Annotated in this window: 228 protein-coding genes, 11 tRNA genes, 3 rRNA genes, 5 pseudogenes and 4 riboswitches (2 of these 251 running past the window's edge); of the genes and pseudogenes, 182 read left to right on the forward strand and 65 right to left on the reverse strand. The window is 41.6% G+C overall.

Translation table 11 applies throughout. The features are described 5' to 3' along the window. The 3 genes in view from gabT to ACQYAC_RS15300 are tightly spaced (at most 21 nt apart) and all read left to right on the forward strand, a layout consistent with a single transcriptional unit that may run on beyond the window. On the forward strand, window positions 1–1,103 hold the 3' portion of the coding sequence (gabT, locus tag ACQYAC_RS15290; RefSeq protein WP_429943608.1) for a 4-aminobutyrate--2-oxoglutarate transaminase. It extends 214 nt beyond the left edge of the window; only the last 1,103 of its 1,317 coding nucleotides appear in the window; its start codon lies off the left edge, out of view; the stop codon is at window positions 1,101–1,103. A 21-nt stretch (window positions 1,104–1,124) separates the two neighbouring features. Then, a complete protein-coding gene (locus tag ACQYAC_RS15295) occupies window positions 1,125–2,513 on the forward strand; it encodes an APC family permease (protein ID WP_088004213.1) in 1,389 nt (462 codons plus the stop codon). Next, a complete protein-coding gene (locus ACQYAC_RS15300; RefSeq protein ID WP_061406768.1) occupies window positions 2,488–3,882 on the forward strand; it encodes an NAD-dependent succinate-semialdehyde dehydrogenase in 1,395 nt (464 codons plus the stop codon). The genes ACQYAC_RS15295 and ACQYAC_RS15300 overlap by 26 nt, the downstream gene beginning before the upstream one ends. A 243-nt stretch (window positions 3,883–4,125) precedes the next feature. On the opposite strand, the gene ACQYAC_RS15305 is transcribed toward ACQYAC_RS15300, so the two are convergent. The 3 genes from ACQYAC_RS15305 to ACQYAC_RS15315 all read right to left on the reverse strand — a co-directional run bounded on the left by ACQYAC_RS15305 (window position 4,126) and on the right by ACQYAC_RS15315 (window position 7,171). Continuing rightward, window positions 4,126–4,722, reverse strand: coding sequence for an NAD(P)H-dependent oxidoreductase (locus ACQYAC_RS15305; RefSeq protein WP_429943609.1), 597 nt, complete (start codon window positions 4,720–4,722; stop codon window positions 4,126–4,128). Between the two features lie 183 nt (window positions 4,723–4,905). Beyond that, window positions 4,906–5,520, reverse strand: coding sequence for a YcnI family protein (locus ACQYAC_RS15310; protein ID WP_044140513.1), 615 nt, complete (start codon window positions 5,518–5,520; stop codon window positions 4,906–4,908). Between the two features lie 16 nt (window positions 5,521–5,536). Continuing rightward, entirely contained in the window at window positions 5,537–7,171 is a 1,635-nt protein-coding gene (locus ACQYAC_RS15315) for a copper resistance CopC/CopD family protein (RefSeq protein WP_429943610.1), read from the reverse strand. Window positions 7,172–7,676: 505 nt separating this feature from the next. Between ACQYAC_RS15315 and ACQYAC_RS15320 the strand changes: the two genes are divergently transcribed. The 5 genes from ACQYAC_RS15320 (at window position 7,677) to ACQYAC_RS15340 (ending at window position 13,238) form a co-directional block, all read left to right on the forward strand. Continuing rightward, window positions 7,677–9,119, forward strand: a complete 1,443-nt coding sequence (locus tag ACQYAC_RS15320) for a PTS mannitol transporter subunit IICB (RefSeq protein ID WP_058015335.1) — start codon at window positions 7,677–7,679, stop codon at window positions 9,117–9,119. Window positions 9,120–9,214: 95 nt separating this feature from the next. Next, window positions 9,215–9,649, forward strand: a complete 435-nt coding sequence (locus ACQYAC_RS15325) for a PTS sugar transporter subunit IIA (protein ID WP_012008933.1) — start codon at window positions 9,215–9,217, stop codon at window positions 9,647–9,649. Between the two features lies 1 nt (window position 9,650). Beyond that, entirely contained in the window at window positions 9,651–10,772 is a 1,122-nt protein-coding gene (locus ACQYAC_RS15330; RefSeq protein WP_180309569.1) for a mannitol-1-phosphate 5-dehydrogenase, read from the forward strand. A 98-nt stretch (window positions 10,773–10,870) separates the two neighbouring features. Continuing rightward, complete coding sequence (locus ACQYAC_RS15335) at window positions 10,871–12,619, forward strand: methyl-accepting chemotaxis protein (protein ID WP_429943611.1); 1,749 nt, start codon at window positions 10,871–10,873, stop codon at window positions 12,617–12,619. 226 nt (window positions 12,620–12,845) lie between these two features. Continuing rightward, the gene (locus ACQYAC_RS15340) at window positions 12,846–13,238 is read left to right on the forward strand and encodes a RidA family protein (RefSeq protein WP_034664057.1); all 393 of its coding nucleotides are present in this window, start codon (window positions 12,846–12,848) and stop codon (window positions 13,236–13,238) included. Between the two features lie 31 nt (window positions 13,239–13,269). On the opposite strand, the gene ACQYAC_RS15345 is transcribed toward ACQYAC_RS15340, so the two are convergent. The 3 genes from ACQYAC_RS15345 to ACQYAC_RS15355 are packed head-to-tail and all read right to left on the reverse strand — an operon-like array spanning window position 13,270 to window position 14,230. Then, a complete protein-coding gene (locus tag ACQYAC_RS15345; RefSeq protein ID WP_061406772.1) occupies window positions 13,270–13,509 on the reverse strand; it encodes a DUF2651 family protein in 240 nt (79 codons plus the stop codon). Window positions 13,510–13,534: 25 nt separating this feature from the next. Continuing rightward, complete coding sequence (locus ACQYAC_RS15350; protein WP_429943612.1) at window positions 13,535–13,828, reverse strand: DUF5316 family protein; 294 nt, start codon at window positions 13,826–13,828, stop codon at window positions 13,535–13,537. A 24-nt stretch (window positions 13,829–13,852) separates the two neighbouring features. Further along, window positions 13,853–14,230: a VOC family protein gene (locus ACQYAC_RS15355; RefSeq protein ID WP_429943613.1), complete on the reverse strand. Its 378-nt coding sequence runs from the start codon at window positions 14,228–14,230 to the stop codon at window positions 13,853–13,855. A gap of 184 nt (window positions 14,231–14,414) precedes the next feature. Between ACQYAC_RS15355 and ACQYAC_RS15360 the strand changes: the two genes are divergently transcribed. From ACQYAC_RS15360 to ACQYAC_RS15395, 8 genes are all read left to right on the forward strand, one after another. Continuing rightward, a complete protein-coding gene (locus ACQYAC_RS15360; protein ID WP_081042342.1) occupies window positions 14,415–14,684 on the forward strand; it encodes an excalibur calcium-binding domain-containing protein in 270 nt (89 codons plus the stop codon). 103 nt (window positions 14,685–14,787) lie between these two features. Next, window positions 14,788–15,567: a Cof-type HAD-IIB family hydrolase gene (locus ACQYAC_RS15365; protein WP_429943614.1), complete on the forward strand. Its 780-nt coding sequence runs from the start codon at window positions 14,788–14,790 to the stop codon at window positions 15,565–15,567. A gap of 168 nt (window positions 15,568–15,735) precedes the next feature. After that, a complete protein-coding gene (locus ACQYAC_RS15370) occupies window positions 15,736–16,494 on the forward strand; it encodes a LamB/YcsF family protein (RefSeq protein WP_058015343.1) in 759 nt (252 codons plus the stop codon). A gap of 26 nt (window positions 16,495–16,520) precedes the next feature. Further along, window positions 16,521–17,738, forward strand: a complete 1,218-nt coding sequence (locus ACQYAC_RS15375) for an NRAMP family divalent metal transporter (RefSeq protein WP_429943615.1) — start codon at window positions 16,521–16,523, stop codon at window positions 17,736–17,738. A gap of 5 nt (window positions 17,739–17,743) precedes the next feature. Beyond that, window positions 17,744–18,535: a putative hydro-lyase gene (locus tag ACQYAC_RS15380; protein ID WP_429943616.1), complete on the forward strand. Its 792-nt coding sequence runs from the start codon at window positions 17,744–17,746 to the stop codon at window positions 18,533–18,535. A gap of 18 nt (window positions 18,536–18,553) precedes the next feature. Beyond that, window positions 18,554–19,300 carry a 5-oxoprolinase subunit PxpB gene (gene pxpB / locus ACQYAC_RS15385; protein ID WP_429943617.1) on the forward strand — a complete coding sequence of 249 codons (747 nt, stop codon included), beginning with the start codon at window positions 18,554–18,556 and terminating at the stop codon, window positions 19,298–19,300. Beyond that, window positions 19,297–20,310: a biotin-dependent carboxyltransferase family protein gene (locus tag ACQYAC_RS15390; RefSeq protein ID WP_058015347.1), complete on the forward strand. Its 1,014-nt coding sequence runs from the start codon at window positions 19,297–19,299 to the stop codon at window positions 20,308–20,310. Before pxpB ends, ACQYAC_RS15390 begins: the two co-directional genes overlap by 4 nt. A gap of 14 nt (window positions 20,311–20,324) precedes the next feature. Beyond that, window positions 20,325–21,086: an IclR family transcriptional regulator gene (locus ACQYAC_RS15395; RefSeq protein ID WP_429943618.1), complete on the forward strand. Its 762-nt coding sequence runs from the start codon at window positions 20,325–20,327 to the stop codon at window positions 21,084–21,086. A 45-nt stretch (window positions 21,087–21,131) separates the two neighbouring features. On the opposite strand, the gene ACQYAC_RS15400 is transcribed toward ACQYAC_RS15395, so the two are convergent. Further along, window positions 21,132–21,767, reverse strand: coding sequence for an FMN-dependent NADH-azoreductase (locus ACQYAC_RS15400; RefSeq protein WP_034283819.1), 636 nt, complete (start codon window positions 21,765–21,767; stop codon window positions 21,132–21,134). A 403-nt stretch (window positions 21,768–22,170) separates the two neighbouring features. On the opposite strand from ACQYAC_RS15400, the gene ACQYAC_RS15405 reads away from it, so the two are divergent. The 3 genes from ACQYAC_RS15405 to ACQYAC_RS15415 all read left to right on the forward strand — a co-directional run bounded on the left by ACQYAC_RS15405 (window position 22,171) and on the right by ACQYAC_RS15415 (window position 26,188). Continuing rightward, the gene (locus tag ACQYAC_RS15405; RefSeq protein ID WP_058015349.1) at window positions 22,171–22,803 is read left to right on the forward strand and encodes a GDSL-type esterase/lipase family protein; all 633 of its coding nucleotides are present in this window, start codon (window positions 22,171–22,173) and stop codon (window positions 22,801–22,803) included. Between the two features lie 89 nt (window positions 22,804–22,892). After that, entirely contained in the window at window positions 22,893–23,975 is a 1,083-nt protein-coding gene (locus ACQYAC_RS15410; protein ID WP_339164951.1) for a C45 family peptidase, read from the forward strand. A 125-nt stretch (window positions 23,976–24,100) separates the two neighbouring features. Further along, on the forward strand, window positions 24,101–26,188 hold the full coding sequence (locus ACQYAC_RS15415; protein ID WP_429943619.1) for a BglG family transcription antiterminator: 2,088 nt from the start codon (window positions 24,101–24,103) through the stop codon (window positions 26,186–26,188). Between the two features lie 16 nt (window positions 26,189–26,204). On the opposite strand, the gene ACQYAC_RS15420 is transcribed toward ACQYAC_RS15415, so the two are convergent. After that, window positions 26,205–26,816, reverse strand: a complete 612-nt coding sequence (locus tag ACQYAC_RS15420) for a class I SAM-dependent methyltransferase (protein ID WP_429943620.1) — start codon at window positions 26,814–26,816, stop codon at window positions 26,205–26,207. 155 nt (window positions 26,817–26,971) lie between these two features. Between ACQYAC_RS15420 and ACQYAC_RS15425 the strand changes: the two genes are divergently transcribed. Both ACQYAC_RS15425 and ACQYAC_RS15430 read left to right on the forward strand, forming a co-directional pair. Next, window positions 26,972–27,841 carry an SDR family oxidoreductase gene (locus ACQYAC_RS15425; RefSeq protein WP_058015353.1) on the forward strand — a complete coding sequence of 290 codons (870 nt, stop codon included), beginning with the start codon at window positions 26,972–26,974 and terminating at the stop codon, window positions 27,839–27,841. A gap of 290 nt (window positions 27,842–28,131) precedes the next feature. Next, window positions 28,132–28,554 carry a pyridoxamine 5'-phosphate oxidase family protein gene (locus ACQYAC_RS15430; RefSeq protein WP_058015354.1) on the forward strand — a complete coding sequence of 141 codons (423 nt, stop codon included), beginning with the start codon at window positions 28,132–28,134 and terminating at the stop codon, window positions 28,552–28,554. Window positions 28,555–29,167: 613 nt separating this feature from the next. Here the strand turns inward: ACQYAC_RS15430 and ACQYAC_RS15435 are convergent. Further along, complete coding sequence (locus ACQYAC_RS15435) at window positions 29,168–29,350, reverse strand: hypothetical protein (RefSeq protein ID WP_429943621.1); 183 nt, start codon at window positions 29,348–29,350, stop codon at window positions 29,168–29,170. Window positions 29,351–29,363: 13 nt separating this feature from the next. Next, entirely contained in the window at window positions 29,364–29,582 is a 219-nt protein-coding gene (locus tag ACQYAC_RS15440) for a hypothetical protein (RefSeq protein ID WP_429943622.1), read from the reverse strand. Between the two features lie 160 nt (window positions 29,583–29,742). Here ACQYAC_RS15440 and ACQYAC_RS15445 point away from each other — a divergent pair, with 160 nt between their 5' ends. Further along, window positions 29,743–31,992, forward strand: a complete 2,250-nt coding sequence (locus ACQYAC_RS15445) for a hypothetical protein (RefSeq protein WP_429943623.1) — start codon at window positions 29,743–29,745, stop codon at window positions 31,990–31,992. A 177-nt stretch (window positions 31,993–32,169) separates the two neighbouring features. Here ACQYAC_RS15445 and ACQYAC_RS15450 read toward each other — a convergent pair whose 3' ends face one another. Next, the gene (locus ACQYAC_RS15450) at window positions 32,170–32,466 is read right to left on the reverse strand and encodes a DUF3817 domain-containing protein (protein ID WP_008347156.1); all 297 of its coding nucleotides are present in this window, start codon (window positions 32,464–32,466) and stop codon (window positions 32,170–32,172) included. Window positions 32,467–32,602: 136 nt separating this feature from the next. Next, the gene (locus ACQYAC_RS15455) at window positions 32,603–33,277 is read right to left on the reverse strand and encodes a GntR family transcriptional regulator (protein WP_429943624.1); all 675 of its coding nucleotides are present in this window, start codon (window positions 33,275–33,277) and stop codon (window positions 32,603–32,605) included. Between the two features lie 154 nt (window positions 33,278–33,431). Between ACQYAC_RS15455 and ACQYAC_RS15460 the strand changes: the two genes are divergently transcribed. The 14 genes from ACQYAC_RS15460 (at window position 33,432) to ACQYAC_RS15525 (ending at window position 52,470) form a co-directional block, all read left to right on the forward strand. Then, window positions 33,432–34,259: a helix-turn-helix domain-containing protein gene (locus tag ACQYAC_RS15460; protein WP_429943625.1), complete on the forward strand. Its 828-nt coding sequence runs from the start codon at window positions 33,432–33,434 to the stop codon at window positions 34,257–34,259. Further along, window positions 34,249–35,181, forward strand: coding sequence for a DMT family transporter (locus ACQYAC_RS15465; RefSeq protein ID WP_429943626.1), 933 nt, complete (start codon window positions 34,249–34,251; stop codon window positions 35,179–35,181). The genes ACQYAC_RS15460 and ACQYAC_RS15465 overlap by 11 nt, the downstream gene beginning before the upstream one ends. 98 nt (window positions 35,182–35,279) lie before the next feature. Next, window positions 35,280–36,335, forward strand: a complete 1,056-nt coding sequence (locus ACQYAC_RS15470; protein ID WP_061406794.1) for a tartrate dehydrogenase — start codon at window positions 35,280–35,282, stop codon at window positions 36,333–36,335. Between the two features lie 72 nt (window positions 36,336–36,407). After that, window positions 36,408–38,594: a DNA topoisomerase III gene (locus ACQYAC_RS15475; protein WP_429943627.1), complete on the forward strand. Its 2,187-nt coding sequence runs from the start codon at window positions 36,408–36,410 to the stop codon at window positions 38,592–38,594. A gap of 197 nt (window positions 38,595–38,791) precedes the next feature. Then, entirely contained in the window at window positions 38,792–39,874 is a 1,083-nt protein-coding gene (locus ACQYAC_RS15480; protein WP_429943628.1) for a glycosyl hydrolase family 8, read from the forward strand. Beyond that, window positions 39,855–40,706, forward strand: a complete 852-nt coding sequence (locus ACQYAC_RS15485; RefSeq protein WP_339164968.1) for a GGDEF domain-containing protein — start codon at window positions 39,855–39,857, stop codon at window positions 40,704–40,706. The genes ACQYAC_RS15480 and ACQYAC_RS15485 overlap by 20 nt, the downstream gene beginning before the upstream one ends. Further along, complete coding sequence (locus ACQYAC_RS15490; protein ID WP_429943629.1) at window positions 40,696–42,411, forward strand: DUF2334 domain-containing protein; 1,716 nt, start codon at window positions 40,696–40,698, stop codon at window positions 42,409–42,411. Before ACQYAC_RS15485 ends, ACQYAC_RS15490 begins: the two co-directional genes overlap by 11 nt. 22 nt (window positions 42,412–42,433) lie before the next feature. After that, window positions 42,434–43,672 carry a glycosyltransferase family 2 protein gene (locus ACQYAC_RS15495; protein WP_429943961.1) on the forward strand — a complete coding sequence of 413 codons (1,239 nt, stop codon included), beginning with the start codon at window positions 42,434–42,436 and terminating at the stop codon, window positions 43,670–43,672. A gap of 4 nt (window positions 43,673–43,676) precedes the next feature. Next, the gene (locus ACQYAC_RS15500; protein ID WP_429943630.1) at window positions 43,677–45,764 is read left to right on the forward strand and encodes a cellulose biosynthesis cyclic di-GMP-binding regulatory protein BcsB; all 2,088 of its coding nucleotides are present in this window, start codon (window positions 43,677–43,679) and stop codon (window positions 45,762–45,764) included. Between the two features lie 69 nt (window positions 45,765–45,833). Continuing rightward, window positions 45,834–45,978, forward strand: a riboswitch (cyclic di-AMP (ydaO/yuaA leader). A 112-nt stretch (window positions 45,979–46,090) separates the two neighbouring features. Beyond that, window positions 46,091–47,917 (forward strand): APC family permease, encoded by a 1,827-nt coding sequence (locus ACQYAC_RS15505; RefSeq protein ID WP_306011744.1) that lies wholly within the window; start codon window positions 46,091–46,093, stop codon window positions 47,915–47,917. Window positions 47,918–47,987: 70 nt separating this feature from the next. After that, the gene (locus tag ACQYAC_RS15510) at window positions 47,988–49,709 is read left to right on the forward strand and encodes a pyruvate oxidase (RefSeq protein ID WP_429943631.1); all 1,722 of its coding nucleotides are present in this window, start codon (window positions 47,988–47,990) and stop codon (window positions 49,707–49,709) included. Window positions 49,710–49,903: 194 nt separating this feature from the next. Next, complete coding sequence (locus ACQYAC_RS15515) at window positions 49,904–51,496, forward strand: ribonuclease YeeF family protein (protein WP_429943962.1); 1,593 nt, start codon at window positions 49,904–49,906, stop codon at window positions 51,494–51,496. Window positions 51,497–51,499: 3 nt separating this feature from the next. Continuing rightward, entirely contained in the window at window positions 51,500–51,979 is a 480-nt protein-coding gene (locus tag ACQYAC_RS15520) for a DUF2247 family protein (protein ID WP_061406808.1), read from the forward strand. A 266-nt stretch (window positions 51,980–52,245) separates the two neighbouring features. Beyond that, window positions 52,246–52,470, forward strand: a complete 225-nt coding sequence (locus ACQYAC_RS15525) for a hypothetical protein (protein ID WP_429943632.1) — start codon at window positions 52,246–52,248, stop codon at window positions 52,468–52,470. Between the two features lie 40 nt (window positions 52,471–52,510). Here the strand turns inward: ACQYAC_RS15525 and ACQYAC_RS15530 are convergent, their stop codons facing one another. The 4 genes from ACQYAC_RS15530 to ACQYAC_RS15545 all read right to left on the reverse strand — a co-directional run bounded on the left by ACQYAC_RS15530 (window position 52,511) and on the right by ACQYAC_RS15545 (window position 55,273). After that, window positions 52,511–52,774, reverse strand: a complete 264-nt coding sequence (locus ACQYAC_RS15530; RefSeq protein ID WP_012008971.1) for a hypothetical protein — start codon at window positions 52,772–52,774, stop codon at window positions 52,511–52,513. Window positions 52,775–52,872: 98 nt separating this feature from the next. After that, entirely contained in the window at window positions 52,873–53,442 is a 570-nt protein-coding gene (locus tag ACQYAC_RS15535; protein WP_058015372.1) for a GNAT family N-acetyltransferase, read from the reverse strand. 70 nt (window positions 53,443–53,512) lie between these two features. Beyond that, entirely contained in the window at window positions 53,513–54,790 is a 1,278-nt protein-coding gene (locus ACQYAC_RS15540) for an Nramp family divalent metal transporter (protein WP_429943633.1), read from the reverse strand. A 222-nt stretch (window positions 54,791–55,012) separates the two neighbouring features. Then, on the reverse strand, window positions 55,013–55,273 hold the full coding sequence (locus ACQYAC_RS15545; protein ID WP_003214275.1) for a GlsB/YeaQ/YmgE family stress response membrane protein: 261 nt from the start codon (window positions 55,271–55,273) through the stop codon (window positions 55,013–55,015). A 157-nt stretch (window positions 55,274–55,430) separates the two neighbouring features. Between ACQYAC_RS15545 and ACQYAC_RS15550 the strand changes: the two genes are divergently transcribed. Then, on the forward strand, window positions 55,431–56,261 hold the full coding sequence (locus ACQYAC_RS15550) for an EcsC family protein (RefSeq protein ID WP_429943634.1): 831 nt from the start codon (window positions 55,431–55,433) through the stop codon (window positions 56,259–56,261). A gap of 187 nt (window positions 56,262–56,448) precedes the next feature. Here ACQYAC_RS15550 and ACQYAC_RS15555 read toward each other — a convergent pair whose 3' ends face one another. Then, window positions 56,449–57,546, reverse strand: coding sequence for a DctP family TRAP transporter solute-binding subunit (locus ACQYAC_RS15555; protein WP_323641703.1), 1,098 nt, complete (start codon window positions 57,544–57,546; stop codon window positions 56,449–56,451). Window positions 57,547–57,613: 67 nt separating this feature from the next. Here ACQYAC_RS15555 and ACQYAC_RS15560 point away from each other — a divergent pair, with 67 nt between their 5' ends. The 8 genes from ACQYAC_RS15560 (at window position 57,614) to ACQYAC_RS15595 (ending at window position 66,307) form a co-directional block, all read left to right on the forward strand. After that, entirely contained in the window at window positions 57,614–59,233 is a 1,620-nt protein-coding gene (locus ACQYAC_RS15560) for an ATP-binding protein (RefSeq protein ID WP_429943635.1), read from the forward strand. Next, on the forward strand, window positions 59,230–59,913 hold the full coding sequence (locus tag ACQYAC_RS15565) for a response regulator (protein WP_429943636.1): 684 nt from the start codon (window positions 59,230–59,232) through the stop codon (window positions 59,911–59,913). Before ACQYAC_RS15560 ends, ACQYAC_RS15565 begins: the two co-directional genes overlap by 4 nt. A gap of 124 nt (window positions 59,914–60,037) precedes the next feature. Continuing rightward, the gene (dctP, locus tag ACQYAC_RS15570; protein ID WP_429943637.1) at window positions 60,038–61,306 is read left to right on the forward strand and encodes a C4-dicarboxylate transporter DctP; all 1,269 of its coding nucleotides are present in this window, start codon (window positions 60,038–60,040) and stop codon (window positions 61,304–61,306) included. A 210-nt stretch (window positions 61,307–61,516) separates the two neighbouring features. Then, the gene (locus ACQYAC_RS15575) at window positions 61,517–62,539 is read left to right on the forward strand and encodes an AI-2E family transporter (protein WP_169057587.1); all 1,023 of its coding nucleotides are present in this window, start codon (window positions 61,517–61,519) and stop codon (window positions 62,537–62,539) included. A gap of 64 nt (window positions 62,540–62,603) precedes the next feature. Next, window positions 62,604–62,737: riboswitch (cyclic di-AMP (ydaO/yuaA leader) on the forward strand. 76 nt (window positions 62,738–62,813) lie between these two features. Then, window positions 62,814–64,055, forward strand: coding sequence for a dicarboxylate/amino acid:cation symporter (locus tag ACQYAC_RS15580; protein ID WP_169057586.1), 1,242 nt, complete (start codon window positions 62,814–62,816; stop codon window positions 64,053–64,055). Between the two features lie 127 nt (window positions 64,056–64,182). Continuing rightward, a complete protein-coding gene (locus ACQYAC_RS15585) occupies window positions 64,183–65,109 on the forward strand; it encodes an ABC transporter ATP-binding protein (RefSeq protein WP_061406812.1) in 927 nt (308 codons plus the stop codon). Beyond that, window positions 65,087–65,854 carry an ABC transporter permease gene (locus ACQYAC_RS15590; RefSeq protein WP_169057584.1) on the forward strand — a complete coding sequence of 256 codons (768 nt, stop codon included), beginning with the start codon at window positions 65,087–65,089 and terminating at the stop codon, window positions 65,852–65,854. The genes ACQYAC_RS15585 and ACQYAC_RS15590 overlap by 23 nt, the downstream gene beginning before the upstream one ends. A gap of 117 nt (window positions 65,855–65,971) precedes the next feature. Next, window positions 65,972–66,307, forward strand: coding sequence for a hypothetical protein (locus ACQYAC_RS15595; RefSeq protein WP_058015383.1), 336 nt, complete (start codon window positions 65,972–65,974; stop codon window positions 66,305–66,307). A gap of 99 nt (window positions 66,308–66,406) precedes the next feature. On the opposite strand, the gene fbpB is transcribed toward ACQYAC_RS15595, so the two are convergent. Continuing rightward, a complete protein-coding gene (gene fbpB, locus ACQYAC_RS15600; RefSeq protein WP_003214266.1) occupies window positions 66,407–66,556 on the reverse strand; it encodes a Fur-regulated basic protein FbpB in 150 nt (49 codons plus the stop codon). A 346-nt stretch (window positions 66,557–66,902) separates the two neighbouring features. Beyond that, window positions 66,903–67,223 (reverse strand): thioredoxin family protein, encoded by a 321-nt coding sequence (locus ACQYAC_RS15605; protein ID WP_034663973.1) that lies wholly within the window; start codon window positions 67,221–67,223, stop codon window positions 66,903–66,905. 184 nt (window positions 67,224–67,407) lie between these two features. Between ACQYAC_RS15605 and ACQYAC_RS15610 the strand changes: the two genes are divergently transcribed. The 7 genes from ACQYAC_RS15610 to ACQYAC_RS15640 all read left to right on the forward strand — a co-directional run bounded on the left by ACQYAC_RS15610 (window position 67,408) and on the right by ACQYAC_RS15640 (window position 74,859). Beyond that, window positions 67,408–68,490, forward strand: coding sequence for a D-alanine--D-alanine ligase (locus tag ACQYAC_RS15610; protein WP_058015384.1), 1,083 nt, complete (start codon window positions 67,408–67,410; stop codon window positions 68,488–68,490). Between the two features lie 80 nt (window positions 68,491–68,570). Further along, window positions 68,571–69,935, forward strand: coding sequence for a UDP-N-acetylmuramoyl-tripeptide--D-alanyl-D-alanine ligase (locus ACQYAC_RS15615; protein WP_429943638.1), 1,365 nt, complete (start codon window positions 68,571–68,573; stop codon window positions 69,933–69,935). A gap of 27 nt (window positions 69,936–69,962) precedes the next feature. Further along, the gene (locus ACQYAC_RS15620; RefSeq protein WP_429943639.1) at window positions 69,963–70,655 is read left to right on the forward strand and encodes an alpha/beta hydrolase; all 693 of its coding nucleotides are present in this window, start codon (window positions 69,963–69,965) and stop codon (window positions 70,653–70,655) included. Window positions 70,656–70,782: 127 nt separating this feature from the next. After that, window positions 70,783–71,121: a hypothetical protein gene (locus ACQYAC_RS15625; RefSeq protein WP_058015387.1), complete on the forward strand. Its 339-nt coding sequence runs from the start codon at window positions 70,783–70,785 to the stop codon at window positions 71,119–71,121. Window positions 71,122–71,286: 165 nt separating this feature from the next. Further along, entirely contained in the window at window positions 71,287–72,780 is a 1,494-nt protein-coding gene (gene cshA / locus ACQYAC_RS15630; protein WP_058015388.1) for a degradosome RNA helicase CshA, read from the forward strand. A gap of 110 nt (window positions 72,781–72,890) precedes the next feature. Next, window positions 72,891–73,370, forward strand: a complete 480-nt coding sequence (locus ACQYAC_RS15635; protein ID WP_429943640.1) for a PH domain-containing protein — start codon at window positions 72,891–72,893, stop codon at window positions 73,368–73,370. Further along, a complete protein-coding gene (locus tag ACQYAC_RS15640; protein WP_058015389.1) occupies window positions 73,360–74,859 on the forward strand; it encodes a PH domain-containing protein in 1,500 nt (499 codons plus the stop codon). The genes ACQYAC_RS15635 and ACQYAC_RS15640 overlap by 11 nt, the downstream gene beginning before the upstream one ends. Window positions 74,860–74,916: 57 nt before the next feature. On the opposite strand, the gene ACQYAC_RS15645 is transcribed toward ACQYAC_RS15640, so the two are convergent. Beyond that, entirely contained in the window at window positions 74,917–75,522 is a 606-nt protein-coding gene (locus ACQYAC_RS15645; RefSeq protein WP_429943641.1) for a rhomboid family intramembrane serine protease, read from the reverse strand. 94 nt (window positions 75,523–75,616) lie between these two features. On the opposite strand from ACQYAC_RS15645, the gene acpS reads away from it, so the two are divergent. The 14 genes from acpS (at window position 75,617) to ACQYAC_RS15715 (ending at window position 86,608) form a co-directional block, all read left to right on the forward strand. Beyond that, on the forward strand, window positions 75,617–75,982 hold the full coding sequence (acpS, locus tag ACQYAC_RS15650; RefSeq protein ID WP_061406824.1) for a holo-ACP synthase: 366 nt from the start codon (window positions 75,617–75,619) through the stop codon (window positions 75,980–75,982). Window positions 75,983–76,142: 160 nt separating this feature from the next. Further along, window positions 76,143–77,159 carry a LolA family protein gene (locus ACQYAC_RS15655; protein ID WP_144463289.1) on the forward strand — a complete coding sequence of 339 codons (1,017 nt, stop codon included), beginning with the start codon at window positions 76,143–76,145 and terminating at the stop codon, window positions 77,157–77,159. Window positions 77,160–77,294: 135 nt separating this feature from the next. Continuing rightward, complete coding sequence (gene alr / locus ACQYAC_RS15660; protein ID WP_429943642.1) at window positions 77,295–78,476, forward strand: alanine racemase; 1,182 nt, start codon at window positions 77,295–77,297, stop codon at window positions 78,474–78,476. Between the two features lie 292 nt (window positions 78,477–78,768). Beyond that, on the forward strand, window positions 78,769–79,050 hold the full coding sequence (locus tag ACQYAC_RS15665; RefSeq protein WP_012008995.1) for a hypothetical protein: 282 nt from the start codon (window positions 78,769–78,771) through the stop codon (window positions 79,048–79,050). Window positions 79,051–79,054: 4 nt separating this feature from the next. Continuing rightward, entirely contained in the window at window positions 79,055–79,405 is a 351-nt protein-coding gene (gene ndoA, locus ACQYAC_RS15670) for a type II toxin-antitoxin system endoribonuclease NdoA (RefSeq protein WP_003214169.1), read from the forward strand. A gap of 114 nt (window positions 79,406–79,519) precedes the next feature. Then, on the forward strand, window positions 79,520–80,350 hold the full coding sequence (locus tag ACQYAC_RS15675) for an RsbT co-antagonist protein RsbRA (protein ID WP_429943643.1): 831 nt from the start codon (window positions 79,520–79,522) through the stop codon (window positions 80,348–80,350). 4 nt (window positions 80,351–80,354) lie between these two features. After that, window positions 80,355–80,723: an RsbT antagonist protein RsbS gene (gene rsbS, locus ACQYAC_RS15680; RefSeq protein ID WP_003214235.1), complete on the forward strand. Its 369-nt coding sequence runs from the start codon at window positions 80,355–80,357 to the stop codon at window positions 80,721–80,723. Between the two features lie 2 nt (window positions 80,724–80,725). Next, on the forward strand, window positions 80,726–81,127 hold the full coding sequence (locus ACQYAC_RS15685) for an anti-sigma regulatory factor (RefSeq protein ID WP_003214085.1): 402 nt from the start codon (window positions 80,726–80,728) through the stop codon (window positions 81,125–81,127). Window positions 81,128–81,137: 10 nt separating this feature from the next. Then, a complete protein-coding gene (locus ACQYAC_RS15690; RefSeq protein ID WP_058015396.1) occupies window positions 81,138–82,145 on the forward strand; it encodes a PP2C family protein-serine/threonine phosphatase in 1,008 nt (335 codons plus the stop codon). Between the two features lie 59 nt (window positions 82,146–82,204). Further along, on the forward strand, window positions 82,205–82,534 hold the full coding sequence (locus ACQYAC_RS15695) for an anti-sigma factor antagonist (protein ID WP_017358393.1): 330 nt from the start codon (window positions 82,205–82,207) through the stop codon (window positions 82,532–82,534). After that, on the forward strand, window positions 82,531–83,019 hold the full coding sequence (gene rsbW / locus ACQYAC_RS15700) for an anti-sigma B factor RsbW (protein ID WP_012008999.1): 489 nt from the start codon (window positions 82,531–82,533) through the stop codon (window positions 83,017–83,019). Before ACQYAC_RS15695 ends, rsbW begins: the two co-directional genes overlap by 4 nt. Beyond that, window positions 82,985–83,773, forward strand: a complete 789-nt coding sequence (gene sigB, locus ACQYAC_RS15705) for an RNA polymerase sigma factor SigB (protein ID WP_058015397.1) — start codon at window positions 82,985–82,987, stop codon at window positions 83,771–83,773. The genes rsbW and sigB overlap by 35 nt, the downstream gene beginning before the upstream one ends. After that, complete coding sequence (locus ACQYAC_RS15710; RefSeq protein ID WP_003214034.1) at window positions 83,773–84,372, forward strand: PP2C family serine/threonine-protein phosphatase; 600 nt, start codon at window positions 83,773–83,775, stop codon at window positions 84,370–84,372. The genes sigB and ACQYAC_RS15710 overlap by 1 nt, the downstream gene beginning before the upstream one ends. Before the next feature lie 76 nt (window positions 84,373–84,448). Then, a complete protein-coding gene (locus ACQYAC_RS15715) occupies window positions 84,449–86,608 on the forward strand; it encodes a Tex family protein (RefSeq protein WP_429943644.1) in 2,160 nt (719 codons plus the stop codon). 20 nt (window positions 86,609–86,628) lie between these two features. On the opposite strand, the gene cmpA is transcribed toward ACQYAC_RS15715, so the two are convergent. After that, window positions 86,629–86,763, reverse strand: coding sequence for a cortex morphogenetic protein CmpA (gene cmpA, locus ACQYAC_RS15720; protein WP_012009003.1), 135 nt, complete (start codon window positions 86,761–86,763; stop codon window positions 86,629–86,631). Window positions 86,764–86,862: 99 nt separating this feature from the next. Between cmpA and ACQYAC_RS15725 the strand changes: the two genes are divergently transcribed. The 19 genes and pseudogenes from ACQYAC_RS15725 to ACQYAC_RS15815 all read left to right on the forward strand — a co-directional run bounded on the left by ACQYAC_RS15725 (window position 86,863) and on the right by ACQYAC_RS15815 (window position 100,840). After that, on the forward strand, window positions 86,863–87,336 hold the full coding sequence (locus ACQYAC_RS15725; protein WP_180309521.1) for a SprT family protein: 474 nt from the start codon (window positions 86,863–86,865) through the stop codon (window positions 87,334–87,336). 192 nt (window positions 87,337–87,528) lie between these two features. After that, entirely contained in the window at window positions 87,529–88,506 is a 978-nt protein-coding gene (locus ACQYAC_RS15730; protein WP_429943645.1) for a thiamine pyrophosphate-dependent dehydrogenase E1 component subunit alpha, read from the forward strand. 20 nt (window positions 88,507–88,526) lie between these two features. Continuing rightward, complete coding sequence (locus tag ACQYAC_RS15735) at window positions 88,527–89,564, forward strand: alpha-ketoacid dehydrogenase subunit beta (protein ID WP_058015401.1); 1,038 nt, start codon at window positions 88,527–88,529, stop codon at window positions 89,562–89,564. Window positions 89,565–89,581: 17 nt separating this feature from the next. After that, window positions 89,582–90,712, forward strand: coding sequence for a dihydrolipoamide acetyltransferase family protein (locus tag ACQYAC_RS15740; RefSeq protein WP_429943646.1), 1,131 nt, complete (start codon window positions 89,582–89,584; stop codon window positions 90,710–90,712). Between the two features lie 18 nt (window positions 90,713–90,730). After that, window positions 90,731–92,110 (forward strand): dihydrolipoyl dehydrogenase, encoded by a 1,380-nt coding sequence (gene lpdA / locus ACQYAC_RS15745; protein ID WP_429943647.1) that lies wholly within the window; start codon window positions 90,731–90,733, stop codon window positions 92,108–92,110. Between the two features lie 108 nt (window positions 92,111–92,218). After that, on the forward strand, window positions 92,219–94,066 hold the full coding sequence (locus ACQYAC_RS15750; protein ID WP_429943648.1) for a sigma-54-dependent Fis family transcriptional regulator: 1,848 nt from the start codon (window positions 92,219–92,221) through the stop codon (window positions 94,064–94,066). 209 nt (window positions 94,067–94,275) lie between these two features. Beyond that, window positions 94,276–94,350, forward strand: a tRNA-Asn gene (locus tag ACQYAC_RS15755). Window positions 94,351–94,354: 4 nt separating this feature from the next. Further along, window positions 94,355–94,445 (forward strand) — tRNA-Ser (locus ACQYAC_RS15760). Window positions 94,446–94,454: 9 nt separating this feature from the next. Then, a tRNA-Glu gene (locus ACQYAC_RS15765) sits at window positions 94,455–94,526 on the forward strand. A 21-nt stretch (window positions 94,527–94,547) separates the two neighbouring features. After that, a tRNA-Gln gene (locus tag ACQYAC_RS15770) sits at window positions 94,548–94,622 on the forward strand. A 30-nt stretch (window positions 94,623–94,652) separates the two neighbouring features. Further along, window positions 94,653–94,728 (forward strand) — tRNA-Lys (locus ACQYAC_RS15775). Between the two features lie 7 nt (window positions 94,729–94,735). Further along, a tRNA-Leu gene (locus ACQYAC_RS15780) sits at window positions 94,736–94,818 on the forward strand. Window positions 94,819–94,866: 48 nt separating this feature from the next. Further along, a tRNA-Leu gene (locus ACQYAC_RS15785) sits at window positions 94,867–94,950 on the forward strand. Between the two features lie 356 nt (window positions 94,951–95,306). Further along, the gene (locus ACQYAC_RS15790; RefSeq protein WP_429943649.1) at window positions 95,307–95,882 is read left to right on the forward strand and encodes a TetR/AcrR family transcriptional regulator; all 576 of its coding nucleotides are present in this window, start codon (window positions 95,307–95,309) and stop codon (window positions 95,880–95,882) included. Window positions 95,883–95,990: 108 nt separating this feature from the next. Beyond that, window positions 95,991–96,839, forward strand: a complete 849-nt coding sequence (locus ACQYAC_RS15795) for an alpha/beta fold hydrolase (RefSeq protein ID WP_429943650.1) — start codon at window positions 95,991–95,993, stop codon at window positions 96,837–96,839. Between the two features lie 13 nt (window positions 96,840–96,852). Further along, the gene (locus ACQYAC_RS15800; protein WP_429943651.1) at window positions 96,853–97,911 is read left to right on the forward strand and encodes an alkene reductase; all 1,059 of its coding nucleotides are present in this window, start codon (window positions 96,853–96,855) and stop codon (window positions 97,909–97,911) included. Between the two features lie 168 nt (window positions 97,912–98,079). Then, complete coding sequence (locus ACQYAC_RS15805) at window positions 98,080–98,865, forward strand: SDR family NAD(P)-dependent oxidoreductase (protein WP_429943652.1); 786 nt, start codon at window positions 98,080–98,082, stop codon at window positions 98,863–98,865. A 169-nt stretch (window positions 98,866–99,034) separates the two neighbouring features. Continuing rightward, window positions 99,035–99,511: pseudogene (locus tag ACQYAC_RS15810) on the forward strand (SDR family NAD(P)-dependent oxidoreductase). A 315-nt stretch (window positions 99,512–99,826) separates the two neighbouring features. After that, window positions 99,827–100,840 (forward strand): NADP-dependent oxidoreductase, encoded by a 1,014-nt coding sequence (locus tag ACQYAC_RS15815; RefSeq protein ID WP_429943653.1) that lies wholly within the window; start codon window positions 99,827–99,829, stop codon window positions 100,838–100,840. Between the two features lie 274 nt (window positions 100,841–101,114). Here ACQYAC_RS15815 and ACQYAC_RS15820 read toward each other — a convergent pair whose 3' ends face one another. Then, window positions 101,115–102,089: an NAD(P)-dependent alcohol dehydrogenase gene (locus ACQYAC_RS15820; RefSeq protein WP_429943654.1), complete on the reverse strand. Its 975-nt coding sequence runs from the start codon at window positions 102,087–102,089 to the stop codon at window positions 101,115–101,117. Between the two features lie 177 nt (window positions 102,090–102,266). Between ACQYAC_RS15820 and ACQYAC_RS15825 the strand changes: the two genes are divergently transcribed. From ACQYAC_RS15825 to ACQYAC_RS15840, 4 genes are all read left to right on the forward strand, one after another. After that, window positions 102,267–102,602 carry a winged helix-turn-helix transcriptional regulator gene (locus ACQYAC_RS15825; RefSeq protein WP_034666063.1) on the forward strand — a complete coding sequence of 112 codons (336 nt, stop codon included), beginning with the start codon at window positions 102,267–102,269 and terminating at the stop codon, window positions 102,600–102,602. Between the two features lie 145 nt (window positions 102,603–102,747). Continuing rightward, entirely contained in the window at window positions 102,748–103,554 is an 807-nt protein-coding gene (locus ACQYAC_RS15830; protein ID WP_429943655.1) for an alpha/beta fold hydrolase, read from the forward strand. A 387-nt stretch (window positions 103,555–103,941) separates the two neighbouring features. Next, window positions 103,942–104,319 (forward strand): hypothetical protein, encoded by a 378-nt coding sequence (locus tag ACQYAC_RS15835; RefSeq protein ID WP_429943656.1) that lies wholly within the window; start codon window positions 103,942–103,944, stop codon window positions 104,317–104,319. 352 nt (window positions 104,320–104,671) lie between these two features. Beyond that, entirely contained in the window at window positions 104,672–104,875 is a 204-nt protein-coding gene (locus ACQYAC_RS15840; RefSeq protein WP_003214229.1) for a cold-shock protein, read from the forward strand. Window positions 104,876–105,162: 287 nt separating this feature from the next. On the opposite strand, the gene ACQYAC_RS15845 is transcribed toward ACQYAC_RS15840, so the two are convergent. Continuing rightward, window positions 105,163–105,624, reverse strand: coding sequence for a CarD family transcriptional regulator (locus ACQYAC_RS15845; protein ID WP_144463340.1), 462 nt, complete (start codon window positions 105,622–105,624; stop codon window positions 105,163–105,165). Window positions 105,625–105,874: 250 nt separating this feature from the next. After that, window positions 105,875–106,924, reverse strand: coding sequence for an NAD(P)-dependent alcohol dehydrogenase (locus ACQYAC_RS15850; RefSeq protein WP_429943657.1), 1,050 nt, complete (start codon window positions 106,922–106,924; stop codon window positions 105,875–105,877). Window positions 106,925–107,141: 217 nt separating this feature from the next. On the opposite strand from ACQYAC_RS15850, the gene ACQYAC_RS15855 reads away from it, so the two are divergent. Further along, window positions 107,142–107,543, forward strand: coding sequence for a MerR family transcriptional regulator (locus ACQYAC_RS15855; protein WP_306011763.1), 402 nt, complete (start codon window positions 107,142–107,144; stop codon window positions 107,541–107,543). 42 nt (window positions 107,544–107,585) lie between these two features. Here ACQYAC_RS15855 and bglS read toward each other — a convergent pair whose 3' ends face one another. After that, a complete protein-coding gene (gene bglS, locus ACQYAC_RS15860) occupies window positions 107,586–108,317 on the reverse strand; it encodes a beta-glucanase (RefSeq protein ID WP_058015411.1) in 732 nt (243 codons plus the stop codon). A 306-nt stretch (window positions 108,318–108,623) separates the two neighbouring features. On the opposite strand from bglS, the gene ACQYAC_RS15865 reads away from it, so the two are divergent. The 3 genes from ACQYAC_RS15865 (at window position 108,624) to ACQYAC_RS15875 (ending at window position 111,813) form a co-directional block, all read left to right on the forward strand. Continuing rightward, the gene (locus tag ACQYAC_RS15865) at window positions 108,624–109,202 is read left to right on the forward strand and encodes a TetR/AcrR family transcriptional regulator (RefSeq protein WP_058015412.1); all 579 of its coding nucleotides are present in this window, start codon (window positions 108,624–108,626) and stop codon (window positions 109,200–109,202) included. Window positions 109,203–109,276: 74 nt separating this feature from the next. Beyond that, a complete protein-coding gene (locus ACQYAC_RS15870) occupies window positions 109,277–110,716 on the forward strand; it encodes a DHA2 family efflux MFS transporter permease subunit (RefSeq protein WP_058015413.1) in 1,440 nt (479 codons plus the stop codon). A 194-nt stretch (window positions 110,717–110,910) separates the two neighbouring features. Beyond that, window positions 110,911–111,813 (forward strand): alpha/beta hydrolase, encoded by a 903-nt coding sequence (locus tag ACQYAC_RS15875; protein ID WP_429943658.1) that lies wholly within the window; start codon window positions 110,911–110,913, stop codon window positions 111,811–111,813. A 389-nt stretch (window positions 111,814–112,202) separates the two neighbouring features. Here ACQYAC_RS15875 and ACQYAC_RS15880 read toward each other — a convergent pair whose 3' ends face one another. Then, complete coding sequence (locus ACQYAC_RS15880; protein ID WP_429943659.1) at window positions 112,203–113,618, reverse strand: lipase; 1,416 nt, start codon at window positions 113,616–113,618, stop codon at window positions 112,203–112,205. Window positions 113,619–113,672: 54 nt separating this feature from the next. On the opposite strand from ACQYAC_RS15880, the gene ACQYAC_RS15885 reads away from it, so the two are divergent. Both ACQYAC_RS15885 and ACQYAC_RS15890 read left to right on the forward strand, forming a co-directional pair. After that, on the forward strand, window positions 113,673–113,999 hold the full coding sequence (locus ACQYAC_RS15885; RefSeq protein ID WP_429943660.1) for a DUF1433 domain-containing protein: 327 nt from the start codon (window positions 113,673–113,675) through the stop codon (window positions 113,997–113,999). A gap of 52 nt (window positions 114,000–114,051) precedes the next feature. Then, on the forward strand, window positions 114,052–114,813 hold the full coding sequence (locus ACQYAC_RS15890; RefSeq protein WP_429943661.1) for an SDR family NAD(P)-dependent oxidoreductase: 762 nt from the start codon (window positions 114,052–114,054) through the stop codon (window positions 114,811–114,813). Between the two features lie 116 nt (window positions 114,814–114,929). On the opposite strand, the gene ACQYAC_RS15895 is transcribed toward ACQYAC_RS15890, so the two are convergent. Continuing rightward, entirely contained in the window at window positions 114,930–115,187 is a 258-nt protein-coding gene (locus ACQYAC_RS15895) for a hypothetical protein (RefSeq protein WP_391510000.1), read from the reverse strand. Between the two features lie 389 nt (window positions 115,188–115,576). On the opposite strand from ACQYAC_RS15895, the gene ACQYAC_RS15900 reads away from it, so the two are divergent. Then, complete coding sequence (locus tag ACQYAC_RS15900) at window positions 115,577–116,725, forward strand: type II asparaginase (RefSeq protein WP_268467700.1); 1,149 nt, start codon at window positions 115,577–115,579, stop codon at window positions 116,723–116,725. A gap of 32 nt (window positions 116,726–116,757) precedes the next feature. Here the strand turns inward: ACQYAC_RS15900 and ACQYAC_RS15905 are convergent, their stop codons facing one another. Beyond that, the gene (locus ACQYAC_RS15905; RefSeq protein ID WP_429943662.1) at window positions 116,758–117,657 is read right to left on the reverse strand and encodes an alpha/beta fold hydrolase; all 900 of its coding nucleotides are present in this window, start codon (window positions 117,655–117,657) and stop codon (window positions 116,758–116,760) included. Between the two features lie 56 nt (window positions 117,658–117,713). Then, window positions 117,714–118,166 (reverse strand): MarR family winged helix-turn-helix transcriptional regulator, encoded by a 453-nt coding sequence (locus ACQYAC_RS15910; RefSeq protein WP_061406915.1) that lies wholly within the window; start codon window positions 118,164–118,166, stop codon window positions 117,714–117,716. A 203-nt stretch (window positions 118,167–118,369) separates the two neighbouring features. Between ACQYAC_RS15910 and ACQYAC_RS15915 the strand changes: the two genes are divergently transcribed. Together ACQYAC_RS15915 and ACQYAC_RS15920 are read left to right on the forward strand one after the other, a co-directional pair. Further along, the gene (locus ACQYAC_RS15915; protein WP_429943663.1) at window positions 118,370–118,975 is read left to right on the forward strand and encodes a TetR/AcrR family transcriptional regulator; all 606 of its coding nucleotides are present in this window, start codon (window positions 118,370–118,372) and stop codon (window positions 118,973–118,975) included. A gap of 31 nt (window positions 118,976–119,006) precedes the next feature. Continuing rightward, window positions 119,007–120,206: an MFS transporter gene (locus ACQYAC_RS15920; RefSeq protein WP_429943664.1), complete on the forward strand. Its 1,200-nt coding sequence runs from the start codon at window positions 119,007–119,009 to the stop codon at window positions 120,204–120,206. A 32-nt stretch (window positions 120,207–120,238) separates the two neighbouring features. On the opposite strand, the gene ACQYAC_RS15925 is transcribed toward ACQYAC_RS15920, so the two are convergent. Together ACQYAC_RS15925 and ACQYAC_RS15930 are read right to left on the reverse strand one after the other, a co-directional pair. Continuing rightward, window positions 120,239–120,655, reverse strand: coding sequence for a hypothetical protein (locus ACQYAC_RS15925; RefSeq protein WP_429943665.1), 417 nt, complete (start codon window positions 120,653–120,655; stop codon window positions 120,239–120,241). Further along, entirely contained in the window at window positions 120,652–121,092 is a 441-nt protein-coding gene (locus ACQYAC_RS15930; RefSeq protein ID WP_429943666.1) for a LytTR family DNA-binding domain-containing protein, read from the reverse strand. Before ACQYAC_RS15930 ends, ACQYAC_RS15925 begins: the two co-directional genes overlap by 4 nt. Before the next feature lie 140 nt (window positions 121,093–121,232). On the opposite strand from ACQYAC_RS15930, the gene ACQYAC_RS15935 reads away from it, so the two are divergent. Next, the gene (locus tag ACQYAC_RS15935) at window positions 121,233–122,039 is read left to right on the forward strand and encodes a GNAT family N-acetyltransferase (protein ID WP_429943667.1); all 807 of its coding nucleotides are present in this window, start codon (window positions 121,233–121,235) and stop codon (window positions 122,037–122,039) included. On the opposite strand, the gene ACQYAC_RS15940 is transcribed toward ACQYAC_RS15935, so the two are convergent. Next, entirely contained in the window at window positions 122,034–122,507 is a 474-nt protein-coding gene (locus ACQYAC_RS15940; RefSeq protein ID WP_429943668.1) for a GNAT family N-acetyltransferase, read from the reverse strand. The genes ACQYAC_RS15935 and ACQYAC_RS15940 overlap by 6 nt on opposite strands. A gap of 53 nt (window positions 122,508–122,560) precedes the next feature. Between ACQYAC_RS15940 and ACQYAC_RS15945 the strand changes: the two genes are divergently transcribed. After that, the gene (locus ACQYAC_RS15945; protein ID WP_169057553.1) at window positions 122,561–122,830 is read left to right on the forward strand and encodes a YesK-like family protein; all 270 of its coding nucleotides are present in this window, start codon (window positions 122,561–122,563) and stop codon (window positions 122,828–122,830) included. Here ACQYAC_RS15945 and ACQYAC_RS15950 read toward each other — a convergent pair. The 3 genes from ACQYAC_RS15950 to ACQYAC_RS15960 form a co-directional block, all read right to left on the reverse strand. Further along, window positions 122,827–123,366 carry a GNAT family N-acetyltransferase gene (locus tag ACQYAC_RS15950; RefSeq protein ID WP_061406929.1) on the reverse strand — a complete coding sequence of 180 codons (540 nt, stop codon included), beginning with the start codon at window positions 123,364–123,366 and terminating at the stop codon, window positions 122,827–122,829. The genes ACQYAC_RS15945 and ACQYAC_RS15950 overlap by 4 nt on opposite strands. Then, complete coding sequence (locus ACQYAC_RS15955; protein ID WP_058015430.1) at window positions 123,363–123,758, reverse strand: VOC family protein; 396 nt, start codon at window positions 123,756–123,758, stop codon at window positions 123,363–123,365. The genes ACQYAC_RS15950 and ACQYAC_RS15955 overlap by 4 nt, the downstream gene beginning before the upstream one ends. A gap of 68 nt (window positions 123,759–123,826) precedes the next feature. After that, a complete protein-coding gene (locus ACQYAC_RS15960; RefSeq protein ID WP_061406934.1) occupies window positions 123,827–124,450 on the reverse strand; it encodes a GNAT family N-acetyltransferase in 624 nt (207 codons plus the stop codon). 150 nt (window positions 124,451–124,600) lie between these two features. Between ACQYAC_RS15960 and ACQYAC_RS15965 the strand changes: the two genes are divergently transcribed. The 6 genes from ACQYAC_RS15965 (at window position 124,601) to ACQYAC_RS15990 (ending at window position 128,684) form a co-directional block, all read left to right on the forward strand. Continuing rightward, on the forward strand, window positions 124,601–125,152 hold the full coding sequence (locus ACQYAC_RS15965) for a TetR/AcrR family transcriptional regulator (protein ID WP_058015432.1): 552 nt from the start codon (window positions 124,601–124,603) through the stop codon (window positions 125,150–125,152). Between the two features lie 82 nt (window positions 125,153–125,234). Beyond that, window positions 125,235–125,783: a dihydrofolate reductase family protein gene (locus tag ACQYAC_RS15970; protein WP_429943669.1), complete on the forward strand. Its 549-nt coding sequence runs from the start codon at window positions 125,235–125,237 to the stop codon at window positions 125,781–125,783. A 108-nt stretch (window positions 125,784–125,891) separates the two neighbouring features. Then, entirely contained in the window at window positions 125,892–126,365 is a 474-nt protein-coding gene (locus tag ACQYAC_RS15975; RefSeq protein WP_058015434.1) for a MarR family winged helix-turn-helix transcriptional regulator, read from the forward strand. Further along, entirely contained in the window at window positions 126,349–126,972 is a 624-nt protein-coding gene (locus ACQYAC_RS15980) for a nitroreductase family protein (protein ID WP_058015435.1), read from the forward strand. The genes ACQYAC_RS15975 and ACQYAC_RS15980 overlap by 17 nt, the downstream gene beginning before the upstream one ends. Before the next feature lie 17 nt (window positions 126,973–126,989). Further along, the gene (locus ACQYAC_RS15985) at window positions 126,990–128,042 is read left to right on the forward strand and encodes an LLM class flavin-dependent oxidoreductase (RefSeq protein ID WP_169057548.1); all 1,053 of its coding nucleotides are present in this window, start codon (window positions 126,990–126,992) and stop codon (window positions 128,040–128,042) included. Between the two features lie 348 nt (window positions 128,043–128,390). Beyond that, window positions 128,391–128,684, forward strand: coding sequence for a hypothetical protein (locus tag ACQYAC_RS15990; protein WP_058015437.1), 294 nt, complete (start codon window positions 128,391–128,393; stop codon window positions 128,682–128,684). A 41-nt stretch (window positions 128,685–128,725) separates the two neighbouring features. On the opposite strand, the gene ACQYAC_RS15995 is transcribed toward ACQYAC_RS15990, so the two are convergent. Beyond that, window positions 128,726–129,280, reverse strand: a complete 555-nt coding sequence (locus ACQYAC_RS15995; protein WP_410581929.1) for a helix-turn-helix domain-containing protein — start codon at window positions 129,278–129,280, stop codon at window positions 128,726–128,728. Window positions 129,281–129,391: 111 nt separating this feature from the next. On the opposite strand from ACQYAC_RS15995, the gene ACQYAC_RS16000 reads away from it, so the two are divergent. Then, the gene (locus ACQYAC_RS16000) at window positions 129,392–129,979 is read left to right on the forward strand and encodes a LysE family transporter (RefSeq protein ID WP_012009044.1); all 588 of its coding nucleotides are present in this window, start codon (window positions 129,392–129,394) and stop codon (window positions 129,977–129,979) included. Window positions 129,980–129,983: 4 nt separating this feature from the next. On the opposite strand, the gene ACQYAC_RS16005 is transcribed toward ACQYAC_RS16000, so the two are convergent. Both ACQYAC_RS16005 and ACQYAC_RS16010 read right to left on the reverse strand, forming a co-directional pair. Continuing rightward, window positions 129,984–130,535 (reverse strand): N-acetyltransferase family protein, encoded by a 552-nt coding sequence (locus tag ACQYAC_RS16005; protein WP_429943670.1) that lies wholly within the window; start codon window positions 130,533–130,535, stop codon window positions 129,984–129,986. Between the two features lie 122 nt (window positions 130,536–130,657). Continuing rightward, window positions 130,658–131,551, reverse strand: coding sequence for a LysR substrate-binding domain-containing protein (locus tag ACQYAC_RS16010; protein WP_429943671.1), 894 nt, complete (start codon window positions 131,549–131,551; stop codon window positions 130,658–130,660). A gap of 195 nt (window positions 131,552–131,746) precedes the next feature. Here ACQYAC_RS16010 and ACQYAC_RS16015 point away from each other — a divergent pair. The 3 genes and pseudogenes from ACQYAC_RS16015 (at window position 131,747) to ACQYAC_RS16025 (ending at window position 133,887) form a co-directional block, all read left to right on the forward strand. Then, a pseudogene (locus ACQYAC_RS16015) lies at window positions 131,747–132,735 on the forward strand (aldo/keto reductase family protein). Window positions 132,736–132,890: 155 nt separating this feature from the next. Beyond that, the gene (locus ACQYAC_RS16020) at window positions 132,891–133,076 is read left to right on the forward strand and encodes a CsbD family protein (RefSeq protein ID WP_061406945.1); all 186 of its coding nucleotides are present in this window, start codon (window positions 132,891–132,893) and stop codon (window positions 133,074–133,076) included. A 148-nt stretch (window positions 133,077–133,224) separates the two neighbouring features. After that, on the forward strand, window positions 133,225–133,887 hold the full coding sequence (locus ACQYAC_RS16025; RefSeq protein WP_429943672.1) for an O-methyltransferase: 663 nt from the start codon (window positions 133,225–133,227) through the stop codon (window positions 133,885–133,887). Window positions 133,888–133,923: 36 nt separating this feature from the next. Here ACQYAC_RS16025 and ACQYAC_RS16030 read toward each other — a convergent pair whose 3' ends face one another. Both ACQYAC_RS16030 and ACQYAC_RS16035 read right to left on the reverse strand, forming a co-directional pair. Further along, entirely contained in the window at window positions 133,924–134,244 is a 321-nt protein-coding gene (locus ACQYAC_RS16030) for an AzlD domain-containing protein (protein ID WP_003214160.1), read from the reverse strand. After that, the gene (locus tag ACQYAC_RS16035; RefSeq protein WP_429943673.1) at window positions 134,241–134,966 is read right to left on the reverse strand and encodes an AzlC family ABC transporter permease; all 726 of its coding nucleotides are present in this window, start codon (window positions 134,964–134,966) and stop codon (window positions 134,241–134,243) included. The genes ACQYAC_RS16030 and ACQYAC_RS16035 overlap by 4 nt, the downstream gene beginning before the upstream one ends. Before the next feature lie 293 nt (window positions 134,967–135,259). Here ACQYAC_RS16035 and ACQYAC_RS16040 point away from each other — a divergent pair, with 293 nt between their 5' ends. Beyond that, complete coding sequence (locus tag ACQYAC_RS16040; RefSeq protein WP_180309488.1) at window positions 135,260–136,135, forward strand: DMT family transporter; 876 nt, start codon at window positions 135,260–135,262, stop codon at window positions 136,133–136,135. 72 nt (window positions 136,136–136,207) lie between these two features. Then, window positions 136,208–137,227: a S66 family peptidase gene (locus tag ACQYAC_RS16045; protein WP_429943674.1), complete on the forward strand. Its 1,020-nt coding sequence runs from the start codon at window positions 136,208–136,210 to the stop codon at window positions 137,225–137,227. 37 nt (window positions 137,228–137,264) lie between these two features. Here the strand turns inward: ACQYAC_RS16045 and gltP are convergent, their stop codons facing one another. Next, entirely contained in the window at window positions 137,265–138,515 is a 1,251-nt protein-coding gene (gltP, locus tag ACQYAC_RS16050; RefSeq protein WP_429943675.1) for a glutamate-aspartate/proton symporter GltP, read from the reverse strand. A gap of 369 nt (window positions 138,516–138,884) precedes the next feature. On the opposite strand from gltP, the gene ACQYAC_RS16055 reads away from it, so the two are divergent. The 12 genes from ACQYAC_RS16055 (at window position 138,885) to tsaD (ending at window position 148,128) form a co-directional block, all read left to right on the forward strand. Beyond that, window positions 138,885–138,961 (forward strand) — tRNA-Arg (locus ACQYAC_RS16055). 11 nt (window positions 138,962–138,972) lie between these two features. Further along, a tRNA-Gly gene (locus tag ACQYAC_RS16060) sits at window positions 138,973–139,046 on the forward strand. Window positions 139,047–139,181: 135 nt separating this feature from the next. Continuing rightward, window positions 139,182–140,730: ribosomal RNA gene (locus tag ACQYAC_RS16065) — 16S ribosomal RNA — on the forward strand. Between the two features lie 182 nt (window positions 140,731–140,912). Next, a 23S ribosomal RNA gene (locus ACQYAC_RS16070) occupies window positions 140,913–143,843 on the forward strand. A 61-nt stretch (window positions 143,844–143,904) separates the two neighbouring features. Further along, a 5S ribosomal RNA gene (rrf, locus tag ACQYAC_RS16075) occupies window positions 143,905–144,020 on the forward strand. Together the 16S, 23S and 5S rRNA genes with 4 tRNA genes alongside form the textbook arrangement of a ribosomal RNA operon. A gap of 18 nt (window positions 144,021–144,038) precedes the next feature. After that, window positions 144,039–144,115: transfer RNA gene (locus ACQYAC_RS16080), tRNA-Met, on the forward strand. Between the two features lie 48 nt (window positions 144,116–144,163). Beyond that, window positions 144,164–144,240: transfer RNA gene (locus tag ACQYAC_RS16085), tRNA-Asp, on the forward strand. Window positions 144,241–144,515: 275 nt separating this feature from the next. Then, entirely contained in the window at window positions 144,516–145,493 is a 978-nt protein-coding gene (gene thiL / locus ACQYAC_RS16090) for a thiamine-phosphate kinase (RefSeq protein WP_429943676.1), read from the forward strand. A gap of 22 nt (window positions 145,494–145,515) precedes the next feature. After that, the gene (gene tsaE, locus ACQYAC_RS16095) at window positions 145,516–145,983 is read left to right on the forward strand and encodes a tRNA (adenosine(37)-N6)-threonylcarbamoyltransferase complex ATPase subunit type 1 TsaE (RefSeq protein WP_058015579.1); all 468 of its coding nucleotides are present in this window, start codon (window positions 145,516–145,518) and stop codon (window positions 145,981–145,983) included. Further along, a complete protein-coding gene (tsaB, locus tag ACQYAC_RS16100) occupies window positions 145,964–146,653 on the forward strand; it encodes a tRNA (adenosine(37)-N6)-threonylcarbamoyltransferase complex dimerization subunit type 1 TsaB (protein ID WP_429943677.1) in 690 nt (229 codons plus the stop codon). The genes tsaE and tsaB overlap by 20 nt, the downstream gene beginning before the upstream one ends. 25 nt (window positions 146,654–146,678) lie before the next feature. Continuing rightward, window positions 146,679–147,107 (forward strand): ribosomal protein S18-alanine N-acetyltransferase, encoded by a 429-nt coding sequence (gene rimI, locus ACQYAC_RS16105; RefSeq protein ID WP_429943963.1) that lies wholly within the window; start codon window positions 146,679–146,681, stop codon window positions 147,105–147,107. Continuing rightward, window positions 147,100–148,128 (forward strand): tRNA (adenosine(37)-N6)-threonylcarbamoyltransferase complex transferase subunit TsaD, encoded by a 1,029-nt coding sequence (tsaD, locus tag ACQYAC_RS16110; RefSeq protein WP_429943678.1) that lies wholly within the window; start codon window positions 147,100–147,102, stop codon window positions 148,126–148,128. The genes rimI and tsaD overlap by 8 nt, the downstream gene beginning before the upstream one ends. A gap of 270 nt (window positions 148,129–148,398) precedes the next feature. Here the strand turns inward: tsaD and ACQYAC_RS16115 are convergent, their stop codons facing one another. Then, entirely contained in the window at window positions 148,399–150,321 is a 1,923-nt protein-coding gene (locus tag ACQYAC_RS16115) for an ABC-F family ATP-binding cassette domain-containing protein (protein WP_429943679.1), read from the reverse strand. A 139-nt stretch (window positions 150,322–150,460) separates the two neighbouring features. On the opposite strand from ACQYAC_RS16115, the gene moaC reads away from it, so the two are divergent. Genes moaC through tatC form a run of 4 tightly spaced genes read left to right on the forward strand, consistent with a single transcriptional unit; the run spans window position 150,461 to window position 152,599 of the window. After that, window positions 150,461–150,952, forward strand: coding sequence for a cyclic pyranopterin monophosphate synthase MoaC (gene moaC / locus ACQYAC_RS16120; RefSeq protein WP_025092758.1), 492 nt, complete (start codon window positions 150,461–150,463; stop codon window positions 150,950–150,952). A 15-nt stretch (window positions 150,953–150,967) separates the two neighbouring features. Further along, a complete protein-coding gene (locus ACQYAC_RS16125; protein WP_429943680.1) occupies window positions 150,968–151,621 on the forward strand; it encodes a redox-sensing transcriptional repressor Rex in 654 nt (217 codons plus the stop codon). A 27-nt stretch (window positions 151,622–151,648) separates the two neighbouring features. After that, window positions 151,649–151,828 carry a twin-arginine translocase TatA/TatE family subunit gene (locus ACQYAC_RS16130; protein WP_058015564.1) on the forward strand — a complete coding sequence of 60 codons (180 nt, stop codon included), beginning with the start codon at window positions 151,649–151,651 and terminating at the stop codon, window positions 151,826–151,828. Between the two features lie 6 nt (window positions 151,829–151,834). After that, the gene (gene tatC, locus ACQYAC_RS16135) at window positions 151,835–152,599 is read left to right on the forward strand and encodes a twin-arginine translocase subunit TatC (RefSeq protein WP_235567084.1); all 765 of its coding nucleotides are present in this window, start codon (window positions 151,835–151,837) and stop codon (window positions 152,597–152,599) included. A gap of 42 nt (window positions 152,600–152,641) precedes the next feature. On the opposite strand, the gene ACQYAC_RS16140 is transcribed toward tatC, so the two are convergent. Genes ACQYAC_RS16140 through ACQYAC_RS16150 form a run of 3 tightly spaced genes read right to left on the reverse strand, consistent with a single transcriptional unit; the run spans window position 152,642 to window position 154,247 of the window. Continuing rightward, entirely contained in the window at window positions 152,642–153,265 is a 624-nt protein-coding gene (locus ACQYAC_RS16140; protein ID WP_429943681.1) for an NUDIX hydrolase, read from the reverse strand. A gap of 56 nt (window positions 153,266–153,321) precedes the next feature. Then, entirely contained in the window at window positions 153,322–153,516 is a 195-nt protein-coding gene (locus tag ACQYAC_RS16145) for a YdiK family protein (RefSeq protein WP_429943682.1), read from the reverse strand. Beyond that, window positions 153,513–154,247, reverse strand: coding sequence for a CPBP family intramembrane glutamic endopeptidase (locus ACQYAC_RS16150; RefSeq protein ID WP_058015560.1), 735 nt, complete (start codon window positions 154,245–154,247; stop codon window positions 153,513–153,515). Before ACQYAC_RS16150 ends, ACQYAC_RS16145 begins: the two co-directional genes overlap by 4 nt. 230 nt (window positions 154,248–154,477) lie before the next feature. On the opposite strand from ACQYAC_RS16150, the gene groES reads away from it, so the two are divergent. Continuing rightward, window positions 154,478–154,762 (forward strand): co-chaperone GroES, encoded by a 285-nt coding sequence (groES, locus tag ACQYAC_RS16155; RefSeq protein WP_003214120.1) that lies wholly within the window; start codon window positions 154,478–154,480, stop codon window positions 154,760–154,762. A gap of 55 nt (window positions 154,763–154,817) precedes the next feature. Further along, window positions 154,818–156,452 carry a chaperonin GroEL gene (groL, locus tag ACQYAC_RS16160; RefSeq protein WP_034320371.1) on the forward strand — a complete coding sequence of 545 codons (1,635 nt, stop codon included), beginning with the start codon at window positions 154,818–154,820 and terminating at the stop codon, window positions 156,450–156,452. An 83-nt stretch (window positions 156,453–156,535) separates the two neighbouring features. Here the strand turns inward: groL and ACQYAC_RS16165 are convergent. From ACQYAC_RS16165 to ACQYAC_RS16175, 3 genes and pseudogenes are all read right to left on the reverse strand, one after another. After that, window positions 156,536–156,784, reverse strand: a pseudogene (locus ACQYAC_RS16165) (tyrosine-type recombinase/integrase); the annotation flags it as partial. 127 nt (window positions 156,785–156,911) lie between these two features. Beyond that, complete coding sequence (locus tag ACQYAC_RS16170) at window positions 156,912–157,121, reverse strand: hypothetical protein (RefSeq protein WP_429943683.1); 210 nt, start codon at window positions 157,119–157,121, stop codon at window positions 156,912–156,914. A 16-nt stretch (window positions 157,122–157,137) separates the two neighbouring features. Next, complete coding sequence (locus ACQYAC_RS16175; RefSeq protein ID WP_323650937.1) at window positions 157,138–157,731, reverse strand: hypothetical protein; 594 nt, start codon at window positions 157,729–157,731, stop codon at window positions 157,138–157,140. A 299-nt stretch (window positions 157,732–158,030) separates the two neighbouring features. Between ACQYAC_RS16175 and ACQYAC_RS16180 the strand changes: the two genes are divergently transcribed. From ACQYAC_RS16180 to ACQYAC_RS16200, 5 genes and pseudogenes are all read left to right on the forward strand, one after another. Next, on the forward strand, window positions 158,031–160,766 hold the full coding sequence (locus ACQYAC_RS16180; protein WP_429943684.1) for an ATP-dependent DNA helicase: 2,736 nt from the start codon (window positions 158,031–158,033) through the stop codon (window positions 160,764–160,766). 224 nt (window positions 160,767–160,990) lie between these two features. Further along, window positions 160,991–161,173 (forward strand): annotated as a pseudogene (locus ACQYAC_RS16185) (MarR family transcriptional regulator); the annotation flags it as partial. Next, window positions 161,171–161,617, forward strand: coding sequence for a GNAT family N-acetyltransferase (locus ACQYAC_RS16190; RefSeq protein ID WP_429943964.1), 447 nt, complete (start codon window positions 161,171–161,173; stop codon window positions 161,615–161,617). The pseudogene ACQYAC_RS16185 and the gene ACQYAC_RS16190, both read left to right, overlap by 3 nt. 19 nt (window positions 161,618–161,636) lie before the next feature. Beyond that, window positions 161,637–162,248: an FMN-binding negative transcriptional regulator gene (locus ACQYAC_RS16195; protein ID WP_429943685.1), complete on the forward strand. Its 612-nt coding sequence runs from the start codon at window positions 161,637–161,639 to the stop codon at window positions 162,246–162,248. Between the two features lie 168 nt (window positions 162,249–162,416). Then, complete coding sequence (locus ACQYAC_RS16200) at window positions 162,417–162,833, forward strand: hypothetical protein (protein WP_180309480.1); 417 nt, start codon at window positions 162,417–162,419, stop codon at window positions 162,831–162,833. Between the two features lie 45 nt (window positions 162,834–162,878). Here the strand turns inward: ACQYAC_RS16200 and ACQYAC_RS16205 are convergent, their stop codons facing one another. Further along, complete coding sequence (locus ACQYAC_RS16205; RefSeq protein ID WP_180309479.1) at window positions 162,879–163,346, reverse strand: hypothetical protein; 468 nt, start codon at window positions 163,344–163,346, stop codon at window positions 162,879–162,881. Between the two features lie 321 nt (window positions 163,347–163,667). Then, on the reverse strand, window positions 163,668–164,342 hold the full coding sequence (locus tag ACQYAC_RS16210) for a hypothetical protein (RefSeq protein ID WP_169057230.1): 675 nt from the start codon (window positions 164,340–164,342) through the stop codon (window positions 163,668–163,670). A gap of 210 nt (window positions 164,343–164,552) precedes the next feature. On the opposite strand from ACQYAC_RS16210, the gene ACQYAC_RS16215 reads away from it, so the two are divergent. From ACQYAC_RS16215 to ACQYAC_RS16225, 3 genes are all read left to right on the forward strand, one after another. Continuing rightward, a complete protein-coding gene (locus ACQYAC_RS16215) occupies window positions 164,553–164,921 on the forward strand; it encodes an RlpA-like double-psi beta-barrel domain-containing protein (protein WP_003213878.1) in 369 nt (122 codons plus the stop codon). 73 nt (window positions 164,922–164,994) lie between these two features. After that, complete coding sequence (locus ACQYAC_RS16220) at window positions 164,995–166,044, forward strand: hypothetical protein (protein ID WP_429943686.1); 1,050 nt, start codon at window positions 164,995–164,997, stop codon at window positions 166,042–166,044. A 114-nt stretch (window positions 166,045–166,158) separates the two neighbouring features. Then, a complete protein-coding gene (locus tag ACQYAC_RS16225) occupies window positions 166,159–166,281 on the forward strand; it encodes a hypothetical protein (protein ID WP_257474570.1) in 123 nt (40 codons plus the stop codon). Here ACQYAC_RS16225 and ACQYAC_RS16230 read toward each other — a convergent pair. The 3 genes from ACQYAC_RS16230 to gabP all read right to left on the reverse strand — a co-directional run bounded on the left by ACQYAC_RS16230 (window position 166,261) and on the right by gabP (window position 169,939). Further along, window positions 166,261–166,635: a carboxymuconolactone decarboxylase family protein gene (locus ACQYAC_RS16230; RefSeq protein WP_058015553.1), complete on the reverse strand. Its 375-nt coding sequence runs from the start codon at window positions 166,633–166,635 to the stop codon at window positions 166,261–166,263. The genes ACQYAC_RS16225 and ACQYAC_RS16230 overlap by 21 nt on opposite strands. Window positions 166,636–166,923: 288 nt before the next feature. Beyond that, window positions 166,924–168,453, reverse strand: a complete 1,530-nt coding sequence (locus tag ACQYAC_RS16235; RefSeq protein ID WP_429943687.1) for a multicopper oxidase family protein — start codon at window positions 168,451–168,453, stop codon at window positions 166,924–166,926. A 97-nt stretch (window positions 168,454–168,550) separates the two neighbouring features. Then, window positions 168,551–169,939 carry a GABA permease gene (gene gabP / locus ACQYAC_RS16240; protein WP_058015551.1) on the reverse strand — a complete coding sequence of 463 codons (1,389 nt, stop codon included), beginning with the start codon at window positions 169,937–169,939 and terminating at the stop codon, window positions 168,551–168,553. 482 nt (window positions 169,940–170,421) lie between these two features. Here gabP and ACQYAC_RS16245 point away from each other — a divergent pair, with 482 nt between their 5' ends. The 5 genes from ACQYAC_RS16245 (at window position 170,422) to guaA (ending at window position 177,516) form a co-directional block, all read left to right on the forward strand. Further along, on the forward strand, window positions 170,422–171,321 hold the full coding sequence (locus ACQYAC_RS16245) for a cation diffusion facilitator family transporter (RefSeq protein ID WP_044141457.1): 900 nt from the start codon (window positions 170,422–170,424) through the stop codon (window positions 171,319–171,321). Window positions 171,322–171,424: 103 nt separating this feature from the next. Next, window positions 171,425–172,387 (forward strand): AAA family ATPase, encoded by a 963-nt coding sequence (locus tag ACQYAC_RS16250; RefSeq protein ID WP_429943688.1) that lies wholly within the window; start codon window positions 171,425–171,427, stop codon window positions 172,385–172,387. Window positions 172,388–172,488: 101 nt separating this feature from the next. Beyond that, entirely contained in the window at window positions 172,489–173,574 is a 1,086-nt protein-coding gene (locus tag ACQYAC_RS16255) for a DUF58 domain-containing protein (protein WP_429943689.1), read from the forward strand. 9 nt (window positions 173,575–173,583) lie between these two features. Beyond that, window positions 173,584–175,788, forward strand: coding sequence for a transglutaminase TgpA family protein (locus ACQYAC_RS16260; protein ID WP_429943690.1), 2,205 nt, complete (start codon window positions 173,584–173,586; stop codon window positions 175,786–175,788). Between the two features lie 186 nt (window positions 175,789–175,974). Further along, window positions 175,975–177,516: a glutamine-hydrolyzing GMP synthase gene (gene guaA, locus ACQYAC_RS16265; RefSeq protein WP_012009093.1), complete on the forward strand. Its 1,542-nt coding sequence runs from the start codon at window positions 175,975–175,977 to the stop codon at window positions 177,514–177,516. Between the two features lie 281 nt (window positions 177,517–177,797). On the opposite strand, the gene ACQYAC_RS16270 is transcribed toward guaA, so the two are convergent. Then, on the reverse strand, window positions 177,798–178,688 hold the full coding sequence (locus ACQYAC_RS16270) for a helix-turn-helix domain-containing protein (RefSeq protein ID WP_429943691.1): 891 nt from the start codon (window positions 178,686–178,688) through the stop codon (window positions 177,798–177,800). A 247-nt stretch (window positions 178,689–178,935) separates the two neighbouring features. Here ACQYAC_RS16270 and ACQYAC_RS16275 point away from each other — a divergent pair, with 247 nt between their 5' ends. Both ACQYAC_RS16275 and ACQYAC_RS16280 read left to right on the forward strand, forming a co-directional pair. Beyond that, window positions 178,936–179,808, forward strand: a complete 873-nt coding sequence (locus tag ACQYAC_RS16275; RefSeq protein ID WP_429943692.1) for an AraC family transcriptional regulator — start codon at window positions 178,936–178,938, stop codon at window positions 179,806–179,808. Window positions 179,809–179,825: 17 nt separating this feature from the next. Beyond that, on the forward strand, window positions 179,826–180,398 hold the full coding sequence (locus tag ACQYAC_RS16280; RefSeq protein ID WP_350394226.1) for a GNAT family N-acetyltransferase: 573 nt from the start codon (window positions 179,826–179,828) through the stop codon (window positions 180,396–180,398). 220 nt (window positions 180,399–180,618) lie between these two features. Here the strand turns inward: ACQYAC_RS16280 and ACQYAC_RS16285 are convergent, their stop codons facing one another. From ACQYAC_RS16285 to ACQYAC_RS16305, 5 genes are all read right to left on the reverse strand, one after another. After that, on the reverse strand, window positions 180,619–181,386 hold the full coding sequence (locus ACQYAC_RS16285) for a CPBP family intramembrane glutamic endopeptidase (protein WP_429943693.1): 768 nt from the start codon (window positions 181,384–181,386) through the stop codon (window positions 180,619–180,621). A 95-nt stretch (window positions 181,387–181,481) separates the two neighbouring features. After that, window positions 181,482–181,892 (reverse strand): hypothetical protein, encoded by a 411-nt coding sequence (locus tag ACQYAC_RS16290; protein ID WP_111912118.1) that lies wholly within the window; start codon window positions 181,890–181,892, stop codon window positions 181,482–181,484. Window positions 181,893–181,897: 5 nt separating this feature from the next. Beyond that, window positions 181,898–182,350, reverse strand: a complete 453-nt coding sequence (locus ACQYAC_RS16295) for a LytTR family DNA-binding domain-containing protein (RefSeq protein WP_058015542.1) — start codon at window positions 182,348–182,350, stop codon at window positions 181,898–181,900. Between the two features lie 5 nt (window positions 182,351–182,355). Continuing rightward, window positions 182,356–182,916, reverse strand: a complete 561-nt coding sequence (locus ACQYAC_RS16300; RefSeq protein WP_429943694.1) for a GNAT family N-acetyltransferase — start codon at window positions 182,914–182,916, stop codon at window positions 182,356–182,358. A gap of 4 nt (window positions 182,917–182,920) precedes the next feature. Further along, window positions 182,921–183,106 carry a hypothetical protein gene (locus tag ACQYAC_RS16305; protein WP_012009130.1) on the reverse strand — a complete coding sequence of 62 codons (186 nt, stop codon included), beginning with the start codon at window positions 183,104–183,106 and terminating at the stop codon, window positions 182,921–182,923. A 179-nt stretch (window positions 183,107–183,285) separates the two neighbouring features. On the opposite strand from ACQYAC_RS16305, the gene ACQYAC_RS16310 reads away from it, so the two are divergent. Beyond that, a complete protein-coding gene (locus ACQYAC_RS16310; protein ID WP_426973173.1) occupies window positions 183,286–183,831 on the forward strand; it encodes a sigma-70 family RNA polymerase sigma factor in 546 nt (181 codons plus the stop codon). Continuing rightward, window positions 183,800–185,245 carry a DUF4179 domain-containing protein gene (locus ACQYAC_RS16315; protein WP_429943695.1) on the forward strand — a complete coding sequence of 482 codons (1,446 nt, stop codon included), beginning with the start codon at window positions 183,800–183,802 and terminating at the stop codon, window positions 185,243–185,245. Before ACQYAC_RS16310 ends, ACQYAC_RS16315 begins: the two co-directional genes overlap by 32 nt. Window positions 185,246–185,263: 18 nt before the next feature. Here ACQYAC_RS16315 and ACQYAC_RS16320 read toward each other — a convergent pair whose 3' ends face one another. Continuing rightward, window positions 185,264–186,451: an MFS transporter gene (locus ACQYAC_RS16320; RefSeq protein WP_429943696.1), complete on the reverse strand. Its 1,188-nt coding sequence runs from the start codon at window positions 186,449–186,451 to the stop codon at window positions 185,264–185,266. Between the two features lie 101 nt (window positions 186,452–186,552). Between ACQYAC_RS16320 and ACQYAC_RS16325 the strand changes: the two genes are divergently transcribed. From ACQYAC_RS16325 to ablB, 22 genes are all read left to right on the forward strand, one after another. Further along, window positions 186,553–187,449 (forward strand): LysR family transcriptional regulator, encoded by an 897-nt coding sequence (locus ACQYAC_RS16325; RefSeq protein WP_429943697.1) that lies wholly within the window; start codon window positions 186,553–186,555, stop codon window positions 187,447–187,449. 1,567 nt (window positions 187,450–189,016) lie between these two features. After that, complete coding sequence (locus ACQYAC_RS16330; protein ID WP_429943698.1) at window positions 189,017–189,868, forward strand: hypothetical protein; 852 nt, start codon at window positions 189,017–189,019, stop codon at window positions 189,866–189,868. Window positions 189,869–189,938: 70 nt separating this feature from the next. Then, window positions 189,939–190,691: a S8 family serine peptidase gene (locus tag ACQYAC_RS16335; RefSeq protein ID WP_429943699.1), complete on the forward strand. Its 753-nt coding sequence runs from the start codon at window positions 189,939–189,941 to the stop codon at window positions 190,689–190,691. A 7-nt stretch (window positions 190,692–190,698) separates the two neighbouring features. Then, complete coding sequence (locus ACQYAC_RS16340) at window positions 190,699–191,502, forward strand: hypothetical protein (RefSeq protein ID WP_429943700.1); 804 nt, start codon at window positions 190,699–190,701, stop codon at window positions 191,500–191,502. 20 nt (window positions 191,503–191,522) lie between these two features. Beyond that, complete coding sequence (locus tag ACQYAC_RS16345; protein WP_288160829.1) at window positions 191,523–192,074, forward strand: hypothetical protein; 552 nt, start codon at window positions 191,523–191,525, stop codon at window positions 192,072–192,074. Window positions 192,075–192,301: 227 nt separating this feature from the next. After that, window positions 192,302–192,403, forward strand: a riboswitch (purine riboswitch). A gap of 144 nt (window positions 192,404–192,547) precedes the next feature. Beyond that, entirely contained in the window at window positions 192,548–193,873 is a 1,326-nt protein-coding gene (locus ACQYAC_RS16350) for an NCS2 family permease (protein WP_058015536.1), read from the forward strand. Window positions 193,874–194,290: 417 nt separating this feature from the next. Beyond that, window positions 194,291–195,091, forward strand: coding sequence for a hypothetical protein (locus ACQYAC_RS16355; protein WP_429943701.1), 801 nt, complete (start codon window positions 194,291–194,293; stop codon window positions 195,089–195,091). A 409-nt stretch (window positions 195,092–195,500) separates the two neighbouring features. Beyond that, window positions 195,501–196,055, forward strand: coding sequence for a DUF2179 domain-containing protein (locus ACQYAC_RS16360; RefSeq protein WP_429943702.1), 555 nt, complete (start codon window positions 195,501–195,503; stop codon window positions 196,053–196,055). Then, window positions 196,052–196,252 carry an NETI motif-containing protein gene (locus ACQYAC_RS16365; RefSeq protein ID WP_012009137.1) on the forward strand — a complete coding sequence of 67 codons (201 nt, stop codon included), beginning with the start codon at window positions 196,052–196,054 and terminating at the stop codon, window positions 196,250–196,252. Before ACQYAC_RS16360 ends, ACQYAC_RS16365 begins: the two co-directional genes overlap by 4 nt. Before the next feature lie 79 nt (window positions 196,253–196,331). Further along, window positions 196,332–196,433, forward strand: a riboswitch (purine riboswitch). A gap of 173 nt (window positions 196,434–196,606) precedes the next feature. Then, the gene (gene purE / locus ACQYAC_RS16370; RefSeq protein ID WP_058015578.1) at window positions 196,607–197,095 is read left to right on the forward strand and encodes a 5-(carboxyamino)imidazole ribonucleotide mutase; all 489 of its coding nucleotides are present in this window, start codon (window positions 196,607–196,609) and stop codon (window positions 197,093–197,095) included. Next, complete coding sequence (gene purK / locus ACQYAC_RS16375; protein ID WP_169057252.1) at window positions 197,088–198,230, forward strand: 5-(carboxyamino)imidazole ribonucleotide synthase; 1,143 nt, start codon at window positions 197,088–197,090, stop codon at window positions 198,228–198,230. Before purE ends, purK begins: the two co-directional genes overlap by 8 nt. Beyond that, complete coding sequence (gene purB, locus ACQYAC_RS16380) at window positions 198,227–199,522, forward strand: adenylosuccinate lyase (RefSeq protein ID WP_429943703.1); 1,296 nt, start codon at window positions 198,227–198,229, stop codon at window positions 199,520–199,522. The genes purK and purB overlap by 4 nt, the downstream gene beginning before the upstream one ends. Window positions 199,523–199,594: 72 nt before the next feature. Further along, window positions 199,595–200,317 (forward strand): phosphoribosylaminoimidazolesuccinocarboxamide synthase, encoded by a 723-nt coding sequence (gene purC, locus ACQYAC_RS16385; protein WP_003214271.1) that lies wholly within the window; start codon window positions 199,595–199,597, stop codon window positions 200,315–200,317. After that, a complete protein-coding gene (gene purS / locus ACQYAC_RS16390; RefSeq protein ID WP_003214349.1) occupies window positions 200,310–200,564 on the forward strand; it encodes a phosphoribosylformylglycinamidine synthase subunit PurS in 255 nt (84 codons plus the stop codon). The genes purC and purS overlap by 8 nt, the downstream gene beginning before the upstream one ends. Then, window positions 200,561–201,244, forward strand: a complete 684-nt coding sequence (purQ, locus tag ACQYAC_RS16395; RefSeq protein ID WP_058015531.1) for a phosphoribosylformylglycinamidine synthase subunit PurQ — start codon at window positions 200,561–200,563, stop codon at window positions 201,242–201,244. The genes purS and purQ overlap by 4 nt, the downstream gene beginning before the upstream one ends. Then, complete coding sequence (gene purL, locus ACQYAC_RS16400; RefSeq protein ID WP_429943704.1) at window positions 201,228–203,459, forward strand: phosphoribosylformylglycinamidine synthase subunit PurL; 2,232 nt, start codon at window positions 201,228–201,230, stop codon at window positions 203,457–203,459. Before purQ ends, purL begins: the two co-directional genes overlap by 17 nt. Further along, window positions 203,435–204,865: an amidophosphoribosyltransferase gene (gene purF, locus ACQYAC_RS16405; RefSeq protein WP_058015529.1), complete on the forward strand. Its 1,431-nt coding sequence runs from the start codon at window positions 203,435–203,437 to the stop codon at window positions 204,863–204,865. Before purL ends, purF begins: the two co-directional genes overlap by 25 nt. A 95-nt stretch (window positions 204,866–204,960) precedes the next feature. Beyond that, window positions 204,961–206,001 carry a phosphoribosylformylglycinamidine cyclo-ligase gene (purM, locus tag ACQYAC_RS16410; RefSeq protein WP_429943705.1) on the forward strand — a complete coding sequence of 347 codons (1,041 nt, stop codon included), beginning with the start codon at window positions 204,961–204,963 and terminating at the stop codon, window positions 205,999–206,001. Then, window positions 205,998–206,567, forward strand: coding sequence for a phosphoribosylglycinamide formyltransferase (purN, locus tag ACQYAC_RS16415; protein ID WP_180309460.1), 570 nt, complete (start codon window positions 205,998–206,000; stop codon window positions 206,565–206,567). Before purM ends, purN begins: the two co-directional genes overlap by 4 nt. A 15-nt stretch (window positions 206,568–206,582) precedes the next feature. Next, complete coding sequence (purH, locus tag ACQYAC_RS16420) at window positions 206,583–208,121, forward strand: bifunctional phosphoribosylaminoimidazolecarboxamide formyltransferase/IMP cyclohydrolase (RefSeq protein WP_429943706.1); 1,539 nt, start codon at window positions 206,583–206,585, stop codon at window positions 208,119–208,121. A gap of 12 nt (window positions 208,122–208,133) precedes the next feature. Then, the gene (gene purD, locus ACQYAC_RS16425; protein WP_429943707.1) at window positions 208,134–209,408 is read left to right on the forward strand and encodes a phosphoribosylamine--glycine ligase; all 1,275 of its coding nucleotides are present in this window, start codon (window positions 208,134–208,136) and stop codon (window positions 209,406–209,408) included. A 330-nt stretch (window positions 209,409–209,738) separates the two neighbouring features. Further along, on the forward strand, window positions 209,739–210,584 hold the full coding sequence (gene ablB / locus ACQYAC_RS16430) for a putative beta-lysine N-acetyltransferase (protein ID WP_137055443.1): 846 nt from the start codon (window positions 209,739–209,741) through the stop codon (window positions 210,582–210,584). Here the strand turns inward: ablB and ACQYAC_RS16435 are convergent. After that, window positions 210,579–212,237: a PucR family transcriptional regulator gene (locus ACQYAC_RS16435; RefSeq protein WP_429943708.1), complete on the reverse strand. Its 1,659-nt coding sequence runs from the start codon at window positions 212,235–212,237 to the stop codon at window positions 210,579–210,581. The genes ablB and ACQYAC_RS16435 overlap by 6 nt on opposite strands. Window positions 212,238–212,427: 190 nt before the next feature. Between ACQYAC_RS16435 and ACQYAC_RS16440 the strand changes: the two genes are divergently transcribed. From ACQYAC_RS16440 to ACQYAC_RS16455, 4 genes are read left to right on the forward strand one after another with little or no spacing between them, the layout of a single operon-like run. After that, window positions 212,428–213,792, forward strand: coding sequence for an aspartate aminotransferase family protein (locus ACQYAC_RS16440; protein ID WP_429943709.1), 1,365 nt, complete (start codon window positions 212,428–212,430; stop codon window positions 213,790–213,792). A gap of 12 nt (window positions 213,793–213,804) precedes the next feature. Next, window positions 213,805–214,491 carry a CoA transferase subunit A gene (locus ACQYAC_RS16445; RefSeq protein WP_429943710.1) on the forward strand — a complete coding sequence of 229 codons (687 nt, stop codon included), beginning with the start codon at window positions 213,805–213,807 and terminating at the stop codon, window positions 214,489–214,491. Continuing rightward, complete coding sequence (locus ACQYAC_RS16450) at window positions 214,467–215,132, forward strand: 3-oxoacid CoA-transferase subunit B (protein ID WP_429943711.1); 666 nt, start codon at window positions 214,467–214,469, stop codon at window positions 215,130–215,132. Before ACQYAC_RS16445 ends, ACQYAC_RS16450 begins: the two co-directional genes overlap by 25 nt. 14 nt (window positions 215,133–215,146) lie before the next feature. Further along, window positions 215,147–216,412, forward strand: coding sequence for a peptidase (locus tag ACQYAC_RS16455; RefSeq protein ID WP_339165114.1), 1,266 nt, complete (start codon window positions 215,147–215,149; stop codon window positions 216,410–216,412). Between the two features lie 31 nt (window positions 216,413–216,443). On the opposite strand, the gene ACQYAC_RS16460 is transcribed toward ACQYAC_RS16455, so the two are convergent. Next, window positions 216,444–216,665 (reverse strand): YgaP family membrane protein, encoded by a 222-nt coding sequence (locus tag ACQYAC_RS16460; protein WP_058015517.1) that lies wholly within the window; start codon window positions 216,663–216,665, stop codon window positions 216,444–216,446. Window positions 216,666–216,789: 124 nt separating this feature from the next. On the opposite strand from ACQYAC_RS16460, the gene ACQYAC_RS16465 reads away from it, so the two are divergent. Together ACQYAC_RS16465 and ACQYAC_RS16470 are read left to right on the forward strand one after the other, a co-directional pair. Continuing rightward, window positions 216,790–218,532: an adenine deaminase C-terminal domain-containing protein gene (locus ACQYAC_RS16465; RefSeq protein ID WP_061407002.1), complete on the forward strand. Its 1,743-nt coding sequence runs from the start codon at window positions 216,790–216,792 to the stop codon at window positions 218,530–218,532. Between the two features lie 549 nt (window positions 218,533–219,081). Then, a complete protein-coding gene (locus ACQYAC_RS16470; RefSeq protein WP_058015515.1) occupies window positions 219,082–219,396 on the forward strand; it encodes a YerC/YecD family TrpR-related protein in 315 nt (104 codons plus the stop codon). Between the two features lie 116 nt (window positions 219,397–219,512). On the opposite strand, the gene ACQYAC_RS16475 is transcribed toward ACQYAC_RS16470, so the two are convergent. Together ACQYAC_RS16475 and ACQYAC_RS16480 are read right to left on the reverse strand one after the other, a co-directional pair. Further along, window positions 219,513–219,977: a DUF3916 domain-containing protein gene (locus ACQYAC_RS16475; protein ID WP_429943712.1), complete on the reverse strand. Its 465-nt coding sequence runs from the start codon at window positions 219,975–219,977 to the stop codon at window positions 219,513–219,515. A gap of 159 nt (window positions 219,978–220,136) precedes the next feature. Next, window positions 220,137–221,717, reverse strand: coding sequence for an FMN-binding glutamate synthase family protein (locus ACQYAC_RS16480; protein WP_268497736.1), 1,581 nt, complete (start codon window positions 221,715–221,717; stop codon window positions 220,137–220,139). A gap of 139 nt (window positions 221,718–221,856) precedes the next feature. Here ACQYAC_RS16480 and ACQYAC_RS16485 point away from each other — a divergent pair, with 139 nt between their 5' ends. Further along, window positions 221,857–222,087 (forward strand): hypothetical protein, encoded by a 231-nt coding sequence (locus ACQYAC_RS16485; RefSeq protein WP_003214314.1) that lies wholly within the window; start codon window positions 221,857–221,859, stop codon window positions 222,085–222,087. On the opposite strand, the gene ACQYAC_RS16490 is transcribed toward ACQYAC_RS16485, so the two are convergent. Further along, window positions 222,068–222,481 carry a DUF2283 domain-containing protein gene (locus tag ACQYAC_RS16490; RefSeq protein ID WP_429943713.1) on the reverse strand — a complete coding sequence of 138 codons (414 nt, stop codon included), beginning with the start codon at window positions 222,479–222,481 and terminating at the stop codon, window positions 222,068–222,070. The genes ACQYAC_RS16485 and ACQYAC_RS16490 overlap by 20 nt on opposite strands. A gap of 272 nt (window positions 222,482–222,753) precedes the next feature. Between ACQYAC_RS16490 and ACQYAC_RS16495 the strand changes: the two genes are divergently transcribed. From ACQYAC_RS16495 to ACQYAC_RS16520, 6 genes and pseudogenes are all read left to right on the forward strand, one after another. Beyond that, window positions 222,754–223,446, forward strand: coding sequence for a heptaprenylglyceryl phosphate synthase (locus ACQYAC_RS16495; protein ID WP_058015577.1), 693 nt, complete (start codon window positions 222,754–222,756; stop codon window positions 223,444–223,446). Window positions 223,447–223,503: 57 nt separating this feature from the next. Beyond that, window positions 223,504–225,726: a DNA helicase PcrA gene (gene pcrA / locus ACQYAC_RS16500; protein WP_012009165.1), complete on the forward strand. Its 2,223-nt coding sequence runs from the start codon at window positions 223,504–223,506 to the stop codon at window positions 225,724–225,726. A 44-nt stretch (window positions 225,727–225,770) separates the two neighbouring features. Then, on the forward strand, window positions 225,771–227,777 hold the full coding sequence (gene ligA / locus ACQYAC_RS16505; RefSeq protein ID WP_429943714.1) for an NAD-dependent DNA ligase LigA: 2,007 nt from the start codon (window positions 225,771–225,773) through the stop codon (window positions 227,775–227,777). A 15-nt stretch (window positions 227,778–227,792) separates the two neighbouring features. Next, on the forward strand, window positions 227,793–228,980 hold the full coding sequence (locus ACQYAC_RS16510; protein WP_429943715.1) for a CamS family sex pheromone protein: 1,188 nt from the start codon (window positions 227,793–227,795) through the stop codon (window positions 228,978–228,980). 133 nt (window positions 228,981–229,113) lie between these two features. Continuing rightward, window positions 229,114–230,313 carry an MFS transporter gene (locus ACQYAC_RS16515; protein WP_058015576.1) on the forward strand — a complete coding sequence of 400 codons (1,200 nt, stop codon included), beginning with the start codon at window positions 229,114–229,116 and terminating at the stop codon, window positions 230,311–230,313. A 91-nt stretch (window positions 230,314–230,404) separates the two neighbouring features. Continuing rightward, a pseudogene (locus ACQYAC_RS16520) lies at window positions 230,405–230,686 on the forward strand (condensation domain-containing protein) (its annotated part continues 1,008 nt past the right edge of the window); the annotation flags it as partial.

Genomic DNA, 230,686 nt, shown 5'->3' on the forward strand with positions numbered 1-230,686 from the left:
CCGTCAAAGCACAAGCAGACAGCCTGATTCACCCGGGATTCAATGTGATGATGTACGAATCGTATATCGAATTGGCAGAGAAGCTATGCCGCCTTACACCAGGTGACCATGACAAGAAAGCCATTTTCCTTAATTCAGGTGCAGAAGCTGTTGAAAATGCGGTGAAAATTGCACGTAAATATACGAAAAGACAGGCCGTGGTCTCGTTTACAAGAGGCTTCCACGGCAGAACGAATATGACGATGAGCATGACGAGTAAGGTCAAGCCATATAAATTTGGGTTCGGACCATTTGCGTCAGAGGTGTATCAAGCGCCATACCCGTATTACTATCAGAAGCCAGAAGGATTAAGCGATGCAGCCTACGATGAGTACATCATTGATCAATTCAATCAATTCTTCGTCGCTGCCGTTGCACCAGAAACCGTTGCGTGTGTGGTCATGGAGCCAGTCCAAGGGGAGGGCGGGTTCATTGTACCATCGAAGCGTTTTGTTCAGCATGTAGCTTCATTCTGTCAGGAGCACGGGATTGTGTTTGTTGCAGATGAAATCCAAACAGGCTTTGCAAGAACAGGTAAATATTTTGCCATTGAGCACTTTGATGTGGTGCCGGACTTAATCACTGTGTCAAAATCTCTTGCTGCTGGGTTGCCGCTAAGCGGTGTTGTCGGCAGAAAAGAACTGCTTGATGCGGCAGATCCAGGGGAGCTAGGAGGAACATATGCAGGAAGTCCATTAGGCTGTGTGGCAGCGCTAGCGGTTCTTGATATTATTGAAACAGAACAACTGAATCAACGATCTGAACACATTGGACAAGTCATTGAGGAGAAAGCAAATGATTGGAGAGTGGCGTATCCATTCATTGGGGAAGTCCGCCGGTTAGGGGCAATGGTGGCAATTGAAATTGTAGAAGATCAAACTACGCGTACACCAGATAAGAAAACAGCCGCAGCGATTGCATCATATGCAAACGAGCACGGACTTCTCTTATTAACGGCAGGGATTAATGGGAATATTATTCGCTTCTTAACACCACTTGTCATCACAGATGAGCTGCTTCATGAAGGACTAGGGATCATCGAGGACGCCTTCAAAGCACGCTAAACAACAAAGGGGGATGGTTGTATGCAAAAACAACAAATGGCAAAAACCATGTCACAGTCTGACGTACTGTTTTTATCCATTGGTGCAATGCTTGGATGGGGCTGGGTTGTACTTTCGGGAGATTGGATTTTAACAGCTGGATTTTTAGGCAGTGTGATTGCCTTCGTTATAGGTGGTATTCTCGTCATCTTTATTGGACTGACGTATGCTGAACTTTCGTCTGCGATTCCAGAGACGGGAGGAGGGCTTGTCTTTGTCCAGCGGGCATTTGGGATAAAATCCGCTTTTGTCTCTGCATGGGGCGTGTTGTTTGGCTATGTTTCGGTCATTACGTTTGAAGCAGTCGCACTGCCAACTGTTATTGATTATGTCATTCCAACACAGCATGTTGGCTTTCTATGGAATATAGGGGGATGGGACGTTTATTTTACATGGGTGTTGATTGGATCTGGCGGTGCTTTATTTTTAACAGCGCTTAACTACATTGGTGCCAAGCCAGCCGCTATTTTTCAATCTGTTTTTACAGTGGCCATTATCCTGACAGGTTTTCTTCTTTTAGGCGGCGCCACATTTAACGGAAATCTAGCAAACCTTGAGCCGATGTTTCAAGGCGGGGTTGGCGGTCTCATGGCAGTTTTAGTGATGATTCCCTTTTTATTCGTTGGCTTTGATGTCATTCCTCAAGTGGCGGCGGAGATCAATGCGCCAAAGAAAATCATTGGGAGAATTTTAATTATCTCCATCGTGAGTGCGGTCGTATTTTATCTGCTTATTGTCTTTGGAGTAGCTGCGGGGCTGTCAAAAGGACAGCTTGAAGCCTCTTCCTTGGCGACAGCAGATGCCATGGTGCAGCTTCTCGGTCATCAAGCATTTGGGACAGTGCTTGTCATTGGCGGTGTAGCAGGGATTGTAACGAGCTGGAATGCTTTCATCATCGGTGCAAGCCGTATTCTATACGCGATGGCGGAAAGAGGCATGATTTCCAAATGGTTTGCGTATATTCATCCAAAGTATAAAACGCCGACAAATGCCATTTTATTTCTTGGTGCTTTGGCCTTTTTCGCTCCATTATTAGGGCGCCCTGCCCTCGTATGGATTGTCAATGCAGGCGGTGTCGGGATCATCGTCGGCTACTTAATTGTGTCCATTGCCTTTATGAAACTTCGTAAAGCAGAACCAGAACTTGAGCGTCCATATCGCATTAAATATTGGCGGACGACAGGCGTTTTAGCCATCGGGCTGAGTCTCCTTTTTCTTTCATTTTATTTTCCAGGGATGCCGGCCTCCTTATCATGGCCAGCTGAATGGATATTGCTTTTAGGTTGGGCACTCATTGGGTATATACTATATGTAATGAATCCAAGAACGAAGGAGACGGTAGAGCATGACAAACGAACTCAAAGTGTATAATCCTGCAACAGGAGAAGAAATTGCTTCAGTTGCTCAGCATACAAAAGAACAGATTGAAGATGCGATCACTCGCTCACATAAAGCATTCAAAACATGGGCAAAAACGTCAGCACATGAACGTGCCAATATCATTCGCAAGTGGTTTGATCTCATGATTGAACATAAAGAAAGGCTCGCAAAAATCATCACTGAAGAAAACGGGAAGCCGTATCAAGAAGCATTAGGAGAAATCGTTTATGCGGCTGGATATATTGAATGGTACGCAGAGGAAGCCAAACGAATCTACGGCAGAACCATTCCGTCACATACGGCGAACAAGCGCCTTTTTGTCACAAAGCAGCCAGTGGGTCCTGTTGCGGCCATTACACCGTGGAATTTCCCCGCAGCCATGATCACGAGAAAGGCAGCACCAGCACTTGCGGCGGGCTGTACCTTTATTGTGAAGCCTGCTGAAGACACGCCGCTGACGGCTATTGAACTTGTGAAATTAGGCCACGAAGCCGGAATTCCAGAGGATGCTCTGCAATGGGTGGTTGGAGATGGAAAAGAAGTCGGTGAAATATTCACAGATAGCCCATTGATTCGCAAAATCACGTTCACAGGCTCAACGCCAGTCGGAAAGCATTTGATCAAAAACAGTGCGAGTACAGTCAAGCACGTATCAATGGAACTTGGCGGTCATGCCCCGCTCATCGTAGACAAAGATGCGAATCTTGAACTAGCTGTCAAACAAGCAGTGGCATCTAAGTTCCGTAATGCAGGACAAACCTGTGTCTGTGCCAACCGCTTAATTGTGCATGAAGACATTCATGAAGCATTTGCGCAAGTCTTTAGCAAAGAGGTCGAAAAGCTGAAAGTGGGAAATGGCTTTGAAGAAGGCACATCCATCGGCCCAATTATCAACAAGCGCGGCTTTGATAAAATTGTCAGCCAAATTCAAGATGCAGTCGAAAAAGGGGCGAAAATCCTTGTCGGCGGAGATACGCATTTCGATGATGACAAGTCGTATTATTTTGTCCAGCCAACGGTTCTCACACATGTGGACCCTTCCATGAACATCATGCATGAAGAAACCTTTGGGCCAGTGGCACCGATTACGACGTTCAAAACGCTAGATGAAGCGATTGAATTAGCGAACGATACACCGTTTGGTCTTGCGGCTTATTTCTTTACAGAGAATTATCGAAACGGCCTCTACATCTCAGAGAATCTTGATTACGGGATTATTGGCTGGAATGATGGCGGCCCATCGGCTGTTCAAGCACCATTCGGAGGAATGAAGGAAAGCGGAATTGGCCGTGAAGGCGGCATCGAAGGGATCGAGCCTTATTTAGAAACCAAATATGTATCCATTGGTTTAGACGAATAAACGTGAAAGAGACTGCCTGAGGAATCTGGCAGTCTCAGCGTGTAGACAAACCCTCGCATTCGGTGTCAGGTCTGCGCTTCGGTGCTCACGAATGTCAAATTCGCTCCGCTCCGGTGCTCGTCCTTCCTAGCCTGCAAAGGTTTTCTATCACGCTGAAAAGAAGACAAAGGGCTAAAATCAAGATCATTTTAGCCCTTTGTCAACAATTTGAGACTGCCTGAGGAATCTGGCAGTCTTTTTATGTTAAACAGCCGGCGGAAAAAGCTGCTCAACCGTTTCTTTTGTTTCTTTCAGAATTTCGTGGATGTAATCTGCTGGTGCCTGCTCCATGCTGCTGAACAAAAGTCGTTCAACAGGCTCAATACCAATAAAATTGAAGACATCTGTATCCGTTGTCATGCGATGGGAGGCGGGAACGATTCGGTTAGCGTCAAGAAAGGATCTTGGAGCATCATGCGTGTTGATAATGACACCTTTTTTGTGTCGAAGCAGGTTATCAATAGTCCCGTGCTCATTGATTTGATAAGCGAAGCCCTCAGAAAAAACGCGTTCTACGTAGCCCTTTAGCATAGCGGGTAAGCCTGTCCACCAAATGGGAAAAATAAATGTTAGGACATCTGCTTTCTGAATCAGCTTCTGCTCTGTTTGAATGGCAATGGGGACATCACCCCGTTTGATCGCAGCCTTTTCCAAGATGCTTAGTTCTGGTGAAAAACCAAGAGCATAAACATCACGAACAGTCACTTGATGACCATTGTTCAAAAGAGTGCTGACAACAAGATCTAATAGGGTTTGATTTAAGCTTTGCTGGGGATGAGCAAATATAATTAGATGGTTCATCTTATAGCCTCCTAGGTGGTCATGTGTCTCATTATGGCATGCGTCATCATCCTATTCAATCCTATGTTGGTAATAATAGGTTGGAGAAATGGGAGTTGATCGTCCTAGCTTGCATTTCTTATTCAAGCAAGGTGGAAAGAAACAAAGCGATCGTTTCCGTGAAAACGATCGCTTACAAATGAATTATTTCTTTCTAAAAGCAAGCACAAGCGCAATCAGTGCTACGACTAGAGCAGCAATGGACAACCCTAGCACAAGTGGTGAAGGAGAATTAGAGGCTGTTTCAGATGCCTTTTCTTCTTTTGGTTTTTCTTGACCATGGGAATCCGTTACCGTATTAGATGCGACAATGTTTGTGATCGAATGCGGCTTATCAGCATCTTTATCGCCAGTCCATTCAACGACCGTTCCATCCTTATAATATTGATATGCATCCCATGCAGCTTCACCTGCTTTTTCAGGGTTTTTTGCTACAAAAACGAATTGCTGGAACTGTCCGGCAAGCACGCCTTTACCAGTTGCTTCCCAAGTCACTCTTGTGACCTTGCCATCTTTTTCTTCAGTTGACGTTTTCCATCCAGGGACAGGCTCATATTGTTGGAATTCTACGCCTTTAGGTATTGTCACGACAACCTTAGTCGTTGGACTGTCACTCTCAGAAGGAACTTTTAACGTATAGGTTTCCCAAGCATTTGTCGCAGACGTATCAGGTTTGACTGTGACGTGAGCACTCACAGGAATCGCCAATAAAAATGAAGCGAGAAGCATTGGTAATAAAGCTTTAACATATTTTTTCATATGGTATGAACTCCTTTTAGTTTCTTCTAATAAATGTGGTATCGATATTTTCAAAAGAACCAGTTAACGCATGGATTTCAATTTTCCAAGTACCTTTTTCATTTAACAAGAGGTTTTCAGCAGAGTAATGACCATTTTTTAATCGTTTCAGCTGAAATTCACTCGGTTTCTCTTCACCGAATAAGGCGACTTTATGGATCTTGGCTGACACAGATTGAATATCTGTCATCGTTTGTCCATCCTTCTTTGTAAATGCGACCTCGAATGTGTTTTTCCCCGGAGCATTCGGGGTAATGCTCATGGACACAATGTCACGATGCTCCACTTGGTTTGCGCCGAAGAATGGCTCAGGTGCAGGCGGAGGAGGGCTCGGAATATTGGTGAATACAGCTGTTAATAACAAAATAGCGATTCCGATGATCCACTCAGCTCGTAACGAAACGTTTTGTTTCTGTTTCTTTTCCCATCTCAGCATCAAGTAATGGACAAGTCCAAGAAGGCCCATCAAGATAAATAAACCAAGCTTGATTAAAAAGGTTCGACCGTATGCTGATTCGAAAAGAGCATCAAACGATTGCAAAATAAAGATCGCATTCACAAATCCCGAAAACACAATGAGTCCAACAGAGAGCAATGCCCAAGGGTGAAACGCCTTTAACGTATTCCGTATGAGCGGCTGATCTTCATTTGGCAGCTTCTTCAACAATAAAAGCACAATGGCTGTTAAACCACCGACCCAGATCGATGCAGAAACGAGATGGATAAAATCAAGTGACGTTGTCAGTATTTTATTATCAGTTGCCGCTGGATGTCCGATTTGTGCCTTCAGCCAGAGAAGTACTGCGAATAGGAGCAGTGGAAACAACCATACCCGAAAAGAAGTGAAATCCCCTTTTTTCATCGCAACGATGCTCCAAATGGTCAGAAGAACAAATGACACCATGAGCATCATCCACAAACTACCGCCAGAAGTCGACGCAATGGTTTCTTGTAAAAGCGATGGCTGAAATGCTCCCAAAAAGGACACGTCTGCCGCTGATTTTGTTTGAATCGGCAGCTGGAACACGAGTGCTCCGCCCATCATGATCAGTGACAATGTCAAAAGCCGTTTCATTCGTTTCGCTAATACAGATGAAATCGCTGCCCGAAACCAAAACACTCCAAACAAAATGGTCCCGAGAAATAAGCTAAACGACGTATAAAGAAAGGCTTTGTCTATGGTCGAGGCAACATCAATCGATTCATTTGGTTGACCTTGATCTAATTGGTCAAAACCGCCATCCGCTTTGCCAATACTAAACGGGATCATGCCAGAGACAGAGTGTCCGTCTGCTGATACCGCATTCCACTGAATAGTATAAATCCCCTTTGGTAAATCCTTTTTTAAAGCAGCTTCCATGATTTTTTGATCTTTAATGACCGTATCTCCTTGATCCACACGATCCCCTTTTGCATTTAGCACCTTAATGGCATGAAATCCACTTTCGATTCCTTCACTAAATGTGATAGAGACCGAAGGAGGCTGCTTCTCCAGCTCTTCATTTGCTGCTGGATTCGAGCTGACGACGTATGCATGGGCAAATGCTTCCTTTGGAATGAAAAAAGCGAACGTGACGATAAGAAGCAGAAGCCACTTACTATGTTTCAACAAGTGTATAACCGCCTTTCTACCTATGAAAATGTCTCATGTATCAGAAAGAAAGCGGCAGTAAACTGTGGGTCACAGAAAAAACCGCTCCTCCTATTGTGCCGCTCACTCTAAAAGGTAAACGAAACAAACAGCAAGATGGTTCACTTTTTCTGTGTCGTGTCTGCGCAGACATTCTTGATTGAATAGGTTTGATCATGTATAAGCCTATTCGATTTGAGAAGAGGAAACAAGAAGTGACGATTTGAAAGTTGTGAAATTCCAATGAATTTTGCGTCAAAACCACGGCACGTTAACCTTTTTACCCTATTTGTCCGATGCTCTGACAAAGTATTCACATCATATTTCAATTTTGTCACACACTAAGTGACAAAGTGACATTTAGTTTCAATTGAAGGGGAAGTGAAAGCGTTTTACGATAGGGATAAGGGCTTCACTGACACTTGTTCTTATATCTTTTGACCTATAAAGCCCTAAATAAAGGGAAAGAAGAAAGGAGTTTTCATAGATGCAGGAAAAAAGCGGATTCCGCGTAAAAGTACAGCGCTTTGGAAGCTATTTAAGCGGCATGATTATGCCGAATATTGGCGCATTTATCGCTTGGGGACTCATTACGGCATTATTCATTCCGAGTGGTTATTTGCCAAATGAACAATTAGCTTCACTTGTTGGTCCAATGATCAACTACTTACTGCCACTCTTAATTGGTTACACAGGCGGTAAACTCGTATACGACCATCGAGGCGGTGTACTCGGTGCAACCGCGACGATTGGGGTCATTGTCGGTTCGGACATTCCAATGTTTTTAGGTGCCATGATCATGGGACCACTTGGCGGTTACTTGATTAAGAAAATTGATCAGCTCTTCAAAGATCGAATCAAATCAGGCTTTGAGATGCTTGTGAATAACTTTACGGCAGGGATTCTAGGTGCCATTCTTGTCGCGATTGCCTTCTATGCTATCGGACCAGTTGTACTTGGTCTAAATAAAGCCCTTGCGGCAGGTGTAGATATCATTGTGAATGCACATTTGCTTCCGCTGGCAAGTATTTTCATTGAACCAGCGAAAGTCTTGTTCTTAAACAATGCGATTAACCAAGGGATCTTAGGTCCGTTAGGGGTAGAGCAAGCGGCGAAGACAGGGCAGTCTGTTCTGTTCTTGCTTGAAACTAACCCAGGACCAGGTTTAGGTGTTCTACTTGCATACATGTTCTTCGGAAGAGGGAATGCAAAGCAGTCTGCACCGGGTGCGATTGTCATTCAATTTTTAGGAGGGATTCATGAGATTTACTTCCCGTACATCTTAATGAAACCAAAGCTTATTTTAGCGGTAATTGCAGGGGGAGCGAGCGGCGTTTTGACCTTTACCCTGTTAAATGCAGGCTTAAAGGCTGTGCCGTCACCAGGAAGTATTATCGCCCTTATGCTGATGTCACCAAAAGGTGGACATCTTGCTGTTCTAGCAGGTGTCGTCGTGGCAGCCGTCGTCTCATTCCTTGTCGCTTCTGTGATTTTAAAAGCCTCAAAAGCAGTTGACGAAGACTTAACAGCCGCAACAGAAAAAATGCAGGACATGAAAGGGAAGAAAAGCGCAGCAGCCGCTGCTCTTACAGCACAAAAAGAAGACGCTGAAGCAAATGAGCAAGCAGCATCTCCAAGTGATGTCAATCCAGATGACGTGAACAAAATCATCTTTGCCTGTGATGCAGGAATGGGCTCAAGCGCGATGGGCGCATCCATCTTAAAGAATAAAGTCAAAAAGGCAGAGCTTGATATTGATGTGACAAATACATCCATCAGTAACATTCCAAATGATGCCGATGTGGTCTTCACTCATAAAGATTTAACAGACAGAGCCAAGGCAAAACTGCCAGGCGCTGTGCATATCTCAGTCGATAATTTCTTAAACAGCCCGAAATACGATGAGCTGATTGAGAAATTGAAAAAATAACATGACGAAACGGGTTGAGTTCAATTTTTCTTCATTGAACTCCCCGTTTTGGTTGTTTTCCTGATTTTCCATTCTAAAAAAAGGTGTGATCATTCATGAAACAAGTACTATCAAAAGACAATATTTTTCTAAACGAACAAGCAGGCTCGAAAGAAGAAGCCATTAAAAAAGCAGGCGAAGTCCTAGTGGCAAATGGCTATGTCACAAGTGATTATGTTGACAAAATGTTTGAAAGAGAAAATATTTCGTCTACATTTATGGGCAACGGGATTGCGATTCCTCATGGAACAGAGGATGCGAAAGCAGCTGTCCTTCATTCTGGGATTTCCATCATTCAAATTCCAGATGGCGTTGAATACGGCGAAGGAAATATCGCCAAAGTCGTCTTTGGCATCGCAGGTAAAAACAACGAACACCTCGATATTCTTTCTCAAATTGCGATTGTTTGTTCAGAAGAGGAAAATGTAGAACGCATCATCCATGCGAAGGATCAGGATGAACTGATCGCCATCTTTAACGAGGTGAACTAGCATGAAGGCACTTCATTTTGGAGCAGGGAATATTGGCAGAGGGTTTATCGGATCTTTGTTAAAAGCATCAGGCTTTGAGCTTGTCTTTACCGATGTAAATGAAGCGGTCATCAACGAGCTGAATGCACGAGGAGAATACACGGTTGAACTAGCAGCACCAGGTCAGAAGCAAGAAGTAGTCGGCCCAGTGACAGCGATCAATTCTGCACAAGACCCAGCGGCATTAACAGAGGCTGTGGCATCAGCCGATTTGATTACAACAGCTGTTGGACCAGCTGTTTTGAAGATCATTGCTTCATCTATTGCTGAAGGATTAAAACAGAAAAAGCCTGACCATATCATCAACATCGTGGCATGTGAAAATATGATTGGAGGTAGCTCTCATTTAAAAGAAGCCGTTTTCTCTCATCTAACAGAAGAGGAACAAAAAGCATTGTCACAAACAGTTGGTTTTCCAAACGCTGCTGTGGACCGCATTGTCCCGATTCAGCACCATGAGGATATTTTAAAAGTATCAGTCGAGCCTTTTTTCGAGTGGGTCATTGATGAGACTGGCTTTATTGGAGACGTTCCTCAAATTGACGGAGCGACCTTTGTGCAAGATTTGACACCGTATATTGAGCGCAAGCTCTTTACTGTCAATACAGGACATGCGCTAGCAGCTTATGTCGGATATCAGCAAGGCGTTCAAACGATTAAAGAAGCCGTCGATACACCAGAGATTCGCCAAGTGGTTGAAGGTGCACTTCACGAAACGGGCCGTTATTTAATCGACACATATGGTTTTGAAAAAGAAGAACATGATGCGTATATTCAAAAAATCATCAAGCGATTCGAAAATGCTTTTATCTCCGACGAAGTCACTCGTGTCGCACGCTCTCCTCTTAGAAAGCTGGGAGCAGATGACCGTTTAATCGGTCCAGCGAAAAAGATCAAGCAGCCAGTGTACTTAATCAAAGGCATTGCTGCAGCTCTCGCTTATGACTTTACCGAAGACGAAGAAGCGGTTCGTTTGCAGGCATTAAGAAAAGAAAAAGGCATTGAAGGTGTGCTGAAAGAAGTATGTGGTCTCACGCCAACAGACGATCTCTATCAAGCCATTCTTAAAGAAACAGCTCGATAATCAGAAAATCCCTTTCCAACGAGTGAAAGGGGTTTTTTGATGACTTTTTTAATACTTTACCCCGTTTGTCGATATATGAAGTAAGGGGGAATTTGTATATGAAAAGGAAAATGTTTGCGTCAAGAAGTGTCTTTTTTCAATTAATGTCTGCCATTATCGTCATCACGATTTTAACTGGTGGTCTTGTTGGAACAACGGGGTATTTGTTAGCAAAACATGTCTTAATTGATGCGGGAAAAGCAGATCTAAAGCACATCGTCAGCGGAGCAATGGCTACACTTGAACAGTTGAATGATCGTGTAGAAAAAAAAGAACTGACGCTTGAACAGGCACAGGAACAAGCCCGTATTTACTTGAGCGGGCCCAAAAATGACAACGGGAAAGGGTATCAATTTCAAAAATCAGATTTTATCTATAAAAATAAAGGCTATCTTGTCGCATATGGAGCAGATTATTCCTCTCAAGTCCATCCTGTCAATGACATTGGCGTCATTCCAGATAACACGACCAATCGTGAAAAAATGGTCGCTGGAGCCAAATCAGAAGGCGAGGATGCACACTATGTGACCTATTTAGATGAGGACGATGCCACTGGGGAAGAAAAGCAAAAGCTTGCCTATATGAGCCAGTTCACGCCTTGGAATTGGAGTATCGGCATTGCCGTCTTTCAGGATGAATTTTATAAAGAATTAGAGCAGATGAAGCTCTATATCATGCTCATTACAGCGGGTGTCGCTCTTCTCAGTCTTGGCGTCTTTTATTTAGCTGCTCGAGGAAAGGTCAGACTGCTCAAGCAAGTCACTGCTGCTTCAAAAGAAATTGCGGCGGGGAATCTTGAACGCACAAGTTTAAAAGAAACAACAGATGAGATTGGACAGCTGGCAAAAGGTTTTAATCATATGTCAGGAGAACTCCGGACACTTGTCAGCGGTCTACAGGAAACGAGCAGTCAACTTGTCGAATCAGCGACAGATTTATCAGCAATATCTGAAGAAACCTCAGCCAGCAGTGAAGAGATTGGCAGAGCGATTGGTGACATATCGACTGGAACACTTCATCAGGCATCGGACCTTGATGTAGCGAACCAACAAATGACCCAGTTCAATCAATCCATTGAGAATGTCAAAGAACAAAGTGACCAAATTAAACGAATCTCTGACCAATCGAGTCAATCTTCTCAGCAGGGTCAGCAAATTGTTCAGCAATTAAAACAATCAAATGAACAATCCATTCAAGCATCTCAAGGCATTAGAGCAGGCATTGAGCAATTAAGTACAAAAGTACAGGATATCTCTAAAATTACAGATACGATTGAAAGCATTTCAAACGAGACGAATTTACTTGCGCTGAATGCCAGCATTGAAGCAGCACGCGCAGTAGAGCATGGAAAGGGCTTCTCGGTTGTGGCGAGTGAAGTACGGAATTTAGCTGAGCAGACAAAACAATCAGCAGTGCAAATTCAGCGAATGGTACAAGGCATTAAAGAAGAAACGACGGCAACAGCCGGCATGATGTCAAACACAATGGATCGTTTCGCTGAGTTAGATGAAGCGGTACATGCGACAGAACATGAATTCAATGCCATCTCTACGTCGATTTCACAAACCATCGTTGAAACAGACGCCATGGCAAAAGAGCTGAATGCATTGCTGGAGCAAAACGACCTCATCACAAAAGCCATGCAAGGCGCAGCCCATATTTCTCAAGAAAATGCCGCTGCGATCGAAGAGATTACCGCATCCACAGACGAACAGGTGACAGCCATCTCCAATGTGGCAAAAGCAGCAGAAAGACTCAATGAACTAAGCATACGGTTGAATCAAGATATTGCGCGTTATCGTCTATAAACCATTTTGACTGAACGTCTTTTGTCAGGTACTATATAAGGAATCAAAACCTTGCTCACGCAATCGAAAGGAGTGTTCCGGTCATGAAAAAGAAAATATTGATGTTCTTGCCTTGTGGCTATGGATACTCCACTGCTGTTTTCTTTTAGGATAGATAGAAATTGGTGAAGTCTGTCTACATGAAGAGAAGACTAGCAGAAAAATCAAAGTGAGTGAGGGAAATCACATGGAAAAAATCACAAGGAAAAACCCAGAAAGTATGCCGAAGCCCGTTGGCAGCTATAGTCATATCACACGAGTACCAAAGGGCGCGGGATTATTTGTTACATCCGGTCAAGTCGGAACAGATATCGATGGACAGGTACCATCAAGTTTAAACGACCAGGTAACCAATACGTTTGAAAATATCAAAAAAATCCTTGAATCAGAAGGATTGAATGAAGAGCATGTCATCAAGGTCAATATATGGGCTACGGAAGAAATCGACTGGGATCATCTATATCCTCAGTGGGATACGATCTTCAAAACAGCTTACCCATCAATGACGGTTGCTTATGTATCAGCTTTAGGATGGCCTGAGCTGAAAATTGAAATTGAGCTATGGTGCGCCGATATTTGATCAAAAAAAGAACAGTGCAAACTGTTCTTTTTTACTTGAACCGAAACCGCTTTGTCATCCATGCAGCGATCAACGTAAAGACGGTGTAGATAATGACCCAAATGAGAAAGGATTCCTCCCCGCCAATGTATGTGTACATGAGAATGACGCTGGCTAACAGGACAATCAAAGTCGGCATCCAAACATTCTTCAAAAGCATTGTGCCAAAAATGCCAATCAGCACAGAAAGAATAGGGAAGCCAAATACAACGAATAAAATAAAAACAGCCATATGACGAACTCCTTTTACCAAGTGTTTACATTAAAAAATAAAAGACCGACACTGCCATGTGCGGAAGTGCAAAGATCATCATGAGAAAGGCCGTATCCAGACGCCACATGCGGTGCTCTTTCGTTTCAGAATGATAGGCGGCTCTTGTTTCATCTCCGCTTGTCCAAGCCCCCATTAGAAGCCCAGACATCATGATCCCGATAATAGAGATACCACCACTGATCCATCCTATCCACTCATGGTGCTGCAAAATAATAGCGGCACTGCTAACCACAATCATTGAGCAAACACCGGCGATAAAGGCATGTTTTTTTCTCATACTGGTTCACTCCTTTAAAGAAGATTAAGAGACCGCATCACATATCTCAATGAAATGACCATCAGGATCAGCGACATAAGCGACGGTTTGACCCCATGGTTTTTTTGCAGGTTCTTTAATAATCGAAACCCCTTTTTCCTTGATTGATGCAATAGTTTGTTCCACGTCATCCACAACAAACCCTATCTCGAACGTTTGAGAGGATTGATTGGCTTCTGGGACAGGCAATCCAAGTGCATCTTTGACATCCTGACGTGAGTTAATTGATAGGGTCACATCTCCAGTATCAAACTCAACATAGGATTCAACCCTAAGTTTCATAGGAAAGCCAAGTACATGTTGATAAAAATGAATACTTGCCTCAACATCGTTTACATATAGAATGGTATATTTCATTTTCATGTGAAAAACTCCTCTCTTCATATACGTGTCAAAACCGGAAAGGTTTCCCACTCAGTGTACCATATAGGATATAAAGCATGATTTATTCCAAAAAAATCAATATATTTAGCTCGATAGTCTTGAAAAACAAAAAGTGGTGACATATGATAAAAATGTAAAAATAGAAAAAATAGGGGGATTCTACATGTTGAAAAAAATCATGGTGGCTGTACTGTCTCTAGGTCTTTTACTAAGCGTTACACAAGTCAACACCCACACTGCAGATGCAAAAACAGTCAAGTCCTACAAAAACTGCAAAGCGCTGAACAAAGTCTATAAAGGCGGCGTCGCAAAAAGCAAAAACACGAAAAACAAAGGCGGCAAAACAAAGTACAAGCCGTATGCATCAAAAGCGCTTTATCTCAAGAATAAGCACCTTGACCGTGATAAAGACGGCATTGCATGTGAACGCTAAGCCTATGTAAAGAGACCTGCAACCAGGTCTTTTTTCTGTGGGATCAAACTCGTCCCTTTGTGCCTTCTCCTTCTTTATATTAAAATAAAGATAGTTACAAAAAATGATACAAAGTGGGGTACTCAATTTGTCCATACATGCTGATAAGAAAGACATCCGATTGATTGCCATTGATATGGATGGCACGCTGTTAAACAGTGAACACGTCATTCCAGAGGAAAATAAACAAGCCATTAAAGATGCTGAAGCAAAAGGGGTCCATGTGGTGATTAGCACAGGGCGCACACTGATGACATGCCGAGAGCTGGTGGAGCCGCTTAAGCTGTCTTCTTACCTTGTGACAGCAAACGGAAGTGAAATCTGGGATTCAAACTTCCAGCTGATCGAACGAGATCTGCTGCATCCTGATCATGTCCAAATGATGTGGGATCTAAAAAATAGGTACGAAACCGATTACTGGGCTTCCACTGTGGATAAGGTGTGGAGAGGTGAATTTCCAGAACGAATTCATGACCATGAATGGTTGAAATTTGGCTTTGATATTCATGATGATGACGTTCGTGAGGAAGTACTCAATACATTGAAAACAAACGAGCATCTAGAAATCACAAATTCAAGTCCGACTAATATTGAAGTTAATGCAGCTGGCATTAACAAAGCGGCAGCTCTTGCAAAGGTAGCAGAACGCATTGGCTGTACGATGGACAATGTCATGTCACTTGGTGACAGCCTAAATGATATGGCTATGATCCAAGAAGCCGGATTAGGTATTGCGATGGGAAATGCGCAAGAAGTGGTGAAAGAAGCCGCTGATTGGATTACAGCTCCTAACACAGAACACGGTGTAGCAAAAGCGATCCATCATTGGGTGCTGTCTAAATAAATAAAAAAAACGAGAGGTGATATCCTCTCGTTTTTTTTATTTCTCCTAGTTCTATTGTTATGTTTTCTAACAATGTCATGTGCAATCTAGCCAAAATTGATATAATCAATATAAATTCGAATATTCGGACTTCAAGTTCCGTTATTCGGAACAAAAAGGAGGGATCCTATGTATCAAGTAGATATCAACTGTGATTTGGGAGAAAGCTTTGGCCAATATACAATCGGTTCAGATGAACAAATTTTAGAATATGTCACCTCAGCCAACATTGCTTGCGGTTTTCATGCAGGAGATCCAACGGTGATGAGAAAAACCGTCAGAATGGCATTGGATAAAGGGGTGCAAATTGGTGCTCATCCGGGTCTGCAAGATTTAGTCGGCTTTGGCAGACGTCCAATGGCGATTTCAGCAGAGGAAGCCTATGATCTCGTCGTCTATCAAATTGGCGCTCTATCAGCCTTTCTTCAGGCAGAAGGCGGCACGATGCAGCATGTCAAGCCACACGGCGCCCTGTACAACATGGCGGCTAAAAATACTGAATTATCTGAATCAATTGCGAAGGCTGTGTATCATGTCGATCCAAGTCTTGTATTATACGGGCTTTCAGGCAGTGAACTTGCGTTAGCAGGTGAGAGAATGGGTCTTCAAGTGGCGCATGAAGTGTTTTCTGATCGGACCTATCAAAAAGACGGGACGCTGACATCGCGCCGTGAACCGCATGCACTCATTGAAGACGATGAACTGGCAGTCAAGCAGGTTGTTCGTATGGTGAGGGAAGGGAAGGTTCATACCGTTCAAGGGGAAGATATTTCGCTTAAAGCAGATACGGTCTGTATACACGGAGACGGCATCCATGCGCTCCAATTTGCCAAAACCATTACATCGAAGCTTAGAGAAGCAAGCATTCATCTCAAGGCCTTTCAATAAAAGTTGTCATCAAAGGGGGAAACAGCATGAAAAAACAGGAAGTGAAGCACAAGAAAGCATCAAAGGGGAATCGGTCTATGCTGATGGGCGCAGCCTTTTTAATGGCGACGTCCGCCATCGGACCGGGATTTTTAACACAAACGACTGTCTTCACGCAGCAGCTTGCGGCTAGCTTTGGGTTTGTCATTTTCATCTCTATTTTGTTAGATATTTTTGCGCAAACCAATGTATGGCGCATTATCGCCGTGTCAGAGAAACGAGGGCAGGAGATTGCAAATATGGTTCTGCCGGGTCTCGGATATGTACTGGCTGTTTTGATTGTCATTGGGGGACTTGCCTTTAACATAGGAAATATCGCTGGTGCTGGCCTCGGTTTTCAGGTGATCACAGGAATTGATCCGCGAATTGGAGCAGCCATCAGTGCTGCCATTGCCATTCTGATCTTTGTGATCAAAGAGGCTGGTAAAGCGATGGACCGTTTCACACAGATAGCGGGCTTTGTCATGATCGGCCTGATGCTTTATGTGGCGATTTCAACAGCACCGCCAGTTGGGGAAGCGGCACTCAGAACCTTTGTCCCAGAAGAAATTGATATTCTATCGATTGTGACACTTGTCGGGGGGACAGTTGGCGGCTATATCGTTTTTGCTGGTGGACATCGTCTGTTAGATGCTGGAATTAAAGGGAAGGATGCACTTCCTCAAGTGACAAAAAGCTCTGTTTTCGGCATCCTGATTACATCTGTGATGCGTGTCGCTTTATTTTTAGCCGTGCTAGGAGTGGTTTCAAAGGGCTTACAGATTGACCCAGCGAATCCGCCTGCTTCTGTATTCCAGTTAGCGTCTGGAAATGTTGGCTATAAAATGTTCGGGATCATTATGTGGGCAGCGGCGATTACGTCCGTCATTGGAGCAGCATATACATCCGTTTCCTTCTTTAAAACCTTCTCACCAAAAATTGAGCAAAATCAACGTGGCATTATCATCGGCTTTATTGCCCTCTCGACCATTTGTTTTATTACGATCGGAAGACCTGTGAACATATTGATATTAGTTGGGGCGATCAATGCATTGATCTTACCGCTCGCACTTGGCACCTTGCTGGTAGCGGCTTATAAGAAAGACAATGTCGGGGATTATCGACATCCATTCTTTTTGACAGTATCAGGCGCATTTGTCGTTGTCATCATGGCAATGATGGGCGGATATACCATCATCAATGAAATTCCTAAACTATGGAGCTGAATCGAATGAATATCTATCAAACATATGAGCCTTCACAGATTAGAGAGTTGATTCGTAAAAAAGAAATCACAGGACCAACGGCAGGCCTGGCAAAGGGATATGCTCAAGCCAATTTAATGATCGTCAAAAAGGAACTTGCTTTTGATTTTCTGTTGTTTTGTCAGCGCAATCCGGCTGCATGCCCCTTGCTGGATGTACTGGAGCCAGGTGATCCAGTGCCGAGAAGGTCAGCACCCCAAGCGGATATTCGTACGGACTTTCCTAAATACCGTATTTACAGAAAAGGGATTCTTCAAGAAGAGGTGTCAGATATCTCTACTTATTGGGAAGATGATATGGTTGCCTTTCTCATCGGCTGCAGTTTTACGTTTGAGCATGCGCTCATGCTGAATGATATCCCTGTTCGCCATATTGAAAACGGTCATAACGTTCCGATGTATCAAACGAATATCGCTTGTGAAAGGGCGGGGGTATTTCATGGCCCAATGGTCGTCAGCATGAGACCCATTCCGGCGCATCAGATCACAAGAAGTGTACAAGTGACGTCTAGATTCCCATCAGTTCACGGCGGTCCCATCCATATAGGTGACCCAGCGATGATTGGAATTGCTCATGTGGATCAGCCGGACTTTGGAGAACCATCCGTCATCAAAGAAGGGGAGGTCCCGGTGTTTTGGGCATGTGGTGTGACGCCGCAAGCCGTTGTCATGCATACAAAACCAGAGATTGCGATTACCCATGCACCTGGGCATATGTTCATCACAGATCAACGAGATCAACAGCTCGGTGTGCTTTAGAAAGAGAGGGGTCCTCAAGTGGCATTTTCAACGATAAAAGGTTCTTTCACCTTCCACCCGCTAGGAGATGCAGCGATCGTGATTCAAGCAGGAACAGACATATGTGAAGAAATTCATGAACGTGTTGTGCAGTTGTTTTCATGTATTGAACAGCATCCATTTGACGGATATGTGGAAGCTGTTCAAGCCTTTACAAACGTGACTGTTTTTTACGAGCCGTATACCGTTTATCAATCGGCGCATCTTCAGCAACTAGACTTATCCCCTTATGAATGGGTGAAAAGCTATATTGAAACACTCCTTGAAGAGAAATGGCAGGAGGGGGATCAGATTCAGCGCCGCACCATCGACATACCGGTCTGCTATGGGGGAGAGCTTGGCCCTGATTTAGAAGAAGTCGCCCGGATCAATCGTTTAACACCAGAGGAAGTCGTGCGTATTCACACTGGCGGAACGTATCTTGTCTATATGATTGGATTTGCACCAGGATTTCCGTTTTTAGGCGGGCTGTCTGAAAGGATCGCAGCCCCGCGAAGGGAAACACCGAGAATGTCCATTCCAAAAGGATCTGTCGGCATTGCGGGAAAGCAGACCGGCGTATACCCGATTTCCACACCTGGCGGCTGGCAGCTCATCGGACAAACCCCGCTGCCACTCTTTCGTCCAGACGAAAAAGTCCCAAGTCTATTAAGAGCAGGCGACGAGGTTAGATTTGTCCAAATGTCTGAAAAGGAATTTTTCAGCATGAAGGAGGCAGAACGTTGAGTATCCATGTCATCAAGCCAGGAATGTTCACAACCATTCAAGATAAAGGACGGAAAGGCTATCAAAAGTATGGCGTCTTAACGAGCGGCGGCATGGACACGCTCTCACTTAGAATTGCCAACATTCTCACAGGCAACGAGGAAAACGAAGCCGTACTGGAAATCACATTAATGGGGCCAGGCCCTGTGCTGACGTGTCAAAAGGATGAGCTTATTGCAGTGACTGGCGCTGATGTGGAGATCGATATTGATGGAGAGCCAGCCCCTTTATGGAAACCACTCTTTGTTCGATCAGGAAGCACGATCACCTTTGGTCCTTGCAAGAGGGGGTGCCGCTCTTACATTGCTGTGGCAGGTGGATTCGATGTGGAGCCGGTCATGGAGAGCAAAAGCACCTATGTGAGAGCAGGAATCGGTGGACTGAACGGACGTCCGCTTGAAAAAGGAGACGTCCTGTCCGTTGGAAAGCCTTCAATCGTAGCGGATCGATTGTCTGATAGACTCAAAAGCAATCTAAAACAGGCGGCGTACAGCGCACCCGATTGGACTGTAAGTCATACGCATTTTTTACCGCTACGGAAATCGCCCGTGATTCGGGTGCTGTCAGGGAGACACCTTTCTTTTTTTCAAGAATCATCTCAAAGCACCTTTTTTGAGCAGCCTTATCAAATCACGCCTCAATCAGATCGTATGGGCTGCCGTTTGAAGGGGGAGCCGGTTCATTTAAAAGAAAAGCTTGAATTGATTTCAGAGGCGGTTGCCTTTGGTTCTATTCAAATTCCTCCTGACGGTCAGCCGATTATTCTGCTGGCAGATCGGCAAACAACAGGCGGATACCCGCGGATTGGAGAAGTTGCGACGGTCGATCTGCCGCTCATTGCTCAAGCGATGCCTGGGGCGAATTTGTATTTTAAGCGAATCGACCATCAGGATGCAGAGCAGGCGCTATTTAAGCAAGAAGCAGAACTGAAGGAGCTGGCTGCCAGAATCAAGCTGGAAGCCTTCGTTTAGAAAAGAGGATGCACATGCAAAACACAAATAAAACCGTCGTGAAATCAATGGAGATTTTGCGGCTGTTTATCACGCGTGACCAATTAACATTGAATGAAATGATCGAGCTTTCCGGCATGCCGAAAACGTCTGTGCACCGTATGGCGAGCTCGTTAACCGATATGGGGTTATTAGGAAAGCAAGATTCAGGCGTTTATCGGTTAGGCCTGATGTTTCTAGAATACGGTCAGCTTGTGGCGGACCGCCTTGATATTCGGAGAATTGCAAGACCATTTATGGAAGGCTTGCGGGATGAAGTGGGAGAAGCTGTACAACTCATCGTTCGTGAAGGAGACGAAGCCATTTACGTGGATAAAATTGAAGGGACGCAGCCTGTTCGTCTCTACACCGCCGTTGGCAGGCGCTCTCCTTTATATGCGGGTGCTTGTGCAAGAAGTATTCTCTCCTTTTTGCCAGAGAACGAGAGACTTGCCTATATCGATTCGATTGAGCTAGGGAAAATCGGAATCGGGACCATTACAGATAAAGAGGTTCTTCGAAACATCCTGGAAGAATCAAATGAGCGGGGCTATACGTTAAGTTATTCGGAGCTTGAAAACTATACAGCTGCGGTTGGAGCTCCTATATTCAATCACCTTGGAGAAGTCACAGCAGGTATTAGCATTGCAGGGTTTGAAGCAGGTTATCAAAAGGAACGTCTTCCATACTTAATTGAACAAGTCAAAAAAGCCGCGAGTGGTATCTCCAGAGAATTAGGCTTTCATCTAGATAAATAAAAAGCCAATGACCGTTAAGATCATTGGCTTTTCTTGTTCAGTTAATTAGAAAGTTTTACCTAAAGCTTTTGCACGTTCGATCGCATCTGCTTTAATTTGCTCTGCTTTCGCAGGTTCAGCATTGTGACCTTCAACGATAAGACCTTCGAAAGAAGGAATTCCGAAGAAGCTCGCAATTGTACCAAGGTAACGGTGGCCTGCTTCAAGTTCAGCAGCAGGACCTTCAGAGTAGTATCCGCCACGTGCTTGGATGTGTAGAGCTTTTTTGTCTGTTAATAATCCAACAGGACCTTGCTCAGTGTATTTGAATGTTTTACCAGCTACAGCAACAGAGTCGATGTATGCTTTAAGAACTGGTGGGAATGAGAAGTTCCAAAGTGGTGAAACAAATACATATTTGTCAGCAGAAACGAATTGATCGCTTAATTCGTTTAGGCGAGCAACTTTCGCTTGCTCTTCAGCTGAAAGTGTATCGAAGCCAGCACCTGATTGCAGCTTACCCCAGCCAGCGAATACATCTGCATCAATGTGAGGGATGTTTTCTTTGTACAAATCGATATGTACAACCTCGTCACTTGGGTTTGCTTCCTTATAAGATTCGATAAATGCTTTAGCAGTAGCCATACTGTAAGAAACTGTTTCATCATGCGGATGTGCAGTGATGTATAAAACTTTTGCCATGTTCATTCAATCCTTTCTGTTTCAGTGATTTTTTTAGCGTATCCCAAAGATACACTGAATATGTGGCATCTTTAATCATATTGGAATGCTATGAAAAAGATGTAACAAGCACAGTTACATAAAAACTGATATTTTTATTGTAATCACAATGTAGTTTGAAGTCAAGGTATAAAGTCTCGAAATCAAGATAAAAAGTTTGTAAATTTTTCTGGAACGCATGAAGGTGCAAATTTCATGATCTTAACCTACTCTTATTGAACAAAAAATCAACCGATCTCGCAAGTGAAGAGTTTGTAAAGACGTCTCATGAAAAAAAGATGAATGTCTCTAAGTCATCTGCTACAAGCATCTGTTCTCCGATTTCGTATATATAAGAGAAGGCAGGAGAGAGTGAGGGATAAGAGTGGGACGATCCTATGTTGCGATTGGAGATTCCTTAACAGTTGGAGTGGGGGCACGTTTATTTGGCGGAGGCTTCGCAGAGCGGTATCAGTGGATGCTTGAAAAAAAGACACATACACCAGTCGAGCTGTCTGTATTTGCAAAGTCAGGGTTAACGACGGATCAGATTTTACAGCTGTTCAAACGATCTGATGTGAGACGTGCTATTGCAGCAGCTGACATCATCACTATCACAGGTTGTGGGAATGACCTTGTTCAAGCGATTCAGCAGTATGAAAAGGGTGAAGATGAAAAGAAACTGCTGCAAGCGACACTGCATTGCCAAGTAAATTTCAACAAAATGATTCAAGAAATCGCTCAGATCAAAAAGGGACAGAAGCAGGCCTATTGCATATATCTCATGAATTTATATAATCCTTTTCCGCAAATACCAATAGCCGGGCGGTGGCTTCAGCAATATAATCATCAGCTTCGCTCGCTTGCTGCAAATCCGCATGTAGAGGTCGTGGATGTGTACCGGGCGTTTGAAGGACATGAACATGAGTACTTATCGATTGATCAATTTCATCCAAATCATAAAGGATATGAAGCAATGGCAAAAACATTGTTTCAACAATCTTGCAAACAGCTGTAATCCATTGGGATTGCAGTTTTTTTCATCCTTTTAAATGAAGGAGTGTTTCGATATGATAAAAGAAACGAAGGTGAAAGAGGTGTTCAGGCATGGAGGAAATCAGTGCATATTTTCAAGAAATGACAGGAACCGCTTATGAAGTGGGAAAGCAGCAGGCTGTCTGGATGAAGAAGAAGCAAGGGCTACAGACACAATACATTCGAACAGAACCGCTTGAAAAAGAGGCTGTGAAAGAAACGAAGCAGCTGATGCGCCCATATCTTCCCCAGTTAGAAGAAGAGATTGCTGGATTTTGTGATGAACTGCAATTGGATGAGCGTTATTTGACCTTTTACTATTCATCTCATCTAAAGCCAGGCTGTTCCCACTGTGTGAGGCAGGGAAATATGGGGGCAGGTCAACAAACGATCATGCTGCGAAACTATGATTTTTCCCCGATATTTGATGATATGCGTCTTGTGACGACACATGTGGAGGGCTTGGCATATCATACAGGCTCGTCGCTGCTCTTGTTTGGCAGATCTGATGGGATGAATGAGCATGGTCTTTCTGTCACATTCTCTGCATGTGGTCCGCCGGTTGGAAATGAACCAGGTTTAAAGCCTCCGGCAGTTGCCGGCTTGCAAGTGTATCATGTGATACGGTCTGTTCTGGAAACCTGTAGAACGGTTGAGGAAGCCATTTTCTCTATTCAGGAAATGCCTGTTGCCTCTAATGTTCACCTTATGCTTGCCGATCGAAAAGGAGAAGCGGCTGTAATTGAAATCATTGATGGCCTGAAAATGGTGAGAAGACCGGAGGCAGGTTATATTGCAGCCACAAACCATCCGCTTGCTGATCAAACGGCAAAAGGAATGACGAAACATCATTCTGTTGTCAGATACGACATGTTACTGGAGGCTTTAGAACAACGACGATCAAGTGATTCTCTTACTAAGCTGTTTCAGACAGAATATCCTGATGGTCTAGCTGTGCACAATTATGAGGAGCTGTTTGGAACAATGCGAACCGTCATCTTTCGCCCGGAAGAAGGAACGATGGATTATTGCTTTGGCTCTCCAGTATACAATCCGACGTATTCTTTAAAAGCTGGGGGTTCACTGCCTTTTCATGAACAGAAGGTTCAATTTCATCAAAAGGATTATGGACCGTCATTTTGGAGAAATGTATGATCAGACGTTGTATTTAATTTTGTCACAGCTGATGTGCCAAAGTCAGATCAACTTAAGATTGCATCGTTTGTTGAAAGCGTATTAAGGTGTGACAATAGACCTATTTTTGCAGAGGGAGGCATTTCATGTACATAACGGCACGAGAACAGAAGATCATCAAATACATCATTCAGCAAAATCGTTATGTCACCATTCGTGAGATAGCCGATTCTGTTCAAGTGAGTACAAGAACGATTCATAGAGAACTAAAATCGATTAAACCCATATTAAAGAATTATGACCTTTCACTAGATAAACAGCCGGGGAAAGGTTTGAAGGCAGTCGGTGAACAGGAGGATAAACAGCGGCTTCTTGCTCATATGTCAAATGAGGATCAAATTGAATATAGCTCTGACGAACGGAAGCTCTTAATCCTATGTGCGCTGCTTGAAGCAAAGGAACCGGTGAAATTATATACACTCGCTGCCGATTTGCAGGTCACAAATGCGACCATCAGCTATGACTTAGATGAACTGACGGAGTGGATCGCGCCTTACGGTTTGCAGCTGATCCGAAAACGCGGGTATGGCATTGAATTAAAAGGACCGGAGGAAGCGAAACGAAAGATTGTCGGCAACCTCATTGTCGACCGGCTCGATATTCAATTATTTTTAGAAACAATTGAAATGAATATCAAGCATCGAACGAAAGCGACGGAAAAGGTGTTTGGCGTTGTCAGCAGAGGGCAGCTGCTTAAGGTAGAAAGACTGCTCTTTCATTTAAAAAATAGACTGTCACTCTCTTTATCTGATAGCGCCTATATTGCGCTTGTCGTTCACTTAACCTATGCCATTGAACGGATTCAGCTTGGCGAAACCATTCGCATGGAAGAGGAAGAGCTGCTTGAACTAAAGCGGACGAAAGAATTTGAATCATCACTGCGAATCGCAAGAGCGCTTGAACGCATGTTTAATGTCGAGATCCCGGAAGCAGAAGTTGGATATATGACCATCCATCTGCGCAGTGCAAACCGCAGCTTTGGGGCAGAATACCGTATTGATGAAATCGAGCTGGATATCGCAATTAGAACGAAGAAGCTCATTGATTTTATTTCAAATAAAACCGGCTACCATTTAAATGAAAATGATTCATTGTATGAGGGACTCGTGTCTCATCTCGAACCTGCCATGAACCGTTTAAAGGAAAAGATGAGAATCTATAATCCACTTACACAACAAATTAAAAAGGACTACTTTTTGCTTTTCATGGCAATTGAAGAAGGAGTCGAGCGTTTCTTTCCAGAGATCGAATTTCCAGAGGATGAAATCGCCTTTATTGTGCTTCACTTTGGCTCAGTGCTTGAAATCAAAAAAGAAGAAACGAACATTCATGCATTGGTCGTGTGCTCAAGCGGCATCGGTTCGTCGAAAATGCTCGCATCTCGTTTAAAAAAAGAATTGCCGGAGATCGCCGAATTTGATCTGTCTTCCTTGATGGAACTAAAAGAAATCGATGCAACAAGCTATGACATGATTGTCTCGACCGTCCCTATCCCATATGAGCATATCGATTACATCATGGTCAGTCCGCTCTTAAACGAGGATGATGCTATGCGTGTGAAGGCTCATATTAAACGAAAGATTCCTTATATGATCGAGAAAAAAAGGATGAAAGAAGCTGCCAAAGAACCGGTACAAGAATACGTTAATATGATGGCGGTTGCAGAGCAGGTGACGAATTACATGTCTGTGATTCGCAGCATCCTGTCCCATTTTACCATCGAAAATAGAAAGGCAATGCCGCAGCATGAGGCAACAATCAGGCGGCTGCTTCGTCAGCTTGAAGATGAAGGGTTTATCACACATGCGGATGAGGTAGCAAGCGGTTTACTAGAACGTGAACAGCAAGGCGGTTTAGGGATTCCTGGTACAGAATTTGCTCTTTTTCATTTAAAGCATGCATTCATCAAGGAACCAATCTTTCATATGTATGATCTTGATCAGGCATACGAGGTGAAAAGCATGGACGGCGGGCAGCAGCAGATGTCACGAATGCTCATGATGCTGGCGCCGCAAGAGCTAGGCAAGGAAGGGTCAGAAATGTTTAGTCTGATCAGTTCATCTATCATTGAAAGTGAGGAAAGCATGACACTTTATGGTCATGGATCAAAGGAAGACATTGAACAGAAATTGCATCAGCTGTTCTATCAATTTGTAAAAGAAGCAAAATGGTAAGAAAAAAGCCGAGAGCTTATTCGATTCTCGGCTTTTTGGCTGTGACACAGACAGCAAGCGTTGGATGAATTTCCTCATACTCAACAGAAAAATGGTCAAACCCTGCAAACTGTAGATCATTCAATATATGTTCACCCATCTCTTTTGTCCGGCTCGCATCAGCACCTTTTTCTCTTGGCTGCATCACAATGACGAGCTTTCCGCCGGGTTTCAACGTGTGATAAAGGTTGAGCAGGCCAGTCTTTGGATCATCCCAAATCGTAAAGTTGTTCACAGACAGTACTTTGTCATACTGCTCTCCCGGCAAACGTGTTTTCTCGATTTTTCCTACATATAGACGGACTTGTTTGTCCTTTGACCGTTTGCTAACGCGGGACTGTGCTTGCTCCTGCATGGTCGAGGAAGCATCTAGCCCATCTATATGAAGATCTTTATAATGCTTAAGCATATGCTTGATGCTGTAGCCGGGCCCATAGCCGATTTCCAAAATGTTTTCACCATCTGTCAGATCTAAGTGCTGGATGGCCCACTGATTCAACGCTTTATTTTCTTTTGCCATAATGAAGCCTGCGATGCTTCCGAGCCAGCCTTTTGGTTTGCTAAAGGTTTTCGAAATGGTTGACAGCATTTGAGAACGCTCCTTTTTATTGATCATGTAACCGATTTTATCCATCTTGAAACATGCCGATTTTCAAAACGCATCTGTGCCGCATAGGGATGTTTGAGTGAAAAAATGAGGTGGTAATGAAAGGATACATCAACAAATCAAGGAGGAGCTTACTCATGGATTTACGTGAATATTTAACAAATGGCATTCCGCGCCAAACGCAGAATCAGCAGCCAGGCAGTGAAAGGGAAATGAACCCTGCGCCGATCTTTGAGGATGAATCATATCAAGGGTCTGGCAAGCTTAAAGGGAAAGTTGCATTGATTACAGGCGGAGATAGTGGAATTGGACGTGCTGTATCTGTTGCCTATGCAAAAGAAGGGGCACACGTCGCCATTGTGTACTTAAATGAACATGAGGATGCAAAGGATACGCAAAAGCGCGTAGAACAGGAAGGCGTCAAATGTTTAACGATTGCAGGAGATGTCGGTGACGAAGCATTTTGCGAGAAAGCGGTAGAAAAAACAGTTGAAGCCTTTGGGCAATTAGATATTTTAGTGAATAATGCGGCTGAACAGCACCCGAAAGAACGGATTCAGGATATTTCTAGTGAACAGCTTCACCAAACCTTTAGAACCAACTTCTATTCTTATTTTTATTTTACGAAGAAAGCACTGGATTACTTAAAACCAGGAAGTTCAATTATTAATACAACTTCCATTAACCCATATCGAGGCAACAAAGTGCTGATTGATTATACGGCGACAAAAGGGGCCATCAACGGCTTTACGCGTTCTATGGCACAGTCGCTTGTGAAAGATGGAATTCGGGTGAACGGTGTAGCGCCAGGTCCAATTTGGACGCCGCTTATTCCATCTACATTTGATGAGGATAGTGTGGAAAGCTTCGGGGCAGAAACCCCAATGGGAAGACCAGGACAGCCTGTAGAGCATGTTGGCTGCTATGTACTGCTTGCTTCTGACGAATCGTCTTATATGACAGGACAAACACTACACGTCAACGGCGGTTCCTTTATGAATACATGATCAATAGCGCACCGCCCACCTGATTGGGCGGTGTCTTTAGTATTTCTTGCGATTCTTCTGCACAGATGAGACAGACCATACGATAATGCCCACAACAACTGCCGCAATGACAAGTGAACTTAAATGGAACATCGTTTCATGATGCATGTTCAACTTCTCCCTTCATTGAGCCTGTTTTCTATAGCATCAGCCAGAAGCTCTCTTTTTATGAAAAACACATTTCTTTGTTTAATGAATGGATTGTCGTGGAAACCTAAGAGTACGGATGAAATTTGAAGGAGTGAAACGATATGTCACAAGAAGAATTAAAACAAAAGGTACTCAACCTATTAGATGAACAAAAGGTTGGAACACTGGCGACTGTTGAACAGGATAAACCGCATACCCGCTACATGACTTTTTTTCATGAGGGACTGACATTATATACACCAACAAGCAAAGAAACACATAAAGCAGATGAAATTGAAAAAAATCCGAACGTCCATATTCTCATTGGTTATTCAGGTGAAGGATTCGGTGATACGTATGCAGAAATCGAAGGCACCGCCACATTAACCGATGATCCAGAACTAATCGACCGCCTTTGGTCTGAGGAAATGGAGAAATGGTTTAAAGGAAAAGATGATCCGAACCTAGTGATTCTGAAGATTGATCCAACCTCCATTCGTTACATGAATGAAGGAAGCCGTACACCAGCAGAATTATCACTTTAACACTTGCGTAAGCTGGGGGAGCGTGTTATAATATGATATTAAGTGTTGAAATAAGCAAATAAATAAAGAAAGTAAACTTTCTTTTTTCTATGACATAATGAGAAGCAATAGAGCTTCTACTAGATAAGAACGAGACGCTGTCAAAGCGAGCAAACTTATTCTTTTCCTTCTGCACCCGCCCCCTATAAAAGCGGAAGAGTGGAAAAAAGACGTTTTGATTTACAATTCACACTGGCACGGCTTCGGAGCCGTAAGGACGAATGAGAGGTAGGGCTTTCGTTGTCTTGTTATCCAGAACTTCCATGGCGTTTACTTTCAAACGTAGGTTCATTCGGAACACATATGACACACTGATATGATCGAATCTTAATTCATACACTCCATAACGGAGATTAAACATTGATTATTTATTTGCATGAAAAGAGTAAAGAAAAGGCTGCCATCTATTTGGCAGCCTTTTTCATTGGGTTAAACAATAGGAACCCGAAACCAATGAGCCAAAGAAAAGGGAAGATACAAACCAATCGCATAGCGTCCGCTCCAAAAGGGTTCGACACTAGCAGCAGGCAGATGAATGCACAGATGATCAGAGTGAATAAGGCGGGCTTCATGATCATTTACTTTGTCCTTTCTTCTGATACCGCCAAATCCGCTCAATAAAAAAGAACATCACTGCAAACAAAATAGAAAACATGAACATGTCCAGCAGTGTCACGCCTCTATTTGGATGCACAAGACCAAACCAAACCAATTGCAGAACAAAAGAAATCACAAAATAAAGAATCGATTGTTTCATCATTTTCCCCTTTTCACTTATTTTTTTGACCTTTAAGCCACATCAGCCAAATGATGAAGGAAGCAATCACACATGAGAGCAAAGTGACAGGTGGCAAGGTGTGCCAGCTAGTCAGCCCCTTTACAAAACACATATAAAAAAAGAAAATGGAAATGGATACAAGCACCCATTGCTTGAACCAACGAGGAACACGCAGCCAAGCCACTAGAATGATCGATGATAGCTTATCCATTGAGATAACATCCTTTTTTCGAATCTGATTGGATTTTATCGCAAACAACCAAGTTTGTAAAATATGGATTTGGAAAGTTGGAATGGTATTCTTCTAGCATGAAACATTCTCGCTGCACTAACGTACAAGATAAAGGAACCTCATGAAAGGAAGCGATCAAGTGAAAAGAATACCAGTGATTTTCCTCAGGTATATTGTCTTCTTTATTCCAGCAATCATTCTTAGTGTCTTGGTGTGGAACCATTACCAAGATGATTTGTCAGCAAGGAAAGCAACGCAATATGACATCAAACAAATATTTACATTTGATGAAGGGAAACGAGTGGTGAGTGCTGTATCAAAAGACCAGCAGCTCCATTTTGGAATGTATGATTCTCAATCAGGAAAAAGAATCAGTGAATGGACCACGGAAAGCGATACGTTTAATGAAATACTGCCATCCATTCAAGGGAACAACCTCTTACTTGCTTTAAAAAATAAAGAGGGGCAGCTGTTGATCGAGAAACTAACGCCGAGCGGGGAAAAGAAAGAGCTCGTTAAGCAAAATCTACAGATACCCTCGTTTTTAAAAACGAATACATATCAATGGAATGGACGGCTTGTGTTTACAGGAGAAATGGAAGGTACCGCTGCGGTCCTTGGTGAGCTAAAGAATGGTCAGTTTCATGTGCACAATCTCAACGAGCTAAAACTGCCAGCAAGACCCGTTTCCATCGATGTCGTCATGAATTCCTTTAGAGGGCAGACGCCTATTCCTATATTTGAATTGACTTTGAAAAATGATCAGAAGGCGTATGTCAGCGGAGTCTCAAACGATAAGAACCAGCTTGGGGTGTATGTCACCAAAAACGCTGAACCGTTTAGCCTCATTGAAGATAAAGTGGAGAAGCAGCTGGAAAAAACGATCGGAACATCCCAAAACTTCGCAGTCGCTGTCGAATCTAACTATCCAAAAAGACCACGGAAAGTGAATGCAGAGGGAAGGCTTGGAGAAGTCGTCCCAACACCAAAACCAATTTATCAAACCTTTATCTACCAGCTTAATGAAGAAGAAGTTCTTCTTGCAGGCTCTACAGCAAAGGACGAAGCAAAAGGCAAGCTGACTGGTTATATTTATAACCATCGCACGAATAAGACAACGTCTGTCACCAAGCTTTTTCATTCGTTTTCATATGAAAATTTACAAAGAGAAGGACTCTCTTTCAATAAAAATGTGAAAAGCGATTGGATCTATTATTCATTCGAAAATCAATTAACGGGTGCATTTGAGACGAAAAGCAAACAGCTAAAGGAATTTCCTTTGCAAAAAGTCATCTCAATCGAAAACGCAAGTCCTGCTCACCAAACGTCTGTTGACACCTTTATGCAATATGTCATGAAAGGCGGACCGCTCATTCTCAACTGGGCGATATGGCTGTTTATTCCACTGATGTTATTTGTGCTAGCCATCTTCCTGCCGCCGATTTTGAGACTGGTGAGAAAGAATAAGATCAAGGACAGTGTCACATTAGAAGCCAATATTGTATCTGTCAAAGAAACGGGTACCTACATCAACGAACAGCCGCTTGTCAAAATGCAGCTGCAATTTCAATATGATGGGGAAAACATCGAGAAGACGGTTAAAACGGTTGTATCCTATACGCAGATACCGCAGCCGGGTCAGCGTATTCCCGTTCTTTACAATCCGAAGAAGAAAAAGGCGATGCTCTTAAAAGAGGGGGACTTCTCAAAGACAAGTGAGCCAAAGTTTATCAAAGGCGCTGTTTTAAAAGATATAGAATCATATGGAACCGTAGGACGAGGCACTGTCTTATCGCTTACATTTGAAGCAGATCAGAAAAGGTATACCATTCCGATGATTCAAGCCGCTGGTTTTGAATTTAGAACAGGAGAGAAAGCCGATCTCGTCGACATCAGCGGTCAGTTGAAAATGGCAGCCTATGGCCATGAAGTGCGAAATCGATCGGGGAAAGACGTAACATTAACAGGAACCATCCAGCGGGTGAAGCAATATCCAGTCACGATTCATGGTCAGAAGCCGATCATGCTGGATGTGACGGTTTCTAGCGGGAATCAGTCCATCACAAAAACGGTCAGTCAATTCATCCCTGATCATATGGAGGTCGCGCCAGGAACTCAAATCACGATGCAGACAAAACAAGAAGAGCTGGATAAAGAAATCAGCCTCATGCAAGAGAAACAAGGAAGTGCAAAAGTGACCCATGTCGCATTTGCTGGTGTCATCGGCAACCAGCCGCTAGCGATCATTCAGATTGAGAGAGATGGCATCATGTATGAAGTGAAACAGCCAATCGATCCAATCACTAGCGTACTGCCGGGTGATGAATTATGGGTGGCATATCACGAAATGACGCGTCAAGCAGCCATTGTGAAATATGCATCGATTTAAAAAATACTTCAGTGTGTAGACAAACCCTCGCATTCGGTGTCAGTCCTGCGTGCTGGTGCTCACGAATGTCAAATTCGCTCCGCAAAAGTAGCCGTCCTTCCTAGGGCTGCAAAGGTTTTCTATCACGCTGAAAAGGAGAAAAAGGGCTAAAACGAATGTCGTTTTAGCCCTTTTTGATTAAGCTTTTGTATCATACTGGCGGAGCACCTTATCATAGGCGAAGTTGCCGAAAGGAATGAAAGCCGCAAAAAAACCAGCGATCGACCATTTCAAATGCCAGCGAACTTTAAAGGTCACATATGCCAAAATAAGCATATAGATGACAAACAATGCGCCATGAAGAGAGCCTACAATGGTGACTGCCATCGGAATATCCGCAAAATATTTCAGAGGCATGGCAATTAAAAGAAGGGTCAAAAGAGACATACCCTCAATAAAACCCGCCTGTCGAAGACGGCTAATACTTGTATGCATATACAAATCCTCCTGTATAAAAGCTAGTTTCTCATCTTCTAATATAAACGAAAGATCGTCGGGACATGCTGAAATCTACGAAAAATTCAAAATATGTTCATGTAATGCTTAAAAAATGGGAAAAAGGAAAAATCACTTAATCCTTGTTTGTTTCAGAGAGTACTTGCTTTAAGTGCATCACATCATGTAACAAATGATTCGTCATCGCTTGAACGGCTTCTGTGGAGCGGCGCTCTTTTATTTCAGAATAAATGGCAGCATGCTCTGTTTGAATCGTCTCAGCGCGCGCCCCGCCGCTAAAATGAAAGATACGGCAAAAATGAATGAGTGCATTCACATGATTCAATTGTTTATATAAGCGGTGATTGTGGCTCGCTAGAATGATTTTTTGATGAAAGCCTTCATGTAGCTGAACGATGTCTTTAGATGGCAGCTGCTGTTTGATTGCTTCGTCTGCCTGCGTGAGGACCTGCTCAATTTCATCCAGCTCTCTTGGCGTGGCCTCTTTGCATGCAAGCTCTACAGCAAGTGTTTCTAGGGCGATCCGAATTTGATAAAGCTCCTCGACATCTTTTTCCGTTAACGTATAAACAGAGTAGCCCGACCGATGGTCAGCGATCAAGAGCTCATCTTTTTCTAAAAGCCTCATCGCCTCTCTCACCGGTGATCGGCTTACACCAAATTGTTTGGCAAGCTGTGTTTCATTGATGCGTTCGCCTGGCTGAAACTGTCCATCAAAAATCATTTGCTTCAGCTGTTCATAAAATTGCATATGGTATGGTACTGGTCTTTCCATCTCGAATGAATTCATCCTGTCCTTCCCTCATTTACACATCATCTTTTGTCTCATGTTATCCAAGTTTTTCCCTCTAGGCAACCCTGCATCGGAAAAGTCAATATCGTACAATGCAAGAGAAAAAGGGTGTGCTACACTAATGATCAGTTCAGTGAAAGAGGGGATCGACATGAAAACACAAGAAGAACGAACGGTACATTTTGATCAGGACTTGCAAATAGAGGCGTATCGCTTTCATGGCATCATGCAAAAGTTCCCGAATCATTTTCATACATACTATGTGATTGGATTTATTGAAGATGGTCAAAGACGTTTGATTTGCCAAAATGAAGAATACATCATTGAAAAGGGAGACATCCTTCTTTTTAATCCATATGACAATCACGCATGCGAGCAGATGGATCACAGGACATTAGATTATCGCTGTTTAAATATAGAAGCAGATGTAATAGAGAAGATATTTCAGTACAAACCACATTTTAAAGACCCTGTGTTTTCACAAAGTGAACTGACAAAGTCATTATATGATCTTCATCAAATGATTACAGAAGAAGCCCCAGCTTTGAATAAACAGGAAACGTTTTATTTCTTTATGAAGCAGCTGATTGAAGCCTACGCTGATACATCAGAGGAAAAAGCATCAGCAGCGCATGCTGCCGAACAGAAAGTCCAAGACGTACAGCAATATATTGAAACACACCTTACGGAAAATATATCGTTAGACGACTTAGGAGAGCTAGTGTCCATGAACAAATACTCTCTTCTGCGAGCTTTTACAAAGTACAGAGGGATCACACCGTATCGTTATTTACAGACAGTGAGAGTGAATTATGCGAAGGAGCTTCTCTCACGAGGAGTGAAGCCTGTAGATGCGGCAGTCTCCGCCGGTTTTTCTGATCAAAGTCATTTGAGTCATTTTTTTTCAGAATTTATTGGGCTCACACCAGGGCAATATCAGTACATTTTTGCAAAGCAGGTAACAGCAGATGAAAAATAACCAGCTTCTTGGTCATCTAGCGGCCATATTCACCATTTTTCTATGGGGATCGACCTTTATCTCAACCAAAATATTGTTAACGGCTTTTTCACCAACAGAAATATTATTTTTCCGGTTTTTTATTGGATATCTCGCTCTGATGTTGATCTATCCGATCACCATGAAGGTGCAACGTAAAAAGAATGAAGCGATGTTTGCGCTCGCAGGGTTATGTGGTGTGGTCTTATACTATTTTTTAGAAAATGTCGCACTCACCTATACGTTCGCTTCGAATGCAGGTGTCATCAGCTCAGTTGTACCATTCTTCTCATTTTTATTGGCTTATTTTTTATTGAAAGATGAGCCTTTGCATCGCCGGTTTTTCATAGGCTTTTTCATCGCGATGACAGGAATTGTACTGATTAGCTTTAATGGAATGACGACGTTCCAATTGAATCCAATCGGTGATGCGCTAGCATTAACGGCGACCATTGTCTGGGCCTTCTATTCTATTTTATCGAAAATCATTAACCAATATGGATACCATATCATTCAAGTGACGAGACGTGTCTTTTTTTACGGCTTGCTCTGGATGCTTCCCCTAATTTGGCATTTTAAGATTCGTATAGACTGGGAGCGATTGACGACGCCGTCGTTTGCCTTTCACTTATTGTTTTTAGGCCTGTTTGCATCTGCCATTTGTTTTCTCACATGGAGCTTTTCAGTGAAAACGCTCGGTGTGGTGAAAGCGAGTGTGTATATTTATGGCGTTCCTATTATTACGATGGTTATTTCAATGATCGTTCTTCATGAGAGATTGACCCTCATGTCAGCACTCGGAACGGCACTGACCTTAGGCGGACTGCTGCTTTCAGATAAAAAAGGTGCGAGGGGGAAGAAGGAGAAACCCTCGTTGCTTTTGCAGGATAAACAGGCGCTTTGATTAAAAAAGCGCCTTTATCCATTGAAAGAACTTGTACTCTCTAGTAAACTCAAATTTAAATGGTCGACGGTCGACCGACAATAAAGGGGGAGAAATGAATGAAGCATGTTTCAATTGCGGCGATACCAGGTGACGGGGTTGGGAAGGAAGTTGTACCTGAAGCGATACGAGTTCTGAAAGCGGTATCAGAAGTACATGGCGGTCTGTCTTTTACCTTTCAGGATTTTCCGTGGAGCTGTGAATATTATTTAGAGCATGGCGAGATGCTGCCAAAGGATGGATTACATCAATTGAAAGCCTTTGACAGCATTTTCTTAGGGGCTGTCGGAGATGCCAATTTAGTGCCGGATCACGTATCACTTTGGGGACTGCTTATTAAGATTAGGCGGGAATTTGAGCAAGTGATAAACGTCAGACCTGCAAAACAGCTGAGCGGCATTCGCTCACCGCTTGCTCAGCCAAAGGATTTCGATCTTCTAGTTGTCAGAGAAAACGGTGAAGGTGAATATAGTGAAATTGGAGGCCGTATTTATCAAGGAGAAGATCAGCTTGCTGTTCAAAATGCAGTGTTCTCAAGAAAAGGGACAGAGCGTGCGATGCGTTTTGCCTTTCAATTAGCAGAAAAAAGGCGAAAGCATGTGACGAGTGCAACGAAATCGAATGGGATCGTTCATACCATGCCTTTTTGGGATGAAGTGTTTCAAGACGTAGCAAAGGATTATCCAGAGGTGACAGCAGACTCACAGCACATTGACGCGCTCTCAGCCTTCTTTGTAACAAGACCAGAAAAATTCGATGTGATTGTTGCCAGTAATTTGTTTGGTGATATTTTGACAGACCTTGGGGCAGCCATTATGGGAAGTATTGGCGTAGCGCCTGCCGCCAACATCAATGTAAATGGCAAATACCCATCCATGTTTGAACCTGTACACGGCTCAGCTCCAGACATTGCTGGAAAAGGAATTGCCAACCCGATTGGTCAAATCTGGACCGCTAAATTGATGCTGGATCATTTCGGAGAGGAAGAACTGGGCACCCATCTACTCGAAACCATCGAATCAGTCACAGCAGATGGCTTTTTAACAGCAGACATCGGCGGCGCCTATCAAACGCAAGAAGTCACGAATGAAATCATCAAACGATTGAAGAAATAATCCGTCATTAGAACCGCATCTCCACGTCTGCTATAATAAAAGGATGGATAGAAGAAAGAGATGTGAAATCTAGTGTCAAAAACAGTTGTATTAGCAGAGAAACCTTCGGTTGGACGTGATCTTGCACGTGTGCTGAAGTGTCATAAAAAAGGAAATGGCTTTTTAGAAGGAGATCAATACATTGTGACATGGGCGCTTGGCCATTTGGTCACACTAGCTGATCCTGAAGGCTACGGAAAAGAGTTTCAATCCTGGCGTTTAGAGGATTTACCCATCATTCCCGAACCGCTTAAGCTTGTGGTGATGAAAAAGACAGGCAAACAATTCCAAGCAGTGAAAGCGCAGCTTGCGAGAAAAGATGTCAAAGACATTGTCATCGCAACAGATGCTGGACGTGAAGGGGAGCTTGTCGCACGATGGATTCTTGAAAAAGCGCATGTGAAAAAGCCCTTGAAACGACTATGGATCTCATCTGTTACGGACAAAGCCATTCAAGAAGGCTTCAAACGTTTAAAAGACGGCAAAGAATACGATAACTTGTATCGCTCAGCCGTTGCACGTGCAGAGGCAGACTGGATTGTCGGCATCAATGCAACAAGAGCGCTGACAACGAAGTTCAATGCACAGCTTTCCTGCGGACGGGTGCAAACACCAACGGTCGCCATGATCGCCAAACGAGAAGAAGACATTCAGCAATTTCAGCCAAAGCCGTTCTATGGATTGACTGCACAAGTAGATGGACTGACTTTGACATGGCAGGATGCCAAAACAAAGCAAAACCGGACATTCCAAGAGAGTGTGATCAAAGAGCGCTTGGCAGCCTGCGAAGGTAAACCAGCAGTGGTTGATGCGTTGAAAAAAACAGCGAAAAAAGCTTTCGCGCCGGGACTGTACGATCTGACTGAATTGCAGCGTGATGCACATAAACGCTATGGCTTCTCGGCCAAAGAAACATTATCTACGCTTCAGCGATTGTATGAGCAGCATAAGCTTGTCACATATCCACGTACAGATTCACGATTTATTTCAGCGGATATCGTTCCTACATTAAAAGATCGTTTAAAAGGAATGAACGTCAGACCGTACACGCAGCATGTCAACCGGATTTTACAATCAGGTGTGAAAGCGCACAAAGGCTTCGTCAATGATGCCAAAGTGTCAGATCACCATGCGATTATTCCAACCGAGGAAGAGCTGTACCCAGGAGTATTAAGCGATAAAGAGCGTAAATTATATGACCTCATTGCCAAACGATTCCTTGCTGTACTCATGAATCCTTTCGAGTATGAGGAAACAACGGTGATCACCAAAATAGGCAGTGAAACGTTCACAGCAAAAGGGAAAGCCGTGCAAGCTGCTGGTTGGAAAGCCGTGTACGATGATTCATATGAAGAAGAGGAATCAGCCGAGGCAGATCAACATTTGCCGCTGCTTTCAGAAGGACAGTCACTAGACGTACGACAGCTGAAAGAAACAAGAGGAGAAACGAAGCCTCCTGCACGTTTTAATGAAGCGACCCTATTATCTGCTATGGAAAACCCAGCGGCATTTATGCAGAACGAGGAAAAGGACTTAGTGAAAACCCTTGGTGAAACAGGTGGTCTAGGGACAGTAGCAACAAGAGCGGATATTATTGAAAAGCTGTTCAATAGCTTCTTAATCGAGAAAAAGGGCAAAGACATTTTTATCACATCAAAAGGGAAGCAGCTGCTCTCGTTAGTGCCTGAAGACCTAAAGTCACCTGCATTAACAGCGGAATGGGAACAAAAGCTTTCTAAAATCGCCAAAGGGCAATTGAAAGCTTCTCAATTCATGAGTGAAATGAAATCGTATGCCAAACAAGCCGTATCTGAAATCAAACAGACGAACCAAACCTTTAAGCATGACAATGTCACTGGCACCCATTGTCCAGACTGCGGTAAACTCATGCTGAAAGTGAATGGAAAACATGGCACGATGCTCGTCTGTCAGGACCGAGAATGCGGCCATCGTAAAAATGTGGCAAAGAAAACAAATGCACGCTGCCCGAACTGTCATAAAAAGCTCGAACTGCGCGGAGAAGGTGATGGTAAAATCTTTGCTTGTGTATGCGGCCATAGAGAAAAGCTGTCTGTCTTCGAAAAACGCAAATCTCAATCCAATCAAAAGAAAGCCAGTAAGCACGATGTGTCTAAATATATGAAGAAACAAAAGAAAGTGGAAGAACCAATTAATAACGCACTAGCTGAACAATTAAAGAAATTAAAATTAGATCAATAGTTCTATAAAAACCCATGCGGAAACGCGTGGGTTTTTCAGTATTATCAAGTATATTGACATGTTGTTTTTCTGAAAATGGGAATGAGTATGCGAAAAGACTCGTAATTTGGTATAAAATATTTATTTAAATTTAAGCAAAAACGCTCTATAATAAATCGTTAGATGTTTAGAGAACGGGGAGTTGAAAGGGGACACGAATGCATACACGCATATATCGTACAGCAATTGTTTTAGTCATTGTCATTCTACTAGGCGGATGTACCTGGAGGCAGCAGAAAGAATCAGCTGATCCAGTATCACCACAGCCCGTTTTACCTGGTGAATATTTTATCACTCACCACTTAATGACAGATCAAGGCTTGATTCGTACCTCCTTTGCAGAGGAACATATTTACTTATCTGAATCACTTGGGCTTTGGATGGATTATCTTGTTCGAAAAAAAGATCAAAATTTATTTGACCAACAGTTGGGTGTTCTACAAGATCAATTTTTACTAGACCATCATCTTCTCAGCTGGCAAATTGAATCTGAACAAAAAAGTAAGGCTAATGCTTTAGTTGATGATTTACGTGTAGTGACGGCACTTCAAAAGGCAAATCGTTTGTGGAAAAAGTCAGTGTATCAAACGACAGCAAAAGAAATCGCTCAAGCGTTAAAAGAAAAAAACATGTTCAAAGGCATATTGTCCGATTATTATGATGCATCAACAAATCGAACTTCGCACACAATCACTCTCTCTTATATAGACCCAAAAGCAATCAAAGAATTGGAATCCCTCCAAATATTCACGAAACAAATGACCAGTAACCAATTAGCCATTCTAAAACAAGCACCGAGAAAAAAAGGATTCTTTCCTAAGTCCTATGACATAAAGAAAAAAACCTATTCATTCGATCAAGAAATCAATATGATTGATCAACTTTATACAGCTTTACATGCATACCATGCAAAGGTGAATACGTCCGCGATCATGAAATGGCTGAAAACGTCGTTTAAGCAAGAAGGAAAACTGTACGGGAGATATAAACTGAGCACATTGCAGCCATCTGTCACATATGAATCGCCTTCGGTATATGCACTCGTCATCTTGTATGCCCTTAAACAAAACGAGCTGAAATTCGCAAAGACGGTCTATCACCGTATGAAAGAATTACAAACCCAAGATCCTCTTAAGCCTTATTACGGAGGATACATGAACGAAAAAGAGACTCACTCATTTGATAACTTATTGCCTCTAATTGCAGAAAGGGAGCTTTTAAATGAATCGGTTGTTCAGTAACACGTATCGCTTGTACTATTCTCTGCTCCTCACGTTTGCAGGCCTTATTTTGTTTATGGGCTACCTCAACGTACAAGATGCGGAGAGCTTTATGATCATTGCACTGACATTTGTCGTGTTAGGCTGCGGTATTTTATTTGGTATTCTACCAGCATTAATTTTCACCTTGCTGATTTTGTTCTTTATAGGAAGCGCCATGTTCTTTACAGAGCTTGGTCATGAAAATGCTCTTTTTTCAAATCAAACATTGCAAGATGTAGTGATTTGGGGCGTAGCACTTCTTTTTTTCGCTATTTCAGCGGGAAGCTTGCATGAACGGATCAATACGCTGCGTCACACCATTGAACAACAAAAGCAGGCCATCAAACAATTTGTGGCGATTGACTCGACAACAGGATTTGACAATGCTGAGCGGATGAAGCTCGAATTATCCGAGGAAATGAAACGGGCAGAACGGTACAAACAGCCATTTGTCTTTATCCTTCTTCATATGAATTACGCAGCGGAATTCAAATCGTTATATGGAGAAAAAGAAATGCAGCACCTATTTCAGCAATTAAGTCTCAAGATCCGCGAAAGCGTAAGAGAAACCGATAAGAAATTTCGGCTATCTGAAGAACGAATGGGCTTGCTGCTAACTCATACACCAGAAGAAAATGTGTCAGTTGTTCTTGAAAAGCTAAAGGTTAAACTGCAAACGCATGTCCTATTAAATGGTCGTGAAGTGATCTTGACATTTCATGTCTGTCATTTAACAAGCAGCTCGGATTATCGTTCGCCGGAGCAGTTTTTAGAAGAACTAGAAAAAGAGATGATGATGAATGAGCTTTAATTCTTTGATGAAATGTTGTTTGATGATCACGCTTTTTTCGATTCTTTCGTTTAAACACATTGCTTCAGCCGATGCGCTTGTCACGCAGCCAAATACACTGATCGTTTATTCTACACCATCGGGGGAAGTGACTCCGGCCGTTCATATGCTGGATCTACTCGCCGGTCATTTTTCAAAACAGACGACGATTGTATCTGATGAATATTTGGCTGAAAAGAGGGTTAATGAATTTCAGCAAATCATTTATCTTGGTGAAATAAAGAGAACCTTGTCAAAACAAACGATTCGTGCGATGAACGAATCACAGCAATTCATCGCCATTGGATACAATGCGGAACAGCTTCGCCCATTTTCCAAGCTTACTTTTCACAAACAAGATCATATCAGTCAAGTGAAACATACACATGATCAGACATATCGTCAGTTAGAGAGAAGTATCAATGTGTTAACGGTTCGAGGGGCAGACTTGAAAAATGAATTTCTAGTGAAGAAACGTCAATCTGATCAACCATTTGTGACTCAAACAAAAGAAGGTGCGGCATATATCGGTATCTTAGATGTTGTGCAGCACAACAAGCTTCTTGCAGAAGTGCTAGAAAAATACATGCCATCTTCTGTGCAAATGACGACAAAATACTTAATGCTCGGGAACATCAGTCCAGCAAGTGACGAGAAAAAGCTGCTTGAACTTGGACAATACGTATCCGCACAGCATATTCCTTATCAGATTGCAGTGACCCCTGCTTGGATAAATCGGGCAACAGGTGATGAAGTCACACTGAGTGACCGCCCGAAACTTGTGAGTGTTTTAAAACAATTGCAAGAAAATGGAGCGAGTATTATTCTTCATGGCTTTAGCCGTACGTATCGAACGGAGGAATCTGGTCAGGGATTTGAGTTCTGGGATGCAAAATATGATCAGCCCATCACGACAAATGAACCCAAAAATGCTGAGAAGAAACAAAGTAAAAGCCAATTCCCAAATGAAAAAGACTTTTATACGTATACCAAATCGTATCAGCAGCAAGAAATCGCCTATACAGAAGAAAAACTGACAAAGGGCATTGAGCTTCTTGCTAGTCAAGGCTTATATCCTCTTGGGTTCGAGGTGCCGCATGATGCGATATCTCAACAAGGGTATGAAGTGATTTCAAAGCATGTGTCCAGTCTATTTGGACAGGTGCAGCTGTCAGACCGCACTTGGAAATCAGTCGGTGCATCGCCGCTCGTGACGTCTCCTGCCATGTTACACGGCATGACCTTATATCCTCAGCGGCAATTTGAGCAAGCATCTGACCAAAAAAGTTCAAATGTTTTAACAGAACAGACGATTCAATCCGTGCAGCATCTGCAATCAGCCGCAATGGGGCTGTCCTATGACGTGGAGTTGGGGATAGCAGGGTTACAGGATGTAATCACACAGATGGAGGCAATCCCTTCTAGCGATTGGCTGGATATAAAGAAAACAAAACAGACGGTCCAAACTGCACATGTCAAAATTCAAACATCCGGGAATGGACATATTCAAGTAGAGCAATCCAGCATCGACGAAACAAAAACTGTCAAACGAAGTGGTATGGAAAATGTGCTGAGAATTCTCACGGTCGTGGTCATGCTGTTTATTGCGGCATTTGCTTTATACACATTGTATTTAAGACTGACAATGAAAAAACGAATTTTTAAGGAGAGAAAATTAGGTGGCTGATGTCTTATTTTATCTTTCATTAATGCTTATTTGGATCATGCTCCTATACCACATGTTTCTTATGCAGGGCGGCTTTCAGCATTACCTGACCTATGAAAAAGTGCTGCCTAAATGGACGAAACAAGGGAAGGATCTGCCAACCGTCAGTATTCTGATTCCTGCTCATAATGAAGAGGTCGTCATTCGGCAGACATTAAAAGCGATGGTTCAGTTATCTTATCCTAAACACCTCCTTGAAATCATTGTGATTAATGACAATTCCTCTGATCGCACAGGAGAGATTGTGCAATCATTTAGTGAGCAATATGATCATGTTCATATGATTGAAACGAAGCCGCCATTTTCAGGGAAAGGGAAATCCACTGCACTGAATGAAGGCTTGAAGGCTTCAACAGGAGAAGTGATTTGCGTATACGATGCAGATAACATGCCTGAACCAAAGGCTGTCTATCATTTGGTTCTTGGATTATTAAATGACGCAAAAGCAGGCGCTGTTGTCGGGAAATTCAGGGTGATCAATGCAGCCAAAAATTTGCTGACCAAATTTATTAATATTGAGACCATCTGTTTTCAATGGATGGCGCAGGGCGGGAGATGGAAATGGTTTGGGATTGCTACAATACCAGGTACCAACTTCGCCATCCGCCGGCACATTTTAGAAGAGCTCGGCGGCTGGGATGTCCAAGCTTTGGCCGAGGACACCGAATTAACGATCCGTGTGTATAACCTTGGCTATGTGATTCGATTTTTCCCAGCTGCGATCACATGGGAGCAAGAGCCTGAGACATGGAAGGTCTGGTGGCGACAAAGAACGCGCTGGGCTAGAGGGAATCAATATGTTGTTCTTAAATTTTTAAGACAGTTTATGAAGCTGAAACGAAAACGAATGATTTTTGATTTGTTTTATTTCTTCTTTACGTATTTCTTATTTTTCTTCGGTGTTCTGCTCTCAAATGGCATCTTTATTGTAAACCTATTTGTTGACCTTCACTTATCTGTAGGGGCTGTCGCACTGATCCTTTGGGGATTAGCCTTCTTCCTCTTTCTAACAGAAGTGATGATTACATTAAGTATTGAGAAAACAGAGCTCACTAAACAAAATATTCTCATTGTGGTTCTCATGTACTTCACTTATTCTCAAGTATGGATTGCGCTTGTCGTGTACTCCTTATGTGTAGAGGTGAAGAGCCGATTATTGAAACAAGAAGTGAAATGGTACAAAACAGAGCGTTACGATCAACAACAAAAGAAAAGCGGGTGACAAATTGAAATCGGTCAAATGGATGTTTTTTATATTAGTGCTATCCCTTGCCATTCAGCCTTTTTTCATGGCAAGTCAAGCAATGGCGCAATCCAATCGAGTACAAGTGAAAGACGATTGGGTTCACTCATCAAAAGGGAATCAAACAGACACGCAGCATCTATCAGAAGATGTGGTAACCTTGTATGGTCAAAAAGACCGCACTGAATTTTCCTATCAAATGGAGAAAGAAAAAGTAGAGTCTAGCACTCTTACATTAAATATAGAGGCTTCACCATTACTCATATCGCCATCGTCTTTCACAGTGATGATTGATGGAGAGATTGAAAAAACGATCCCTGTATCAGGAAAAAACGCAAAAAAATCGATACAAATCAAATTGAATAAAGCGCAATTGAAAAAAGGATCTCATCAAATTCAACTCGCATTTTATGGTGTGTTAAAAGAAGGTGTGTGTATCAATCAAGAGACGCCTGCCAATTGGCTGAAAGTATATCCTGAAAGTGAGCTGGCGTTCAAAGGAGTTCAAACGAAAGACGTGACGTTAGACAGCTTCCCTTCACCATTTATTCCATCAGGTGATCAGGAAGAACAAACAGATATTGTGATTCCAAATAGACCAGAAGCGGCTGAATTAGAAGCAGCCATGAAAGTATATCGTACGTTGAAAAACAAAGACCGCCTAGCAGACCTCAAACTCGTTCAAGAAAAGGACGTCGAGCAAATTGCGCATCCAACCATTGCTGTGGGAGCAAAAGGAAGCTGGAATGGACGAATGAAATCAATCGAGCAAGCGGCTGGAATTAAAACAGAAGGCGATCAACTGACGTTAGCGGTGAGAACCCTGACAGCAAAGAAAAAAGAACAGCCCATTTTATTTGTCACTGCTAAGCAGCCAAAGACAATTGCTGAAAAAATCAATGTTTTGACTCAGCCAGAACTGACAGGTCAGCTCACTGGAACCGACTTGCTGCTGCAAAAGGTGACAGCTAGTGCTTCTAAGCCATCTCATCATATTCGTTTAATAGATTTTGGCGCAGATGATGTCAGAGTTGGAACCACAAAGACAGCATCTGATCATTACTATTATCCGAAAGCATTAATGGCTCAACAAAAATCAGGTGCAAAACTAAATCTATCATTTAAAAAATCAGATCCAGCGAACAAAGCGGAACGTCTAACAGTGATGATCAATAACGAACCGCACGACGTACCGTTAACAAAACTAGGAAACAAAGATGAGAATGGATTCTATCATGTGTCGATTCCAGTAGATTCACAAGTACTTCAAAAGAATGAATATGTGGACTTACAGTTTGTCACATCAGGTTTTAAAAATATGGAATCTTGTAGACATACGGACGAAGAAGGCTGGATTTACATTGATAAGAACAGCTCTCTTCAAATACCAGAAGGAACAACTACTGATACACCCGACTTAGCTGCATGGCCGCTCCCTTACACTTCGGAAACGCAGCAAGGAAACACATTGATCATTATGCCAGATCAAATCACTCAAGCATCAATCAATCAAATGGCATTGCTGACCGAATCATTTAGTCAACCGGAAGCTGCTCACTATCATTTGGTCAAAGCATCGAATGTGACAGAGGAACAATTGAAAAAGAACTCCCTGATTTTCTTCGGTGGCATCCAGACATTCTCTCTTTTAAAAGAAAAAGCAGACGATCTCATCGTTCCGGCGAAAAAGGGTCAATATGATGTATCCTCATTTGGCATGATCAACGAAACAACAGCTCGTATTGTATGGACGCAGCCATCTGTATGGAATAAAGAAAAAACGATGACCGTTTTTTCAGGAATGACGGCAGCTGACGCTGATATATCAAATGAAGTGATTCGATTCCTTCAAACAAATACGGAGACCGCTACAGTTGCAATAGAAAGCAAGAACAAAGATATGTTCTCTAACAACCAAACAGTCAGCAATACAAAAAATGATATGAAAAAAGGTGAAAAGCAAGGCGGCGGTGAGTCTTGGATTTATTTTGCATGTATCGCTGTACTGATCATTTTTGTCGTTGTGATGATTGTTTATTTCGTACGAAAAAACCGCAAAAAGACTGATTAATAAACGGTCAAAAGACCTCGAAAAAATCTCTTTACTTTGGTGTCAAACGGGAGTATGATCTCTTTTATAAAAGACCAATCGCTGAATCATTTCGATGAGCGGGGGAACCAATTGTGGTGTGAAGCACCACGTGGGGTGAATCCTTTTTAGGTAGGGCAAAGTCTCATGCGCCCGAATCCGTCAGCTAACCTCGTAAGCGTTAAAGAGAGCAAAGACCAACCTGTGATCTAAACAATAGGCACAGGGGCATTCTATTGCCTCTGTGTCTTTTTGGCGATCCATCTTTTGCAACTTAAATCGTTTGACACTAAAGGAGCGGGCATCACATGTACAGTTTGATGAAGCGTATTTTAATTGGTAAACCATTAAAATCACAGGCAGCAGGAGAACAAAAACTATCAAAAATCAAAGCGTTGGCATTATTGTCATCAGACGCATTGTCATCAGTTGCATATGGTACAGAACAAATCTTAATTGTTCTTTCTGTCGTTAGTGCAGCAGCATTTTGGTACTCACTCCCGATTGCAGGTTGTGTATTAATTCTTTTAATGGCGTTAATTCTATCTTACCGCCAAATCATTTATGCTTATCCAGAAGGCGGCGGGGCATATGTCGTCTCTAGCAGAAACCTAGGTGAAAAACCAGGATTGATCGCTGGTGGATCATTGCTTGTAGACTATATTTTGACTGTAGCGGTGAGCATATCAGCTGGTACTGATGCCATCACATCAGCTTTTCCAGCACTATATCCATATCATGTCTTGATCTCAATTGTATTGGTCATCGTGATTATGGTGCTCAATCTTCGTGGATTGACAGAATCGGCATCTATTCTGGCTTATCCTGTATACTTGTTTGTATTTTCACTCCTTATCTTAATTGGAGTAGGCGGCTTTAAATTATTAACAGGAGGCGTACCGCCAGCACCTGAGCATACAGCAGTAGGCACGCACGTACAAGGCATTACATTATTTCTTTTATTAAAAGCTTTTTCATCTGGCTGTTCTGCTCTGACTGGAGTAGAAGCCATTTCAAATACCATTCCATCCTTTAAAAAACCGGCTGCTCAAAATGCAGCAAGAACATTATTGATGATGGGGGGATTACTAGCTGTTTTATTTGTGGGAGTCACATTGCTTGCGTTTGGTTTCGGCATCTCGCCAAAGCCAGAAGAAACGGTTGTATCACAAATTGCATCAGACACTTTTGGACGTACGTTTTTCTATTACGTCATTCAGGCAGTCACAGCGCTAATCCTAATATTAGCGGCAAATACCGGCTTTTCAGCCTTTCCGTTATTGGCTGTGAATTTAGCAAAGGATAAGTATATGCCGCGTATGTTTACTGTAAGAGGAGACCGGCTTGGTTACTCTAACGGCATTATCTTTCTAGGCGTAGCCTCTATGCTGCTCATCTGGTTGTTTGATGGAAAAACAGAACATCTTATCCCGCTATATGCTGTCGGTGTGTTTATTCCATTTACCCTGTCGCAGACCGGCATGTGTGTGAAGTGGATTCGTGAAAAACCGCAGGGCTGGAAAACGAAAATGCCAATCAATATCGTCGGAGCACTGATTTCCTTTACAGTTTTCATGATTCTCATTTTGACCAAGTTCCATCTCATATGGCCAGTATTTGTTTTCCTGCCTATCGTACTATTTATCTTCCATTCCATTAAAAAGCATTACCTGTCTGTTGGGGAACAATTGCGTTTATTGAATGAAACAGAGCCTGTTGAGATTAAAGGAAATGTGGTCATCGTACCTATAGCGGGTGTGACGCGTGTTGTCGAACAATCTATTCAATATGCAAAGTCTTTGTCAGATCAAGTCATAGCGGTTCATGTATCCTTTGATAAAGAGAAGGATAAGAAAATTGAAGAGGATTGGGAAAAACTTAATAGCGGTGTACGACTTGTGTTGCTTCATTCGTCCTATCGAAGCCTCATACACCCGCTTGATAAATTTCTTGAAACCGTTGAGGCAAAAGCAAATGCGCATCAATATAAAGTGATGGTGCTTGTACCTCAATTTATCCCGAAAAAAAGATGGCACACCATTTTGCATAATCAATCTGCCTTTTTATTAAGATTCCGCCTATTATGGAAGCGGGATATTGTGGTGGCAACCCTGCCTTATCATTTTAAAAAGTAGCAGGAGCAAGTTGAAACGTTTGATCAAAAGGATGCGGTGGTATGGAGTAAGAAAAAAGGAGTTTTCTCACATGCCGCAAAGAACCGCAGGAAAAGAAGTAACAGCGCTACTGGAAGAGTGGGGCGTGAAACATATTTATGGAATGCCCGGCGACAGCATAAACGAATTGATTGAAGAACTTAGGCATGAATCAAGCCAAATAAAATTTATCCAAACGAGACATGAAGAAGTGGCAGCACTTTCAGCGGCAGCTGATGCGAAACTAACAGGTAAACTCGGTGTCTGCTTATCTATCGCTGGACCGGGTGCTGTCCACTTATTAAATGGACTGTATGATGCAAAAGCAGATGGTGCACCAGTTTTAGCAATTGCAGGGCAGGTTGCTTCAGCCGAAGTAGGCAGAGATGCATTCCAAGAAATCAAATTGGAGCGGATGTTTGACGATGTCGCTGTCTTTAATCAGCAGGTACAGACAGCAGAGGCGCTGCCTGACTTATTGAATCAAGCCATCAAAGCAGCTTATACCCATAAAGGTGTGGCAGTTCTCACCGTATCGGATGACTTATTTTCTCAAAAAATAAAGCGTAAACCCGTTTATACATCACCTCTTTATGTGGAGGGAGAAGTACGGCCGAAGAAAGATCAACTGCTAAAAGCAGCTCAGCTAATTAATAATGCGAAGAAGCCGGTCATCTTAGCAGGTAAAGGATTAAGACATGCAAAAGAAGAGCTTCTTTCATTTGCAGAAAAGGCAGCGGCTCCTATCGTCATCACACTCCCTGCAAAAGGGGTTGTGCCAGACAGACATCCATACTTTCTAGGTAATCTAGGTCAAATTGGAACGAAGCCGGCATATGAAGCGATGGAAGAATGTGATCTCTTAATTATGCTTGGTACCTCCTTTCCATATAGAGACTACTTACCAGAGGACACGCCAGCCATTCAACTGGATATTAAACCAGATCAAATCGGTAAAAGATATCCAGTAGATGTGGGAATCGTGAGCGACAGCAAAAGTGGTTTGCATGAACTGACTTCCTACATTGAATATAAAGAGCAGCGTGGCTTTCTTGAAGCTTGTACAGAGCATATGATGAAGTGGCGAGAAGAAATGGATAAAGAAAAATCTGTTGCTACTTCACCGATTAAGCCACAGCAAGTCATTGCTAGACTAGAAGAAGCAGTTGAGGACAACGCTATTCTTTCAGTTGATGTTGGTAATGTGACGGTATGGATGGCACGTCATTTTGAAATGAAACAGCAGGATTTCATTATCTCCAGCTGGCTTGCCACAATGGGGTGTGGTTTACCTGGTGCGATTTCAGCGAAATTGAATGAACCGAACCGACAAGCCATTGCCGTATGTGGTGATGGAGGCTTCACAATGGTCATGCAAGACTTTGTGACAGCTGTAAAATATAAGCTGCCGATCGTTGTCGTGATTTTAAACAACAACAATTTAGGAATGATTGAATATGAGCAACAGGTAAAAGGAAACATGAATTATGGTATAGAGCTTGAGGATATTGATTTTGCTAAGTTTGCAGAGGCATGTGGCGGCAAAGGAATCTTCGTGTCATCACATGAAGAATTAGCCCCAGCCTTTGATACAGCCCTTCAATCCGATAAGCCAGTCATTATTGATGTCGCTGTAGACAATGAACCTCCGTTACCTGGGAAAATTACTTACACCCAAGCAGCAGGCTTCAGTAAATATTTATTGAAAAAATTCTTTGAAAAAGGTGAGCTGGATATCCCTCCACTCAAGAAAAGCCTCAAACGCTTTTTCTAAACAAAAGGTAGTCGGTCTTCTGAAAAGAAGGCTGACTTTTTTTGTGATGATTAGGAAAATCATTTCAATTGTCACTTGCCTTCATCTCTATTAAAATATCCGAAAATTATTTTTGTAACTTAAAGCCTATTTTTCCAATTCGATGAGAAAGGTAATATAGACTTTATGATCAATAATGGAGGGAGTGACTTCTTCTGGGCAAGATACTTGATGCAAAAGCACTAACAAGTGCTATGGACGCAAGAGCAAAACACTACCAGGAACTCCGCGAACAAATGGTAGATTTAAAAAAAGCACTACAAGGTGTTTCTAATCTCGGTGATGACTTCACTGGGAAAGGTGCCGATAACATTAAAAGTTTCTACAAAGAGCTCGCCGGAAATGTAGATATGTTCATCAGCTTCATCGATAAGCAAAAAGCCTTTCATGAAGGTGTTTCTGGGACACTAGATGATACAAACTTTGGCGGCGATACCTTTGTAGAAGAACACTTTTTAGACAACGCTGTACATATGGGCATCAAAAATGCCAAAAGCATTGTAAAGGATCAAAAAAAGGCACTTAAAACGATTTTTCAAGACATCGACGACCTCATTTCTCTAGAAGTATTTGATAGCCAAACCTTTGATGAAAAGATTGCAGATGCGGAAGACGAGCGAAAAAAGACAGTGAAAGACCTAAGAGAGCTTGATCAAAATATAAAAGATGAATATGCTTTGTCAGAAACGGAGCAGCAAGCTACAATGGCATTGTACGCAGAAATGATGAATGCGACAAATGACGGAAAAGCCATTTCACCTATGAATTTTGACAAGAAAGCGTATCATAATAGCGAAATCTACAAGGCAAAAAGCGATATTGAGAAGCAAACTGCCGAATATCTCAATATTAAAAAAGAACAGCAGAAAGCCCGCGAAATCGCAAAGGAACAAGAAGCACTCGCTAACCGTCCTTGGTATGAAAAAGCACTTGATTATGGCGGGAATATTGTGAATGAACTAACTGGCGTGAACGATGCAAAACGCGCCGCAACGGGCGTTGACCCGATCACAGGCGAAGAACTTACCGCAGGACAGCGCATCGCCGCAGGCGGCATGGCAGCAGCGGGATATATCCCTATCGTCGGCTGGGCAGGGCGCATTTTCAAAGGCGGAAAAGCCGTCTATAAAACGACCCAAGCCACCTCAGCCGCAGTACGAGCAGTCGACATCTACAAGACATCGCAAAAATCCTTTGACGCCTTAAAAACATCTCAAAAAGGCTTATATGGCCTCACCGCCACCAACGGCTTCAGCGAAGCGATTACGGGCCGTGATATGTTTGGTAATAAGGTCTCAAAAGAACAGCAGGAAGCGAGTATGAACGCAGCGCTTGGAATGCTTTTGCCGTTTGGGGCGAAAGGGTTTCATGGGAAGATGGGAATTAAGAATACGAGGGAACTTAAGCATCCAGTTTTAGAAAATCCACGAGTAGGTAGTGCATTGAAAGATGATTTTTATCATAGCTTTAATGATATAATTGACAACTACGCAGTTCATTCTAAGAGATTTGATTTACCAAATAGAAAAGGCCATATGGATTCGTTGTATCAAATAGAGGGCTCAGTGGTTAAGTACGAAACGAAATATGTAAAAGTAAAGAACAATGCCCCTGAAATGTTACAGTCGAAAGAAATAAGGAATGGCGTGTTTGAATGGGTGGTAGATCCAACAACGAATACAGTGACCCATAGAACTTTTATACCTGGGGGCAAAGTGACAGGAAAAATAAATCAATGGGGGAAATAGAAATTGTATAAAATAGAAATAATCACGAAAAATGGTTTTGATTGTAACTGGTCTACGCTGCTTGTTGGTAGACAGTTTAATTTAATTTCTGCTTTAGAAGTAACAAACTATGCTGTTAAATACTTAGAAAGTAACCCTAATGCTAATAATGAATTAATCCTTGAATTAGCTTGGGAACAAGAAGAAGTTAAAGTAGATAATATACTTGAAAGCATAACCTCTGACAGTTCTTCGGAAGACATGAAAAGAGAATATCATAAGTGGCTATATAGCACTATGAAAGAGACGTATATTAACTCAAGTGATGAAGAAATCTTTGAAGAAATTGAAAATATTTTTTCAATCTTTAATACACCGGAAAATATGTATGACTTCTTTAGAAAAGTTTCAGACGCATTTTATTACCCTCATGATTCAAAAAATACAATTAAAGAACTTGTAGAAGAGTTTTTAGAGACAGAAAAGAAATTAATTTTTAAATAACTAGAGAGCGAACGATGGACTAATTGTCCATCGTTCGCTTTCAAAGCATGTAAAGATTGATATGATAAAAGAATAAAGTGAATTTGTTTTTTTGAAAGCAATGGAGGAAAAAACATTGAGTGACCTTAAAATAAGTATCATGTCCGAGAAATTTAAAAATGAAAATACTGGTGAAATTTCTAATAAAAAGCAAACAAAATCACTCCACACATAATTGGAAATCATATATTAATCAAATCCAACCACCACAAAAAAGGAGAAAAACCATGCTATGGATCCTCACACAAAACCAGCAAACTCTAATTCATGTACAAGAAGTCTCAGTAAGCGGCAAAAAAATTGAAGGGATGATCTTAGGAAGTACTTCTTGGGCAAAGATGCTCGGCAAGTATGACTCAAATGATCGTGCAGCCGAGATCCTTCAAGACATGATGAAGACGATTGAAGAACATCCAAATGCCACAATGACTTACCGAATGCCGCCTCAATAAAAAAGAAACCACCTTTCCATCGCGAAAAGGTGGTTTTTGTTTAGGATGGTGTTTTTCCAAAGGCTAAGAATAAGGGGATGCCTGTGCCAACTAGTGTGGTGGCAAATAGGAACATACCGCAAATAAATAGAAAATGGCTGGCTGAAAAGACGAGTGCCAGAATGAGAAAAACGATGCTGAGTCCTATCATGCTATAGGATGGGACAAAGCGGCGTTTGTAGGTGGCTTTCTTTGTTAGGAATGAGAAGAAAATACCAAATACTAAAGGGACAATCCATAAGTAAAATAAAATAATAAGAGACATACATCATACCTCGATTTTTCCTTCTATTTTATCAGATGCCGATCACAACGGATACTACAAAGCTTCACTTTGTAAAATAATTCATGCAATCGACACAATTAAGTGGGTTGATTCATCGAATGCGTTTTTTGTTTCATATATTCAGGCTGTAAAAGGGCGTACACACAATGGTCGGTAAAGCGATTGCCCAGCCATTCACATTGCCGTAAAATTCCCTCAAGCGAAAAGGATAATCGCTCTGGGATGCGTCTGCTTTTCTGGTTATCGACAGCAGCCCTAATCTCAATACGGTGCAGCCCGCACTCTTCAAATAAATAGCGAATGACAGCTTGGCATGCTTTTGTCATGATGCCTTTTCCTTGATAGCCTTCTCCGAGCCAATAGCCGATTGAAACGGTTCTATTGATCCAATGAATTTGATGGGTACCAATGATGCCGACAAGTTCTCCATGTGACCAGATGCCCGCTTGAAAACCGTTGTTCTGCATCGCTTGCTGCATCGCACCTTGGATAAACGCCATACTGTCTTCTTCTGTCTGTGTGGAATCCACCCAAAGCATCCATTCACGTAAATGCTCTCTCGACCGCTGGATGAGCAAATACAGACTTCTTGCGTCTCTTGGCTCAAGCAGCCGCATAGATATCTCTTGATCCTGATAAACAAACATGAACCCACATCCTCTCAGGGGAATTCTACCATAACCAAATGGAAAGAAAAAGACAGCTCAACACTGTCTTTTACATAAACGTATCTACAATTAAGAAGAGATTAAGTGCTACAACAAGAGCTGCTATCACCCAAGATATTCCTGTCACCCAGCGGGCATTCGTTAATCCTCCCATAATTCGTTTTTTACTTGTAAATAAAATGAGTGGAATTAGAGCAAAGGCAATCCCAAACGATAAAACGACCTGACTCATCACAAGCGCGGAGGTCGGATTCACTCCAGATGCAATAATCGCAATCGGAGGAATGATGGTAATCAGCCGGCGAACATATAGCGGAATCCGGTATTGAATAAAGCCCTGCATAATGATATCGCCTGACAATGTACCGACAGAAGAGCTGGAGAGTCCGGCTACAAGCAGACCTACACCAAATAAGATGGCTGATACAGGCCCTGCGAGTGTACCAAAATGCTGAAACGCAACATCCAAATCTTCAACAAAGAGACCATTTTTATAAAATAAAGCGGCAGCCACAATCAACATGCTGGCATTGATGGCCCCAGCGACGATCATTGCAATGAGGATATCTAAAAACTCAAAGCGGAAAATCTGCTTTTTCTCCTTTTCCGTTCTGCCGACAACTCTTTTTTGGGTTAAAGCTGAATGTAAGTAGATTGCGTGAGGCATCACAGTGGCACCTAATATGCCAGCTGCAAGCAGCACGCTGTCTGCGCCATCAAATTTTGGAATGAACAGCCCGCCAGCGACATTTGCGATATCTGGTTTGGCGACAAAGGTTTGTACAGCGAAAGCGATCACGACAACGAACAGCATGCCGGTGATGCCGGCTTCTAATGCACGATATCCTCGTCTTTGCAATTCTAAAATCGCAAATGATCCGATGGCTGCAATTATGGATGCTTCAAGCAGCGGGATTCGAAAGAGTAAGTATAAACCAAGTGCCGCCCCAATAAACTCAGCTAAATCCGTGGCAATAATGACGAGTTCTCCTTGAATCCATAAACCGATCGAAACGGGCTTTGGAAATTCTTCACGTGCGATTTCAGGTAAGTTTTTACCTGTCGCGATTCCAAGCTTTGCGGATAAGGACTGAATGAGCAAAGCCATGAGATTTGATATGAGAATGACCCATAAAAGAAGATATCCATATTTGGAGCCAGCCGCAATGTTGGTGGCGAAATTTCCTGGATCAATATACGCAATGGCTGCGATAAAAGCAGGACCGAGGAAAGGAAGGAGTCTTCTAAACCCTTTGACTTTTCCTTCAAGTGCACGCTCAGCTGCCTCTGACATGTGTGCCTGTGCCTTGATGTATTTGTTTGTCATATGTCATCACCTAGATTCTACAAAGTTTTGCTTGGGCACAAAAAGTTTCCTTGATGCAATTTTTAATCATCATATGCCCATCTTTATGAAAAGTCAACTATCTGAACTAATAGGTTTGTTTATCATATGTAAGTGAAAAAAATAGATACCTTGTCAATCCAACACATAAAAAACACCGCCTTTTAGACGGTGTCCCTACTGTTTCCTCTGTTATTTGTTTTTTTAAGATACCCTTGATCCCACACTACGGAAGATCAGGCTTAAGATGATGACAAAGATCGCTGCACCTAAGATGGCTGGAATGATCGCAAAGCCTGCCAAACTAGGACCCCACGTTCCAAGTAATCCATGACCAATCCAAGCACCTGCAAGTCCTGCAATCATTGAACCGATCCATCCTCCTGGTACACTACCTCCAGCGAGTGCACTGCCAATAAGGCCGATGACAATCGCCACAACTAATGAAATCAGAAATCCTAACATGTTGATCACTCCTCTTTTTGTTTGTGTATTAAGCAATAACCGTTTTGAAAAAGTTTCAAACCTTTCGAAACCGATTCAATGTTCTATACGTATGATGGAAAAGGATTGTGTATAATAACAACCAAATACTTCAGCAGCATCTAAGGAGGAAAAAGGCATGGAGGAAAGAGAGTGGCTAAAAGCACAATTAAAGCAGATTGGACAGTGGGAGAAAGATCAGCAAAAGGTATGGTTTTGGGAGAAACTCAGCCGCCTGCCATTTCAAATGCTGGACAAGCTGACGCCTGCCTTTATCCAGAAAAAAATTGGTGTGCTGCTAGATGAAATGGGGCATTACATTCAATCAGGAGGTGCCTATTTGACATCAGAAAAAGGCATCATCCATCAATTTCAAAAGAAATGTGCCGATGATTCCATTCAGCGTATAGAAGATATTGAAAAAGCACCAATTGAAATCATGGATGCCATTAGTGAACATATGGGGAAAAATAGGACAAATCTCGCCACGGTACAAGGGGCGACAACGGGTGTCGGTGGTATGTTTACACTGGCTGCAGATATTCCTGCGGTACTTGGTCTCTCCCTTAAAACATTACAGGATATTGCCGTCACATATGGCTATGATCCTAAAAACAAGGAAGAACGGGTCTTCATCATAAAATGCTTACAGCTGACCTCTGCTGATGTGGTTGGGAAGAAATCGATATTAAAAGAGCTCAGAAGCTATCATGCTTCCGAAGGGAAACATGAAAACATGTTCTCGCAAATCCAAGGGTGGCGTGAGGTAGTCTATAATTACCGAGATTCATTTGGCTGGAAGAAGCTGTTTCAGCTTGTTCCTGTAGCAGGGATTTTATTTGGCGCAGTTTCCAACCGCTCACAACTAAAAAGTATTGCTGAAACAGGCATGATGCAATACCGAAAGCGAAGAATTGCTTCAAGATTAGAAGAGCTCACGCAGCAAGAACAGAGTGAATCTGGTGCATAACGCGGCGTGTAGACAAACCCTCGCATTCATTGTCAGTCCTGCACGCTGGTGCTCACGAATGTCAAATTCGCTCCTTCCTAGGGCTGCAAAGGTTTTCTATCACGCTGAAAAGAAGACAAAGGGCTAAAATCAAGATCATTTTAGCCCTTTGTCAACAATCTGAAATCCCCTTACTCAAAGGGATTTTTTATTTGGTTTTTTCCTCTTCTTGAAAAGCATGGATCGGAGAATGTTCATAACGCGCACGCAGCTCACGAATCTGTTTAATTAGGGTAGAACCAATGGTTTTTTCGGCTTCCTCATACAAAGGATCGAGGGCTTTCACCCAATTTTGTCTTTCTGCTGGTGTCAATTCATGAATGGCAATTGGTGATTCCCGTTTAATGTCCTCCAGTTGATCCTTGTTCATCTGTTCCGCATGTTTTTCATTCCAAGCTGTTGTTTCTTCCATCGCTTCAAGTAAAATTCGTTTCGTTTCAGGTGTCTGGCGATCAAAGAAGGATTGATCTGTTAAGACCACATAGCCCAAATACCCGTGATTACTGATCGTCATATAGTCTTGTATATGATAGAATTTTTTTGAATAAATATTTGAAATGGTATTTTCTTCACCATCTACTTTTTTTGTTTCTAGTAGCTGGAACGTCGAATTAAACGATTCCTGATAGGGCTTTGCGCCAAGAAGTTTGAATTGTTTTTCAATCATGTCGCTTTGCATAATGCGGAGAGATTGGTTTTTTAAATCACTAGGCTGTTTGATTGGACCTTTATTAGAGGTGATTTGCTTAAAGCCATTTGTCCAATACGCCATTCCTTTTAGCCTGTCTTTTTGCAGGGTGCCAAACAATTTTTGTCCAATTGCACCGTGCAAGCCTTCTTGAACCGCATCATAATTAGAAAAAGCAAAGGGAAGGTCAAGTGCCAGCCACTCAGGGGATAGCATGCCGAGCTTCGAGGTAGATGGTGCGATAAATTGAACTTGATTCTCTTTGAGTGCATTAATTTCTTCTATATCAGAATATAGGCTTCCGTTGGAGAAAATTTGAATGGTGATCTTGCCATCGGATTTTTCGTGCACAAGCTCAGCAAATTTCTTTGCGGCAAGCCCTTTTGGTGTATTATCTGCCACGACATGGCTAAATTTGAACACAAGCTGCTCCTTCAGCCCTGTCTGTTCATCGTCAAAGGTCGTCGCTGCTTTTGGCATCATATGATAAAAACCAAAGTATAAAGCGGTTACAAAACCGATCAAGAGCAATAGTGTATAGGCGAGTAAATTCTTCATGCGTCCGATCCCCCTTATGTCAAGCATACTTGACCGAGGAAGAATTCGTAAAGATACAGGTGAAAAAATGATGAGAAATCGATTGAAATTACAACAATTATCTATTAGATGGAAGCTCACCATCCTCACATATTTCGTTGTCATTTTTGCCCTTTTAATCGGAGGAATTGTCCTTGTTGGGGGAATCCAGCAAACAGAGGAACGAGAGCTTCGAAAAAGGCTCATGAACACAGCGAGAACAGTGGCTGAGATGAATGAGGTAAAGCAGGCATTAGCCGATCAAACAAAAGAACGTGATCGATTACAGCACGCCATCGAAGAGATTCGGATTATTCAAGACGCTGACTACATTGTCGTCATGGATATGAATCATGTGAGATTAACGCATCCAGTGAAAACAAGGATTGGCCAGCGCTCGGAGGGGACAGATGAAGAGCCTGCTTTTGCCGAGCACATTTATTTCTCAGAAGCAGAGGGAGAGCTTGGGACAGCTATCAGAGCCTTTTATCCAGTGAAGGATGACCAGTTTAATCAAACTGGGGTCGTCCTTGTAGGGAGAACACTGCCAAGTATGGTAGATATATTAGGAGAAATGAAGCGGGATATCCTCATGATTCTTTTGCTGACGCTCAGCTTTGGGCTTGTAGGTTCATTTTTGCTTGCTCGTCATATTAAACAGCAAATGTTTAAGCTGGAGCCGCATGAGATTGTCAGAATGCTAGAGGAGCGCACCGCAACCTTTCACTCTATTAATGAAGGGGTTATCGCCATTGATAATCAGCACATGATCACCATTTTTAATGAAAAGGCGAAGCAAATATTTAGCGTGACAGGGGATGTCGTAGGCAGGAATATTTGGGATGTGCTGTCTGACACAAGGCTTCCAGAGATTATTGATCGCGCTGAGCCCGTCTATAATGAAGAAATTCATATGAGCGGAAAGCGGATTATGAGCAGCAGGATTCCGATTGTCATGAAAAAGAAAATTATCGGAGCGGTCGCCATTTTTCAGGACCGGACAGAAGCGGCAAAATTGGCAGAGGAGCTAACCGGAGTTAAGAACTTTGTTGACGGTCTGCGGGTACAAAATCATGAGCATATGAACAAGCTTCATACGATTGCTGGGCTGATTCAGCTTGGTAAACCCGATCAGGCACTTGATCTAGCCTTTCAAACGACGGAAGAGCAAGAACATGTGCTGGACTTTCTTCACCGCGTTATTCAGCATGATGCCGTTGCGGGATTATTGATGAGTAAAATCAGAAGGGGCAAGGAGCTAGGCATAAAGGTCGAAGTAGACGAACATAGCTGTCTGTGTGATTTCCCTGAGCGGCTGGATCAGCATGATATGACAAAGCTGCTTGGCAACCTGATCGAGAATGCTTTTGCCTCTTATGATACTGTAGAAAGAGACACAAAACGCATGTCTATTAGTATTGATCAAACCGAGGATGTCCTCGCGATTTTAATTGAAGACAATGGCTCCGGGATTGAAGAGGAAATGATTCCTTATATTTTCGATAAAGGTTTCACACACGGCAAAGAAGGCGGAACAGGCTACGGTCTGTATATTGTAAAAACGATTATCGACAAAGGGATGGGAAATGTAGAAGTCACATCAAGCATCGGCATTGGTACCACCTTCTCAATCGAATTCCCAATGATCATAGAGGAGAGAGACAGATGACTCAGATTAAGGTGCTATTAATTGAAGATGATCCGATGGTGCAAGAAGTGAATAAGGAGTTCATTAAGAGTGTTCCTGGCTTTCAAGTGGCGGCAATCGCAGGTAATGGGGAGCAGGGCATCCAGCTCATCAAAGAAATTCGTCCAGACCTTGTTGTCCTCGATGTATATATGCCAAAAAAAGATGGCGTAAAGACGCTTCAAGACATTAGAAAGCAAAAGATACAGGTGGACGTGATCGTTATTTCTGCGGCAAAGGACAAAGAGACGATTGGCACCATGCTTCAAAATGGTGCGCGAGATTATATCATCAAGCCATTTAAGTTCGAGCGTATGAAAGAATCACTTGAAAGCTATAAAGCGTTTAAATCTAAAATTCGTACAGCAGCAGAATTTTCTCAGGAGATGCTGGATGATATCATACGAAAGCCTGCTGTTAAGCAGGAAGATGCTTGGCTTCCTAAGGGGCTGAATGTGCATACGATGAATGAAATTAAAGCCTATATGAGCTTACAGGAAGGACCGCAGTCTGCGGAGGAAGTTGCCAATGCACTTGGCATTGCACGTGTCACGGCACGCCGGTATTTAGACTTCTTAGTGAAAGAAGGCGAGCTGAAATTAGATATGCAATATGGCGGGGTTGGCCGGCCTGTTAATAAATATATCGTACATTCTGACTAAGAGACCAAAAAGACCAAAATGTACGATATGTTCATAAGCTTCACAGCCTTTGGTGAAATCGCTATCATTTAGCTACAGATAACAGTTAAGCGTTTACATCAAAGGGTGAGGGAGTTGATTTTTTATGAAGAGGCTTTTGAAGAACCTGACATTTCAGGTGGTTGCAGCTGTCATTATCGGGATCATTGTCGGGATGGTTTGGCCAAACGTCGGAAAAGAAATGAAGCCGCTTGGTGACACCTTTATCAATGCCGTTAAAATGGTCATTGCACCAATTATTTTCTTAACCATTGTTCTTGGTATTGCCAAAATGGGGGATATGAAAAAGGTTGGAAAAGTTGGGGGAAAAGCATTTATTTATTTTGAAGTCGTCACGACGCTTGCCTTGGTCATCGGACTTTTTGTTGTCAATATCATGAAGCCAGGTGCAGGCCTGGACTATAGTAAGCTTGAAAAAGGGGACGTTTCGCAGTATACCCAAAATGGGGGACAGGGTATCGACTGGATGGAATTTGTCACACACATCGTACCATCTAATATGGTAGATGCCTTTGCTAAGGGTGATATTTTACAGGTCTTATTCTTCTCTATTTTATTCGGTGTTGCGCTTGCTGCACTTGGCGAGAAGGGGAAAGGAATCATTGAGTGGCTTGATAAGCTGTCACTTGTTTTCTTTAAAATCATTGGATATATCATGCGTGCAGCGCCGCTCGGGGCATTTGGGGCAATGGCTTATACGATCGGACACTTTGGTTTGGCATCAATTAAACCGCTCGCAAGTCTGATGCTCTCCGTTTATTTGACGATGTTCCTGTTCATCTTCGTTGTGCTGAACATCATTTGTAAAATGTATGGCTTCAGTCTGCTTGGTTACCTGCGATTTATCAAGGATGAAATTTTAATTGTTCTTGGCACAAGCTCATCAGAATCCGTGCTGCCAAGAATGATGGATAAAATGGAACGCTACGGGTGTTCTAAGTCTGTTGTGGGACTCGTCATTCCAACAGGGTATTCCTTTAACTTAGACGGAACCTCGATCTATTTATCGATGGCTGTGGTCTTCTTAGCGCAAGTGTTTGGTGTAGACCTATCTATCGGTCAGCAGATCACCATTATCCTTGTTCTGATGCTCACATCAAAAGGAGCGGCTGGGGTGACAGGAAGCGGATTTATCGTGCTGGCTTCTACACTCGCTGCACTACAGGTCATCCCGCTAGAGGGGCTTGCACTGCTGCTTGGAGTCGATCGATTCATGAGCGAAGGAAGAGCCATCACAAACCTCATTGGAAATGGAATCGCGACAATTGTTGTGGCGAAAAGTGAAGGTGAATTTGACGAAGCGAAGAGCAAAACAGCCCTTCGAGAAATGCGTAATATAAAGCAAGCTGTATAGTATAAAAACAACCAAAAACCGAAACCTTATGTTCTACATGGGGTTCGGTTTTTTCTTGTGTTGAAAAGAAAAAACATTAAAGCTTGATAAATTTAGGTCGAATCGTAAGACCTCATTGACCTTTTGTTATATAATTTACAGAAAGATCCGATATAATGTATATCAGATCCAATGAAAAATAGACTTTAGTCCTGGCAGGTGTGTAACGTAATGGCAGCATTTTTAAAATTGTTCGAAAAACCCGGTGTTAAGCGGTTTTCTGTATTTGTAGTATTAGCCACAGCCTTATATCTATTAAGAGGAATGATGAATTTAATTCTCTTGACCTTCATATTCACCTTTTTGATGAATCGGTTAGAAGAGGTCATTAGAGGCTTTTTAAGTCGCTTCCTGAAAATAGGGCAGAAATCGGTTATTACCATTTTGTATATTCTTTTGGCTGGTGGATTGACGTTTGGCGGATTCGTGTTTGTGCCAATCATCGCCAAACAGGTGGAGCAACTATTTCATTTAGGAAAGAAAATTGCAGATCATCCACAAAATTTACCCTTCTTTGATGTCATCACCAACGTATTCGGAGATTTTAAAATATCAGCTTACTTTGAGAAAGGGTTTAATTTCCTCTATACATACTTAACAGATTTCAGTACGTTCAGTATCCAGGTCATTATGTCCTTAATATTAAGCATGTTCTTCCTGTTCGAAAAAGAACGCCTCATTCAATTCATGAACAAGTTCAAAACGAGTAAAATCTCTGTGTTCTACCATGAAATCGCCTTCTTTGGACGTAAATTCTCCAGAACGTTTGGAAAGGTTCTCGAAGCACAGTTTATTATTGCAACTGTTAATTGTGTCTTAACAACCATTGCCCTAGGCATTATGGGATTCCCGCAATTATTTGGATTAGCAGTCATGGTCTTTTTGCTAGGCTTAATCCCAGTGGCAGGTGTGGTCATCTCACTTATTCCACTCAGCATCATTGCGTATACGCTTGGGGGCGGCATGTATGTCCTGTATATCGTGCTTGTGATCGTCATCATCCATGCGATTGAAGCCTATTTCTTAAACCCAAAGCTTATGTCAGCAAAAACAGAACTCCCTATTTTCTTCACATTTGTTGTGCTGATCTTCTCTGAACACTACATTGGGATATGGGGTCTCATTATTGGTATACCAATCTTTGTGTTTATCCTAGATATTTTGGAGGTCACCAACAAGGAGGAAAGTAGTTAAAAAGTTCATTTGAACCTGTTTACAATTTTCTAAAAATAAGGTATAAATAGTATGAAAATATCATAATAACCACACGCTTAATCCTTCTAAAGGAATGGGGGACCCATGTTTTTGGGGTGAATTTTTCTCTATTGAGAAAAAAGGACATCTCTTCGTCCTAACCCGTCAGCTAACCTCATCGGCGTGAAGAGAGTAAACGGTGGTATATGTAAGGAACGCAGACCCACGTGAAAACTCTCTCGTGGGTCTTTTTGACGAGGAAGGGGAGATTTTATTGAAGCTAGCTACAAAAATTATTATTGCCCTTATTGTGGGTGCAATCACGGGACTTCTGCTTAACATTTTCGCTCCAAATGTATTCAAAACGTTAGATCCTTATCTATTCACACCTCTTGGTCAAATCTTCTTAAATCTAATCAAAATGCTGGTTGTGCCAATCGTCTTCTTTTCCATTACACTTGGTGTGGCAGGCCTCGGAGATCCAAAAAAACTGGGCCGTATTGGAGCAAAAAGCATCTTATATTTTCTACTGACCACAACCTTCGCTATTATCATTGCGATGTCATTAGCATTATTAATCAAGCCGGGTTCCTTTGGTTCATTTGATACTAAAGGGGCTGAATACGAACCTCAAGAAGCACCATCTACGACAGACACTTTATTAAACATCATTCCATCAAATCCAGTTCAATCTTTAGTTGAAGGAAATATGCTGCAAATCATTGTTTTCTGTGTATTCTTAGGACTAGGAATTGCAGTGCTAGGCAAAAAAACAGAAGGATTACTCAAAATATTAGAACAAGGCAATGAACTCATGATGTACCTTGTAGGAGTGGTCATGAAATTTGCTCCATACGGGACATTTGGATTAATTGTGACGGCTATCGGGAGCCAAGGTCTTGAGGCTATTAAAGCCATGGGGCTGTATTTTACAGTCGTATTAGTAGCACTATTGGTGCATTTCTTTCTCACATATGGCTCAACTTTGGCTTTATTTGCAAAACGAAACCCATTTACATTCTTTAAAGACTTTTCGCCTGCGATGGTCGTAGCCTTTAGTACGTCTAGCAGTAGTGCGGTTCTCCCCGTATCTATGGAAACCGCTCAAAAGAAATTGAAAGTACCTGAGCCGATTTCTAGTTTCGTGCAGCCTTTAGGCGCTACGATCAATATGGATGGGACAGCCATTATGCAAGGGGTTGCAACCATCTTTATTGCACAAGTGTTTGGTGTGGAGTTAACGCTCATGCAAATGCTCACAGTTGTATTAACCGCCGTATTAGCCAGTATCGGGACAGCCGGTGTACCGGGAGTAGGATTGATCATGCTCGCAATGGTATTAAATTCGGTTGGGCTTCCGGTTGAAGGCATTGCGCTTATCCTTGGTATTGACCGCTTATTAGATATGGCAAGAACCGTTGTCAATATTACAGGTGACGCCGCATGTGCGGTGATTGTGACAGAAACGGAGAAAAAACACGAGAAAGACGCAGCATCACCGAATCTATCCATGTAATGTAAAAGAAGGGCTGGCTTGATCAGCCCTTTTTTTCATGGAGTCCCTTGTCTTGCGTGATATACTTTTAACAGAATGAGCGGCCTTATTTGCCGCCAAAGGTTTTACATCAGAAGGAGGAACCACGTTGGAGTCTGCTGTTCTAAAAGTAGAGAAAGTCGATAAACGAATTGGCCGGAAAATGGTTTTACAAGATATATCGATCGAAATAGGGAAGGGGGAAATCGTCGGCTTACTAGGGCCAAATGGCTCTGGAAAAACAACTTTGATTCGTTTGATCGTTGGCTTGATGAAAAAAAACAACGGGCGAATCATGATCAATGGATATTCACAGGATGAGGATTTCTTACGCGCAATGTCATCTGTTGGTGCAATCATAGAAAACCCCGAATTTTATTCTTATTTAACAGGCTTTGAAAACCTTGAACTGTATGCGGCAATGCACGATGGAGTGACAGAGGAACGAATGCAGGAAGTGGTCAAAAGAGTTCGTCTTGAGCACGCCATTCATCAGAAGGTGAAGACATATTCACTGGGAATGAAACAAAGGCTTGGGATTGCACAAGCCATATTACATCAGCCGAACCTCCTCATTTTAGACGAACCGACAAATGGACTTGATCCTGCCGGTATGAAGGAATTCAGGGAGCACTTGCAATCGTTAGTACGAGAAGAAGGAACGTCCGTCTTATTTGCTACACATTTATTGCATGAGGTAGAAGAGCTATGTGACCGCATGATCATCATTCAAAAAGGACAGATCAAAGCCAGTGCCATGCTTCGGGACATAGAGGGAAAAGAACAGATGCTCATGAATATTCAGCCAGTGGAAAAGGCAGTGACGTGGCTCGAGACACATGACTATACATATGAACGAAATGGATCGCATGTTTTACTTCAATTGAACAAAGAGCAAGTGCCTGAGCTGAACAAACAGCTTGTACTGGCTGGGTTTGATGTACTTGAAATGACACCTCAAAAGCCATCAATTGAAGAGGCATTTATGAAATGGACGGAAGGCGGGACGGCAGATGCTTCAACTCATCAAGAATGAGCATAAGAAAATTACGAGGAAAAAGATCACGTTCATTGCCCTTGGATTGATCGTTGTGTTTCAATTGGCGATGGCTCTAGCATTGAAACGAGTCATTTCCAGTTTTGGTGGACAAGACACTGTCGCCAACTATTTTGCTTATTCCACAAACGTCGTATTTATTTTACAGGTGCTCGCGGTTGTCGTTGGCGCGACCTTGATCTCAACAGAATTTCAAAAAAGAACGATCAAGTTTTTATTGATACGGCCCAAAACAAGGCTGCAAATTTTCCTGTCAAAATACATCACACTTGTGATGATGGTCATCTATTTGTTTGTTTTTTATTATGCAGTTGCTTTCCTATTTGGCTTTATTTTCTTTGGTACTGCATTTGACGAAAGTACGGGACGATTATTTCAGCATACGTTTGCTGTGATCGGATCTCAGTGGGTGGAAGTGTTGATGATGGCAAGCTTCGCTTTTATGTGTTCCAGCTTGTTTAGGAACAGCCTCGTTGCGCTTGTGACCTCGTTTTTTGTTTTATATGCGGCTAAATCACTTGTGCCTATTATGTCTCTTTTAGAAAATCAGTGGGGGAAAATCCTGCTTTTTGCTAATACGGACTTTACTCAGTACAGCTTTCAAGGACCGCCGCCCTTCCATGGCATGAGCCCTTTGTTTTCTCTATTTATGGTAGGGGCGCATTTTGTTTTCTTTGTTGGAACGGCTTGGGTTCTTTTTTGGAAGCGCGATGTAAATGTGTAAAAATTGTGTCAAATAACAAGAAAAATTCGTGACATCTTTGTGAAAACGAGTCTGCATTTCACGATAACCGGCTGATTTTGTCTTATAATAAGAGGGAGTCTTGGAGGTGGCACTATCGTGAAAAATTTCATTACGGCTTTACCTATTTTGTTGTTGCTATCGTTTTCGTTCGTGTCTTTTGCCTTCCAGTTTGATCATCTTATTTATTTCAGACTAGCGCTGGGAATCTTTTCGTTAGCGGGTCTTTTCTTTCTGTATACACTGAAAAAAAACATGAAATGGTTCATGGTTTATTTATATGCGAGCTGGATCATTCTTGCTGCTGTCACAACATTTGAGGAGCCTGTCTTTTCTCAGTTCTTCTTCGGTGGTTTAACAATGACAATGGGTTATCTCACATATATGCTCATTTATTTAGGAATGAAGCAGGACCGTGTAGCGAAATCACATTAAAACAAAAGCCGATAAAATCAAAGCATAGATTTTATCGGCTTTTTTTGTTGGAAAAGACAAAAGAGAGGAGCAGCCAGCTTTGACTGTTCCCCCTTATGTTTATGATTCGCGTCCAGCAGCTGCAAGCTGCTTCTGATGCTTTTTGTCGATGGTTTCGTATATACTTTCCATCATTTTAGGATCGCGCATGATGGCTTTCTTGTTCTCTTCAATCAATTGCTGATACGTTTTGATTTTCTTCTTAGACATGTGACTCATCGCTCCTTTATAAGAATAGCCGTCTATAGGATTCCACATAGATGAAATTGATAATCATTTTCAATTAGCACCTCTATTATACAAAGCGCAATGTCGGAAGTAAAGATTATATTCAGAAAATTCACGTAATCGACAAATTCGATGCCTAGTCGACGCTCATTCTTTCCCAGGAAATAATTCCTGTCATTTCTTGTCGTAAGAGAAGCATCTATATAAAACATTCTTTCGCTCGTTGAAACGTTTTGATTGAGCAAATCGTCTTATGAGGAGATTTGATGTAAGGGATGGAGAAAAAAAGACACCAGCAAGTGTTAGCTGATGTCCTTCGTTTCACGATTTAAGAAACGTGCCCTTGAAGAAACTCTGTCACTTCTTCAGGTGATTTTGCGTTTGCGCTGTGTAAATGACCTGTTTTTTCGCCATTTTTGAAAATTAACAGGCTTGGAATACCCATGACCTGATACGTTTCTGCTAATTCAGGGAAATCATCTTTGTTTATTTCAAACCATTCATGGTGAGCATATGCCTCTAAGATGTCTGGAATGAACATGTCCATTCTTGTACAGTCAGGACACCATGTTGCAAAGAATTTAACGATGACTTCTTTGTCAGATTGAATGATTTCATTGAATTGTTCAGTACTTGTGATTTTTTTCAATTTGTCACAACTCCTTTTCAATGTCATTTTAATATAAAATAAAGGCGAATGACATACAAATGCTCGGGAGGCGCTTACAACTTTACAAATCATTTCAATTCCGTAACAACAAAAAATTAATTAGAGCATTTTTGCTTGAAAGTGATAAGATAGTAAAGATGAATTTTAGTGGGGGGAGTATCCATTGAAAATAAGTTTAGGATTGATTTACGGCGGAAAGTCAGCCGAACATAATGTATCACTGCAAACAGCCCTTGCAGTTACAAAAGCACTTAACACTGAGAAGTTCGATATACATCCAATTTATATTACAGAAGAGGGCGAATGGCTAAGAGGAGAAAAACTCACTGAACCAGTATCAAACGTCAGAATGCTTCAATTTGAACAGAATGCTAAGGCGTTTTTACCAACTTCTTTAAATGAGAGCATGTTTCCACAGCCTGCATCCGCTGATGAGAAGATTGATGTTGTCTTCCCATTATTGCACGGGCCAAATGGTGAAGATGGAACGATGCAAGGATTACTTGAACTGCTAAATATCCCATATGTCGGCAACGGCGTTCTTGCTTCTGCCGCGGGTATGGATAAAGTCATGATGAAAGATGTTTTTGCTCAAGCAGGACTTGCACAAGCGAAGCACCTTTCCTTCAATAAAAAAGACTATGAGAAAGCCACACCAGACAGCTTAGAACAGGTAGAACAAGTACTTGGCTATCCATGCTTTGTAAAACCTGCCAACATGGGATCAAGTGTTGGAATAAGCAAATGCCGCAGCAAAGAAGAGCTGCAAACCGCATTCGACTTAGCTTTCCAATATGATCGTCGTGTGGTCGTAGAAGAAGGCGTCGTAGGAAGAGAAATCGAGATTGGTGTATTAGGAAATGACGAGCCGAAATGCTCTGTCGTTGGTGAAATTGCACCTAAAACAGATTTTTATGACTACAAAGCAAAATATGAAGATGGCGATACAGATTTGATCATTCCTGCAAGTGTGTCAGAGGATGAATACAAGACGATTCATGATATGGCGATTAAGGCATTTAAATCCCTAGATGGTTCGGGTCTTGTACGTGCAGACTTCTTCCTCACAGAAAAAGGTGAAGTGTTGATCAATGAAGTGAATACAATGCCTGGATTCACACCATTCAGTATGTTCCCGCTGCTTTGGAAGCACACTGGTGTAGAGTATCCAGAGCTCATTGAAAAGCTAGTGTCACTTGCAATTGAACGCCATCAAGAAAAACAAACCATTAAAACGACTTTTTAATGTGAGCAACAAGCAGACACTATCCTTAGGTAGTGTCTCTTTTCCTTCAAACGTGAAATGAGAAAGAGAGGCGAAAAATCATGATCAAACGTACAGTGAAACAAATCGCCCAAATGGCTGGTGGGACACTATCTAATCAAGCTTTTGGCGAAGAGCAAATTCACGGAGTGACAACAGATACACGAAAAGTATCAAAAGGTGCATTGTTTATCCCCCTAATTGGAGAACATTTTAACGGTCACACATTTGCTTCTAAAGCAGTGGAGCTTGGAGCCGCAGCTGTTTTTTGGAATCAAAAAGAAACCAATCCACCGGAAGGCGTACCTGTCATTCTTGTCGATGATACTCTGGCAGCACTTCAGCAATTGGCAAAATCGTATTTAAAAGAAGAAAACCCTCGTGTTGTCGGTATTACAGGAAGTAACGGGAAAACGACAACGAAAGATATGATTCATTCCGTCTTACAAACAACGTATCAAGTTCATAAAACAGACGGTAACTTTAATAATCATATCGGTCTTCCGCTCACCATTCTTGCGATGCCAGAAGGTACAGAGATAGCTGTATTAGAGATGGGCATGAGCGCAAAAGGAGAGATCGAGTTCTTGTCAAACCTAGCTGAGCCTGATACAGCAGTCATCACCAATATCGGAGAATCTCATATGCAAGATTTAGGATCAAGAGAAGCCATTGCTGATGCAAAATATGAGATCACAAAAGGGCTTAAAAAGGATGGCACCTTTTATTATTTAGGTGATGAACCCTTGATCCGCGAGAGAGCGATTGTACTTTCGCAGCAAGTGAAAACCTTTGGAGAATCAGAGGACTGTGATATCAAGGTAACGCATATCAACCAGCTTGCAGAAGGAACTGAATTTCAGGTCGAAGGGTATGCCCAGGGGTTTCTCATTCCTGTATTAGGGAAACATAATGTGAAGAATGCCCTTGCTGCCATTGCCATAGGTCAGCATTTCGGACTGAATGAAAGACAAATTGCCCAAGGACTCATGCAAACAAAATTAACAGGAATGCGTCTTGAACTGTTTAAAACAGAAAAAGGAATCACTGTTATCAATGATGCATATAATGCAAGCCCTACTTCCATGAAAGCTGCCATTGATCTTGTAGGAGATATGGACGGCTTCGCAAATCGCATTCTTGTCCTTGGAGACATGCTAGAGATGGGTAGCGAAGAAGAAACGTATCATTATGAACTAGGCCGCTACATCAAGCCTGAATTTATCGATCATGTGATGACATATGGCCGCCTAGGTGCATTCATCGCTGAAGGAGCAAAGAAATCATTCGGTGATGCGCGTGTGTTCTCATTTATGGACAAAGAGGAACTGAAGAAAAAACTTGCTGACGTAGCAGGTCCTGACGATGTTGTTCTCGTCAAAGCCTCACGCGGCATGAGATTAGAAGAAATCATTACTGCACTATAAAAAGAGAGCGGCAAAGAAGGTGACAGAATGATTGGCTGTCTCTGTATACATGGATTTACTGGCGCCCCCTATGAAGTGGAACCGCTAGCGCAATATTTAAAGCAGAAGACAGATTGGAATGTTCACTCTGTCACGCTTCCGGGGCATGGAGATGAACTTCAGCTAAAAGGTATTCTCTATCAAGAATGGATTGCGACAGCTGAATTAGAACTTCTTTCTCTTTACCGAACATGTGATACCATTTTTTTGATCGGGTTTTCTATGGGAGGAATGATTGCTGCTTATCTTGCAGCGAAGTATCCAGTTGCTCGTCTCGTCCTTTTAAGTGCTGCGGCGAAATATGTGAATCCAAAACAAATGATTCAAGACACAAGGCAGATGGTGAAAGAATCATTGTCTGGGCTAATTGATATGAACCCTTTGTATGATAGATACCGTCATAAGCTAACGAGCACACCGCTGTCAGCCGCTGTTGAATTTATGAAGCTGGTGAAGCAAACGAAGAGCTCTCTTGAGAAACTTCACCTCCCTGTGTTAATTGTTCAAGGGGAAAGCGATGGGATTGTGCCAGCTTCTAGTGCACAATTTATTGATCATAAAATCCCGTCCCGTCAGAAAGAAATGTTTTATTTACCTGATTGTAAACATCATGTTTGTCACGAGCCATGTGCACAGCAATTGTTTGAAAAAGTAGAGGAATTTCTAAAAAAAACAATTTAATCTATAGAAAAGCGAAAATGTGGCTAAACTAATATAAATTGAATCCCACTTGTTAAAAATTACATCATTTTTGTCGAATGAGTGACAAGCCTATGGTACAATAGGAAAGAAAAGGTGGTTGATTCGGTTGTTTCAATATGACGGAAAAACCTTTGTCCCGCAGTCTAATTCGAGTAACGGAGAAGTATCGGTAGGCACCGTATTTCAATATCGTCAGGACGGGAATATATTAACGGGCACGTATCAAGGCGGCAGTATTGTATCTGGTGTACTTGTAGGAACTGTAAATGAGGATGGAACACTTCATTTTAGGTACCACCATGTCAGCAAAGACGGCAGCATGAGAAGCGGGTCTTGCAATTCTACACCTAATCAGTTGGATAACGGAAAAATTCAACTGTTCGAAAAGTGGAAATGGATGGATGGCGATCAAAGTGATGGTGAATCTGTCATTGTGGAACAGTAGATATATCCATTTCTGTCTTGTTGAAAAACAAATAGTGTAATGGTAAGATATAAGGTAGGGTAATTCGGGCTTTGTATATAATGGACCTGTCCTTTCAGAAAAGGGCAGTTTTTAATGATCATTCACGAGATTACTGAAACAGCAATTAGAAGGAGTTTGAATAATTTGACTATAACGTTTCAAGATTTTCAATTAAGCGAAAGTCTCATGAAAGCTATTAACCGCATGGGATTTGAAGAAGCAACACCGATTCAAGCGGAAACAATTCCTCTCGGTCTTCAGAATAAAGATGTCATTGGACAAGCACAAACAGGAACAGGAAAAACTGCAGCGTTTGGTATTCCTCTTGTAGAAAAAATCGACCCAGCGTCTCCAAATATCCAAGCGATTATCATTGCGCCAACAAGAGAATTAGCGATTCAAGTATCTGAAGAGCTATACAAAATTGGCCAAGACAAGCGTGCGCGCGTACTTCCGATTTACGGTGGACAAGATATCGGTCGTCAAATCCGTTCGCTCAAGAAAAATCCTCATATCATCGTAGGGACTCCAGGACGTTTACTCGATCACATTAACCGTCGTACAATGCGTCTTCAAAATGTTGAAACTGTTGTGCTTGATGAAGCAGACGAAATGCTAAACATGGGTTTCATCGAAGACATTGAATCGATCCTTTCAAATGTACCAAGTGAACACCAAACACTTTTATTCTCTGCGACAATGCCTGCACCAATTAAGCGCATTGCAGAACGTTTCATGACAAACCCAGAACACGTAAAAGTAAAAGCAAAAGAAATGACTGTCTCTAACATCCAACAGTTCTACTTGGATATCCACGAGCGTAAGAAATTTGACACATTGACTCGTCTTCTTGACATTCAATCACCTGAGCTTTCAATTGTCTTCGGCCGTACAAAACGCCGCGTTGACGAATTGACTGAAGCACTTAACCTTAGAGGTTATACAGCTGAAGGAATTCATGGTGACTTGACTCAAGCGAAACGTATGGTTGCGCTTCGTAAATTCAAAGAAGGTTCAATCGATGTGCTTGTAGCAACAGACGTTGCAGCACGTGGACTTGATATCTCAGGCGTAACACACGTGTATAACTTTGACGTACCACAAGATCCAGAAAGCTACGTACACCGTATTGGACGTACTGGACGTGCTGGACGTACAGGTATGGCGGTGACATTCATCACACCGCGTGAAAAAGATATGCTTCGTGCGATTGAGCAAACGACTAAACGTAAAATGGAACGTATGAAAGAACCAACTCTAGATGAAGCAATTGAAGGTCAACAGCAAGTAACTATTGATCGTCTGCGCACAATCATCAGTGAAAACAACTTAAACTTCTACATGACAGCTGCTGCTGAATTGCTAGAAGATCATGATTCTGTCACAGTGGTTGCGGCTGCCATCAAAATGATGACAAAAGAACCGGATGCAACGCCTGTTCGTTTGACAGATGAAGCACCAATGGTTTCAAAACGCAATCGTAACAACCGCAGCTCTTCTAAACGTAGAGAGAGTGGCGGCGGAGGCGGCGGCTATCGCGGGAAAAGCCGTTCATCTTACGGTGATAAAAAGCGTTCTTCAAATGACCGCAATCGTTCTTCTAGCGATCGCCGTCAAAAGAAATCTTATAACAACTAATTCAAAAGCGAATCCTTTGCAGGGTTCGCTTTTTTTAACAGGTTTACTGAAACTTTTTAGGCTTTCTTTCGTAATATATTGATAGAAAAGTAAGAGAATGGGGGAAGAATGTGAGAAAACAGCCGCAACGTCAAATTAGTTTAAATGGTTTAAAGGTATGGCGTCTTCAAAATGGAATTATCTCATTGATTTTCTTACTCATCATCATTGGGGTATTTGTTGCTAGTTATTATCTTCAATGGCCATATTGGATTGGCGCCATCCTCGTCGGTTTATGGGTCTTACAGGTCATTTTTGGCATTTGGCTTATACCGAAAATCCGTCATCGCATCTGGCGCTACGAAGTATTCGAAAATGAAATTGAAATTCAGCATGGGCTCATTCGTGTCACACGTGTGATTGTACCGATGGTGCGTGTCCAGCATGTCGATACATCACAAGGGCCGCTTTTAAGGCGCTACCGTTTGGCATCTGTTCAAATATCGACTGCTGCCACAGTTCATGATATACCGGCGCTAGAATTAGAAGAAGCAGATGAGCTTCGTGATTACATATCTCGTTTAGCAAGGGTGACGGAAGATGATGTCTGAACCAAAACGTGTACATCCAATCTCGATGTTCATTGATTTTATTTCAGATGCCGTATCCATGATCAAAAACTTCATTATCCCTTTTTTCGTGCTTATTTTTGTGAACTCGAATTCGAGCATTCGTTTTTATGCATTTATCATTCTTGGTGTGCTTCTTTTATGGAAAGCTGTTTTAACTGTTTTAGCATGGAGGCGCTTCACCTACCGAATGGAAGATGATGAATTTCGCGTGGAATCGGGCGTCATCACAAAAAAGAAAAAATATATTTCGTTAGAACGAATTCAAACGGTGAATACAAGTGAAGGTATCTTCCAGCGAATTTTTGGTTTGGTGAGGGTTCAAATCGAAACAGCTGGAGGAACAGACGGTCCAGAAGTGAGTCTGACGGCGATTACAAAAGCAGAAGCGGAACAATTAAAGCAATCGATTTTCAATCGGAAGAAAAGCTTGCAGCAAGAAGAAATGGTGGATGAAAATGGAGCTGTCCCGCATGATCCTCTGACAGCGCAGCAACCTGTAGAAAAAGAAATCAATGTTTCCTACCGGATGGGTATACCAGAGCTGCTTTTGGCTGCGACCACTTCAAGCGGGATTGGAGTCATTATTTCTGGGTGTCTCGCTATTTACACACAAATAGATGAAATTCTTCCTTTGGACGGATTCGTCAAGCGGTTTTCTTTTTTAAGTCATGCGAGTATTGAGATTTATGCGATTCTCATATTTATTGCCGTATTGATTGCGTGGATTCTTAGTGTTGGGGTAACAGCCCTTCAATATGCGAATTTTAACGCAAAACGAAAAGGGAAAGACATCATCATCACAAGAGGGCTCATCGAAAGGCATCAAATGACCATTCCGCTTGCGAGAATTCAAGCAGTGAAAATCAAAGAAAATATTCTTCGTGAACCCTTTGGCTTTGCGACGGTGATGCTTGTGAGTGCAGGAGGTTCTATTACAGAAAAAGAAACCTCTTCCGTCTTATTTCCACTGATTCGGAAGAAAAAAATCAACGAACTCCTCTCTCAATTCACAGATGATTATCATTTGGAGCCAGAATCTGAGCTGAAAAAGGTGCCAAAGCGTTCACTCAAGCGCTACCTGATCTCTTTCGGCTTTGTGCCATTACTTGTCGGCGTGATCCTATCTGTCCGTTTTCCGCCATGGGGGTATTTGGCCCTCATTCCGCTTCCGATTGCTTTGGTTTTTGGTTATTTAGCTTATAAACAATCAGGCTATACGATCAAAGATCCATTGATTCAACTGACATCAAGAGGCATTGGCAAAACCACTGGCATTGTCTTGAGAAAACGAATGCAAAACTATACGATGACGCAATCTTTCTTCCAAAAGAAAGGCCGAGTGGCGAGTATTCACACTTTTGTGAAATCCTCTGCGCTGCTTGATTCGTTTGGTGTGCATCACCTTGAGGAAGAAGATGCAGCACGTGTAATGGATTGGTATTCGTATGAAAAAAATAAATCAACTTAAACACAAAAATGTCGATCCGCTTCCTGTTCATTGGAGTGATCGACATTTTTTATGAGGTTAACAGTGTCTTTTTTTTGAATGGAAAAATAGCGTAAGAGGTGCTAGGAGCATGCCGCCGATCAATCCAAATAAGTGAGCCATGATATTGATGTTTGAGTTGACGAACGTCATGATGACAGAGACTGCAAGAATCGTTAAGATTACCTGAGAATTGCCGCGGTCCATCATATGCGGTTTAAATAGAACAAGGTATAAATAAACGCCAAACAAACCGAAGATCGCACCAGAAGCGCCGACATGTACATACTCTAAAGGCTCGACCCAATAGGTTCCGAGATTGCCAATGAACCCTGCACCAAGATAGATGATCAGAAATCGAACCTTCCCAAGCAAATGCTCAAGCGCTGGAGCGAATAAGAACAATGACATAGAATTGAACAAAATATGGGTCAGACTTCCGTGAAGGAAAACAGGTGTGATGAGCCGCCACCATTCTCCAGCAGCTACACCATAATTGAAACCGACGAGATGGTCGTGACCAAGCTGTATAAGAGGGATAGGAAGCGCGAATATAAGCCATAGACCAAATTGCAAAGCAAGGATCGTTGTGACGATTGGATACGATCTAATAAATTGTTGAAAGCTCTCCGTTCGAATAAACATAACAAACCCCTTTTGACTAGATAATGGTAAGTTTATAGTAACACGTTTATGAAGAGAACATCCAAATTAGTACAAGTATCATAGGAGGTACCTCATGATCAAAGGAATAGGCATTGATATAGTAGAGATTAACCGGCTCGCGCGCGTGCTTAGTAGACAGCCCCGTTTGCCAGAACGAATTTTAACGTTAAGTGAACAAGACATCTTTCACGCACTTAGTGAAAAGAGGCAGCTGGAATTTTTGGCGGGACGTTTTGCAGTAAAGGAAGCTTTCGCTAAAGCATACGGAACGGGAATCGGCTCGTATTTAAGCTTTCATGACATGGAAATCCAGAAAGACGAACATGGAAAACCCTTCATCAAAAGCGAAAAGACGAAGGGTGATCAGGTTCATATTTCCATCACTCACACGAAAGAATATGCTGCAGCACAAGTTTTAATTGAAAGGTTGTCAAGCTAGTCTGCATATTGTTTGTCCCCTCTTCATATATTGGGTAGTGCGATAAGGAAGGGCGAGTTGCTAACAGGCTTTGATGGTTCGCGGTACGCAGTTAACTCTTGAGGCGTACTGTTAAAGTCAAACAAGCGGTTTCTTCCTTTTAACACAATTAACGAAGGGGTTGAAAAGGGTGAGAAAAAGCTTTGTTTTGCTTGTAACGGGAATCCTTTTTGTACTGATTCTCTCCGCATGCGGTCAAAAATCTCAGAAGGATATCGTTGGAGATTTAAACAAAAAGGCAGAGGAAATGACATCATACAAAGCCAAAGCAAAAATGACCATTGAGACAGGAAATGACCCGCAGGAGTATCAGGTAGAAATTTGGTACAAGAAGCCGGAACTTTACCGTGTCTATTTAGAAAATCCGAAAAAGGATCAGAGTCAAGTCATTTTAAGAAATGGCAATGGTGTGTTTGTGCTGACACCTTCATTGAACAAGAGCTTCCGTTTCCACAGTGATTGGCCAAATAATAGCAGTCAGGTCTACTTATTTGAGTCACTCGTGAAGGATATTAAGAATGACAGTGCCGCTCAGTTCAAAGCGAAAGATTCAAAGTATGTGTTCGAAACCAAAACCAATTATCAGCACAACCAAATGCTGCCTACCCAAGAGATTATCTTTCATAAAAAAACAATGGCGCCTGCCAGTGTGAAAGTGCTGGATAGCGACAAAAAGCCAATGGTGAAAGTGGAATTCTCTCACTTTGAATTCAATAAATCCTTCGACAAAGATGCATTTGATGAGAAGAAAAACATGACACTCTCTCAAATGGATGTTGCCACAAGTGCAGACCCATCTGACAGCTTTGCGGTGAAAACACCAGTTGACATGCCAGAGGGTGTGAAAAAGATGGAAGAGAAAGAAATGATGACAGATGCCGGGAAGCGTTATGTGATGACGTATGGCGGAAAGAAATCCTTCACACTCATTCAGGAAAAAGCGAGAGTCGCTGAAGCATCTACGCCTGTGACAATGAACGGCGAGCCAGTCGACCTTGGCATGACAGTTGGGGTTCTCACAGATCAATCCCTTTCATGGACATCTGACGGAGTGGACTACTTGATTTCTTCAAGTGATCTATCGAAGGAAGAGCTCTTGATGGTTGCAAAGAGTGTAGAAGGCCAATCAGCTAAATAAATACCTCAGGCGAGAGCCTTAGAAATGAAACATCAGCCCTATACAAGGGCTGATTTTCTTTGATTTGTTTCACTTTATTCCTGATTTTTAGTATCATATGAGGGGATTGAATCATTCAATAGGGAAGTGTGACGGATGGACACAAATGCCTTTTATAGAGACACATGGGCAGAAATTAATTTATCAGCAATCAAGCATAATGTTTCACATATGAAAGATCATATCGGTCAAAGTGTTCAACTAATGGCTGTGGTGAAAGCCAATGCATATGGACATGGAGATATAGAAGTGGCAAGAGCTGCTCTCAAAGCAGGAGCAGACGTATTAGCCGTCGCCTTTTTAGATGAGGCCGTTTCTTTAAGAAATAAAGGCATCAAAGCACCAATACTGGTACTCGGCGCTGTACCGCCGGAATATGTCAAAGTCGCCGTTCGATACAATGTCATCATGACTGCATACTCCATCGATTGGCTGAGAGACGTCACCAACATGATGAAAGGGCAGATGGGACAGCCTATACGATTTCATTTGAAAATAGACAGCGGAATGAACAGATTAGGTGTGAAAACGATTGAGCAAGTGAACGAAGTGAAAAAGCTTGTCAGCGAGCACTCTTATTTACAGCTGGAAGGCGTATTTACTCACTTTGCGACAGCAGATGAAAAGGATGAGGCCTACTTTGATCGACAGGTCGACACCTTTCAAACACTGCTTGAGCCGCTTCATACGGACAAGCTGCTTGTTCATTGCGCCAACAGTGCAGCAGGTCTAAGGTTTAAAGACGTCTTGTTTAATATGGTTCGCTTCGGCATCAGTATGTACGGGCTGTCGCCGTCAGAAGAAATCAAGGATGAACTGCCTTTCAAGCTCGAAGAAGCTATGTCTCTTCATACAAAACTTGCCCATGTGAAGCACATTCAAAAGAGTGAGAGTGTCAGCTACGGGGCAACGTATACAGCCAATCAAGATACGTGGATCGGCACGGTTCCAGTTGGCTATGCAGATGGATGGATCCGGAAGCTGGCAGGAACGGAAGTACTTGTTGGCGGAAAGCGCCGGAAGATCGCCGGAAGGGTTTGTATGGATCAATTCATGGTTGAACTGAAAGACAAGCTTCCAGTAGGGGAGCCGGTCGTTTTAATTGGTAAGCAAGGAGAAGACATGGTACCAGTCGATGAAATCGCCAAAAGGCTTGAAACCATTAACTATGAAGTCACGTGCTCGATTGGCCACCGTGTTCCAAGAGTATATATAGAAGACGGCAAAAGAGTGCATGTACGGAATCCGCTCCTTCAAGGCGGGCCAAGTTTTTTATAAACACATTCAAAAGAACGATAGTCAAACTGACTTCGTTCTTTTTTATTCGACAAAAGTAGGGTAAACATTCTCCCTTTTTTAGAGATTTTGGAAATACCGTATGATTTTCGGAAAAAGGCGTATAATGGGAAGGAGGAACTCCATTATCATCTTGATTTACGGGTGGCGAGCCGCTTCATGTTCTAATAAGAAATCATGAAAAAACAGCTTTGCTTGTGCATTGAATAATGGTATGATTAGTCTTGGAATGGATCGATACGGTATCCGTAAGTTTTGTGGAGGTGTATGTTTTTTGTCTGAATCCAGCGCAACAAACGAAATGAAGATTCGACTGCCGGAGACTTTAATGTCTGAGATCGAACGAGTAGCAGAGCAGGATAAGGTAACAAGAAATGAATTGATCTACCGAGCGACAAAAACGTATATTCGTGAACGTAATATTCGACAAAATCGTGAATCGATGAGACGCGGCTACATGGAGATGGCGAAAATTAATCTGAATATCTCTTCAGAAGCACAATACGCAGAGTTTGAGGCTGAGAATACAGTTGAGCGATTAGTCAGCGGGGGTTAAACATTTGATTGTTAAACGCGGTGATGTTTACTTTGCTGATTTATCTCCTGTTGTTGGCTCCGAGCAGGGCGGGGTTCGCCCGGTATTGGTGATTCAAAATGACATTGGAAATCGCTTCAGCCCGACTGCTATCGTTGCAGCCATAACAGCCCAAATACAAAAAGCGAAATTACCGACTCACGTCGAAATTAATGCAAAGCGCTACGGCTTTGAACGAGATTCTGTCATTCTTTTGGAACAAATTCGTACAATCGATAAACAAAGATTGACAGATAAAATCACACATCTTGATGATGAGATGATGGAGAAGGTTGATGAAGCCTTACAAGTTAGTTTGGCTCTTATTGATTTTTAATATGTTGAGACTTGGTTGCTCTATTGGGAGCAACTTTTTTTGTGTTCAATTTTTATTAACGTTATAATGAAGAAAGACTAAAGAATTGCTTTAAATGTAAGTAGGGGGTAAAACATGTCGAATCATATCGTGTTAGCTTTTGCAAGAAAGCATCAAAAGGAATTAGAAAAAGAGTGGACGGACATTTTAAAACGACTCGGAGAAAAAGAAACGGACATGATGCTGAACGACAAAATGTATGAAACCATCTGTTCGGAGTATGTTCAACTCCTCATTACATCTCTTTCAGAGGGGTATAATGAGGAGTTTGAAGAAAAAGTGCAAACTCTTGCTTTAAAAATTGTTCAAATGGGTATATCACTTAAGTTACTGGCAAACGGCCTAACGGAAATCCGTACACATTTATATGAAAAAATGAACGATGACAAAGATACAAAAGAAGAAAGTCATGACCTCATTTGGCAAATCGATCGATTCATCACACCCATCCATAACGAGATCTTAAACCAGTACTCCATCTCATGGGAAAAAACCGTCAGCCTTCAAAAAATTGCGCTGCAGGAACTTTCTGCCCCGCTCATCCCTGTATTTGAGCACATCACCGTCATGCCGCTTGTTGGAACAATTGATACAGATCGTGCGAAAAAAATTATGGAGAACCTGCTCAATGGTGTCGTCAAACATCGCTCACAGGTCGTCCTGATTGATATCACGGGTGTACCTGTCGTAGACACAATGGTGGCACACCATATTATTCAAGCGTCAGAGGCTGTGAGATTAGTAGGAGCGAAGTGTTTACTTGTCGGTATTCGCCCAGAAATAGCCCAAACGATCGTTAACCTTGGAATTGATTTATCTCAGGTTACAACAAAGAATACCCTTCAAAAAGGAATTCAAACTGCTTTGGAAATGACAAATCGAAAAATTGTTTCATTGGAGGGATAACCAATTGAGAAATCACCCGAAGATTCCAATCTTAAAATTATATAATTGTCTTCTGATTTCAATACAGTGGGAGCTTGATGATCAAACAGCTCTTCACTTTCAAGAAGACTTACTGAATAAAATTCATGAAACAGGAGCAAACGGTGTTGTCATTGACTTAACATCCGTCGATATGATTGATTCATTTATCGCTAAGGTATTAGGCGATGTGATCACCATGTCCAAGCTCATGGGGGCAAAAGTTGTATTAACAGGAATACAGCCGGCAGTCGCTGTGACGCTCATTGAACTTGGTATATCGCTGGAAGAAATTCAAACAGCACTAGATCTTGAACAAGGGCTTGAGACACTGAAGCGGGAATTGGGGGAATAGATATGAAAGACCAATCCTGTGTGAAAATATTGACGGAATGGGATATAGTCGCAGCAAGACAATTGGGGCGCAATGTTGCAAAAGAACTTGGTTTTGGAACAGTTGACCAAGCAAGAATTACGACGGCCATTTCAGAATTAGCTCGAAACATCTATTTATACGCTGGTAAAGGTCAGATCTGTATAGAAGAAGTGATGGAGCGCGGAAAGCGTGGACTCAAAGTCATCGCAGCCGATGAGGGGCCTGGCATCATGGATATACGTAAAGTGATGGAAGACGGATTTTCTACATCAGGCGGCCTCGGAGCAGGCTTGCCGGGCGTCAGAAGATTGATGGATGAATTTAAATTAGATTCTGCACCAGAACAAGGAACGGAGATACAAGCTGTTAAGTGGCTTCGCTAGGAGGGAAACCATGGATTTTAAGGAGGTAATGGAGCAGCGGTACCACCAGCTGCTCAGTCGTTATATCAGTGATCTAACTGAAACATCGCTTTATCAAGCTCAAAAATTTAGCCGTAAAACCATTGAGCATCAAATACCTCCTGAAGAAATAGTGAGTGTTCACCGAAAAGTGATTCAGGAGCTTTACCCTGATTTGCCGAAAGATGTTTTTCATTCACTAGACTTCTTAATTGAAGTCATGATTGGGTACGGACTTGCCTATCAGGAACATTTAACACTTAGAGGCATCCAGCAAGAAATTAAATCCGAAATTGAAATTGCTGCCAATGTTCAGCAAACCCTTCTGGAGACGAAAATTCCAGAAGGAGATACGTTCGATATTGGGGCGATCAGTGTACCGGCAAAACAGATGAGTGGAGATTATTACCACTTTGTGACTGATCACGATACGATTAATATCGCGATCGCAGATGTCATTGGAAAGGGAATCCCGGCTGCGCTTTGTATGTCGATGATTAAATATGCGATGGATTCCTTGCCAGAGTCAGGGAGCGGCCCAACTAAAGTGCTAAAGACCCTTAATCGTGTTGTCGAGCAAAACGTAGACCCAAGTATGTTTATCACCATGCTTTATGGCAGCTATAATAAAGAAACACATGAATTTAAATATGCATCGGCTGGTCATGAGCCGGGCTTTTTCTATTGCAATAAAGAGAACCAATTTTACGATTTAGATGCAAAAGGGCTTGTGCTTGGAATTGCACCAGATTTTGACTATAAGCAGTATGAGAAGCATTTGGACGTAGGAGATATGGTGATCTTATTCTCTGATGGTGTCACAGAATCCAAATCGGAGGACGGCTTCCTAGAGCGTGAGGATATCAAAGCCCTGATATCTGAGAACCTGTCCTATTCAGCTCAGGAAATGGTGGATGCCATCTATGACAGCTTACTCAAGCTGCAAGAATTTCAGCTGCATGATGATTTTACGTTACTTGTCCTCAAAAGGAAGGTTTAGAAAGTGCATAGACGGGTATATAAAATTCAAGGAAACAAGAATTTCGAGGTGAATGCATAATGAATATGTCTGTAAAAGAGCATCAAATAGATCAAAAAACGAAAATTAGTGTCAGTGGAGAAATCGATGTGTACTCTGCTCCTCAGCTAAGAGAAACACTCATGCCTAAAGCCGAGGCGGGAGAGCATCTAGAGATCTGTTTGAAGGATGTTACGTATATGGATAGTACAGGATTAGGTGTATTTGTTGGGTTGTTTAAAGCAGCTCAAAAAGCAGGTGGAACACTAAAGCTTGAGAACTTGTCAGAGCGGCTTGTAAGGTTGTTTGAAATTACTGGATTAAAGGACATCATTGACATTTCTGCAAAGTCAGAGGGTGGGGTACAATGAACGAAACAGTAGATCTAATCGAGATGAAAATACCGGCAAAACCAGAATATGTAGGCATCATTCGCCTGACTCTTTCAGGCGTAGCGAGCCGAATGGGCTATGTCTACGAAGAGATTGAAGACTTAAAAATTGCCGTCAGTGAGGCTTGTACAAATGCAGTTCAGCATGCCTATAAAGGAAAAGACGGTGAAGATGGAGAGGTAGCTGTTCGCTTTCTTGTCTACGAAGATCGTCTAGAAATCATTGTCGCAGACAAAGGCGGTAGCTTTGACTTTAAGCAAAAGCAGGAAGACCTTGGACCGTATACAACTGCTCATACGGTGGATCAATTGGCAGAAGGAGGTCTTGGTTTATACTTAATGCAAACATTGATGGATGAAGTCGAGGTGCAAGCAAACTCCGGAGTTACCGTTGCGATGACAAAGTTTTTAAACAGGGAGCGAGTTGACCATGACACAACCATCCAAAACTATGAAACTAACTAAAGATGAAGTGGATCGCCTTATCCAAAGCTATCAATCCAATCAAGATGAGCAGGCGCAGCTCACGCTGGTCGAATGCTATACAAACTTGGTCGATGTGCTGGCAAAAAAATATTCAAAAGGAAAAAGCTTTCATGAGGACCTCAGACAAGTTGGAATGATTGGTTTACTTGGCGCCATTAAGCGGTACGATCCGCTCGTCGGTAAATCATTTGAAGCCTTTGCTATTCCAACTATTATCGGGGAAATCAAACGCTTTTTACGGGATAAAACGTGGAGTGTCCATGTACCAAGGCGAATTAAAGAACTCGGACCAAGAATCAAGATGGCCGTTGATCATCTAACAACAGAGACGCAAAAGTCACCTAAAGTCCAAGAAATTGCAGAATACCTAGATGTGACAGAGGAAGAAGTACTGGAAACCATGGAGATGGGCAAAAGCTACCAAGCACTGTCTGTCGACCAAGGCGTAGAGGCGGATTCTGAAGGAAGTACAGTCACCATTTTAGACGTTGTCGGCTCACAGGAAGAGGGCTACGAACGTGTCAACCAAAAAATGATGCTTGAGAGTGTGCTTCATGTTCTGACAGATCGAGAAAAAGAGATTATCAATTTGACTTATTTGCAAAATAAGAGTCAAAAAGAAACAGGCGATTTACTCGGGATATCCCAAATGCATGTATCAAGACTGCAACGGAAGGCAGTTAAGAAGCTACGAGATGCATTATCAGAAGATGCGTCTATGGAGCTAGGGTAATGAAGCAGATTGAACAGCATGAGCATGTGAATGCCATCATCTATCAATCGAATAAAGAAGGGAAATCATGCTGCGGGGACAGTTTTTTTATTAAAGCAGATGATGAAGAACTAATTTGTGCTGTGGCAGACGGATTAGGCAGCGGTCAGTTCGCCAATGAATCATCTTCTTTAGTCAGCGAAATTGTCGAAGAATATGGACATGAGGATATGACGACACTCATTGACAGATGCAATCAGGCGATGAAAAATAAACGCGGAGCCACTGTAGCCATATTAAAGGTGAATTTTTCCCAGCAGCAATTTACCTATTGTTCGGTTGGTAATATTCGGTTCATCTTGAATGCCCCTTCTGGCGACTATATTTATCCACTTCCGACATCAGGATACTTATCAGGGAAACCTAGAAAATATAAAACATATACCTATTCCTACGAAAAAGGATCGACATTCATTATGTATTCAGACGGACTGAATGTGCCAAACATGAGAATGTGTTTAAAGCATAGCCATTCAGTTGCAGACATTGCCAAACAGCTTGAAACATACACACAAGACAAGAAGGACGATCTCACCTATGTACTTGGTCAGCTCACGTAAAATAGCTGACCTTTTTTCTGTTTTACCGATTTTTTTGATACACTAAAAGAGAAGAAACAGTGAGAGGATGCAAAGTATGAAGACATCTGACTTTTTATTGCAACAAATTGCAACAGAATTAAAGCTTTCAACAAAACAAATTGAAAGTGTCATCAAGCTCTTAGAGGATGGCAACACCGTCCCGTTTATTGCCCGTTACCGAAAAGAGCAGACAGGCTCACTGGATGAGGTGCAAATTCAAACCATATCAGAGCGCTATACATATATCCAAAATGTCATGAACCGAAAAGAAGAAGTCATCCGGTTAATCGCAGAACAAGACAAACTAACGGATGAATTAAAACAAAAAATTGAACAGGCTCATAAACTGCAAGAGGTCGAAGATTTATACCGGCCATTCAAACAAAAACGTAAAACAAAAGCAAATGTAGCCAAAGCAAAAGGACTCGAGCCGCTGGCGGATTATATACTCACACTGCCAAGCGATGAGATCGAGAAGAAGGCCGCTTCTTTTATCAACGAAGAAAAGGAAGTAACAAGTGTAGAAGAGGCACTTGAAGGCGCACAGCACATCATTGCTGAACAGCTGGCAGATGATCCTGATATGCGGAAATGGATTCGCAGCGAAACGTACCAAAAGGGCAGCCTAATCACATCAGGAAAAGACATCGAAAGCGATGAGAAAAATGTCTATGAAATGTATTACGATTATCAAGAGCCCATCAAAAAGATAGTGCCTCATCGTATATTAGCGGTTAATCGTGGAGAGAAAGAAGGCATCTTAAAGGCAGCCATCGAGCCGCCTGCTGAAAATATTCGTTTCTATCTTGACAAACAAGTCATAAAAGGTAAACAGACGACGGCAAGACCGTTTATCGAAGCGGCAATTGACGATGCGTATAAACGTCTTATCCAGCCTTCCATCGAACGAGAAATACGCAAAGAGCTGACAGAAAAAGCAGAAGAACAAGCGATTCATATTTTTGCTGAAAACTTAAGAAAACTACTGCTTCAGCCGCCAATGAAAGGGAAGCGTGTACTTGGAGTCGATCCTGCATTTCGTACAGGCTGTAAGTTAGCTGTCGTAGATGATACAGGAAAAGTCCATCATATCGGCGTCATTTACCCGCACCCGCCTGTGCAGAAAAAATCGGAAGCGAAACAAAAAGTGAAAGAGATCATTCAATCATCGAATATTGAAGTCATTGCGATTGGAAACGGAACAGCCTCAAGAGAGACCGAACAATTCATTGCAGACCTCATTCAAGAGCTGGATCAGCCGGTCTCCTATTTGATTGTGAATGAAGCAGGAGCAAGTGTATACTCTGCGTCTGCACTGGCGCGAGAAGAGTTTCCAGACCTGCAAGTCGAAGAACGAAGTGCTATATCCATTGCTCGAAGATTACAAGATCCTTTAGCAGAGCTTGTGAAAATTGATCCGAAGTCTGTCGGAGTAGGCCAATACCAGCATGACGTGAGCCAAAAGCAATTAAACAGCTCGTTAACCTTCGTAGTGGAGACGGTCGTCAACCAAGTCGGTGTGAACGTCAATACAGCCTCACAGGCGCTGCTGCAATATGTGTCAGGTCTTTCAAAAGCTGTCGCAGGGAATATCATCAAGCGCCGCGAAGAGATTGGAAGATTTACAAGCAGAAAAGAGCTAAAGGACATTCCAAGACTTGGTGCTAAGACTTATGAGCAGTGTATCGGTTTCCTGCGCATCGCAGATGGACAAGATCCACTTGATCGGACAGGCATTCACCCTGAGAGCTATAAAGAAACAAAACAGTTCTTACGCATGATCAAGATGACGCCAGATGATCTTGGCACAGAGCAGTTAAAGGAGAAAATCGCAGAGGTTCAGCTGGATGAAGCAGCAGAGCAGCTTGATATTGGGATCATTACACTTCAGGACATCATCGATCAGCTGACAAGACCTGAGCGTGATCCTCGCGATGAAGTACCAAAACCTCTTTTGAAAACAGATGTGTTGAAATTGGAGGACTTGAAGCAAGGAATGGAACTGCAAGGAACGGTAAGAAACGTCGTAGACTTCGGCGCATTCGTTGATATTGGTGTCAAGCAGGACGGGCTTGTCCATATTTCCAAGCTCAGCAACCGTTTTGTGAAGCATCCGCTTGACGTTGTATCAGTTGGTGACATTGTGACTGTATGGGTGGACTCCGTTGACCAGACAAAAGGCCGTGTTGCCCTCTCCATGCTGAAACCAGAGTAAAACAAAAAACGAGGCGCACCTCAGGATGGGGTGTGCCTTGATGCGACTGAATGTTTTTTTCTGTAGAAGTACCAGCATTGATTCAGCAACTTGATTTGGTAATGATTTTTTTCGAAAAAAGCCTTCTGCATCTGATTTTTCAGCCAGTTGGGCATCGCCCATTCCTCCTTTGATCGAAACAGTGGGTGTACCTTCAATGTATGCAAAGGGGAAATTGTCCCGTTCGAGGTTTTTATAGAAAGGAACGATCTTGATTGAAGGAGAGCGAGTTACAGCAGTTAACAGAACATATTTCTGAGCAGTTCTTTGGTAAGGCATTCCGCCATCAGGCTGTTTTTAATGACCGTCTCAAAACGACAGGCGGACGGTATTTACTTGGAACACACAATATCGAGCTAAACCGGCGATATCTAGAGGAACATGGACGAGAAGAATTAATCGGAATCATTAAGCATGAGCTGTGTCATTATCATCTGCATCTTGAGGGAAAAGGCTATCAGCATCGTGACCGCTCCTTTAAAGAGTTATTAAAACAAGTAGGAGCCCCGCGTTTTTGTACACCGCTCAAGACCTTACAAAATAAACGGCGTGTACAGAAGCGGCAAGAATATGTCTGCACAGGATGCGGTCAATATTTTATCAGGAAAAGGCGAGTTGATACCTCTCGTTATGTGTGCGGCGTCTGCAAAGGAAAATTAAAATGGCAGCGTACAATCGGTTCAGAGTGATAGGCATTCCTTTATGGGATGCTTTTTTTGTGAGACGAAGTAGACATATTGAGACAAATAGAGACGCAAGTCTCATTTTGTCTCTTTTTTGATCGATGTGAATCGCTCAAAGCCTAAGCTTTCAAGCGCCGTGATGTTGGCACGTTTTTTGCTTGTATAGAAGTGCAAGCAAAAAAGATAGGAGGTTTTATCATGGAAATGCCACTCACAAAAGAAAAAGCCGTTTGGATGTATCAAAAAATGCAGGAAATCCGCCAATTTGAAGATCAAGTACACACGCTTTTTACAAAAGGGATCTTGCCAGGTTTTGTCCATCTTTATGCTGGTGAAGAAGCTGTTGCTGTAGGAGTCTGCGCTCATCTGAATGAACAAGACAGTATTACAAGTACCCACCGTGGCCACGGTCATTGTATCGCTAAGGGCTGTGATCTTAAAGGAATGATGGCAGAAATCTATGGAAAAGCCACAGGTCTTTGTAAAGGAAAAGGTGGATCTATGCACATTGCAGATTTTGATAAAGGAATGCTCGGTGCCAACGGAATTGTGGGAGGCGGCTTTCCACTTGCGTGCGGGGCAGCCCTTACAGCTAAATATAAAAAGACAGATAATGTAAGCGTTTGCTTTTTCGGGGATGGTGCTAACAATCAAGGGACGTTTCACGAAGGAATCAATCTCGCCGCCATCTGGAAACTGCCAGTCATTTTCATCGCAGAAAACAATGGTTACGGGGAAGCGACGCCATTTTCCTATGCTTCAAGCTGCAAATCGATTGTGGATCGAGCTGCCAGTTATGGTATTCCGGGTATTCAAGTAGATGGAAAAGATGTGACAGCCGTTTATCAAGCAGCAGAACAAGCGATAAAACGAGCAAAAAATGGAGAAGGTCCGACATTGATTGAATGCATGACATATCGGAATTATGGTCATTTTGAAGGAGACGCCCAGCGCTACAAAACCAATCAAGAAAAAACCGAACATCAAGAAGAAAAAGATGCCATCACTCTTTTTAAAAAAGAATTATTAAAGCAGCAGCTGCTAACGGATCAAGAGATATCAAGTATTGAAGCGGCTGTAGCAGAAGCGATAGAGGAAGCCGTTAGATTTAGTGAGGAAAGTGAATATCCAGATCAATCCGAATTATTGACCGACGTATATGTTTCGTATCAATAAATCAGAAAGGGGAGAGGGAAATGACAAGAGAAATCAGCATGTCTAGTGCTTTGAATGAAGCGATTAAACTAGCAATGAGAAGAGACGAAGATGTCATTTTAATGGGAGAAGATGTTGCAGGAGGCGCTCATGTAGATCACTTACAGGATGATGAAGCATGGGGCGGTGTTCTTGGTGTAACGAAAGGAATCGTTCAGGAATTTGGACGTGAGCGTGTCCTTGACACACCGATTAGTGAAGCCGGTTATGTAGGTGCGGCTATGGCAGCTGCTTCAACAGGATTAAGACCAATTGCGGAGCTCATGTTTAATGATTTTATCGGTACTTGTTTGGACCAAGTGCTGAATCAAGGCGCAAAATTCCGATACATGTTTGGCGGAAAAGCAGAGGTGCCTATCACGATTAGAACGACACATGGGGCGGGTTTTAGAGCAGCTGCCCAGCATTCACAAAGTTTGTATGCGCTATTTACAAGCATCCCTGGTTTGAAAGTAGTTGTGCCTTCTTCACCATATGATGCCAAAGGGCTGCTGCTGGCAGCCATCGAGGATCAGGACCCTGTCATCTTTTTTGAAGACAAGACGCTTTACAATATCACAGGAGATGTGCCGGAGAGGTATTACACATTGCCGCTTGGTAAGGCAGATGTGAAGAGGGAAGGTTCTGATGTAACCATCTTTGCGGTGGGCAAACAAGTGTATACAGCACTCGAAGCGGCAGAGCAATTGTCTGCACAAGGTATTGAAGCGGAAGTGATTGATCCAAGAAGCTTGTCGCCGCTCGATGAAGAGGCCATTCTGACTTCAGTAGAAAAAACTAATCGACTTGTCATTGTCGATGAAGCAAATCCAAGGTGCGGAATTGCCGCAGATATCTCTTCTTTGATTGCAGATAAAGGATTTGATTTACTTGACGCGCCAATCAAAAAAGTGACGGCTCCTCATACACCTGTTCCATTTTCACCACCTCTTGAAGATATATATCTGCCAACACCTGATAAAGTTGTGAACACCGTATTAGAAATGATTGGCAAGAGTCATGACAAGATCTTGAACTAGAGAAAGGAGAGAGGGAGATGGCTGTCGAAGTTGTGATGCCTAAATTGGGCATGTCGATGAAAGAAGGAACGGTATCTGTCTGGAATAAAGAGGTCGGTGAGACCGTAAACAAAGGGGAAAGCATTGCAAGCATCAACTCCGAAAAAATTGAAATGGAGATCGAATCACCTGCTGAAGGAACCATTTTGGATATAAAAGTGCCTGAGGGAGAAGGTGTACCGCCCGGCACGGTCATCTGCTATATCGGTAAAGGAAATGAACAAGTGGAGGAAAAGAAAGATAGAGACATCCAGTCAAACCCAAAGAAAGAGAGAAAGAAAATCTCCCCTGTTGCCCGTAAAATGGCGAATAGCGCAAACCTAAACATTGATACGCTGGTGGGGACAGGACCAGGTGGAAGAATTACGAAAGAGGATGTGCTTCGTGCACTTCCTGAACGAAAAGAGAAGAAACAAAACGAGACAGTGCAACAGCCTATTAACATGATGCGGAAAACAATTGCCTCAAGAATGATGGAAAGCCTGCAAACAAGTGCACAATTAACCATTACGATGAATGCGGACGTGACAAAACTGAAAAACCTACAACAACAGCTGAATGCAACAGCCATCGCACGTTACGAGACAAAGTTAACCATCACCGATTTTGTAGCCAAAGCAGCGATCCTTTCGTTGTTAGAACATCCTGCGATGAACAGTCAATATCATAACGGAGGTGTGGAAACCTTTGAGAATGTTCATCTTGGGATTGCAGCTGCGTTAGATAACGGATTGGCTGTACCGGTCATTCGGCATGCGGAGCGGTTAACACTGATAGAGCTGGCGAAGAGCATTAAATTGTATGGCAAAAAAGCACGTGAAGGAAAGCTTCTTCATGACGAAATCAAAGGTTCTACCTTTACCATCACCAATCTTGGAGCGTATGGTGTAGAGCATTTCACGCCAATTTTGAATCCGCCGGAAGCGGGGATCCTTGGCGTCGGAGCAATGTATGACACCCCTGTTTATCGAGAGGATGAATTGTACAAAGGGACCATCCTGCCACTCAGTCTTACGTTCGATCACCGTGTGCTGGACGGGGCGCCTGCATCTGCATTTTTATCAACGGTTAAAGCACACTTAGAAGAACCATTATCCATTCTTTTATAGGAAGAAGGTGAATGTACCATGACACTGGTCATTATAGGGGGCGGACCAGCAGGTTATGTGGCGGCCATAACTGCCGCCCGTTTTGGCAGAGAGGTTGTGTTAATTGATCAAGGTCAGCTGGGAGGAACCTGCCTCAATGAAGGCTGTATTCCGACCAAAGCACTTTTGCAAAGCGCCGATATGTATGAGCATGTGAAATCAGCTGGACATTTTGGAATTGAGCTTCCAGAACATGAGCCTATCATCCAATGGAAGTCCGTTCAAAAACGAAAACAGTCTGTCGTCAAGCAGCTCACTGATGGTGTTCGTTACTTGATGAATAAAAATAAAGTCACCGTGGTAAATGGGAAGGCTTCATTTCTATCAGCACATGAGCTATTGATAGAAAGTGAAGGAAAGTCTGAAATCATTCAAGCAAAACAAATCATTATTGCAACAGGGGCTGCGCCTGCTGCTTTACCTTTTGCACCTTTTGATGGCGAATGGATCATTCACAGCAAGGACGCCATGTCACTTTCTTCGATCCCAGATTCACTTTGTATCATTGGGGGCGGGGTGATTGGCTGTGAGTTTGCGAGCATCTTTAGCAGAATGGGATCAAAGGTTGTTATGGTTGAACGGGCAGTGCACATTTTACCAGAAGAAGATCGTGATACAGCACAATGTCTTCACGAACAGCTCGAAGAAACGGGTGTAAACATTTTGACGTCCGCCGCAGTCAAACAGCTTGATTCCTCTTCAAGAAAAGTAGTGGTGGAGAATAATCAAGGAGAGCGGTGTGACATCCAGTCGGATCTTTGCTTAGTGGCGATTGGCAGAACTCCGCAGCTAGGAGAGTTGAACCTGGATCAGGTTGGTATTGAATTTGATAGAAACGGAATCTATGTCAATGAACATATGCAAACCAATCTCCCGCATATCTATGCGTGCGGTGATGTGACAGGTGGGGTCCAGCTTGCTCATACTGCCTTTCATGAAGGAATGGTTGCGGCATCCCATGCATCAGGTGAACATGTAAAGGTCAATGAGCAAGTCATTCCGAGGTGCATCTACACCTCTCCAGAAATCGCGAGTGTTGGTTTAAATGAAGAGAGAGCTAGAAAACAATATGAGGAGATTCGGATCGGGACATGTGCATTTTCTGCAAATGGAAAAGCATTAATCTTAAATCAACCAGCCGGTCACGTAAAGGTCATTGTAGAACCGCAATATCAAGAAATATTAGGCGTTTCAATCATTGGACCGAATGCAACAGAACTGATTGGACAAGCGGCGGTGATGATGCATGCAGAGTTGACCGCTGATACATTAGAGCAGTTTATTGCGGCACATCCGACACTTTCAGAGGCAATACACGAAGCCGTGCTGCAAACCATCGGACGAGCGGTGCACTGCTGAAAAAGACTCCTTTTCTATCCAATTGACTTCTTGGGTTAGCCAACGATTATTGAAAGCGCTTTTATATTTATCTATAATGAATAAAAAGCCCCCAGAGGAGAGGATGGAATGAATCCGACGCCTTGTTATTTAAATACGTGGAAACGTTTTGTTCGTGAAGGTTTGCTTGATCAGTCTCGTCTGAATAAGAGAGTGGCAGAATCATGGCATAGGTGTAAACAGGCAAATGTGAATCCGTATTTAGATAAAGGGCAGTCGTTGTTAGAAAAGGAACGATTCGGTGCCCAAAAAAAGAAATATTCATTATTCCTAAATGCGGCTCTTCCTTACTTAAATAAAATTAATCAGCAATTAAAAGATTCTGATATGCTGGCCTTACTCATTGATGCAGATGGTTATGTGCTAAGTCTGACAGGAAGCGAAAGAACGATGGTGGAAGCAAGAAGAATTAATTTTATGGAGGGTTCACGCTGGACTGAAACAGATGTAGGGACTAATGCGATCGGAACGGCACTCGTCATCGGTGAAGCGGTGACGATCAACGGAACTGAGCATTTTTCTATCGCCTCTCATCATTGGAGTTGTTCTGCTGCACCAATTCGCGATGCGGACGGTACAATCATAGGGGTGATTGACATCTCCTGTATGACGGATAACAAGCACCCTTTTATGCTTGGAATGGCTTCAACGGTTGCTTATGCCATAGAGAGAGACATTCAAGTCCAGCAAAAAAGGAGAGAGATGGAGCTGATCACTCATTGTCTCCAGCAGGTGGAAGCAGACGAACCGTATGTGGTCTGTAATGAAAAAAAGCAAATTGTTTCTGCAAGCAGGTCGATTAGAGATCGATTTTCAGACTGGTATGGAATGGATGTCGATCAGCTTAAGGATCATTCATTTGTTATTCGGGGAAAGCAGATCATTCAATCTGAGCAAGACGGGAAGGTGCTAGGCATATCCCTATCCCTTGAAGAAGCAGCGAAAAGCAGCATGACCGTTTCTTTTGCTCAATTTCCCGGGGAATCAGGAACAAGTAAGGTATTTCAACAGACGCTTAGTGAGATGAAGAGAGCGGCACAAACAGATGCTCATGTGTATATTTGGGGAGAAACAGGGACAGGGAAGGAACTCGCCGCTAGAGCCATTCACTCCGCCAGTGAAAGGCATAAAGGGCCGTTTATTGCTGTTAATTGCGGAGCCATTCCTGAAAGCCTGTTAGAAAGCGAATTATTTGGCTATGCTGAAGGTGCCTTTACAGGGGCAAAACGTCACGGAGCTAAAGGGAAATTTGAACAAGCCCATAAAGGAACACTCTTTCTAGATGAAATAGGCGAAATCCCATATGCGATGCAAGTAGCGCTTCTTAGGGTGATAGAAGAAAGGGCAGTCGTACCGCTCGGCGGGACACACGAAATTCCTTTGGATATTCGAATCATTACAGCGACTCACCGTAATATGAACGAACTGCTGAAGGAAGGAAAAATACGAGAAGACTTGTATTATCGTCTTCATGTCTATCCGATCAACATCCCACCGCTTAGAGAAAGAAAAGAAGACATTCATGATTTATATCGTTATTACCAAAAGAAGCATCACTGGAATGCAGTGTTTCCTGAATCATTTTTTCAGAAATTGCAGGCGTATCATTGGCCAGGAAACATACGAGAGCTTTTTAACCTGTTTGAACATCTAAGGGTCCTCTTTCCGAAAGGCGGATGGATTGGTGAATCGCAATATGCTCAAGTATTAGAGACGATTGATCAAAAAAAACAGAAGCTGCATCCAGCAGAGCAACCCGAGACTTCAAAAGAACTCACATTCAGGGAACGCATTCAAAAGCAAACAGTGATAGACGCACTGCATAAAACGAAAGGTCATGTGTCAGAAGCAGCGAGGTTAGCAGGAGTGCCAAGAAGTACTTTTTATAAGTGGATGCGAAAGTTTCATTTGTCTTAATCTCATGTGGAAGGCTGCATCAAGGCCCTTGGTCTACGTGGAGGTCGGGGGCTTTCTGCCAAGTTAAACAAATGGCATGGAAAAAGGCTTGACTGTTATATTAGTATATGTTAAATTATAAAAGCCGTCGCAAATGAAGCAGGAATGAAACGCTTAAAAATTCTTGACACATTTTTCTGGCATATATATAATGAAACATGTCTTATTATTCCGCAGTAGCTCAGTGGTAGAGCTATCGGCTGTTAACCGATCGGTCGTAGGTTCGAGTCCTACCTGCGGAGCCATAATGGAGAAGTACTCAAGTGGCTGAAGAGGCGCCCCTGCTAAGGGTGTAGGTCGCGCAAGCGGCGCGAGGGTTCAAATCCCTCCTTCTCCGCCATTATTTTATGGCCCGTTGGTCAAGCGGTTAAGACACCGCCCTTTCACGGCGGTAACACGGGTTCGAATCCCGTACGGGTCATGTTTTGTTTTTTTCATTCGTTGGGCTATAGCCAAGCGGTAAGGCAACGGACTTTGACTCCGTCATGCGTTGGTTCGAATCCAGCTAGCCCAGCCATTTTTTTATATGTTTTTCTGCATAGCAGATGAGCCATTAGCTCAGTTGGTAGAGCATCTGACTTTTAATCAGAGGGTCGAAGGTTCGAGTCCTTCATGGCTCACCATTGTCACGCGGGTGTGGCGGAATTGGCAGACGCGCTAGACTTAGGATCTAGTGTCTTTATGACGTGGGGGTTCAAGTCCCTTCACCCGCATTGTTTTTTCAAACAGTGCACTTATGAATATATGAGCACATCATACACGCGGTCGTGGCGGAATGGCAGACGCGCTAGGTTGAGGGCCTAGTGGGTGAATAACCCGTGGAGGTTCAAGTCCTCTCGGCCGCATCTCAATAATACCAATGGTTTAACCACCTTTGGTATTATTTTTTTTGAGAAAAATCCGGCTATGGTATGGAGAAGAATTGGAAGCACTTACTCCAACAACACGAAGGTTTTATTAGGGTTCTTCATATATACAAAACAAGACAAGAACAAAGGAGTAGAATTAGGTGTGGATGCCGGTGTGAACATATGGAACAACTATTGGTGATTAATAATTCTTTACTTATCGTTCTAGAAAGGTTATTATGTATTCATGGTTTGAAATGCATGTGTCTTTTTTAGAATGATCATTCTATAATGGATTATGATGTTTGTTTTTGTTAGTATTGGGTCATGGATTTTTATAAGGAGAAATAAAAATGGCTAGAAGTAAAGAGTTTGATGAAAAAGCAGTATTAAGAAAGGCAATGGAGCTTTTCTGGGAACAGGGCTATGAAAAAACATCCATGCAAGATTTGGTGAATCATATGGGTATACACCGCCGGAGTATATATGACACATTTGGTGACAAGCGTTCGTTGTTTTTAGCTTCCCTTAATTACTACGAAGAGCTCATCGTCAATGAGATGGAAAGCATTATTAGCAGCACTTCATCCATTAAACAGGCGATACGTGATGTTTTTATTTTCGTACTTAATTCCATAGAACAATACCCGAAAGGTTGTCTATCAGTAAATGCAGCCACTGAATTATCTTTGTTGGACAAAGAAATTGGTCGCATCGTGACAAAAATGTTTAACCGTACTGAAGATATGTTTAATAACCTTATCAAACGGGGCCAAACTAGTGGAGAGATATCAAAAGAAATCAAATCTGATAACATATCTCGTTTCTTACACAACAATTTGGTAGGTATAAGAGTACTGATAAAAACTAATTACAGTAAAAAAGAATTAGAAAGCATCATTAATCTAGCACTTTCAGTGTTGGACTAGCTTTCTTTTTTTAACTATTCTAGAACGAACATTCTAAAAATGTCGTGAAACAAACTATCATCATGCAGACTTATCAAATCATTTTTATTTACTAAGGAGGAACACACAATGACAAACTTTAAGATACCAGCAGAATCAGAATTTATTGAAGCAGATGGAACTCGCTACGCATACAGAAAATTTGGTACACAAGATGGTACACCACTAGTATTTCTTGTTCACTTTAGAGGAACGATGGAAAACTGGGATCCAAACATGCTTGAACCGATTGCAAAGAAACGCCCAGTTATCTTATTTGACAATAAAGGGGTTGGTGAGACTGGTGGCCTAACACCTACTACAATTACTGATATGGGAAAAGATGCAGCAACATTTATCAAAACTCTTGGTTTGCAACAAGTTGATATTCTTGGTTTTTCCATTGGCGGCATGGTTGCACAAGAGCTAGCTTTACAGGAGGGGAATTTAGTAAGAAACATCATTATGGCAGGTACTGCGCCTGAATCGGGCATTCATCCAAATTCAGAGATTTTTGAAAGAATGAATCGTCACGGCGGAACAGAAGAAGATGGAATAAATGATTTTATGTTCTTTTTCTACGAAAAAACTGAAACTAGCAAATCTGCTGGAATGGCTTCATTACAAAGAATTTTTAATCAGAAAAAAGTAAACAGTTCAGAGCAAGTAAAAGAGGCACAATTACAAGCCATTGCACAGTGGGCTAAACCAAAATCTAATCATGATTATGAATGGCTTCAAAATATCAAACAACCTGTACTTGTTACTAATGGTGTTAATGATGTGATGGTACCGACTAAAAACAGTTATATCTTAGCCGAGAAATTACCCAAAGCACAGCTGATTATATATCCTGATTCTGGTCACGGGCATCTGTTTCAATTTCCAGAACTATTTGCAGAACACGTGAATTTATTTCTTGATTCTCATTCTTATTAAAAGGAGTATTCTAATGAGCAGATTATTTGAAAAAGTTCGTATTGGAAACATTGATTTGAAAAATCGCATAGGTATGGCTCCGATGACTAGAAATAGAGCTTTACCAGATGGTACGCCGAGCGAATTAGTAGCAGAGTACTATGGGCAGCGTGCCTCAGTCGGTTTAATTATAAGCGAAGGAACCCAACCTTCGGATGATGGGCAGGGTTACATGAATACACCTGGTATTTATACAGAAAATCATATTAAAGGATGGAAAAAAGTAACTTCTAAGGTTCATAGTGAAGGAGGCCATATTTTTGTTCAGCTTATGCACGTGGGACGTGTATCACACCCTGAAAACACACCTCATCACCGCCAAGCAGTTGCTCCGTCAGCTATTGCACCCGTTGTAGAAATTTTCACGGCAGAAGGAATGAAAGAAATTCCAACACCAAGAGAATTGAGTGAGCTTGAGATAAAAGATGTTATCAATGAGTTTCGTTTAGCAGCACGTTCTGCAATTGAAGCTGGTGCAGATGGGGTTGAAATTCATGGAGCGAATGGTTATCTGATCCAACAATTCCTTAGCGAAAACTCCAATCAACGTCAAGATGCATACGGTGGTACCATTGAGCGGCGTTCTCGATTCGCTATTGAAGTAGCTAAAGCAGTTGTTGATGAAATAGGAGCAGAAAGAACAGGCATCCGTTTTTCTCCTCAAGGAACACTGCAAGGCATTGATGAGGGAGAAAATAGCCTTGAGATGTATCACTATTTAATAAGTGAATTAAATAAGCTTAACCTTGCATATCTGCATTTAATGCACTTTGGAAACGATCAATTTCTAAAAGATGTACGTAAACTTTGGGATCAATCACTTCTTGTTAATCGTCCAGGTCGGCCTCTAGATCAACTTTCGTCTGATTTAGATAATAATCTTGCAGATGTTATTACAGTAGGCACTTGGGTACTAGCTAATCCAGACTTTGTAGAACGAATTAAATCAGGTGCTCCCCTAAACGAACCTGATCAAAAAACGCTCTATTCTGGAGGAAAAGAAGGTTATACAGATTATCCATTTTTAAAATAATTGACTAAATATGACCATCCCATCTAGGGAAGGGCTGGTCATATTCTTTTTTCTTGAGTTTGTTATATAAGATACATTTGCGTGAAATAAAAATATAGAGGATTTTAATAAGCTTTAGCGATTTCAGATTACGGTAAACATTAAACTAAAATGGAGGTGTGCTATAAAATGAAAAAAACTGTTCTTATCACCGGAGCATCGGGGGGGATTGGAAAAGAGTTGGCAGATCGTTTCGCCAAAGGAGGATATAATTTGGTGCTGGTGGCGCGTAGTGAGGGTAAACTTTTGGAGCTCGCGAAAGAATATCGTAAAAGATATGGCAGTCAAGCAACTGTCATCGCCAAGGATGTGGCGTCACTCGGCGTGCCGGAGGAAATTTTTACAGAGCTCAAGGAGAAAGGGGTCGTCGTGGATTATCTTGTCAATAATGCGGGCTTCGGTTTGTACGGGACATTCTTGGAGACGAAGTTAGAACAAGAGACGAACATGATTGACGTTAATATCAAGGCTCTGACTGTTATGACGAAATTGTTCTTGCCGGATATGATCAAACGTGGCCAAGGAGGCGTGATGAATGTGGCTTCGTTGGTGGCATTTTTTCCGGGACCGATGATGTCGGTGTACTACGCAACGAAGGCGTACGTGCTGTCGTTCACAGAGGCTTTGGAGAACGAGTTGAAGGGCACAGGGGTGACTGTGACTGCACTGTGTCCAGGATTTACGTCAACTGGCTTCGTTGATCGTTCGGGCATTAGTGAATCGAAGTTGTTCCAGAGTGGCACTATCATGGAGGCAGGGCAGGTGGCTGAGGCAGGGTACCGAGGCTTCTTACGCGGCAAGACGTTCATAATACCAGGTGCTCGCAACCGGTTCATGGCTTTCCTTCCGCGGTTGATGCCTCGCAAAATGGTGACCGGTATGGTCAGATCTACACAGCAAAGAACAGGGCACTGAGCGAATTGAAGGGTGGACTGGAGTGGCAGTTGATGATGATCTGCCATTCTAGCCAAGATCTCGCAAAGGAATAAAAGTATGATTGATTTGACTTTGTCGACACTAGATTAAATCTATTGTGTCATGCCGATTAATGAATGACAAACTTGGTTTTAAGGAGAGAATGATATTGAAGTATACAGTTATTACAGGAGCAAGCTCAGATATTGGATTTGAAACAGCATGAGCATTTGCTGGTCGAGGCAAAAATCTAATTATTGTGGCTAGAGATTAGATAAATTGTAAGAGCTTAAATCAAAAATTCAGAACTTCAATTCAGATGTAGATGTGATCATTCGTACAAGTGATTTATCTGACCCAGCCAACGCGTATACACTCTATGAAAAAGCAAAAGAATTAGAGATTAAAAAAAGAAGGCAAAAGTTTTAGCACCAGCAGTGACAGAAACAGAATTTGAGAAAACTGCACTGGATGTAGAAAAATTTGATTATAAAAACTTTATGCCAATGTATCACACAGCTATGCAAATGGCTGACTTTATGAAAGCAATAAAGTCGTAGGTATTGTAGATGAAAGCTACAATTTCAATTTAAGAGATCAAATCTATCCAATACTAGGCGTTAATGTATTAACAAAGGGTATATAACTAAAAAACGAAAATAACGTGTTGGAGAACCTTATATGTTAGGATCAACCTGCCACTTAAACCTTAAATACCACAAAATCACCTTTTTATTAAATTGGTACTGTTTTTTTAGAACGTTCATTCTCTAATAATAAAAGATTTTGAATCGATACTGCAAAGAACCTATGTTTATCACCTATCCCTCCACCTAAACGATTGGAAGATTTTTATAAAAAGAATGATATTGAGGGTAGAAAAATGAGTAGACAGTGAAGATAATAAAAATAAGGTAAAGAAACTTAATAAAAGCAACTCAACGGAAGGGTGCTAATAAAAATGGAAACACTCATGAGAGCAGCTCAGATCACCAAATATTCAAAAAATCCCCATGCTCAAATTAATAACATTCCAATTCCAGAGATCGCTGACAATGAAGTCTTGGTAAAGGTCAAAGCTGCGGCGGTCAATCCACTCGATATGTTAATTATTACAGGTAGCGTGAAACTGATTCAAGATTATAAATTCCCATTAACGCTTGGTAATGAATTGACAGGTGTTATCGAAAAGATCGGAAAAAATGTGACAGAATTTCACGTAGGAGATGCCATCTATACACGTCTCCCTCTCGAAAAAATTGGTGCTTTTGCGGAATATGCCGCAATTGACGCTGCTGCAATTGCACCCATGCCAAAAAATTTATCTTACGTAGAAGCCGCTGCTGCACCACTGGCTGGACTCACAGCGTATCAAGGTCTACATGAAGAACTTGAGGCACAGTCAGGTAAAGCTGTTTTCATTCCAGGTGGATCAGGCAGCTTTGGTCAAATGGCGGTACCAATCGCAAAGGCAATGGGCCTAAATGTCATTGTTAGTGGCAGCTCAGAAGCGCGCGAACGCACTTTGGAAATGGGTGCAGTCCAATATTTGGATTATACAATAGAAAACTATGTTGACTTGTTGTCGAATGTGAATTACGTAATTGATACATTGGGACCTAAAGAATTTGACCGTGAATTGAGTATAATCAAACCGGGTGGAAAATTGCTCTCCCTTCGGACAGGTCCGAATAAACGTTTCGGGAAAGATCGAAATTTCCCAAGATGGAAACAAATATTATTTTCTCTTGCTGGTGCAAAGTATGACCGCAAAGCCAAGAAACAAAACGTGGAATACCATTTTATTTTCGTTCGTTCTGACGGCGCACAACTTAAAGAGATTACAAAAATCATTGAAGAAAACAACATTGTTCCAGCAATTCATCGGACATTATTTACCATCGACAACGTAAATGAAGCGCTAGAACTAGTCGCACATGGACGGCCAAAAGGGAAAGTGATCATTCATTTTTAAGGGGAACATGATCATAACATGTAAAATATTTGAATTATTTGGATGTCGATTATATTTCGAAATTTAAGATTTTTCAAGGTCTGTATTTAAAAGAAGATAAGCATTTGTTAGACCGATGTTTTGGGTTCTAAAAAGTAGGAAAATGTATAGTGATATTGAAGACTTTGCATTAGAAACAGCTGAATACTTTAGAAGAGCTGGAAGATTTGAAATGGCTACCAAGCATGCACCATTTGCAACAGAAAAATTAAATAATTTCATGTCAATTGATGGTTTATTTTTTATCAAGTAAATTTATGATACGTTTTCCCCGTCCACCTCCAGTTTCTAAGGAATGATGGGCTTTGGCAACATCAGATAAACGATAAATGCTATCAATAACTGGCCTGACCTTGTTGGAATCTACATAAGATGCTAATTCTTTTAGAATTTCATTTTTGGGATTTGCGCTGAATGTGCGAACTCTACGAGAACCGAAAATAGTTGAAGTTAATATATATATGAAGGACGAAAAACTAGGAAATCCAATAGTAACCATTCTACCGTTCTTTGCAAGCAGGCGCCTATAATGTTTAAGGTCAGTTCCCACTGTGTCCATGACTACATCAAACTTTTTAAGATCAGTAGGATACGTCTTTTTATAATCAAGTACTTCGTCTGCACCTAGTTCTTTAAGAAAAGTGAGATGTTTTTCGTTTGCAAGAGCAGTTACATGAGCACCTAACATTTTTCCAATTTGAATCGCAATGCTTCCGACTCCACCACTTGCACCACGTACGAGTAACTTTTCGCCTTTTCTAAGGTTAGCTTTATATTTTAAGGCAATAATTGCAGTAGCACCTACGCCAGGTAATGCCGCGGCTTGTATGAGATCAATCTTTATAGGAGTTTTAGATATTTTCTCAGGTGATATAGCTACATATTCAGCAGCACTACCAATTTGGTTCCTTAAATTAATAGGGAGAACCCCCCACACATTATCACCTAATTGATAACTTTTTACGTTCGACCCTACTTCAACAACCTCTCCAGAAAAATCTGCTCCTGTCCCTTTAGGGAATTGATTACCCGTTAATAGTTTTAACTTACCTGATCGAAACAGTGTATCCATAGAGTTTACACTCGACCCATGTACACGAATGAGTACTTCTCCAGATTCTATAACTGGTCTTGATATAAAATCTTCAAAAAGAACATTCGGTGATCCATAATTAGTGTATTGTGCAGCGCGCATCTTTTCATTTTTCATTTACTCACTCCATCTCCTTGAAAAAGTATTAACTTGAAGGGTTTTATAATCAATTTGGCTCTCTAATACATGGATGACACGGTTTACATATTTGATTATAATAAATGGAATTGATTTAACAAGTACGCAATATAAACTGCTTAAGGAAGGAAAAACTGACTAAGGGGTGGATAAAATATGACTGAAAGTGAGCTGAATAAAGCGATAGCTCCAGCGAGTTATGCATTAAATATATTAGCGGGAAAATGGAATTTAAAAATCTTAGCTGTACTATGTAGTTACAAGGAGATTCGATATAACGAGTTAAAGCGTAAAGTGTATGGAATTACAGGAACAATGCTCAATCAATCATTAAAGGACCTGATTGAAAACGGAATTGTTCAACGAGTTCAGTATAATGAAGTTCCATCAAGAGTAGAATATTCATTAACTGGGGCAGGACTAGAGCTGATCCCTATATTTGAACAACTTCTTTTATGGGGCGAAAACCAATTAGAAAAATCAAAGTCATAATAAAATCCATCTACGTGAGAAGTTCGTTGGGGAATCATAGCATAGCTTCCTAACAAAGATTTTATTCACTTTAAGCTATGATGAAGAAAAACAACAAAAAATCTTGAGATTACTAGGGAAGCGCTAGAAAAGGGGATGCAAATACATGTCAATTTATCATAAAGTCATTGGAGAAGGATGTCCGATCGTTATATTGCATGGTTGGACCCTTGACCATCAAGTGATGTTACATGCATTGGAACCGGTATTTGAAAAACAAAGCGGTTGGAAAAGAATATACATAGACTTACCGGGGATGGGACGTTCCGAACCGCATCCGTCTATTCAGAATTCTGATGATATGTTAGAAGCGGTATTGCGTCTTTTGGACGAGATTATTCCTGATGAACAGTTTATTGTTTGTGGTTATTCGTATGGCGGGTACATAGCTAGAGGTATTGTTCATTCACGCCGGGAAACCGTTCATGGATTACTGCTTGTGGCCCCAATGACTATACCTGTATTCGATAAAAGAGTCGTGCCAGAGAAGACCGTTCTAAAAAGTGACAGCAGCTTGATATCACAACTTTCTCCAGAGGAGACGGATGAATTTTGCTCCATGGCAGTTGTGCAAGGAAAAACGGAATGGGAAAGATTTCGAGATGAAATTTACCTTCCATCTAAACAAACAAATCATGAATTCATCAATAACATTCTTCAAAATGGGTATGGTTATACCTTCGAGATTTCAGCTGAATTTCAGTATCCCACGCTCATTATCACAGGGCGCCAGGACAATGTAGTCGGATATCACGATGCGTGGCGGCTGATCGAAGACTATCCAAGGGCAACTTTTGCAGTGCTTGATATGGCTGGCCACAACCTGCAAATCGAACAACCCGATGTATTTAACTCATTAGTCCATAACTGGTTAAACAGACTTGAGTCGGAAAATGCAAAAAAAATAGATTAGATCTTGTGCAAAATTTGTGTAAATCGGAGTCAGGGCTGAATAACCCATGGAGGTATAAGTCCTCTCGATCACCTCTAAAAGTACCAAGGGTAGTGTACCTTTGGTATTTTTTGTGCTCTTTTATTAGAAAAAGATCACAAGATACATCGATTGTATGTTGGGTGGAAACGTGCCCGGTCGATTTTAATATAAGTTCCTCTTTTGAATGAAAGACTCACTTCAAATTATCTTAGCTGTGAAATCTTAATTACTATCCTCTAGAGAATAGTTGTCAGTCATAATGAGGGTGTTTTTCAATCACCTTTCATATTGTTAAATAAAGGTGATAATGAGATAATTTGATAAAAAGTAATTTAGTCTCATAAGATCAACCAAAGGAGTTATAACATGATAAAAAGGTTTTCTCTAGTTTTACTTACTCTCATGATGTCTATAGTTGTTTTGTTAGTAGCTGCCAAAAATTCCATTGGGGATCATGTCATTTCATTTGATCAGCCTCACATCTTAATAATATCAATTGGAATAATGGTATGTTTATTCATTCCTCCGTTAGTGATGTCCTTTTTCAATCACTTGATTGTGAGAACGATATCTAGTGTATACCAATGTTTTATTGTTCTATCTTTTCTGGGGCTCATTCCAATAGGATTTCTTATTCCAGATTTTTTAACAGTTGTTGTTTCTGTTTTAGGAGCTTTAGCCAGCGTAGCTAGTCTTATAGTAACTTTAAGAATTGATAGGAATAAAGATGCTAATCTTAACTAAAATAAAAATGACATCAATTTTCTAAGAGTACAGTAGTGTTTCGTTATTAATCATTTTTATATTAACTCTGAAAAATGGAATGACGTTATGAACTTGTTTTATTCTTTTCATGATTGAAATCCCATTTTGTAGAAAAAATATCTTAAAGAGTGAGAAGAACAAAAGTAAGTATGATCGTTGATTTTGTTCTTTTAAATCCTAAATTGCAATTATTTCCGAATCGTGTTACAATAAGAATAATTATTTTTGTTCGGCGTAAAGGATAGCATGAAGAAAGACTTTTCGTCTTGAGGATACTTTGGGCAAGGATAGTATAATACATTGTGTGATAACGCACTAGGAGGCAACAAACATGGAACAAGGTACAGTAAAATGGTTTAACGCAGAAAAAGGTTTTGGATTTATCGAACGTGAAGAAGGCGACGATGTATTCGTACATTTCTCAGCTATCCAAGGTGACGGATTCAAATCTTTAGACGAAGGTCAAAAAGTAACTTTTGACGTAGAGCAAGGTTCTCGTGGAGCTCAAGCTGCTAACGTTCAAAAAACTGCTTAATCTTCATTTTTTTAAAACAGGTTCTCTGTAGAGAGCCTGTTTTTTTGTGCTTTCATTTATTTCTTCAATAAAAAACCCTACTCAGCGTACAAGTAGGGAGATGTTACAAGGTAATCGTAAAAAAATTCATGCTTCAAAGGTTTATCAACAGTATAGCATATTGGATTTACAATATGCGGAATTTATCTAAATAAATTCTTTTTTCTTTCATTAATTGAAGGGTGGGTCGTTTCGTGGAGAACATGAATTCAAAAATGGTGAGGGATGCCCAAAAGACGGCAGAGTTCTTAACAGAAACTTTTGATTTGCTTTTCTGTAATCCCTTTGATGACTTCTAATTCACTTAGCAAAAATTCATGGGCATCATCTAGCATTTTCTTTTCACTTGCATTTAGTGCTTTCTCTTTCTTCATCCGCATTAGGTCACGTACAACTTCAGCACCGTCTTGGATGTTACCTGTTTTTATTTTGTTTGTATTAATTGTATGACGTTCTTTCCATGTCAGTATTTGATCTGATTTGCCATGCTGGAAAATGTGCATCACATTGTTTAATGCCAGTATATCTGTAACAGGTCTAATACGTGAACCAGACATTTTTCGTGTTGGAATCATCACTTTCATATGACTGATTGACATTTTAATCACATAATACTGTTGTTTTTCATCAGAAAATTCTTTTTCTTCTATGGCTTCAATTATACCTGCTCCGTGCATTGGATAAACAATGTTATCACCAATTTGAAACATATCATCCGCCTCCATATCATGTATCTACTTTAAGGGTACCACACTTCGACGTAAAATAATCCAAATTTTTAATAATAACATGTTTATTTATTTTTTGTCAATAAATTTAGTTCTAAAAAAGAGAGATTTTTTCATGAAAAATTCGGATGATTTTTCAACATATCCTCAAGAATCCTCAATACAAGAAAAACAGAATATCCACCAATAAAAAAGACCAGCCATTGCGCTGGTCTTTCCAAATAGAATCAGATCATAATGTCGAAATATCAATCACAAACCGATAACGCACATCACTTTTCAGCACACGTTCATACGCTTCATCCACTTGACTTGCGTTAATCACTTCAATTTGTGGTGCGATATTGTGAGCAGCTGCGAAATCGAGCATTTCTTGTGTTTCTTGGATGCCGCCAACGAGTGAACCAGCAATGCTGCGGCGCCCAGTGATTAATGAAAAGACATGGAACTGATCTGGCTCAGGTGGTGCACCGACATTCACCAAGGTTCCGTCCACGCGAAGTAAGGACAAATAGGCGTCTACATTGATATTAGCAGAGACCGTATTGAGAATGAGGTCATATTGGCCGGCTAATGTTTTAAAGGTATCGGGATCACTTGTAGCAAAATAGTCTTTTGCACCAAATGACAGTGCTTCTTCTTTTTTATTCATAGAGCGGCTCAATACCGTGACTTCAGCGCCAAGTGCATGTGCGAATTGAATGGCCACATGGCCGAGCCCACCCATCCCGACGATGGCGACTTTTTTACCCGGGCCTGCCTTCCAGTGCTTTAACGGAGAATAAGTTGTGATGCCAGCGCAGAGAAGAGGACTTGCGGCATCAAGGGATAATTGATCTGGAATGCTGACGACAAAGCGTTCTGTCACGACAATCTTCTGACTATAGCCGCCGTAAGTCGGTTCCCCGTCATAATCGAGGTTATTATAGGTTTGGACGACTCCTTTCGTGCAATATTGCTCGTCTTCGTTTTGGCAATATTCACAGGTGCCGCAGGAATCCACAAAGCAGCCAACGCCTACACGGTCTCCAATCTGAAATTTCGTCACAGCATCACCGACAGCCGCAACAACTCCAGTAATCTCATGACCCGGAACCATTGGGAAAATACCGCCGCCCCATTCATCAAAGGCGCTGTGGATATCTGAATGACAGATCCCGCTAAATTGAATATCAATTAAAATATCATGTGGACGAAGCGCTCTTCGTTCAATGGTTGTCCGTTCAAAATTCGCTTTTGCATGTGAAACACTTAAAACGTTTGATTGGTGCGTCTGACACATTCTGGATCATCCTTTCAAAAGTAAGATTCTGTTCTACTTCTATACTGTACGTCTTAAAGTGAACTCTAAGTCAATAGAGAACCCTCTTCAGGCTTTTCAACATCCTTAAATAAAGAATTGAGCCAAATGCATCTTGCGTTCTCTATCAAATTGGAGATGATAAAAAGAAGGAATTTCATTTTTCATAAGGTGAGAGAAGAAGAGAAGGGTGAAAACAATGAAAATAGCACAAGCCGCCAAGCAGCTCGATTTATCTACTGCTACGCTCAGATACTACGAAAATATTGGCTTAATTCGACCGATCCGTCGTGATGAAAACGGTGTTCGTGATTATGCAGAAGAGGATATTCAGTGGATTGAATTTATCAAATGTATGAGAAATGCGGGTCTCTCAATTGATGCACTTCGAGAATATACGGCTTTATTTATCGAGGGCGAGAATCATACCCTGTCCTCGCGGAAAAGTATTTTGGTCAATGAGAGAGAAAGACTTGTAGAAAAGCAAAAGGAAATCGAAGAGACGATTAAGCGGTTAGATTACAAGATAGAAAGTTATGAAGATATTATCCACAGTTATGAACAAAAGCTCGCTCATCAACTAAAAACCAATTCCATTTGAATGAAGAAAAACCTGTGACAAGTCACAGGTTTTGTAATGTGGTTATCTTTTTGTGTAACGCACCCAGTCATAATGCGCGTGTAGTGGTGTAACACCGTTATAGGAGCCGAGCCATTCATCGACACCTGCACCATTCCACAGGTTCATCATAATCTTTCCTGGGGTTTGAGGGATTTGAGTAGTGGCAGTATGTTTTAATTGTCCGTCTACATACCATTTAATCGAGTTAGGCTGCCAGTCAAATGCATACGTGTGATAAGAGTTTGCTGCATCAAAACCAAGGTTGACGATCTTTTCATGATTTCCTACACCATTGGTATAGTAGTTAAACTGAACCTTTGTCGTATCTTTTCCTAGAAATTCGATGTCAATTTCATCCCAAGGCGTGCCATCAGTCGGTCCTGTATAAGTAAAGAACGAGGACACGATCCCAACATTTTTGGCTGGTTTCATGCTGACTTCATAAAGCCCGTAGCCATATGTTTGAGTGGAACGATTTTCTCCGCAGTCAAACTTATTATAGGAAGGACTTGTGAGCGATAACCGCATTTCCCCTAACGACGTCATGGAGACATTGTTTGCACGCCACGTACAGTTAAACATGTTTCCATTCGAGTACCCATCTGCTTTTTGCCATAATCCCGTATTATAGTTGTTAAACGGCTCATAAAACGATCCGCCTGTTTGGGCCGAGGCACCCGCAGTAAATGTGGACAAACTCAAGACGATTCCAGTGACAAGCAGCATCAACATTCGTTTCACACGGTAAGACATGTAGGCATTCCCCTCTCTTGTTTTGAAAGCGTTTTCTTAATTGATCATACATGATTCTCTCGAAATGGAAAATCGGTCTAATATATGATATTAAAGAGGATATTTTACTATACTCTTCTATTTTTTTCATAGGAAATTACGAAAGAAAATGATCTTTTTCAGGCTATTTACTAAAGAATGATTGACAAAGCGGACAGTTGTCCGTAAGATAATACCGGTACAATTGTCCTAATGAAAACCAAAAAGTTTTGATTGAACACATAGAGAGAAGTGCAATATGGATGAAGGTAAAGAAGGTGAAGCATCATGGAAAAGGATATTGGGAAGGAAATTGAAGAGGTCGCTTTTACTCTGTTTCAGGAATTTGGTGTGGAAAATGTCAGCATGCATAAAATTGCTAAAACAGCTGGTGTTGGGCAGGGTACTCTTTACCGCCGTTATGCCAATAAAAGTGATTTGTGCCTTTCGATCCTTGGAGAAAAATTTGAACAGCTGATCCCTGCTTTGCATCTTTACTTGAGTAAAATCAGTGACCAGCCGGTTCGTGAACGTTTGCGTTATGTGCTCGAAGAAATTCATCTCATCGTCGGTCATCATTTAGACTGGATTCGGATGCTTACGATATCTGGGAATTTAGAGCAGACAAGTAAAGTGTATGACTGTCATTACAGTCAATCGCTTAGGCAAATGATTCGTGATTTGCTGGAAGAAGCAGATGAAAAAGGGGAAGCGACCATACAGGATATTGAGCTGACGACACTTTGTATGTCCTCTCCGATGACACCTGAACTGATGTTTTATATTCATGAATCTGGTTATTCAATCGAAAAAATCGCTCAATTCGCTGCAGAAAAACAGATTTTGTCTGTTTTCAATAGACATTGAAGTGGCTCATTTCTGACCGTCCTCACTTCCTATGCTTGATTTAAATTGAAAAAAAGAAAAGGAGCCAACCTACTATGAACAAACAGCAAGCAGCAGCTTCTCAAATTCGAACGCTGCCCATCATTATCTCATTTATCACAGCCGGTTTTATTGGCCTGTTTAGTGAAACGGCACTAAATATGGCGCTGAGAAGCTTAACGTTAGACTTTGGAATTGAAGCGACGACAGCTCAGTGGCTGACAACAGGATATTTATTAACACTTGGTATTCTCGTACCAATTTCAGGACTCATTCTTCAATGGTTTACAACAAGACAGCTTTTCATGACGTCGCTCGTCTTTTCGATCATTGGAACTTTTATCGCAGCAGTTGCGCCAGTCTTTAGTATTTTAATGGTGGCACGTGTCGTACAGGCAGTCGGTACAGCATTGCTTCTTCCATTGATGTTCAATACGATATTGGTAATCATCCCGCCTCATAAACGAGGCAGATCTATGGGGATTATTGGTCTTGTGATCATGTTTGCACCAGCTGTTGGTCCAACAGTCTCTGGTCTTATTTTGAAATCGCTGACTTGGCATTGGATTTTCTGGATTTCACTTCCGCTATTAATAGCTGCACTCGTCTTTGGTTTTATCTTCATGCAAAATATTACTGAGCCAACAAGACCGAAAATCGACATCTTATCGATTGTGCTTTCAACCATTGGTTTCGGAGGAATTGTGTACGGCTTTAGTAGTGCCGGTGAAGGCGGCGGCTGGAGCAGTATGCATGTGATCGTGGCAATTGTAGTAGGTGTCATTGGGATTCTTGTATTCTCTCTCAGACAGTTGAATATGAAGGAACCGATGCTGAACTTAAGCCCGTTTAAATATCCGATGTTTGTCATTGGGTTACTGCTAATCTTAGTGTGTATGATGGTGATGCTGTCTGCTATGATGATTTTGCCATTGTATTTGCAAACATCCTTGGCACTTACGACATTTACAGCAGGTTTAATGCTATTGCCAGGTGGAATTATCAACGGTCTGCTATCTCCAATCATGGGTGGTTTATTTGATAAGTTTGGACCGAAATGGCTTGTGATTCCAGGGCTTGCGATCGTTGCAGCAACAATGTTAGGTTTTACCAATCTAAGTGTGAATACATCGATTGGGTACATTGTGACTCTTCATATTACATTAATGGTCGGAATCGCGATGATCATGATGCCTGCACAGACAAATGGATTAAATCAGCTGCCGCCAGAGCTATATCCGCATGGTACAGCGATTATGAATACATTGCAGCAGGTGTCAGGAGCCATTGGTACTGCGGTCGGTATTTCCATCCTGTCATCAGGAACCCGCAGCTTTATGGAAAATGTGGCTGATCCCTCAAATCCGATGAATCAGCTGCTCGCCTTTACAAATGGCGTCCAGCATGCATTTATCTTTGCTGTGATCATGACCGTCATTGGTCTAATTATCGCTTTCTTCATTAAACGAGTGAAGGTAGAACAGCAAGTTTCATAAAATAGATGAAAAGCACTGAGGACTTAGCGCCTTAGTGTTTTTTTATTTGTCCAATGCTTGTTTCAAAGAGGGCGAAAATGGGGAGATAGATAAAAAGTGAACCAAAGAGAATGTGCAGCAGATTCAGTAGAAGGAAAAGAGGAAAAAGAAACGAATGAGTTAAGAAGAAATGATTACGATAGGAGACTGAGATCATGAACTTACAAGAGCAAATCAAAATCGCTGCGTCTTTACGTCAACCAACTGAAGGTTCATTACCGAGTCAATCGGAACTAAAACCAGTTCATCCTCCTGAAGTGAACAAAATGGAATATGACATTCCAACAAGTGATGGCGAAACAAAGGTATGGGTATTTAAGCCGGTCAACACATCAAAGCAGACGCTACCCGTTTTTGTAAATTTACATGGCGGAGGATTTATCCTAGGCAGTGCTGAAATGGATAACCACTGGTGTCCAGTTATTGCAGACAGGGCGCAATGTATCGTCGTCAATGTCGAGTATCAGCTTGCCCCAGAGCATCCATTCCCAGCCGCTCTTCATGAATGCTACGATGTCCTGAAGTGGCTGTATGAACACCCTGATGAGCTTCAAATAGACCCTAAAGCAATAGCTATTGGCGGACATAGCGCAGGAGGAAATTTGGCAACAGCTGCTTGTCTCTTAAATATCCAAAAAGGGAACCAACTCCCGATTGTCTATCAAGTGCTTGATTATCCGCCACTTGATTTAGCCACTGATCCAGCACAAAAGCCAGCATTTGAAGAAGCGATCCCTGTTGAAATGGCGAGGCTCTTTAATGCCTTCTATCTGCAAGGCCAAGATCCGCACAATCCGCTCGTTTCTCCAATCTTTGCCGATCGCTCATCCTTGGCTCAAATGCCACCAGCTCTCGTGATCACAGCTGAAAGAGATTCGCTAGCTCAAGAAGCCGAACAATATGCGGAGAAGTTAAAAGAAGCAGGGGTAGATGTCACGTACAGACAGTTTAAAGGAGTCCCTCACGCCTTCACGCATGCCGGAGATTTAGAAATAGCTGAAGAGGCTTGGCATCTGATGAGTGATCAATTGAAGAAGGCGTTTGAAAAAATGTCATAATGGTTTCTCTTCAAAATAGGAAAAGCACAGGTGTAACCTGTGCTTTTTACTTCTGTTGTGATTTGATTATTTTCTTTATTTCGTTCTAATGCTATTGGTAAAAGCTTTTCTATCATGCTTAACCTGTAATGTTTTTTGTGCATTTTGATTTAGTCTATCCACTAATGCATCAAGCGATTTACCTTCAAATGATGAAAAAAGTGTTAAATATGTCTGAGCAATAGTTTTTGTTGATGCTGCTAGTTTTGTCGCTTTTGTAATATCTGATTTTAATGAGTTTATATCAGTTTTTGCTTGTGCTTTTTAACTGTCTTTTTAGTTCATTTTGTTGTTGCACTTTTTTTATCATTTCTAATTCAGCGTTCATATCAGGCACTAATTATGACCTCCTATAACCTCAGCCATCTAGCTAATTCTTTATCTTTTTGTGTGAGATTTTCTGCCATTTTTACAATGAATTCGGTTATCTCTTCTAGATCCTGAATCATATAATGCAAGGAAGCTTCAAATTTGTATTGCTCCTCTTTATCATAAAAAAGAGGTGTTCCTTTATCAATATACGGAGCTATTTCTAATAGGGCTTGATCGGCGTCATTTGGCCCAAGTTGTTCAAATTGATCTAGTTTACTCTTAAATTGATTTGAAAGATTGTAAGTTGTTAAACTGTGTTCTTTTGGAAATGCTTCTACTTCTTTTTTAACGTTCTTCAACTCTTCTAATGCTAAAGTCAGTTGTTCAGCTAATCTTTTTGCAACAGCCTGATTTACTTTTATTGTTTGACCATCCATATCAGCATAAGAGGTCATTGTTTCTAAGTCACGATTATATACATCCTTACTTCCATTGATATTGATGATATTACCATTCTGATCAAATTTGAAATTAGACTCGCTTATAGCATGGGTGTCATCAATTCCAAGTGCTTGCATGATAAAGTCGGCTGCAATCGGTATAAGCGTACCAGACAAAGCAGTAGCTTTTAAACGTTTGTGTCTCTTTAGTCTTGCATCAGATGGATCTTTTGTATAAATCGTTGTTCCATTGTGTCGCTCATATTCAAGTCCCCATCCAGTACCAACCATGTCATCTGGGTTAATGATAGACTTATTCATTGCTCTGAAATCACCATTTTTTATTCTCTGTTGAGTTTCTTTGTCATGAAGCTTTACAATAGATGGATTATTGAATCCAACTGAATAGACACCGTTAATCACTCCTGCATAATCAGCCTCTGCTCCACCTAGTGAATGACCAGTAGCTGATATAACTGTATTGCCACCAGCGTACTGTCTTTTTACTTCTTTAACGAGCTGATCAGATTGATCGAATTGAGAGGTTTTAGTGATGAGTTTGTATTCACCGCTATTAAGCATAGCTTCTTGCCCTGGAGAACCAGTATATTTCGAAATGGTTTTAGTATAATCTTTAGTCTCGTTTTTAACGATATAGGGTGTTTTAGTTTTAGTTTGTAGCCCTGCAACTACGTTTCCTCCATCAGCTTTTATAACATCTTGAACAAGTTGATTTTTTGGATCAGTGCCAGCGAAAGCTACGACAACGTTGTTAGGTGTATTTGTTTTAATCCATTTACCATTCTTTTTTTTTGCTTGAACTAAAACTAGAGCATCAAGTCCTGTATCTTGATCTTTTGCAATTTTATCTATAAACCAATAAGAATGTTCATTAACCTTTAAAGGTTTATTTATTTCTTTATGTAATGAAATTGTTTTATCATTATAAGCTAGACCGCTTAATCTAAAGTACTCTTCATCTGATAGACTTGAGCGCTTTTGAGTCTCTTTCAAAATATATACAAATCCTTTCATTTTATGTAGAATTATATTAAAGGGTGATATTCAGTGAAAAAAACCATATTTATACTATTGGTGTTTATTATAGCAGTTGGAGGATTTATTATGAAGTTAGAATCCGATAAGAATGAGCGTGTAAAAGATAAAGAACAAACCTTAGTAATTGAAGCAAAGAACCATATGGAACTGTATATAAAAGAGGGATATCAATCTATTGAACAAATTGATTTCTCAAATGAATATAATATTGATCCAACTGGCGGAATAGAAGTAACAGGGTATTTAAATAATGATAGAAATAAAAAATTTTCTGGAATATATGATCCTACCAATAAAAAAATTGGTGTAGCTGTTGTCGATGCAGAAGAAAAATAAAATATTGTCATCGTTCCACAGTCGAGCAAAATAGTGAATAGGGGGATATCAAATGGGCTATACAGTCATTACAGGAGCAAGTTCAGGTATTGGATATGAGGCGGCGCTAGGCTTTGCAGCACGAGGCAAAAACCTTATATTAGCTGCCCGCCGGCTCGAGAAACTCCAAGAACTGAAGAAAGAAATTCTTGATCAATATCCCGATATTAAAGTAAACATACAGTCTGTCGATTTAACCGACATGGAGCAAGTGTATACATTTTATGAATCATTGGCTGAGTATGAGCTCGACACCTTCATTAATAATGCAGGGTTCGGCCATTTCGGCTCGATTGGAGAGCAAGATTTAAGTAAAATTGGGGATATGCTTCACCTAAATATCGAAGCCTTAACGATTTTATCCACTTTATTTGTTCGTGATTATGAGCAAGTAGAAGGGGCTCAGCTGATCAACATTTCTTCAAGAGCGGGCTATACAGTCGTCGGCAATGCCGTCACCTATTCGGCCACGAAATTTTACGTGAGCGCCTTTACAGAAGGATTGGCACTAGAGTTGAAAGGAAAGGGAGCTAAGTTACAGGCGAAAATATTAGCACCTTCCGCAACAGAATCAGAATTTGCAAAGCGTTCATTAGATGTAGATCAATTCGAATATGAAGGCAATATCAAGAAATATCATACATCAAAAGAAATGGCAGCTTGTCTGCTTGAGCTGTATGACCATGAAAAAACAGTCGGTATTGTTGACGGTAAGACCTTTGATTTTGAATTGAAAGATCCGATTTTTTCACATGCGGGTTCAAGTATGAAATAGAAAAGACACATCACTGAGGGAAGATGCCCTCGGTGATTTTTTTATGGCATGATTGATTAGTGTGTCAGCATATGTAGAAGAAGACCTCATCCTTCCTGCGAAAAAACACCTTCACATTAGGTGTTTTTTTCATATGTTCTTTGATAAAGCAAAGAATCAGAGACCCAGTAGATCAAACTGCTCATAATGATGATAGGTATAGATACTGAACTCCCAATACCATCGATCACAAAAAGCATGACAACCATTGCGATTAGTAAATAAGCAGCAAGATAAAGTGGATGGAAAGCCTTTGGCTGCAAAGAAAATAACAACTGCAAAGGAACCGCAAAGACGAAATAACAAACAAAAAAGATGGGAACGTAAAATACCATGAACGCAGGTTCTCCCTGAATCGGTGGATAGAAGCATACGAACAGACTGAGTAAAATCGAACTAAGGAATAGTGTGATTAGGATTTTGTGAAATGATTGAAGCATTTGTAATAGATAGACTCCTTTTTTGTAAAATTTACTATATTTTATCATAAATTGATGATTTAGCATCGTTTTCTGTCATTCATTGAATAACCTCAATATTCTCTTTTTTAAAAGTGAATTTAGGTATTTAGATGTAAATAAATAATTAAGAACATGTCCTTTTTTCCTTTATTTGGTTCTGTATCTTTCGCCTCATGCTGATGAATGAAGGAATGGTATAAAGTAAATCCTATAGTAAGAGACCTAGCTTTGTATCCATCACATTTAAGAAAAGAGATGATCGAATGAACGTAACAAAATGGTTAGGTGCTGTCCTTCTTTCTGTTTTATTACTGTTGACAGCAGCTTGTGCCAATACAAGTACCCAAGAGAAAAATCATAGCGGAAACGAAACCGCATCTAAGGAATCCAAGGACAAAACGACAGCCGTAGAAACAGGGAATAAGTCCTTATCTAATATTAAGGTTTTAGCGACAGGCGGGACGATTGCCGGCAGCTCAGACAGTGATACAGATACGACAGGATATAAATCTGGTGCACTTGGTATCGATAAAGTCATTGCCTCAGTTCCTCAGCTTAAGGATATTGCAAACGTAACAGGTGAGCAGGTGGCGAATGTAGGCAGTGAAAATGTGGATGATGCTCTTCTTTTAAAATTAGCCAAACGAGTGAATAAACTCTTAAACGATGATCAAGTCGATGGGATTGTCATCACACATGGAACAGATACTCTTGAAGAGACCGCTTACTTTTTACATTTGGTTGTCAAAAGTGATAAACCAGTTGTAGTCGTTGGCTCAATGCGTCCAGCATCTGCTATCAGTGCGGATGGCCCGCTAAACTTGTATCATGCTGTGAAAATTGCATCCACAAAAGAAGCCAAAGGCAAAGGTGTCATGGTCACATTAAATGACCGAATTGCATCAGCTCGATTTATTACAAAAACCAACACGACGACAACCGATTCCTTCAAATCTCTTGAACATGGTTACATTGGAGAAGTTACTGGTGAAGTGGTTTCTTTTTATAACGAACCGATCAGAAAACATACGTCAGAAAGTGAATTTGATGTATCAAACATTAAGGAATTACCACAAGTCGATATTTTATATGGCTATCAAAATGATCAAAAATACATGTATGATGCAGCAGTAAAAGCAGGAGCGAAAGGGATAGTCGTTGCCGCAGCCGGCAATGGAACGATGTCAACTGAAGCCATCAAAGGGGCAACAGATGCCGTGAAGAAAGACGTGGTCCTCGTGAGATCGAGCCGTGCGGGGAATGGGATTGTGACCCATGAAAAAATGGATGATGAACATCACTTTGTCTCATCAGATTCATTGAATCCACAAAAAGCTCGCATTCTGCTTATGCTCGCTCTAACGAAGACAAAAGATCCAAGTAAAGTGCAGACATATTATGAAAAGTATTAATGAAGAAAGGGACCCGAAGCTTCGGGTCTTTTTTATGCGTGCTCCTGATGATGCTCTTTTGCACGTGTTTTTAAAGAGAGTAAAATATCTCGCCAAATATCGTCTACATCCGTAAGAAAATGTCCCGCTTCATCGATATAATAGGTTTTGACGTTTGGAATGCTAGGCGCCATTTTTTCTATTTCGGCAAACGGAGCCATCGAATCTTCTTTTCCATGCCATACATCAACAGGGATTTGTATATCCTTCATATCAAATGCCCACGGACGCGAGAGCAAATCTGGTTCACGAATACATTCATCCACCGATTGACGAGTGGCTTCGTGTAAATGTGTCATCATCATCTCTAATTGCTCATCGGTTTGAAGAAATTGACGGTCCCATGGATGTAAATGTTTGTTCCCATTTTTGGTCAGCTTCTTAAATTTTTCCGGTTTGTTCTCAATCATTTTTTTCTGAGAACGGTAGCTTGCTTTCAATAGCCATGGGAACTTCTTACTGAGGAAAAAAGCCAATTTGTTTTCTTTGAGCATACTTTTAGGCGGTTTTCCGTCCTGAAATGGCGTTGTACTTGAAATCAGAGCGGCTGAAAGAACTCGATTCGGCAATTGATAAGCACAGCCAGCAGCGAATGCGCCGCCTCCAGATACACCCATCACTGAAAAATGGTGAATACCGAGATGATCTGCTACCTCTAGCACATCTTTTGCCCAATCTAAAATCGTGCGTTCAGGTTGAGGGGTAGATAAACCAAATCCTGGTCTGTCTAAACAGATGAGACGAACACCGAGCTCTTTAGAAATCGGGTCATCATCTAAAAACATCACTCTTGATCCAGGGGTTCCGTGAAAAAAGAATACTGGAAACCCTTCAAGATCCCCGTATTCACACAAACCAATATGACGTCCATCTTGTAAATGAATGCTATCCATATTTTCATCTCCTTAATAGTTTAATTAACTTAAATGTTGGAGAAAGAAACACCAGATCAAGGCGCTTCTTTCGCAATCTGATAGATTTTTTCGTATAGAGACAATAATGTTTTTAAATCTTCCTTTGGAAGCTTTGCATAGTATTTTTGAATGAGGTGCAATTGAATTTCTTCTGTATTCTTGTGAAAGTCATGACCCTTTTGAGCAAAATCAACAATGATTTCCCGCCGGTTATGTGGATTTATTTCTCGTTTGACATAGCCAAGCTGTTCTAGCTTTGATACAAGCTGGCTAGCGGCACTTGCCGAAATGGAAAAGTAATCAGCTAGTTCGTTGATGGTTCTTGTTTTTGTCCGTAATAATTCAAGTGTCAGCTCTTGTTTGGCTGATAAATCTGCATATTCATGTTTTAAAAATCGTTGATACTCTTCTACATAGATGGAGCCTAGTGCATTCGAGTATTCAATGATTTTTTTACTGTAATGAATGATTTCCTCATCCAATGACATCACCTCTATTTCATTATAGGCAATGTTTATAGTTAAGTGAAGTTAAATATTAAGAAATGTTAAATGAGGGATGGTACAAGTGATCGTTTCGATGACTTTTTCATTGTATTTCGAAAAAAATCCATTTATAATAAAAAATAAACCAACTGGTCGGTTTTGATTTGTCCTAATAAAGAAAAGCAAGGTAGAAGGGATTGTAAAAGATGCCAAGTACACAAAGCGGGGCTGAAAAGAGCGAGAAGACGAAGCGAAAAATCGTCACCGCTTCACGTGATTTATTTGCAAAAAAGGGGTACTCAGAAACTTCTGTGCGAGATATTCTAGAGGCGGCTGAGGTGAGTAAAGGTAATCTATATCACCATTTTAAAGGAAAAGAGTTTTTGTTCCTTCATATCATGGAAGAGGATCACCTCCTGATGATGGAGACGTGGCATCAGGAAAAACAAACGATGCATCAGGCCATTGATCAGCTCGCAGGATTTGCAGAACTGCTCAGTCAAATGGGCATTAATTACCCATTAATGAGAGCAAGTGAGGAATTTTGTGCAAGTGCCTTTACATCCGCCGAGGTCATGGAACGGCTGAACAAGATTGATGCAGACTTTGATGATGTGATGAGAGACATCATACTTGAAGGTAACGAAGATGGCAGCTGGTCGATCCAGCATGTCGAGTCAACAGTGAAAATATTATTATCCGTTTTTTACGGATTAGACGTGTTGTATAAAAATGATCCAATCGAAGAGAAAAAAGAATTACAAAAACAAGCGATCTCATTGATTATTCACGGAATCAACCATCATGAGTAACAATTGAATCAATAAAGGGGAAACAAACATCATGCAAAAACCGATTCGTGAGCAAAAAGCTGTACTCGTTATTTTATTAAGTAACATATTTATTGCCTTTTTAGGCATCGGTCTCATCATTCCTGTCATGCCGCTGTTCATGAATGTGATGCATCTAACGGGGAGTACGATGGGATACCTTGTGGCGGCGTTTGCTGTGGCTCAGCTCATTACATCACCTATTGCAGGGAGATGGGTAGACCGCTACGGAAGAAAGATTATGATTGTGTCAGGCCTTTTTCTATTTGCGTTATCAGAACTCGTCTTCGGTCTTGGGACACACGTGTATGTGCTGTATTTTGCAAGGCTGCTAGGCGGTATTAGTGCGGCATTTATTATGCCTGCTGTCACTGCTTATGTCGCAGATATCACGACCGTTCAAGAAAGATCAAAGGCAATGGGGTATGTATCAGCGGCCATTAGTACCGGCTTTATTATCGGTCCTGGGATTGGCGGATTTATTGCAGAATACGGTGTACGCCTGCCATTCTTCTTTGCAGCAGGGATTGCCTTTATAGCCGTCATTTCGTCTATGTTTTTGCTGAAGGAGCCATTAACAAAAGAAGAGCGAGCGAAGCAGATGGATCAAGTGAAGGAATCGACCTTCTTTAAAGATTTGAAAAAATCGATCCATCCAAGCTATCTCATCGCTTTTATCATTGTGTTTGTCCTCGCGTTTGGACTGTCTGCGTATGAAACGGTCTTCAGCCTGTTTACAAATCATAAGTTTGGATTTGGTCCAAAAGATATTGCGGTGATTATTACGGTCAGCTCGATTGTGGCGGTTATCATCCAAGTGCTGGTGTTTGGGAAACTCGTTAATACCCTTGGGGAAAAAAGAGTCATTCAGCTCTGCTTGATTGTTGGAGCGGTGCTCGCTTTTGTCTCAACTGTCGTGTCAGGTTTTATGGTGGTGCTCATTGTCACATGTGTAATTTTCTTAGCATTTGATTTATTGCGTCCAGCATTAACGACCTTCTTATCAAAAATCGCTGGCAATCAGCAAGGATTTGTCGCAGGGATGAACTCCACCTACACAAGTCTAGGTACGATATTCGGCCCAGCCCTTGGCGGGATTTTATTCGATCAAAATATACATTTCCCATTTCTATTCGCAGGTGTTGTCTTATTTCTCGGATTAGGCTTAACTCTTATTTGGAAGGGGAAGGCAGAAGAGCCTGCCGCAGAATAATAGAAAAGAGACCTTAATGGAGGTCTCTTTTTTTATGACTGCGGCTTCAGACGATTCAATGCCTGTGCTATTTTTTGATTTTGATGCTTTTTATAAAACAGAAAGGCAATGATATGGGCTGCTAGTGTCAGAAAGGCGATACCGATGAAATAAGGCATAATCAATTGCAGTAAAGCGGTTGAATATAAAGCGACAGCCCCTAATTGAAAGGCTAAATTGACTGCGGTGGAGATGAGAATATTGACAGGTGCAGGAAAGGTAAGATAATTCCACAGTAAAGGGTACATGATCCCAAATACGAAGCCTGCCAAAGTGCCAATAGCGATGATGTGCCACACGTATCCAAAAGGGATGGTGACTGATTGATGCGTCAGTGACAGGATGAGTGTCACCCACACAATAGAGACAAAAGACGTTTGCATAAATAGATTTTTCATTTCTTTGATCATTGGAATCTCTCCTTTATATATTTCGCATAATGACGACTGACTGTATAGCTGTTTTGCGAGAGGGTCTCGACTTCTAAGCGAGCATACGTACCAGCTGCAAAGCTGTGAACTTGAGTTAAATTGAGGATGACCGCATTATTGATACGAAAGAAATGTTCATGCTCTAACCATTTCAAGTCCTTCAAACGTTTGTTTAAAAAATACGTTCTCCCATCGGCAGTGACAACCTTTGACAGATGTCCTAGTGCAGAGATCGCTTCAATTTGTTGCAATGGTAAAAGTGATTGACGATCGTTTTTTGGATCTTTCACCGTCAAAGAAGGAGGTGTTTCCAGTAACGCTTCGATTTTTTGTAAACGCTCTTGATTATGTGGATGGCTAATGACGTCCACTTCCGTCACATCCTTTTCTTGATTCCAGATAAAACGAAGTTTCATTCATAAACCTCCTTTCACAATGAGCATAGCAATACATAGAAGCAAATGCGAAGACATTTTGTTTTGATGCAGAAGAATTCTTCTTGTTGCAAAGAGTCACTCCATACGTACATTTTTTGTATATAATGGAAGGGAAGAACTTGTTTGGAAAAGGGGGCGCCATGCATCTTTTGGAAAAGCAAAAGGCAGCATCAATAAAAGAAGGAATTCGGCAGATTGACCCGGCATATCCAGTGTTTGTAGATGCGGTCATGGATGGCATGATACAAGGACATCTTTATGTAGATGATGAAGCGCATCCGCTTGTTTATTTTCTCGAAGCTTCATGCGGCATTTATTATGTTGCAGGAAGAAGTGAAGCGGAGCTGTTACGCTGCTCAGCCTTTATTGTGGATGTGTACGAAAGGCAGAAAAGACAATACGGCCGATTTACCATATTTTCAGCAAATCCATTAACAGATGCGTTGATGAAAAAATGCCTTGGGTCACATCTGAATGAGATGGAAAGAAATGCGTACGTTTATCCACAGACACATTCTCATGTCACTCAGCCTCATCCAGGCTACAGAGTAGAGCGGACAAATGAGCAGGTGATCAAGGCAAGCAGGGCTTTCACGCCTAGCTATTACGAAGCCTATTGGGGGAGAGCGGCGCACTTTCTATCAAAAGGAATCGGAGTCACCATCTTAGATGGTGAGAACGTAGTGAGTGAATGTGTCTCCATTTTTTCAAGTGAAGATCGTGTGGAGATCGATATATGGACAGAGGAAGCCTGCCGGGGAAAAGGTTTAGCGCAGCTGGCATGTCAGCATATGATCAGGAGTTGCCTTGAAAATAAGAGGACACCGCATTGGGATTGCGATGTCCAACACCTAACTTCAATCAAAATAGCAGAAAAACTAGGTTTCCAGCGGACAAAAACCTATCGATTGTTTTACAGCTCATGATGCGAATGTTTTGAGATACCAAGCATCCATTGCAGAATGCTCAGAGCCTTCAATTGGCTCTGAGAGAAGAGAAAAGCCATATCGCTGATAAAGGCCTGTAGCCGCAGTTAATTCTCGGCGAGTTTCTAAATAACATGCTTCATAGGATGTAGAGGCATATTGGAGCGCTGTATCCATCAGTTTTTTGCCAGCACCTTTTCCTTGTGCCTTTGGACTCAAATAAAGCTTTTGTAATTCACATATGCCATTTGTAAATGGAGCAATGCCTACGCCGCCCACAATATCGCCATTCTCTTCAGCAATCCAATAGGCTGCATGAGTCAATGATTGATAGTATTCGAACAGCTGGTCAAGATGAGGATCAGTGTAGGCTGTTCCTTCTATCGCCAGATTCGCCGATTCTAGTGACTGACGGATAATTGCTGCGATATACGGGTTGTCTTTTTGCTTAATGGGTCTAATGTTCATTGGAAGTACCTCCATCGTCATAAAATAAAAAAGAGAAAGTGAGTTGAAACAATATGTTTTGGCTGCAAACCGCTATTTTTACAATTGTTGTATTGTGTCTCTCATGGTGGGCGGGGAAAAGAGGTAGAAGCCGTCATGCGGGGCTGATCCTCCCTATATGCTTCATTCTATTTGGATTGGTTTTATTAATATCCAGTTTCTTCATTGGCAGATGGGAAGGCATGGCGCTTAGTATATCCAGCGTCTCTATCGTTCTCTCTTCCATGATTTGTTTGATCATCGCCACAGTGATTCAATTTTTTAAAAAAGATGTCCCTTCTTAAGCAGGGGCATCTCCACTGTTCATCTGATTGTATTCTTCACGAAGGATGCCCATGATGATGACATCTGAGTAGGTACCGTTGAAATAGAGTGCTTGGCGCCTTTTTCCTTCATATTGAAATCCTGCTTTCTCATAGCTTCTAAAGGCTCTCGGATTGTGGGAAAAGACTTCGAGCTCAAGACGGTTGAGTTCTAACGTATCAAAGGCGAATGCTTGAACCATTCGGACAGCTTCAGTGCCATAGCCTTTTTGGAAATGTTCTGGCCCATGAAGCGCAATGCGGAAGCTTGCCGTATGATTGATTGGATCAATATCCACAATCGCCGCATCCCCAATCATTTCTTGCGTGTCTAACAGACAAATGGCGAAATCTCGCCTGCTATCATCTTGTAAAAATCGGGTGTAGGCTGAACGAATTTCTTCTAGTGTGAACATTTTTCGTGTGCCAGTCATGTAAAGTGTTTCTGCATGCTGGCAACCTTTTTGAATCCCCGGATAATCCTGTTCTTCAATCGGTCTCAAAAATAAGCGGGTCATGACGGATCACCCTCCTCTATATATCGAGATATTTCAATTAAATTCAGATCAGGATCACGGATAAAAACAGATTCAACCGGACCTAATGTGCCTGTGCGCCTGACTGGTCCCTCTTCAATAGGAATCACTAGCTTGCGAAGATGCAGCAGCAAACGGTCCATATCTAAATCGGTGATAAAGCACAAATCACTAGAGCCTGGAAGTGGATGAGCCGCTGCCCGCTCCTCTTCATGACCAGCTTCATGAAGATTGATCATCTGTAAACCAAAACGAAGCGCTTTACGGCCTTCTCCAAAGGTTTCTTCCTTCATTCCTAATACGTTTGTATAAAAGCGAATGGTGTCCTCTATATGTTGTACAGTCAACACGATATGATCAAGTCGTCGTATCATCAGTCTCTCCTCCAAGTATGATCATTGATTGAACTGATTTTATTATATCATTCCCTGAAGAGGATACCTTATTGAATCACGGTTTTATAACTCCAGCTTTGTAAGGACATTTCTTTTCCGCGCAATACCCTTTCATCAAACTCCACCCATCCATTTTTTCGGTAGAAGTGACGGTTCGCTTCATTGTGTGTAATCAGCGTGAACAGGCCGCCGCCTTGTCGGGCGATAAAGGGAAAAAGACATTGCTTTAACATACGGCTTCCAAGTTTTTTTCCTTGCTGGTTTTTTGCGACGACAAGTGCTTCTAAATACCAAAAAGGCTTCTTTAAGGAAGAACACGCTTTTTTGGCCTCCTTTAACATACGAAACACATGCTGAATTGCCGGTATACCGCCAGTGAAGAGGAGCTTTAACCCGCCTGACAACACATAATCCATGAGACCTGGTTCAGGAAGACGTGGATGCTTTAACAGAGCGGCAGACACAATATGACCGTTCTTCACTCCGACTAAACAGATTTGATGCTGGAAATAAACCTTTGTGTTAACCAAATGCAGCTCGCGAGCGAAAGCAGAGCGCTTTGATACCTTTTCACATAATAAATCAAAAAATGAATAATCCCGAAACGAATCTTCTAACAGATCTGCCACTTCCGGCAGTTCGTCCTCTCTAGCAAGTCTGAAATGAACCATGTGCTGGTCCTCCTTTTTTTGAACAGATATAGATTATTGAACATGTGTTGATTATAATAAGAAGTAAACAATACGAACATCGGCAATGAATGATGACCTGTTCATAAATAGACAGCGTGTGCCTGATTGTTCAAAAATGGAGGGTATCTCATGCAGGATAGACGAACAATCAAAACAAAAAGAGCCATTCGGGAAAGCTTTCTTGAGCTATTAAAAGAAAAAGAAGTGCAGCAAATAACGGTATCAGAGCTCTCAAGGAAAGCAGATTTAGGCCGGGGAACCTTTTACTTGCACTATCAAGATGTGTTTGATTTATACGAACAGCTGGAGAAAGAACTATTCGATCAGCTTGGCGGGTTATATGATGAAACCTTTCCGAGTCAAGACCCTCTTGATATGCTTTCCTTTTTAAACAAAACGACAGAGTACTTGAAAGAGAATCAATATATGTTGACGTTATTTGTAAAACCAAATGGTCCAACGACCAACCAATTCAAAGCGTTTTTTAAAGAAAAAATCATGAAAGAGTGGCAGCTTGTAGAGCGGCCCATTACAGAGAAAGAACAAATTGAAGCTTCTTTTGTCGTGTCTGGTGTTGTTGGCGTACTTGAAGAATGGATTCATGAAGACATGTTAATTGATGCCGGAAAGCTAGCGCACAAATTATATGAGCTTCTCGTCAAAGTGGAGCATGAATCATAAAAGGGAGAAAGCCATATAGTATTTGTCTTTCCTTTCTGATACAATCAATATAGAACGTATGTACTTATTCAGGTGAGGAGTGATGAGATTGAGTCAGAAAAGGAAGCTGCTTTTTTATGGGGCAATGAGTATCGATGGCTATTTAGCGAGAGAGGATCATCGGCTCGATTGGTTAATAGGGACGGAGGGCGAAGAAGATACGAACTATGATGACTTTTATGCGTCAGTCGATACGCTGATCATGGGGCGCAATACATATGAACAGGTTCTTCAGCTGTCACCAGATGAGTTTCCTTATGAAGGAAAGACTTGTTATATCATGTCACGTACTTTACAAGACAGTCTGAAAGGAACTCACATCATTCGCGAAGATATCCTATCATTTGTGAAAAAATTAAAAAATGAAACAGGTCAGCATATCTGGATTGTAGGCGGCGGGGAGCTGCTTCAGTCTTTCATAAGAGCAGGATTGGTTGATGAGCTTTACCTTCAAATCGTACCTGTCATGATTGGGAGAGGCATTCCTCTGTTTTACCCATCGGATATGGAATCCAAGTTTTCATTAAAAGAAGTACGACAATATAAGCAGATAGCTGAAATGCATTTTGTCTTAAAAGAAGAGGATCACTGACATGAGGTGGTCTTTTTTTTATGAAACAAACTCGTTGACAATAAAATATCCTAGTGTTAGGATAAATTTATCCTAGTTTTAGGATTTCTTGAAAAAGGAGTAGTTGCCATGGTGCAGCATGAACATGAATTAGACTTAAGGCTATTCCGCGTATGGATGAAAGCCTATCAAGCTCTTTTTACAAATATTCAAAGAGACATTGAACGTTATGATATCGGTTTTGAAAACTTTCAGATCCTTGAATTGCTCTATAGTAAGGGGCCGCATCCCGTCCAAAAAATCAGCGACATCCTGTCAATCCCAAGTGGAAGCATGACTTATGTCGTGAACAAACTAGAAAAACAAGGGCTTGTGAAAAGGCAATGTGCCCCCTCTGATAAACGTGTATTTCATGTATTGCTGACGGAAAAAGGGAAGCAATTGTTTGACGACATTTTTCCTAAGCACACAGATGTCATTTCACAAAACCTATCCTTTATTGAAAAAGAAGAAAAAGAACAGCTCATTGAATTACTAAAAAAAGTCGGTTTAGGTGCAAAACAACTTCACGAAAAGGGGAAACAAGATGACACTCAGCTTTGATACATTGGTACGTGAAAGACGATCCGCATCAAATTTTTTGCCAAATATCTCGATTTCGAGAGAAGAACTTAACAGTATATTTGAAGAAGTCAAAATGGCACCATCTGCTTTTAACTTACAGCACACACAATATGTCGTCGTCCAAACAGAAGGTCTTAAAGAACAAGTAAGAGAAGCCGCGTTTGGACAATATAAAGTGCATTCCGCCTCAGCAGCGATTATTGTACTGGGAGACCCGAAGGCTTATCAGCAAGCGGGGAACATCTATGAAGGTCTGAAAATGCTTGGCATTTTAAACAAGCAGCAATATGAAGAAATGGTCAGAGAGACGATGAGCTTTTATGAAAAGAGAGGGGCGGATTTTCAGAAAGAAGAGGCAATCCGCAATGCTTCATTATCTGCGATGCTATTTATGCTTGCCGCCAAAAACAAGGGCTGGGATACGTGCCCAATGATCGGTTTTGACCCTGATGTCATGAAAAAGGTGTTAAACATCGAATCGGATTTGGTTCCTGTATTAATGATCACACTCGGAAAAGAAAAAGTAGAGAGCAGACAAGTGAGAGGCTACAGAAAGCCAGTCTCTGAATTCGTAACATACTTATAAGATAGGGGGTTCCACTCATGGAACTAGGGATTAGTACATTTGTAGAAACAACACCTGATTTTCAAACAGGAAAAACAGTCAGTCACGCACAGCGTATTCGAGAAGTAGTGGAAGAAATTATTTTAGCAGATCAAGTCGGTCTTGATGTATTTGGTGTAGGTGAGCATCATCGACAAGATTTCGCTGCATCGAATCCCGCTGTCGTCTTAGCGGCTGCGGCAACACAGACAAAGAATATCCGCCTGACAAGTGCAGTGACAGTTCTTTCATCAGCAGATCCTGTTCGTGTCTTTCAGGATTTTGCCACATTAGATGGACTATCAAACGGACGTGCAGAGATCATGGCAGGTCGTGGCTCATTTATTGAATCATTCCCGCTGTTTGGCTATGATCTGAATGATTATGAAGAATTATTTGAAGAAAAGCTTGATTTGCTGCTCAAATTACAGCAGTCCGAGCGTGTCACATGGAGCGGAAAGCATCGCCCGGCTATTCAAGATGTCGGCGTATATCCAAGACCTGTTCAAGATCCGCTTCCAATTTGGATCGGCAGTGGGGGAAACCGTGAATCTGTCGTACGTGCTGGATTATTGGGACTGCCTTTAGTACTTGCCATCATTGGCGGAAGTCCTAGACAGTTCGCACCACTTGTTCAGCTGTACAAGCAAGCAGCAGTACACGCTGGACACGACCCAGAGAAATTAACCGTAGCATCCCATTCGCATGGATTTGTTGCACAAGAAACAGATCTTGCAGCAGACCAATTCTTCCCTTCCACACAGCATGTGATGAACACGTTAGCAAGAGAGCGAGGCTGGGGTCCATATACTCGTGCTACATTTGATGCAGCGAGAACGTTAGAAGGCGCGCTGTATGTAGGAGATCCAGATGCAGTGGCAGAGAAAGTGATTCACCTTAGAAAAAATGTAGGAATCACGCGTTTTATGCTTCATGTACCGGTTGGTTCAATGCCGCATGATCAAGTATTAAAAGCCATTGAGTTATTTGGAAAAGAAGTCGCTCCTAAAGTAAGAGAAGAGGTTGCCCGCTGGGAAGCAGAGCAAGCATAACGAAAAAGGTCGATCAAGTGAATAGGCTTGATCGACCTTTTTGATGCTTAAGGATCAATGACACAAGGTTTCACTGTAGGACATGAAGCAGCAGAAGCAAGTGGTGTGGTCGTCAAGGTGAAGAGGAAAACAAGTTGAAAACAGATGAGCCATTTTTTCATAAAGTCACCTCCGTTCACAATTGTTTGACGGAATGAGATGAGGATAAAAGCATAGAAGTATAGAACACTCTCTATCCAACATAAGACAATCATATCATAATTTTCAAAAAAATGAAAAAATAACTTATAAAAGAACTAAAATATGGTATGGTTAATATGTTCAACAAAAAAAGGGAGGGATTTTTTTATGAAAAAGGTCATGTCTTCTGTTTTGGTTGGAGCAATTGTCTTAACGGGTGCTGGGGTCACAACTGCTCCGGTGGAAGCAAAGGAGCAAACAAAGAGTGAAATAACGGTTCAGGCAAGTCGAACTGTCTCAGAAACAAGAACGTATACGACATCGAACATCCCATCAAGTATTACATATGCAAAGGATGGCTGGGTCGGTATTTTAAAACAATCGTCTATTGAAGAATTAGGATTAGGCAAATACAGAGTCACATATACTGGAACGGTTGTACGTGATCCAGGATTTAATTAAATAAACGAAAAGCTGACAGGTGGACAAGCCTGTCAGCTTTTTTATTGAGGATAATAAAGAATCATTTGCAGCCGGACCATTTGCTCTCCGGTTTGTTTATATGTATGCGTACGGTCTGCTTTAAAACGAATGGAGTCGCCAGCTTTTAAGCTGTACTGTTCATCTCCAATGGATATATCAAGCGCTCCCTCAAAAACGGTAATCAATTCCTCTGTCCCGCCAATGTGTTCATTTGCATGCAGCGACCCGCCAGGATCAATTTCTACTCGGTACACTTCAAATTTCCCCCGGTCATCAAAAGGAAAAGTCGTATACACGCGATATCGCCCATCATCTTCCGTTAAAATCTGTGCATCCTCATTGCGTACTACTTTGATTTCAGGCTGTGGTGCGTGAATAAGCTCACTAAAAGATACCTTTAATCCGTTGGCGATTTTCCACAAAGTCGTAATGGTGGGAGTTGATTCTCCTCTTTCAATTTGTCCAATCATGGTTTTGCTGACACCAGTTAATTCTGCCATCTTTTCAAGGCTTAATTTCTTTTGGTCTCTAAGAAGCCTCACATTTTTAGAAATAATCGATTGTACATCTTCCATGAAAAAAACTCCTTTCTCTATTTACTTTATAAAGACCGAACGTTACAATAAAACATAACATACGCAATAAAGTAATTAAAGTCTTAATAACGTACAAGGGAGGAGGCAACTATGATTCTTTCTATGTTGATCTATGCTTTTGTGAGCAGCTTTACCCCAGGGCCAAACAACATCATGGCCATGGTCTTTACGAATAAATATGGGGTCAAGCAAACATTTCGATTTTGTTTAGGTGTGGGTATTGGATTTCTCGTTATTTTGTGTTTGAGTTGCTTCTTTAATATCATACTTTATCAAGTGATGCCGAAAATAGGCTGGGTCATGGCGTTCATCGGAGCTGCATACATGATTTATTTAGCGGTCAAAATCATGAAAAGTAAAGGCGGGGATGACGAAACACTTGATCGTTACAATCATTTTGTCCCTGGTATGATGCTGCAATTTATCAATCCAAAAGCGATCTTGTATGGATTGACTGTGATTTCAACATTTGTTTTGCCATATGGACAATCTAATATGCAGTATGTCATATGGACGCTGATTCTCGCACTTATTGGATTTCTCGGTACATTCAGCTGGAGCTTATTTGGCTCTTTGTATAAGCGCTTTTTGACTGCTTACGAAAGACCGTTCCAGTATGTCATGGGGCTGCTTCTGATATACAGTGCGGTTTCGATGGTATGGGGCTATGTGATGTAAGGTGTCAGAAGCTTGGCCGCTGTCTGCCCATCACAACAGTATTGTAATAAAGTCCATCTGCCAGACGTTTATCATTTTTTAATATCCCTTCAATCAGAAAGCCATGGTGCTCATATAACCGAATGGCTTTTTGGTTCGTTTCCAGCACTTGAAGTGACATCTTCTGGATGCCTTGCTGATCAGCCCAGTCAATAGAAGCGGCTAATAGCTCTTTGCCAATGTGATAGCCCCAAGCATCCTTTTGAATGGCGACGCCAAAAGTCACTTTGTGAGCAGAGCGTTTGAGTGAATGTCCTTCACATCTGGAGAAACCAACAATTTCTCCTTCAATATCAGCGACCAAAAATAAATGCCTGCTTTGTTTGGTATCCTCTTGAATCAACACCTCAAAATCTTTTTCATGAAGAAAGGCTTCGCCTGGTTCACGGTCTAAATATTCTGTTTCACCATCAATTTTCAGTCTGAGAGCTGATAACTGCTTGGCATCGCCAATTGCAGCAGACCGAATACGATAGGTCAAGTCACGAACGGTGAATATGTTTTCAGTGATAATCATAGAACACCAACCCTTCTTCTCGTTATGTCTATCATACCTGAAACGTGTACATAGCAGGTGAAAGTTTTAAAGCCTGTCTTATAGATCATAATTTTTTAATCCAGCTGGCTTTGGCTGGATTCTCATGATTTAGACTGAGAACTTAAATAAGCTTCTCTCACAACTGTTAAAAAGTGCTCAGCGACGGTTGACGTTTCATCTTGTCTCCATGAAACATATAAATTTACTTTTGGCGTAGTTTCTTGGATTTTTCTATAAACAACCCCTGAGCGTTTTACGCTTTCTACTGAGGATGGGACGACAGAGATTCCCATTCCTGCAGCAACTAAATTCACAATCGTATGCATTTGAATAGCTTCCTGAACTACGTTTAAACTTATGCTATTTTCCCAAAAGTAGCTGATAATTAAATCATAAAATGCTGCACCTAGATGACGTGGAAACATGATAAATGGTTCATTGGCTAATAAATGAATTGGAACTTTGGAAAATGAAGCTAAAGGATGATCTTCTGGCAAAACCAAGCTTAATGATTCCTCACAACAAATTTCTGAGGTAAGTATCTTATTATTTTGGTTAGAACGAATAAATCCAATTTGAATTTCTTTCTTATATAGTGCCTTTAACTGCTGTTCTGTAGCCATTTCACATAAGACAAGATGGATATTAGGGAAACTTTCTCGAAACCTTTTAATAATATCAATCACAATATCAGTAGAATCAACGAAACCGATCGTTAAATGACCTATTCTTCCGTCATCTGCAAGTTGTGTTGCGTTAATCGTTCTATCTACTTGAAGGAGCGTACGGCGGGCTTCTTCTAAAAATACTCTCCCCGCATCTGAAAGTTCAACCTGTCTTCTCGTTCTATGAAAAAGCGTAACACCTAACTCTTCTTCTAATTTTCGGATTTCTTGACTTAATGGAGGCTGTGCCATTTTAAGACGTTCAGCTGCCCGGCTAAAATTTAGTTCTTCAGCAACCATTATAAAATAACGTATTTGTCTCAGATCCATTTTTAAGCCCCCCTATTTCATACTTGCTTAATGTGTAAAATGATTTCAAAGGATTGTGATCAAACAGTTTTGCGCTTTTTTAATGGAAATATTTTAATTATATAAAATATATATATAATTATCTGAATATATATATTATACATATTAATACCCTCTTTTTATAATGAAAGTATTCTTTCAAAGGAGGACATTGTTATGGAGTATAGTAAACTTGGAAATAGTGGATTAACAATTAGTAAACTCGCATACGGAAATTGGATTAATCATGGTGGTAAGATAAATGAGGAAACTGCCCATGATTGTGTGAAAGCTGCTCTTGATGTGGTATTACGACGTTTGATACTGCCGATGTTTATTCAGACACCAAGGCTGAAGAGATACTAGGCAGGTCTTTAAAAGGGATTCGGCGGGAGAGCATTGAACTATGTACAAAAGTATGTCATCCAACTGGTACTGGGAAAAACGATAGAGGATTATCACGCAAGCATATTTTGGAAAATTGTCATGCCTCTTTGCGGCGTTTACAAACGGATTATATTGATATTTACTATGCACACAGGTTTGATCCAACTACACCTCTGGAAGAAACGATGTTAGCTTTCGCAGATCTAGTAAGACAGGGTAAAGTGAACTATATTGGTGTAAGTGAGTGGACAGCAGAACAAATTACTCGAGGGGCAGCGCTTGCACGAGAGCTAAATGTCCCCCTAATCGCCAGCCAACCTCAATACTCCATGTTATGGAGAATCATTGAAAGTGATGTAATACCGACCTGCCAGCGTGAAGGACTTGGCCAGGTAGTATGGTCGCCTTTGGCCCAAGGAATCCTCACTGGAAAGTATCTCCCAGGAAAATCACTTCCGACTAATTCGCGTGCTAACTCAACTGCTGGAAAACCTTTTTTTAAAAACCTTGCTCAACGCTGGATGAATAATAACACCTTAGAGGCGATCCAAAAGCTTAAGCCCGTCGCACAAGAGGTTGATCTTACTCTCGCTCAGCTTGCGATAGCATGGGTACTGCAAAATCAGAACGTTTCTGCAGCAATTATCGGTGCTTCTAGTCCAGAACAGGTGAGGGAGAATGCTTTAGCATCTGAGGTGAAAATTGAAACTGAGATGATGAATCAAATTGACGAAATTCTAGGTGATCTGGTCGAGTACGATCAGAGTAAAACAGGTTAAAGCTTTTAAGTCTATCTTATAGATCATTATTTTTTTTAATCCAGCCGACCTTGGCTGGATTTTTATGTTGCTGTAGTTTCTTGGATCGCACATTCAGATGTTTTGTATCTGTCAAAAAGGCTAAATGAATAGTATCAAACGTGGAGGTGGAACAAATGAGTGAAGAAAAAGGACATATGGATAAAGCGAAAGGAAAAACAAATCAAGCGAAAGGTCAATTGAAAGAGAAGCTTGGCGAAGCAACAGATCATCAAAACCTGAAAGCAGAAGGGAAAAAGGATCAAGCCAAAGGAAAGCTTCAAGATAAAAAAGGGGATTTGAAAAATCACCTGAACGAGTAAATTCGAAAACATGACACTGCTTCATGTCTCCATCATGACATGTCTTTCATCAATAAAATGAATAGATGTGTGAAAAGAATTGATTATACGCGCTCGCTATCATCATGTAGACTTAAAACAGAGGACATGATCAAGGGAGATGGATGAGATGAAGCAAGTGTGGGAGAAAGTTGACGAGTATATCACAGACAAGTTGATTCCTAAAGATGATGTTTTGGAGCAAGCTCTTACTCATAATAAGGAAGCAGGCCTGCCAGCAATTGATGTGTCACCAGCTCAAGGTAAAATGCTTTATTTATTAGCAAAAACCAAGAATGCAAAGCGCATTTTAGAGATCGGGACACTCGGTGGATACAGTACCATTTGGTTGGCGCGTGCTCTTGAAGAGGATGGAGAACTCATCACATTAGAGGCTGTCAGCCACCATGTACAGATTGCGCAGCAAAACATCAGCAGAGCGGGCTTATCGGAACGAGTGAGCATTTTGCAAGGAAAGGCATTGGATACGCTAACTCAGTTAAAAGAGAGGGCTGTGCTTCCATTCGATTTGATTTTCATTGATGCAGATAAACCGAACAACCCGAATTATCTAAAGTGGGCGTTACACTTCTCGAAAAAGGGAACAGTCATTATTGCAGACAATGTCGTCAGAAATGGAGCAGTCCTTCATGACTCTGATGGGGATGAGCGAGTGCAAGGAACTCGTGAATTTTTCAATTTACTCAAACAAGAGTCAAGAATAGAGGCTACAGCCATTCAAACTGTTGGTGAAAAGGGTTACGATGGATTTGTATACGGAATCGTAAAATGAAACAAAGCTTAACCACATACGGTTAAGCTTTTTCTTTTAGAAAAACCATCTGGCAGTCCCCATCAGCATGACGCCTACAAGAACAGTAAGTGACAAGCTCTTTGTCCAAACAGCGATTACGACGGTCGGAACCAAGACAGCAAGGTACATCCAGTGAATGGTAACGCCCGTTGTAGTATGAATGAACAAATGCTCTGCAATCAAAGCCGTAAAGATACAAATCGGAATAAACGATAACCACTTAAGCACCACTTCCGGCAGCTCGATACTTCGTACAAATATAAAGGGAACGACCCTTGGAATAACGGTGACAATCATACAGCCGAGAATGAGCCACATCATAAAACTGCTGATCATTTATCTGTCACCACCCCAATGGTTGCGACAATCATGGTGGCTAACAGAACAGCCACGTGTGAGGGAACAAAATGAAGCAGGAGAAACATCGCAACGACCATATACAAAACAAGTGACAGGCGATGGGTTAACTTACTTTTAGGCACAGTTTGCAAAGAAAGAACCAGCAGTGCAACAAACATAGCGGAAAGAGCAAAATCAAGACCAAGTGCTTCAGGATTTGAAATCCAGTGTCCAAAAATGCCGCCAAGTACACAGGCAGCAATCCAGCACAAATAAGCCGTTATGTTCAGCCCGTGCATCCACCGGTTATTCAGCTTTCCATGCTGAGCTAATTTATTCATGGCTACACCAAAGGATTCATCAGTCAGCAATAGACCGAATCCAATATTTTGTTTCAAAGAGTAGCGTGTAAAATGAGGAGCCAGCGTCAGGCTTAGCAATAAATGACGCAGATTCACAATAAATGTAGTGAGAATAATAGCGGAAAGGGGACTTCCCGTGACAAGAAGTGCACAGATAATAAACTGTGAAGCACCTGCGTAAATAAAGATTGATAGAAGTGCAATGTCCCATAAGCTCAACTGTGCGCTAATTCCAACAATTCCAAAGGCAAACCCGATACTCATATAACCAAGCAGGGTTGGCACACAATCTTTTATTCCCTCGAGAAATGGTTCATGTTCCGTGGTGGGAATATGTTTTCTAGCTTCAATATCCAACGACCTCTACTCCTTTTCTGCATGACGACCTATAGTTTTAATTACTATATGAAAACGAATTTAGCATGTCAATAGCCGCTTATCTTCTATTATATGAAGAAAAAAGGTGCAAAAAGGATTGAAGTCAACCAGAATTTGTTATAAAGTATCAGAAAATAAAAATAATTGGAGTGACGACAAATGCTGTGGAAACCTTTGTTTGAACATGATGTTCCAAATGCCCTCCGTCCATAACGGAGAGTGATCTCCGTTTGTGGATATGGTACTCAAAATATCCAAACGGAGGGGAAATGATGAATGAAAAATATATAGGCGCCCTTTACCTAGCAATCGCAGCAAGTATTTGGGGTGGCATGTACGTTGTTGTCAAAGTAACAGTAGCGGTTGTCCCGCCACTTGAGCTCGTCTGGATGAGATATGCTGTAGCAGGAGTCGTGTTGGTGTTTACCATTTGGCGCTTGGGCTATTCCTTTCGATTAGATAAAAAAGATATCCCGCTTATGGTGTTGATTGGGCTGATCGGAAATTTCCTTTCAATCGTGACCCAAGAAATTGGGACGATGTATACCTCTGCACAAATGGGGGCTGTTATTACATCTGCAACTCCTGCGTTTATGGTGCTGTTTGCTTTCTTTCTATTAAAAGAAGCCATGACTGTTCGAAAGTGCGCATCCATCCTGCTTGCTACAGCAGGTGTATGGCTCATGATTGGACCAGTTGCAGTACAGACAGATGAATTTGTCGGTGGTCTTTCATTGGTCTTCGCTGCTTTAACATGGGCGCTGATGTCTGTTTTGCTCAAACGTGTCCCAGGAAAGTACCCTCAGGTGGTGACAACCACATATGCGATCATCATTGCATTCATTGTTTTAACACCGCCTGTATTATTTCGTTTACCTCACCTAGATGTGGAGCAGATAGCAAGGCCTGAGATTTGGGGCGGTATTCTTTATCTAGGCATCATCTCAACAGCTCTAGCATTCTTTTTATGGAATAGAGGGCTTCAATTAATGGATGCCTCAAGCGGCGGTTTGTTCTTTTTCTTTCAACCGATCGTAGGTGCCGTTCTTGGCTGGATGCTTTTGGGGGAAGAAATGGGATTACGCTCATTCATTGGCATTCTATGTATCTTTGCAGGTGTCTATACTGTGCTGCGTCAAAAGGAATAAAAGAAGATGTCCCTTGTAATAGGGGCATCTTCTTTATAAAGGAGAGATTGAGAGAGGATGGAGGGAAATAGGATGATACAATTTCCACAATTACAAAAAGGACAAACGATTGGTGTCACAGCACCTTCCTCAGGTGTACAGCCATCATTGCATGACATGTTTCAGCTCTCATGCGAACGAATGAAAAAAAGAGGCTATGATGTCATATGTGGAGAGACGGTCTGGAAGCAGGAAAAGGCGAAATCTGCCCCTGCCGTAGAACGAGCAAAGGAGCTTCAGTACATGATGACATGTGATGAGATTGATCATATCATCCCGCCATGGGGAGGGCAGCTGCTTATGGAAGTGTTAGAGTACCTCGACTTCTCATCGATGAAAAAAAAGTGGATTCTTGGTTACTCAGATACGAGTGCTCTCCTGCTCGCGTTGACATTCAAAACAGGTATTGCTACTGCGCATGGGCCGAATCTAGTAGATCTTCAGGGAGAAGAGCTTGATCAAACGACTGTCATGTGGGAAGAAGTACTTTCAACAAAAGGGGAAATGGACATCAGCCAATATTCTTCATCAATGTATCAAAAGGAATGGCAGTTTGACAATCCGATTGAACATGTTTTTCATTTAACAGAACCGACCGCATGGCATACGGTTGATCGACAAGAAAAGATGGTAAAGGGGAGACTGATGGGCGGCTGTATTGATGTCATTCGCCACTTAGCGGGGACGCCTTTTGGAGACGTCAAAGCTTTTCAAAAAACATTCTTAAAGGATGAACCAATTCTCTGGTATTTTGAAAACTGCGAATTAAATGCTGCAAGCGTGAAGAGATCGCTCGTTCAATTAAAACTAGCAGGATGGTTTGATCACTGTTCAGGTATTATGTTTGGGCGAAGTGCAGTAGATGTGCCTGTGGAAGGGTATCAGTATCAGGATGTATATGAAGAATTACAAAAGGAATTACAAATCCCTATTTTTTACGATATAGATTGTGGACATGTACCGCCGCAAATGACGCTGATTAATGGCGCATATGCAGAAGTGCAGCTGCAACCTCAAGGCAAAGCGGTCCTAAAGCAAGCGTTTTTATCATAAGAAAAAGGAAAGAGGAAGCCCTTTCCTTCATATAACACTACATTCCTTTGGTTTCTTCACCTGCTTTTGGAACTTCCCAAGCAGACTCACGGAATACTTTCTCCCATTTCGATACGACAATACATGCAACGGCATGACCTGGAACGTTCACACCAGTTCGTGCCATATCCATAATTCGATCAACTCCGGCGATAATGGCGACGCCTTCTGCTGGAAGACCTACTGCATGGGCGGTTGCCAAAAGAACGACGAGTGAACCGGATGGCACCGCTGCAATCCCTTTACTCGTTAACACAAGAACAAGCATCATCAAAAGCTGCTGTGACAAACTCATGTCGACACCAAACGCTTGTGCAAGGAACACACAGGAAACCGATAAATATAAACTGGACCCATCACAATTGAGAGAAAGACCAGATGGAATGACAAAGGAGACAATTCTTTTCGGACATCCGTATTTTTCCATTCTTGACATGAGCTGAGGAAGGACAGTTTCTGTACTTGTAGTAGAGAAGGCAACCAAGAACAAATCCCAAATCATTTTTAAAACTTCGAAGTAGTTAAAACGGAAGATCAGTGCGACTAGAGGGAACAAAGCAAAGAGAATAATGAATAATCCTAAAAATACAGTCCCAACAAGCTTCATCATTGGGATTAATAACACAATGCCATATTGACCAACAGAAGCAGCCATTAATGCAAGCACTCCAATAGGTGCTGTCACCATGACCATCTGCGTTAGCTTAAACATAATTTGTGCCACTGATTCAAAGAAGTTGAGAACAGGAGCGGATGCCTTACCGATACCGCTTGCGGCTACACCAAATAATATGGCGAAGAAAATGACAGCAAGTAAATCATTTTGAGCCATGACATCGACGATATTCGTTGGAATGATATCGAGTACCATTTGTTTAAAGTCGACGACTTTTTGCGTATAACCGTCTAATTCACCAATATCTTTCTTAGCTAATTTAGAGAAATCAAGGCCAACGCCTGGTTTAAGAACATTAGCCAGCAATAGACCAATTCCTAGAACGATGGTTGTGATAACCTCAAACCAAATGATCGTCTTTAATCCTAGGCTGCCCATTTTCTTCATACCACCACTGCCAGCTGCACCAATAACAATGGTAGAGAAAACGATAGGAACAACGATCATTTTAATCAATCTGATGAATCCATCCCCAATTGGCCTGAGGGCCATCCCGAAGTCAGGAAAGAAATGGCCGATAAGAGCTCCTATCATCAAAGCGATCATGATTTGAAAAGCGACGAACTTTTTCATCATCTCCTACCCCCTTTAATTGCTTGGAAAATTTTAAGAATTTTCCAATAAATAAAAATTCTATGTGACCATGTTTTGTCCTCCTTTGGATTTAGAAAGATTTTATTTAAGAATCACTAGAATTATGAAGAAAGAGAAGAAAATAGGGCTATCGCATCTCTAGTTATCTAAGAAAAACCCACTTCTTAAAAAACATGAAACTTTTTCAGAAAAATGTATTGACCCTTTTATATGATCCGTGGTATATTTTTATTCGTCGCTGATGACGTATTTGAAACAAAGACATTCAAACACATGCGGCAAACAAATTTTAAAAAGATGTTGACTTGATAAAAACGATATGTTAAGATAATTAAGTCGCCTGATTAAGCGCCCGTAGCTCAATTGGATAGAGCGTTTGACTACGGATCAAAAGGTTAGGGGTTCGACTCCTCTCGGGCGCGCCAATACAAATCACGCGGGTGTAGTTTAGTGGTAAAACCTCAGCCTTCCAAGCTGATGTCGTGAGTTCGATTCTCATCACCCGCTCCATTTTTTAAAATATGATCTTTGAAAACTAAACAAGACAAAACGTACCTGTTAATTCGAGTTTTTATAAAAAATCCTATGAAATATCATAGGTAGTCAGTCAAACGCTGACGAAAAACAAAACTTCGGTTTTGTACTTTTTCGGAGAGTTTGATCCTGGCTCAGGACGAACGCTGGCGGCGTGCCTAATACATGCAAGTCGAGCGAACAGAAGGGAGCTTGCTCCCGGATGTTAGCGGCGGACGGGTGAGTAACACGTGGGTAACCTGCCTGTAAGACTGGGATAACTCCGGGAAACCGGAGCTAATACCGGATAGTTCCTTGAACCGCATGGTTCAAGGATGAAAGACGGTTTCGGCTGTCACTTACAGATGGACCCGCGGCGCATTAGCTAGTTGGTGGGGTAATGGCTCACCAAGGCGACGATGCGTAGCCGACCTGAGAGGGTGATCGGCCACACTGGGACTGAGACACGGCCCAGACTCCTACGGGAGGCAGCAGTAGGGAATCTTCCGCAATGGACGAAAGTCTGACGGAGCAACGCCGCGTGAGTGATGAAGGTTTTCGGATCGTAAAGCTCTGTTGTTAGGGAAGAACAAGTGCGAGAGTAACTGCTCGCACCTTGACGGTACCTAACCAGAAAGCCACGGCTAACTACGTGCCAGCAGCCGCGGTAATACGTAGGTGGCAAGCGTTGTCCGGAATTATTGGGCGTAAAGGGCTCGCAGGCGGTTTCTTAAGTCTGATGTGAAAGCCCCCGGCTCAACCGGGGAGGGTCATTGGAAACTGGGAAACTTGAGTGCAGAAGAGGAGAGTGGAATTCCACGTGTAGCGGTGAAATGCGTAGAGATGTGGAGGAACACCAGTGGCGAAGGCGACTCTCTGGTCTGTAACTGACGCTGAGGAGCGAAAGCGTGGGGAGCGAACAGGATTAGATACCCTGGTAGTCCACGCCGTAAACGATGAGTGCTAAGTGTTAGGGGGTTTCCGCCCCTTAGTGCTGCAGCTAACGCATTAAGCACTCCGCCTGGGGAGTACGGTCGCAAGACTGAAACTCAAAGGAATTGACGGGGGCCCGCACAAGCGGTGGAGCATGTGGTTTAATTCGAAGCAACGCGAAGAACCTTACCAGGTCTTGACATCCTCTGACAACCCTAGAGATAGGGCTTTCCCTTCGGGGACAGAGTGACAGGTGGTGCATGGTTGTCGTCAGCTCGTGTCGTGAGATGTTGGGTTAAGTCCCGCAACGAGCGCAACCCTTGATCTTAGTTGCCAGCATTTAGTTGGGCACTCTAAGGTGACTGCCGGTGACAAACCGGAGGAAGGTGGGGATGACGTCAAATCATCATGCCCCTTATGACCTGGGCTACACACGTGCTACAATGGACAGAACAAAGGGCTGCGAGACCGCAAGGTTTAGCCAATCCCATAAATCTGTTCTCAGTTCGGATCGCAGTCTGCAACTCGACTGCGTGAAGCTGGAATCGCTAGTAATCGCGGATCAGCATGCCGCGGTGAATACGTTCCCGGGCCTTGTACACACCGCCCGTCACACCACGAGAGTTTGCAACACCCGAAGTCGGTGAGGTAACCTTTATGGAGCCAGCCGCCGAAGGTGGGGCAGATGATTGGGGTGAAGTCGTAACAAGGTAGCCGTATCGGAAGGTGCGGCTGGATCACCTCCTTTCTAAGGATATATGGAGCAGCGTGCGTTTTCGTCTTGTTTAGTTTTGAAGGATCATTCCTTCAAGACATGTCTCTAGCGAGACAGGATTGTTCTTTGAAAACTAGATAACAATAAGTAATACATTCACATTGAATGCAATGCAAAGTTCATCACACATAGTGATTCTTTCTAAAGTAAGAAATGGTTAAGTTAGAAAGGGCGCACGGTGGATGCCTTGGCACTAGGAGCCGATGAAGGACGGGACGAACACCGATATGCTTCGGGGAGCTGTAAGCAAGCTTTGATCCGGAGATTTCCGAATGGGGAAACCCACTGCTCGTAATGGAGTAGTATCCATACTTGAATACATAGAGTATGAGAAGGCATACCCGGGGAACTGAAACATCTAAGTACCCGGAGGAAGAGAAAGCAAATGCGATTCCCTGAGTAGCGGCGAGCGAAACGGGAACAGCCCAAACCAAGAGGCTTGCCTCTTGGGGTTGTAGGACACTCTATACGGAGTTACAAAGGAACGATATAAGCGAAGAGGTCTGGAAAGGCCCGCCAAAGAAGGTAACAGCCCTGTAACTGAAATGTTGTTCTCTCCAGAGTGGATCCTGAGTACGGCGGAACACGTGAAATTCCGTCGGAATCCGGGAGGACCATCTCCCAAGGCTAAATACTCCCTAGTGACCGATAGTGAACCAGTACCGTGAGGGAAAGGTGAAAAGCACCCCGGAAGGGGAGTGAAATAGATCCTGAAACCGTGTGCCTACAAGTAGTCAGAGCCCGTTAAAGGGTGATGGCGTGCCTTTTGTAGAATGAACCGGCGAGTTACGATCCCGTGCAAGGTTAAGCAGAAGATGCGGAGCCGCAGCGAAAGCGAGTCTGAATAGGGCGCATGAGTACGTGGTCGTAGACCCGAAACCAGGTGATCTACCCATGTCCAGGGTGAAGTTCAGGTAACACTGAATGGAGGCCCGAACCCACGCACGTTGAAAAGTGCGGGGATGAGGTGTGGGTAGGGGTGAAATGCCAATCGAACCTGGAGATAGCTGGTTCTCTCCGAAATAGCTTTAGGGCTAGCCTCAAGGTAAGAGTCTCGGAGGTAGAGCACTGATTGGACTAGGGGCCCCTACCGGGTTACCGAATTCAGTCAAACTCCGAATGCCGATGACTTATCCTTGGGAGTCAGACTGCGAGTGATAAGATCCGTAGTCGAAAGGGAAACAGCCCAGACCGCCAGCTAAGGTCCCAAAGTATACGTTAAGTGGAAAAGGATGTGGAGTTGCTTAGACAACCAGGATGTTGGCTTAGAAGCAGCCACCATTTAAAGAGTGCGTAATAGCTCACTGGTCGAGTGACTCTGCGCCGAAAATGTACCGGGGCTAAACGTATCACCGAAGCTGCGGACTGTTCTTACGAACAGTGGTAGGAGAGCGTTCTAAGTGCTGTGAAGTCAGACCGGAAGGACTGGTGGAGCGCTTAGAAGTGAGAATGCCGGTATGAGTAGCGAAAGACGGGTGAGAATCCCGTCCACCGAATGCCTAAGGTTTCCTGAGGAAGGCTCGTCCGCTCAGGGTTAGTCGGGACCTAAGCCGAGGCCGAAAGGCGTAGGCGATGGACAACAGGTTGATATTCCTGTACCACCTCCTCACCATTTGAGCAATGGGGGGACGCAGGAGGATAGGGTAAGCGCGGTATTGGATATCCGCGTCCAAGCAGTTAGGCTGGGAAATAGGCAAATCCGTTTCCCGTGAAGGCTGAGCTGTGATGGCGAGCGAAATTTAGTAGCGAAGTTCCTGATTCCACACTGCCAAGAAAAGCCTCTAGCGAGGTGAGAGGTGCCCGTACCGCAAACCGACACAGGTAGGCGAGGAGAGAATCCTAAGGTGATCGAGAGAACTCTCGTTAAGGAACTCGGCAAAATGACCCCGTAACTTCGGGAGAAGGGGTGCTTCTTAGGGTGTTAAAGCCCCGAGAAGCCGCAGTGAATAGGCCCAGGCGACTGTTTAGCAAAAACACAGGTCTCTGCGAAGCCGTAAGGCGAAGTATAGGGGCTGACGCCTGCCCGGTGCTGGAAGGTTAAGAGGAGCGCTTAGCGTAAGCGAAGGTGCGAATTGAAGCCCCAGTAAACGGCGGCCGTAACTATAACGGTCCTAAGGTAGCGAAATTCCTTGTCGGGTAAGTTCCGACCCGCACGAAAGGCGCAACGATCTGGGCACTGTCTCAACGAGAGACTCGGTGAAATTATAGTACCTGTGAAGATGCAGGTTACCCGCGACAGGACGGAAAGACCCCGTGGAGCTTTACTGCAGCCTGATATTGAATGTTGGTACAGCTTGTACAGGATAGGTAGGAGCCTTGGAAACCGGAGCGCTAGCTTCGGTGGAGGCATCGGTGGGATACTACCCTGGCTGTATTGACCTTCTAACCCGCTGCCCTTATCGGGCAGGGAGACAGTGTCAGGTGGGCAGTTTGACTGGGGCGGTCGCCTCCTAAAATGTAACGGAGGCGCCCAAAGGTTCCCTCAGAATGGTTGGAAATCATTCGCAGAGTGTAAAGGCACAAGGGAGCTTGACTGCGAGACCTACAAGTCGAGCAGGGACGAAAGTCGGGCTTAGTGATCCGGTGGTTCCGCATGGAAGGGCCATCGCTCAACGGATAAAAGCTACCCCGGGGATAACAGGCTTATCTCCCCCAAGAGTCCACATCGACGGGGAGGTTTGGCACCTCGATGTCGGCTCATCGCATCCTGGGGCTGTAGTCGGTCCCAAGGGTTGGGCTGTTCGCCCATTAAAGCGGTACGCGAGCTGGGTTCAGAACGTCGTGAGACAGTTCGGTCCCTATCCGTCGCGGGCGCAGGAAATTTGAGAGGAGCTGTCCTTAGTACGAGAGGACCGGGATGGACGCACCGCTGGTGTACCAGTTGTTCTGCCAAGGGCATCGCTGGGTAGCTATGTGCGGACGGGATAAGTGCTGAAAGCATCTAAGCATGAAGCCCCCCTCAAGATGAGATTTCCCATTCCGCAAGGAAGTAAGATCCCTGAAAGATGATCAGGTTGATAGGTCTGAGGTGGAAGCGTGGTGACACGTGGAGCTGACAGATACTAATAGATCGAGGACTTAACCTTTATTCTAATGTGAAGTTTGAACATTGTTATCTAGTTTTGAGAGAACATTCTCTCCATCAGGTTTGGTGGCGATAGCGAAGAGGTCACACCCGTTCCCATACCGAACACGGAAGTTAAGCTCTTCAGCGCCGATGGTAGTTGGGGGTCTCCCCCTGTGAGAGTAGGACGCCGCCAAGCTTGTTAAATTTATATCGTCGCGGGGTGGAGCAGTTCGGTAGCTCGTCGGGCTCATAACCCGAAGGTCGCAGGTTCAAATCCTGCCCCCGCAACCAAATTATTTTATACACCAATAGGGAGTGCTCATTGAGTGCAGCCAAAATGGTCCGGTAGTTCAGTTGGTTAGAATGCCTGCCTGTCACGCAGGAGGTCGCGGGTTCGAGTCCCGTCCGGACCGCCATTTTTATGATTTGTAAACGAAAACGTATAGTTTCGTTTTTTTTTATGTCTTTTTCTTTTCATACGTATCCAAGATACATTGAATGGGTTTGTGTTTGGCTACACGTTATGTAAAAAAAAGATAGATCACTTCAACCCAGCCTGGTTTTTTCATACCAGGCTTTCTTTATATCATTTTTAATTGAAACTGAAACTCATATTGGCTTACACTAATACTAATTATGTCTGACATCGTGTCTATTCAATCAATTGATTGCATGAAGGGGCTGTCTTTTTATGGATGAATTTGATCTTATTCGCCGAATTACACCAAAAGAAACACATCAGCGTTCTTTAACTATGGGCATCGGAGATGATGCAAGTGTTTATCAACCTCATTCACATTGTGAAGAGGTCGTTTGTGTTGATACAATGGTGGAGCATGTCCATTTTCGCTTTGATTTTTCCACACCTTTTGAGATTGGCTTTAAAGCACTAGCGGTCAATGTCAGTGATATCGCCGCAATGGGTGGAACCCCAAAGTATTATCTTGTATCAATTGCGATCCCGCCTCATGGTGATGAGACGGTCGTTTCAGCTCTTTACGATGGAATGAAAGCACTGGCTGATACTTATCAAATGGATTTGATTGGTGGAGATACGGTGGCCACTCGCAGTGACTTTGTCATTACAGTAACGGTCATTGGCGAAGTACTAAAGGGAAAAGCTTGTTATCGTCACAGTGCTCAGACAGGAGACGTCGTCTTTGTGACAGGTGAGCTGGGTTCATCAGCTGCTGGCTTATCACTTTTAATGAACGAAGTAGCGCCTTCCAAGGCAGTCGACACAGCCTTTTTTCTTGAGCGTCATAAAAAGCCTCAGCCACACATTGCTGCTGGTCTCATTTGCTCAAGCTTCCCGCGGGTCGCCTTGAATGATGTGAGTGATGGATTAGCGAGTGAGCTGAATGAGATAGCCGAAGCGAGTCATGTGACGATAGAAATAGAAACAAACAAGCTCCCCATACATCCAGATTTACCATTGCTGCGTAAAGACTGGCTGGAATGGGTTTTATTTGGCGGGGAAGACTTTGTATTAACTGGTACGATTCCAGAGGCTGATTGGGAAAGCCTTGAAATGCAATGCAGAAAAGAACACATTTACATCACCCGTGTTGGACAAGTCAAAGGTGGCCAAACAGCAAGCGTTCTATTAAAAGACAATGAAAAGCAAACAACGTTAATGAAAAAAGGATATAATCATTTTAAGAAATGAGGTGACATCCACAGTGAAATTAATGTGGACGACAAAAGGTGCGGATGAGACGAAACGAATTGCCGCTGCATTGGCCAAACTTGTGATGCCAGGCGATGTTTTGACATTAGAAGGGGATCTAGGCGCAGGCAAAACGACTTTTTCAAAAGGTTTTGCAGAAGGCTTAGGGATTACCCGTATCGTCAACAGCCCTACCTTTACGATTATTAAAGAATATACTGATGGCAGACTGCCACTTTATCATATGGATGTGTACCGCATGGAAGATGCGGAAGAAGATATCGGGCTCGAAGAATATTTTGAGGGCGAAGGTGTATGCTTGGTTGAGTGGGCACATCTCATTGGACCTCAATTGCCTTCCTCCTATTTGAAAATAGAAATGCTAAGAACAGAACGTGAAGAAGAACGTCATCTCACGTTTAGTGCAAAAGGGGACCGCTATGAGGCCCTTTGTAAGGAGATGAAAGAATTTGACCATACTGGCAATTGATACGTCAAACCATACACTAGGAATTGCCCTTGTCAAAAATTCCACAGTGATTGGTGAGAGCATTACGTATTTAAAAAAGAACCATTCCGTCCGAGCAATGCCGACTGTTGGGGCATTGATGAAAGAATGTGGTGTAGCCCCAAGTGAGCTAAGTAAAATTGTTGTAGCGAAAGGACCTGGTTCCTACACTGGTGTTCGAATCGGTGTAACCATTGCAAAAACACTCGCATGGACGCTGTCTATCCCGATATCGGCTGTTTCGAGTTTAGAAACACTTGCGGCAAATGGTCAATACTTTGATGGATGGATCTCACCACTATTTGATGCGAGAAGAGGACAAGTTTATACTGGGCTATATACGTTTGAAGAAGGAAAGATCCAAGAGATCAAACAAGACCAAAATATCTTGCTCACGGATTGGCTTTATGAGCTGAAGCAGACAGGAAAGCCTGTCCTATTCCTTGGACAGGATGTGCATCTTCATGAAGAGAGCATTCGCTCCATTTTAGGAGAAACGGCTGTGATAGCAGAGGGAGCTTTTCATAACCCAAGACCTTCAATGCTTGCGTTTTTAGGGGCAGATCGTCCTGCTGAAGATGTCCATCAGCTTGTTCCTAACTATATTCGTTTGGCAGAAGCGGAAGTGAAATGGCTTGAAGGACAAAAATAATCTCAACATAACTGAGATTCGAAAAATGACGGTAGCGGACATTCCAGAGGTGTATACGATTGAAGTGCATTCGTTTACTGCCCCTTGGAAAAAAGAATCATTTGTCTATGAGATTCTTCATAACCAGTACAGCCATTATTTCCTCATTGAAGAAGATGAGCAGCCTGTTGGGTATTGCGGGGTCTGGATCGTCATGGACGATGCACAAATTACGAACATTGCGATTCTCCCTGAGCATAGAGGAAAGGGTTACGGGGAAGCATTGCTGCGATATGTCATGGAGTTTTGTAAAGAAAAAAAGACAGATCATCTTTCTTTAGAGGTGCGGGTTTCAAATACACCTGCACAATCCCTTTATGAAAAGCTTGGTTTCAGACCAGCTTCTATTCGAAAGAATTATTATACGGATAATGGAGAAGATGCATTGGTTATGTGGGTGAATATAAATGATTGAACAAACAGATCGATTCATATTAGGTATAGAGACAAGCTGTGATGAAACAGCTGCATCTATTGTGAAAAATGGAAAAGAAATAGTAGCGAATGTGGTCGCGTCGCAAATAGAAAGCCATAAACGGTTTGGCGGAGTTGTGCCAGAAATTGCTTCAAGGCATCACGTGGAGCAAGTCACCATCGTGTTAGAAGAAGTAATGGCACAGGCCAATATGAGCTTTCAGGATTTAGATGCCATTGCTGTTACAGAGGGACCAGGCTTAGTCGGTGCCCTTCTGATCGGTGTCAATGCAGCCAAGGCACTGAGCTTTGCCCATCAAATTCCTCTTGTTGGTGTCCATCATATTGCGGGGCATATTTATGCAAACCAACTTGTAGATGAATTGCAGTTTCCGTGCTTGGCTCTTGTTGTCTCTGGTGGACATACTGAGCTTGTGCTAATGAAAGAGCACGGCTCTTTTGAGGTGATCGGAGAAACATTAGATGATGCGGCTGGAGAAGCTTACGATAAAGTGGCCCGGACGATGGGTCTTCCGTATCCAGGCGGACCTCATATTGACCGGTTAGCACATGAAGGAGAGCCAACGATTAAGCTTCCTCGTGCATGGCTTGAAGAAGGTTCCTATCATTTTAGCTTTAGTGGATTAAAATCAGCTGTTATTAACACACTACACAACGCATCTCAAAAAGGAGAAACAATTGCTCCAGAGAATTTGGCAGCAAGCTTTCAAGCAAGTGTCATTGAGGTGCTTGTTGGGAAAACATTAAAAGCGGCTGAGGCCTATGGCGTCAAGCAGGTTGTCCTAGCTGGTGGAGTCGCTGCCAATAAAGGACTGAGAGAAGCCTTAACGACAGCATTCACAAAGCTTCCTGACGTGAAGGTCATCATTCCACCGTTATCTCTTTGCACAGACAATGCAGCCATGATCGCTGCTGCTGGAACTATTGCGTTTGAAAAAGGTATAAGAGGCGATATGGCAATGAATGGCCAGCCGGGCTTACCGCTTGTCTCATATGAATGAAAACTCCTGTGGATACACAGGTTTTTTCATTTTTAATGAAAGCGATTTATTCACATGTAAACGTGATATATCCACAATTATTAGAAAATTTCGTTTTAAAATGAAGTGGGTGTGCACAAACACGGTCTTTCATGTGGATATGTGATTAAATCTCTGTGGATAAAGTGGATAAGTCCAATTTTTAAAAGAATAATAAAGAAGTTATTGTGGATACTAATGTGGATAATAAATTTTCACTAAAAGAAAAAAGAGCACCCATTAGGGCACTCTTTAAGATTCGGATAGCTCTTCCCACTCTGCGAAAAGGGATTCCAGCTCTTGATGAAGCGTATCATTTTCTGTTTGAATGTTTTGGACCTTCTCGTGATCTTGAAAAATGGCAGGATCACATAGAAGCTCTTCATTTTCACCAAGCTTCGCTTCAATGTTAGCAATCCGCTCTTCAATTTCCTCGATTCTGCGCTGCTTTTGTCTTTCTTTCTTTTTCAGTTCTTTTTCTTCCGCATAAGAAAGCTTTGCCGTTTCAACGGGCTTTGCTGCTTGTTTTTTAAGCGCCTCATTTTCTTGAATCGCCTCAAGCTCTAATTGTTCATTTTTCTTTTCAAGGTAGTAGTCATAATCACCGAGATACTCTTTTGTTTCTGTTGGCGACAGCTCGAATACTTTCGTTGCCAGACGGTTGATAAAATAACGGTCATGCGAGACAAATAAGATGGTTCCTGGATAATCAATCAGTGCATTTTCTAGAATTTCCTTACTATCTAAGTCCAAATGGTTCGTAGGCTCATCAAGTATCAGGAAATTGGCTTTTTGGAGCATCAGCTTTGCGAGGGCAAGGCGCGCTTTTTCTCCACCGCTTAATGCATGAACGGGCTTTAAGACGTCGTCACCGGAAAAGAGGAAGTTCCCTAAACATGTCCGAATTTCTTTTTCATTCATATGAGGATAGTCATCCCAAAGCTCATTGAGCACTTTTTTGGAGGATGTCAGTTTGGCTTGTTCTTGGTCATAGTAGCCAATTGTGACATGAGATCCAAAGGTGATGTCGCCTTTTACAGGCTTTAATGTGTTCGTTAACGTTTTTAAAAGGGTTGATTTCCCGATTCCATTAGGACCAATGAGTGCTACGCTATCCTCGCGTTTGATCTGAAAAGAAAGAGAGGATAGAAGCGGTGTTTTTTCATCATAACGAATGTCGAGATCATGTACCTTCAGCACATCATTGCCGCTTTGTCTCGTAATATCAAAATGAAAGTTTGCCGATTTTTCATCACCTAATGGCTTATCTATACGATCCATCCGTTCCAGCTGCTTTCGTCTGCTCTGAGCGCGCTTTGTGGTTGAGGCTCTTGCTAGGTTGCGATCTACGAAATCCTGAAGCTTTGAGATTTCTTCTTGCTGCTTTTCGTAAAGCTTCATATCGCGCTCTAGCTGCTCAGCTTTTAGATCAAGATACTTACTATAGTTGCCTGCAAACTTTTTCATAGCAGTTCTTGAGACTTCATATACATGGTTCACCACTTTGTCTAAGAAGTAGCGGTCATGGGACACGATCAGAATGGCGCCTGTATAATTTTGCAAATACTGCTCCAGCCATGATAAGGTATCAATATCTAAATGGTTTGTCGGCTCGTCCAGAATTAAGAGCTCCGGTTTCATTAATAAGAGCTTTCCAAGTGCTAGACGGGTTTTCTGGCCGCCGCTTAAGGATTGAACGGTTGTCTCATCTTCAAAGTGACTAAAGCCGAGTCCATGAAGAATGGAGCGGACGTCTGCTTCGTATTGATAGCCGCCTTGATCTTTAAATTCCTGCTGCAGCCTGTCATAGGTTTTCATGAGGGAATCCAGCTCCGAACTTGTGGAGGAAGCCATTTTCTCCTCGATGGTTCTCATCTCTTGTTCCATCTTTTTCAAATGATCAAAAACCGATAATAATTCGTCTTTTAACGTACGTGTAGACGTCACATCGGTATGCTGTGCTAAATAGCCAATCGATAGGTCCTTCGGTTTGATGATCTCACCTTGCTCGTAAGACAATTGACCGGCGATGATTTTCAAAAGGGTGGATTTGCCTGCGCCGTTACGACCTACAATGGCAATCCGATCCCTTGCTTTGACTTCCAATTTTATATTCGTTAAAACGGTATCAGCACCAAACGATTTGGACAGCTGATTCACTTGTAGAATCATCATGTAACTTCACCTCTGCTATAATATGTTAAGTGTAGCTTATCAGCAGTAAACCGGCAAATGATACATACAATCGCCATATTCAAATGAAAGACAGATAGGAAAAAATAGTGTATCATTTGAGTGAGGGAGCGTTGAAAAGATGAGTCAATTTAGCCACTTTAACGAACAGGGAAGAGCAAAGATGGTCGACATTAGTGACAAATCGTCTACCGTGAGAACCGCCGTTGCTGTTTCAAGTGTTCGTATGATAAAAGAAGTGTTTCATAAAATAGAGCAACGTGAAATTGGAAAAGGGGATGTGCTGTCTGTTGCACAGGTTGCTGGCATCATGGCAGCAAAGCAAACATCTACCATCATTCCAATGTGTCATCCGCTTGCACTAAAAGGTGTGGATATCTCCTTTGATTGGGAGGAAGACGGAAATGCGCACATTCTGAACATACAAGTACAAGTGAAAACAAAAGGAAGTACGGGTGTGGAGATGGAAGCGCTCACTTCTGCTTCAGTATGTGCACTGACTGTTTACGACATGTGCAAAGCGATTGATAAAGGCATGATCATCGGTCCTACCTATTTAATTGAAAAGACAGGCGGGAAAAACGGTGATTTTCACAGAGCATCTGATATTTAAGTTGGAGGACCTTATATGAATATAGATCAGTCAAAAATTCCACAAGCGACAGCCAAACGTTTGCCGCTATATTACCGTTTTTTAAAAAATCTGCATGCATCAGGAAAACAAAGGGTGTCATCAGCAGAGCTTAGTGATGCAGTCAAAGTGGATTCTGCTACCATTCGCCGAGATTTTTCGTACTTTGGTGCACTTGGGAAGAAAGGGTATGGCTATAATGTCGATTACCTTTTGACCTTCTTTAGAAAAACACTTGACCAAGATGAAATGACCAATGTCATGCTCATCGGTGTCGGTAATTTAGGGACTGCATTTTTACACTATAATTTCATCAAAAACAATAATACAAAAATTTCAATGGCTTTTGACGTCAATGAGAGTAAAATAGGAAGTGAGATAGGCGGCGTGCCTGTCTATGATTTGGATAAGCTTGAAGAGCATGTTCAAGAGGTAGGAAATATTCCTGTTGCCATTTTGACAGTACCTGCCGTAGCAGCTCAACCCATTACAGATCGTTTGATTGCCCTTGGCATCAAAGGGATCCTTAATTTTACGCCGGCCCGATTGAATGTGCCGGAACACATTCGAATTCATCATATAGATTTGGCGGTTGAACTTCAGTCTCTTGTGTATTTCTTAAAGCATTACTCTATTACACAGGAGGATTGACGAAAAGGGGTAAAGGGGGTGGAGCAAATGGGTCCGATTGGTCCTGGAAGTTTGGTTCTGATTGCGATTGTTGCGCTCATTATTTTTGGGCCAAAAAAGCTTCCTCAATTAGGAAGAGCAGCAGGAGATACATTACGTGAATTCAAAAATGCCACAAAGGGTTTAGCTGATGATCAGGAAGAAAGTAAGAAAAAAGAAGATCAGTAGAATAGGATGAGCTTCATGAATGTCAAAGATATGCCGCTTATGGAGCATATTGTGGAACTGCGAAAACGTTTAGTGATCATTGCGATGTTTTTTGTCGCCTTTATGGTGGCTGGTTTTTTTCTTGCTAAGCCGGTCATTGTGTATTTACAAAATACCGATGAAGCGGCCACACTGACACTAAATGCATTTAAGCTCACAGATCCGCTGTACGTGTTTATGCAGTTCGCATTTGTCATTGCTTTGATTTTGACGTGTCCCGTGATTTTGTATCAGCTGTGGGCGTTTGTGAGTCCTGGCTTATATGAAAAAGAAAGAAAGGTGACACTTGCTTATATTCCGATTGCACTGCTTTTATTTTTGAGCGGTGTGGCTTTCTCTTATTTTATTTTGTTTCCGTTTGTCGTCGATTTTCTGATGCGGATGTCGAATGATTTAAATGTAGAGCAAGTGATTGGGATTCATGAGTATTTTACATTTCTGATGCAGTTAACACTTCCATTTGGCTTTTTGTTTCAGATGCCCGTCGTGTTGATGTTTCTCACAAGACTTGGCATCATCACACCGATGTTTTTATCAAAAATACGGAAGTATGCCTATTTTGTCCTCCTTGTCATTGCCGCACTCATTACACCGCCAGAGATCGTTTCTCACCTCATGGTTACCTTGCCGATGCTCGTTTTATACGAAGTGAGTATCGTCATTTCGAGAGTGACCTATCGCAAAATGCAGCAAACAGAGACAGAGGAGAAAGAAAGTTATGATGTCTCATAAAAAAGCATCGTGATCCAAATAAGGGTCACGATGCTTTTTCTATTATGAAAGGAATTGATTGATCGCTTGAAATAGATGCTGATAATAGGAAGGCTTATGCGGTACAAAATCTTGTATACAGACTACTCTGCTTTCCTCACATCGTTCTCTGGTTTCATCAATTTCAAAGCCCTCCAGCTGCATGTTTTCACATTTTCTTGTGAAAAGCTGCTGTGCATCCATTAGCTTTGCTCTGTAAAGTCCAGCGACTTCTTCTTTTTGTAATTGAATGTTCATCTGCTCTTCTTGATGGACGTAAAGATAGACATGGCAAAATTCACGATCAGTCAAATCGGGTAGATGGATTTCATCCTGTATAACTCCTGCAAAGGTCAAATCCTCAAAAGGTATAGTAAGACCGATCTCTTCTTCTACCTCTCTCATACCGTCAGAAGGCTGTTCATTTGCAAGAAGGTGACCTGCTGCGGTGATATCAAAAAGAGAAGGGAAATCCTTTTTTGCGGGACTTCTTAGCTGAAAATATAGATACATGGTGTCATGTTCTTTTTTGAGAAGCCAGAAGTGAAAGGTTTCATGCCAAAGGCCTTGGGCGTGGATATCTGATCGTGCAGCGACTCCAATCGTTTCATGCTGCTCATTTAAGATGTTCAGTTTTTCTTGTTCCATGAAAACTGGTCCTCCATAAAAAAACCATTTTCCATGTTCGGAAAATGGTTTTTGATTTATTTTTGCTGCTGTTTTTTAAGTTTAACAGTGAAAGCAAACATTTTAAGCGAGATATTAATATTATAGGCCGCAAACACCATCAGCAAAATGCTGTAAAATGACCACATGTCACCTGGATTTTGAATGGCCATATAGGTGAAAGCCACACCTACGGCAAAATAAATGATGCCCCATACAACAGGGTTTCTCATGAGAAAAAGCCTCCAATAATCATTTGCATTGTTTGAGATTGTTCTTCAATCATTTTTCTTACTGGCTCAATCTGCACAAGAATAACGAGCGAGTTCATCAGCATATGAGCACCGATTGGAACAATGATTCGTTTTGTTTTCGCATATAAAAAGGCAAAGGTAAAGCCCATTGCGGTATAGAGCAAGATGTGGGGAAAATCATTGTGTACAGCAGCGAAAACCACTGAACTGACAAGTGCTCCAATGAAAAAATTCGTTTTTTCATAAACCACCCCAAAGATGATTTTTCGAAAAATAATTTCCTCTAATATCGGTCCAATCAGGGCGATGACGATCACAAGCCATGGAACTGCATCCATAATGGCTAAAATGTTTTGAGTATTTTCGGATTCTCGGCCAATGCCAAATGCATATTGTTCAATCGCCCCCGCAATTGATTGTGCTAAGAGGGAAAGAAAGAAACCGACAATGATCCAAACGATTGCCGCGCCGACTGAAACCGGTGCTTCATTTCGAAGTGAAGCTCTTGGTACAGTCCGAAGGATGAGCAGAATAATGATTAATCCGACACAGAAGCTGATGATTGTCCATGTTCCTGACAATTTAGAGAGCTCTGCTTGTGTCATCGGTGTCTGAATGTAACCTAACCACTTCATAATGAACACATACGGAAACGCAGAAACCTGCACCAATATATACGTTAAGATGATGTACCAATATTGTTTTTTCAAGTAACGAAAACCCCTTTACTAAAAGAACTAGATTTATTGTAACACAAGTCTTCTTTTTCGATGAAAAGGAAAGAATCTGAGTTGAAAAAAGATCATGAAAGCGTAAAAATTTTTAAAGGTTTTTACTTGAAATTACAGAAGACATTCTTTATTATAATAAATGTGTTAGCACTCACTGGTGATGAGTGCTAAAAAAAGACTACATATAAAAATTGAGGAGGTTGTTTCTTATGTTAAAGCCATTAGGCGATCGCGTAATCATTGAACTCGTTGAATCTGAGGAAAAAACCGCTAGCGGTATTGTGTTACCGGATTCTGCAAAAGAAAAACCGCAAGAAGGTAAAATTGTTGCAGCAGGTTCAGGCCGTGTACTTGAAAGTGGTGAGCGCGTTGCGTTAGAAGTAAACACAGGCGACCGCATTATCTTCTCAAAATATGCAGGCACTGAAGTGAAATATGAAGGCAAAGAATATTTAATCCTTCGTGAGAGCGACATTTTAGCTGTTATTGGTTAATCACATAAAAAACATTGAGATAAATTTTTAAAAAGACTGAGGAGGTTTCGTTATTATGGCAAAAGATATTAAGTTCAGTGAAGAAGCACGTCGCGCGATGTTACGTGGTGTAGATGCACTTGCAGATGCTGTAAAAGTAACTTTAGGACCTAAAGGACGTAACGTGGTTCTTGAGAAAAAATTCGGTTCTCCACTTATCACAAATGATGGTGTAACGATTGCAAAAGAAATCGAATTAGAAGATGCATTTGAAAACATGGGTGCAAAACTTGTGGCTGAAGTTGCAAGCAAAACAAACGACGTAGCTGGTGACGGTACAACGACTGCAACAGTTCTAGCTCAAGCGATGATCCGTGAAGGTCTTAAAAACGTAACAGCTGGTGCAAACCCTGTTGGCGTTCGTAAAGGGATCGAAGAAGCAGTGAAAGTAGCACTTGAAGGCTTGCACGAGATTTCTAAACCAATCGAAGGCAAAGAATCAATTGCTCAAGTTGCGTCTATTTCTGCAGCAGATGAAGAAGTGGGAAGCCTAATCGCTGAAGCAATGGAGCGTGTAGGTAACGACGGCGTGATCACAATCGAAGAATCTAAAGGGTTCACAACTGAGCTTGAAGTGGTTGAAGGAATGCAGTTTGACCGCGGATATGCTTCACCATACATGGTGACGGATTCTGATAAGATGGAAGCAGTTCTTGAAAATCCTTACATCTTAATCACGGATAAAAAGATCACAAACATTCAAGAAATCCTTCCTGTACTTGAGCAAGTTGTACAACAAGGAAAACCATTGTTGATCATTGCTGAAGATGTAGAAGGCGAAGCACTTGCAACACTTGTTGTGAACAAACTTCGTGGAACATTCAACGCAGTGGCAGTAAAAGCACCTGGATTTGGTGATCGTCGTAAAGCAATGCTTGAAGACATCTCTGTTCTAACTGGCGGAGAGTTAATCACAGAAGACCTAGGACTTGACCTAAAATCAACTGAAATCGGTCAGCTTGGCCGCGCGTCTAAAGTCGTTGTGACTAAAGAAAACACAACGATCGTAGAAGGCTCAGGAGATTCTGCTCAAATCGCAGCACGCGTCAACCAAATCCGTGCGCAAGTTGAAGAAACAACTTCTGAATTCGATAAAGAAAAATTACAAGAACGTCTTGCAAAACTAGCTGGTGGCGTTGCTGTCATCAAAGTTGGTGCTGCAACTGAAACAGAACTAAAAGAGCGTAAACTACGTATCGAGGATGCCTTGAACTCAACTCGTGCAGCAGTTGAAGAAGGTATCGTATCCGGTGGTGGTACAGCACTTGTGAATGTATACAAAAAAGTCGCTTCAATCGAAGCAGATGGTGACGTTCAAACAGGTGTAAACATCGTTCTACGTTCTCTTGAAGAGCCAATCCGTCAAATCGCTCACAACGCAGGTCTTGAAGGATCAGTCATCGTTGAGCGCTTGAAAAACGAAGAAATTGGCGTAGGCTTCAACGCAGCAACAAACGAATGGGTAAACATGATCGAAAAAGGAATCGTTGACCCAACAAAAGTAACTCGCTCTGCACTTCAAAACGCAGCTTCTGTTGCAGCAATGCTTCTAACAACTGAAGCAGTCGTTGCTGACAAACCAGAAGAAGGCGGCTCAGGCGGCGGAATGCCAGATATGGGCGGCATGGGCGGTATGGGTGGAATGATGTAATTGCGGATTTAAACCTATGATTAATAAGGGTTTATCCGTAAGTCACACTCATTTTGGTGCCATTTTGATGCCACATAGATAAATTAGAGGCTTTTCATTAGTTCTCCGAACTTTTGAGAAGCTTCTTTTTTTCGGTCATTTGTTATGTGAAGGTATATTTTAGTTGTTGTTTGATCTTCTGTATGTCCAAGTCTATCCATTATCCTTTGAAGATCCACGCCAGCCTCAGCAAGAAGAGAGGTGTGAGTATGTCTTAAAGAATGAGGAGTTAATTTCTTCTGTATCCCTGATTTTTTTAGAACTGCATTAAACCTATTCTCAATAGTTTTAATATCTCCAGTATGGACCCTTTATTCCAGCAAATACAATATTGTGACATCCACTCATGCTTCATTTGCATTTTTTATATCTTCAATCACTATTAAAATAATAAATAAGCCTCTCCGAATTTAGAGAGGTTTATTTATTGTCTTTTTTTAAATTCTTCACAATATCAATTGGAAATACGTCGTACTCTACTTGTCTTGGATCGAAGTCTTTATTTTTAGGTGGTACGCCGTAATTCAGTACTTTTCTTGAAGTTAAAAAAATGTTTTCTTTATCTTGTTTTTTATCAGTATCTTCTTTATTAACGGCTGTATCTTTCCACCAACTGTCCTTGTCTGACATCTCTTTTGCTCCTTTCTTAATTCAACAAAAGAATGATTTGTTTGAAGAAATATACAAAAACAATACCAATTATTGAAATGTATATCTTTTCTGTACCATTTCTAAAAAGTTTAGCTTTAGTGTCATTAGCAATACTGTTTTTCTCAACAACAGCATGGTATGAAGATGATAAAAGAAATTGAAGTTCATCTTTACGAAGTTTGGCGCTCATTTCTATATTTTCTGGGTTAAACCCACCTAGTCCAAGAGACTCGTATTGATACGTTTTTAATACATTAATTAAGTGCTTAAACGCAATCAATTGCATAATAGCAGGGAAAATATATAGCATGGCGATTATTACAAAACATAACATTTCAATTGGACTGTTCGCTTTTTTGAAAAATGAAAAGTCCAACGCTGTTGCATAAAAGCCTATTAAAGCTCCTAAAAGTGCAAGGAAAACTCCGGCTCTTGTTTCGATATCTCTTTTTCTATTAGCTTCAGCATCGTATTCTCTAGTTATCGTTGAAAGTAAAATTTCAGAGCTAGGATATAAAATTGATGTATCGCATGTTGTTGTTAATTTTTCTTGATTTTCACTTGAATTGGTTGTTTGTTCTAATGACATTTTAATATCCTTTCATATAAATTATCTCCTTTATTGTAAATAATAAGGTTATTAATTACAATAAAATATTTACCATGAAAGGAAATTATTTTGTAATGTCTGCTTATATTATGACGTCATGTATTCTAAAATAATTCATACTGCTGAACTTTTGAATATTATATATCAATGAGTCTAATATTAGAGGGTTTTAACAAATTTTGTCGAATTAAATTTATTAAAATGTAACTAATAGATTAGAAGATATTAGATTCTTTTTTCTTTTAAAAGCTGGGTAGTAAATTTAATGGAGGTGCAGTATGACCAATGTAACATCATATACATTAGACACACAGATTCTTAATATAAATAGAGTTATTTGCCGTCACTTAGACAACAGTGATTTTTCTTCAAGAGGAGCAGTTTCACAAGACATTCTTTCACAACTACGTAACTTTGTTGAGCATTTAATGTTGAAGTTCTATGCAAACGGTCAAGATATAGAAAATGAATATGCTAATATCACTAAAGCAATTGAATTTGTTAAGTCGCAGGGAAATTTAAAAGTCCTTAGACAATTTCATGAATACTTGCAAATCGTAGCATCACACTATACATTGGATGAAGAAAATTCAGAGCGTTTAATGCTTAAATATTATGAATATCTTTTAAAAATTAAAAATCTCATGAATGATAAGTATTCATTAAATATCCTTGAAAACCTTGATAAGTTTCCACTTAACACAGATTCAAATTTAAGGGAATACTATGAGAAGATTGCAGAAAAAGTAGAACACTTTGGTATGCGGGATGGGAATAAATCAGAAAGATACTATATTCAAAAGATTAAACCATTCTTTATCAATCAACAGGTTTATTATGAGGTGACTTTTACGCCTGCTAATGATTATGCTAGCAAATTTGATAGAGTTATTGCATTTACAAAGTTGGATATAACAGATAACTATGCTGCCAAGTTAACCTTAGCTCAAGATAATATAGAGATTCTAGGTAAAACTATGCCTATTATGATTATAGTAGATTGGGAAGTCTCCATTCGTGATTGCGAATATAAAAATTTCACAAGACTTATCAGAGGCTTTTCAGTTTCGACAGGATATGCGGAACAGCAGGGTATTTCAAAGTTTTTGACATCTGGGTTTAATTTAACACAACTAGTGGACTTCAGCGATTCGGAATTTCTAAATATAAAACAACAAGTTACTCAACGACTTAAGAAGGCTGTTTTCTTTGATGATTTAGAACATTGTCGTAAAATAATAAAAACAAACGCTCCGGGTAGTAATATCCTTCGTTATTTACTTTATCATATGAACAATAAAGTTATTAAAAAACAGCAAGGTGACAGTGGAAACCCTAAGTTGTCAAGGGTTTTTATGCAATACGGGAGTATTCCTTTTGATAAGATTCCCTTTAATTCATCTCCTTTGGGGCATAATCCTAAGTTGAGTGATTTGTTTGCTTGTATTGATGCTAGAGAAAGAAAACATGAAATACTTGCTCGTCTAGTTAGGAATAATACAGAAATCAAGGGCCAACTCTTCACACCGATAAAAGATATAGTTGGATTTGATGAAATAGATGAACTTATTAAAATTTACAATTCAAATTTGCATGAAAAACATTATCAACGAAGCAAATTAGTAGTTGATTCAGGGCAGCTTTTTATTAATGGATATAAAGAAGACACCCTTTTAATTATTGCGCAACTAGAGGAATTTTCAAAAAATGGAATTGAGAACTATGCCAATTCGGTGAAAGCATGGTTAGATGAGCCAAATCATGGTGTTGACTGCGATGAGAAAAAAGTTATTTTAACTCAAATGTTTGAAAAATCACGAGTTGCATTGATGTACGGTTCTGCCGGAACTGGGAAATCTACACTTATAAATCATATATCACATTTTTTTGTTAATAAGAAGAAGTTGTTTTTAGCACAGACTAACCCTGCTGTGGATAATTTAAAAAGAAGAGTGACAGCCGCGAATTGTGATTTTTTAACAATTACAAAGTTCCTAAAAAGGAAGTGTGTTGATACAGACTACGATCTGATAGTGATAGATGAATGTAGTACGGTAAACAATCAAGATATGAGAGATATTCTTAACAAAGCTAACCACAAGCTTTTGCTTATGGTTGGCGATTCATATCAGATATCTTCTATTAGGTTTGGGAATTGGTTTAGTGTTGCTAAAGAGTTTGTTCCCAATAGTTCTATTTTTGAATTAACAAAACCTTATCGTAGTAGTGACAAGGGACTGCTTACACTTTGGGATAAAGTACGTAAAATGGACAATACTATTTTAGAAACTATTGCAAAAAGAGGCTATTCTAAAGAGTTAGACGTTTCTATTTTTGATCCTGCGAAAGCAGACGAAATTATTCTTTGTCTTAATTATGACGGGTTATATGGAATAAATAATATCAATCGCTTCTTACAAAATAGTAATAAAAATGATCCAGTTTTCTGGGGAATTCAGCAGTACAAAATAGGTGATCCGATTTTATTTAATGAATCTGATCGCTTTACTCCCTTGATTTATAATAATATGAAAGGGAGAATAGTTGGAATAAGGATTCTTGATAATGATAAGCCCAGTGAACGTATCCAATTTGATATAGAACTAGATATTGTAATAAATAGTATGCATACCTTTGACCTAGACCTTGAATTGATCGACAGCACAGAAAGTGGGAATTCAGTTATACGTTTTTGTGTTAACAAACTTAAAAGTACTGATGAAGATGATGAAGGCTCTTCAATATCGATTATACCATTCCAAGTTGCTTATGCATTATCCATCCATAAGGCACAAGGTTTGGAGTACAACTCTGTTAAAATTGTCATCACAGACGAAGTCGATGAACTAATAACACATAATATATTGTACACTGCTATTACACGAGCAAGAAATAAATTGAAAATCTATTGGACTCCTGAGGTTGAGAAAAAGGTGTTGAGCAGCATACAACCTAAAAATTTCTCTAAAGATATACAGTTGTTGAAGAAAAGTGTCCGTTCAAGTAAGAAATGAACTGCTTTTGTCATCACTCGTATCCTAATTGAATATGTGCTGGTTACTGATGGTATGATTCAGGTTCTTCAAGGTTCGTACTAATCAGCATGTTTAGATAAAATATAAATGATAAATAAAGAAAGAGTTGAAAACCACTTCTTATTAAAGTGGTTTTTTTATTGAAATTACAACAAAAATGAAGTCGAGATACATGAAAGAAATTTTGCGGTAGATCGGCGTGCTTGTTCGCGTGCTTGATTGATTGCATTAGTAATATTGAATTTAAAGAGTACGATAAGTATTTATATCTTGTGCGTATTTGTGAGGAGCTAGGTATCATTCAGGAAAAGTTGGCGGAAATGATTAAGATGGATCGAACAAAGGCGGCTCGTGCTATCAAAAAGCTAGAACTGCATGAGTTTATTGCGAATCAAAACAAAGCCGAACATCTCGATGCTTACGTGAAGACAGCTTTTCACCTAAACCAGTTGTTAAAGGAATTACAGAACCCTTCTTCACAGTTTTATTTTGTTCAAGTGAATGGGGAAACTGCTGGTTATTTGAAGGTCAATATGGATGATGCCCAATCAGAAGAGATGGGTAGTGACGCGTTAGAGATTGAAAGAATTTATATCAGGCAATCCTTTCAAAAGCAAGGATTAGGCCGATATTTAATTGATCAAGCTATTGAAATTGCGAAAAATCATCTTAAACGAAATGTTTGGCTTGGGGTGTGGGAGCATAATAGAGCGGCCATCGCTTTCTATCAAAAACTTGGGTTTGTTCAAACAGGGGTGCAAGGGGTGCACGCCTTTCACATGGGGGACGAAGAGCAAATGGATTTCATTATGACCAAAACATTGAACTGATTAAAAGGGGGAAGAGAACATGCATGTTCCATCATTTTTTCAAGTGAAGGATTTAGAGAAAATCAAATCATTTATACAATCTCATTCATTTGCCACAGTTGTGACGACAATGAATGAAAAGCCCATTGCGACACATATTCCGGTGAGTTTTCATCAAGTTGACGATTCGTATGTGATTTCAGGGCATATGGCGATTGGGAATCCTCAGTGTAAAATGTTTGAAGAAAATGAAAAGATGCTCGTCATCTTTCAAGGGCCGCATGCCTACATATCCTCTTCATGGTATGAAAAAGAATCAGTACCGACATGGAATTACCAGGCTGTTCATGTTTATGGAAAGGCGGAACTGTTTGAAAAATCGGAACTGGTTAAGGAATTAACAACGATGCTGGAGACATACGAAAGACATAGAGAACAACCAGTGTTATGGCATACGTTATCTGATGAATTGTTAGAGAAACAAATGAAAGGCATTGTAGGCTTTAAAATCATCATTGATGAAGTTCAGGCTGCTTTTAAAATAAGCCAAAATCGCAATGAAAGGGATTATGCTCACATCATTGAAAAGTTGGAAGCAGAGGGTGACGTGGAAATGGCTGAGGCAATGAAAAAGGGAGTAAAGGATGTATGAGAAAAGCACTCTTATGATCAAGAGTGCTTTTTTATTTGAGAGATATAAGATACCTTGGCTTATAATGTCACATTTTCTTTAAAATTACATAAAAAAATCCACTATTTCCATAAAAAATCAGATCGATTCCTTATAATAAAAGTATCTGAGAATGGGGAGTGAGTCAAGATGGACCAAAACTTGCTGCAAATGAATCAAGTGAGATCAGAGGATGAATTAGCGGTTGTTAATATATCTTCTACAGAAATTGGGGCGCTGTCAAAGGAAGCGGCTGAGCGGATTTTACAAATGAAGGATACGGATAATATTCATCAACTGATGTATGTTCCGATTGAAAAGAAAGCAGATTTGCATTGGCTGATTCAACGTGTTGGACAGGCGTTAGAAGTTGAGGATAACGATATCGTTGCGCTTGAATTGGCTGATTTGCTCTATTTCTTTGTCATTCCATTTTATAAGGAGTATATTTTGAGGGAACGTCATTTGTATGAGTGTATAGATGATTTGTTGGTACGATTAGCATCATGGGCTCACTCAGATATTCACACACTGGTCGATGCGATGAGAGACGATTTGTTTGTATAAACTTGAAAAAAGCTTGTAGAGCGATCCTCTACAAGCTTTTCTAAATTACTGGGCTCTTTCCCAAGTGATCTTTGTTTCATTTGTTTTTTTCGTTCCCTTTGCCAGCACCTTACCGTTTTCTTGTTTCACGGTGATGTTTAGGTCGTAAAAGGAATAGAGTGCGCCAAGGCTGTCATTTTCGGGTTTGTGCAGGTTGTTTTCTTTTTCAGTTGATGCCCCAATGGCCAGCGTCTTGGCAAAGTTTAAACCGATGACTTCAGCGTAATCACTATTGGTATCAGAAGAAGCTGTTACATGTAAAGAAATGACTTTTTTTTGTTGATCAACAGTGATATCCGTGTCTTTTATAAGTTTAGACTGCTCCATGACTTCTTTCGTTTCTTTTTGAATGCGTTCATTAATCGTTGGAAGTGCCTTCGTTTCTGTTTTTTGTTCGTTTGCCGTATTTGAGCAAGCTGCTAGCATGAAAAGACTTGCAACTAGGCTCATGAAAACAAGTAGACTTTTTTTCACGTTCGTTCTCCTTTTTTCTTCGAAGTATGTATGTTTATGTTACCACGAATCCTTGATTTGATTAAAAGAGAAGTGTTGATATGCTGTGAACAATAAAAAACACCCAAAAAGGGCGCTTCAGCGTGTAGACAAACCTTCGCATTCGTTGTCAGGTCTGCGCTTCGGTGCTCACGAATGTCAAATTCGCTCCGCTCCGATGCTCGTCCTTCCTAGACTTCAAAGGTTTTCTATCACGCTGAAAAGAAAACAAAGGGCTAAAATAAAGTTCATTTTAGCCCTTTGTCAACAATCTGAAGCACCCAAAAAGGGCGCTTTTTTTTCTTATTGTGCTGAAAGGCTTGTACTTAATGGAACAGAAGAAATGACGGTGAATTTGGGAGCCGCAGCACCAGACTCTAAATTTTTACGTAAAAGCGATGATTTGATGGATCCATCCCATTTTTTATAGACGCTTCCTGAAGTATTTGCACGAAGCTGTACATTTGAGAAGCTTGCTTGTGAGTAGCTGTTTGTTCCATTATCTTGTACACCGTGTACCATCTTGACGACATCGAGGTTTTTCAGACGGCTAGGGTTGTAAACAGGCTGTTTATAGCGCAATGTCCCATTGACGTATAGTGACACTGTGCCATCACCATTATTGATGAGCTTTAAGTTGACACGTGCGCCATCCTTAATGCTCTTATCGTATTCACTGTTCCAGTATTTGCTGCCGCCTTGTGAGCCGCTGCCCAGAAAGACCTTGTAGCCAGAAGACGTTTTTGAAATACCGCTCTCAACAACGGCAGAGCCGAGACCGAGATACCAGTCCGCATAGCCATTTTTAATGGTAGCTGTTTTCGGTAGCACAATATCAGCTGAGATACCCGACCATTTGGCCTCATCCGTTTGTGTCACAATCGCGCCGTGACGAGGGCTAGCTGCAGATGCTGGGATAGTTGATAGCATCAAAACAAAGGTCAAACTTACACTCAAAACGATAAACCACTTTTTCATGAAAACTCCTCCTTATAATGGGTTCATTTTTATTATATAAAATCAAAAGGGGGGATCTACTTACAATTTTATGGATGGTTTTGGTATTAATTATGAAAAAAACCGGTCGAAAAGTGGTCAACTTGTATTCGAATTGTAACGTGTCTGTAAAATAAAAGGGTGCATCTTCATGTATAATGAGTTCAGAAACCAAATACGGAGGATTTTTTAATGAATAAAAAGCTTATCGCGACAATCGTAACAGTAGCTAGTTTATTTTTGGCGTTTAGTTTCTCACATGGAGCAAGTGCAAAAAAAGTAAGCGGCAATATTACTTGGTATAATGGTGTCGGTAAAAAAGGCGCAGATGGAAAAAAACTCGGTCATTGGGATGCAGCAACTAAAATGGGATTTGACGTACCGAAAAAAGGTACAAAATTAAGAGTGACAACAAAAGCGAAACCACATAAAGTGATTACAGTATATAAATATGATGTAGGTAGAATGCCAAACGCTGTATTAGACGTTAGTCCAAAAGCATTCAAAGCACTTGGGTATAAAACAAGTAAAGGTGTCGTAAAAGGACATTACACTTATTAATACATAGGCATGCAAAGAAGCGGGAAAAGTTCATTTTCTGGCTTCTTTTCTTGTAGAGAGGGTCTGAAAGGCAATGAAAAAATCAACATGGTGGATCATCACGGTCATCGGAGTCGCAGTGATTGCGGCCGTCATTTTCTTTATGATGAAGCCGGATCAAGAGACGAAGCATGCGGGAAAAGTGAAAACAAATCAGAATGCAAAAGACGAATTACTCGTTTCATTTACAGATCAACAGTTAAACAATACGTATTATCTGCATGACCGGGCGCTTCATACGGAGAAACTGACAGCATATCCTTCGATTGCTTATGATTCTACGAAACAGCTTTTATATTACACGTATACGGATGAAGACACGCAAAAAGTGAGTATTCGAGAACTGAATGTAAAAACGGATGAAGAAAAAACGCTATTTACGAGTGATGATTCCATCGACAGTATGAGGCTGTCTGGAGACGGAAAACAGCTATATCTTAGGTATAATAAGGATTCTGGCGAACAATTTTATGTCGCTATGTTTGATGTCAACACACGTAAAGTGGATGTATTGTATCCAGAAAAAAGCAAGGATGACACGGTAAGTTCTTTTGCATATGATCCGGCGTCAAACCTTCTGGCAATCCAGCATTATTCCTTAAAAGAAGATTACAAGAAAACCGACGAAGCGAATGAAAAGGGAAGAGACCCTGAACCAACGACCATGAAGATCACCCTTCAAACAGGCGCGAAGGGGAAGCGAATTGCACGCATCTCGCAAACGATTAATGATATTTCATTTTCACCAGATCATAAGACATTGATTTATACAGAAGTGAAGGTGCGAAATGAAAAAGAAGTATCCTCTATTAAAATGCTAGATGTAGAAACAGGAAAACAGGCAACACTTGTTAAGAACAGTAAGGATGTGCATATTTTAAGTGCCGCACAGCCGCAATTTTCTACGGATGGGTCTTCTGTTTATTTCTTAGGTGTTGCTAAAAACGCAAAGGAATTAAAGGATGACACCGGACGAAAAGCAAAAGTAAGAACGATTTTTGAATACGATATCAAGAAAAAAACAGTGAAAGCCGCTTGGGAGAAGGATGGCGGGATTGTTAACAATTTCACTGTCAATCGATAAAAGGTACGTTCAGTTATTTTTATATAACTGGACGTTTTTTTATTTTGTCGTTTGACATGTTGCAGAAATTGAGGAATTTATGTAAGGAAAATCAGTTTTTAAGGTGGGAAATGTGTGGTATTTTCGTATTTTGCTTATGTGACAGAGGAAAAGAAAGAGAGTAATATGAATGGACATAAAAAACGAGAGGACAGATGGCTTCTCGTTTTCACTGATTTATTTGGTGTTATTGTCTAATAAGTTTTGAAAGATAAACAGGGCATTAATGGAGTGAGGGAATCCAGCAACTTTTGTACAGTGCTTAATAATCTCCATGATCTCTATGACAGAAAGTCCAATATGTAATGCTTGTTCAAAATGAGTCTTTAATTCTTCATCACAATCGCCTTTTGTAATGAGGGCAGATAATGTGCTGATGGCCTTTTGTTTTTCATCTAATATGAAGTGGTTGAATTCTTTTTGTTCACCGAGTTCAATTGTTAGCTGTTCAATATTTGACCGAATGCTCTCGTTTTTCTGAATTGAAAGCTTCTCTATGTTACCTGCCGCTGTTTCTTGTGTGATCTGGCAAGTCTCTTTTTCTTCATTCAAATTGAACTCCTCCGTTTTTTATCGCAATTTTCCATTTGTTCGTTCATTGTGGCAAATGTGCCTTTTGATAGATGCAATGGGTATATAGTAGTATTATCGGTTTGCTGCGTCAACTTTTTAAGTGTTGAATGTACAAATAAATGCCATTTTAAGTCATGCATTGTTTTATTTTAGAATGATTCAATGAAAAGGAAGGAAAGGGCTAATATATCGCTGTCTGTTAGCCCTTCGTAATGATTTACTCAATACATGTTTTTACGTATGTGACGGGGGATCGGTTTCATGTTACTAAATAATATCCATCGGCCGCATCATGTCATAATCTTCGTGCTCTAATATATGACAATGCCACACATACCTGCCGCTGTATGGAACAAAGCGAGCGATGATTCGAATGACTTCACCGGCATGTGCTTGAATGGTGTCCTTGTAGCCTTGTTCATGTAAAGGAGGGGCTTCGTTCGGTCCTGTATACACAATGTCCCCTGTCGATTGATAGACCTCTGTATCAAATGGTCTTCTGTCTATCACCCTAAATTGAACAAGGTGTAAATGAATGGGATGTGTACCCCTTGTTGGATTGACGATGGACCAAACCTCTACACTGCCCAGCCGAGGATTTTCCGTGACGGGGTCATTCCAAAAATGGTTATCCAGCAATAAAATGGGGCGGCCGTATTTATCCTGTGTACCGGTAAGAGTGAGCGTGCGCTCTTTATCAGCTCGACTAGGCCGAAGTGGTGGAAGCGGTTTGAAAATAGGCCGTAATGTTTTAGGTGCTCTCCCTTTTAGCGGACGTGTGACTTTAAATTGCATGATGTTGGCATCTGTTTCAGGATTCACTTCCTGTCCGCAGCCGGCTTTATTTTTAAGGATGATCGTTTTGTTTTCGTAAGCTGAAAAATCGATGATGACATCAAATCGCTCAGCAGGAGCAATGCTAAAGGATTGATGGTGAACAGGTCTTGGTAAAAAGCCGCCATCAGATCCAATTTGCAAAATCGTCGCATCGTTGTCTAGATGCAGCTCGTAAGTTCTTGTATTGGACGCATTTAAAATACGAAAACGGTATTTTCGTGGTTCTACTTCTAAATACGGCCATACTTTTCCATTGACCAAAATGGTTTCTCCGCAAAAGAAGGGCACGATGGACGGATCTGGTAGGTCACTGTCTTCTGGCGTGTTGTTTGGTCTGCTTGGATAAAACAGAGAGCCATCCTCCTGAAACGTACGGTCCATAATCATTAAAGGAATGTCATAGTCATCTTTCGGCAGTTCTAAGGACTTTTCAAATGTATCTGAGATCAAATAAAACCCAGCTAAACCGGCGTACACATTTAGTCGTGTCAATGCCATCGCATGATCGTGATACCACAATGTGCAGGCTTGCTGATGATTTGGGTATTCGTACACCTCCCGTTCAAAGAAGGGGCCGGTTGCTTCAAAGTCTCGTGAAAACCAAGCCTCTGGATAGCCGTCGCTGCTTGCTGGTGTGACGCCGCCATGTAAATGAACGACGGTTTTGACTTCTGGTTCATCATGATGGCCTTCGTGAATGGTGTGATCGACCGGTAGAAAATGTTTAAGTGGCAATTTGTTCATCCATTTCACTTTGACTTTTTCATTTCGATTCGCATGAATGGTTGGACCAGGCAAACTGCCATTATAGGTCCATAGCTTGGTTGGGGGCAGGTCTCTATGAACTTTTAGAAATACCTCCTCCATAGCGATTTCATAATACGTTTGTCTTGGGTTCTTTTTGATGGGCTCCGCAACTTCTGGAATTGGCAGCTCATCAACAAATTTTTCTAGGTTCATGTTGTCTAATCCTCACTTAAAATCCAATTTGATACAGTATAAGTGCGGACATCAAAATAGGTGAATAAAATAAAAAACCCGCTTATCAGCGGGAACATTACGGATGTTTATTTTCAAGCGCTGCATTTGCAGGCACCTTTTTATTCGGTTTAAAGATGAAATAAGCAGCAAGCACACCGAAGGTAATGATACTTGTCAAAATGAGCTGTGGTCTCATTGATTCGATAAACAGCATTGATGCCAAGATGGCGCAAATGACCAAAATGGTAAAGTACGTGAGATATGGGTACAGCCACATTTTGATTTTGAGTTGTTCTGGATTTTCTTTTTCGATTTTACGGCGCATTCTTAATTGTGAAACAGCAATGACTAAGTAGACAAGAAGGGCAATCGCACCGGATGCATTGACTAAGAACAAAAAGATGGTTTCAGGATAAAAGTAGTTCATCATGACGGCAATGTAGGAAAAGAAGGTGCCAGCAACTGTAGCCGCTACAGGAACACCACGTTTGCTGATTTTCATAAAGCGTTTCGGTGCTTCGCCTCTTTCTGCCAATGAATAAAGCATTCTGGACGTTGTGTACAATCCGGAGTTTAAGCAAGATAGAACGGCTGTTAAAACAATGACGTTCATGACTTGAGCGGCTGATGGAACCCCGATGTATTCTAATACCGCAACGAACGGGCTTGTTAAAATACTTGCTGAATTCCATGGAAGCAGGGTGACAACGACAGCGATTGATCCGACGTAGAATATGATAATACGCCATACAACAGAGCGGGTAGCTGTTGTCACAGACTTGACCGGGTCTGCTGATTCTCCGGCCGCTATTGCCACAATCTCGGTTCCCATGAAGGAAAAGATGACAACGACAATTCCGAGTAAAACAGAGCTGAATCCATTTGGAAGGAAACCGCCGTTCCCCGTTAAATTAGCAAGACCTACAGTATGATGACCACCAAAACCAAAGATAAATGCAAAACCGATGAGTAGAAAGAGAATAATGCTGACGACTTTTATTAATGAGAACCAATATTCAAATTCGCCAAAAGATTTAACAGAAAAGATATTTGTTAATGTTAAGAGGATCGTGAGGATAAGACTTGTGAGCCAAACGGGTGCATCTCCATACCAATACTGAATAATGGCAGCACCAGCAATGGCTTCGATGGCGATGACAATCACCCAGAAGAACCAATAAAGCCAGCCAATTGTAAAACCGGCCCATGGACCGATGGCGTCGCTCGCATATTGTGAGAAGGAACCGCTTGTCGGATAGGCGCATGCCATTTCTCCAAGCATTCTCATAATAAAGATCACGAGAAGTCCGGCAAAAGAATAGGAAAGAATGGATCCAGGCCCTGCAGAATGAATGACAGCGCCGCTACCAACAAATAGCCCTGCGCCAATAACCCCAGCAATGGAGATCATTGAAATATGTCTTGTTTTAAGATTTTTTTGAAGACCGTTTGTCATGTTGGACATGTCTTTACCTCCAAACATTTCTCCTTATAGAGAATTTGTTTTTAGAATATTTTAAATTTTATCACACTGAATTGTCATTCAGCATTGGACAGGTTATCAAACTGACATTTCAAACCTCTTAACATGATGTTAAAAAGTATAAAGGATTTGAGAGATTATGTTCCCTCTTTTTCCTCTGTTCATTCTTAAAAATAGCATAAGATCGGATGAAGAGAAGTTGTGTCTTAAAATAAAATTATTCTGACAATTAATTAGTAAGAGTGATATTGCCCATATGATCCTCGCAGAGTGAATTGGAAAAAGGTTGATGGGAGTAGGTCTTGAGGTCAATTGACCTTATAAAAATAAGTTTACTTAGGTCAACACATTTCTATGTATCCTATTTTGCTGACACAAGCGAATCATGTTGCTGTAGACCCACACGGGCTTTGCTTTGTAAGATAAATAATAGAAAAGTGATGTGTGAGGAGGCGCGGTTCGACATGGAGCGCTATAACGAATTAAGACAAGGTGAAACAGGTGCTTGGGTCAGCATCATTGCCTACGTGATCTTATCTGCGGTGAAACTTCTGATTGGGTATACGTTTCATTCAGAAGCCCTTTCGGCAGATGGATTGAATAATACGACGGATATTATTGCATCCCTTGCAGTATTGATTGGACTTCGTATTTCTCAAAAACCGCCTGATGAAGATCATCCATACGGTCATTTTAGAGCAGAGAATATTGCGTCTCTTGTGGCGTCCTTTATTATGATGCTTGTTGGACTTCAGGTTCTGCTGAGTGCAGGCCAGTCGCTCTTCTCGTCTGAGCATCAAACACCCGATATGATCGCAGCTTGGACGGCAGCAGGAAGTGCTGTGGTGATGTATGGTGTGTATATTTACAACCGCAATCTGTCCAAACGGATCAATAGCCAGGCTCTTCATGCAGCAGCAGCTGATAATAAATCAGATGCGTATGTGAGTATCGGAACATTTGTAGGGATTATTGCCTCTCAATTTCAACTGGCATGGATTGATACGCTTGCAGCGTTTGTGATTGGCCTCATTATTTGTAAAACGGCGTGGGAGATTTTCAGAGATGCTTCTCATTCGTTAACGGACGGTTTTCATATAAAAGATATGTCCAAATATAAAGAGACCATTGAAGCAACACCTGGGGTGGGCGATTTGAAAGATATTAAGGCACGGTATCTCGGAAGTACGGTCCATGTGGATGTAGTAGTGGAGGTCGAGCCGCACTTGAACATTGCAGAAAGCCATGATATTGCAGATGAGATCGAACGTAGAATGAAGAAGGAACATGATATTCTTCACTCTCATGTTCATATGGAGCCAGCAGGTGAGCCAAAAGAAGAGAAGAAGTCTTTTCCATCGTGAGAAGGCTTCTTTTTTTCTACGTGTTGATGTTTTATGCAATTACGCGTTGTATGGTAAAGTTAGACTATATGAAATTTAACGGAAACGTGATAGGAGGATCAGGATGGCATTTGATGAACCAATGCATTCAGATTTAAAAAAAATCGTAGATAACATCAATAAAGTCATGGTTGGGAAGAAAGACATTGCGATATTAAGCCTTGTTGCGATTTTGGCGAAGGGGCATGTGCTGCTAGAGGATGTGCCTGGTGTTGGGAAGACGATGATGGTTCGTGCTTTGGCAAAATCGATTGGCTGTGAGTTTAAGCGAATCCAATTCACTCCTGATCTTTTGCCATCTGATGTAACAGGTGTGTCGATTTATAATAAAAAGACAAATGAATTTGAATTTAGGCAAGGTCCCATTATGGGACAGATTATTTTGGCTGATGAGATCAACCGGACCTCTCCAAAAACACAGTCTGCATTGCTCGAAGCGATGGAGGAAGGCAGTGTCACAGTGGACGGAGAAACAATGCTGCTTGCTGATCCTTTTTTCGTCATGGCTACGCAGAATCCAGTGGAATATGAAGGGACTTATCCACTGCCAGAAGCGCAAATGGACCGTTTTTTATTCAAGCTACAAATGGGGTATCCGACCATGCTGGAAGAGCTGGAGGTACTCAACTTGCAGGAGAAGCAGTCCCCGATTGATACGCTCCAAGCAGTGATGACAAAGGATCATATCCATGCGCTGCAGCAAGCGGTTCAGACCATTCATGTGGATGCATCCATTAAAGAATATATTGTGGAAATTGCACAAGCGACTCGTCAGCATCCATCTGTTTATCTAGGTGTGAGTCCAAGGGGATCGATCGCCCTTATGAAAGCGACTCAGGCGTATGCACTGTTGAACAGGCGAGATTATGTGATTCCTGATGATGTACAGTATTTGGCGTCTTATACATTACCGCATCGAATGATTTTGACATCAGAAGCGACGTATGAAGGGAAGAAGGCGGAGACACTGCTGCGACAAATGCTTGAGCAAATTGGCGTGCCAGTTCAAAAGTCGATGAGTCAATGAAATTAGGTCATCGTTTCGCTTTTTCATTATGGTTACGGGTGATGATGCTCATCATTCTCACTGCCGCAGTCTTTTGTTATGCCATGTTTCAGGGAGGGTTTGTGAGTTGGTTCCTTTTTTATGCATTTTTACCATATGCATTGTATGCTTTGCTGTTTGCGCTTGTTCCGCTGAGAGTGACTGCGAAAAGGACATTACAACAAACTCACTTGAAGGCGGGAGACGTGCTGCCTGTTGACCTTGAAATCAAGCGGACAAATCTATTTCCATACGTTTACGTCTTGATTGAGGATGATCCGCCAGACACCTTTCATTTACAGGAACAAATTGAAATGAAGCAAATACTGTTTCCTTGGTTTCGGAAAACGTGGCGTTTTTCCTATCAATTGAATGATGTCATGCGCGGGGAACATCATTTGTCAGCAGTTCGAATCAAAACGGGTGATATGTTTGGTTTTGTGGAGAAAGAAGTCATCATCCCGTTAGAAAAAAAGCTGCTTGTTTATCCGAAAATGCTCGATCTTCAGGTGGAGTCTGCTGAGTCATTGAATGAAAATGGAGGCAAAGCGGTTCACTCGTGGTTAAATGAACCGACCCATGTGACAACAGGTGTAAGGGAATATCAGCAAGGCGACCGTTTTGCCTGGGTGGACTGGAAGACGACAGCTAGAAGAGGCCAGTTGATGACGAAGGAGTTTGAACAGAATCAAACAAAGGATCTTGTCGTGTTTGCTGATTTTACCGATGAAGCGGTTTTTGAGACCGTCGTGTCTATTGCAGCGTCTGTCCTCCAATCGGCAGTGAAAAAAGGGGTTCCGGCAGGCCTTGTCCCACTTGGTGATCAGCGTGTCTTTCGAGTGGATCAAGGGGAATCTCATTTGCAGGACATGCTTTACTTTTTAACAAGGGTGCAGCATCATTCTTCTCGCGTACTCGAATATAAAGCGTTCGCAGCGAGTGAGTACCAAGACGCTGGAAAATATGTCATTACGGGTCATCTGCATGAAGAGCTTGCTACGAGCCTCTTTGGAAATCGAAACAGAAAGAACATCACTGTTCTTTTAGTGAAGAGAGCCGAGGATCGATTATCGACAAAAGAAAAACAGCTTGTAGACCGGCTCAAGGCATCTGGAATACGCACGACCGTTTTATTTGAAGACCGGCTGCACGAAAGAACTGTGAGGTGACAAACATTTATGCTGCATACGCATCAGCGGCAAAGCCGTTTTGAGTTGTTCATCTATTATGCTGTAGCATTCCTGCTGCTTTGGGAGTGGCTTCGACCGCTTCAAGATTTTACAGAGACGAGTCATACGTCTTATTTCATCATTTTTATAGGGCTTACATGTTTGTTTACATTCTTTCGTTTGAAGTGGTATGTGACGTTTCCTATTTGTACTGGCTTGATTTTGCTCGCCTTATATTTGATCTTTTATCAAGCAGAGCCAAGCTATCCGGCTCCATTATTTGCTGATATCAAAGATAATATCACCTTGATGAGCACAGGCATGTGGAGTGACATGTATCCCTCCTTCCGCACATTGTTGTTTTATATTTTGCTATGGCTGCTTGTCTACTTGCTTCATTATTGGGTGGTCTATCAGCAGCGCATCTTTTTCTTTTTACTTATGACGATTGTGTATGTCACGATTCTGGATACGTTTACGCCATATGATGCAACCTTTGCGATCGTTCGTATTATGGTGTTTGGTTTTTGTTTGCTTGGGTTGCTGTATTTCGATCGACTGCGTTCGACTGAAGGCATTCGGGTATCACAGAAGGCGCGACTAAAGTGGTTTTTGCCCATGCTGGCGCTTGTTCTTCTGTCAGCGACACTCGGCGCTTCTTTACCAAAGTCTGATCCGAAATGGCCTGATCCTGTCCCATTTTTTAAGGCGGTGACGAATCAAGATGGCTCTGCCGGACAGAATAAGGTGGGATATAGTACAGATGATTCATCGCTTGGCGGACCATTTAGTGAGGACCGCACACCGGTCTTTAAATGGAGCGGTAAGGAACCCTCCTACTTTCGTGTCGAAACAAAGAGCATCTACACCGGAAAGGGCTGGGAGGATGCCTCAAATGATACGAAACCTACGCGGCTAAAAGAGGACAGTGTACCGAATCGCTGGTTTACCGAGCGTGTAAAAACAGAGATGCACGAAACGAGAGTCGATATGGAATCGAATTATCGTTTTAATCATGCCGTCTATCCGATTGGGACAATCACACTGACGCCAATGGAAAACATTCCGCTGCAAATGATGGGGAAAACGGAGAAAATCGTCCCATCCATTCAAAATCCGCCGAAAAATTTAGGGAACTACCAAGTCACCTTTTTGTCTCCTACATTTATCCTTGAGGATTTGCAGAGAATCAAAGTACCGACAAAGAAGCAGGTCAATCAGGAGGTTGGCCGTGAATACTTACAGCTTCCTTCCTCATTGCCAGAGCGTGTGAAAACATTGGCAAACAGCTTAACGGAAACGAAGGATAATATGTACGATAAGGCTAAAGCGATTGAGGATTACTTAGGGTCTGCGAAGTTTTCATATGAAACGCAAAATGTTGCTGTGCCTAGTCGTCAAGAAGATTATGTGGATCAATTTTTGTTTGATACGATGATCGGCTACTGTGATAACTTTTCAACCTCTATGATTGTACTGCTTCGTTCCATTGGGATTCCGGCGAGATGGGTGAAAGGGTACACGTCAGGTCAATTATATGAAACACAGATGGATGGAAATAATGTGTATGAAGTGACCAATAACAATGCGCATTCATGGGTAGAGGTGTATTTTCCAAATAGAGGCTGGGTGACCTTCGAACCGACAAAAGGTTTTACGAACCCAGAGACCTTTACAAATGAATCGGCTTCAAGTGATCAAGCAGATGATGATCAAAAGGAAGAAGATCAGTCTAGCTCCGATGCAAGCGAAGATCAGCAGGCCGAACAGCCGCAGCAGCAGGAGACAGCGCAGACCGCTGAACCAAAGAAACAAACAGCGCAAGCGAAGCCTAATATGGTACATGTTGGTTCAATCCTGGGTTTTGCGGCAGGAGCTATGATCCTTCTAGGCTTGATAAGCTGGATGCTTTATCGATTCAGAGCAAGATGGCTGCCATTCTTTATTGTGAGAAAGGTGAAACGTCTGCCAGAGGAGGAAGCATTCTTCTATGCGTATGCTGCGCTATTAAAGCAGCTGAAGCGCAGGGGAATTGAGAAAAAACCTGGCATGACGCTAAGAGAATTCGCTTCTTTGATCGATGACAAGGATGGAGATCATCGGATGTCAGAGCTGACGCAGCTCTATGAGCGGGCACTCTATCGACGAGAGGATGCGTCGGTGCTTTGGGGGCAATCCGCAAAGTTATGGGAAAATTTAATAAACAGGAGATAGTCTTGACCCCGTACCTTCCTGTTGTTAGAATAGGTGAATATTAAAACCTTCTAAAATACATGAAATTGAAGCGTTCGGATGTGAGTCTGGGCGCTTCAAAAGCGTGATTCACACTGAGAGCAGGTTTTCTCCTCTCATTTTTTCTGTGCGTTTATAAAAAACTATATTGGACATAGAGGTGACACCATGACAAATTTAGTAAATGAAATGATTTTGGTTCTAGATTTCGGCAGTCAGTACAATCAGCTGATCACACGCCGTATTCGTGAATTTGGTGTGTACAGTGAGCTTCATCCGCACACTTTAACTGCTGAAGAAATTAAAGAAATGGCGCCTAAAGGAATCATCCTTTCTGGCGGACCAAACAGTGTTTATGATGAAGGATCTTTCCGCTGTGATGAAAAGATTTTTGATCTAGACATTCCGGTTCTAGGCATTTGCTACGGCATGCAGCTTATGACTCACTATTTAGGCGGGAAAGTAGAAGCAGCTAGCCAGCGTGAATACGGAAAAGCAGATATCCACATTAATGGAACGCCTGCTTTATTCAAAGACCTTCCGACTGATCAAGTCGTTTGGATGAGCCATGGTGACCTCGTTGTTGAAGTACCAGAAGGCTTTACAGTTGATGCAACAAGTGCACATTGTCCAAACTCAGCGATGAGCTTAGCTGAGAAGAATTTCTATGGCGTTCAGTTCCACCCAGAGGTTCGTCACTCTGAATACGGAAATGACCTATTGAAAAACTTTGTCTTCGGCGTGTGTGACTGCGATGGCAAATGGTCAATGGAGAACTTCATTGAAATCGAAATGCAGAAAATCCGTGAAACAGTAGGCGACAAACAAGTATTGTGCGCACTAAGCGGTGGTGTAGATTCATCTGTTGTGGCGGTATTGATTCACAAAGCCATCGGTGATCAGCTGACATGTATTTTCGTTGACCACGGTCTTCTTCGCAAAGGCGAAGCAGAAGGGGTTATGAAAACATTTAGTGAAGGTTTCAACATGAACGTGATTAAAGTAGATGCGAAAGATCGCTTCTTAAACAAGCTAAAAGGTGTGTCTGATCCTGAGCAAAAACGTAAAATCATCGGTAACGAATTCATCTATGTATTCGATGATGAATCGGACAAGCTAAAAGGAATCGACTATTTAGCACAAGGAACACTTTACACAGATATCATTGAGAGCGGAACAGCAACGGCACAAACAATCAAATCTCACCACAACGTAGGTGGTCTTCCAGAAGACATGCAGTTCGAATTGATTGAGCCTTTGAACACGCTATTCAAGGATGAAGTCCGTGCCTTAGGTTCAGAGCTGGGCATTCCTGACGACATCGTCTGGAGACAGCCATTCCCAGGTCCAGGACTAGGTATCCGTGTACTAGGTGAAATTTCTGAAGAAAAACTAGAAATCGTCCGTGAATCGGATGCAATTCTACGCGAAGAAATTGCCAACTTCGGCCTTGAGCGCGACATCTGGCAATACTTCACGGTTCTCCCAGACATCCGCAGCGTAGGTGTCATGGGTGACGCAAGAACATATGACTACACAATCGGCATCCGTGCTGTTACTTCGATTGATGGGATGACGAGTGACTGGGCAAGAATCCCTTGGGATGTACTTGAAAAGATCTCTACTCGTATCGTGAATGAAGTGAAGCATGTGAACCGCGTGGTGTATGATATTACGAGTAAGCCGCCTGCTACGATTGAGTGGGAATAGGACTTTATTGCTATATTTGTGCTTGGACCGTTGTTGGATAAGGGTTTAACCTTTTGTGAAAAAGATAAAACTATTTTGAAACATACAGTTCCCCACCAAAAAACCCTACCAGAATTTCGGTAGGGTTTTTTCTTTATGTGATTTTACTTCTGTTTTAATGTGGTATCCTCTTCACCAAATAAAAATCCAAGGCCACAAATAAAGGTGAGTGAATTCACAGCGAACAATAAAATCACACCAATTTTTTTCATGGCAATTAACCTCCTCCTAAATTCAGTCTGTCAGCCTTCAAAATTTAAATTCACTGGTTCATCCTCTAAATGATCCACAGTATTTTGTTCTGTCACTGGCACACTTTCATCTACAATTTTAAAACTAAGTTCGTCCATCCAAATTTGACCTGGACCTTGTAGTAATATGCCAAACGCAATGACTTCACTTTTTACTGGAACATCTAGTACTACACTAAAATGATTCCATCCATTTGTTCCTGTAATAGGACGGTTCATCATATTGTCAAACGCTAGAACTTCACCTGAAGAGTGGTCAATCCTCATCCATAAACCAGCTGAGCCTTTCACATCTTCGTTTTTAACAAAAGCAGAAAATTGAAGCCGTTCTCCTCGGTAACGCTCAGATTTAATTTGCTGCATCAATGTTGCGAAACCTCCAGCTTTTTTATCTTTTGATTTTAAATAAGCGGAGTTAGTCCCACTGTGTACAATTTTGTTATCCAAACCTGTTTCATAGTCAGATGGGGTATCCCCCGCCATAATCCATCCAGTAGGTGTGTTCTGATGATCAGCCATATTTGTTTCCTCCTCCTCATTAATTACATTCCTTAATAATTTCCGATAACGTGCGGGTGACATGTCATATATCTTCTTAAAAGCTCTAGTGAAGGATTCCTGTGAACTAAATCGATACTGCAATGCGATGTCAATCGCCCGTTGGTCTGTATGAATTAAATCCTTCGCCGCTTGGGTCATCCTTCGTACCCGTATATAATCAACCACTGACTTCTTCATCACTTTTTTGAACATACGGTGAAAGTGAAACCTAGAATAACCAGCGTGTTTCGCTAGAGTTTGAAGCGGTAAATCGTCTTTCAGATGCTGTTCAATATAATTTAATGTTTCTTGAATCGTTCTCTCATGTTCTTGATAGGACAACCGAGCACCTCCTTACCTTACGAGTTTAGTATAGCGGAAATACTCTTTAGGAAACTTGACTTTTTGTGCTATGTTGCAATATCAAAGAATAGAGGAACAAGCATTTTAAGAAATAAATAAGGAAACTTTTTGTTTGAGAAATTTAATAATTATTTGTATAAGGCTATTAAAAAATAAACAATTAGCACAAATGATCAAAAAAAAGAGGAGGGAAGTAATAAAATAAAAGGTAGAGGGGGGAGAAACAATGGATTACTATGAGAGAATACAGCATTCAATTGAGTTTATTGAGGAGAACCTCCAAAACAATATAAGTATAAAGGATATTTCCTCAAAATCCTGCTTTTCAGCGTTTCATTTTCAGCGTTTGTTTCAAGCCATTACAGGTTTTTCTGTGCAAGAGTATATCAGAAATAGAAGGCTCTCTGAAGCTGCTAGGTTACTGAAAGAAACAAAGCAGAACATTTTACACATAGCGATTGCTTTCCAGTATGGTTCTCAAGAAGCGTTTACTCGTGCTTTTTTACAATTCTTTGGGGTGACACCAGGCAGGTTTCGAAAAGAGGAAGTGATGTTAAAGCGACAAAACAAAATTGATTTTTTAGCGTACCAATCTAAGCTAGACAGTGAATTCAATATGGATAAACCTGTCATGACTCAATTAAGCAATTTTTATATCATTGGTTACGAGTATCAAACTAATCTTCAAAATGAGGAATATTTCACGGACATTCCTTTGTTTTATATGGATTTTGGAAGAAAGGAATATTATCAACAGATTCCAAAGAAAATAGCACCTCATATGGCTTATGGTATATCTACTTCTTTTCAAGATGATGGCCGTTTTTCGTTTGTGGTAGGGGAAGAAGTGGAGGAATCCGATCTAGATTTAAATGAAGGGTTTGTAAAAATAGTGATTCCTGAGGGGAAGTATGCAGAATTTAAAGTGAGTGGATCTCATGAAATGGTGCAAAACACTAGGAGATATATCTATGGTAGCTGGCTTCCAAATTCTAATTATGAAAGAACGAGTGGACCAGATTTTGAAATAACAGATGTCTTACATTCGAATGGACCAAACGATATCAAAATGAGAATCTATATTCCTATTGAGGAATAAACAAAGGGGATCAAAAGATGAAAATAGAAGATCTTTTTGGAACTTTTCCTGTATTAGCTTCAAAGAATCTATTGTTAAAAAAGGTGGAAGAGCATCATTTGCCAGAGTTATTTTCAATTTACGACAATGACACAGTCTTTCAGTATTGTGGAATCATCCCCAAACATAACCTCCAAACGGTAAAAAAGATGATCGGTCATTTTGAACGAGATTATACGAAGAAAAGCAGAGTGAAATGGGGAATCTTTCAAAAAGATAATCCTCATACGCTAGTTGGCATTATTGAAACAATGGATCTCAATCAAAAGGTGAATGCGGTGACGATTGGCTATTTCTTGGCGGAGGAACATTGGGGCAAGGGCATCGCAACAGAAGCTGTCTCTACACTTGTGACCTTTCTGTTTGAAGAGATTGATATCAATAGAATTCAAGCGGAGGTTATGCCAGCAAATGAAGTATCAAAAAAAGTCCTGTTGAAAAATGGTTTTATCAAAGAAGGACTGCTTAGACAAGCTGTTTTATGGTCCGGCAAAGGAGTTGTTGATTTAGAAATATACAGCATGCTGAAAGAGGATTACATGCGTGAATAAGCACGAAAACATGATGCTGATATGGCCTTTAGGATATCAGCTTTTTGTTATGAGCTAATTTTTCTGTATTTGGAACTTCTTTTAGAAAATAAAAAAGCGAACATTGAGCTCGCTCATTATAGTTTATTTCAATTCGTTGGAAGCATATTTTTCAATCCAGTATAAAATGTAAATTGTTTTCAGATATTTTTTGATGATCGATTTGCTTTGCTCTTAATTTCTATCTCCTGTTCATCCTTCTACCAGTTCCGAATGTGTATGGACGATGATTCCCTTTTTTCATTCTTAATCTTCTCCACAACATCACCGCAAGAACAACCAAGATGACACATTGAATTGAAAGCAAAAGCATTTGCATTGCCATAGGCGTTTGTCCAGTTGTCATTTGATCCACGATATTATGCACCGCGTGCCATAGGACGACCCATTGCAGGCTGTTAGTGAGTGCCACAATTTCAGCTGCAACGAATCCAAATAAAAAGGCGAATAAGATTTGTGCCACTGTTAATGTGAGGCTTTTTCCGCTTAGTAGATTAGCAGAATGACCAAGGCCGAATAGTACGGCAGATCCCCAGATGGCGGTACTCAGATTGATCTGTTTTAAATATTGGAACAGGATGCCTCGAAAGATTCCTTCTTCAAACAGACCGACACACACCATGAAGAAACAAAGTGCTATAAAGGAAGAAAGGGTTAGATCCTTATTTAATCCAGCAATAAATGGAATGGCCTCGATAATAAGGATGGGAAATATCCACATACCAAGAGACCCTTTTCGAAACCCTATTTCTTTCAAGTGAAAACGACTTTTTTGAATAATGAATAGAAGTAAAAGACACCCAGCCAGCATCGCACAGCCATTGATGAGATAGATGTTCGTTGGATCTGTTACTTCTTTGATGGATATATAGACACCTGCACTTGTTGGGATGATTAAAGAAAACAACAGTAGAAGTACTGATTTTCGAATGATTGTGATTGGTTTCATGTTTTGATTCCTCCTCTAACGTCAGAATAGTGGAATCAAGCAGAAGTCACAATTAAATCTTCCTAACATGTCAATATTTAGCCCTAAGATGCACTTTAAGATGTTGTTCGTTTCTTTCGCTGCTGTAAAAGTTCGTTGATTTCCTCAGCAGTTGCTTGATCTTTTTTATACAATAGGTACTTCATCAAAAAGAATAATGCCATGACCACAAGGAAATTCACGATGAACGAAAGGAGACTGATTTCAGCGCTGACGATGATGATGGTGGTCATAATCATACACATCACAAGGACGATATATAGAATTTGTTGAAAAAGAATCCGTTTATGACTGTACGTTTGTTTTGGATATAGCAAGAAGGTTAGGGCGCTTGAAAAAAAGGAACTGAACATGATTGCTTGTAAAATATAGATGGGCATCGTTCCAAACGTGAAACAGTAAATCAATACGAGTGCAGTAAAGATCATACAAAATGTGATCAAAAGATTTGTGATATAACGTTTCATCCTGTTCACTTCCTCCGTAACCCAAGCTTCTCTTTTAATGCTTGAATATAAAAACGTGAAATCATCACTTTTTCTCCATTTGTCAGGTTTGCTTCGAAACGGCCGCTCGTTTTAGGAGAAATAGACGTGATATAATCAATATTAAGAATCATCGATTTCGAAATCCTGACATAGTCATGCGCCTCAAGTTGCTCTTCGAGTTCAAATAACTTTTCTTTTATAAGAAACACCCCATCTGTCGTATACAAAAACGATCTTTTATCGACGCTTTCTATATATAAGATGTCGTAATAATAAATCTTTTTTGTTTTTTCTTTCTCAGGATCTTTCGCTAGGAAGAAGGGGGCTGATTGCTCCACTTGCTGGACAAGCTTTTCAATCGTCGAATTAAGCTCATAAATGTGAAAAGAAACATATTCTGATTGCGGCTTTTGAATGAAATGAATATCTGTTTTCATTTGTTTTATTCGTAATCCTTCTTCAAAATCGCATACATATACACATCATCAAACCCATCCTGACCAAGATCATACTCTCTCAATAAACCTTCTCGTACAAAGTCAATCTTCTCCAATAATTGAACAGAGGACGTGTTTGCTGGATCAATGATGGCTTCAATCCGGTTCAGGTTCATCTCCTGAAATCCATATCGTAACACCGCAGCAATCGCTTCCTTCATGATGCCTTTTCTCCAATGATCGTGGTGTAATTCATAGCCAATTTCGGTGCGGTAGTGCTGTTTTTCTAGATTGAGAAAGCCGCAGCTGCCGATGATCGCAGGATCTTCTTTTAAAGAAATGCCCCACCTGATGCCTGTTTGTTCTTTGAAGATATTGTCATACCACTTGATTTCTCCTTTTGTGTCTTCGATGGATTTATGAGCATCAATGCCCATGTAGCGGCACACGGTTTCATTGGATAAATAGATATGCATATCCTCAGCGTCTTCGATCGTTGCTTGTTTTAAGATTAGTCTTTCGGTATGAATTGTTGGAAATGATTGCGGAAAGGTCATTTTGTTCATGTGTTTATCCTCCATGTGATGTCTTTTGTTCTGTACATGCCTTACAATAAAAAACCCCTTCATTCCTCAGCCAAGCCTTCACCTCTGTCATTCCTTTTCTCTTTGGATAGACCAGCTTAACGTACACTTCTTCGTTTCCTTCTATCTTTTTCTGACAGCTAGCACACGTGGGTTCTTCGAATCGAAACAATCGACATACTCCTTTTTGTAGATATTTCTTCCATTATATCAAAAGTTCAAGTTGCACTTTCGACTCCAATCTTCACTTTCTCTATTTTTATCCGACATATGCTAAGTAAAAGAAATTTCCGTTTGTTGAAACCGTTTGAGAGAAAGCTTGCTCTAACAGGTGTAGGAGGTGTGAGTGAGATGAAGCAAGTGCGTCTAATTAAAAAAGCACAAAAAGGGAATGTTCCGGCATTTGAGAAATTAATGCTGATGTATCAGGAGCGTTTATATAAAACGGCTTTTCTTTACACAAGAAATAAAGAGGATTCGTTAGATGCTGTTCAGGAGACGGTTTTTAAAGCGTTTAAGCATCTATCTGGCTTGAAAGAACCAGCTTATTTTTCTAGCTGGCTGACGCGGATTTTGATTCATACAATTTTTGCGATGAAGAAAAAGCAGCAAGATGTTGTTCCGTTTGATCAGCAGCACGAAAGCGTTGAGCGCCATGATTTTTTGGAAGACAAGCTCGATTTAAAACATGCACTTGAAGTGTTAGATGAGCAATACCAGGTCGTCATTCAGTTGTTTTATTTTCAAGATTATTCAATTTCGATGATTTCTGAGCAGATGGGTGTGCCTGAAGGAACGGTCAAAACTCATTTGTATCGAGCAAGAAAGATATTAAAACAAACGTTGGAAAAGGAGGAGAGTGTCGATGGAACGAAAAGAAATGAAAAAGCTTTATGATGAGATTGAAGTACCAAAGGTTGAAGTAACCTCTGCAATTCGCCAAGCAATAGGAGATGTGAAAGCGGAAAAGAAAAGACGTTGGTTCACATGGAATTGGAGAACGCCAATATATTCTGTCATCATACTAATCGTTCTTTATTTTTCATCAGGCTTCCTTTTTCCTTCTCTTAATACAGCGATGGCACGTGTCCCGATTATTGGACAGTTTTATATGATGTTTCACGATAAAGTAGGAATGTCTCTTTTTCAGAGTGATTTGGTGAAGCACGTCAATGAGGGGGCTGAATCAAGAGGGGTTACTGTGAAAGTAAACAGTGTGTACTATGATGCCGGGCGGCTTGTTTATACGTTTACTGTGGAGAATTTCCATACAAAAGAAGATGTTGTATCGTTTAGAGTGAATCCAGAAAAAATCGATGGAAATTTTCAACTGAATTTTGATAAAACAGAGTTAAAAAAATTAAAAGATGGCCGCTATGTTGGGCAGACGGAAGTCTATACAAATGGACAAACGATCAAACAAGGTCAACAAGTACCGCTTGTTATTTCGAAGATTGGGGATATTGTAGGGAATTGGCGCTTCAAGTTACCTGTGGTCAAGCAAAAAACCACTTTATTAGCGGGACAAAAAGACGTGTCTATTTTAAATGGACGTTATCAAATAAGAAACGTAAAGGTAGAAAATGGAGTGAATGGCTCTGCTATTCAATATGTCATTGATTACAATGGTTTTGCCAAAGATGATAAAGTCAGTATAGATGGAATGAAAGATAATTTAGGGAATGAGTATGAGCTTGAGATTGGAACCGTTTTAAGAAAGAAACAACTGACTCCTGACAAAACTAGAAAAGATCATTTGACGATTTTGAATCAACCGATTAATCCAAAGGCGACTGAATTGACATTTTACACGGATGTGAGAAACGAACGAGAATACAGCCACATTATTCCTCTTCAGACAAAGCTGCCTGTTCAGTTCAAAACAAAACACCATGGCATCGGAATCAAAATCAATAAGATAGAGCAAAAAGACCGTTCTGTGATCGTTGATTATCAATTTACTGGAGTAGATCAAAAAGAATTAGATCAGAATATGATGGAGAATATAGGTGAATTCATTGGATTAGGCGATGTTGAAAAGATGAAATCATGGCCCGATCCACAAGCAGACTATGAAAGCGGATATTACTTGAAGGGGAACCATGCGAAAGTGACGAATTTAAAGACAGCTTCCATGCAATCCACCTTTGAATTTGATGATAAGAATCTAGAGACTTTATCATTAAACCATTTTTCTTTTAAAGAATATGGTCTTTATCTTGATTTGTCAGAACTGAATATGTTGGCACCGCACAAAGAAATAAAGGTAACCATTCCAGTCAAAAAAGAAACATCAAAAGCTAGTCAATAAATAAAAGAGCGAACATGGTTATACATGTTCGCTTTTTGCCTGCTTTTGGGCCAGCCGATGACGATGGAACGAGTACCGAATCAACATGAATGCGACAAAACTGGCTAAACCGCCAATCCAGCTTAAGTTCGTGACATTTGTATATTGTATAATCACACCGCCCATTGACGATCCGAGCATCATGCCGATATTCATAATCGCTGTATTAAAACTCAGCACGGTTTCTGATGCTTGGGGTTTTAGAGAGATGAGGTAAAACTGCTTCGCTGGAGTTGTCGTCCATGTAGCGATGCCCCATATGGCAAGCGTAATCAAGATGCTTATTGTAGAGAATTGCGTAAAGAATATGGCAAAGAGAGCGAGCATCTGGATCATGATGCTGATCGAGATGGTTCGGTTTGGTCCCCATTGATCAACGGCGAAGCCGCCAAATCGTGAGCCTATAAAAGCAGCGATTCCTAAAATGAGTAAGGCGATACTTGTCATTTCAAGAGAGAAGCCAGCAGTCTGTCGTAATAAAGGCGAGATATAAGCGAATACCATTGTGTAGCCTAAGATCCAAAAGACGGTCGTGGCTAATCCGCTGATCACTCTGCTATCTTGAAGGAGATGTAATTGTTGCTTCAATGGCAGATGTGAATGTCCCTCCATGCGTGGCAGTAATTGATAAAGCAGTAGTAAAAGACAAGCAGTACCTAGTGCAATGATGAGAAAAATATAATGCCAATCCACATGACCTGATAAAAATGTGCCAATAGGGACACCAAGTACGAGTGAAACGGTAAAACCAGTAATGACCGTTGCCATTGCGCTTCCCTTTTTTTCTGGAGGGGCGATCTGCGCTGCATAATTCGTGGCGACGACAATATATAAGCCGCCACTCATGGCCATGATGACTCGGGATAGCAGGAGCAGCACAAAGTGATGGCTAAAAAAAGCGACTACATTGCCTAAAATAAACACAAAAATAGCCGATAACAGAACCTTTTTTCGGTTCAATTTCGATGTTGCCATGACTAAAAAGAGAGCACCTACTGCATAAAAGAGAGAGTAAATGGTGATAAGCTGCCCGGCAGCAGGAATAGAGATATTTAAATCAACAGAAATCATATCTAGAATGCCTGACACGACGAATTCTGACGTGCCTGTGACGAATGAACCGACAGCTAAAAGAATAATCAATAGCTGATATGATGTGTTTTTCATTTTTGAACCCTTCCTTCAATTTGATACGTTGTATTTAGTTTAAATTCCGTGCTAACATAAGTAAAATTGATGTTTTTCATGAAGGAGATGAGTGAATACTCATGAGCTTTGTTCGCTTTGATATTATCGCAAAAGTGGTCGAGCTTGGCAGTTTTACCGCAGCAGCTGAAGCATTAAATATGACGCAGTCCGCGGTGAGTCATGCGGTGGCGAGTTTAGAAACGGAGTGGGGTGTGTCCTTATTCATTCGTGATCGAAAAAAGGGCATCATGCTGACAGATATCGGTCAAACGCTTCTCCCGCATATTAGAGAAGTATTAAATAGGGTGGAGAAGATCCAGCAGGAAATTGCGTTAACGAAAAATATCGAAACGGGCTTGATTCGTATCGGAACTTTTGCCAGTGCATCAGCTTGTTTATTGCCTAAGCTGCTTGTGAGCTATCAGAAAAAGCATCCGAAAATCGATTTTAAATTTTATGAGGGAACGTATGAAGAAATATTGGAGTGGCTAGACTCTGGCATCATTGATGTTGGTTTTGTTGTGAAAGGTCATGCAGATGAAGCCTTTGACTTGCTGCCGCTGATCAAAGATGAGATGGTGGTCGCCTATCATCCAAATCATCGTTTTCACCAGCAGTCCATTGTAGACATCACAGATTTGGCGGATGAACCATTTATTATGCCGACTGGCATGTATCAATCACATGTAGAGGATATTTTTTCTGAGGCTCAATTGAAGCCAGCTACTTTATTTGAAGTACACGATTGTACGACCATTGCTCGTATGGTTGGGGAAGGGCTTGGTGTCACGATAGGCCCTGAGCTGTTTTTAAAAACGCAGCAGCTTGTGCATATTCGTCAGTTGAATGTGTCTCATCACCGTGAGGTTGCGCTTGCCTGTCCGTCTCTCTCCCAAGCTTCTCCGGCAGTGAAAGAGTTTTTCCATGTAGCCGAAGCAGTTTTTGCAAAAGAGAAGGATTTGGAGAAGGATGTATAAAGAACTAGATGTGATTTTCCAAATTCGTGTAATAAGACGAATGAAGCGGACATTTCTTTGAAAAATGTTCGCTTTTCGTATTGTGTTTTAAAAATGAAGTTGGTATTTGAATCAATTGACAGAATTAAAAAGAAGAAGGAAACATTGTTCGACGAACTTTTTCTAGAAGCGTAATTATTGAAAGAATTCAAGTGGTAAAATCTCATAAACTTGAGAAAATAAATAAAGACCCGAACTCAACTAATGTGGTAATAGTGAAATTCCATTACATTGGGTGACAGTAGGGGATTTTTTAAACTTATGATTGATATGGATATCAGAAGTTTGTTTTTTAGAATGATTGAAAGTAATAATAAAGAAATTCATTTTTTCCACAGAGCAAGTTTTAACGATCGAGATAAAGTTGCGGTTTAGAATTTGGTTCATAATCAGTGCACCAAAGTAATTGCTGAAATAAAAAGGTTTGTTATCACAGTCAGCTTTGGGATCAGCTTTTTTTGTGACATTACATATTCCAATTTATTTGAGTTTAAGACTTTTATAATCTAATATCACTCAATTGATGATTTATCCTTTGGGACCGATTCTTTGTGTAACTTTGCTTGAAATCCCATTCCCAAGGATTTATTTCATGTTCTTTGCATGTTTGAAACCATTCTTTTGTCCAAGTGTGCCCATCCTTCCTTTTTTAAAATTTCTACACATTATCAGTATTCAATTTTTCACTTTTAATTCTCTCAACAACACAATTGCAAGAACAAGAAAGATAACGAATTGAATTGATGGTAAGAGTATTTAGAATCATCGATTTTGAAATCCTAACATAATCATGTGCTTCAAGCTTTTTTCGAGTTCAAATAACTTATTTTTTATGAGAAATACCTATCTGTCATATATAAAAACGATCTTTTATCGCCGCTTTCTATATTTAAGATGTTGTGATAATAGATCTTTTACATGCTTTTTTTAGAGGTCTATTGCTAGGAAAAAAAGGGCTGATTTCTCCATTTGCTGGTCAAGCTTATCAATCGAATTAAGCTAAGCTCATTAATGTTAAAAGAAACATAATCTGAATGCGGATTTATAAATGAAATAAATATCAGTTTTCATTGATTTTATTTGTAATCCTAGTATTAATGCCACTTTGGTGGCACGCGGTTTCATTTTGATAAGTAGATGTGCGCTTGTCCTCAGTATTTTCGATAGTTGCTTGTTTTAAGGTCAGTCTTTCAGCATGTGTCACTGGAAAAAGATTGTTTATCCACTATGCGATGTTTTTTGTTCTGCACATGCATGCCTTACAATAGAAAATTCCTTCATTCCTCAGTCAAGCCTTTATTTTTGTCATTCTCTTTTCTTTTTGGAGGGATTTCTTGAATATAAAAATATTGATGGTAAATTATATTGTTGTAATCCTTATTTTTATTAAGCGGATTATTAAAGTAATACGTGATAATATACATAGTAATCAAAGTGAGATAATATAGATTTTATTTAAAATTTACCCAAATAATGTTGTTTTTTCAAAAAAATGATGATATTGTAGATTTAAAAATGTGAGGTTAGTATGATTAAAAAAATTCATTATGTTATTGAAGCGTGTTTATTAGTAGTTGTTCTAATTTTAGGAGGGATGATACTTAAAAATTATAAAAAAGAAAATCAAGTGGTAGCTAAAATAGGCGAGGAAGAATTAACAATGAAAGATGTTCAAAAAAAATTGCTAGGCAAACCCTATGATACAGCAGTTGATAATCTTATCAACTCTAGTTTAATTGATCAGCAATTCATAAAAGAAAAGGGCGAAATAGCGGATAAAGATAGAATTCTTCAGTTTCCTTACATAAAATTAGCTGATTCTACAAAAAAAAACCTATCTGACAAAGATACAAAAGAATATGTAGATGAATATCTTAAGGTTAAATTCCTAGCTCAAAAATTTCAGTTAATAACAGAAGAAGAAATTGAGAATTTTTTGGAAGAGGAAAAACAATCATTTGGGACAAAGATTTCTAAAATAAAGGTTTTTGAAGGAGAGCATAATCAACTTTCGGAGTTTGAAAGTGAATTAGAGAAAGGGAAACAAATAAACAAAGTAGCTGAAGATTTAGATATAACTGGAGAAAATGAAGAAGTTTTTTCTAGTTATAATGAATATGGAATAGATTTCACCGAAATGAAGCAAGGTGAATACAAACATAATATGAATGATTCGAATATTAGTCATGAATCATCGCATAACCACGGTAGTAAACATCAAATTATATATTTATACAAAACTCAAAGTGTAAATAAAAATTTATATAATGTGAAAAAAAACAAATCAATGATATTAAATGTTTACTTCAGTAAAAACTATAATAATATTCGTGCTAAACTTTTAAATAATTTAATGAATAATTATGATATCAAAAAGTAAAATATTTTTTTTTATATTTGTATTATTTGTTGGTAGTATCGTCTATTTAAGTTTTAATGAAAGAGATTTAGTGAAGTTAAAAAAAACTCAAAAAGTTGGTGGGATTGAAAGTCTTGAAATGCCTAGTTGTGAAAATGAGGACTATATCAGAGTTGCAATTCTAGATACACTTAATAGTATAGAAGGAATTAATTATGCTGATGAAATAAATCTAGATACTTCTCTAAAAAGCAAGACACATTCTGATGAGATATTGTCAATTGTAAGTTCTCTCACAACAAAAAATACTAAAATTGACTTATTTGTTATATCAGATGAAAAAGGAAAAATTTCGAAAGATTTGGTTTGGGAAAATTTAAAAACAATTCTTGGTCAAGACTATGATGTTGTTAATATGAGTTTTTATTTAAAATCTGGAGATTTAAAGATTGATCAACTCTTAGAGCAGCTGTATAACAAAAATGTCGCACTTGTAAGCTCTTCTGGAAATCAAGGTCTAAAAAAAAATAACTACCCCTCATCTAATACAAAAGTTTTCAGTGTTGGAGGCATAAAAGATACAGGAGAAAAGTGGATTAATTCAAATTATGGTTATATAGATTTTGTTATGCCTGTTCAAATTAAAAGTTATATAGATGGAGAGCAAATAGAGGGAACTTCTGTTTCAGCTGCTATTTTAACAGCATTTATAGCTAATATGAAGAATTGTTTTTTCATTAAAAACAATACTGAATTATATAAAAAATTAGTAGTTCTAGCAGGAAAAACAGAAAGAGATTCACAGATTGGTTATGGTCAACCGAATTATAAAAATATGAGGTGAAGTATGTATGTCTAAACTTAATTTTTTAATATTAATTATATTTTTATCAGGATTGTTTTTACCCCTAAATGTAAACGCAGAAGAAGTAAATGGAGTAGAATTAAAAGTTAAAAAAGTTGTTAAGCAAATTCTACCTATTGAAGAAAGTATGCCAGAGTCTGTTATTAAAACTTATACTGATGGTGGATGGAGCTTAAATGAAGATTTAAAACAATTAGAAAGAGTAGTGACTTATCAAGGTGAGGAAATTGAAGTTGATGGTGAAAAAGCAAAAACTGATTCTAATGGAGAAGCTGTTTTTGAACTAAATGATACAGAAGATGTTGATGTGTCTGTTAAAAATATCCTTACAAGTGATGTAAAGACCAAGTCAATTGAAATTAATAAACAAAAAAACGAAACAGTTATTTATGAAAATGTTGACTTAACTGGTATAATAAAGAATATGGGGGGCGAAGAAGAGTCAATAGAAGAGCAGGTAGAAGGAGACGGTGAAGTACAAATTGGTGGACTGAAAAACGGACAAAAACCTAAGCGTGGAGCATATGTACATTGTAATAGGTTTAATGGATTTACTGGAGATGGTAGATATTACAGTAAAACGAAGCATCCTGTTAAAGCAAACATCAATTTTTTTCAAAGTGATTGTGATGTAGCATTAGCTAGAAGTTTTAAATGTTTAAAAGATTATACCAATAGCCCTTACTGCTCGACTAAGAATAAAAGTACAGCTGGAAAATGTTCTCCTAATATTGCTAAGCATTCAAGACTCTATCATAAACATACAGGTTGGTTCTCACCTAGTAAATAACAAGGAGGAAGATCAGAATTTTGGGAGTTTTTATTATTACAGGTTTAGTATTAATATTTTTAATTTCTTTTATGTTTTTTAAGAAGTTTTTAAGTTTGAAATTAATTTCAATAATAAGTGTCTTGTTTTTAACAATAATAATTGTTCTTTATGTATTATTTTTTGTGAATTTTCATTCAGTATCTCTTAAAGACGAATCATTAGGCGGTTTTAAAATTGGGCAAGAGATTGATAATCATATACTTAAGAAAAGTGATCAATTTTCATCTGATAATGAATTCGTATATTCAAAAAAGGGGGATGAGGATTTTTTAGTAACATCTAATAAAGATGATAATATAATCTCCATTACTAACCAATCACAAGACCAAAAAATTAAAACATCTAAAGGTATTAAGATTTTTGATACGTTTCAGGATGTAATAAAAATGTATGGGAAAGAATACAAAAACCTTTGGTTTGTAGAAGGGTATGAAACAGGTATTCAGTATCAAGATAAAGATGAACAGCTTCTCCTAGAATTTTTCTTTAATGAAGATAAATTGTACCGTATTGAATTAATTAAAAAGTGATGCGCTAAATTTTTGAAATAGTATAACTTGATTTTTTGCTGTTAGAAAGTTTATATTTTCATGCTTTCTCTATGTTTCTTAGCAATTTCGAATATTTAGATAAGAAGTAACAAGAACTAGATGTGATTTTCCAAATTCGTGTAATAAGACGAATGAAGCGGACATTTCTTTGAAAAATGTTCGCTTTTCGTATTGTGTTTTAAAAATGAAGTTGGTACAATAGACACAGAAATCAAATAGATAGAAGTCGTATAATAGCGGGGATATGGCCCGCAAGTTTCTACCAAGCTACCGTAAATAGCTTGACTACGTCAATTCACACTCGTTTGATATAAATCATGCATTGTTCTTGTTTTATGTCACCGTCTGAATTCACATATGTAGTCAAGCGTCCCAAAACTGTTGGGGCGTTTTTTATTTGACTTGTGAATGGGGCAGACTAAAGCAAAAGGACATGAAGGGAGTCAGTTGGCTTGAAACAGTTTTTTCAATTTGATGAGTTAGGAACGAATTACCGCAGAGAAATCATCGGTGGTTTAACCACATTTTTGTCGATGGCTTACATTTTGTTTGTCAATCCGATCACACTTGCTTTAGTGTCGGTACCGGATTTTCCAGATAAATTACGAATTGATCAGGGCGCTGTCTTTACTGCGACGGCGTTAGCCTCTGCCGCAGGGTGTATTCTGATGGGGCTGATTGCCAGGTATCCAATTGCGATTGCCCCAGGTATGGGCTTGAATGCCTTTTTCGCCTTTTCGGTTGTTCTTGGCATGGGCATCACATGGGAAGCAGCACTTTCTGGTGTATTTGTTTCAGGATTGATTTTCGTTGCCCTTTCTTTAACAGGTTTCCGTGAAAAAATCATCAATGCCATTCCGGCTGAGCTAAAGCTGGCGGTTGGTGCAGGTATTGGTCTATTCATTACGTTTGTCGGTCTGCAAGGCTCTGGCATAATTGCCAATAACGATAATACGCTCGTTTCCATTGGGAACATTCATAGTGGTCCTGTCTTATTAACGGTGTTTGGTATCGTGGTGACTGTCATTTTAATGGTGCTGCGAGTGAATGCAGGTGTCTTCATTGGGATGCTTGTGACAGCTATTGCAGGAATGATTGTTGGTCTTGTCCCAGTACCGACGCAAATTGTGGGAAGTATTCCAAGCTTATCTCCAACCTTTGGACAAGCCTTGATTCACTTGCCAGACATCTTCTCGATTCAAATGCTTGTCGTGATTTTAACGTTCTTATTCGTTGGGTTCTTTGATACAGCAGGAACGCTTGTGGCTGTTGCAACCCAAGCTGGTTTAATGAAAAATAATGAGCTGCCGCGTGCAGGAAGAGCACTTCTAGCGGATTCATCTTCAATCGTTGTAGGTTCTATTCTCGGAACATCGACGACAACATCTTATGTTGAATCTAGCTCAGGTGTTGCTGCTGGTGCACGTTCTGGATTTGCAGCTGTCGTGACAGGGATTTTCTTCTTGCTTGCGATGTTCTTCTCGCCGCTTTTATCCATCGTTACAAAGAATGTGACAGCACCTGCTTTAATCATTGTGGGGGCACTGATGGTCGCTCCGCTTGCGAAGATTGCATGGGATCGTTTTGAAATTGCCGTACCAGCGTTCTTAACGATGATTATGATGCCACTCACATACAGTATTGCAACAGGGATTGCGGTTGGCTTTATTTTCTACCCGATTACGATGATCTTTAAAGGGAAAGCCAAAGAAATACATCCGATTATGTACGGATTGTTTGTGATCTTTATTCTCTACTTTGCTTTCTTAAATCATTAATGGTTCGCCTGAAACAGCAACTCATTGAAACTGCTGTCAGCGTGTAGACAAACCTTCGCATTCGTTGTCAGGTCTGCGCACCGGTGCTCACGAATGTCAAATTCGCTCCGCGCCAGTACTCGCCCTTCCTAGACTTCAAAGGTTTTCTATCACGCTGAAAAGAAGACAAAGGGCTAAAATCAAGATCATTTTAGCCCTTTGTCAACAAAAAAACAGCAGCTCATGCAAGCTGCTGTTTTTTTGTTTTGCCTAATTTTCTTGCCATTTTAAAACCTCTGCTACCCTTTATCCGTCTATTCGTATGAACGTCAAGGAATCTTGACGGAACAGAGAGACTCCGCTACTTTAAGAGGAGTCATCCGGATAGGTCATTCGTATGAACCTGTAAGGATTGTGCTGGATAGGAGTTGATATGAGATGTTAGAAAAAGATGAAGAGCAAAGTACATCAGACTTAAAAAATGAAGAGCCATCAATAGATCAAGAAACGAGGCAATCACGCCTTAGCAGAAGCGCCGCAAAACGTGGAAGAACGTCGAAAGTAAAAGTGGCAGCGGATGATGAGCGTTCTACCATTCAACGTATGCTGCAAGGTGTAGGAGGCGCGTTTAAGCGCTATAGCTCATATGGACTTGCGATGTTAAAATCACCGAGCCAGGCCATCAATCAAGCGGAAACATTACGGATGAAGTATGCTTGGATCTCGATTGTGTTATTCAGCGTGTTTTTTGCTTTAGGCAACTATGTTCAATTAAAGGCGTCAAAGACTCGTTTATTAGGCTTTGGCATTCATTACTCTTTTGGTGACGCCTTTTTGAGGGTAGCGATCTTTACACTCATTCTGCTCACACTGATGATGCTCACCGTATGGTTACTCGGAAAGTACATGCTAAAAGGAAACATATCACTGAAAGAAGTGATCATGAAGTTTGGTGCCGCACTTGTACCGGTTTTGGTTTTATCGATCCTTTGGCTTGTATTTGCCATGCTGAATATTCCATATGTGACGGTCATTTTATCTGTGATGATGTTTTTTGGTCTCCAGTTGATTGCGGTCGTGCTGTTTCGCTCGATTCAATCTGAGCATGAAGCGGTGCGCGGTGATTTGATGTATGCCGGCTGGATCTTTTTATTGGTGGAGCTTGTCATCATTGCACTGCTCTGGGGCATTGTCGGAGAGTATTTGATTCCTTCACTTGTGCCTGTTCGATTTGGATAATACACACACTGAAAACCTCCTTTTATGAAAAAGGAGGTTCAGCGTGTAGATAAACCCTCGCATTCGGTGTCAGTCCTGCGTGCTGGTGCTCGCGAATGTCAAATTCGCTCCGCGCCAGTACTCGTCCTTTCTAGACTGCAAAGGTTTTCTATCACGCTGACAAGGAGACAAAGGGCTAAAATCAAGATCATTTTAGCCCTTTGTCAACAATATGAAAACCTCCTTTTTTGAAAAAGGAGGTTTTCATGTTGAGAAGAGGAAAAAACGGGTAAACTCTTGGTAACAAAGACCACCGTTCTTGTCGAAAGATATATGTGTTTTTCTCGCGCAAATTTGATTGTATCAAGGTATGTTCTCTAGTAGAATATGGGGTGCTTTATTTGATTTTTTAGTGCAGGGGGTTCGAATCGTGCTTCAACATCTTTTATCCAATGCGTTCACCATGGTTTTGATCATTTTAGTGATTAATATTGTCTATGTCTCTTTTTCCACCATGCGTTTGATTTTAACAATGAAAGGCAGACGGTACGCAGCAGCTTTTGCTGGTACGATTGAAATGCTGATTTATGTGATTGGATTAAGTATCGTACTTGATAACTTAGATCAAATCCAAAATGTCATTGCGTATGCGTTAGGTTATGGGATGGGGATCATTGTCGGGATGAAAATTGAAGAGAAGCTGGCACTTGGCTACACAACTGTTAACGTGATCACAAAAGAATTAGATGTCGATCTCCCAAGGCAATTGAGAGAAAAAGGATATGGTGTCACCAGCTGGGTAGCAGGCGGTCTTGAAGGAGACCGGACAGCATTGCAAATTTTAACACCGAGGAAATATGAACTGCAATTATATGAAACGATTAAAACGCTGGATTCAAAGGCATTTATCATTTCATATGAGCCCAAATCGATTCATGGCGGCTTCTGGGTGAAGGCTGTGAAGAAAAGGAGAATTAAAGAATGACCGCAAAACCAAAGAAGAAGAAATTCTATGTGGAAGACAACATGACGATCGATCAAGTGTTGTCCCAGATGGCAGCGGAAGGCTACTCGCCTGTCCGACGAATGGAGGAGCCCATTTTTCAGGAAAAGAAGGAAAATGGGTCGATTCAGATCATTCCGATTGGGAAAAAAATCGTATTTGAAGGAAAAATAGTCTAAATCCGAACATTAAAACGACGACTTCATAGATTGTTCGATAAATCCGTTGACATCATGAACATCCGTTGTTAAGATAAACATGAATTCAAAACACGAACCTCATATAATCTTGGGAATATGGCCCATAAGTTTCTACCCAGTTACCGTAAATGACTGGACTATGCAGGATAGTGAACAAAACTGACATGGCGTTTCAAAAGCGAACAGCGCTTACCATGGCCCGGTTTGTGTTGCTTCCTAACAATGCAATGCAAATCGGGCCTTTTTGTTCGGCGTTTGACAAGCTGCTTAGGTTTGGGAAGCGTGTCAAACGATACAAAATCGAATATCAGCTTAAAGGTGGGGACAAACAAAATGAAGCCGCTTGTAGGTGTCATCATGGGAAGTACATCTGATTGGGAAACAATGAAAAATGCGTGCGATATCTTAGAGGAATTAGACATTCCGTATGAAAAACAGGTCGTATCCGCACACCGGACACCTGACTTGATGTTTGAATATGCGGCAGAAGCAAGAGGTAAGGGACTAAAAGTCATCATTGCCGGTGCTGGAGGCGCAGCACATTTACCGGGGATGGTCGCAGCAAAAACGACACTGCCGGTCATTGGTGTGCCCGTACAATCAAAAGCACTAAATGGGCTGGATTCCTTATTATCCATCGTTCAAATGCCAGGCGGTGTACCAGTTGCGACAGTGGCGATTGGCAAAGCCGGTGCAACAAATGCAGGCCTTCTAGCCGCACAAATGATTTCAGCTTTTGATGAAACAATCGCTGCTCGCCTTGAGGAAAGAAGAGAGCAAACAAAACAGACTGTACTAGAAAGCAGTGATCAGCTTGGCTAAGCAGACCATTTTTCCAAACGCAACCATCGGTATTATCGGCGGAGGACAGCTTGGCAGATATATGGCCGTCAGTGCAAAGCAAATGGGGTACCGGGCAGCTGTATTAGACCCAGTCGCACAATCTCCTTGTGGACAGGTTGCTGATACAGAAATCACAGCTGCATATAGTGATCTGGATGGAATCAGACAGCTCGCAGAAATCAGCGATGTCGTGACATATGAATTTGAAAATATTGATTACGATGCACTCAATCAATTGAAGGAAGAAGCCAATTTACCGCAAGGAAGTGAACTTCTTCTTTTAACGCAAAATCGTGAAACAGAGAAAAAAGGGATTGTAGATGCAGGCTGTGAAGTTGCGCCTTATCGCATCGTTCATGATGAAAAAGAGCTGGAAGACGCAGTAACTGTACTTGGTTTGCCAGCCGTTTTGAAAACATGCAGAGGCGGCTACGACGGAAAAGGGCAGTATGTGATCAAGGAAACAGGACAGCTTCACGAAGCATCTGAATTGCTCACACATGGAACTTGTATTTTAGAAAGCTGGGTCCCATTTCAAATGGAGCTCTCGGTGATCGTCACTCGTTCTATTCATGGGGAGATTGCGGTATTCCCAGTCGCTGAGAACATTCATAAGCACAACATTTTGTTCCAGAGCATTGTGCCTGCAAGAGTTGATGAAAGCATTCAGGAGAAGGCAAAAGTGCTGGCAACGACACTGGCTGAAAAGCTTGGGCTAGTGGGTACACTTGCTGTAGAACTGTTCCTGACAAACGAAGGAGAGCTGCTCGTCAATGAACTGGCGCCTCGCCCGCATAATTCTGGTCATTATACGCTCGATTTATGTGAGACGAGCCAGTTTGAACAGCACGTTCGCGCGATATGCGGTTTACCGCTTGGCGGCACAGCCCTTTTGTCAGAGGGCATGATGGTGAACTTATTAGGCGATGAAGTAGACATCCCAATAGAGCATCCTGAGCTTCTCAAAGAAGCGAAGCTTTATCTATATGGAAAGCATGAAGTAAAAGCCGGCCGCAAAATGGGGCATATGACATTTATGAAACAGCTTGATGATGAATGGATGACAAACATCACAAAGATATGGACTGAAAGAGATGGAGGAAACGGGAAATGATCGAACGTTACGCACGACCAGAAATGTCAGCAATCTGGACAGAGGAAAACAAATTTAATGCATGGCTTGAAGTAGAAATTCTCGCTTGTGAAGCTTGGGCAGAGCTTGGTGTTATTCCAAAAGAAGACGTTGTGACTATGCGTAAGAATGCAAGCTTTGATATTGATCGTATTTTAGAGATTGAACAAGACACGCGCCATGACGTGGTTGCCTTTACGCGTGCTGTATCTGAATCTCTAGGAGAAGAAAGAAAGTGGGTTCATTACGGGCTAACATCTACAGACGTAGTGGATACGGCGCTTTCATATCTATTAAAGCAGGCAAACGATATCTTGCTCAAGGACATTGAGAGATTTGTTGACATCCTAAAAGAAAAAGCGAAAGAGCATAAATACACTGTCATGATGGGACGTACACATGGTGTACACGCTGAACCGACAACATTTGGCCTGAAGCTTGGTCTTTGGTACGAAGAAATGAAGCGTAACCTAGAACGTTTTAAACAAGCAAAAGCCGGTATCGAATTTGGTAAAATTTCTGGGGCTGTTGGCACATATGCGAACATCGACCCGTTTGTTGAACAATATGTCTGTGAGAAGCTTGGCATCAAAGCTGCACCAATCTCCACCCAAACCTTGCAGCGTGATCGTCATGCCGATTACATGGCTACTCTTGCACTCGTCGCAACAAGCATTGAGAAATTTGCTGTTGAAATCCGTGGTCTTCAAAAGAGTGAAACACGTGAAGTAGAAGAGTTCTTCGCAAAAGGACAAAAGGGATCATCAGCAATGCCGCATAAACGGAACCCAATCGGTTCTGAAAATATGACAGGAATTGCCCGCGTCATCCGTGGATATATGCTGACAGCTTATGAAAATGTACCACTTTGGCATGAGCGTGATATTTCTCATTCGTCTGCTGAGCGCATCATTTTACCAGATGCAACGATTGCACTGAACTACATGCTAAACCGTTTCTCAAACATTGTGAAAAACTTGACGGTCTTCCCTGAGAACATGAAACGCAACATGGACCGCACACTTGGCTTGATTTACTCACAGCGTGTTCTTCTTGCATTAATCGATACAGGCATGGCACGTGAAGAGGCATATGATACGGTCCAGCCAAAGGCAATGGAGGCGTGGGAGAAGCAAGTGCCATTCCGTTCATTAGTAGAAGCGGAGGAAAAAATCACATCACGCTTAACACCTGAACAAATCGCTGACTGCTTCGATTACAACTATCACTTGAAAAATGTCGATATGATTTTCGAACGTCTAGGTCTTGAGTAAGAAAAGGGCCACCTGCTTGTCAGGTGCCCAATCCTGAAAATTGCCAACATTCAAATTAGGAGGCCAACCTGAATGACTGTGAAACAAGAACTTCTCTACGAAGGCAAAGCGAAAAAAATCTATCAGACCGATGACGAGCAAATTTTATATGTTGAATATAAAGACTCAGCGACAGCATTTAACGGCGAAAAGAAAGCTGAAATTGAAGGCAAAGGCAGACTGAACAACGAAATTTCAAGCTTAATCTTTCAAATGCTGCATGAGAAAGGGATCAACAATCACTTTGTGAAACGCCTTTCTGAAACAGAGCAGCTCATTCAAAAGGTACAGATTGTGCCGCTTGAAGTGGTTGTGCGAAATGTGGTGGCAGGCAGTATGTCAAAGCGCCTTGGCATTCCAGAGGGAACAAAACTGGATACACCATTGATCGAGTTTTACTACAAAGATGATGCACTCGGTGATCCGCTCATTACAGAAGATCATATTCGCATTTTAGATGCAGCGACACCAGAGCAGGTCGAGGAAATGAAACAGATCACAAGACAAGTCAATGAAGAGTTAAAGCAAATCTTTTCAGACTGCCATGTGAATTTAATTGATTTCAAGCTTGAATTCGGAATAGATCACGAGAATCGTATTTTGCTAGCTGATGAGATTTCACCTGATACGTGCAGGCTTTGGGACAAAGATACAAACGAAAAGCTTGATAAAGACGTGTTCAGACGAAACCTGGGCGGCTTAACAAATGCATACGAAGAAATTTTCAAAAGACTTGGAGGCCATAAACATGTATAAAGTGAAGATTTTTGTCAGCTTAAAAGAGAGCGTTCTTGATCCACAAGGAAGTGCCGTGCAGCACGCCTTGCACAGCATGTCTTATCAGGAAGTAAAGGATGTCCGTATCGGAAAATACATGGAGCTTGTCATTGAAAAATCAGATCGTGATTTAGACACAGTCGTCAAAGAAATGTGCGAAAAATTACTGGCCAACACGGTGATTGAAGATTACCGCTATGAGGTGGAGGAGGTTGTCGCACAGTGAAGTTTGCAGTGATCGTCTTGCCTGGCTCTAACTGTGATATCGATATGTACCATGCGATTCAAGATGAGTTAGGTGAACAAGTTGAATATGTATGGCACGACGAAACGAGTCTAGACGGATTTGACGGTGTACTCGTACCAGGCGGTTTCTCTTATGGGGATTACTTAAGATGCGGTGCGATTGCTCGCTTTTCAAACATCATGCCGGCGGTGAAAAAAGCAGCTGCGGAAGGAAAGCCTGTTCTTGGTGTTTGTAACGGGTTCCAAATTCTTCAGGAGCTTGGCATTCTTCCAGGTGCGATGAGACGAAATAAAGACTTAAAATTTATCTGTCGTCCAGTTGAACTCATTGTAGAGAACAACGAAACGCAATTTACAAGCGGCTATCTAAAAGGCGAATCCATTTCGGTTCCTGTAGCGCACGGTGAAGGAAACTTCTACTGTGATGAAGACACTTTAGCGAAGCTTATTGAAAATAACCAAATCGCTTTCACTTACGGAGACGATATTAACGGCAGTGTCAATCGAATTGCAGGTATTACGAATGAAGAGGGCAATGTACTCGGCATGATGCCGCACCCTGAGCGCGCGGTGGATTCATTACTAGGCAGCGCAGACGGACTTAAATTGTTTCAATCTATCGTGAAAAATTGGAGGGACACTCATGTCACTACTGCTTGAACCAAGTCACAAGCAAATTAAAGAAGAGAAATTGTATCAGCAAATGGGATTGAGTGATGAAGAATTCGCTTTAATCGAATCCATTATTGGCAGGCTGCCAAACTACACAGAAACGGGTATTTTTTCTGTCATGTGGTCAGAGCATTGCAGTTATAAAAACTCAAAGCCTGTTTTAAGCAAATTCCCGACAAAAGGAGAGCATGTTCTTCAAGGTCCTGGGGAAGGCGCTGGAATCGTTGATATTGGAGACAACCAAGCGGTTGTATTTAAAATCGAATCACATAACCATCCATCTGCGATTGAACCGTATCAAGGAGCAGCTACTGGTGTCGGCGGAATTATCCGTGATGTATTCTCCATGGGTGCGCGTCCAATTGCTGTACTAAACTCTCTTCGTTTTGGTGAACTGACTTCACCGCGCGTGAAGTACTTGTTTGAAGAAGTAGTGGCAGGGATCGCAGGCTATGGAAACTGTATCGGAATTCCTACAGTCGGCGGAGAAGTTCATTTTGATCAAAGCTATGAAGGCAATCCGCTCGTGAATGCGATGTGTGTTGGTTTAATCAATCATGAGGATATCAAAAAAGGGCAGGCAAAAGGTGTCGGCAACACGGTGATGTATGTTGGTGCTAAAACGGGACGTGACGGTATTCACGGTGCAACATTTGCGTCTGAAGAATTTTCTGATGAATCAGAAGAAAAACGTTCAGCGGTTCAAGTCGGTGATCCATTCATGGAAAAACTTTTGCTTGAAGCGTGTCTTGAAGTGATCAAAAACGATGCGCTCGTTGGAATTCAAGATATGGGCGCGGCTGGCTTAACAAGCTCAAGTGCGGAAATGGCGAGTAAAGCAGGTTCTGGGATTGAGATGAATTTAGACCTCATTCCGCAGCGTGAAACAGGCATGTCCGCATACGAAATGATGCTGTCTGAATCACAAGAGAGAATGCTTCTAGTCATTGAAAAAGGCCGTGAGCAAGAAATCATTGATATTTTCGAAAAATACGATCTTGAAGCGGTATCAGTCGGTCATGTGACAGACGATAAAATGCTTCGTTTACTCCATCAAGGTGAAGTGGTGTGTGAGCTTCCTGTTGATGCTCTTGCAGAAGAAGCACCGGTTTATCATAAGCCGTCAAGTGAGCCTGCATACTATCGTGAGTTTTTAGAAACAAAAGTGGAAGCTCCAGCGATCACAGATGCAGCACAGACATTAAAGCAGCTCCTTCAGCAACCAACGATTGCAAGTAAAGAATGGGTCTATGATCAGTATGACTACATGGTTCGGACAAATACCGTCGTTGCACCGGGCTCTGATGCTGGCGTTTTAAGAATCCGCGGAACGAAAAAAGCCCTAGCGATGACAACAGATTGTAACGCGCGCTATCTCTACCTTGATCCAGAGGTCGGCGGGAAAATCGCCGTCGCAGAAGCAGCACGTAACATTGTCTGCTCAGGCGCTCGTCCGCTAGCAGTGACAGATAACCTAAACTTCGGTAACCCAGAGAAACCAGAAATTTTCTGGCAAATTGAAAAGTCTGCTGACGGGATTAGCGAAGCTTGCCGCACGCTAAGCACACCAGTGATCGGTGGGAACGTCTCTTTATATAACGAATCAAATGGAACAGCGATTTACCCAACTCCAGTTATTGGGATGGTTGGTTTGGTTGAAGATACTGCTCATATTACGACTCAATCGTTCCAGCAGGCTGGCGATGTGATTTTCGTCATTGGTGAGACAAAAGAAGAATTTGCAGGCAGTGAGCTTCAAAAGATGACAGAAGGCCGTATTTACGGAAAAGCACCAGAAATTGATTTGAACGTAGAGCTAGCGCGTCAGGAAGCTCTGCTAGCCGCGATTCAAAACGGTCTCGTTCAATCAGCACACGATGTGTCTGAAGGTGGACTTGGTGTAGCACTTGCTGAAAGTACATTTGGAACTGACGGACTTGGTGCAGATATCCAAATCGATTTAAACAGCGAAGCTTCATTATTCAGTGAAACACAGTCACGTTTTGTTGTCACAGTGAAACCGGAGCACCGCGAAGCGTTTGCTGCGGCTGTCAAAGATGCGAAAGAAGTCGGAACTGTGACAAATGATGGTGTGTTTACTGTCAAAAATCGAGAAGGACAACAATGGATTCATGCAGCGGTCAACGAGCTTGAACGTGCATGGAAAGGAGCGATCCCATGCTTGCTGAAATCAGAGGCTTAAATGAAGAGTGTGGTGTCTTTGGGGTTTGGGGACACGAAGAAGCCCCGCAAATCACATATTACGGATTGCATAGCCTTCAGCACCGAGGACAAGAAGGTGCGGGAATCATTGCAACAGATGGTGAGAACTTGACGTCACACAAAGGCCTTGGACTGATTACGGAAGTCTTTCAAAACGGTGAGCTAAAGGATTTGAAAGGAAAAGGTGCGATTGGACACGTTCGGTATGCGACAGCAGGTGGAGGCGGCTTTGAAAATGTGCAGCCCCTCTTCTTCCGTTCGCAAAACAATGGCAGCCTTGCCCTTGCTCATAATGGAAACTTAGTGAATGCAACGCAGTTAAAGCAGCAGCTAGAAAACCAAGGGAGTATTTTTCAGACCTCTTCTGATACCGAAGTGCTGGCTCATTTAATTAAGCGCAGTGGGCATATGGAATTAAAAGAGCAGATCAAAAATGCACTGTCCATGCTTAAGGGAGCCTATGCTTTCTTAATCATGACGGAAACAGAAATGATCGTGGCGCTTGATCCGAACGGTTTACGCCCGCTTTCACTTGGTATGCTTGGGGATGCTTATGTTGTCGCTTCTGAAACTTGTGCATTTGATGTTGTCGGTGCCACGTATTTACGTGATGTGGAGCCTGGCGAAATGCTGATTATTAATGATGAAGGCCTCAAATCTGAGCGCTTCTCGATGAACATTAACCGCAGCATGTGCAGCATGGAATACATTTATTTCTCAAGACCTGACAGCAATATTAACGGTATCAATGTGCATAGTGCGAGAAAGAATCTTGGCAAAAAGCTTGCTGAGGAAGCACATGTCGAAGCAGATGTTGTGACAGGTGTACCAGATTCCAGTATTTCTGCAGCGATTGGATATGCCGAAGCAACAGGTATTCCGTATGAGCTCGGATTGATTAAAAATCGTTATGTCGGCCGGACATTTATCCAGCCGTCTCAAGCATTGCGTGAGCAGGGCGTACGGATGAAACTGTCTGCTGTACGCGGTGTAGTCGAAGGAAAGCGTGTCGTGATGGTGGATGATTCCATCGTACGTGGGACAACAAGTCGCAGAATTGTCACGATGCTAAGAGAAGCGGGTGCGACGGAAGTCCATGTACGTATTAGTTCACCGCCAATCGCACATCCATGTTTTTATGGAATTGATACATCCACACACGAAGAGCTGATTGCTTCTTCTCATTCAGTGGAAGAAATTAGACAGGAAATCGGTGCAGACTCCATTGCATTTTTATCTGTAGACGGTTTAATGGACGGGATTGGCAGGAAGTATGATGATCCGCAGCGCGGTCAGTGTTTGGCATGCTTTACTGGGAAATACCCGACTGAAATATATGAAGATACGGTTCTTCCGCATGTGAAGGAAACGGTCCTGACGAAATAATCGAATAAAGGAGCAGCAGTCAAGATGAGTTGATATGCTGCTCTTTCATTCTGCCGAAAATACATGGAAAGCAGCAGCTAAAAGGAGTGAATGGGATGTCAGAAGCATATAAAAACGCCGGTGTCGACATCGAAGCAGGGTACGAAGCCGTCAAACGAATGAAAACACACGTAGAACGTACAAAACGAGCAGGTGTTATGGGCGCTCTAGGTGGATTTGGCGGTATGTTTGATCTATCTGAGCTGCCATACAAAAAGCCCGTTCTTGTTTCAGGAACAGATGGTGTCGGAACGAAATTAAAGCTTGCCTTTTTAATGAATAAACACGATACGATCGGCGTCGATGCCGTGGCCATGTGTGTCAACGATGTGCTTGCACAGGGGGCAGAACCGCTCTTTTTCTTAGATTACTTAGCCGTTGGAAAAGCAGATCCGGTAAAAATTGAATCGATTGTCAAAGGTGTGGCTGACGGATGTGAGCAGTCTGGTTCAGCACTTGTCGGCGGTGAGACAGCCGAAATGCCAGGTCTTTACACAGAAGAAGAATATGATATTGCTGGTTTTTCGGTAGGTGTCGTTGAAAAGGACGAAATCGTGACAGGAAACAGCATCAAAGAGGGACATTTGCTTATTGGACTCAGCTCAAGCGGAATTCATAGCAATGGATACTCTCTCGTTCGTAAAGTCTTGCTGGAAGACGCTGGTCTTGATCTGCATCAAACGTATGCACCTTTTACAAGACCGCTCGGTGAAGAGCTTCTTGAACCGACAAAAATTTATGTGAAGCCCGTTCTCAAACAAGTAAAAACCGGCAAAGTTGACGGCATGGCACATGTAACAGGCGGTGGTTTTATTGAGAATTTACCACGTATGCTGCCTGAAGGTCTTGGCGTTGAGATTGATAACGGCTCATGGCCAGTACCACCCATTTTTTCCTTTATTCAAGAAAAAGGTCAGTTAAAGGCAGAAGAGATGTTCAACGTGTTTAATATGGGCATTGGCTTTGTCTTAGCTGTAAAAGAGGACGATCTTGTTAATGTGATTAGAGAGCTTGAACAGGATGGAGAGAAAGCATTTCTCATCGGACGTGTTCAAAAAGGAGAAGGTGTCACATTCGGCGGTGGAAGCCTCTCATGAAGAAGTTTGCGATCTTCGCCTCTGGAAGCGGGACGAACTTTCAAGCCATTATAGATACGTTAAAAGAAGAAAAGTGGCAGGCTGAGGCCGCCATTGTGATTTGTGATAAACCGGGTGCAAAGGTGCTGGAGCGTGCTGAGAAAGAAGGCATTCCCTCCTTTGCTTTTACCCCGAAGGCTTTTCCAAATAAAGCCGCTTTTGAACAAACGATCATCGAACAACTGAGGCTTCATGAAGTAGAATGGGTTTTCCTTGCGGGGTACATGAGACTGATCGGTCCGACATTACTTGAAGCATACAGAGGGAAAATCGTGAATATCCACCCATCCTTGCTGCCAGCCTTTCCAGGTCTTGATGCCATTGGACAAGCCTATCAAGCAGGCGTCAAAGTGGCAGGCATCACTGTCCATTTTGTCGATGAAGGAATGGATACAGGTCCGATTATTGACCAAGCCGCGATTTATATTGAACAAGGCGAAGAGCTTGAATCAATTGAAAAAAGAATGCATGAACTAGAACACACACTATATCCAAAAGTGATCAAATCACTTTTAGAATTATCTTAATGAGGTGACGAAGGCATGACGATCAAACGCGCATTAATCAGTGTTTCCGATAAAACGAATCTTGTACCTTTTGTGAAAGAATTAACAGAACTTGGTGTTGAAGTCATTTCAACTGGAGGTACTCATAAGCTTCTTCAAGAGAATGGCATTGATGTCATTGGGATTTCTGAAGTCACTGGATTCCCTGAAATCATGGACGGACGACTCAAAACGCTCCATCCGAACATTCATGGTGGATTATTGGCAGTGAGAGATAACGATGAGCATATGGCACAGATTGAAAAGCATGGCATTCAGCCGATTGATCTTGTTGTCGTGAATCTCTATCCTTTCAAAGAGACGATCTCAAAAGACGATGTAACGTATGAAGAAGCAATTGAAAACATTGATATTGGCGGACCGGGAATGCTTCGTGCGGCATCGAAAAACCACCAAGACGTCACAGTGATTGTCGATCCTCGTGATTATGATACAGTCGTTCAGCAAATCAAAGAAGGCGGCGTGTCACTTGAGAAAAAACGTGAGCTTGCGGCGAAGGTATTCCGTCATACAGCTGCTTACGATGCCCTCATTGCGGATTATTTAACGAATTTTGTTGGCGAAACAGAGCCAGAGCAGTTCACCGTCACGTTTGAGAAAAAACAATCCCTTCGTTATGGAGAAAACCCGCACCAAGCGGCGACTTTCTATGAAAATGCTCTTCCAAGCAAAGGTTCTTTAGCTACTGCAACGCAATTACATGGAAAAGAACTTTCCTACAACAACATTAAAGACGCAGATGCAGCTCTTCAAATCGTACGTGAATTTACGGAGCCAGCGGCTGTTGCTGTAAAGCATATGAATCCATGCGGCGTTGGTACAGGTGAAACGATAGCAGAAGCTTTTGATCGTGCATTCAAAGCAGATGAAACTTCTATTTTTGGCGGCATTGTGGCGCTTAACCGTGAAGTAGACAAGCAAACGGCCGAGGTGCTGCATACGATTTTCTTAGAAATCGTCATCGCTCCATCGTTTAGCCAAGAAGCGCTTGACGTGTTAACAGCGAAAAAGAACCTTCGTCTATTAACATTAGATGTAGAAGCAGATCTTGGGAAAAAAGAAAAGCAGCTGACAAGTGTTCATGGCGGACTGCTTGTGCAGGATATTGATACGTATGGATTAGAGGAAGCAACGATCTCTATTCCAACGAAAAGAGAACCTACAGAAGACGAATGGAAAGACTTAAAGCTTGCATGGAAAGTCGTCAAGCATGTGAAATCAAATGCGATTGTTCTCGCGAAAGATCAAATGACAGCAGGCATCGGCGCTGGTCAGATGAACCGCGTCGGCTCAGCAAATATTGCGATTGATCAAGCAGGTGAAAAAGCGAAAGGAAGTGCACTAGGCTCTGATGCGTTCTTCCCAATGGGCGATACAGTGGAAGCTGCTGCAAAGGCAGGCGTCACAGCGATCATCCAGCCAGGTGGTTCCATTCGTGATGAAGAATCAATTCAAAAAGCAGATGAATACGGCATCGCCATGGTCTTCACTGGCGTTAGACATTTCAAACATTAAGGGGATGACAGTGTGAACGTATTAATTATCGGCAGAGGCGGAAGAGAGCATACCATCGCATGGAAAGTGAACCAAAGTGAACTTGTCAGCCAAGTATTTGTCGCACCCGGCAATGATGGAATGACAGATGCTGCGAAGCTTGTACCAATCGACGAGGGCGATCATGAGGCGTTAATTCGTTTTGCAAAAGACAATAACATCGGTTTAACAATTGTCGGTCCAGAGGTTCCTTTAATTGCAGGTGTCGTCGATGCATTTGAAGAGGCAGGTCTAAAGGTATTTGGACCAAATGCAAAAGCCGCAGTCATTGAAGGCTCAAAGGAATTTGCAAAAGACTTAATGAAAAATTATGAGATCCCGACAGCCGCTTATGCGACCTTCACATCGTTTGAAAAAGCGAAGGCATATGTGGAAGAAAAGGGTGCGCCGATTGTTATTAAAGCAGACGGGCTTGCCGCAGGAAAAGGTGTGACAGTTGCGATGACGCTTGAAGAGGCGATCAGCTGTCTGCATGACTTTTTAGAGGATGAAAAGTTTGGCGATGCGAGTGCATCTGTCGTCATCGAGGAATTTTTAACAGGTGAGGAATTTTCATTGATGGCCTTTGTCAATGGAGAAAAGGTGTACCCAATGGTGATCGCGCAAGATCACAAACGTGCATTTGAAGATGACAAAGGACCGAATACTGGCGGGATGGGCGCTTATTCACCAGTTCCGCAAATTTCAGATGAAGTCGTCCAAAAAGCGGTGGAAGATGTCGTCAAACCGGCGGCTCGCGCAATGGTGCAGGAAGAGCGTCCGTTTACAGGCATTTTATATGCAGGCTTAATGCTGACGCCAGAAGGCTCAAAAGTCATTGAGTTCAACGCACGCTTTGGCGATCCTGAAACGCAGGTGGTTCTTCCTCGTCTTGAATCAGATCTAGTTCAAGTTTTCCTCGATATTCTAGACGGAAAAGATGTGGACTTACAGTGGAAAGACACTGCCGCTGTGAGTGTGGTTCTTGCTTCAGAAGGATACCCTGAGGACTACGCAAAAGGTACGCCAATCGGCGCTTTGCAAACGACGGTGTCTGATGTCGTGACCTTCCACGCAGGAACAAAAAAAGAAAACGATCAATTCGTCACAAATGGCGGCCGTGTAGCGAATGTGACCGCATTTGACAACACATTTGAAGCGGCAAGATCAAGAGTGTATGAAGCGGTTGAAGAAATCATTCAGCCAGGTCTATTTTATCGCCGTGACATTGGCGCCCGTGCGCTGAAGGCTGCGGGGAAATCCGTTTAATCAAAACACCTTTCTCTCTGATGAGATGGAAAGGTGTTTTTTGTTCATGAGAAGGGATGCCGATTGAATATGAAGAAGTAGTATGGGATCACGAATAGATATTGGGAGGAAACATGGAAATCAAAGCATTTATTATCTTTGCAATCGTCATACTTATTTTATTTCTCATAACTATAAATAACGTCATGTTGATTGCCATTAAGCACAATAAAATGAAAAAAGCCTCAGCCATTAGCTATATGATCATTTCAATTTTTTCTGGCATTGCTATTTCTTCATTTCTAATTTGGACATTCTTTATTAGCTGATTCATAGGAAAGGAATGAGTATATGGTGCAATTGAAGGAACTTGCGAACGAGCGTTTTTCTGCCTCGATCTGTATTGATTCATTTAATGAGCGAATCCGTTTGGATGACTACAGCGGCAGGGTGCGGGATGTGATTCAGTCGGTTCTAAAGGAAGCGGCGGACTGTAAGGCTTCTAAGGTCATTGTAAAAGTAAGACGTGAGCATGTGCCGCTTTTTTTAGAAAAAGGCTTTCGGCTTGAAGGGGTGTTTTCTCATTATTTCCTTGGAAGTGACGCTTACGGTATGTCGCTTTTTCTCACTGAGGATCGAATGAACAGTTCGTATTGGCTGCAGGAAGATGAGATCGTCGCATCCATTCAAGCAAAAGTAATCAAAAAAGACCAAGGCACATGGCAGGATGAGTATGTGATGAGAAAAGCCGATCCAAAGGACATTCACAAGCTGGCAAAGCTCTATGATACCGTCTTTGAAACGTACCCTACGCCAATGAACGAGTCAGATTATATTCAAAAGGTAATGGAGGAAGGGACCATTTTTTATGTTGTTGAACATGAGGGACACATTGTGAGTGCAGCATCCGCTGAGATCAATGCGCCGTATGGTCATGCAGAATTAACAGACTGTGCGACCCTTCCTTCATATAGAAAACTAGGATTCATGCATCATTTGATTCTAGCCCTTGAAAAAGAACTCCAGTCGATGCATATCTATGTCTTTTACTCACTTGCACGTGCACTGTCCTATGGAATGAATCAAGTATTTTATCAGCTCGGATATACGTACACCGGTCGCTTTCAAAACAACTGCTATATTTTTGACAAAATTGAAGATATGAATCTATGGGTCAAAACGCCAAATGAATCATGAAATGGTTCTCATCTGATCAAGCAGACCAGATAGGCGGTAAGCCATGATACTAAGCTGCAGCTTCATCCGATCATCAGTGGATTTGAGGCTGCAGCCTGTTCTCGTTTCAATTTGTTTCAGCCGATAGCTTAACGTATGTCTATGAATAAATAATTCTCCCGCAGATTTTTGAATATTTTCATTGTGCGCCAAATACACTTCGAGTGTATGAATCAGGTCAGCCCCTTGTTTTTTCGTATATAGCAACGGACTTAACAGCTCCACGTAAAAATCATGCAAATTCATACCCGCTTCATTCATTTCAAGAAGCATCCCATATAAGCCGAGCTTTTGATAATGAATGATGCTCTCGTCTGTTTTTAAAAGCGGAAGAAGCCTAGCTGCATACTGCGCTTCCTTCGCGCTTTTTGCAAAGAGACTGATCTGGTCATAGGCTCTCCCGATACCAATGACAATCGGATGGACGGGGAAAAAATAAGACCAAGTGCTCCGGCATTCCTCTGCTGCGCGATACCACTCCGCTTCTTGAAACGCTTTTTTTCCTGCTGGTGTTAGGACAAAAATGGAATCGAGCCTTGTCTTTAGCAAAAAAGGAATATGTCTGCGTTCAAAGATCGACGTGAGTAATTGCGATAGACGCTGCATCATTTGGTGATCGAGCTGTGTGTGCTGATGCTGGAATTGAAAATAGATCACCACCTGCTCATCGCTCATATCATATTGCAGCTTTGTTGCTTGTTCGACCACATAGCTTTCTTCTGTATATTGCTGCTGCAAAATATCATCTAACAAATGTCCCTGCATTTGGTTTTCTGTATCTTGAATGGCTTTTTGCTTCAACCATTCAATCGCATACACCGCACCGGCATGCTCGATGGCAATCGCGTCGAGATGATGCCACGTATCCTTTTTCTTTAAAGACACAATAAACCCAAAAATATCACCCATCGCAATCACCGGACATGCGGCGAGGACGAACGCTCCGTACGTGTCATAGACAAGCCGCCCTTTCTCCTCTGCCTGCTTGAGAAGGGGCATGGTATCAATTGGTTCATGATCTGTCAGAAAGCCAAAAGCAGGAGAGTATGTCACTTCATCTTTGATGAGATGAGCCGCTGTTTGATGTAAAAAGACATCAAGAACGACAATGTTCGCTGCAGTGAGATGTGCCAGTTCCTCTGTAATTTGCGTTACATTTTTATTCCTTACATTTAATTGGGTCAGTCTTTGATGAATCGCGGATGAATATTTAAGCTGATGAAGCTGACTACTCACGATTTGTTCTAAGACGGCTTTTGTAATATCTGAGAAGTTGATGTGCGGCGGAATCTCAATGAGCGGAATGCCGCTGTTTTTCGCCGCTTGAATGAGTGAAGCTGGAATGTCACTTAAGTACACACCTTTATAAATAGCGATGGCTGATAGCCTTTGAGATTGAATCAATTCCTCAAGCCGGTCGCTTCTTTCTTGATTGTCCGCGAGTCCGAATCCGGTTGTGACGAGCAATTCCCCATCGGAAAGCCTCGACGTGTCTTCGATAATTTCAACGATGGTCACCCACTCAATGAGTCGGTCCAGTCCATTTTCTCCAGCAAGCAGCTTTGTTCCTTTCATGATATCGAGCGAAAGTGCATCTTTGACGAGAATCGCCATAGGCTCATGACCTCCTTTTGAACACTCTTATACACGATGTATAAAAAATGCGTCTGAAATTCGGGCATGTGGCGAATGGAGGATGACTGCCCTCTTGATTAAGCTAATCTTATAACAAGTATACAAAATTTTCTTGCGATTCATGAAAAAGAAAGAGGCAGCTGCTGACGAGAGAGGGAGGAATGGCAAAGTGGAGACTCGGGATTACTTAATCAAACCGATATTGAATCAGCATTATCCTGTGGCTGTGAAAGGAGAGGGAATATATTTATATGATCGGGATGGAAAAAAATATATAGATGGCTCATCGGGGGCTGTCACGGCAAGTATTGGACATGGCATACGTGAAATCATTGATGCCATGACCGAGCAAGCGGAAAAAGTGAGCTTTACGTACAGATCACAATTCACAAATGAACCAGCAGAAGAACTTGCTTATGAATTGAGTACGCTTTGTCCAGGTAACCTGAACTGGTCTTTTTTTGTCGGAAGTGGTTCAGAGGCAACGGAAACGGCTATGAAAATTGCTATTCAGCATTGGCAGGAGCAGGGAAAGGCTGAGAAGAATCACATTATCTCACGATGGATGAGTTATCACGGCATCACCCTCGGTGCACTGTCGATGTCAGGACATATTGCAAGGAGAGAGCGCTTTGAACCATTGCTCGAAAAGAATCCAGTGCTGTCTCCGCCATATAGCTATCGTTCATGGCTGCCGAAGGAAGAGGGCAAGCAGGTTGAATGGTATGTCCAGGAATTTAATACCGTCATTCAGCGTATAGGAAAAGAGAGGATTGCCGCTTTTATTGCAGAGCCGATTGTCGGAGCATCGGGAGCGGCGCTAGTACCGCCAGACGGATATTTTGAAGCCATGAAACGTGTCTGTGAGGAAAACGATATTTTAATGATTGCAGACGAAGTCATGACAGGCTTTGGACGAACTGGGAAAATGTTTGCGATGGAGCATTGGGGAGTTGTTCCAGATATTATGGTTCTCGGCAAAGGGATGAGTGCTGGCTATTCGCCGATTGCGGCAGCCGTCTCAGCAGATCATGTCATCGCGCCGATTCTGAGCGGTTCCGGATCTGTGATGGCAGGTCATACCTATAGCGGCAATCCACTTTCAGCAGCCGTCTCACTGGCTGTTATTCGATATATGAAAAAACATCAGCTTCCTGAACGAGCGGATATGTCTGGCCGCTATTTAATGAATGCATTAAAGGATTTACAAACAAACCATTTCATCATAGGAGATGTGAGAGGAAAGGGACTGCTCATTGGCATCGAGTTTGTCGCAGACCGCTTATCGAAAACCCCATTTCCTGCCCATGCTCAAATGACGCATTTAGTCGTTGAGACAGCCAAGCAAAACGGCTTGCTCGTATACCCAGCAAGCGCTGGCGAGGATGGAGTAGGAGGTGCAGCGATCATGATTGCACCACCGCTTTCTATCACGCAGCAGGAGATGGATGAACTCATTCAATTATTTGAGCAGACAATCACGCAGGTCGAACAAGAAGTCATTAACAGGGGGTTTTTCCCATCTGCGATGTAGGGAGGAAAGATGATGAACAAAACAGTGAACGTAGATGAAGTGATCACGCATTTTAGGGACGGAATGACCATCATGTTTGGCGGGTTTGGCGGCGTAGGGTCGCCGCCATCATTGATCGAGGCCATTTTAGAAGCCAATATCAAAGACCTGACATTGATCGGAAACGATGCAGGCTTCCCGCAAATAGGTGTTGGCCGGCTGATCACAGAAGGAAGAGTCAAGAAGATCATTGCTTCTCATATTGGCTCAAATCCAATAGCCGGACAGAAAATGCAGGCAGGTACACTAGACGTTCATTTTTACCCGCAGGGCATTCTAGCAGAAAAAATACGAGCAGGCGGGATGGGCTTGGCAGGCATTGTGACAGATGTCGGCATGGATAGCCTCAATCTCGATGAGAAGCAGCTCGTGCCGTTAAACGGAAAGACCTATATCCTTGAGCCTGCGCTGACAGCGGATATTGCCATTGTGAATGCCCTCAAAGCAGACGAAGCAGGAAATCTGATATTTGATAAAAGTGCACGGAATACAAACCCGATTGTGGCAATGGCAGGAGACTGGACCATTGCGGAAGTGGAAGAGATTGTGCCTGTAGGCAGTCTTCATCCAGAGGAAATCGTGACACCAGGCGTATTTGTGAACCAGATCGTGCAATCAAAAGGAGTGAACTGGACATGGGCATGGGAGACATCGATTTAAGACACCGCATAGCCAGACGGGCGGCGCAGGAAATTGAAGATGGCATGATCGTCAATCTTGGGATCGGCATCCCAACCCTTGCGGCTGATTACATTCCAGCGCATTACAACGTATGGCTGCATGCTGAAAACGGCATTATGGGGGCAGGCGCCTCACCAGTACAAGGGGAAGAAGATCCTAATTTGTGCAATGCCGGCGGCTTTCCTATTACGTTAACAAAAGGCGGCTCATTCATGGACAGCACGACTGCTTTTGGCATCATTCGAAAAGGCATGCTGGATATGACCATTTTAGGTGCACTTGAAGTAAGCAGTCAGGGCGATCTTGCAAATTGGATTGTGCCAGGTAAACGAGTACCTGGGATGGGCGGAGCGATTGAGCTTGCGCAGAAGGCGAAAAAGGTTGTGGTAGTGATGAGCCACCTTGATAAACACGGTGAGTCAAAGGTGAAATCTGCCTGTACACTTCCTTTAACTGCTAAGTCTTGTGTGGATCTGATCATTACGGATATGGCAGTCATTGAGGTCAAATCGCAGCTGCTCATTTTACGTGAAGTCATGCCGCCGTATCAGCCGGAAGATGTCATAAGGGCGACAGAGGCACCTTTAATTTTAGCGCCTGATGTCAAATCTGTTGTGTAGAAAGGATGAATGACTTGCAGCCAATCACACGTATCAGAAGCTGGATGAGAGAGCACCAAGATGAAGCGATTGCGCTTCTTCAGCAAATGGTGCAATGTGAGAGCACCCAAGGAAATGAACAAGGTGTGCAGCAAATCGTAGCAAATAAGCTGTCCGCCATTGGTTTTGATGTAGATGTATGGGACATTGGCGGAGAAGACCTGCTCGAACATCCGTATTTCTATTCCCCGAGGCGTTCCTTTAAAGGAAGTCCCAATGTCGCCGGACGATTGAAGGGAAAAGGGGGCGGTCAATCCATTTTATTAAATGGGCACGTCGATGTTGTGCCAGCAGGAGATACGAAACAATGGACATATCCACCCTACAGCGGGCATATCATAAACGGGAGACTTTATGGACGCGGGGCAACAGATATGAAAGGCGGAAACGTTTCTTTACTCTTTGCACTAGAGGCACTGCATGCGCTCCAGATTCCGCTGAAAGGAGATGTCGTGTTTCATAGTGTCGTCGAAGAAGAGAGCGGCGGTGCAGGCACCCTTGCAGCCATACTGAGAGGATATACAGCAGATGCGGCCATCATTCCAGAACCAAGTCATATGAAAATCTTTCCGATTCAGCAGGGATCTAAGTGGTTCAGACTGCATATTAAAGGAAGGGCAGCTCATGGAGGAACAAGATATCACGGCGTTTCCGCTATTGAAAAAAGTATGATCGTTCTTTCGCATATAGCAGCACTTGAAGAAGAACGAAATCAACGCATCACCGAGCCGTTATTTCAGCATATCCCGATTCCAATCCCTATCAACATAGGGAAAATTCAAGGCGGTGACTGGCCGTCCTCTGTAGCAGATCTGGTCACAATGGAGGGCAGACTTGGTGTGATGCCAGGGGAGACGGTTGAGCAGGCAGAGAAGGAATTAGAAAATTGGATGATGGGACTTGGGGAAAAGGATGAATGGTTCAAAGAGCATCCTGTCGAGGTCGAATGGTTTGGTGCAAGATGGCTTCCAGGCTCAATTGATACGGACCATCCACTTTTAGATCTATTGAAGGAACAATATGAAGCGGTCAAGAAGGAGCCGCCAAAGATCGAAGCCGCTCCTTGGGGAACAGACGGCGGATTACTGTCACAGGCGGCAGGTATCCCGATCATCGTATTTGGACCTGGAACAACGGAGCTTGCCCATTTTCCGAATGAATCCATCGACATTGAGCATGTTATTGAAGCCGCAGAAATTATCGCAGGTACGATGGTGGAATGGTGTGAAGCAGCGGAGTGATATAAAAACGATCACAAAAAAGAAGGCTGTTTCAATCAGCCTTCTCTTTATGTGTGTCCTGCTGCTCACACATATACGTCACTGGGCAAAAGCGAAGAATACCAGATGCCAGTTTCATCCCGCCGCACATGATGCTGAAAAGCAGCATGTTACTCCATGGTTTTCTAGCATATAAAGAACCAGCCACAGTACATATTGTCATTCCACAGGCAATTCGAATGAGCGCTTCCATTAAGCCGAGATTAGGTTTCATTGAAGGTAAATCTCCTTTTTTAAATATTTTAAGTGTGATTTCAAGAAATTGTAACGTTTCATTAATGCGTAACGTGGTTCGTTATGTTACGATAGGGCTAATACAAATGAAGGAGAGTATGTGAATGTCCGAACGTACTTTTAATTGGAGAAACAATGACATCCGCACACAAATCGATGTAGTCGACTCAAAAATAGTTCCAACACTCCTTTTAACGAATGGACTCGTGCTAAACCCGTTTTTAAAACAATGGGTGAAGGCAAATATTTGGATACATGATGATCGAATTGTTTATGTCGGAGCAGAGCTTCCTCAAAATAAATCAGCTAAACGTGTGATTGATTGTGAAGGGAAATACATTGTGCCTGGGTATATAGAGCCTCACGCGCATCCGTTCCATATTTATAATCCCCAATCACTTGCAGAATATGTGTCTCAATTTGGCACAACAACAATGGTCAGTGATAACTTATTTCTTCTTTTGCAGAGCAATGAAAAGAAAGCGCTTTCCACTCTATGTGAATTAAAACAGCAGCCATTTCAGTATTTCTGGTGGTCTAGATATGATCTTCAAACCGAGGTCAGATATGAAGATGAGATGCTTCCTATCAACTATCGCAAGGAATGGATTGATCATCCTGACGTTCTTCAAGGCGGCGAATTAACAAGCTGGCCAAGATTGATGGACGGTGATGATCTCATTTTATATTGCATGCAAGAAACGAAGAAGCAGCGGAAACGAATTGAAGGGCATTTCCCCGGAGCTTCTGAGAAAACGCTAACAAAAATGAAGCTGTTTGGCGCGGACAGCGATCATGAAGCGATGAATGCAGACGATGTGCTAAAACGCTTGTCCCTTGGCTACCATGTCTCACTTCGTCATTCTTCCATCCGCCCAGATTTAGTGAACATTTTAAGAGAGCTGCACGAGCGTGATTTTAGACACTATGATCACTTTTTCTATACAACAGATGGAGCAGCGCCTCATTTTTATGAGGAGGGCATGATTAATCGTTTGATTTCAATTGCCCTTGAAGAAGGCGTGCCTATCATCGATGCATACAATATGGCGACCTTTAACATTGCGAAATACTATCAAATTGATGACCTATTAGGTGTTGTCGGTCCTGGCCGATTGGCTTCTTTGAATGTGTTAGATGACCCAATGAATCCAAATCCTGAAACGGTCATATCTAAAGGGGTTATCCTCAAATTAGATGGCGAGAACCAGCATCAATTTCATGAAACAAAATGGGAAAATGGCGGGCTTGTTCCATTAGATCTAGGCTACGATCTAACGTCGAGTGATTTGCAATTTTCCATGCCGCTAGGTGTCAAAATGAGAAATGCAGTCATCATGGAGCCTTATACAGTGGAGATTGATAACTCTGTGAATCAGCTGTCATGTGATCATGATCAAAGTTTCTTTAGCCTGATTGACCGAAAAGGCGAGTGGCGTGTGAATACGATGCTCAAAGGGTTTGCAAACAAAGTGCAAGGGTTTGTCAGCTCATTTTCGCTCACGGGTGACATTTTGGTGATCGGGAAAAATAAAGAAGATATGATGCTGGCACATAAGCGAATGAAAGAAATCGGCGGGGGGATCGTCCTCACAGAGAACGGGAAAATTTTGCACGAAATTCCGCTGCAATTATCAGGCTGTGCATCTGCTGAACCGTTTGAGACTGTTCTTCAGCAGATACAAACCTTACGCGAGCTGCTCATTGAGCGAGGCTATCCGTTTGATTGCCCAATTGATACACTTGTCTTTTTCCAAAGTACACATTTGCCGTATATTCGAGTGACACCAAGAGGAATATTTGATGTCATGAAAAAAACTGTACTCTTTCCGTCTATAATGCGTTAAAATATAACAGAGTGGAGCTGTATCATCTTTGCCACATTTCTGACAGCTGTTATAGGTCAGACGTGAGCAGTGGATCTCTTCACTGACATGTAAGTGAAAATGCTTATGTGGAGTTGTTGAAGCAGAGGGCTTTGACATGACGAGTGAAATGCCCTGATTGAAAAATGAATCTGTCGGTTACGCTGGCCGACCAACATATTTTGAATAATTGATGAGCAAGGCGGGGCGCATGTTGGTCTCGCCGAGCTTTCCGCACAGCCTGTATTTTTAGGGCAGACCTAATTAAGCAGAAGTGATCTTGATATCGGAAGCAAACAAGTTTGTCAGATTGTCGAACAAGGAAAATGACAGAACTTGTCGAATTTGTATACGATAAAGAAGCTTCGGCTTACGAAAGAACTGACGGCATTTCCAGCGTATAACCAAACCTGTCATGATTCGTTCAAAGCTCATTGCTGAGGTTGAAAAAAATTAGTCAGGAAAGATACCGCTTTCTCCGCAGATTGTCGTGCGAAGCGGTGCCAATAGTAAAGGAGAAGATGTATAAAGATGCAAATTGATAAATTAAGGGGCAAAAGCTTAGATCAGTTATTCAACTCCATCTTATCCCTTAAAGACCTGGAAGAATGCTATCGATTCTTTGATGATTTGTGTACCATCAATGAAATCCAATCTTTATCACAGCGTCTTGAAGTAGCGCGTATGCTTCGCGAGGGGAACACGTATCATAAAATTGAGACGGAGACAGGTGCGAGCACTGCAACCATCTCACGTGTCAAACGCTGCTTGAACTATGGAAATGATGCCTATACGATGGCACTTGACCGCGTAGCAGAACAGCAGACAAATGACGAAACAAAATAAAGCAGCTTTCACTGTAAACAATCCTTTTCAACAAGAATAGAGTTGTTTACAGTTTTTTTTATGAAGAGCGCTGAAAAGACAAGCAAGGACTGGCTGAGTGAAGCGGGTCCTGTTTTTTATTTTAGCTCGCCGATAAACCATCTTTCGCCTTCGTAAGAGATGCCATCTTCGTCAGCGATGATGTCTTTAAAACCTATGATTTGCCTATCCTTTGGCACAGATAAACCCCATTCCCTTTGAATGTTTCTCGCACCGGAAAGAGGCAGCCAACTCTGATCATCATGTCTATTGAAAAAGTCTTTAAAATAGGAATCTCCTTTAAACACAATGATTTGTGAACCCCATAATTCAGTGGCATCTATTGCAACCACGACACGATATACTTCTCCATCAATTGGCTTCAAATCAATGAGATGTTCAGCTCTATTTATCAGTGTCTGGAAGGACAATCGCTTGATTTTTTGAGGTGTTTTGCTTGTACAAATAAAATCATAAGCAACCGGTAGAGGCAGATGCCAATAACCTTGTTCAATATCTGCCGGGTTCAATATCTGCCGGGAACTCTCGTGTACTTTCCTCAATTCTTGTCACCATCTCATTCGTCTTCCGTTTCATCCCGCGAACCTTTTTCTCACGCATCCTCCAACTCTCCAATTCCTGGTCATTTGTCTAAGTTCTTTATACGCGATTGAGCCAAAATGTCAATTGAAAAAAAGGTGCAAAAACGCACCTTTCTCAAACTATACGGATGGCTGTGTTCCTGTAAAGATAGGCACTTCACTTGTCTGACCATCCTCTTGTCTATAGACAATATGTTTCTCATTAAAATGAATGGGAGATTCAATTCCAGCGGCTGCGGATAAGTTAAACAAGCCTTCTCTTAGAGAAAGGATATAATTGCAAACTCGGTATTTCTTTTCTTCAATTGATAAACCCTTTTGCAGCTTTGGATCAGTTGTGGCGACCCCGACTGGGCATTTATTCGTGTGGCACACTTGGGCGCGAATGCATCCGACTGAAAACATGAGTCCTCGTGCGATATTGACAAAGTCAGCACCCATGGAAAGGGCAATTGCAATTTTATCAGGTGAGAGAAGTTTGCCAGAAGCAAAGAGTTTTACTTGATCTCTGACACCGTATTCCTTCAATATTTGATGAACCATTGGGAGTGCCGTGAAAATCGGCAGCCCTGCGGCATCTGCCAATTCATGAAAGGATGCACCAGTGCCGCCTTCTCCGCCATCCACTGTAATGAAATCAGGATGCTTTCCGCTTTTTTTCATGTACGCCGCAAGCTCTTCAATGTTTTCTTTATGTCCGACCACAAGCTTGATGCCGACAGGCTTTCCGCCTATACTTCTCAGCTGTTCAATGAAATCAAACATATCCGGAATGGAGTGGAACATCTCAAATCGGTTTGGGCTGTCAATGGATTGGTGGGGCGGCAATTGACGGATATTCGCAATTTCTTCAGTGACTTTTTTGCCGTCAATATGACCGCCGCGTGTTTTAGCTCCTTGTGCCAGTTTCAGCTCAAAGGCTTTGACTTCCTCATGCTCGCTTTTTTTCTTAAATTCTTCAAAGGAAAAAGCGCCATCCTCTGTTCTCACGCCAAATAGACCGGGCCCAATTTGGCATATGATATCGGCTCCGCCTTTGAGGTGATAGGGAGAAAGCCCGCCTTCACCTGTGTTCATCCACGTACCGCCGGCCATCTTTAATCCAGAGGATAGTGCTGTAATGGCCCTGTCGCCTAAAGATCCGTAGCTCATGGCAGACTGTCCAATCAGGCCTTTTACACGGAAAGGCTTTTGACATGTGTGCTCACCAATCACTTGGACATCGTCTTGATGGAGATAGTAAGGTTTTGCTTCAACCTCTTTGGTATGTTCACTTCTTCGCAGTAAATTGTCTTGATCAATCTGGTACACTTTTGTTTGGATTTTTTCAGTTTGATCGATGCGTAACTCATCTCGCTGCTTTGGAAATAGGACGTTGCGAATGTAGTAACCAGGCTTGTCAAAATCACGTTTTGATCCAAAGCCCATCGTCCGGCTTTTGTACTTCCCAGACATGACAGCTTGCTCGTATTCTCTTCTTGAGAAAGGAAGTTCCTCCCGATCATTCAAAAACAGATATTGGCGAAGCTCAGGTCCTATTTTTTCAAAAATAAACCGCAGCTTTCCAATGACCGGATAATTTCGCAGGACAGAATGCTCTTCCTGTTTTTCATCTCGCACCCAAATCCAGATGAATAAAATGATTGGTATGATGAAACAAATTACTAATAGTGCGCCAATGACAATGAAAGTTGTTGTCATGAAGATCCCCTCTTTTCTCTATCATTGCTGTTGTTATTCCACTTTTCATCTAAAGAGAAACCACTTCAACGGATTGTAACGTTTAGAAATGAAAAGGCGGGGTAACTTACAAATAAGATCATAAGGGGAGGGAACATACATGAATAAGCGTCCGAATGCGTATGTACTTGCAGGATTAGGGGTTGGTGGTGCAGTGTTATTAGCAGTAAAAAACAAACAGCATCTCAAAAAATGGGCAAGCATGTTCCGCTCAGATGAAAAAATTCCTGAAAAAGCTGGACACCCTGATCCATTAGATATTCAAGACAACAAAATGGTCGATGAAGGGGCCATGACATCCGTCCATTATTTCAATGAAGTGAGACAATAGTTTGGAAAAACCGTTTTGACCATTCAAAACGGTTTTTTCTTGTCTTTCTTTTGATGTTATATCGAAGAGGATCGACAATCGTAAAACCGATCAGCCCTTTGTGATCAGGCGTCGTGAAATGAAATTCAATGCCTGATAAATGAAAGGTTGAGAGAACGTCCTGATCTGTAAAACGTAACGAAAGCTCATCCTCATAAACAGGTGCATGCTTCAAAACCTCGGCTTCTTCTGCGAATAGCTCCAGACCAGCTACTCGGCCCTCTTTGTCGATATCTGCGTTTACACATTCATTCACATCTAATTCAATGGTTTCTTTGATTGTCCCGATTCCCACAGGCAGGAGATAGATGTATCCGATGTCGATCGTTTGATCATATGTGATGGTTCTTTTCAAGTGGGTCACCTGCTTTATGTATGGTTTTTTGAACAATAGTAAAATGTCCCTTTATTGTATAATAACATGTGGTGATACAAAGCTCTCCTATCAGTGAACGGTCAAAGATCAGCCCTCTCAGCTCCTAGATGTTTTCAGCATTCTATCCTAAAGTCACGAACACCATTTTCAAAAGAATGAAACTTTTAGCTGAAGGAGGTTACCCATTTTTTGCGGTCACTGATTTTGTTATAATATTTAAATGGAATGAAACGAATGGAGGAACATTTTTCATGTATGATGTTACCGAGTGGAAGCACGTCTTTAAACTCGATCCAAATAAAGAAATATCCGATGAGCAGCTAGAGGCGATTTGTGAATCTGGTACGGATGCTATATTGATTGGCGGCAGTGACAATGTGACAGAGGACAACGTGCTCCAGTTGATGTCAAAGGTCCGCCGGTTTCTTGTGCCATGTGTGCTTGAAATCTCAACACATGAAATGATTGTGCCGGGCTTCGATCTGTATTTCATCCCGACCGTCTTAAACAGCTCTCACCCTGATTGGATTGTTGGGCTTCACAAGGACGCGATGAAGGAATTCGGTGATTTGATGTCAATGGAAGAGATCGTGCCTGAAGGCTATGTTATTTTAAATGAAGAATGTAAAGCGGCCAAGCTCACAGAAGCAAATACAGCGCTGGACATCGATGACGTAAGAGCATATGCAAGAGTGGCAGAGCATTTGATGAAGCTGCCCATTTTTTATCTAGAATACAGCGGAACGCTTGGAGATATAGAGCTTGTGAAAGAAACGAAAGCAGTGCTTTCTGATACGGTTCTTTTTTATGGCGGAGGCATTGAAAACGAAAAACAGGCAGAAGAATTTGCGCAGCATGCGGACGTGGTTGTTGTAGGAAACGTCATTTATGACAATTTCAAAGAAGCATTAAAGACAGTGAGCGCAGTCAAAAAATCATCATAGTCAAACAAGACGAAACGGGTTAAAATAGAACATAAGTTCGGATTGGCGGTGAATGGAATGAATGAAATATCGAATCATCTATTAGAAGGGCTGAATGACGCGCAGAAAGAAGCGGTCAAAGCAACAGACGGTCCGCTACTCTTGATGGCAGGAGCAGGGAGCGGAAAGACACGGGTGCTCACACATCGAATTGCTTACTTAATGGCAGAAAAGCATGTGGCTCCGTGGAACATTTTAGCGATTACGTTTACAAATAAAGCAGCACGTGAAATGCGTGAGCGTGTACAAGCCATTTTAGGGCCTGGTGCGGATGACATTTGGATCTCTACGTTCCACAGCATGTGTGTGCGCATTTTACGACGCGATATTGACCGTATTGGGGTAAATCGCAACTTTTCTATATTAGACACGTCTGATCAGCTTTCAGTCATTAAAAACATTTTAAAAGAACGAAATATCGATCCTAAAAAGTTTGATCCACGCAGCATTTTAGGTTCAATCAGCAGTGCAAAAAACGAACTCATTGACGCAGAGGAATACGCCAAAACAGCCGGTGATTTCTATGATCAAGTGGTCAGCGACGTCTATACAGATTACCAAAAACGATTACTCAAGAACCAATCACTCGATTTTGATGATCTTATTATGATGACGATTCGTCTGTTTGAGCGCATCCCTGAAGTATTGGAACACTATCAGCGAAAATTTCAATACATTCATGTCGATGAGTATCAGGATACGAACAGAGCGCAGTACATGCTTGTGAAACTGCTCGCTCAACGTTTTCAAAATATATGTGTGGTCGGTGACTCAGATCAGTCCATCTATCGCTGGCGTGGAGCGGATATTACAAACATTCTCTCCTTTGAAAAAGATTATCCGTCCAGTGAAGTGATTTTGCTTGAGCAAAATTACAGATCAACTAAACGTATTCTGAATGCCGCAAACACGGTGATTCAAAACAATTCAAACCGTAAGCCGAAAAATCTTTGGACAGAAAATGATGAAGGAGCGAAGATTGCCTATTACCGTGCAGATAATGAATTCGGTGAAGGACAATTTGTTGCTGGAAAGATTCATCAGCTGCATCAGAGCGGCAAGCGTAAATTATCCGATTTTGCGATTCTTTATCGGACCAATGCGCAGTCTCGTGTCATAGAGGAAACATTATTGAAGTCAAACATTCAATACAACATTGTCGGCGGCACGAAGTTCTATGATAGAAAAGAGATCAAGGACATTTTGGCGTACTTACGCCTAGTAGCTAACCCAGATGATGACATTAGCTTTGCACGAATTGTGAACGTACCAAAGCGCGGAATCGGTGCTACATCTGTTGATAAAATTGCGGCATATGCGGAGATGAATGACCTGTCTATGTTTGAAGCACTTGCTCAGGTAGATTTCATTGGACTCAGTGCAAGGGCAGCCAATGCGCTTGATGAATTTAAACAGCTCATTGATCAAATGACAAATATGCAGGATTATTTATCTGTCACAGAATTAACAGAAGAAATCCTAGAGAAAACAGGCTATCGTGAAGCACTGAAGGTAGAAAAAACAATTGAAGCACAAAGCCGTCTAGAAAATATTGACGAGTTTCTCTCTGTGACTAAGAACTTTGAAGAACAAAATGAAGACAAGTCCCTTGTGACCTTCCTGACAGATCTAGCCCTTGTCGCAGATATCGATAAGCTGGATGAAAATGAGGAAGAAGATCAGGATGCGGTCATTTTAATGACGCTTCACGCCGCAAAAGGTCTAGAATTCCCTGTTGTCTTCTTAATGGGCATGGAGGAAGGTGTCTTCCCGCACAGCCGTTCATTAATGGAAGATGCAGAGATGGAAGAAGAGCGCCGCCTTGCTTATGTAGGCATCACACGGGCGGAAGAAGAGCTCTATTTATCAAGTGCCAAGATGAGAACACTCTTCGGCCGGACAAACATGAACCTTGAATCAAGATTCATTCGAGAAATACCAGCCGATTTATTGGACAACCTAAATGAGAAAAAAGAAACAAAAACACCATTTGGCCAAACAAGAGAAAGACCGCAAAGACGGGGACCTGTCTCACGTCCGCAAACTCAAACCATTCAAAACACAGGCGGCGGAAGTATTGGCTGGGCTGTGGGCGATAAAGCGGCTCATAAAAAATGGGGCGTTGGAACGGTTGTCAGTGTAAAAGGCAGTGGAGACAGCACAGAGCTTGATATTGCCTTCCCAAGCCCTACAGGCATTAAGCGTCTTCTCGCAGCATTTGCGCCAATTGAGAAGCAATAAACCAATAGGACTTATAAAACGGATGAATTGAAAGGAAGAAGCAGATGGATAAAGAAGCAGCGAAATGCCGGATCGAGGAACTGCACGAGATTTTAAACCAATACAACTACGAATATCATACACTTGATCGTCCAAGTGTTCCTGACGCTGAGTATGATGCGCGGATGCGTGAGCTGATCTCTTTAGAGGAAGAGCACCCTGATTTAAAAGCAGCGGACTCTCCCTCGCAAAGAGTAGGAGGCGCTGTGTTAGACGCCTTCCAAAAAGTGCGTCACGGCACACCGATGCTCAGCCTTGGGAATGCGTTTAATGAACAGGACCTTCTTGATTTTGACCGCCGGGTTCGTCAAGCAGTCGGTGACGATATCTCATACAATGTCGAGCTGAAAATTGACGGACTCGCTGTTTCTCTCCGTTATGAAAATGGCGTGTTTGTCCGAGGTGCCACACGTGGAGATGGGACAACGGGTGAGGATATTACTGAAAACCTCAAAACCATTCGTTCCATCCCGCTCAAAATCAAACGGCCTTTGTCAATTGAAGTGAGAGGCGAGGCATTTATGCCAAAACCTTCTTTTGAAGCATTAAACGAAAAAAGATTACAAAACGAAGAAGAGCCGTTTGCAAACCCGCGTAATGCGGCGGCAGGCTCACTTCGTCAGCTTGATACAAAAATTGCGGCGAAACGAAACCTTGATATTTTCGTCTACAGTATAGCGGAGCTTGATGAAATTGGTGTTGAATCGCAAAGCGAAGGACTTGATCTTCTCGACGAACTTGGCTTTAAAACGAACAAAGAAAGACGGACGTGCCAAACGATTGAGGAAGTGATTGAGCTCATTGAAACAATGAAAACGAAGCGTGCCGACTTTTCATATGAAATCGATGGAATTGTGATCAAAGTCGATTCGTTAGCACAGCAAGAAGAGCTCGGCTTTACAGCAAAAAGTCCCCGCTGGGCGGTTGCGTACAAGTTTCCAGCTGAAGAGGTTGTGACGAAGCTGCTTGATATTGAACTAAGTGTCGGGCGTACAGGTGTCATCACACCAACGGCGATCCTTGAGCCTGTCAAAGTAGCAGGAACGACAGTACAGCGTGCTTCTCTTCATAATGAAGATTTGATCAAAGAAAAGGATATTCGCCTTTTTGATCAAGTGATTGTGAAAAAAGCGGGCGATATTATTCCGGAAGTCGCAGGCGTACTGATCGATCAGCGTACAGGAGAAGAAAAGCCGTTTCACATGCCGACTGAATGCCCAGAGTGTCATAGTGAGCTTGTGAGAATTGAAGGCGAAGTAGCTTTACGCTGCATCAATCCAGAATGTCCTGCCCAAATACGTGAGGGACTCATTCACTTTGTTTCCCGCAATGCAATGAACATTGATGGGCTTGGCGAGCGTGTCATTACACAGCTTTTCCAAGAACAGCTTGTCTCTCGTGTGTCCGATCTTTACCGATTAACGAAAGAAGAGCTCATTCAACTTGAGCGAATGGGCGAAAAATCTGTCGATAATTTACTGCGTTCGATTGAGCAATCGAAAGAAAACTCATTAGAGCGTTTACTATTTGGACTCGGTATCCGATTTATTGGCTCTAAAGCGGCAAAGACCTTGGCGATGCATTTCGGCGATATCGATCAATTAAAGCAAGCGACGAAAGAACAATTACTCGAAGTCGATGAAATCGGTGAAAAAATGGCTGATGCTGTCGTCACGTACTTTGAGAAAGAAGAAATACTCAATCTGCTAAATGAACTAAAAGAGCTTGGGGTCAATATGACCTATACAGGACCAAAACCGGTGAAGGTTGAAGAAAGTGATTCCTATTTTGCAGGCAAAACCATTGTGCTGACAGGGAAATTAGAAGAAATGGCGCGAAACGATGCAAAAGAAGCGATCGAAGCATTAGGCGGTAAACTGGCAGGTAGTGTGAGTAAAAAAACAGATTTAGTCATTGCTGGAGAAGCAGCGGGAAGTAAGCTGACAAAGGCAGAAGAACTCAATATTGAAATTTGGGACGAAGCTAAAATGCTCGAGGAGCTAAAGAAATAAGAGGAGTGTTTTCTATTGAAAAAGTTGTTATTGCTGATGACAATGCTCACACTGGTATTGTCAGCGTGTGCACCTTTTGGGGGAAAGGATGAGGAAGAGGTCACACAAAAAACGGATGAAACGAAGGAAACTGCCATCATCCCGATGTACAATATCTCTGACTCTTATTACAAAATGGTGCTGCCGTTTAAACAAGGAGCTGCGAGAGGATTAACAGCAGAGCGTCTCAACACACGTTTGGACATCGATGAATTTGAAACAGGACTCATGCGTCTCGCAACAGAGTCATTTAATACAAACGACTACCTTTTCCAAGAAGGACAGCATTTAGATGAGGACACCGTTCTCAGCTGGCTGGCGCGCAAAAAAACAGGCAGTGATCTGAAAAAGGCAGAAAAAGAAGATAAGGACTTTAAGAATTTAGGCTTAAATCCTGCTCTCCCGAACTCAGGTTCAACAAAGTCTAAAAATGAAAATAGTCCAATTTACTTAGCTTCGATGCTAGAGCATAATTACTTAATTCGAAAAGATAAAAACAGCTTACAGCTTGGCGGAGTTGTCATTGGACTTGCGCTGAACTCTGTTTATTATTACCGTGAAAATATCGGTGATCCGCAGCAAGAAGTGACGATCGATTCTTCGAAAAATTCAAAGAAACTACTGTCAGAAGGCGAAAAAATTGCTGAACAAGTGATCAAACGAATTCGTCAAATGGATGGGCTGCAAAAAGTGCCTGTCATGATTGCCCTTTATAAGCAAGCACCAAAATCATCTATCGTGCCAGGAAACTTTATCGCCAAAACAGATGTGAAAGCAGGCTCAGCTGATATTGGCAATTGGGATACGATCAAAGAGGAGAATGTCTTCTTCCCTTCAGATAATGCGAAAGGCAACTACAAAGATGATTCCGAGCGATTTGACCGCTTCAAAACAAAAGTCGAAGACTACTTCCCGAATTACACGGGTGTCGTAGGAAAAGGCTTTTACAAAAACGGGAACCTGCAAAAAATGAAAGTCGAAATTCCAATGCAGTTCTACGGAAAAACGGAAGTCGTAGCCTTCACGCAATATTTAACAGGTGAAGTGATGGATTACTATAAGAGTACCAATATCGAAATTAACATCACATCATCAGATCAACAAGAAGCCTTGATCACGAAAAATGCTGAAGACAAAGAACCAACCATCCATATATATGACTAAATAAAAACCGCCTTTTGGCGGTTTTTTAAATTAGGAAAAATGTATCAAATTAAGAATATATTGTTATAAAAAGTAGAAGTGTAGAAAATAATGTATTATTATGGGTGATAATGAAGAGAAAATGGAGACAAATATGAAAAACAAATCATTTTACTTTTTATTAGGGGGACAATCCTTAGCTAATTTTGGGGATTCGTTATATGTCCTCGTTTTAACCATCCTGACATATCAATTAACAAATTCTACACTGATTGCTTCAATGGTGGCTGTCTCGCAGTTTGTTGGACAAGCACTTGGGGCGGTACTTATTCCTTTCTTTATGTATCAATTTAAGCTAAAAAGACTCATTATCTATTTACAAATGTGTCAAATTGCTTTCTTCGGCTGCTTGATTTTCATTTATATTCTACAATTATCAACTTTTACTATTCCTTTCTTTTTTATTATTGTATTTTTCCTTTCTTTGATAGATGGAGGAACGATTCCTGTTCGAAATTCGATGATCCCGCGTTTAGTAGAAAAGAACTTTTTACTAAAAGCTAATAGTTATATCTTAACTTCTGACCAAATGGTCCTTTTACTAGGCTGGCTGTTAGGAGGGCTGTTTATTGGCATTCTTGGACCACAGTTTCTCCTATTGACGACACTTGTTTTATACAGTTTGTCGCTCCTATCTATGCTCTTTATCATTGATACTGGGGCTGCAGCTAAACAAGAGCAACAGTCTGAATCATTTACTACAAGGGTCTTTTCAGGATGGAAGCTCATGTATGCTAAGCCTACTATTCGAACATTAACGATATTAGAAATGCTATCCATGAGTGGTAGAAGTATATGGACTGGTGCCATTATTCTTGTGTATGTCACAGAAGTCTTACACCAGCCAGAAACATGGTGGGGCTTTATTAACGCAAGCTATTTTGGCGGAACCATTCTAGGCGGCCTGCTCGTACTGCGGTTCGCAAAACATGTGGAACAGCGTTTGTTTGATCACATTTTTTACAGTTCGGTGATCGTTGCTGTGCTAACCCTTTGTTTAGGATTGAATCATTCTGCATGGATGAGTTTGTTGTTTGTCTTTTTATTAGGGCCAGCCTTTCAGCTTCGCAGCATTTCCATTCGGACCTATGTACAAGATACACTGAGTGAAATTGAATTGCCCAAAATACTATCAGCTCAACATACACTATCAACTTTTATATACGGGATGTCCATTCTCGTTATGAGTACCATGACCGATCTCTTTGGGGCAAGAGTCGTCTTTTTTATAAATGTCGCCCTGTTTACTGTGTCGGCCTTCCTAGCGTCTAGATTAAAAAATGAACAAATTTAGACATTTTATCTCAATTATTTACAAAAATACTATTATATGCTTTAATATGTTCGTAGAAATGTTAACTATATGAAAAGTAGAGGTGGCGTAATTGACTAGTAGTTTAGTATATTGGCCATTAACACATCCGCAGCGGCGCGTGATGAACATGGAAACATTTTATCCAGAAACACCGATCAATCATATTGGCGGGATCATTTTCGTCAATGGGCCGTTGCAGCTCTATAAACTGAAGCAGGCCATTGCATCTTGTATCATAATGACAGAATCACTTCGTCTCAAGCTAATAGAGAAAGATGGTGAAACGCTTCAATACGTTGACCCAAACGCCGATCACACTATTCCTACCTATGAGTTTTCCACACAAGAAGAC

The sequence above is a fragment of the Bacillus sp. MM09(2025) genome (assembly GCF_050496725.1).
GTDB lineage: Bacteria > Bacillota > Bacilli > Bacillales > Bacillaceae > Bacillus > Bacillus pumilus.

Bases quoted from the DNA above. Each gene is read 5' to 3' on its own strand.
- ACQYAC_RS15295 (WP_088004213.1), top strand. From the start codon at position 1,125: ATGCAAAAACAACAAATGGCAAAAACCATGTCACAGTCTGACGTACTG.
- ACQYAC_RS15300 (WP_061406768.1), top strand. From the start codon at position 2,488: ATGACAAACGAACTCAAAGTGTATAATCCTGCAACAGGAGAAGAAATT.
- ACQYAC_RS15305 (WP_429943609.1), bottom strand. From the start codon at position 4,722: ATGAACCATCTAATTATATTTGCTCATCCCCAGCAAAGCTTAAATCAA.
- ACQYAC_RS15310 (WP_044140513.1), bottom strand. From the start codon at position 5,520: ATGAAAAAATATGTTAAAGCTTTATTACCAATGCTTCTCGCTTCATTT.
- ACQYAC_RS15320 (WP_058015335.1), top strand. From the start codon at position 7,677: ATGCAGGAAAAAAGCGGATTCCGCGTAAAAGTACAGCGCTTTGGAAGC.
- ACQYAC_RS15325 (WP_012008933.1), top strand. From the start codon at position 9,215: ATGAAACAAGTACTATCAAAAGACAATATTTTTCTAAACGAACAAGCA.
- ACQYAC_RS15330 (WP_180309569.1), top strand. From the start codon at position 9,651: ATGAAGGCACTTCATTTTGGAGCAGGGAATATTGGCAGAGGGTTTATC.
- ACQYAC_RS15335 (WP_429943611.1), top strand. From the start codon at position 10,871: ATGAAAAGGAAAATGTTTGCGTCAAGAAGTGTCTTTTTTCAATTAATG.
- ACQYAC_RS15340 (WP_034664057.1), top strand. From the start codon at position 12,846: ATGGAAAAAATCACAAGGAAAAACCCAGAAAGTATGCCGAAGCCCGTT.
- ACQYAC_RS15345 (WP_061406772.1), bottom strand. From the start codon at position 13,509: ATGGCTGTTTTTATTTTATTCGTTGTATTTGGCTTCCCTATTCTTTCT.
- ACQYAC_RS15350 (WP_429943612.1), bottom strand. From the start codon at position 13,828: ATGAGAAAAAAACATGCCTTTATCGCCGGTGTTTGCTCAATGATTGTG.
- ACQYAC_RS15355 (WP_429943613.1), bottom strand. From the start codon at position 14,230: ATGAAAATGAAATATACCATTCTATATGTAAACGATGTTGAGGCAAGT.
- ACQYAC_RS15360 (WP_081042342.1), top strand. From the start codon at position 14,415: ATGTTGAAAAAAATCATGGTGGCTGTACTGTCTCTAGGTCTTTTACTA.
- ACQYAC_RS15365 (WP_429943614.1), top strand. From the start codon at position 14,788: ATGATACAAAGTGGGGTACTCAATTTGTCCATACATGCTGATAAGAAA.
- ACQYAC_RS15370 (WP_058015343.1), top strand. From the start codon at position 15,736: ATGTATCAAGTAGATATCAACTGTGATTTGGGAGAAAGCTTTGGCCAA.
- ACQYAC_RS15375 (WP_429943615.1), top strand. From the start codon at position 16,521: ATGAAAAAACAGGAAGTGAAGCACAAGAAAGCATCAAAGGGGAATCGG.
- ACQYAC_RS15380 (WP_429943616.1), top strand. From the start codon at position 17,744: ATGAATATCTATCAAACATATGAGCCTTCACAGATTAGAGAGTTGATT.
- ACQYAC_RS15395 (WP_429943618.1), top strand. From the start codon at position 20,325: ATGCAAAACACAAATAAAACCGTCGTGAAATCAATGGAGATTTTGCGG.
- ACQYAC_RS15400 (WP_034283819.1), bottom strand. From the start codon at position 21,767: ATGGCAAAAGTTTTATACATCACTGCACATCCGCATGATGAAACAGTT.
- ACQYAC_RS15410 (WP_339164951.1), top strand. From the start codon at position 22,893: ATGGAGGAAATCAGTGCATATTTTCAAGAAATGACAGGAACCGCTTAT.
- ACQYAC_RS15415 (WP_429943619.1), top strand. From the start codon at position 24,101: ATGTACATAACGGCACGAGAACAGAAGATCATCAAATACATCATTCAG.
- ACQYAC_RS15420 (WP_429943620.1), bottom strand. From the start codon at position 26,816: ATGCTGTCAACCATTTCGAAAACCTTTAGCAAACCAAAAGGCTGGCTC.
- ACQYAC_RS15425 (WP_058015353.1), top strand. From the start codon at position 26,972: ATGGATTTACGTGAATATTTAACAAATGGCATTCCGCGCCAAACGCAG.
- ACQYAC_RS15430 (WP_058015354.1), top strand. From the start codon at position 28,132: ATGTCACAAGAAGAATTAAAACAAAAGGTACTCAACCTATTAGATGAA.
- ACQYAC_RS15435 (WP_429943621.1), bottom strand. From the start codon at position 29,350: ATGAAACAATCGATTCTTTATTTTGTGATTTCTTTTGTTCTGCAATTG.
- ACQYAC_RS15440 (WP_429943622.1), bottom strand. From the start codon at position 29,582: ATGGATAAGCTATCATCGATCATTCTAGTGGCTTGGCTGCGTGTTCCT.
- ACQYAC_RS15450 (WP_008347156.1), bottom strand. From the start codon at position 32,466: ATGCATACAAGTATTAGCCGTCTTCGACAGGCGGGTTTTATTGAGGGT.
- ACQYAC_RS15455 (WP_429943624.1), bottom strand. From the start codon at position 33,277: ATGAATTCATTCGAGATGGAAAGACCAGTACCATACCATATGCAATTT.
- ACQYAC_RS15460 (WP_429943625.1), top strand. From the start codon at position 33,432: ATGAAAACACAAGAAGAACGAACGGTACATTTTGATCAGGACTTGCAA.
- ACQYAC_RS15465 (WP_429943626.1), top strand. From the start codon at position 34,249: ATGAAAAATAACCAGCTTCTTGGTCATCTAGCGGCCATATTCACCATT.
- ACQYAC_RS15470 (WP_061406794.1), top strand. From the start codon at position 35,280: ATGAAGCATGTTTCAATTGCGGCGATACCAGGTGACGGGGTTGGGAAG.
- ACQYAC_RS15480 (WP_429943628.1), top strand. From the start codon at position 38,792: ATGCATACACGCATATATCGTACAGCAATTGTTTTAGTCATTGTCATT.
- ACQYAC_RS15485 (WP_339164968.1), top strand. From the start codon at position 39,855: ATGAATCGGTTGTTCAGTAACACGTATCGCTTGTACTATTCTCTGCTC.
- ACQYAC_RS15490 (WP_429943629.1), top strand. From the start codon at position 40,696: ATGAGCTTTAATTCTTTGATGAAATGTTGTTTGATGATCACGCTTTTT.
- ACQYAC_RS15495 (WP_429943961.1), top strand. From the start codon at position 42,434: ATGCTTATTTGGATCATGCTCCTATACCACATGTTTCTTATGCAGGGC.
- ACQYAC_RS15505 (WP_306011744.1), top strand. From the start codon at position 46,091: ATGTACAGTTTGATGAAGCGTATTTTAATTGGTAAACCATTAAAATCA.
- ACQYAC_RS15510 (WP_429943631.1), top strand. From the start codon at position 47,988: ATGCCGCAAAGAACCGCAGGAAAAGAAGTAACAGCGCTACTGGAAGAG.
- ACQYAC_RS15525 (WP_429943632.1), top strand. From the start codon at position 52,246: ATGCTATGGATCCTCACACAAAACCAGCAAACTCTAATTCATGTACAA.
- ACQYAC_RS15530 (WP_012008971.1), bottom strand. From the start codon at position 52,774: ATGTCTCTTATTATTTTATTTTACTTATGGATTGTCCCTTTAGTATTT.
- ACQYAC_RS15535 (WP_058015372.1), bottom strand. From the start codon at position 53,442: ATGTTTGTTTATCAGGATCAAGAGATATCTATGCGGCTGCTTGAGCCA.
- ACQYAC_RS15540 (WP_429943633.1), bottom strand. From the start codon at position 54,790: ATGACAAACAAATACATCAAGGCACAGGCACACATGTCAGAGGCAGCT.
- ACQYAC_RS15545 (WP_003214275.1), bottom strand. From the start codon at position 55,273: ATGTTAGGATTTCTGATTTCATTAGTTGTGGCGATTGTCATCGGCCTT.
- ACQYAC_RS15550 (WP_429943634.1), top strand. From the start codon at position 55,431: ATGGAGGAAAGAGAGTGGCTAAAAGCACAATTAAAGCAGATTGGACAG.
- ACQYAC_RS15555 (WP_323641703.1), bottom strand. From the start codon at position 57,546: ATGAAGAATTTACTCGCCTATACACTATTGCTCTTGATCGGTTTTGTA.
- ACQYAC_RS15560 (WP_429943635.1), top strand. From the start codon at position 57,614: ATGATGAGAAATCGATTGAAATTACAACAATTATCTATTAGATGGAAG.
- ACQYAC_RS15565 (WP_429943636.1), top strand. From the start codon at position 59,230: ATGACTCAGATTAAGGTGCTATTAATTGAAGATGATCCGATGGTGCAA.
- dctP (WP_429943637.1), top strand. From the start codon at position 60,038: ATGAAGAGGCTTTTGAAGAACCTGACATTTCAGGTGGTTGCAGCTGTC.
- ACQYAC_RS15575 (WP_169057587.1), top strand. From the start codon at position 61,517: ATGGCAGCATTTTTAAAATTGTTCGAAAAACCCGGTGTTAAGCGGTTT.
- ACQYAC_RS15590 (WP_169057584.1), top strand. From the start codon at position 65,087: ATGCTTCAACTCATCAAGAATGAGCATAAGAAAATTACGAGGAAAAAG.
- fbpB (WP_003214266.1), bottom strand. From the start codon at position 66,556: ATGTCTAAGAAGAAAATCAAAACGTATCAGCAATTGATTGAAGAGAAC.
- ACQYAC_RS15615 (WP_429943638.1), top strand. From the start codon at position 68,571: ATGATCAAACGTACAGTGAAACAAATCGCCCAAATGGCTGGTGGGACA.
- ACQYAC_RS15620 (WP_429943639.1), top strand. From the start codon at position 69,963: ATGATTGGCTGTCTCTGTATACATGGATTTACTGGCGCCCCCTATGAA.
- ACQYAC_RS15640 (WP_058015389.1), top strand. From the start codon at position 73,360: ATGATGTCTGAACCAAAACGTGTACATCCAATCTCGATGTTCATTGAT.
- ACQYAC_RS15645 (WP_429943641.1), bottom strand. From the start codon at position 75,522: ATGTTTATTCGAACGGAGAGCTTTCAACAATTTATTAGATCGTATCCA.
- acpS (WP_061406824.1), top strand. From the start codon at position 75,617: ATGATCAAAGGAATAGGCATTGATATAGTAGAGATTAACCGGCTCGCG.
- alr (WP_429943642.1), top strand. From the start codon at position 77,295: ATGGACACAAATGCCTTTTATAGAGACACATGGGCAGAAATTAATTTA.
- ACQYAC_RS15675 (WP_429943643.1), top strand. From the start codon at position 79,520: ATGTCGAATCATATCGTGTTAGCTTTTGCAAGAAAGCATCAAAAGGAA.
- ACQYAC_RS15685 (WP_003214085.1), top strand. From the start codon at position 80,726: ATGAAAGACCAATCCTGTGTGAAAATATTGACGGAATGGGATATAGTC.
- ACQYAC_RS15690 (WP_058015396.1), top strand. From the start codon at position 81,138: ATGGATTTTAAGGAGGTAATGGAGCAGCGGTACCACCAGCTGCTCAGT.
- ACQYAC_RS15695 (WP_017358393.1), top strand. From the start codon at position 82,205: ATGAATATGTCTGTAAAAGAGCATCAAATAGATCAAAAAACGAAAATT.
- rsbW (WP_012008999.1), top strand. From the start codon at position 82,531: ATGAACGAAACAGTAGATCTAATCGAGATGAAAATACCGGCAAAACCA.
- sigB (WP_058015397.1), top strand. From the start codon at position 82,985: ATGACACAACCATCCAAAACTATGAAACTAACTAAAGATGAAGTGGAT.
- ACQYAC_RS15710 (WP_003214034.1), top strand. From the start codon at position 83,773: ATGAAGCAGATTGAACAGCATGAGCATGTGAATGCCATCATCTATCAA.
- ACQYAC_RS15715 (WP_429943644.1), top strand. From the start codon at position 84,449: ATGAAGACATCTGACTTTTTATTGCAACAAATTGCAACAGAATTAAAG.
- cmpA (WP_012009003.1), bottom strand. From the start codon at position 86,763: ATGCCCAACTGGCTGAAAAATCAGATGCAGAAGGCTTTTTTCGAAAAA.
- ACQYAC_RS15730 (WP_429943645.1), top strand. From the start codon at position 87,529: ATGGAAATGCCACTCACAAAAGAAAAAGCCGTTTGGATGTATCAAAAA.
- ACQYAC_RS15735 (WP_058015401.1), top strand. From the start codon at position 88,527: ATGACAAGAGAAATCAGCATGTCTAGTGCTTTGAATGAAGCGATTAAA.
- ACQYAC_RS15740 (WP_429943646.1), top strand. From the start codon at position 89,582: ATGGCTGTCGAAGTTGTGATGCCTAAATTGGGCATGTCGATGAAAGAA.
- lpdA (WP_429943647.1), top strand. From the start codon at position 90,731: ATGACACTGGTCATTATAGGGGGCGGACCAGCAGGTTATGTGGCGGCC.
- ACQYAC_RS15750 (WP_429943648.1), top strand. From the start codon at position 92,219: ATGAATCCGACGCCTTGTTATTTAAATACGTGGAAACGTTTTGTTCGT.
- ACQYAC_RS15790 (WP_429943649.1), top strand. From the start codon at position 95,307: ATGGCTAGAAGTAAAGAGTTTGATGAAAAAGCAGTATTAAGAAAGGCA.
- ACQYAC_RS15795 (WP_429943650.1), top strand. From the start codon at position 95,991: ATGACAAACTTTAAGATACCAGCAGAATCAGAATTTATTGAAGCAGAT.
- ACQYAC_RS15800 (WP_429943651.1), top strand. From the start codon at position 96,853: ATGAGCAGATTATTTGAAAAAGTTCGTATTGGAAACATTGATTTGAAA.
- ACQYAC_RS15805 (WP_429943652.1), top strand. From the start codon at position 98,080: ATGAAAAAAACTGTTCTTATCACCGGAGCATCGGGGGGGATTGGAAAA.
- ACQYAC_RS15815 (WP_429943653.1), top strand. From the start codon at position 99,827: ATGGAAACACTCATGAGAGCAGCTCAGATCACCAAATATTCAAAAAAT.
- ACQYAC_RS15820 (WP_429943654.1), bottom strand. From the start codon at position 102,089: ATGAAAAATGAAAAGATGCGCGCTGCACAATACACTAATTATGGATCA.
- ACQYAC_RS15825 (WP_034666063.1), top strand. From the start codon at position 102,267: ATGACTGAAAGTGAGCTGAATAAAGCGATAGCTCCAGCGAGTTATGCA.
- ACQYAC_RS15830 (WP_429943655.1), top strand. From the start codon at position 102,748: ATGTCAATTTATCATAAAGTCATTGGAGAAGGATGTCCGATCGTTATA.
- ACQYAC_RS15835 (WP_429943656.1), top strand. From the start codon at position 103,942: ATGATAAAAAGGTTTTCTCTAGTTTTACTTACTCTCATGATGTCTATA.
- ACQYAC_RS15840 (WP_003214229.1), top strand. From the start codon at position 104,672: ATGGAACAAGGTACAGTAAAATGGTTTAACGCAGAAAAAGGTTTTGGA.
- ACQYAC_RS15845 (WP_144463340.1), bottom strand. From the start codon at position 105,624: ATGTTTCAAATTGGTGATAACATTGTTTATCCAATGCACGGAGCAGGT.
- ACQYAC_RS15850 (WP_429943657.1), bottom strand. From the start codon at position 106,924: ATGTGTCAGACGCACCAATCAAACGTTTTAAGTGTTTCACATGCAAAA.
- ACQYAC_RS15855 (WP_306011763.1), top strand. From the start codon at position 107,142: ATGAAAATAGCACAAGCCGCCAAGCAGCTCGATTTATCTACTGCTACG.
- bglS (WP_058015411.1), bottom strand. From the start codon at position 108,317: ATGTCTTACCGTGTGAAACGAATGTTGATGCTGCTTGTCACTGGAATC.
- ACQYAC_RS15865 (WP_058015412.1), top strand. From the start codon at position 108,624: ATGGAAAAGGATATTGGGAAGGAAATTGAAGAGGTCGCTTTTACTCTG.
- ACQYAC_RS15870 (WP_058015413.1), top strand. From the start codon at position 109,277: ATGAACAAACAGCAAGCAGCAGCTTCTCAAATTCGAACGCTGCCCATC.
- ACQYAC_RS15875 (WP_429943658.1), top strand. From the start codon at position 110,911: ATGAACTTACAAGAGCAAATCAAAATCGCTGCGTCTTTACGTCAACCA.
- ACQYAC_RS15890 (WP_429943661.1), top strand. From the start codon at position 114,052: ATGGGCTATACAGTCATTACAGGAGCAAGTTCAGGTATTGGATATGAG.
- ACQYAC_RS15895 (WP_391510000.1), bottom strand. From the start codon at position 115,187: ATGGTATTTTACGTTCCCATCTTTTTTGTTTGTTATTTCGTCTTTGCG.
- ACQYAC_RS15900 (WP_268467700.1), top strand. From the start codon at position 115,577: ATGAACGTAACAAAATGGTTAGGTGCTGTCCTTCTTTCTGTTTTATTA.
- ACQYAC_RS15905 (WP_429943662.1), bottom strand. From the start codon at position 117,657: ATGGATAGCATTCATTTACAAGATGGACGTCATATTGGTTTGTGTGAA.
- ACQYAC_RS15910 (WP_061406915.1), bottom strand. From the start codon at position 118,166: ATGTCATTGGATGAGGAAATCATTCATTACAGTAAAAAAATCATTGAA.
- ACQYAC_RS15915 (WP_429943663.1), top strand. From the start codon at position 118,370: ATGCCAAGTACACAAAGCGGGGCTGAAAAGAGCGAGAAGACGAAGCGA.
- ACQYAC_RS15920 (WP_429943664.1), top strand. From the start codon at position 119,007: ATGCAAAAACCGATTCGTGAGCAAAAAGCTGTACTCGTTATTTTATTA.
- ACQYAC_RS15925 (WP_429943665.1), bottom strand. From the start codon at position 120,655: ATGATCAAAGAAATGAAAAATCTATTTATGCAAACGTCTTTTGTCTCT.
- ACQYAC_RS15930 (WP_429943666.1), bottom strand. From the start codon at position 121,092: ATGAAACTTCGTTTTATCTGGAATCAAGAAAAGGATGTGACGGAAGTG.
- ACQYAC_RS15940 (WP_429943668.1), bottom strand. From the start codon at position 122,507: ATGAACATTAGACCCATTAAGCAAAAAGACAACCCGTATATCGCAGCA.
- ACQYAC_RS15945 (WP_169057553.1), top strand. From the start codon at position 122,561: ATGTTTTGGCTGCAAACCGCTATTTTTACAATTGTTGTATTGTGTCTC.
- ACQYAC_RS15950 (WP_061406929.1), bottom strand. From the start codon at position 123,366: ATGACCCGCTTATTTTTGAGACCGATTGAAGAACAGGATTATCCGGGG.
- ACQYAC_RS15955 (WP_058015430.1), bottom strand. From the start codon at position 123,758: ATGATACGACGACTTGATCATATCGTGTTGACTGTACAACATATAGAG.
- ACQYAC_RS15960 (WP_061406934.1), bottom strand. From the start codon at position 124,450: ATGGTTCATTTCAGACTTGCTAGAGAGGACGAACTGCCGGAAGTGGCA.
- ACQYAC_RS15965 (WP_058015432.1), top strand. From the start codon at position 124,601: ATGCAGGATAGACGAACAATCAAAACAAAAAGAGCCATTCGGGAAAGC.
- ACQYAC_RS15970 (WP_429943669.1), top strand. From the start codon at position 125,235: ATGAGATTGAGTCAGAAAAGGAAGCTGCTTTTTTATGGGGCAATGAGT.
- ACQYAC_RS15975 (WP_058015434.1), top strand. From the start codon at position 125,892: ATGGTGCAGCATGAACATGAATTAGACTTAAGGCTATTCCGCGTATGG.
- ACQYAC_RS15980 (WP_058015435.1), top strand. From the start codon at position 126,349: ATGACACTCAGCTTTGATACATTGGTACGTGAAAGACGATCCGCATCA.
- ACQYAC_RS15985 (WP_169057548.1), top strand. From the start codon at position 126,990: ATGGAACTAGGGATTAGTACATTTGTAGAAACAACACCTGATTTTCAA.
- ACQYAC_RS15990 (WP_058015437.1), top strand. From the start codon at position 128,391: ATGAAAAAGGTCATGTCTTCTGTTTTGGTTGGAGCAATTGTCTTAACG.
- ACQYAC_RS15995 (WP_410581929.1), bottom strand. From the start codon at position 129,280: ATGGAAGATGTACAATCGATTATTTCTAAAAATGTGAGGCTTCTTAGA.
- ACQYAC_RS16000 (WP_012009044.1), top strand. From the start codon at position 129,392: ATGATTCTTTCTATGTTGATCTATGCTTTTGTGAGCAGCTTTACCCCA.
- ACQYAC_RS16005 (WP_429943670.1), bottom strand. From the start codon at position 130,535: ATGATTATCACTGAAAACATATTCACCGTTCGTGACTTGACCTATCGT.
- ACQYAC_RS16010 (WP_429943671.1), bottom strand. From the start codon at position 131,551: ATGGATCTGAGACAAATACGTTATTTTATAATGGTTGCTGAAGAACTA.
- ACQYAC_RS16020 (WP_061406945.1), top strand. From the start codon at position 132,891: ATGAGTGAAGAAAAAGGACATATGGATAAAGCGAAAGGAAAAACAAAT.
- ACQYAC_RS16025 (WP_429943672.1), top strand. From the start codon at position 133,225: ATGAAGCAAGTGTGGGAGAAAGTTGACGAGTATATCACAGACAAGTTG.
- ACQYAC_RS16030 (WP_003214160.1), bottom strand. From the start codon at position 134,244: ATGATCAGCAGTTTTATGATGTGGCTCATTCTCGGCTGTATGATTGTC.
- ACQYAC_RS16040 (WP_180309488.1), top strand. From the start codon at position 135,260: ATGAATGAAAAATATATAGGCGCCCTTTACCTAGCAATCGCAGCAAGT.
- ACQYAC_RS16045 (WP_429943674.1), top strand. From the start codon at position 136,208: ATGATACAATTTCCACAATTACAAAAAGGACAAACGATTGGTGTCACA.
- gltP (WP_429943675.1), bottom strand. From the start codon at position 138,515: ATGAAAAAGTTCGTCGCTTTTCAAATCATGATCGCTTTGATGATAGGA.
- thiL (WP_429943676.1), top strand. From the start codon at position 144,516: ATGGATGAATTTGATCTTATTCGCCGAATTACACCAAAAGAAACACAT.
- tsaE (WP_058015579.1), top strand. From the start codon at position 145,516: ATGTGGACGACAAAAGGTGCGGATGAGACGAAACGAATTGCCGCTGCA.
- rimI (WP_429943963.1), top strand. From the start codon at position 146,679: ATGACGGTAGCGGACATTCCAGAGGTGTATACGATTGAAGTGCATTCG.
- tsaD (WP_429943678.1), top strand. From the start codon at position 147,100: ATGATTGAACAAACAGATCGATTCATATTAGGTATAGAGACAAGCTGT.
- ACQYAC_RS16115 (WP_429943679.1), bottom strand. From the start codon at position 150,321: ATGATGATTCTACAAGTGAATCAGCTGTCCAAATCGTTTGGTGCTGAT.
- moaC (WP_025092758.1), top strand. From the start codon at position 150,461: ATGAGTCAATTTAGCCACTTTAACGAACAGGGAAGAGCAAAGATGGTC.
- ACQYAC_RS16125 (WP_429943680.1), top strand. From the start codon at position 150,968: ATGAATATAGATCAGTCAAAAATTCCACAAGCGACAGCCAAACGTTTG.
- ACQYAC_RS16130 (WP_058015564.1), top strand. From the start codon at position 151,649: ATGGGTCCGATTGGTCCTGGAAGTTTGGTTCTGATTGCGATTGTTGCG.
- tatC (WP_235567084.1), top strand. From the start codon at position 151,835: ATGAGCTTCATGAATGTCAAAGATATGCCGCTTATGGAGCATATTGTG.
- ACQYAC_RS16140 (WP_429943681.1), bottom strand. From the start codon at position 153,265: ATGGAACAAGAAAAACTGAACATCTTAAATGAGCAGCATGAAACGATT.
- ACQYAC_RS16145 (WP_429943682.1), bottom strand. From the start codon at position 153,516: ATGAGAAACCCTGTTGTATGGGGCATCATTTATTTTGCCGTAGGTGTG.
- groES (WP_003214120.1), top strand. From the start codon at position 154,478: ATGTTAAAGCCATTAGGCGATCGCGTAATCATTGAACTCGTTGAATCT.
- groL (WP_034320371.1), top strand. From the start codon at position 154,818: ATGGCAAAAGATATTAAGTTCAGTGAAGAAGCACGTCGCGCGATGTTA.
- ACQYAC_RS16170 (WP_429943683.1), bottom strand. From the start codon at position 157,121: ATGTCAGACAAGGACAGTTGGTGGAAAGATACAGCCGTTAATAAAGAA.
- ACQYAC_RS16175 (WP_323650937.1), bottom strand. From the start codon at position 157,731: ATGTCATTAGAACAAACAACCAATTCAAGTGAAAATCAAGAAAAATTA.
- ACQYAC_RS16180 (WP_429943684.1), top strand. From the start codon at position 158,031: ATGACCAATGTAACATCATATACATTAGACACACAGATTCTTAATATA.
- ACQYAC_RS16195 (WP_429943685.1), top strand. From the start codon at position 161,637: ATGCATGTTCCATCATTTTTTCAAGTGAAGGATTTAGAGAAAATCAAA.
- ACQYAC_RS16200 (WP_180309480.1), top strand. From the start codon at position 162,417: ATGGACCAAAACTTGCTGCAAATGAATCAAGTGAGATCAGAGGATGAA.
- ACQYAC_RS16210 (WP_169057230.1), bottom strand. From the start codon at position 164,342: ATGAAAAAGTGGTTTATCGTTTTGAGTGTAAGTTTGACCTTTGTTTTG.
- ACQYAC_RS16215 (WP_003213878.1), top strand. From the start codon at position 164,553: ATGAATAAAAAGCTTATCGCGACAATCGTAACAGTAGCTAGTTTATTT.
- ACQYAC_RS16220 (WP_429943686.1), top strand. From the start codon at position 164,995: ATGAAAAAATCAACATGGTGGATCATCACGGTCATCGGAGTCGCAGTG.
- ACQYAC_RS16235 (WP_429943687.1), bottom strand. From the start codon at position 168,453: ATGAACCTAGAAAAATTTGTTGATGAGCTGCCAATTCCAGAAGTTGCG.
- gabP (WP_058015551.1), bottom strand. From the start codon at position 169,939: ATGTCCAACATGACAAACGGTCTTCAAAAAAATCTTAAAACAAGACAT.
- ACQYAC_RS16245 (WP_044141457.1), top strand. From the start codon at position 170,422: ATGGAGCGCTATAACGAATTAAGACAAGGTGAAACAGGTGCTTGGGTC.
- ACQYAC_RS16250 (WP_429943688.1), top strand. From the start codon at position 171,425: ATGGCATTTGATGAACCAATGCATTCAGATTTAAAAAAAATCGTAGAT.
- ACQYAC_RS16260 (WP_429943690.1), top strand. From the start codon at position 173,584: ATGCTGCATACGCATCAGCGGCAAAGCCGTTTTGAGTTGTTCATCTAT.
- guaA (WP_012009093.1), top strand. From the start codon at position 175,975: ATGACAAATTTAGTAAATGAAATGATTTTGGTTCTAGATTTCGGCAGT.
- ACQYAC_RS16275 (WP_429943692.1), top strand. From the start codon at position 178,936: ATGGATTACTATGAGAGAATACAGCATTCAATTGAGTTTATTGAGGAG.
- ACQYAC_RS16280 (WP_350394226.1), top strand. From the start codon at position 179,826: ATGAAAATAGAAGATCTTTTTGGAACTTTTCCTGTATTAGCTTCAAAG.
- ACQYAC_RS16285 (WP_429943693.1), bottom strand. From the start codon at position 181,386: ATGAAACCAATCACAATCATTCGAAAATCAGTACTTCTACTGTTGTTT.
- ACQYAC_RS16290 (WP_111912118.1), bottom strand. From the start codon at position 181,892: ATGAAACGTTATATCACAAATCTTTTGATCACATTTTGTATGATCTTT.
- ACQYAC_RS16295 (WP_058015542.1), bottom strand. From the start codon at position 182,350: ATGAAAACAGATATTCATTTCATTCAAAAGCCGCAATCAGAATATGTT.
- ACQYAC_RS16300 (WP_429943694.1), bottom strand. From the start codon at position 182,916: ATGAACAAAATGACCTTTCCGCAATCATTTCCAACAATTCATACCGAA.
- ACQYAC_RS16310 (WP_426973173.1), top strand. From the start codon at position 183,286: ATGAAGCAAGTGCGTCTAATTAAAAAAGCACAAAAAGGGAATGTTCCG.
- ACQYAC_RS16315 (WP_429943695.1), top strand. From the start codon at position 183,800: ATGGAACGAAAAGAAATGAAAAAGCTTTATGATGAGATTGAAGTACCA.
- ACQYAC_RS16320 (WP_429943696.1), bottom strand. From the start codon at position 186,451: ATGAAAAACACATCATATCAGCTATTGATTATTCTTTTAGCTGTCGGT.
- ACQYAC_RS16325 (WP_429943697.1), top strand. From the start codon at position 186,553: ATGAGCTTTGTTCGCTTTGATATTATCGCAAAAGTGGTCGAGCTTGGC.
- ACQYAC_RS16330 (WP_429943698.1), top strand. From the start codon at position 189,017: ATGATTAAAAAAATTCATTATGTTATTGAAGCGTGTTTATTAGTAGTT.
- ACQYAC_RS16340 (WP_429943700.1), top strand. From the start codon at position 190,699: ATGTCTAAACTTAATTTTTTAATATTAATTATATTTTTATCAGGATTG.
- ACQYAC_RS16355 (WP_429943701.1), top strand. From the start codon at position 194,291: ATGTTAGAAAAAGATGAAGAGCAAAGTACATCAGACTTAAAAAATGAA.
- ACQYAC_RS16365 (WP_012009137.1), top strand. From the start codon at position 196,052: ATGACCGCAAAACCAAAGAAGAAGAAATTCTATGTGGAAGACAACATG.
- purE (WP_058015578.1), top strand. From the start codon at position 196,607: ATGAAGCCGCTTGTAGGTGTCATCATGGGAAGTACATCTGATTGGGAA.
- purB (WP_429943703.1), top strand. From the start codon at position 198,227: ATGATCGAACGTTACGCACGACCAGAAATGTCAGCAATCTGGACAGAG.
- purC (WP_003214271.1), top strand. From the start codon at position 199,595: ATGACTGTGAAACAAGAACTTCTCTACGAAGGCAAAGCGAAAAAAATC.
- purS (WP_003214349.1), top strand. From the start codon at position 200,310: ATGTATAAAGTGAAGATTTTTGTCAGCTTAAAAGAGAGCGTTCTTGAT.
- purL (WP_429943704.1), top strand. From the start codon at position 201,228: ATGTCACTACTGCTTGAACCAAGTCACAAGCAAATTAAAGAAGAGAAA.
- purF (WP_058015529.1), top strand. From the start codon at position 203,435: ATGCTTGCTGAAATCAGAGGCTTAAATGAAGAGTGTGGTGTCTTTGGG.
- purM (WP_429943705.1), top strand. From the start codon at position 204,961: ATGTCAGAAGCATATAAAAACGCCGGTGTCGACATCGAAGCAGGGTAC.
- purN (WP_180309460.1), top strand. From the start codon at position 205,998: ATGAAGAAGTTTGCGATCTTCGCCTCTGGAAGCGGGACGAACTTTCAA.
- purH (WP_429943706.1), top strand. From the start codon at position 206,583: ATGACGATCAAACGCGCATTAATCAGTGTTTCCGATAAAACGAATCTT.
- ablB (WP_137055443.1), top strand. From the start codon at position 209,739: ATGGTGCAATTGAAGGAACTTGCGAACGAGCGTTTTTCTGCCTCGATC.
- ACQYAC_RS16435 (WP_429943708.1), bottom strand. From the start codon at position 212,237: ATGGCGATTCTCGTCAAAGATGCACTTTCGCTCGATATCATGAAAGGA.
- ACQYAC_RS16445 (WP_429943710.1), top strand. From the start codon at position 213,805: ATGAACAAAACAGTGAACGTAGATGAAGTGATCACGCATTTTAGGGAC.
- ACQYAC_RS16450 (WP_429943711.1), top strand. From the start codon at position 214,467: ATGGGCATGGGAGACATCGATTTAAGACACCGCATAGCCAGACGGGCG.
- ACQYAC_RS16460 (WP_058015517.1), bottom strand. From the start codon at position 216,665: ATGAAACCTAATCTCGGCTTAATGGAAGCGCTCATTCGAATTGCCTGT.
- ACQYAC_RS16465 (WP_061407002.1), top strand. From the start codon at position 216,790: ATGTCCGAACGTACTTTTAATTGGAGAAACAATGACATCCGCACACAA.
- ACQYAC_RS16470 (WP_058015515.1), top strand. From the start codon at position 219,082: ATGCAAATTGATAAATTAAGGGGCAAAAGCTTAGATCAGTTATTCAAC.
- ACQYAC_RS16480 (WP_268497736.1), bottom strand. From the start codon at position 221,717: ATGACAACAACTTTCATTGTCATTGGCGCACTATTAGTAATTTGTTTC.
- ACQYAC_RS16485 (WP_003214314.1), top strand. From the start codon at position 221,857: ATGAATAAGCGTCCGAATGCGTATGTACTTGCAGGATTAGGGGTTGGT.
- ACQYAC_RS16495 (WP_058015577.1), top strand. From the start codon at position 222,754: ATGTATGATGTTACCGAGTGGAAGCACGTCTTTAAACTCGATCCAAAT.
- pcrA (WP_012009165.1), top strand. From the start codon at position 223,504: ATGAATGAAATATCGAATCATCTATTAGAAGGGCTGAATGACGCGCAG.
- ligA (WP_429943714.1), top strand. From the start codon at position 225,771: ATGGATAAAGAAGCAGCGAAATGCCGGATCGAGGAACTGCACGAGATT.
- ACQYAC_RS16515 (WP_058015576.1), top strand. From the start codon at position 229,114: ATGAAAAACAAATCATTTTACTTTTTATTAGGGGGACAATCCTTAGCT.